This is a genomic window from Streptomyces sp. NPDC048606, from assembly GCF_040650855.1.
In the GTDB taxonomy this organism is placed as follows: domain Bacteria; phylum Actinomycetota; class Actinomycetes; order Streptomycetales; family Streptomycetaceae; genus Streptomyces.
On sequence record NZ_JBEZIB010000005.1, the window covers coordinates 1 to 224359 of the forward strand.

Consider the following 224359-nt stretch of genomic DNA (forward strand, 5'->3'; position numbering starts at 1 on the left):
CCCTCCCGCAGTTCCCCACGCCCTCGCCCGCCGCGCCGGGGCGGCTCGGGTGGCCGCGCCCGCCGGGCGCCCCCCGCCCCCGGGGCGGGGGCCTCGTCGACCGTGATGCCGAAGTCGGTCGCCAGTCCCGCCAGTCCCGTCGCGTAGCCCTGACCCACCGCGCGGACCTTCCAGCCGCCCGCGCGCCGGTACAGCTCGACGAGCAGCAGCACCGTCTCGCCGTCCGCCGCCGGCGGCGGGGCGAAGCGCACCTCCCGCTCGCCGCAGGCCACCGTCACCACCGGCGTCGACGCCGCGTCGAAGACGGCCCCGGGCCGGTCCGCGTCGATGCTCGCGACGCAGACGACCCTCTCGATCCCGGCCGGGATCCGGTCCGGGTCCGCGTACACCCGGGCCCCGCCGACCCGTACGCCGTCCTGTTGCGGATGGTTGAAGAACACCAGGTCCGCGTCGTCGCGGACCCGGCCGGTCGCCGTCAGCAGCAGGGCCGAGACGTCCACCGCCGCCGACGTGTCCACGGTCACGACGACCGGTCCGCCGGGCAGCGGATGGTTGCCGCCCTTGCCGAGTTCCACCGATGTCCGTGTCACGGTCCCGCCCCACTTCGCACTCCGAGCTCCAACAACGGGAATTCTCCCCCGAGGATCTGACCGGGGGCCATGCGGAGCCCAGCCGTCCGCGTTGTCGGTGGGGGTCGCTAGTCTCCCGATTACCGCAGCCCGGCAGCGTCGACGCGTTGCTTCGGGCTGCCCACGAACGGTGACGGACAGGGTCGAAGGGGCACGGCTGATGACTTGGCTGGCGTTGGAAGAGGGGTACGAGGTCTCCCTCGTCGAAGGGCGGGTCACCGCCCGGCGGCCCGCGGGGCGGCAGTTGAAGACGTTGCCCAAGGCGTTGCGCGACCACCCCGAGGTGGACCGGCTGCGCCGGCTCTCCGAGTGGCTGGAGCGCCACGAGGCGGCGTGCCTGGCCCAGGTGGACGCCTGGATGGTGTCCTCCCTGCCGGTGCCGACGGAACTCCTGGCCCGGGTCTGGCCCGACGCGGCCTGGCAGGAGGCGCTGCGCGACCTGGCGATCGTCGGCGAGGACCCGGACGAGGTGGGGTTCCTGCGCGACGTGACCGAATCCGGTGAGCTGAAGGTCCTCGACCTGGACGGCGAGACCGTACGCCTCTCCCCGCGCACGGTGACCCTGCCGCACCCGGTGCTGCTGCCGGACCTGGACGACGTACGGGAGTTCGCGGCGGAGCTGGGCCTCACCCAGCGCGTCGAGCAGATCCACCGCGCGACCTGGGTGAAGCCCGACGACGTGCGCGCCGGCGCGACCGAGGTGTCGGACTACGCCGGCGGGAAGTACCCCAACCGGCAGGGCCTCGCCGCCCGGGCGACCGGCCTGGGCTACCGGGTCTCCGGCGGCTACGCCTGCCTGCGGATCCGCGACACCGGCCGCGCCGTCGAGGCGGCCGTGTGGATCGGCGAGCCCTACTGGGACGACGAGACCACCACCGGCGCACTGAACTGGAACGACGCGGACGGGCGGGCGGTACGACTCGGCGAGGTCGGACCGGTGGCCTGGTCCGAGGGCATGCGGATGGCCGCGGCACTGTACGCCGGGCGCAAGATCGAGGAGGGCGGGGACGCGTGAGCACCGACAACACGACCGACGGCATCGGGAACACCACCGGTGAGGCACTGCTGGCGGCGGGCGCGGTCCTGCCCGTCGACGCCGCGGACGGGGGCCCGTCCGCCGTGCCGCTGACCGCGCGGGCCTACCGTCACCCGGCGCTCGGCGACGAGCGGGTGGTGGTGCGCCTGGCCGCGGCCGAACTGGGCGCCGCCGAGGACCTCGCGGCCGGGTTCCTGGGCCTCGTACCGCACGGCGAGCCGGCCGTGGTGGGCCTCGGGCGGCGTTCGGCGCTCGGGTTCCCGGAGTGGGTGCTCGTGCACCACCCCGAGGACGGCCACCAGGCCCTCGCGCTCGTCCCCGAGCTCGACCGCGTATCCCGCCAGGTGAAGACCAAGCCCAAGGCCGCCCTGGACGCCTGCAACGAACTGGCCGAGCGGCTCGCGGCCTCCGTCCCGCACTTCCTGCCCGTCTTCCACGAGCAGGCCGCCCGCGTCTTCCTCGGCGTCGAGAACACCACCTACGCCGCCCAGCTGTTCGGCAAGGCCCGCGCGAGCGAGACCCGGTTCGGCCTCGACATCGACGAGGACCGGCTCGACGCGGTCTTCCTGGAGTTCGCCCTGGCCGGGGCGCTGCCCGTGAAGGTCCTCACCGGGTACGGCAAGGAGCTGTCCCGCCGCGTCACCCCCGCCGAGGCCCTGGAGCGCTTCCGGCGGCTGTGCGTGCGCCGCACCGCGGGCGGTCTGGCGCCGTCCGCGCAGGCCACGGTCGAGCTGCGCCGGCTGGCGCGGGCGGCCAAGGTCGACGCCGCGCGGGCCGAACAGGACTACCTCGCGGAGCTGCTGCCGCTGCCCGCCACCCCGAGGGCCGCCACCGGCTGGTGGACCGCGCACCGCGCCTCCCTCGTGGCGCTGGCCCGGCGCGAGCCGTCCGTACGCGGCACCCTGCTGGGGATGATCCCGCAGGGTTCCGGCGGGGCGGGCGAACTGGCGCCGTTCTGGCTGGAGTTGCTGGAGGAGTCCGGGGCGGTCGCGGGCCTCGTCGACGTGGACGCGCCCGAGGGCGAGGCCTCCCCCGACGGCACCGCCGGCTGGCTGGAGCGCTTCCACGCCTCCCGCTTCTCCGGCTGGCGCCGCGCCGGACACGCCCTGGCCGGCCTGCGCCCCCTCGTCGTCCGCTGCGCGCAGCGGCTGCGCGCCGAACTGGCCCTGCCGGGCCGGGAGGAGGGGCTGAAGCTCAACCTCCAGGACGTCAGCCTGGTCGACCTGCTGCTCTCCCTGGACGTGCCCGTGGCCGTCACGGACGCCATGGCGAACGGCACGATGGAGCTGGAGCGGTGGCGCGCCGACCCCGAGCGCCGCGACCTGGCCGCGCTGTGCGCCGACGAGCGGCTGCGGCCCACCTTCTTCCGCACCCTGCGCGGCGGCGACCGCAGCGCGCAGAACGTCGGCCGTGAGACGTTCCGGCTCCTGGCCGGCTCCCCGGGCAGCGCCGACCTGCTCGCCGAGTGGGTGCGCCTCGTCGCCGGCGAGACGCTCGACGCCGGTCTGCCCGAGCTGCCCGCCGCGATCAACCGACTGTCCTGGCTGCCCGACGAGGCCCTGGCCCTGGCTCCGAAGGAGGTCTCCCTCGCGGCCGGCCTCGACCTCGGCTCCGTCCTCGCCCACACCCTGCGCGGCGGCATGTTCGAGGAGTTGGTCTGGCCCGCCTGGGAGGAGGCCGTCTCCGAGATGTCCCCGCGGCGCGGCGACCACCGGCTGACGGTGATGGACGCCTGGCCGCACGTCATCGTGGCCAACTCCTCCCAGGTCCGGGTCATCGGGCCGGACTCCACCGTGCTGACGCACGACCTGCGGGTCCCCTCGGGCGGCCACCGGCAGGTCGGCTTCCACCACACCGACGACGACCTGCTCGTCTTCTGGGCCACTTACGAGGGCGAGGTGCGCGGCTACTGGCTCAGCGCCCCCGACGAGGTCCTGACCCTGGAGTCCTCCGCGACCTACTGGTCGGTGCGCACCGGGCACGTCACCCTGCCGCTGCCCGGCGGCGGACGCACCACCGGCCACGGTGTGCTGCACGGCGGCGACAGCCGCGTCCCGGCGGAGCGGCCGATCCTCTCCGACGGCGTCACCCACTGGGTCTGGGAGCGGGGAGCGGAGGGCGAGGAGACCGGCTGGTACGAGTACGAGCCCACCGGCGGCTCCCTCGGGAGGCGTTCGCTGCCCGGCTTCCTCGCCGACGCCCTGCGCGACCACCCCGCGGGCAGCACCCTGGCCGACGGCGTCGGACAGAGCTGGCTGCGCCCGGCGCCCACCGTCGAGGGCTCGGTGCTCGGCGCCCCCGTCGACGGGCTCCTCGGCTGGCGCACGGTGCGCCTGCCGGACGGGCGTTGGCACGGCCGCGACCAGTCCGGGCGGTCCGTGACCACGGCCGAGGGCGCCACCGCGCCCCGCCACGCCGTGGCGCTGCCCGGCGACGACCGGCTGCGGGCGGTGTCCACGGACGGGCGCTCGCTGGTCATGACCGACCCCGAGGGCGTCGTGAGCGCGCGGCTCGGACTGAGCCAACGGTCCACCGCGGCGGGCTACTCCGCCGAGGGGGCCGAGCTGCCCCCGCTCGCCTACTGGTACTGCCTGCGGGCGCGGGACCCGCGGGGGTCCGCGGTGCTGCGCGCCATGGACTCCGTACGGGCCGGCGCGCTGCTGAAGGCCGCCGCCGCGCAGGAGAAGGCCGAGCGGGTCCCCGAGGCCGTCGCCGAGGCGCTGCCCGAGATCGGCGAGGGCGCCCTGCTGCGCGGCGTGGTCGACCGGGTGCGCACCGCCCTGCGCCAGCGCAAGGAGCTGGCCCGGGTGGCGGCCGCCCTCGAACCCCGTCCGGTGGTGGCCCCGCAGCCCCGACCGGAGCGCGGGCCGACGGACAGGGACATCGACGCGGGCCTGAGCGGCCTGTTCACCTCGCGCCGGCACGGCTACAGCGCCGAGTCCGACGCCACCTTCCGCTACCTGCGCCTGCTCGCGACGGCCGTCGCGGACACCGCCGCCGAGGCCGTTCCCGGGCGGCTGCACGTCGACGTCCCGCACGCCACGTTCAGCGCGTTCCCGTGGACGGAGGTGTTCCTGGAGCGGCCGGCCGCCGTGGCCTACCGCGCCGTCGTCACCGGGGTGACGGACGAACAGCGGGCCGCTCTGTGCCGCACGCTCGCGGAGGTCGACGCCCTCGGCCTCGCCTCCGGCGAGAGCGCCTCGGGGCGTTGGCGCCGGATGCGGCTGCGCGTGGAGGGGGAGCTGCTGCGGGGCGTCGACGGGCGCGAACGCGGCCACGGGAGCCGGCACCGTACCGCGCTGCCGCTCGGCGACGGCGCGGTGCTCGCGGTGACCGACTTCTTCGAGGGGACCGCCGGGGGTCGGGACTTCAACGCGCTGCTGCACGACCCGAGCGGCCGCTTCGAGGTGCCCGCGCCCTACACCGGCCGCGTCCTGCCCGGGCCGACGGCGGTGCCGGGCGATCCGGAGCGCGGCGCGAACTGGCTGGGCGCCTTCCTGAAGGAGGCGGCCGAGCGGGGTCCGGCGCCGTGGTTCCCGGAGGCCGCCGCCGAGTTCACCCGTCTGACCGGGGTGAACGCCACCCTGGCCCGGGTGGTCGTGGCGGGTCTGCCGCAGCTGGACACCTACGACCGCGGCTTCCTGACCGCCGAACTGCGCGCGACGCTCGGCATCAAGGCCACGCCCGCCGGGCACGCCCGCGAGGAGCTGAACTCCCTGTCCGCGGACGTGCGCCGGGAGCTGGTGGCGGCGCTGCTGCCGGCCGATCCGGCCCTGCTGTGGACGCGGGGCCCGGACGTGGCCGCGGCCGCGCTGGTGTGGAACGAGCGCGTGGGACGGCGTACGCCGGTGCCCGAGGAGCTGCTCGCCGACGCCGCGAAGGAGGTCCGCGTACCGTGGCCGCCGCACCGGGCGCTACCCGATCTGCTCGGCCCCGACCTGTCCCCCGTGCTGTCCCGCGACGTCGACCACCCGCTCGCCCGGAACGGGGCGGGTGACGAACCGACCGGCCCGCGCTTCGGCACGCAGACGCTGACCAGCGCCGTGGCCCTCACGGCCTGGCTCGCGCACCGCCTGCCGGCCGGGGACCCCCTGCGGGCCTGCCTGCCGCCGGCCCTCACGGCGGTACGGCGGCGGCTGGCCCACCCGGGGCTGATGCTCGGCGTCGGGCACTGGGTGCACGCGGACAAGTTCCGCGAGGCGGCCGGCACCCCGACGGAGACCGGGGAGGGCTACGAACGCTACGGCGCGGTCGTGCTGCACCCCCGGGGCGGGTACGCCGACACCTCGGTGCTGCCGGCGCGGCTCGACTCGACGGGCTCCGACCCGTACCTGCCGCTGCTGCGCGGGACGGACCAGACGCCGTCCGGGCCGGAGACGGCGCTGCGGCTCGCGCACGATCCGGCGTTCGCGGCGCTGCTCGCCGACCCGGGCGTGCCCGCGGCCGGCGAGGCCGCCGCGGACGGCACCTGGTGGCCGCAGGACCCGGGCCGTTCGGTGCCGGACCTGGTGGCCGAGGCCTCGGCCGCGTACGGGCTGGGCGCGGACGCCGCCTGCCTGTACCTGGCGCTGCTGGCCATGCCCGACCCCACGGACCGCAACACGGCGCGCTGGACCGGTTGGAAGCCGGCGCGACTGAAGGCGGCCCGCGCCGAACTGGCCGCGACCGAGCTGGTGGTGGAGGCCGCGCGGCCCCGGGCCGGACGCTCGTTGTTCCTGCCCGGGGCCTGGGCCGAGCCGCAGGCGCCGGCGCTGCCCGTGGAGACGTGGAAGCTGCCGATGTACGCGATGGCGCCGGGCGGGGCCGCGGTGTTGGGCGCCCTGGTGCCCACGCTGCCCGCCGCCGACCTGTACCGCCGGGCGTGGGCGCGGGTCGTCGAGGGCGACGTGCCGCGCTTCGAGGCGCTCGACGTGAAGCGCGCACCGGCCCGCCGGCGCCGCTGACCGGGCCTGCCCGGGCGCGGCGGGGCGGCGTGGGCGGTGGGTGTGCCCACCGCCCACGCCTCCCCGCGCCCCGCCTCCCCGCGGCTGCGCTCCTCGCACCGGACCGCGCCCCGCGGTGCGCACCCGCACCGCTCCCGACAGACCGCCACCACCCGACCGACCACCACCGATCGACCCAGAGGACCCGATGACCGTCACCGAACAGTCCGCCCCCGCACGGCAGGTCATGCCCGCCGAGGAGCGGTACGCCTCCGAGCTCGCCTTCCTCGCCGCCCAGGACACCGGCCCCCGCCCGCCCGGCTGGGCGCTCACGCCGCGCGCCGTCGTCACCTTCGTGTGCGGCAGCGGGGGCGAGGAGCTGGCCCTGCCCACGCGGCGGGCGGGCCTGCCGACGAAGCTGGTGATCGCCCCGAAGTTCGTCGGGGAACGCGCCCTGGTGGAGCGGTGCGTGGTCACCCTCGCCGGCGAGCGCGGCCTGCTGCTGACCGGCGAGCCCGGCACCGCCAAGTCGATGCTGTCCGAGCTGCTCTCCGCCGCCGTGTGCGGGACCAGCGCGCTGACCGTGCAGGGCACGGCCGGCACCACGGAGGACGCCTTCCGGTACGGGTGGAACTACGCGCTGCTCCTCGCGCAGGGCCCCACCTCCCAGGCCCTGGTCGACTCCCCCGTGCTCGCGGCGATGCGGACGGGCCGGGTGGTGCGCGTGGAGGAGATCACCCGCTGCCTGCCCGAGGTGCAGGACGCGCTGGTGTCGATCCTGTCCGACCGCCGGGTCAGTGTTCCGGAACTGACCGCGACCGAGGACTCGACGGTCTCCGCGGCCCCGGGGTTCACGGTCATCGCCACCGCCAACCTGCGCGACCGGGGCGTGTCGGAGATGTCCGCCGCCCTCAAGCGGCGCTTCAACTTCGAGACCGTCGCGCCGATCGCCGACGCCGACGCCGAGGCCACGCTGATCCGGCGGCAGGCCGTGGCGGCGGTGGAGCGGGCCGGCGCGGCCTTCGGGGTGGACGACGCGGTGCTGGACGCGCTCGTCACCGTCTTCCGGGACCTGCGCTCGGGACGCAGCGCGGAGGGCTGGGACGTGGAGCGGCCCGGTACGGTCATGTCCACCGCCGAGGCCGTGCAGGTGGCCGCCTCGCTCGGGGTGGCGGCGGCGTACCTGCCGGGCGGGGACGTGCTGGACCTGTTGCCGGGGCACCTGCTGGGCGTCGTGCGCAAGGACGACCCGGCCGACCACGGGCGGCTGCTCGGGTACTGGGACGGTCCGGTGCGCCGGCGCGCCGAGGACGGCTCGGCTATGTGGCGCCGGCTGTGGGACCTGCGCGGGAGCCTGCGTTGACGCACACCTCCGGCACCGATCCGCGGGAGGCGGTGGACGCGCTCGCCGCGTCGCGCGCGCCGTACCTGCTGGGGGTGCGCCACCACAGTCCCGCGTTGGCGGCGATGGTCCCGGCGCTGCTCGACGCGGCGGAGCCGGACGTGCTGTGCGTGGAGCTGCCCACCGACTTCCAGCGGTGGCTGGTCCACCTGGCCGACCCCGAGACCCTCGCCCCGGTGGCCCTGGCGGGTCCGGGGCGCGGGGGCCTGCCGGCCTTCTACCCGTTCGCCGACTTCTCGCCCGAACTGGCCGCGATCCGCTGGGCGCGGGAGCGGGGCGTGGAGGTGCTCTGCTGCGACCTGCCGCTGACGGACCGGGGTTGGGACGCCGACGGACCGGACGCGCGGCCGGCCCCGGCGGCCGGCCCCGGCGCGGCCCCCGGGATCGACGCGGAACCGGTCACGGCTCCGGGCACCGCTCCCGTACCCGCACCGGCCGGCGCCGCCGCGGTCGTCACCGCGCCGGTCGTCACCGCGGGCCGGCGCGCGTTCGCCGAGGGGCTCGCCGCCCGCGGCACCGGGCGCGACGGGGACGACCTGTGGGACCGGGCCGTGGAGGTCCTGGCCCCGGGCTGCTCCCCCGAGGCCGTGCGCCGTGCGGCGTTGGGCGTCGGCTGGGCGTTGCGCACGGACACGGGAGCCGTCGCGGCGACGGACCTGGCCCGGGAGGCCCACATGCGGCGGGTGATCACCGCCGCCTCGGCGGGCGGACGCCGGGTCGCGGCCGTGATCGGCGCCTTCCACGCGCCCGCCCTGGCCGTGCCGCCCACCGGCTCCGGCTCCGGCTCCGGCTCCGGCTCCGGCTCCGGCTCCGGCTCCGGCTCCGGCTCCGGCTCCGGCTCCGACACGGTCCCCGGCCCCCACGCGCACCCGGAGGGGGACGCGGCCCAGGCGCCGGACGAGGCGGTCACCTCCTTCGTGGCGTACTCGTACGACCTGCTGGACTCCCGCTCCGGCTACCCCGCCGGAATCCGCGACCCGCTGTGGCAGCAGGCCGTGTTCGAGGCGGGCGGGGACCCGGACCGGCTGCGGGAGGCGGCCTCGGTCGCCGTCACCGCCGTCTGTCGCGAGCTGCGCCGCGCCGGCCACACCGCCGGCACCGGCGAGGCCGCCGAGACCCTGCGCCTGGCCTGCGACCTGGCGGCGCTGCGCGGGCTGCCCGCGCCCGGTCGCGGCGAACTGCTGGAGGCCGTGACGGCGGTCCTCGGCCAGGGTGAACTCCTGGGCCGGGGCCGCGCGCTGGCCAAGGCGCTGGAGGCCGCGCTGGTCGGCGCGGGACGTGGCCGCACCACCCCGCACGCCCCGCGCAGCGGCCTCGGCCCCTCCGTCGAGGCGGAGCTGGCCGCGCTGCGGCTGCCGTCGCCCGAGGACCCCGCCCCGCGCGAGGTGCGCCTCGATCCGCTGCGCTCCGCGCTGGACGGGCGGCGCGAGGTGCTGCTGCGGCGCCTGCTGGTGTGCGGCGCCTCGTACGGGGAGCCCGTCGCCGTCGCCGCCACCGGCGACGGCACCGCCCTGGGCAGCAAGTGGCGCCTGTCCTGGACCCCGGCGGTGCCGGCCCGTCTCGACCTGGTGGGGGTCCGCGGCGTCACCGCCGCCCAGGCCGCCGCCGGAACGCTGCGGGACGTGGCGCGCCGCCAGGCGGCCGAGGGCGGCCCGACGGCGGCGCAGATCCTGACCGGGCTGGAGGCGGCCGCGCGGTGCGACCTGCCCGAGCTGGTCGACGTACGGCTGGAGGAGGTGGCGACCGTCCTGCCGGACACGGCCGGCGTCGCGGAACTCCTGGAGGCCGCCGACCTGTTGGAGGGGCTGCGGCGCGGTCACCTCCCCGGCTCCGGGGAGGCTTCCCGGGAGCGGGCCGCCGTACTCACCGGCGAGCTGATCGACGCGGCCGTACGGTCCCTGCCCGGACTCGCCGGCAGTGACGACCCGGCCGACGCCCGGTCCCTGGTGGCCCTCGCCGACCGGGTCGCGGCCCGCCGCCTGGGGCTGCGGATGGACGCGTGCCTGACGGAACTCGCCACCGGCGCGAGCCCGTTGATGCGCGGCGCCGCCCTGGCCGTACGGGTGCTGCTGGACCTGGATCCGGCGGCCGGGCTGGGTGCGCGCGTCGCCGCCTGGATCGACGGCGCGACCTCCGCCGACGGGCGGCGCGCCCTGGGCCGTCGGCTGGCCGGTGTCCTGAGCGCGGCCGGCCCCCTCCTGGGGGCCTCCCCGGCCGCCGTCGCCCCGCTGCTGGACCGGGTGGACGACCTGTCCGACGAGGCGTTCCTGGAGCGGCTGCCCGCGCTGCGCGGCGGGTTCGACGCGCTGTCCCCGGCCGCCCGCGACCGGCTGTTGGAGACCGTCACGGAGCGGCTCGGGGACCGCGTCGACGTGTCGCTGGACGCCTCGCCCGCGCTGCTGGCGCTGTGGGCCGCCGCCGACGCGGCCGGCCGGGCCGCGCTGAAGGCCCTCCCGCCCGCCGCCGGTCCGGACGCCGGCGCGCCGGACCGCGCCGGGACGCCCCAGGAATCCCCCGCACCGGCGGATGCCGGGGTCCACGGGTCGCCGGACCCGGCCCACGCGCCGCGCGAGGAGGCTCCCGACGGCCGACGGCTCGCCCCCGCGGACCGGTGGCGGCTGCTGCTGGGTCGCCAGCGCGACCGCCTGCCGGCCGGCGCCGGCCGCTACGCCCGCGCCCTCGACGAGCTCTACGGCGCCGGGCGGGGCGAGGGCTCCGGCGACCTCGACCGGGCCGGCGCGGGCGGCGGCGACGGGCCCTCCTTCCCGACGGCCCGGGAGTGGTCGCGGGAACTGGAGTCCCTCTTCGGGGAGGACGTGCGCGAGGAGGTGCTCGCCGACGCGGCCGAGGCGGGCCGCAGCGACGTGCTGGCCCAGCTCGACCCCGCCTCGGTGCGCCCGTCCGTGGAACTGCTCGGGTCCGTGCTCTCGCTGGCCGGGGGCATGCCGGAGCAGCAGCTCTCCCGGCTGCGGCCCCTGGTGCGGCGGCTGGTGGACGAGCTGGCGAAGGAGCTGGCGTCGCGACTGCGCCCGACCCTGTCGGGTCTGGCCACCGCGCGTCCCACGCGCCGTCCCGGCGGGCCGCTCGACCTGGCCCGGACCCTGCGGGCCAACCTGGCGCACACCCGCCGCCTGGACGACGGCCGGGTGGTCGTCGTGCCGGAGCGGCCGGTGTTCGCCACCCGCGCCTCGCGGGAATCGGACTGGCGGCTGATCCTGGTGGTCGACGTCTCCGGCTCGATGGAGGCCTCCGTCATCTGGTCGGCGCTGACGGCGGCGGTACTGGGCGGCGTTCCCACGCTGTCCACACACTTCCTGGCGTTCTCGACGCAGGTCGTGGACCTCACCGACCGGGTGGACGACCCGCTGTCGCTGCTGCTGGAGGTCCGCGTCGGCGGCGGGACGCACATCGCCGGGGCCCTGGCGCACGCCCGGTCCCTGATGACCGTGCCGAGCCGCACGCTGGTCGTGGTGGTCAGCGACTTCGAGGAGGGCGCCCCGCTCGGCGGTCTGCTCGGGGAGGTGCGCGCCCTGGCGGCCTCCGGCGCCCATCTCCTGGGCTGCGCCGCCCTCGACGACGCGGGGACGCCCCGCTATTCGGTGCCGGTGGCGCGGCAGCTCGTGGCGGCCGGCATGCCGGTGGCCGCCCTCAGCCCTCTCGCCCTCGCCCGCTGGGTGGGCGACCGACTCCGCGGGGAGCCCCGTTGAACAGCAACAGCGTCGTGACCGGGGCGGGCACCGGGGTGCTGCCGCCGGTCGCCCCCGAGGTGCTCGTCGAGGCCGTGGAGAACCTCAGTGCCCGGCTGCGCAAGAAGCTCGACGCGGCGGTCGCGGAGTGCGGGGCGCGGGCCGTGGCCGGGGAGGACGGCGGGGTCGACGTCCGCTTCGGCGAGGACGCGCTGGTCACGCTGCGACCGGGTCCCTCGGGGGTGGTCGCGCGGGCCGAGGAGGCCTCCTGCACCTGCCTGTTGGCGCCGCGCTGCCTGCACCGGGCGGCGGTACTGGGCGCGGCTCCACCGGCTGATCCGCCGGCCGATCCGCCGGTGGACGGGGTCGGGTCGGAGCCTTCGGCCGTACCGGGTGCCGAGCCGGCCGCCGCCGGTCCGGGGGCGGCCGGCGAGGACGTGGCGGGAACCGCGCCGGGGTCGAGCACCACCCCGACCGAGGGGGCGGAGGTGGAGCGGGACACGACGCCGCTCACCCCGGCGCAGGTGCGGGCCGGTGCGGCCCTGTGGGCGGCCGCCGCCGAGGCGCTCGCCGCCGGGGTGAGCGCGGGAGGGGTGGTGGTCCAGGCCGAGTTGCTGCGGGCCGCGCACACCGCGCGCCTGGCGGGGCTGCCCCGCGCGGAGGCCGCGGCCCTGCGCGTCGTACGGGGACTGCGCGGCGCCCGGGAGCGGGCCGCCGGGCAGCGGCTCACGGACCTGGCGGCGGCCTTCGGCGAGTTGCTGCGCACCGCCGCGTGGGCGGCGTCCGGATCCCCCGGCGCCGGGGTGGGCGGCGGCGGTCGGCGGGCCTACGCGGCCGGCGGCAGCCTGCTGGTGCACGGCCTGTGCCGGGAGCCGGTGCTGACCGCCACCGGGTACGGGGGCGTGGTCACCCACCTGCTCGGTGACGACGGCTCCCCGTACACGGTGTCCGACGTACGCCCGGGCGGCCTCGCCCGGGCGCGCGGCGCGGGCGGCGCCTCCGTGGCCCTCGGCGGTGCCGTGCTCGACCACGCGGGGCTCTCGCGCGGGGGGCTGCGCGTCGTCGGCGCGACGGTGTCCGCCGACGGCAGGCTCGGTTCCGGGCGGGGCGTACGGGCCACCCCCGTACCGGGCCTGCCCTGGGACCGGGAGCGCGTGGCGGCGCTGTTCGCCCGCCCGGCCGCGGAGGCGGTGGGGGCGGCCCTGGCCGAGGTGGAGGCCGACGCGGGCACGGCCGCCGGGGCGCGGCTGTTGGGCTGCGACGTGGAGGTGGTGGGCGCGGCCGGCGAGCACCTGCTGGTCCGGGAGCTGTCGCCGCGGGGCGCCGTACGCCCCGACGCGCCGCTCCTGCGGCTGCGGGCCGCGCACCCGCACCCGGAGCTGGCGCACACCGCGAACCTGCGCCGGCTGGCGGGGTGTCCGGGACTGGCGGTGCGCGTCCTGGGCCGGCCGGACCTGGACCGGGCGGCGACGCTGAGCCCGCTGGCCGTGGGCCCGGTGCCGGGGGCGGCGTACACGCTGCGGCTGCCGCCGGAGTGGCGGGGGCGGGCGGACCTCGGCTACGACCGCCTCCAGGGCGGCCACGTCGAGGGTCCGGCGCAGGCGGGGCCGGTCGGGCCCGTCGATCCGGGTCCGGATCCGCTGGCCGACTCCCCGCTGTGGCGGGTGCGTCGGCTGTTGGAGGCGGGCGTCGCGGGCGGGCGCCGGGCGGTGGCGGAATCGGCCGGGGGGCCGGAGTCCCTGTCGGCGTACGGGCCGCTGCGCCGGGCCGGCTTCGGGGCGGCGGCCGAACTGGCCGGCGCGCTGGTCACCGAGGCGGACCGGCGCTCGCGCGACGGTTTCGGCCGGCTCACCGACCCCTCGGCCGACGGGTACGCCCGCCGCTGGCTGGAGGCGTACACCCACCTGAGCGCCGCCCAGCGGTCGTTGGTCGCCGCGTCCTGGGCCTGACCCGGCGGCTCCGGCGCACGCGGGGCCGGCGCGCGCTCGGGCGCGTTCCGGCCAACTCCCCCGGCCCGGCGCAGCGTCCTCGCGCCGGGCCGGGGCCGCTGCGCGGGGGTGTCGCGGGTGGGCGACGCACCCGGGACCGCGGGCGGGGGCCGGCCGGTTCTCGCCCCCGTGCGCGCCTTCGGTCGGGGTTCCACCCCCACGGGCCCGTTCGCCGCCCACACTCGAAGCACGGCGACCGGGAACGGCCACGAACGGCCCCGACGGCTCCGGTCGATGGCGGACGGGTCGGTGGCTCCGGGCCGCCGCGGGGCGACTCGACGGGAAGGGGATCCGATGGCACGGGAGGGACGCCGGCGGGCCGCGGGCGCCGGCCGCGGCCGGATCGTGCGGCGCTCACCGGCGACGGCCTTCGGGGTGGTCGTGGCGGCGGCCGCGGTCCTCGTCGTCCGGACGGCGGGGGCGGCATGGGCGGCGGTGACCCCGCACTGGCCGACGGTCCTGGCGGCGGCCCTCACGGCGGGCGCGGCGCTCGGGTGGCGGGCCGTCAACGCGGCGGCCGAGCGGCACGGCAGGGCCGGGCCACCCGGGGTGGCGGGAACGGGCGGAGCGGGCGGTACGGGCGGGGCCCGGCTCGTCGGTGACGTCCGGCGCGGGGGCCCGGTGCGGCCGGCACGCGACCCGGGGCCGTCGGGAGGACCGTGAACTGCCGCGCGGACGGCGCCCGGTCGGGAGGTGGAGGCCCGGTGCCGGGTTGGATGTCCGGTTATGGGTAGTCTTCAGCGGAACGGTGTCCGAATCTCCTCGGGGCGGGTCATGAATCGTCAGTCAGGTGTGCGTGCCGCGGTGGTGGCCGCGGCGCTGCTGCTCGGGATCGCCGGATGCGGGGGCGCGGGCGCGCCCGGCGAGGGCAAGGCGGACGGCGGGGCACGGCCCACGCCGTCCGTGAGCGGATCGCCCTCGGCGTCGGCCCCGACAACGGCTCCCGCGCCCTCCGGGGCGGCGGGGAACCCGCCCTCGGCCGAGGTGTTGCCCGGCATGGTCGGGGTGGCTGCCGCCAGGCAGCGCCTGGCGGCCCTGAAGGTGGCCGCGCCCGGCACGATGGCCGGCTACAGCCGGGACCGGTTCACGCACTGGGCCGAGCAGGGCGACAGGTGCGACACCCGCGAGACCGTCCTCGCGCGCGACGGGGCGGGCGTCACCCGCGACTCCGAGTGCCGCGCCGTCTCGGGCCGTTGGAAGAGCCTGTACGACGGGGCGGAGATCGACGACGCGAAGAGGCTGGACATCGACCACATGGTGCCGCTCGCCGAGGCCTGGCGCTCGGGGGCCGCCGGATGGGACGCGGCGAAGCGCAAGGCCTTCGCCAACGACCTGAGCGGACCGCAGCTGTTGGCGGTGTCGGCGTCCTCGAACCGTTCCAAGGGCGACCAGAGCCCCGACCTGTGGCAGCCGACGGACAAGTCGAGTTGGTGCGTGTACGGACGGGCGTGGACGACGGTGAAGTCCCTGTACGGGCTGACCGTCACCGAGGCGGAGCGGACCACGCTGACCGGCATGCTCGACACCTGCGCCGCGTCGTGAGCGGGCCCGCGCACTGGCAGGACGAGGTCCTCGCCGGCCCCGGCGGGGCGATGACCGACGAGGTCGGGGTGATCACCGGTCCGCTGACGTTGCGCACGAGCGCCGGCGGGGACGGGCTGGTCCGGCTCGACGTCCAGTACACCGACGCGGACGAGTGGTACACCCTCACCGGCTCCCCGGTGCGCCACGGGGACCCGTACGCGCTGCACCGGGCGGCCCTGGCCGCCGTCCGGGCCGGAGGGGGCGCGGAGGTCCCCGTGCCCCCGGGGCCGAACTCCGTGGCCGACCGGGGATCCGACTGACAGACTGGCGTGAAGTGATCACTCCAGGAGGCACGCCGATGACCGACGGTACGGACACCCCGCAGACCGACGCCACGAACGACGACACCCCGAAGGACGAGTCCCCGGCCGAGGAGGCCAAGCGCAGGTTCCGGGAGGCCCTGGCCCGCAACGCCGCGAACAACAGGTCCCAGGAGGCCCACCAGAGCCGGGCGAAGGTGACCGGCACGGGCGCCGGACCCGGCGGGAAGAACAAGAAGGTGCGCCGCAAGACCGGTTGAGCGACGGGCCGCGCGGGGGAGGCCATTGGGCCGCACGGGTGACCGGCGATAACCGTTGGCGACGAAGGCAGTTGATCAGGACGTCCCGCCGGGGACAGCTCATGCGACAGAAGGATCAACATGCTCAAGAAGTTCATGGCCACCGCCGCGGTCACCGCATCCGTCATCGGTACGGGTGCCGTCATGGCCTCCCCGGCGATGGCCATCGGCAACGACAACGGCGTGAACACGGTCAACGGCAACAACGCCGCGCAGCTCTACGGCAACCAGGAGACCAAGGGCAACATGAGCCCGCAGCTCAGCGCCGTTCAGGGTTCGCTGAACAAGCTCTGCGTCGGCCTGCCGGCGAAGGTCAACGCCCAGTCGATCCTGGCCGCCGTCAACGTGGGTGTCCAGGACATCAACGTCCTGTCCAACCCGCAGAACCAGCAGTGCGCCGAGAACTCCACCCAGGCCAAGGGCGACGAGTCCCTCTCCCACATCCTGGACAACATCCCGGTGCTGTCGGGCAACCTCTCGGCCGGCAGCTGATCGAGGCGGGATCCGGTCCGGCGTGACGGCGAGGCCGTCACGCCGGTCCGGCGTTTCACGAGCGCACCACATCGAAAGCTCTGGTCTATACCTTGACAGGTCCAGACCACTTTCGGTTCAGTGGGCGGTGTCGTCGCTCCCCCACCACCCCGCGACAACTCCCCCCACCCCAGGAGTCCTTTCGTGATACGCACGCTGCGTCGCCGCGCCCTGTCCCTCGCCGCCACCGCCGCGATGACCCTCGGTCTGGCCGTCGCCCTGCCCGCCTCCTCCGCCAACGCGGCCCCCGCCTGCGCCTCGGCGTGGACCTCCTCCGCCGTCTACACCGGCGGCACGACCGCCTCGCACAACGGCCGCAACTGGCAGGCCAAGTGGTGGACCCAGGGCGAGACGCCCGGCACCACCGGCCAGTGGGGCGTCTGGTCCGACCAGGGCGCCTGCGGTACCGGCGGCGGCACGGACCCGGGCAACCCGGACCCGTCCGGCTTCGTGGTCAGCGAGACCCAGTTCAACCAGATGTTCCCGAACCGGAACCCCTTCTACACCTACAACGGCCTGGTCGCGGCGCTCTCCGCCTACCCCGGCTTCGCCAAGACCGGCGACGACACCGTCAAGCGGCGCGAGGCGGCGGCCTTCCTCGCGAACGTCTCGCACGAGACGGGCGGGCTCGTGCACATCGTCGAGCAGAACACGGCCAACTACCCGCACTACTGTGACGCCACGCAGCCCTACGGCTGTCCCGCCGGCCAGGCGGCCTACTACGGTCGCGGGCCGATCCAGCTGAGCTGGAACTTCAACTACAAGGCGGCGGGCGACGCCCTCGGCATCAACCTCCTCGCCAACCCCTACCTCGTCGAGCAGGACCCGGCCGTCGCCATGAAGACGGCGCTCTGGTACTGGAACACCCAGAACGGCCCGGGCACCATGACCGCCCACGCGGCGATGGTGAACGGCGCGGGCTTCGGCGAGACGATCCGCTCCATCAACGGGGCCCTGGAGTGCAACGGCGGCAACCCCGCGCAGGTCCAGAGCCGGGTGAACAAGTACCAGGCCTTCACCCAGCTGCTCGGCGTCACCCCGGGCAACAACCTCACCTGCTGAGCCCCGGCACCGTCCGCCCCCGGCCCGCGCCGGGGGCGGAACCGGGCGACCGGCCGGCTCAGTGACGGCGCAGGGCCGTGGCGAGCTGGGCCCGGGAGCGGACGTCCAGCTTCTGGTAGATCCGGGTGAGGCGGGCCTCCACCGTCTTCACGCTGACGAACAGCTTCGCCGCCGCCTCCTGGTTGCTGGCGCCCGCCCCGACGAGCCGCGCGAGCCGCGCCTCCGCCTCGGTGAGGGTGCCGGCGCCGCCGCCGGCGCTCCCCCGGTGCGGGGAGGCGGCCTCGGGCGCCGAGTCCCGGGCGAGGGCGATCCAGGGTCGGGCGCCGGCCCGTTCGAAGACCTCGGCGGCGGCGCGCAGTGCCTCCCGGGCGGGTGCGCGGCGCCGCCGGCGGCGTTCCACCCGGGCCAGGGCGAGCAGCGTCCGGCCCTGTTCCAGCGGCAGCCCGAGGTCCGCGAAGAGCCGTACGGTGTCCTCCAGTCGGGCCACCGCCTCCTGCGCGTCCCCCCGCGCCGACAGGGCCAGGCCGCGGGCCCGGTCCAGGGCGGCGAGCACCGTGGTGCGGCCGAGGTCGCGGGCCACGGGGGCGACCCGGTCCAGGAGGGCGACGGCCTCGGCGCCGGCGTCGGTGGCGATCAGGGCCTCGGCGAGTTCGCCGTGCCAGCGCAGCACCGACGGGTCCACCACCTGCTGGGCCTCCTCCAGCGCGGCGACCCGGCGCAGGGTGGCGACGGCCTTCGCGGCGTCGCCGGTGGCCAGTTCGACGGTGCCGAGCGCGTACAGGCCGCGGGAGAGGAACACCTGGTCGTGTTCCTCCTCGGAGGCGCGGATGCCCCGGCGCGCGTAGCCCGCGGCGCGGGCGAAACCGCCGCCGGCCGCCTCGGCGGTCGCGGCCACGTACCAGGCCGGTCCGGGCGACAGGCCGGCCTCGATGGTCAGCTCCAGGGCGCGCCGGGCGTGGGCCGAGCCCAGTGTGCAGTTGCCGCGCCGCAGTTCGACCTCGGTGAGGCTGCGCAGCACCTCGAAGACGTCCTCGGCGGAGCCGGTGCGTTGCACCGCGGGCAGCAGGGCGAGCAGTTGCCCCCGGGCGTCGTCGAGCCGGTCGTCGAACAGGGCGTGGCGGACGGCGAGGTACTGGGGCGCGTTGCGCATGCCGAGGGGGACGTCGGGGGTGGGCAGGGCCAGGGCCCGGGCGAGGATGTCCTCGGCGTCGGGGTCTCCGAGGATGCGGCCCATGCGGGCCCGCACGGTCAGGGCCATGGCCTCGGCGACCTGGTCCCCGCCGGCCTGGGCGAGGGCGCCGGCCTCGGCGGCGGCGTCCCGGGAGCGGACGGGGTCTCCGTCGCTGAGGTTGTGCTTCCAGGCGATGCGCAACTGTACGGCGGCGCGCAGCGAGGCGTCCCCCTCGGCGTCGGCGACGGCGCAGGCGATGGTCTCGTCGAGGTGGGCCAGGGCCTGTCCGGCCGCGTCGATGACGGCGAGGCGGGCCCGGACGCGCTGGGCGGGCGTGGCGTCGCGGGAGAGCACGGCGCGGGTGGCGCGCCGGGCGAGGTCGGCGCGACCGGCCCAGCCGGCGTCCTCGGCGGCGGCGACGAGGCGGGAGAGTTCCTCGCGGGGGTGGGCCCAGGGGGTGCGTTCGGCGGCCAGCAGCCCGAGTTCGGCGGCGAGGTCGCGCCGGCCGCGGCGGCGGCAGGCGGCGGCGGCCTCGGTGATCTCGGCGGCGAGGTCCTCGTCGGCGGTGTCCACGGCGAGCGCGCGGTGGCGTACGGCCTGGACGGGGTCGTCGACGGCGGCGGCGAGCGCGGCGTGTCCGGCGGCGCGTTCGGGCCAGCCGGCGTCGGCGGCCAGGGCGGTGGGCAGGGCGCCGGCGGTGAAGGCGACGGCGCCGTCCTCCCCCACCGTGACCAGCCCGGCCCGTTCGGCCCGCGCGAGTTCGGCTTCGGCGTCGGGGCGTCCGGCGCGGCGCAGCAGGGGGGTGGTGGGTCGGGCGGCGAGGGCCGCGAGGAGCAGGGTGCGGCGGGTCTGTTCGGGGGCTTCGGCGAGGAGGCGGCGGGCGACCTCGCGGGCCTGGCCGGACACGGGCAGGGGGTCGGCGTGGTGGGCGCCGCCGCCCGCCGCGCCGCCGCCCGGTCCGCCGGCGGCTCCGGGGGCCGCGGCGGCTTCGGCGAGGGAGTGGCCGAGGGCGAGGGCCAGGCGCGGGTTGCCGCCGCTGGCCTGGTGGATCCGGCCGGCGAGGCGGGCGGGCAGGCCGTGGCGCAGCAGGAGTTCGGCGACCTCGTCGGCGCCGAGGGCGGGGACGCGGATGGTGGGGGTGCCGGGGCCGCAGAGGGGTTCGGCGACGGGGGCGCCGCCCTGGGTGCATTCGGCGGCGAGTACCCGCACGCGCGGCGGGGTCAGGCGCAGGGCGAAGCGCAGGAGGTCGGTGCTCTCGGCGTCGAGCCACTGGGCGTTGTCGAGGACGAGCAGGACGGGGCCCGGTTCGGCGAGGGTGCGCAGGACCTCTCCGACGGCGAGGCGCAGGGCGACGAGGTCGGGGGCGGAGTCGGGGGCGTCGGCCTCGCGGCGGAGCCGGGCGATGGCGGTGCGCTGGGGGCCGGCGAGCCGGTCGAGGGCGGTGCGGGGGACGGAGGCGAGCAGGGCGGCGGCCGAGGCCTCGGGTATCGGTCGGTCGGCGGCTTCGGGGGCGAGGCGCAGGACGGTTTCGCGCCTTCGGTGGGCGGCGGCCGCGACGGCCCGCGCGACCTCGGTCTTGCCCGCGCCGGCCGGTCCGGTGAGGATGGCGCGGCCGTGCGTGGCCAGGGCCCGCTCGACCGCCTCGATGAGTTCGCCGTGTCCGACCTTGGTGTCAGCGTGCCCCGTCGCCGCCACGCACAGCCACCAGCCTTTCGCGCCCCTGCCCTGTGCTCTTCCTGTGAGAGGCGACAATACGAGGTCGGCCGCCGGACGGACCCGGATTGTGACGCAGAATTCAGTCGCGCGACGGGAATGGTGCCCGGGAACGCCGCGGACCTGCCGGTACGGGAGGTACCGGCAGGTCCGTCGCTGTGTTCGGTCCGTGCGGTCCGCCCGTCGGATCGGACCGGGTGGGGTCCGGTCCGACGGGCGGATCCGGTCAGAAGCCGAGGCTCCAGGAGTCGATCTTGCCGGTGTCGCCGCCGGCGTTGTCGTTCACGCGGAGCTTCCACGTGCCGTTCGCGACCTCGGAGGAGGCGTTGACGGTGTAGGTGGTGTTGATGTTGTCGGCGCTGCCGCCGGCACGGTTGTGCAGGGTGTAGAGCGTGCCGTCGGGGGCGACGAGGTCGACCTTCAGGTCACCGATGTAGGTGTGCGCGATGTTCACGCCGACCTTGAGGGCGGCCGGGGCGTTGCCGGTGACACCGGAGACGGTGATCGGGCTGTCCACGGTCGCGTTGTCGGCGATCGCGAAGTCCGCGGTGTTCTCGAAGGCCGGGGTGGTCGGCGTCGAGGTCACGGCGTTGACGGTGGCGGCGGCGTCGGCGAGGCCGGTGCCGCAGCCGCCGGTGCAGGTGCCGGCGAGCGGGCGGGCGTTGGTCTTGATGGCCGACTCGATCTGCGCCGGGGTCAGCGAGGGCTTCGCGGCGACGAGGAGGGCGGCGAGGCCCGCGACGTGCGGGGCGGCCATGCTGGTGCCCTGGTACGGCTTGTAGATCTCGGCGCCGGGGGTGGTGGTGCCCGCGTTCAGCGTGGAGAGGATGCCGTTCTCGGGGGTGGTGACGGTGCCGGGCGTGTCGGTGGCGCGGCGGGTCTCACCGCCCGGGGCGGCGACGTCGATGATCGAGCCGTAGTTGGAGTAGAAGGAGCGGTCGCCGGTGCGGTTGCTGGCGGCGACGTTGATGACGTTGTTGCAGCTGGCGGGCGAGAAGCCGGCCGCGTCGGCGTTGCTGTTGCCGGCGGCGACCACGACGGTGGTGCCACGGGCGACGGCCGCGTTGATGGCGTTCTGGTAGCTGGTGCCGCAGGTGCCCGAGCCGCCGAGGCTCATGTTGATGACCTTGGCGGGGGTGGCGTTCGCCGGGATGCCGGCGACGGTGCCGCCCGAGGCCCAGGTGATGGCGTCGACGATGTCGGAGGTGGCACCGCCGCACTTGCCGAGGACGCGCACGGGCTGGATCTTCGCGTTGTACGCGATGCCCGCGACGCCCTTGGAGTTGTTGGTGGCGGCCGCGATCGTGCCGGCCACGTGGGTGCCGTGCCAGGAGGAGTCGCTCGCCTTGGAGCCGACGCCGCACTCGCCGGCGGCGCTCCAGTCACCGGCGTCGGCCGGGTTGTTGTCGCGGCCGTTGCCGTCACGGGCGGCGGTGGAGCTGGAGATGAAGTCGTAGCCGGCGACCACGTTGGAGGCGAGGTCGGAGTGGGCCACGTAGCCGGTGTCGATGACGGCGACGGTGACGCCGGAACCGGTGGTCTTGTCCCAGGCCGCGGGCACGTTCATGCCGGCGGTGGGCTCGAAGAGGTCCCACTGCTTGGCGTAGTCGGTGTCGTTGGGCGTGGCCAGCGCGTAGGCGCGGGAGTCCGGCTCGACGTAGGCGACGTCCGGGTCGGCGCGGAACTGCGCGATGACGTCGGCGGCCTCGGAGGGGGCGGTCGCACCGCCCAGGTTGACGAGGGCTGCGCCGGTGCCGAGACGGCGGTCGAACTTCGTCTTCTTGCCGGTCTTCTTGCCCTTGGCGACGGCGTCGTCCGCGGCCGCCGTGTTGGACGTGGCCTCGGAGGCGGAGGACTTGTAGCCGACGATGAGGTTCTCGACGGGCGCCGGGGTGCCGGCGGCGGGGGCGGCGGCGGCCGGGAGGGAGGAGGCCGGGTCGTCGGCGGCGGTCACGGCCACGGAGGCGGTGGCGGAGCCGGCGAGCAGGGTGACGGACATGGCCACGACGGATATGAGCCGACGTCGTCTGGTTGCGTGCACGTTGTTCCCCTTCGAAGGCCGTTCCGGGCAGGCCGGAGCGGCCGGTCGGTGCAGTGTGGGAGGTGGAACCGGCGGGCCGCGGGCCGGGGGCGGGGTGGTCAGACCCGCTCCGGCACCGCCGCGCGCCACGTCGTCCGGCCGCAACGGCGGGGCTGGACGACGGATGTACCGGCGGTCCGCGCGACCGCGGCTGCTTCACACCATGTGGGGTTGGTGCGGGGGCAGTTCGGGATGCGGAAGACCGCCGGTGGGCAGACAGTAGGCAACGCGGGAATGAACCCGATACGGGGAAAACCCTTGTCCCTCCCCTGGGGACCGCCTTGAGGGAGGGGTGGGGAACGGGGTTACCGGAGGTCCATCCGGAGGGTTACCGGGGGTCCCGCCGGAGGGATACCGGGGGTCCCGCCGGAGGGATACCGGGGGTCCCGCCGGAGGGTTACCGGGGGTCCCGCCGGACGGGGCGGCGGGGTCCTGCCGGCCGGGGTGGCGCCCGCCCGCCGGACGGGGCGGCGCCTGCCTGCGGGCCGGCGCCAGGGGCGCGGTGGAACCGGCGAGCGGGGCCGGCGGGGAGCCGGGGGTCTGCCGTGCGGCCCGTCGGACCCGTCCCGCGGGGGCGGGGCGGGTTCCCCGGCCCCGGCTCGGCCCCGGCCTACCGGGGGTGCAGTTTGCGGAAGTACGTCCAGCTGGACTCGTTCGGCTCGCTCCACTTCTCGGGGGCGTGCGCGAACTCCGGGTGGTGGGCGGCGATGTGGGCGCGGGTCCGCTCGGGGACCTCGGTCCAGGAGCCGAGCTTGGCGCCCCGGCAGTGGAAGGTGAGGCCGCCGGGGCGCTGCCCCTGTTCCATCCACGGCAGCCAGGGGGACATCCGGGTCCACGACATCGTGGCGGGCACGGAGGGGGCCTCGCCGGCGAGCGCGGCGGCGGGCGCGAAGAACTGGAACAGCTCCAGGGCCCGGTAGGTGTCGCCCGCGGATTCCAGCGGGTACCGGTCGACGGGCAGCGGCGAGGGGTAGGCGAGGGGGATCTCCAGGCTGAAGCAGACCTGGTCGCCCAGTTCGGTGCGCGGGACGGGGAAGGGCCGCCACCGCTGGTCGGCGGGGTCGTTCCACACGTGGACTACCGGCTTGTCCTGCCAGTGCTCCAGGATCTCTCCGGTCTCGGGGTCGAGGTAGAAGGCCGCCTCCCGCGACAGCATCAGGTACCCGCCGTCCTCCGCGGCCTCCAGCCGGGCGACGTTGACCCCCTCGAAGCCGAACAGGCGCCGGTAGGGCTCCTCGGGCGCCCAGGAGTGCACGGACCCGGACCACCGGAAGGTGACCTCGCTCCCGTCCAGGCTCGCCCGGGTGCGGGCGAACGCGCGCAACGACTCTTCCGGTGTCATGCCCCCACTGTGCTGCCCGGGCCCCGCCGGTACAAGCACCCTCCGCGCCAATACCGCGACCCGCCTCCGGACGCCGGCCGCGGGCGGTTTCGGACCTCGCGGGGCCGCCCGGTTGACCGCGCGGCGGGCAGGGGCAACGGTGACCCCCATGGGGAACGAACACCGACTGCCGGCGCTGCTCGTGTGCCTGGTGCTGAGCACCGGGCTGGCGGCCGCCGCGTGGGGGGCCTCCCGGGCCCCCGGATCCGGCCACGCCTCCGTGGCGGGCGACTTCGTCGACATGGGTCGGGTGCCGCCGGATGCCGGCGCCTCGCCCCCGGTCGGACCGGACGCCTCCACCGGCAGCGTGACGGTGGATTGCGGGCGCAACGAGGAGGGGCACCGCAACGAGGACAACCTCGTCGTCTCCCCCGGCCTGCGCTCGGGCGCCCACCACACACACGCCTACGTCGGGAACCTGTCCACCGACGCCCTCTCCGGCGACGCCTCCCTGGCCGCCGCCGCGACCAGCTGCGTCGGCGGGGACCGTTCCACCTACTTCTGGCCGGTGCTGCGCCGCTCCGACCGTCCCGGCACCCGCCCGCACGAGCTCTCCGCCGGGCACGGCAACGCGGGCGAGATCCTGCCGGAGGCGGCGGTGGGCGTGGAGTTCCGGGGCAACCCGGTCGGCAAGGTGGTGCCCATGCCCCGCTTCCTGCGCGCCTTGACGGGCGACGCCGTCGCGCACACGGCGCGCACGGACGCCGACGTACGGGCCCGTTGGGGCTGCTCGGGCCTGCCCGACCGGTGGACCGTCGCCTACCCGCGCTGTCCGGCGGGCGACCTGGTGACCCGTACGCTCGTCTTCCCCAGCTGCTGGAACGGTCTGGACACCGAGGCCCCCGGCCACCGTTCCCACCTGCGCTTCCCCGACGCGCGCGGGGTGTGCCCGCAGGGCACCTTCCCGGTGCCCGAACTGCGGCTGAGCCTGGCCTACGCCGTCGCCCCCGGGGTGCCGATCGCCCTCGACTCCTTCCCCGAACAGCGGCACAGTCCGAAGACGGACCACGCGATGTTCGTGAACGTGATGACGGACGGGGCGATGCGCGCCGTGGCGGACTGCCTCAACGAGGGCCGCGCCTGCCGGACGTGAGTGACGGGCGTCACATGAACCGTTCGGGCCCGTACGGCGTGTTCCGACCGCACCACGCGACACGAGGCGGACGGAGAGGGTGAGATGGCCGGACCACTGTGGCCCCGCGCACGGCGGGGCGGGACGGACGAGGCGCTGATCAGGACGGTGTACGAGGAGCACGGCAACGCCCTGCTCGCGTACGCCACCCGGCTCACCGGGGACCGCGCCGCCGCCGAGGACGTCGTCCAGGAGACGCTGATCCGGGCCTGGCGACACGCCGAGGTCCTGGTCAACGGGAAGGGTTCGGTGCGCGGTTGGCTGCTCACCGTGGCCCGCAACATCATCACCGACCGCTACCGGGCGAAGGCGGCCCGCCCGCCGGAGGTCTCCGGATCCTCGGCCGCTCCGCCGGTGGAGGGGGACCACGCCGACGCGGTGGTGGACTCCATGACCGTGTTGGGCGCCCTGGACCGGCTCACGCCGGAACATCGTGACGTGTTGACGGAGTTGTACTACCGCCAGCGCAGTGTCGCCGAGGCCGCCGACCGGCTCGGGATCCCGGCGGGCACGGTGAAGTCGCGCTCGCACTACGCGCTGAAGGCGCTGCGCGAGGTGTTCACGGACGCGGGCGGGGACACCGCCGGCGACAGACGATCAGGCCGGCCGCCCCAGCAGCCCGGCGGACTGCGGGAGGTGGTGGCGTGAACCGGCAGCGGCACGAGGAGGAACTGCTCGGCCCGTACGTGCTCGGGGTCCTGGACGAGCAGGACGTACGGCGTGTCGAGGAACACGTCGGCGACTGCGTGCGGTGCCGTGAGGAGGTGGCGGCGTTGAGGGAGATGGAGAGCGTGTTGGGCGAGGTCCCCGAGGAGGCCTTCCTCGACGGACCCCCGCAGGGCGGTGACCTGTTGCTCCAGCGGACCCTTCGGCAGGTGCGCGGGGAGCGGGTGGCGGCGGCGCGGCGGCGGACGGCCCTCGTGGGGCTGGCCGCGGCGGCCTCGTTGGCGTTGGTGTTCTGGGCCGGTGCGCGGCTCGGCGGTCAGGAGGCGGGGCCGGTGGCCCTGGATCCGCCGCCGTCCCCGGGCGTGTCGGCGCCCGCCTCGCCGCCGCCGGCCGGGACCCGGGTGGCGTCCGCGACGGACGCGGGCACGGGTACGCGGATGACCGTACGGGTGACGCCGGCGCCGAAGTGGGTGCGGGTGAACGCGGCGGTGACCGGGGTGCCGGCCGGCGAGCGCTGCCGGCTGGTGGTGGTCGGCAAGGACGGTACGCGGACCGTGGCCGGCGGCTGGGTCGTGGGCACGGCGGAGCACGGCGAGGGCAAGGGCGCGTCCCTGGACGGGTCGGCGGCCGTGGACCCGGCGAACGTCAAGGCGGTCGTCGTGGAGAACGAGTCGGGCCGGACCTTCGTCTCCGTACCGGTGTGACGCCGGGGCCTCGTACCGCCGTCGTGACGGCGGTACGAGGCCCCGGCGCGCTCGGGCGGGCCCGGGCGCCCGATCTCCCGGGCGCCCGTCGCTCAGGCGCTCAGGCGCTCGCGCCCAGGCGCACCGGGAGGTCGAACAGGTCGTTCTGGGTGAGGATCGGCTTGTTGCGGAGCTCCTCGGGCGAGACGGCCAGGGTCAGGTCCGGGAAGCGGGCGTAGAGGGCCGGGAGGGCGACCAGGGCCTCCAGGCGGGACAGGGCCGCGCCGGGGCACACGTGGGGGCCGTGGCCGAAGGAGATGTGGCGGTTGGGCGTGCGCGTGACGTCGAACTCGCCCGCCGTCTCCCCGTGCTGCGCCTCGTCGCGGCCGAGCGCGCCGAAGGAGACGATCAGTCCCTCGCCCTCGGGCAGGATCCGGTCTCCGACCTCGATGTCCTCGGTGGCGAACCGGATCAGGACGTGCGAGGTGGGGGTGGACCAGCGCAGGGTCTCCTCGATGACGTTCTCCCAGGGCACCTCGCCGGCCAGGACGCGGGCGCGCTGCTCGGGGTGGGTCTCCAGGGCGACGACGGCGTTGACGATCAGGCTGATGGTGGTCTCGTGGCCGGCGGCGACCATCAGCTGGAGGGTGTTGGTGATCTCCTCGGTGCTGAGGTGGTCGCCGTCCTCGGAGGCGGCGATCAGCGCGCTGGTGAGGTCGTCGCCGGGGTTCTGCCGCTTGGACTCCACGATCCGGGAGAACAGCGCGCCGAGGTCCGCCATCATCTGCGGGACTTCCTCGGGCAGGGTCTGGGTGGAGAAGAACTTCTCGAAGAGGGCCTTCAGCCGGGGGTGCTCGGCGGCGTCGACGCCCATCAGGTCGCTGATGACGTTCATCGGCAGCGGGTAGGCGAAGCCGGCCTTGAGGTCGACGCTCTGATCGGCGGGCAGGCCGGCGAGCTTGTCGAGCATCTCCGCGGTGAGGGCCTCGATGCCGGCGCGGAGCCTGTCCACCCGGCGGACGGTGAGGGCCTGGGCCACGAGGGTGCGCAGGCGGCGGTGCTCGTCGCCGTCGACGGTGAGCATGGAGCGCCCGGGGTTGGCGAGGCCGATCAGCGGCCAGTCCAGGGGGATCTCGCCGCGCCGCCAGGCGCCCCACACGTTGATGTCCTTGACGACGCGGGGGTCGGTGAGGAGCTTCCTGGCCTCGGCGTGGTGGGTGACGGCGTAGACGCCGACCCCGCCCGGCAGGACGACCGGGACGAGGGGGCCCGCGGCGCGCAGGGCGGCGCTCTCGGCGTCGAGGTCGGCCACGAAGGGGTCGAGGGTGATCGGGGCGGGGCCGCCGTGCTCGATCGGGCAGGTCATCTCAGGGCTCCAAGGGCGGGGGTGGGTGTGTAGGTCACGGGGAGTTCGCTGAGCCCGCGCAGCCAGGGCGAGGGGCGCCGGGTGAGGTCGGCGGCGGGGACGGCGAGGTCCACGTCGGGGAGGCGGTCGAGGAGGACCTCGATGCCGGTCCGCGCGATGACCTCGGCGACCTCCTGTGCCGGGAAGGGGCAGCGGTGTTCACCGTGGCCGAAGGAGAAGAAGGCGTTGTTCCCGCCGGTGAGGGCGCCCGCGTCGGTGCGTACGTGCGGGTCCCCGTTGGCGGCGGCCAGGCCCAGCAGGACCAGGTCGCCGCGGCCGATGCGCTGTCCGCCGAGCGTGGTGTCCCGGGTGGTCCAGCGGCCGGCGACGTTCTGGGTCGGGGTGTCCTCCCAGAGCACTTCGTTCATGGCCTCGCCGACGCTGTGCCGGCCGCCCGCCAGGGAGGCGGCGAAGCGGTCGTCGGTGAGCATCAGGCGCAGCGAGTTGCCGATCCAGTCCGCGGTGGGCTGGTGGCCGGCGGCCATCATCACCATCAGGTCCTGGGCGATCTCGTCGACGGTGAACCCGGCGGTGTTGGCGAGCATCCGCGAGGCGACGTCGTGGCCCGGTTCGGCCGACTTGGCGGCGAGGAGGGCGTACATGGACTCGCCCAGGTGGCGCTGTCCGTCGAGGGCGCCCTCCCGGCCGTTGATCATGTCGTTCATGGCGGTGACGAGGCCGGGGCCCTGCGCGTCGGAGAAGCCGTAGACGCGGGCGAGGACGCGCAGCGGGAGAAGCATCGCGTACTCGCCGACGATGTCGCAGGAGCCCTTGCCGCAGAGCCGGTCGATCAGCTCGTCGGCGAAGCGTTCGGCGTGGCCCTTGAGTTCGAAGGGGTCGACGGATTCGAGGGCCTCGGAGATGACGGCGGCGCGTTGGCGGTGGCGTTCGCCGACGGTGTAGAGGATGGACGGCTGCTTGCGGCCGATCATGGGCAGGAGCGGCCAGTCGGCGGGGATGCGGTCCCACTGGTTCCACAGGTCGGAGTCGCGGGAGAAGAGCTGGGGGTCGCTGGTGACCTGGTGGAGTTCGCGGTAGCCGAGGACCAGCCAGGCCGGGACGTCGCCGTCGAGGACGACCGGGGCGACGGCGCCGTGGTCGCGGCGCATCTCCCGGTACAGCTCGGCGGGTTCGGTCTGGAAGCGGGGGCCGCCGAGGTAGACGGGCCGGGGCTCGGGGGTGGTCACGGGGTGGGCTCCGGGATCGGGTGCGGGACGACGACCGGCTGGTCGGGCCGGTGGCTCTGGAGGTGCTGGAGGTGCTCGACGAGGGAGATGAGCACCTGCTTGCTGGACTCGCGGGAGCGGGCGTCGCAGAACAGCAGGGGTACCTCGGGCGGGAGGTCGAGGGCGGTGCGGACCTGCTCGGGGGTGTGCTCGGGGCCGCCGAAGTCGTTGCAGGCCACGACGAAGGGCGTGCCGTGGTGTTCGAGGCGGTCGATGGCGTACCAGGAGTCGGCGAGCCGGCGGGTGTCGACGAGGACGACGGCGCCGAGGGTGCCGGAGAAGAGCCGGTCCCACAGGAACCAGAAGCGTTCCTGGCCGGGGGCGCCGAAGAGGTAGAGCACGTTGTGCGCGTCGAGGGTGATGCGGCCGAAGTCGAAGGCGACGGTGGTGGCGGTCTTGGCGGCGACGCCCTGGGTGTCGTCGAAGGCCTCCCCCGCCGCGGTCATCGTCTCCTCGGTGTTCAGCGGGCGGATCTCGCTGACCGAGCGGACCATCGTGGTCTTGCCGACGCCGAAACCGCCGACGATCACGATCTTCAGACCGTTGTCGGCGGTGCTGCTGAGGGTCTGACGGGGCCGGTCCGGGTCAGAGGTTGCGGAGTCCAACGAGCACCTGCTCCAGGATGTCGGGGTCGGGAAGGCGGTACGTCGTGGCACGCGGGTGCCGGGCGCTGACGCGTCCGGTGTCGTGCAGGTCGGCCAGGAGGATCCGGACGATCGAGACGGGCAGGCCGAGGTCGGCGGCGATCTCCACCACGGCCGTCGGATAGCGGCACATGCGCAGGATCGCGGCGTGTTCGGACTGCATGCCGGGGACCGGGTCGCATTCGGCGACGATCAGGGTGACCAGGTCGAAGGCGTCGCTGCCGGAACGGGTGCGGCCGCCGGTCAGGGTGTAGAGCCGGTCCGGGGAGTCGTCCCGGCCCGGCCTGCCGCGGCTCATCCCCGGGGCCTGGCGATCAGATGCTCGCTCAGTTGCTCGACCAGTTCGGACATGTTGTGGCCGACGAGGCCCGCGTCGGCGTCCTCGGAGGCCACGAGGGCCAGGTGGGCGCCCTCGCCCGCCTCGACGATGAAGAGGATTCCGCCGTAGAACTCGGCCATGGCCGAGCGGACCCCTCCGGTGCCGTCGCCGAATTCGATGGACGCCCCGTGGGACAGGCTCTGGATGCCGGCGGCGATCGCGGCGAGCTGGTCGGCCTGGTCGACGGAGAGCTCGGGCGTGCGGCACAGCTTGAGTCCGTCGCGGGAGAGCACGAGGGCGTGCCGGGCGCCGGGGGTGCGCTCCAGGAGTCCTTCCAGGAGCCAGCTGAGCGTCTCGTCGGTGGTGGAGCCGGTCATCGAGTGTTGCCTTCCGGGTGCGGGGGGTTCGTGGGCTGCTGCCGCGCGGGCGCGTTGCGCACGGCCTGACGGAAGCTGCCGAAGCGGGCGGCGGACTGGGAGGCGTCGGTGGGGGCGGTCCGGTTGCGGGCCGCCGCCGCGTCGGGCCCCTCGGGGTGGGCCGCGGCCAGGGTCCGGCCGCGCCTGCGCTGGGGCAGTCCGCTCTCGCCGAGCACCGGTTCGTGGCCGGTGGTTTCGGAGTCGTGGACGGCCCCGGTCGCGGGGGCCTGCGGGTCGGGCGTCCCGCCGGCGCGGCCCGTGTGGGCCGGCTCGGCCTCCGCGTCGGCCTCGGCGGCGGGCCGGGTCTGCGCGGCGGGGGCGCCGGGGACCGCGACGGGGACGCGGGCGCGGTGGCCGGCGGCGGCGGGCGCGGTGAGGAGCGCGGGAGCGGGCAGGACCTCGGCCGGGGTCCGGCTGATCAGGTCCTGGGGCAGCATCAGGATGGCGCCGGTGCCGCCGCGGGCGGAGGGCCGGAAGGACACCGTCAGCCCGTACTTGTGGGCGAGGCGGCCGACGACGGCGAGACCGAGGCGGGTGCCGGAGAGCCCGGCCAGGTCCAGTGTCTCGGCGGTCACGGCCTGTTCGGCGCGGCGCAGCTGGACGTCGCTCATGACGAGGCCGCTGTCCTCGACGGTGATGACGATGCCGGCGGGCACGTCCTCCACGTACACGTGGACCTCTGCGGTGGGCGGCGAGAAGTTCGCCGCGTTGTCGAGGAGTTCGGCGAGGGCGTGCATGACGCCCTCGGCGGCGTGTCCGGCGACGGCCGCCTCGCTGGTGGAGTGCAGTCGGACGCGCTGGTAGCCGCCGATGCGGCCCATGGCGCCGCGCAGGATGGACTCCATGACGATCGGCTTCGCCCAGCGGCGGCCCGAGCGGGCTCCGGTGAGGACGGCGATGGAGTCGGCGAGGCGGCCGGCCTGGGCGGTGCGGTGGTCGAGGTGGAGCAGGTCGGTGAGGACGTCCTCGTCGGCGTGCCGGTGCTCCATGTCCCGCAGGTCGGCCAGCATTCCGGTGGCGAGCGCCTGCATCCGGCCGGCCGCGTTGGCGGTGGCGGCCATGGCGGCGGCGCGTCCGGAGCGGGCGAGGCGCAGTTCCTCGCCGAGGCGCTCGCGGGTGACCGCCTGGGCGGTGGCGAGGCCGTCGAGTTCGCCGGTGTGGGCGCGGGTCAGCCGCTCCAGTTCGGCGGCGTGGGAGCCCGTCACGTGGTCCAGTTCCGCGCGGTGCCCGGCGGTGAGGCGGGCGTGTTCGGCGGTGTGGGCGGCCGAGTTGCGGGCGGCGTCGGCGGTGAGCCGGGCGATGTGGGCGTCGCGGGCGGCGAGTTCACCGGTCAGGCCGGAGAGTCTGCCGCGCAGCGTCCGGTTGGCGCGTACCGACCAGGTCAGCGCGTAGGCGGCGACCGCGAGCAGCAGCGATCCGGAGGCCGCGAACCAGCCGAGGGGGGTCTGGACGGCCGACGGGGCCGCGGCCACCGCCGCCGTCGACAGAGCGCCGGTGACCGCTGCGGTGATCAGCAGGGCGAGCGCGGAGGGGCGAAGGGGGGAGGGCGACGCCGTCATCAATCAAAGCCTCAAACCGGGCGTAAATGGAAGAGAGGGTTCCTGTGGCAACGAGGCACAACTATAAGAGGATTGTTGATCGTTTCGGAAAGGTCTTGGCGAATCTCACGCTGTGTAACGCCCACTTAGGTTGCTTCTGGCGCGGTTTCGGGGCTATGGCATGGCATCCTGTGACGTCACAACTCGCCGGACGGAATCGGCGGAGGACGTCCGGGAAAGTTGGGGAAGACCATGAGGCTCTGCTTCCTGGTGGAGGAGCACTACCGCCACGACGGCATGCCGAACGAGGTGATCGGGCAGCTGACGGCGTGGGGCCACCGCGTCGACGTGGTCCGTCCCGGCGGCTCCCTGCTCCGCATGGCCGAGGTCGTCACCACCGGCGCGCACGACGCCTGGGTCCTCAAGACCGTCTCCGGTGGCCCCGGCCTGACCCTCCTGGAGGCCGCGGCCGCCGCCGGCGCCACCACCGTCAACGACGCCCGCGCCATCCGGGGCGTACGGGACAAGGCCCTCGCCGCCGCCATCGGGCACACCCACGGCCTGCCCCAGCCGGCCACGTACGCCCTCGCCCGACCCGAACTCCTCGCGGAGATACCCGAAGGGGAGTACCCCCTCGTCGTCAAGCCGGCCGACGGCAGCTCCGGCCGGGCCGTGCACCTGGTGCCCTCGCCGGACCGGATCGCCGACCTGCTGCCCGCCCTCGCGGGCGAGGGCATGCTCATCGCCCAGCCCTACGTCCCCAACCCGGGCACCGACGTCAAGGTGTACTGCGTCGACGGGGAACTCTTCGCGACCGAGCGCCGCTCCCCGCTGCACCCCGCGTCCGCGGTCCGCGAGCGCCGGGTGCCGCTGCCGCGCGAGGTGGCGGACATCGCCGCCCGGGTGGGCGAGGTGTACGGGCTGGACCTCTACGGGGTGGACGTGTTGCTGGGGCCCGACGGGCCGGTGGTGGTCGACGTGAACGACTTCCCGAGCTTCCGTCAGGTCCCCGACGCGGCGGCGCGGGTGGCGCGCGCCGTCCTGGAACTCGCCCGCCGCGGCGCCGGGCGGACCCCGGTCGGGGCGGTCGGTCCGGTCGGGGCGCTCGCACCCGTCGCGGCGACGCCGCTTGCGGCCGCGCCGGTTCCGGCCGCACCGGTTCCGGCACCGCGGCCGCCTCGGACGTACACCGCCGTGCCGGTCTCCGTACCGGCGCAGGTACCGGCGGGCGCGGGGGACGGCGCGTGAGGGTCGGCCTGATCACCCCGGATCCCGGACACCCCCTGCTCGCGGCCACCGCCGCGCTCCTGACCGGGGACCGGCACGCGGTGGAGGTGCTGGACCCCCGGGCGGGCGTGGCCGCCGCGGGCTCCGGCGCCCCCGCCGACGTGTACCTGCTGAAGGCGCGCACCCCGTCGGCGCTGGCGCTGGCCCGGGAACTGGAGCGGCGCGGGGCGCCCGTACTGAACTCGGCGGCGGCGACCGAACGCTGCCAGGACCGCACCGTGATGGCGGAGCTGGCCGAGCGCGCCGGGCTGCCGTTCGCGGCCACCCGCGCCTTCGGGTCGGCGGCGCTGCTGGTGTCGGCGTCCCGGCTGCCGTGGCCGATGGTGGTCAAGAGCCGGCGCAGCCGCAAGTACGACCTCGTGGCACGGGTCGACGACCCGGCCGGGCTGCGGGAACTGGCGTCCTCCTGGGCCGGGGAACCGGTCGTGGTCCAGGCGTTCGCCCCCAACGACGGCTGGGACCACAAGGTCTGGGTGGTCGGCGACCAGGTCTTCGCGGCCCTGCGCCGCTCCGAACTGGCACCGGACGACGGCAGCCCCGAGCGATCGGGCGTCCGTCTTCCCGACGGGTGGGCGGAGTTGGCCCTGCGGGTCGGCGAGGCCTTCTCCCTGGACGTCTACGGCGTGGACCTGGTCGCCACCGGCACGGGGGCACCCCTCGTCGTCGACGTCAACGCCTTCCCCGGCATCCGCCGCCAACCCGGCGCGCCCCGGGCCCTCGCACGCCTGGCCCTGGCCCGCGCCGCGGGCGCCCGCGACGCCGGAGCCGCGCTGTCGCGCCGGGCGTGAGCGCTCGCCGGTACGGACGCGCAGGGCCCCCGGGACGGCCGTGAACCCCTCGGGACCGCCGCACCGGGGCCCACGGGTCGGCGGCCGGACGGCGGAGGAGCTCAGGCGGTTACGGCGGCGGCGCGGGAGCGGCGTCCGCGCACCCGGACCACGCCGGCGGCGGCGCCGACGAGCAGGAGTCCGCCCACCGTCAGCAGCCACACGGGGACGCCGTCGCCGACGGTGAGCAGCTCCTCCCGGTACACGACGCGGCGGAAGGGGGTGTCCTTCGCGGTCGCCCGCAGTTCGTGGTCCCCGTCGATGCGGGCCGGTTCGGGGAAGCGCTGGTCGATCGCGGTGAGGAACGACCGCTTCGGCCCGCCCGTGAGCTCGGCGAGCGCCCCCCGGGTGGTGAGGGACCCCGCGAAGGTGACCTCGGGCCGGTCTCCGCCGATCGGGGACGCGGGTTCCATGCGGTGGTCCGCGAGGACGTACAGGCCGAGGGACTGCGGGCCGGCGGCCATGCGCGACAGGCGCATCGGGTAGACCGGGCGGTCGCTGTCGAAGCGGATCCGCAGCGGGTCGAGTTCGCCGCGCAGCGGCCGGTCCGACGTGCGGGGGGCGAGGCGGACGGCCACGTACTCCCACCCCCGCTCGACGTAGGGCCGCAGTTCGACGCCGAGCCGGTCGGGCAGCCGGAAGCCGTTGGTCTCCAGCCAGGTGCGCAGGGCGTCGGGGTCGCCCGCGGTCAGACGGGCCACGTCGAAGGGTCCGAGGCGTTCGCGGCCCACGACCGCGACGGCGGGACCGGCCGCGCCGGGCATCGGGGCGCCCGCGGTGTCACGGCCTCCGGAGGAGAAGGGCCAGTCGTCGCCCCGGGGCCAGAAGTGGGTACGGGTGCGGCGCTCGGGGCGGACGATCTCGGCGAGCTGGGAGAAGAGCGCGGGGTCGCCGAGCTCCACGGTCGCCCGTCCCGGCACCGGCATGATCCAGGCCGCGCTCCGGGCGTCACCGGTGACGGTGAACCGCATGACGATCTCCTCGGTCCGACCGTCCCAGCGCACGACGGAGGTCTCGCGGTCGACGCCGATCCGCGAGGCCGCGCCCGGGACCATCGCCCCGCAGCCGCAGGCGTGGGCCGGTGCGACGAGCGCGCCCACCTGGGTCGCGAGCAGCGCGAACAGCAGGGCCAGGGTCCTTCTCTTCCTCCACACGCGGTCTCAGACGAAGGGGGCCCGCATCCGGTTCCGCGGGGCCCGGGCGCGGCGGTCGGACGCGACGGACCCCCGGTCGGGTGCGGCGTACCGGGCGGAATCGGGGCAGGGCGCCGTCCCGGAACGGGTTCACCCTTGCGTGGGGGTGCCCCGCTCGACCCGGCGTGGGGCCCGCTCCCATACTTGGGCCTCATGAGAGGGACGGACAAGCCCCGCAGCAGCCCCCTGGTGCCCGATTCCGTGGAGGCCGAGATCGCCCGGCACGACTGGGCCGCCCTGGTGTGCGGCTGCGGTCGCCCGGCGGGACATCTCGCGGACATGCTGTGGGACGCCGCCGAGGGACACCCGGCCGCGTTCCACGCGCTCCAGGGCCACGTGTTCACCGGCACCCGGCTGTGGCCCCCCGCCCCGGCGGCCTGCGGGGTGCTGATGGCGGTGTGGTCGGCCGGGCCGCCCCGGCAGTCGACCCGTGACGCCCTGCTGTGGACGCTGCTGTCGCTGCTGAGCGCCGAGGACGACGGGACCGCGTACGAGGCCGGTCTGTACGGGCAGTGCGCCGCCCACGTCCGGGCGGGGCTCCCCCACCTGCGGTCGGGGGTGGGCGCCGCGCCCGGTACGACGACCGCCGCCTACGTGGAGGGCATCCTGGACATCATCGAGCTGTGCGCCTGAGGGCCCCGTCGGCGCGCAGAGCCCCCAGCGCCTCGGGGGTGACCTCCTCCAGGGAGGCCGCGAAGGTACGGGCCGCCGAGGCCGGCACCTCCAGCAGCGAGGGCACCACCAGCACCGCGCAGCCCGCCGCCTCGGCGGAGGCGGCGCCGTCCGGGGAGTCCTCGACGGCCACGCACGCGGCCGGGTCCAGACCCAGCCGGGCGGCGGCCTCCCGATAGGGGTCGGGGTGCGGTTTGGTGCGGGGGGTGTCGTCGGCCGAGAGGGTGAAGGCGAAGGGGACGTCGGCGAGCGCCCCGCCCACCACCGCGTCGACCACCACCCTCGGCGATGCGCTGACCAGGGCGAAGGGCACCCCGCGCGCCTCCAGGGCGGCGAGCAGCGCCCGCGCTCCGGGGCGCGGCGAGGAGCCGGCCTCGACCCGGCGGAAGAAGTCCTCGGTCAGCGCGGCCCCGACGGCGTCGGGGTCGCCGTGGCCGGCGACGCGTACGAGGTGGGCGGCGGTGTCGGCGACGGCGCGCCCGACGACCTCGGGGGCGTCCGCCGGTCCCAGGCGGTGGTCGAGTGCGGCCGCGACCTTCTCGGTGGTCAGCCACCACAGCACTTCGGTGTCGACGAGGGTGCCGTCCATGTCGAAGAGGACGGCGCGCGGGCCGGCGCCGGGGGCGAGGGCCGCGTCGGGGGCGCTCACGCCGCCGTCCCGACCGGTGCGGCCCCGTCCGCCCGTCCGGGCGCCGCGACCCGTTCCACGACGAGGACGGGCCGGTCGGCCGGCGCCGCGGTGGCCCGCGCGCCGGGCGCCAGCGCGCCGGCCTCGCGCGTGGGCACGTCGGCCTTGACCCGGGTGCCGCAGGGCAGGTCCAGGTGGAGGCGGGTGACGGCGCCGAGGAAGGAGGCCGACACGACGGTGGCGGCGCCGTCCGGGTCGGCGGCGACGGTGAGGTTCTCGGGGCGGACGAGGACCTCCACGTCCGGGGTGTGCGGCGTCGGGCCGTCCACGGGCAGGGTGCGGCCGGCGACCTCGACGCGTCCGGTGGGGGTGAGCCGTCCGGGCAGCCGGTTCATGGTGCCGACGAACCCGGCGACGAAGGCCGTCGCGGGGCGTTCGTACAGCTCGGCCGGGGCCGCGCACTGCTCCAGCCGGCCGGCGTTGAGGACGGCGACCCGGTCGGCCATGGACAGGGCCTCCTCCTGGTCGTGCGTGACGAAGACGGTGGTCAGGCCCAGGGAGAGCTGGAGGCGGCGGATCTCCTCGCGCAGGGTGGCCCGTACCTTGGCGTCCAGCGCGGAGAGCGGCTCGTCCAGCAGCAGCACGCGCGGGCGCAGGGCCAGGGCGCGGGCGAGGGCCACGCGCTGTTGCTGACCGCCGGACATCTGGTGCGGGTAGCGGTCGCCGTGTTCGGGCAGTCCGACCAGGTCGAGGAGTTCGGCGGCGCGTTCGCGGCGCCGCGCGGCGGGGACCTTGCGCACGCGCAGGCCGAAGGCCACGTTGTCGCGGGCGCTCAGGTTGGGGAAGAGGCTGTACGACTGGAAGACCATCCCGGCGTCGCGGCGGTGCGCGGGGACGCCGGTGATGTCCCGGCCGTCGACGAGGACCTCGCCGGAGTCCGCGGTCTCGAAGCCCGCGACCACGCGCAGGGCGGTGGTCTTGCCGCAGCCGGACGGGCCGAGCAGGGCGAGGAGTTCGCCGGGCTCCGCGGTCAGGTCGAGGCCGTCGAGGGCGACGGTCGAACCGAACGCGCGGCGCAGGGAGCGGAATTCGACGCGGGCGCCCTCGGGGGACGCGGCGGGCGACGGCTTCCGGACCGCGGGAAGGGTCGTGGACATGGGGGTCAGGACTCCTTGCGGGAGGTGGTGGGGGCCGGGGAGGCCGTGGCGGAGGCGGTTCCGGCCCGCGAGAGGAGGAGCAGCAGCAGCCAGGTCACGAGGAGGCTGAGGATGGACACGGCCACCGACATCCGTGCCTGGGATCCGGAGATCGACACGATCCACACGGCGAAGGGGCGGAAGCCCAGCAGCGAGGCGATGGTGAACTCGCCGAGGACCAGGGCCAGGGTGAGGAAGGCGGCTCCGGCGAGGGAGGACCTGAGGTTGGGGACCAGCACGCGCAGGACGACGTGGGGCCAGCTCGCACCGCAACTGCGTGCGGCCTCGACCAGCGTCGGCACGTCGACGGCGCGCAGTCCGGCGTCGAGGGAGCGGTGCACGAAGGGCAGGGCCAGGACCGTGTAGGCGAGGACGAGGACGACGGGGAAGTCCTCGTTCTGCACGGCGATGAACGTCTGGTAGAGCGGGGTCCGCGAGAGGTGCTCCGGCCCCCAGCGGAGCACGGTGGTGATGCCGGTGACCAGGGCGATGGGCGGCACCACCAGCGGCAGGGTGCACATCACCTCCACGACGGAGCGCAGGCGCGGCGCCCCGAGGCGCACGGCGACCAGGGCGGGGACGGCGAGCAGCAGGGACAGGGCGATGGTGGCCGCGGCCAGCCCGAGGGAGAGCAGGAGGCTCGTGGTGAAGCCCTCGGCCCCGAGGAGCTCGGTGTAGGCGTCGAAGGTGACGCCCCGGCCGGGGACGTGCACGGTGAACACGAAGGAGGCCAGGAGCGGCAGGAGGAAGTAGACGCCCGCCAGGGCGAGCACGGCCCCGCGCCACACCCGGGGGCGGGGGCGTGGGCGGCGCGGGGAGCGCGGGCCACGGCTTCGGGTGGGGTCCGCCGCGGTCGGTGTCATCGCAGCCATCGGGCGCTCCGTCGCTGGAGGGGCAGGTGGATCGCCATGACGAGGCCGGCGATCAGGATCATGTCGAGGCCGAGGGCGAGCGCCACGTTCTCCTGGCCGGTGAGCACGTTGCCCGAGAGGGCGTCCGCGATCTTCAGCGTGACCAGGGGGACGGAGCCGCCGACGAGGGCCGCCGCCGTCGCGTGGGCGGCGAAGGCGGTGCCGAAGAGCAGCACGAACCCGCCGAGCAGGGAGGGCGCGAGCACGGGCAGGCCGACGTGGCGCCAGAACTGCCATCCGCTGGCCCCGCTGTTGCGTGCGGCCTCGCGCCACTGCGGGCGCAGGCCGTCCAGGGCCGGGACGATCACGAGCACCATCAGGGGCGTCAGGAAGTACAGGTAGACCACGGTGAGCCCGGTGAAGGAGTACAGGTTCCAGCCGAGGGCGGTGAGGTCGCCGAGTCGGGTGACCACTCCGGAGATGCCGGCGGTCGCGATGAACGCGAAGGCCAGCGGTACGCCGCCGAAGTTGGCGAGGACTCCGGAGGCGGTCAGGGCCGCGCCGCGCAGGGCGGCGGAGCGCGAGGTGACCAGAGCCTGGGCCAGCAGCACGCCGAGCAGTCCGCCCAGGAGCGCGGTCAGGGCGGAGAGCTGGACGCTGCCGACGAGCGAGCCGAGGTAGGGGCCCTGGAGGGAGCGGCCGAGGTGCTCGCCGGTCAGGGCGGTGGCTCCGGTGGCCGTGTCGGTGCGGGTGACGGCGCCGAAGGCGATGGTGGCGAGCGGGACCCCGAAGCAGAGTCCGGTGAAGAGGAGGAGGGGAAGGGCGGCGAGCCAGGTGCGGGGGCCGCGCCGCCGGCGGCGCGGGGTGGTGCCGCCGGCGGTCCCCGTCGCGCGGGGGGTGGTGGTGGGGGCGGACATCAGCTGAGGGCCTTGTCCCACTTCTCGGCGAGGGTGGCCTTGGCCTTGTCCAGTTCGGCGGACTCCGGGAAGGTCGGGGTGCCCTGGACCTGCGGGAGCCGGCCGACGGCGTCCTTGTCGGCGGTGCCGTCCTGGGTCATGACGGGCAGCAGCACGGGGCGGGCGTGGCCCTTCAGCCAGATGTTCTGGCCCTCGGCGCTGTAGAGGAACTCCATCCACAGGCGGGCGGCGGCCGGGTTCGGGGCGTCCTTGTTGATGGCCTGCGAGTAGAACTGCGCGTAGACGCCGTCGGTGGGGACCGCGACCTTCCAGTCGACGCCCTTGCCCTTGAACTGCTCGGCGTACCCGGCGTTGAGGTAGTCCCAGTCGATCGAGATGGGCGTCTCGCCCTTCTCGACGGTGGCCGGGGTGGACTCGACGGGGATGAAGTTGCCGGACTTCTTCAACCGGCCGAAGAAGTCGATGCCGGGCTGGATGTCGCCGAAGGAGCCCTTGTTGGCGAGGGCCGCCGCGTAGACGCCGCCGAAGGCGGAGCCGGACTTGGTGGGGTTGCCGTTGAGGGCGACCTTGCCCTTGTACTCGGGCTTGAGGAGGTCCGCGAAGGTCTGGGGGCAGGTGCCGACGCGGGCGGCGTCGCAGCCGATGGAGACGTAGCCGCCGTAGTCGTTGTACCAGCGGCCGTCGGCGTCCTTCTGGGAGGCGGGGATCTTGTCCCAGGCGGTGACCCGGTACGGGGCGAAGAGGTTCTCGGCGGCGCCGCTGCGGGCGAAGGCGATGCCGAGGTCGAGGACGTCGGGGGCGCGGTCCTGTCCCTTGCGGGACTTGACGGCGGCGATCTCGTCGGCGCTGGCGGCGTCCGGGTTCTCACTGTTGATCTTGATCTTCGGGTACTTCGCCTGGAAGGCCTTCAGCATCTCGCCGTAGTTGGCCCAGTCCGGCGGCAGGGCGATGACGTTGAGCCGGCCCTCCTTCTCGGCGGCGGCGACGAGCGCGTCCATGCCGCCGAGGTCGGCGGCGGAGGCGGCGGTGGCCGGGCGGGCCTTGCCCTGGGCCGAGGCGCCGCCGGTGGCGCCGGTGGCGCCGGCCGGCGCTTGCGCGTCGGGCGCCGCGCCGCACGCGCTGAGCGTGGTCAGGACGGCGGCGCCGAGCAGTACGGCCGCGCCGCGGCGGGCGGTGGAACTGAGCACGGTCTCTCCCGGAGACGAGGGGGTCATGAAGCCGGATCACTTGTCTGGACAAGTTGGCTCCAGTTCGCCCGGGCCCGCTGTACGGACGGTGAACGGCGGCCGACCCGTGGAGCACGACTGGCGGAAGAGACGAGAATGACCGAAAGGGGTCGTGACAGGACCGGCCCGGATGGCCATCGATGATGATCGAGAGCGGCGGAGGCCGGACGGTCCGGGGCCGGCAGGTCCCGTCGAGGGGGAGCACGCATGGGTACGGCCCGATATCTGGAGATCGCGGAGGCGCTGCGCGGGGCGATCCTGTCCGGCACCTACCCGGTGGGCGCGCGACTGCCCTCGGAGAGCGACCTGGCGGCGCGCTGGTCCGCCTCGCGCGGCACCGTGCGCCAGGCCGTGGCCACGCTCGCCGCCGAGGGGCTCATCGGCTCCAGCCAGGGCGCGCGCAGGATCGTCCTGCGCCACGAACGCCGCCACAGCTTCGGCGAGTTGAACAGCTTCGCGCAGTGGGCCGAGGGGGTCGGCCACGAGGTGCGCAGCCGGTTCCTGTCCCGTACCCGGCGGCCGGCGACGGCGCGGGAGGCGGAGCGGCTCGCCGTGGCGCCCGGTACGGAGGTCCTCGCGGTGCTGCGGCTGCGCACGCTCGACGGGGAGCCGGCGATGGTGGAGCGCACCGCGTACGCCGACTGGGTGGCGGAGGCGGTCGAGGCGCTGGCCCCGGACTGCCGATCGGTCATGGACAGCCTGGCCGCGGAGGCCGGGATCGTGGCCCACTACGGCGAGCACCTCATCGACGCCCTCGCGGCCGGCAGCGAGGACGCCCGCCTGCTGGAAATCCGCCGCGGCAGCCCGCTGTTGCGCCAGCGACACGTCTCGGCCACCCGCACGGGCCGACCGATCGAGTGGTCCGACGACCGCTACCGGGCCGGCAGCGTCACCTTCAGTGTGAGCAACTCGGCGGTAGCCACCCCCTTGGAGCGCCACCCGGCCACCGAACACTGACGGGCCCGGGCCCGGTCGTGGGAGGCCGGTTCGGCAGCGGGCGCCGTCCTCACCGGCCGGAGCGCGCCGGTCCCGGTCGCGCGGGGCCGGCCGGGTGTGAACGGCCCGTCCCCCTCGGGGGCACCTCCCGCGCGCGTGCCGCACACCGGTCGGGGCGGCAGGCCGGCGCGGGCCGGCGGCCTCGCCGGCAAGGGGGCGCGGGGTCCCGTTCGCCGGGGCGGGCCGTTGCCTTCGGGGTCGCCCTCGCACCCCGCGCACCCGACTCCGGCGACGGGCCTCGGCGGGGCCGGCCGCGGAGCAGGGTCAGACATCGGCGGCGGCCTCGCCGGCAAGGGGGCGCGGGGTCCCGTTCGCCGGGGCGGGCCGTTGCCCTCAGGGTCGCCCTCGCGCGCGTGCCGCACACCGGCCTGGGTCCGGGGGCCGTGCGCGACCGACCCCGCCCGCGGAGCGGCCTCAGCCGTCGGCGGCGCCCGCCGCGCGGGCGGCGGACCGCCGGTGGGCCCGGGCCTCGCCGTGGCGGGCCTCGGCCCGTTCCACCGCCTCGTACGCCAGGTCCCGCTCGGCCCGCGCCCGTTGGGACTCCGCCTCCAGGCGGGCCAGCGTCGCGTCCGCCGCGGTGGCCCGGGCCACCGCGGAGCGCCGGACCTCCTCGGCCGTACGCAGTTCCTCCTCGGCTTCGACGAGGGCCCGCGCGGCGGCGTCGGCGGCCCGCGCGGCGGCCTCGCGGGCCTCGCGGGCGTCGCGGTCCTCGCGGGCGTCGGGCGCCGTCCGGCGGCCGGACGGTGGTGGCACGGCGCCCGGGTCGGCCTCCGGGAAGCGCGTCACCGGCTCGGGGACCCTCTCCAACCGCCCCGAGGCCCATTCCCGCGCCGTGTCGGGATCCGCCAGCACCGCGCGCAGGATCTGCTCCACCTCCTGCTCGACCGTGCCGGACACCTTCGTCCCGGCCTCCCGGGCCAGCCGTACGGCCTCGCGGGCGAGGGCTCCGATGACCACGTGCTGCTGGTGCGAGAGCTCGCGCAACTGCTCGCCGTCCAGGGAGCGGTGCGCCTCGCGCAGGGCCTGGCCGAGCTGGAGGAACTGCTCGACCTCCTCCTCCTTGGCGCGGACCAGGACGTTCGAGGCCCAGGCCGCGAGCGTCGGCCGGCGCAGCGCCGCGATCCGGCGGGCGGCCTCGGGGTCACCGGCCGTCCTCGCCCGGGCGGCGGCCGCCTTGCGCGCCGCCGTGAAACCGGCCGGGTGGGCGGCGTACAGCCCCTCGACCAGCGCGTCCAGATCATCGTGCGCGTCCACGTGCCCACTGTCGGCCATGTCCGCCCGCCTGCGGGGGACCACGCGCCCCCGCGCGCGCCGTCCGCCGGACGGGGCGCCGGAGCACGGCATCGGCACCGCCATCGGCACCGGGGCATGAGGATCCGGGTGGAGGCGGAAGATCGCCGGAACGGATCAGCGGAGCGCCCCACGCGGGTGAAGTGGCCGACCGGGCCGGTGTCCGCCCGGGGCGGGGGCCGTTGTGAGGGGTATGAACGCCCCCATACACCCGATAAGCGCACCGGTCCTGCCCTCGGCGGCCCCTTCTCCGGTGGCCGGCGGAGCACAGGCTCCGGGCGGCCCCGCACCGAAGGCAGCGGGGATCCTCGCCCCGTCCGGGCCCTCGGACCGGGCGGCCCCGTCGGCCCCCTCCGCCCCGCCGGACCCGGCGGACCCGCCCTCCCGCATACGGTCCGTGCTCCGCGGCGAGGTCCTCTCCCTCGGCCTGGCCGGGGAGTTCGACCACTTCACCTGCGCCCCCCTGTACGGCCTGCTCGACGAGGCGGCCGCCCGCGGCGCCCGCCGCCTCGTGCTCGACGCGACCCACGTCACCTTCTGCGATTCCGGCCTGCTGCACGTCCTGGAGCGCTGGGCCCGGACCGGAGGCACCTGGGAACCGTCCGGTACCTCCCGGCCGTTCCGGCTCCTGCTGGCCCTCTCGCACCGCCTGCGCCGGGCGTCCGCCGCCGGACGGCGGGTGAACGCGTGACCGCCACGCCACCCGTCACCGGCCGCCGGACCGCGCCCGCGCCCGCGCCCGCGCCCGCGCCCGCGCCCGCGCTCAGACGATCCGGCCGTCACGCAACTCCACGACCCTGTCGGCCAGTTGCATCAGTTCCGGATCATGGGTGGCCACCAGGGCGGTGACCGACTCGCTGCGCACCACCGCGCGCAGCAGCCGCATGATCGAGCGACCCGTCTCGGAGTCCAGCTGGCCGGTGGGCTCGTCCGCGATGATCAGGGCGGGCTCATTGGCCAGCGCGCGGGCCACGGCGACGCGTTGCTGCTGACCACCGGAGAGCTCCCCGGGCCGCTGGTCCGCGTGGTCGGCGAGGCCCACCAGGGCCAGGAGGGTGCGCACCCTCTCCTCCCGCGCGGCGGCGGGGACCTTGCGCATGCGCAGCGGGACGCCGACGTTCTCGGCGGCGGTGAGCACGGGGATCAGGCCGAACGACTGGAAGACGAAGCCGATCCGCTCGCGGCGCAGGGCGAGCCGGCCGCTCTCGTCCAGGTCGGCCAGGTCGGTGCCGTCGAGTGCGACGGTGCCGCCGGTCGGGGTGTCGAGTCCGCCGACGAGGTTGAGCAGGGTGGTCTTGCCGGAGCCCGACCGGCCCTTGAGGGCGGTGAGTTCGCCCTTGCGGGCCTCGAAGGAGACGCCGCGCAGGGCGTGTACGGTCCGCTCCCCCTCGCCGAAGCTGCGGCGCACGTCGCGTACGACGACCATCGCCGGCGCGCCCGCGCCCGCGCCCTCCCCCGCGACCGTGCCGGCGGCCGTGTCGTCCGGCGTTCCGTCGGCCGCGGTTCCCGCCGTGTCGCCGGCCGTTCCCGTGTCCCGTTGCTGCGTCATCGTGGCTCCCCCGGCTCCGCCGTCGGCCACGCCGTGGAGGGGCGCCGCCGGGCACGCTCGTACCTTCGTGACCGATTTTGCGCATCTGTCTCATCAATCACGCAAGTACCTTCCGTCGAACGCCCGAATCTGACAGCATCGTCCGCTATCCGGGACCAGTGGTCCGGACGGGGGAGGAAACAGGCACATGATCGGCTTCGTCGTGCGCCGGCTGCGCGGGCGATGGCCGCTCGCCGCCGCGGTGCTGCTCACCGTACTGATCACCACCACCGCGTTGACCGCGCTGCTCGCCTTCACCCGCACCGTCGGCGACGCCGGCACCCGCCGCGCGCTCACCGGCGACGGGGTCGCGCGCACCGCCGTGCTGCTGACCACCGAGCACGGCGCGGGTGCCCGCGCCGAGGACGACGCGGCCGTACGGGCCTTCGCGCGCGAGGTGTTCGGTCGACTGCCCGTCGGCGTCGAGACCGTGCCGCGCGGCCGCTCGTACGGGCTGCCCGGCGCCCGCCCGCCCGGCCGGGACGCCGACCTGACCGTGCTCGCGGGCCTGGACCGCGCGCGCGTACGCCTCCTCGCGGGCCGGTGGCCCGAGGCCGTGGAGCGGCGCCCGGACCGGGTACCGGTGGCCGTGCCCCAGGCGGCCCTGCGACGACTGGGGTTGGCCGAGGGGACCCTGCCCGCCGAGGTGCGGCTGGAGGACCGCTACGGCGGCGCCCCGCTGGAGGTACTCGTCACCGGCGTCTACCGGGCGACCGAGCCGGAGGCCCCCTACTGGCGGCTCGACCCCCTCGGGGGGCGGGAGTTGCAGATCGGCGCCTTCACCACCTACGGCCCGATGCTGGTCGACGACTCCGTCTTCACGCTCGGCGGGGTCCCCCAGAACGGGCGTGCCACGCTGCTGACCCCCGACCTGTCCGCGGCCCGCCCGGCCGACGTACGGGAGCTGGGCGAGCGCGCGTCCCGGACCGTCGACGCGAAGGTGCCGTCCGGGTTCGCCGTGCACACCGAGCTGCCGCGCTTCCTGGACGACCTGCGGGCGGCGCAACGGGTGGCCCGCTCCACCCTGTTGGTCGGCGCGCTCCAACTCGCCGTCCTCGCCTCGGCCGCGCTGCTGCTGGTGGCCGGCCTGCTGACGCGGCGCCAGGAGGCCGAGCGGGTGCTGCTGATCGCGCGCGGCGCCTCCCGACGGCGGCTCGGGGCGCTCTCCGCGACCGAGTCCCTCTTCCTCGCCCTGCCGGCGGCGCTCCTCGCCCCGCTGCTGGCCCCGCTCCTGCTGCGCCTGATCGGCGGCCACGGGCCGCTCGCGCGGGTCCCCTTCGACACGGCCCCGCACGCCCTGCTGTGGCCCGCCGCCGCCTGCCTCGCCCTGCTGTGCGTGCTGTTGACGACGCTGCCCGCCCTGCTGCGCGGCGCGGGCGCCGCCGCCCTGCGCTTCGGCGGACGCCGGCGGGCCCTGGTGTCGGGGGCGGCCCGCTCCGGCGCCGACCTCGCCCTGGTGGCCCTGGCCGTCCTCGCCTACAGCCGGCTCTCCGCGTACAGCGGCGACGGCGCGGACACCGGGCCGGGCGAGGACCTCGGGGTGGATCCGGTCCTGGTCGCGGCTCCGACCCTGGCGCTGTGCGCGGGCACCCTCCTCGTCCTGCGGCTGCTGCCCCTGGCGGCCCGGCTCGGCGGACGGATCGCCGCCCGCGGTCGGGGGCTCGGTCCCGCGCTCGTCGGCTGGCAGCTCGCCCGCCGGCCCGGGCGGGTCGGCGGCCCCGTCCTGCTGCTCGTCCTCGCCGTGTCCAGCGGGGTCCTCGCCCTGGGCCAGCACACCGCCTGGACCGCCTCCCAGCGCGACCAGGCCGACTTCGTCTCCGCCGGCGGCCTGCGGATCACCGGCAGCGACCTGCCGCCGCTGGGCCGGGGCGGACGGTACGCGGCCCTGCCCGGCGGCGAGCGCGTCACCCCGGTGATCCGTACCGTGCAGGACCTGCCCGACGGGAGCAAGGGGGACCTCCTCGCCGTGGACGCCCCCGCGTTCGCGCGGCGCGTGCCGCTCCGGGCCGACCTGCGCGAAGGGCGCTCCATGGAGGAGCTGTTCACCCCGCTCGCCGGGGCCTCCCCCCGCCCGGCCGGCATCGCCCTGCCGGGCCGCCCGCAGCGCGTCGACCTCGACGTGAGCGTACGGGCGTCCCTGACGAGCGGGGTCCCGTCCGTCTCCCTGCTGCTGCGCGACCGCCACGGCGTGACGTACCGCTCCCCGCTGGCCGAGCTGCCCGCCGGCGGCCGGGCCACCGTCGCGGTGGACCTCACCCCCCTGACGGGCGCCCCGATCGGGTCCGCCGCCGTGCCGCTGGACGTCGCCGGGATCGCCGTGACCTTCGGGGGCGCCGTCCCCACGATCGGCGGGGGCGGTTCCACGGACCCCATCGAGGCCGAACTCACCCTGCACCGGGTGGCGGTGGCCGAGTCCGCCGACGGGTCCGCCGCTGCGGTGACGGCGTCCGCGCCGGCCTGGCACCTGTCAGCGCCGACCCTCCGCGACGGGCGTCCGGCCGCCGCCCTGCCCCGGCCCGACGCGGCGGACGGCGGCGCCCTGTTGCGTCTGGCGTACCGTGCCCCGTCCCCCGTCCCGGGCGGCTACCAGACCGTCCTGACCACGGCCGGGGCGCCGGCGTCCGAGATCCCGGGCCTGGCCACCCACGCCTACCTGAAGGCCATCGGCTCGGCGGTCGGCGACCTGGTGCCGGTCCGCCTCGGCGTCGACACCGTCGCCGTCCGCGTCACGGCGGCCGTTGCCTCCCTGCCGGTGGTCGGGGACACGGCGTTGGCGGTGGACCTCGGCGCGGCCGGCCGGCTGATCGCGGCCAAGGAGGGCCACGACCTGCCCCCGCCCGACGAGTGGTGGCTGCCCGCCGCCTCGGCGGACGACCCGGCGCCCGCCCGGGCGGCGGAGGCCCTGCGGGCGCAGGCGGGCCGGCAACAGCTGGTGCTGCGCGAGGAGACGGCCGCCGCCCTGCTCGACGACCCCCTGAGCGCGGGCCCGCAGGCGGCGCTCGGCGCGCTCGCCGCGGCCTGCGCCGTGCTCGCCGCCATCGGGTTCGCCGCGTCCGCGACGGCCGCGGCCCGCGAGCGCGGCCGCGAGTACGCGATCCTGCTGGCGCTGGGCGCCGACCGCGGCGCCCTCGGCCGGACGACCGCCGCGGAGAGCGGGCTGCTCGTGGGGCTCGGCGCCGCCGTGGGCCTGGGGCTGGGCGTGGCCGTCACCCACCTGGTCGTCCCCCTGGTGGTGCTCGACGCGGGCGCCCGGCGTCCGGTGCCCGAGGTGCTGGTGGACCTGCCCGGTACGCGGCTGCTGCTCCTGACCCTCGCCATCGCCGCGCTGCCGCTCCTGTCGGCCGCGCTCGGCGGTCGCGGACGACGCGATGTGGCCGTGCGGCTGCGGCACGTGGAGGAAATGTGACCAGCCCGTCCACCGGGGCCGGCTGGGTGCGGACCCGGTTGCGGGCCGCTCCCGGGCCCGCCGCCCTCGCCGCGCTCCTCGCCTTCGTCTCCGTCCTGCTCGCCACCGCCCTGCCCCGGGCCCTGGACCGGGGCGCCGACCAGGCCCTGCGCTCCTTCCTGGGCTCCGCCGGTCCGGCCGCCGGCAGCCTCCACGTCCGCGCCGACGTGAAATCCGGGCCGCAAACCCCCCAGGGGCTGGACTCCACCCTGGAGGTCCTGCGCTCGCGGATCGCGTCCGCCGCCTTCGCCACGGCCCCCGACGGCCCCGTGCACGGCACGACCGGCAACAAGCCGCGCCCGCTGTCCAATCCCGAACTCACCCGGCCCGCCGACGAGATCGACCCCACCCTCCAGCTGCTGTTCCTGCCCGAGGCCCGTTCCCACGCCCGGCTGGTGGCCGGCCGCTGGCCGGACGGCGGCTCCGCCGACGGGCCCGTGCCGGTGGCGATGTCCCAGAGCGCGGCCGACACCCTCGGGGCGAAGCTGGGCACCGTCCTGCGGGCCCGACCCGACGTCTCCGGCCAACTGAACGCCGAGATCGTCGGCCTGTACACCGCCGACGATCCGGACGGGGTCTACTGGACGGGCCTGCTGTGCCCCACCCGGGCCTGCCACCCCGTCGGTCCCGGCTGGGCCACCTCGGCCCTGGTGGGACCCGATGCGCTGGAGCGGATCGGCCCGTGGGGGTCGGGTGCCGTGGACTTCTGGCGGATCCCGGTGGACACCGGGGCGCTGCGCGCCGACCGGTTGTCGGCCACCGCCGACGACGTCGCCTCGTACGTGGCCGGCCCGACCGCGTCCGCCCTGGCCCGCGACACCGGGCGGGCGGACCTGCGGATCACCTCGGAGCTGCCGAGGCTGTTCAAGGAGGCCCGGGAGCGCCGGCAGGCCGCCGCGCCGCTCGCGGCGATCGGTCCGGCCGGGCTCGCCGGCGTGGCGCTCGTCGTGTTCTGCCTGGCCGCGGCCCTCACGGCGGCCCGCAGGGAGGCGGAGCTGCGGCTGCTGCGCGCCCGGGGCGGCTCCCGCGCCGGGATCGTCCGCCGGGTCCTGGCCGAGAACGCCGTCACGGTGCTGCCCGCCGCGCTGCTCGGGGCCCTGCTGCCCCTCGTGCTGCTGCCGACGCCCCGGATACTGCCCGCGCTGTGCGCCGCGGGGGCCGTCACGCTCGCGCTCCTCGCGGCCCTGCCGGTACGGGCCTTCGTACTGGTGTCGCCCGAGCGCGGGCCCGCGCCCCGGCGCCGGCTCGTGGCCGAACTGCTGGTCCTCGCCGCCACGGTGGCGGCGGTGCTCCAGGTCCGCCGCCGGGGGGTCGCGCCGGCGGGCGCGGACCTCGACCCGCTGCTGATCGCCGCGCCCCTGCTGCTCGCCCTGAGCGGCGGCCTGTTGCTGGCCCGTCTGCTGCCCGTCCTGGTCGGGGCGCTGTCCCGGGTGGCGGGGCGGCGGCCCGGTCTGATCGGCTTCCTGGGCCTGGCGCGGGCGGCCCGGGGCGCGGGAGGGCGCGCACGGCCACCCGTACTGCCCCTGATCGCGCTGCTGGCGGCGGTGACCACCGGCGGTTTCGGGGCCACCGTCCTGAGCTCCGTGGAGTCCGCGCGCACGACCGTCGCGCGGGCCGACGTCGGCGGCGACGCCCGGGTCTCGGCGCCGCCGTGGGCCACGGTGCCCCGGGGGTTCGTGGAGGCGGCGGGCGCGCTGCCCGGCGTACGGACCTCCCTCGGGTTGTGGATGGACCACGAGGCGTTCGTCTTCGGCACCGACCGGGGCTTCGCGCAGACCACGGTGATCGTGGCCGATCCCCGGCGCTACGCCGAGCTGGCGCGGGTCGTGGGGCGCGGACAGATCGACCCGGGGCCGCTGTCGGGCCCGGACGCGGGCGCCGACGCCCCGGTGCCCGCCCTGTTCAGCAGGGAACTGGACGGGCAGAGCCCCGACGGGGTCTACCGGCTGCGGCTCGGCAACGGCGAGGAGCTGCGGGCGAGGTCGGCCGGGGTGGTCAAGGGCTCCCCCGCCCTGTCGGGCGACGCGCGGGCGATCGTGGTGCTGCCCGCCGGCCCGGTCACCGCCCGGATCGCCGCGACGGCCGGGGCCACGCACTGGTTCGCCCTCGGGTCCGTCGGCGAGGACCGGTTGAAGGCGCTGATGGAGGCCTCCGCGCCGGCCGGGACGGCCGACCGCTACCTGGTCCGCACGAGCGGGGGCGCCGTCGAGGCGCTCGCCTCGGACCCGTTGCAGAGCTCCGCGGAACGGCTGTTCTGGGCCTCGCTCGCGGGGGCCGCGGGCTTCGCGGTGCTGGCCGTGCTGCTCACGCTCGCGCGGACGGGCCCGGACCGGGCCGCCCTGTTGGCGCGGTTGCGGACGATGGGGCTGCGGCCCCGGCAGGGCGTGGCGCTGATCGTCGCGGAGTCCCTGCCGCAGGCGGTGGTGGCGGCCGTCGGCGGCGCCGGCGTCGCGGCCTGCGCCGTGCTGCTGCTCGGCCCGGCCGTGGACCTGTCGACGCTGGTCGGCTCCGACGTGCCCGTCGGGGTGCGGTTCGCGGCGGCGCCCGTGCTCACGCAGGCGCTCGGCCTGGCCGCGTCGGTGGCCGCGGCCGTGCTCGTCGAGGCGGCGGTGTCCGGCCGGCGTCAGATCACCACCGAGTTGAGAGCGGGAGACCGACCTTGAACACCGAAGCGCCCACGTACGAGGAGCTGCGCCGCCAGGCGCTGGCCGCGGCCGAACCGCGCGTCCGGTCGGCCGACGCGGCCATCGTCTGCGACCGTCTGGTGCGGATCTTCAGCACCGCCGGGGTGGAGGTGCAGGCGCTCCAGGGTCTGGAACTGAGCGTGGCCCGGGGTGATCTGGTGGCTCTGGTCGGCGCGTCCGGCAGCGGCAAGTCCACGCTGCTCAACATCCTGGCCGGGCTGGACGTCCCCACCGCGGGCCGGGCCTCGGTCGACGGCTACGACCTGCTGGAGATGTCCGCCAAGGACCGGCTGCGCTACCGGCGCGAGGCGGTCGGCTTCGTCTGGCAGCAGACGGCCCGCAACCTGATGCCCTTCCTGACGGCCGCCCAGAACGTCGTCCTGCCGATGCGGTTGAGGGGCGGCGGGCGGCGCGCCGGCGCCCGACACGCGCGGCGGGCGGCCGACCTCCTGGAGGCGCTGGGCATCGGCGACCTCGCCGACCGCCGTCCCGACGGGCTCTCCGGCGGCCAACAGCAGCGCGTCGCGATCGCGGTGGCCATGGCCAACGACCCGGCGGTGCTGCTCGCCGACGAACCGACGGGCGAGCTGGACTCCGAGACCGGCGAGGCCGTCTTCGAGGCGTTCCGTACGGTCAACCGGGAGCTGGGCGCGACCGTGGTGATCGTCACCCACGACCCGATGGTGGCGGGCGAGGTGCGCCGCACGGTGGCCATCCGCGACGGCCGCACCAGCAGCGAGGTGCTGCGGCGCACCGTCACCGACGAGGACGGAACCGAGTCGGTCAGCGAGCGGGAGTACGTGATGTTGGACCGCACGGGGCGGGTGCAGCTGCCGCACAAGTTCCTGGAGGCGCTCGGCATGGAGCACCGGGTCGCCGTCGATCTCGCCGCCGACCGCATCGAGGTCCGTCCCGACGACGTGGACGCCGGTCCGGGCCCGGGCCGGTCGACCGCCGGTTGACGCGCCGGTGGCCTCCCGTCCACCGCCTCGACGTGCCGCGGCGGCGCGGGCGTCACTTCCGTGGTCCGGGTGTCGTTAGGCGCTCGGGGTTGACTCGGGGGGCGAAGGGATGACGGAATGCGGCAGTTTCCTCTGGAGATGCACCACCTGGCGCCGGGACGCGTGGTCGAGTGGAGGTTGCGGTCCACGGCCGCGGAGGGCGCGGCGACCGCGACCGCCCCGCTCCCGGTGCCGGCCGCCCGGTCCGGCTCCGACGGTCCGCGACGGTCGGAGGGGGTGGGCAGGAGGGCGTCCTTCAACCAGGACAAGCACTTCACGGTCGCCGAGGAGAGCCGCGGGGCCGACGACCCGGTCGCGTCCTGGTTGGCCGTCACGTTCGAGATCGACGGCCCGCTCGACGAGGAGGCCCTCTCCAGGGCCCTGTTGGGGCTGGTCGGGCGGCACGAGGTGCTGCGGTGCGAGTTCCGGCGGCTGGCCGGCGAGCTGGCGTGCGAACCCCTCGCCGCCGATGAACTGGCTCTGGAACCGGTGCACATGGCCACCTTCGAGGAGGCCGGCGCGCTGCGCGAGTTCCTGGTGGAGCGCTTCAAGCGCAGCATCGACACCCTGTCGTGGCCGCTGTTCACGATGGGCGCGGTCCTGCGGCCCGAGTCGGCGACGGTCTACCTCGCCTTCGACCACATCGTCTGCGACGGCATGTCGATGCCGATCGTGGTCCGCGAGGTGTGCACGGAGTACGAGGCCCTGCGGCGCGGCGGGCACCCGGAGCAGGCCGATCCGCCCAGCTACCTGGACTTCGCGGAGGAGCAGCGGCGCCGCTACCTGTCCATCGACGTCGCCGACGACCGCCTGGACTACTGGAAGTCGTTCATCGCGCGCAACGGGGAGTTCTTCCCGCGCTTCCCGCTCGACCTGGGCGTCGAGCCGGACCGGATGTACCCGATCGTCAACGAGGCCTCCACCCTCCTGGACGCCGCCGAGGCGGAGGTGTTCGAGAAGGTCTGTCACGAGGTGGACGCGAAGCCGTTCATGGGCGTGCTCGGTTCGGTCGCGGTCTGTCTGCGCGAGGCGGGCGGTCCCGGTGTCTACCGGGGGTTCATGCCGGTCAGCGAGCGCGGGCGCGGTGCGTGGAACGACGCGGTGGGCTGGTTCGTCAACACCATGCCGATCGAGTTCGACGCCTCGCCGGGGCGGGACTTCGCGCAGGTGATGGCTTCGGTGCGGGCCGGGTTCGGGGAGATGATCCGGCACATCGACGTCCCGTTCGTACGGGCCTGGGAGTTGCTGGCGCCCGAGCAGTTCGCCGCACGCTCGTGGCCGTACCCGGTGAACTTCTTCTCCTACCTGGACATGCGCAAGTGCCCGGGCGCCGAACACCACGACACGTGGCGGCCCACGACGCACGTGTGGTCCGCGCGGGCGAACGGCGCCTGTTCCTGGTTCCAGCGGGACGCGGACGGGCTGCACATGAACTCGATCTACGTGGACACGGCGGCCGCGCGGCGCACGATGGGCGACTTCCAGGAGGCGTTGCGGGCGACGGTGCGCGGCATCGCGCGCTCGGGCGGGTTCCGCCGGCCGGTCGCGCTGACGCCGCCGCGCCGGACGCGGGACAGCGGGGCGCCCGTCAGGGGCTGAGGTCCCGCAGGGCGGCGGCGCGGGCCAGCAGCAGGTCGCGTTCCCTGGCGTTGTGGGTGAGGGCCGCCGCCCGTTCGAACTCGGCCCGTGCCTCGGCGCCGCGCCCGAGCCGCTCCAGCAGGTCGCCGCGCACGCTCGGCAGCAGGTGGTAGGAGCGCAGCGCGCTCTCGTCCGCGAGGGCGTCGACCAGGGGCAGGGCCGCGGCGGGGCCTTCGGCCATGGAGACGGCGACCGCCCGGTTCAGCTCGACGACCGGGGAGGGGGTCAGCCGGGCGAGGGCGGCGTAGAGGGCGGCGATGGCCGCCCAGTCGGTGTCCTCGTAGCGGACGGCGGTGGCGTGGCAGCCGGCGATGGCGGCCTGGAGGGAGTACGGGCCGGTGCCGGCGCGTGCCAGGGCCAGGGTCCCGCGTCGGATGAGCAGGCGGTTCCAGCGGGTGCGGTTCTGGTCGGCGAGGAGCACGGGCTCACCGTGCGGGCCGGTGCGGGTGGCGGTGCGCGAGGCCTGGAACTCCAGCAGCGCGCACAGCCCGTGCGCCTCGGGCTCCCGTGGTGCGAGGGCGGTGAGGAGCCGGGCCAGGCGCAGGGCGTCCTCGCAGAGCGCGGGGCGCAGCAGGTCGTCGCCGGCGGTGGCGGAGTAGCCCTCGTTGAAGATCAGGTAGATGACCTCCAGGACGGAGCCGAGGCGCGCCTCGCGGTCGGCACCGTGGGGGACCTCGTAGGGCACCGCCGCCTTGGCCAGGGTCCGCTTCGCGCGGACGATGCGCTGGGCGACGGTCGGCTCGACGGTCAGGAAGGCGCGGGCGATCTCCCGGGTGGTGAGGCCGCCGACCAGGCGCAGGGTCAGGGCGATGCGGCCCTCCGTCGACAGGACGGGGTGGCAGGCGGTGAAGACCAGGCGCAGCAGGTCGTCGTCGATGTCGTCGGGGTCGGCCGGGTCGGGCGGCGGCGGTACGTCCTCCAGGGCGCGGCCGACCTCGGCGAGTTTGCGGGCGTAGGTCTCGCGGCGGCGGACGAGGTCGACCGCCCGGTGTCGGGCGGTGTTCATCAGCCAGGCGCCGGGCCGGTCGGGGACGCCCGCGTCGGGCCACTGTTCCAGGGCGGCGACGAGGGCGTCCTGGGCGATCTCCTCGGCGATGCCCACGTCCCGCACGATCCGGGCCACGGCGGCGATGATCCGCGCGGACTCGATCCTGAACACCGTTTCGACCGCCCGGGTCGTACTCGCTGCCGTCACGGCCACCCATCAGAGCAGCCGTGACGGAGCGGGGCAAACGCGCCGCCGGGGCGGCGCGGGGCTCACATCGCGGCGATCTCCCTGACCTCGGCGCCGACGTGCCAGCTCTCGGGGTGGGTCTCCAGGAAGCGGGTGGTCCACTCGACGGCCTCGGCCTTGTCCTTGCACTGGAGGAGGGCGTAGCCGCCGACGACCTCCTTGGTCTCGGTGAAGGGGCCGTCGGTGAAGGTGGTCCGCCCGCCCGACCAGGTGATCCGGGTGGCCTCGGCGGTGGGGAGCAGGCCGGCGGTGTCGAGCATGACCCCGGCCTTGGTGATCTCCTCCAACAGGGCGCCCATCCGCTGCTCGAAGTCCGCCGGGAAGTTCTCGGGCGGCAGGTTCTGCTCGTCGATGCGGATCAGGGTCAGGAAGCGCGGCATGGTGACTCCTCGGTCGGTGGGGCGGCGGGGTCCTCCCCGCCTCTCACCCGTACGTCGAACGGGAGACGCCGGGATCGACAGGTCCGGGAAAGATTCTTCGAGGAATCCGCGGACGCGGCCACCGGACGGGGGCCACCGGGCCTGTCCCCGGGTGGCTACCCGCGAGTAGGATCGCGCTCCCTGGTACTCCGAGAGGACTCCCCATGCCCCGCACCCCTTCCTCCCCGCTGCTCCTCGCCGGTCTGCTGGCCGGCGCGGCCGTGGCGCACGCGGTCGCGCCCAGGCAGTTCGACGCGATCGTCCCCCGCTCCCTGCCGGGCGGCCCGCGCCTGTGGACCTACGCGAGCGGCGCGGCCGAGCTGGCCCTCGCGGTGGGCGTGGCCCATCCGAGGACCCGGCGGGTGGCGGCGGGGGCCGCGGCGGCGTTCTTCGTCGGGGTGTTCCCCGCGAACGTCAAGATGGCCGCGGACGCGCGCCGTCGTTCCCCCAGCCACCGGGCGGTGGCCTACGGGCGGCTGCCGTTGCAGGTGCCGCTCGTCCTGTGGGCCCGCGGCGTGAGCCGCTCGGCCGGCTCCGCCTGAGCGGCGCCGCGACACCCCGCAGCGCCTCGGGAACCCCTTCCCGCGACTTCCGTACGCGGTGCATCCGAACCGGTACCCCCGGCGGAAGTGCGGTCAGGAGCCCCCGGTCGCACGTCGGCGGACCGGGGGCTCCGTCGCACGCGTCAGGAACACCAGAAGAACAGGGTGTCCCGGGTGCGCCGGTCGGCCCCGGGGGACTCCCACTGCTCGGCCTCGAAGCGGATGGCCTTCAGGAAGCGCCCGACCGTCTCCGCCACCTCCGGGTCCACCCGGTCCAGCACGGCCTCGTTGGCCGCCACGAAGGCGGCGGCCCGCTCCGTGGGGAAGGTGCCCATCCAGGGCGTGCCGTCCCCCGCGGACGGCAGGCGCACCGGCGGTCCGGACGTCACGATCTCCCCGATGCCCAGGTCGGCCGGGACGCCGGCGGCGGCCATCTCCTCGTCGACGGTGGACAACCACGACGGGCGCGCCAGGTCCCCGAGGTCGTGGGTGTCCGAGAAGTACGCGGAGATGAGCGCGTGCAGGGCGTAGTGGTAGCCGGCGCCCTCCTCGGCGCCGACGTCGCCCTCCAGCAGTTCCTCCAGCGCCCGGGCGGCGGGGACCTCCAGGTGGACGCCCCGGTCGCGCAGCCGCTCGTCGACGGCGGCGCACCTCTCGCGGACGACGGCGAGGGTCCGCTCCTGGTCCGGTGTGCGTTCCACGGCGGTCAGCAGCCTCATCGGCTCGCGCATGCCGCCCGTACTCATGACCAGGTGAACCACGGCCGCGTCCTCTCGCTCCACGATGTTCTCCCATGATCCCCGGACGGCGGGCCCGCGACCCCTTCGGACGGTCCGGGCGCGCCCCGGGTACCGCTACCGGCCGTCGCCGGCCCAGTCCCAGTGGTCCGGGTCGTGCGGGCGGCGGCGGTAGTGGGCCCGGCCGCCGGGACCGTGGCGGCCTATCTCGGTGGGCAGGCGCGCCTCCTCGGCCAGGCGGGTGGGGCTCCAGCCCGTGACGTCGAGGAGGAGCCCGTCCAAGGGGCCGCCCACGAGTTCGCCGTAGGCGTGGCCGGGGCGGGGCCCGGGATCGGGATCGTCGTGGTCGGCGCCGTAGACCCGGCGCCGCAGCATCCTGTCGTCCATGGCCCCAGCTTCACAGGAGCCACTGACAACGCTCCGGGGCGCGGGCCGGGGCGGGCCCGCCGCCGGGTGCGTCCGCGCGGTCGCGAGCGCCTACGCTGGCGCCACCGGCAGTGACGACACGAGGAGCACCACCCATGACCCGGCAGGTACACCGACCGCTGGAGGACGCGGAGTTCGACTTCGTCCTCACGATGAGCCCGGGCCCGGTCCTCGCCCACTTCACCGGCAGCTGGCCCAAGGCGATCGAAACCGGCCGCGCGATGGACGCGCTCCTGGCGGAGCTGGCCGAGGAGTACGGGGCCCGACTGACCGCCGTTCGGGTGGACATCACCCGCTGCCCGGCGGCGACCCGCCGCTACGGGGTGACGGGCGCGCCGACGGTGCTGCTGCTGCGCGGCGGTGACGGGCCGGCGGCCCGTCACGAGGGGCCGCTGGGCGCGGAGGAGTTCCGCGCCTTCGTCGACGCGCACCTGTGAGGGGTCCCGCACGCCCCCGCGGGTGAACCCGGGCAGGCCGGCCGAAACTGGCATAGGTGGGATAGGTGCCTTAGGCATGTAATGGAGTCCGGCGAGACGGAACCACCGCTTGTGAGGTGCTTGTGATGCCCGATGCCGTTGCCTTCCCCCAGGACCGGACCTGCCCCTACCACCCGCCGACCGCCTACGGACCCCTCCGGGAGGGCCGACCGCTCTCCCGGGTCACCCTCTTCGACGGGCGCTCGGTGTGGGCCGTCACCGGCCACGCCGAGGCGCGCGCGCTGCTCGCCGACGGGCGACTGTCCACGAACCGCGAGAACGACGCCTTCCCGGCCACCAGCAGGCGGCTCAAGGGGATCCGCTTCCGCCGGACCGCGCTCCTCGGGGTGGACGACCCGGAGCACAACGCGCAGCGCCGGATGCTCATCCCGAGCTTCACCCTGAAGCGCACGGCCGCGCTGCGGCCGGCGATCCGGCAGATCGTGGACCGGCTGCTCGACGCGATGGAGGCCGCCGGTCCGGGCGCGGAGCTGGTCGGCGCCTTCGCCCTGCCGCTGCCCTCGATGGTGATCTGCGACCTGCTCGGGGTCCCGTACGAGGACCACGAGTTCTTCGAGGAGCAGTCGCGGCGGCTGTTGCGCGGCCCGGAGCTCGCCGACGTCGAGAAGGCGCGGGAGGCGCTGGACGCCTACCTGGAGGGGCTGATCGGGCGCAAGCGTTCCGCACCCGGGGACGGCCTGCTCGACGAGCTGATCGCGACGCGCCTGGAGACCGGCGAGACGGACGTGCCGGAGCTGGTGGCGCTGGCCCTGATCCTGCTGGTGGCCGGCCACGAGACGACGGCGAACATGATCTCGCTGGGGGCCTTCACCCTGTTGCGGCACCCCGAGCGGCTGGCGGAGCTGCGCGCCGATCCGAAGCTGATGCCGGAGGTGGTGGAGGAGCTGATGCGGTTCCTGTCGATCGCCGACGGTCTGCTGCGCGTGGCCGCGCGGGACATCGAGATCGCGGGCGTGACGATCCGCAAGGACGAGGGGGTGGTCTTCCCGACCTCCGTCATCAACCGCGACGAGGCCGTGTTCGAGGAGCCCGACGCGCTGGACTGGAACCGGCCGAACCGCCACCACCTGGCCTTCGGATTCGGCATCCACCAGTGCCTGGGGCAGAACCTGGCCCGCGCCGAGATGGAGATCGCCCTCGGCGCCCTCTTCGAGCGGTTCCCGGGGCTGCGGCCGGCGGTGGACCCCGACCGGATCCCGTTCAAACCCGGGGACACCCTCCAGGGCATGCTCGAACTGCCCGTGACGTGGTGAGCGGCGTGCGGATCTCCGTGGACCGGGACCGCTGCGTCGGCGCCGGCCAGTGCGCGCTGACGGCTCCCGGGGTGTTCACCCAGGACGACGACGGTCTCGGCGAGGTCCTGCCGGGGCGGGAGGGCGGGGACGGCGGCCCCCTGGTGCGGGAGGCCGCGCGGGCCTGCCCGGTGTCGGCGATCTCCGTCGTGGAGGCGCGGGCCTGAGGAACCCCGGACACGACGCGGGAGCCCCCACCGAAGGACCGGTGGGGGCTCCCGTCGGGTGGAGCGCCGTCAGCGGAGCGGCACCACGTTCTCGGCCTGAGGGCCCTTGGGGCCCTGGGTGACGTCGTACTCGACGGACGCGCCCTCGGCCAGCTCCTTGAAGCCGGTGGTCTGGATGGCGGAGAAGTGGACGAACACGTCCGGACCGCCGTCGTCCTGCTGGATGAAGCCGAACCCCTTCTCCGAGTTGAACCACTTCACAGTGCCAGTTGCCATCAGTGCCGATCCTTCTCAACGTTCCACGCGGGCCGCATGCGCAGCCGTCTCGATAGTGCCCACCCGCCCCGCGCGGCACACGCCAGGCGCGGCCAACCGAGGCGCATCGAACATCCGGTCGACGATTCGCCCGTACGACGCACCGCGCACGGCGGGGCGCTACGGGGTACCGCCCTCCCCGACGGGCGAGGGCGCGGCGACCCGGGAGGCCGGGGCGGCGGCGGACACGGGGGCCGGGACGGCGGCCGGGACGAGGACGCCGCCGCGCCCGGAGCCGGCGAGTCGGCATCCCAGGCAGTCGACGTGGCCCGTCCGGGCGGAGGTGTCGCGGGTGCGCCAGTCCCACTGCGACTCGGGTCGAGGCCCGCTGGGCTTGCCCCAACCGGCGAGGTGCAGCAGCCAGGTGACGAGGCCGGCCGCGACGACGAGCCCGAGACCGAGCCAGATGCCCGGGGTCCAGGCCGCGCACAGGGCGGCGCCGGCTCCGGCGGTGCCCAGCAGGGCGAGGGTGGTGCCGGTCCAGCCGGCCACGGTGTGGCCGAGGTCGACGTGTCCGTGCGCGCTCATGGTTCTCCCTGGAAGGGCGGGCAGCAGTAGGCTCGGAAGAGGATCTTTTATCTCACGAGCTAAGTAACTTAGATGCTAAGGAGTATTCGCTTGCAGGGCAAGCCCCGCCCCCCGGCCACGGCCGCGGAGGCGATCTCGCGCATGGACCAGTACGTGGCCCTCGGCCTCATCGGCCAGCAGGAGGTGGCGCAGCTCCTCGGGCTGAACGTCACCGACCTGACCTGCCTGGGCCACGTCCTGGGCGCCGGGGACACCCCGCTCGCCGCCGGCGACCTCGCCGCCCTGACCAACCTGACCACCGGGGCCGTCACCGGCGTGCTCAACCGTCTGGAACGCGCCGGGTACGCGCACCGCCGACCCGACCCGGCCGACCGGCGCCGGGTCCGGGTGGTGGCCGACCCGGCCGCGGCCGTCCGGATCTTCTCCGTCTACCAGCCCTTCTACGACCGGCTCGGCGCCGTGTTCGCCGAGTACTCCCCCGACGAGATCGCCGTCATCGCCGACTGGTTCGGGCGGGCGACGGTCGAGATCCGCGCGCACCTGGACCGGCTCCGCTCCGGCGAGCTGGACTCCGCCGCCCCGTAGCCACCGGCGCCGACTGGTAAAATGGCGGGAAACTTGCAGCGCGGGGCGCTTCCGCCCGGTGCGGACACGTACGACGAGCCGGGGCCCGTACCGAAGGGGTACGGGCCCCGGCTCGTCGCCGTTCACCACGCGTGTCCGCGTGCGCGCGTACGCACTCCTCACGGAAGGTTCTGCATGAAGAACCCGTCACCCCACGGGCGTTTCGGCATCAAGGCCGGAGCGAAGGCAGGCAACAAGGCGGGCGCCAAGGGCGCCGGCAAGGCTCCCCGGACCCTCGGGCCCCAGGGCGAGTTCACGATGCCCAAGGCCGTCACGCCGGCGCTGCCGCCGGTCACGGCCTTCGAGGAGCTCGACCTGCCCCCCGAGCTGGTGACGACCATGACCGACCTGGGGGTGGAGCGGCCGTTCCCCATCCAGGCGGCCACGCTCCCCAACTCGCTCGCGGGCCGCGACATCCTCGGCCGCGGACGGACCGGGTCCGGCAAGACCCTGGCCTTCGGGCTGGCCCTCCTGGCCCGCACCGCGGGGCGCCGGGCGGAGCCGAAGCGACCGCACGCGCTGGTCCTCGTACCGACGCGCGAACTGGCGCAGCAGGTGACGGAGGCGCTGGAACCGTACGCGCGGGCGCTGGACCTGCGCATGTGCACCGTGGTCGGCGGACTGTCCATCGGCCGCCAGTCGGGCGCGCTGCGCACCGGCGTGGAGGTCGTCGTGGCCACCCCCGGCCGGCTGAGCGACCTGGTCGGACGGCGTGACGTGCACCTGGAGCGGGTGCGGATCACCGTCCTCGACGAGGCCGACCAGATGTGCGACATGGGCTTCATGCCGCAGGTCACCGAGATCCTGGACCGGACGCACCACGACGGGCAGCGGATGCTGTTCTCGGCGACCCTGGACCGCAACGTCGACCAGCTCGTGCGGAGCTACCTGAAGGACCCGGTCTCGCACTCGGTGGACCCCCAGTCCGCCTCGGTCGGCACCATGGACCACCACGTGCTGCACATCCACTCCGCAGACAAGATCTCGGCGGCCACCGAGATCGCCGCGCGCGAGGGCCGGGTGATCATGTTCCTGGACACCAAGCACGGCGTGGACCAGTTCGTGAAGCACCTGCGGGCCATGGGCGTACGGGCGGAGGGGCTGCACAGCGGCAAGTCCCAGCCGCAGCGCACCCGCACCCTCGGCCAGTTCAAGGACGGCCTGATCACGGTGCTGGTCGCGACGAACGTGGCGGCGCGCGGCATCCACGTCGACGACCTCGACCTCGTCGTCAACGTCGACCCGCCGGCCGACAGCAAGGACTACCTGCACCGCGGCGGACGCACCGCCCGCGCCGGGGAGTCCGGCAAGGTCGTCACCCTCGTCACGCCGAACCAGCGGCGCGACATGGTGCGCCTGATGGCCGACGCGAAGATCCGGCCGACGATCACCCAGGTGCGCTCCGGGGAGGCCGCGCTCTCCCGCATCACCGGCGCCAAGGCCCCCTCGGGCGTCCCCCTCGCCGGCGCCGCGGCCACCGACGCCAAGGGGCGGCCCAGCGGTACCGAGCTGGGCTTCCGCGGCATGGGCACCCGACCGGGCCGCACCGGCCGGGGCAAGGAGTCCCGCAAGACCATGGAGGCCCGCCAGGCCGCCGAGGCGCGCCGCGCGGCCCGCGTCCGCAAGGGCCTGTAGCACGGCCGGGTGGGCGCCGGCCCACCCGACGACGGCGCGGGCGCCGGTCCCCCGGAGGGCCGGCGCCCGCGCCGTCGCGCACGCGGAGCGCGCGGGGGCACGCGCGGGCCCGCGGGACGCACGGGGCCGGTCGGAACCGTGACCGGGCGGATGCCGCGCGCCTACGCCGTCCCGGCGGGCCTGCGCTCGGCCGGGCGTGTGGTCCCGTCGGTGGGCCGCCTTCGCTGCCACCCTCGTCGTCCATGGATGTCAGCAGCTTCTACGCCCTCTTCTCCGCCACCTGCTTCACCCTGGTCGGCCTCTGGTGGAACGTCGTGCAGAGCCATGCGGAATGGACGCGCGAACCCGCCCTGCGACGCGTGGTCGGCGGGATCTACCTGTCCTTCCTGCTGCCCGCCCTGATGGGCCTGTTCGCCCAGGTCGGCGGCACCGAGCAGCCGCAGATCTGGCGGGCGGCCTTCATCGTCCTCGCCGTGATCGGCTGCGTGTGCACCCTGCGGCTCCTCGCCCGTTCCCGCGGCGACCGTTTCGTCACCCGGCAGCAGGCCGGAGCCGCCCTGCTCTACGCCCTGGTGGCCGTCGTCGGCGCCTTCCCCGAACTCGCCGGCCACATCGGCCTGCGCCCCATCCAGGCCGAGGCCCTGATGCTGATCGGACTGATCGTCCTGGGCCACGCCCTGGTCTGGAGGTTCATGGCCGGCGAGGGCCGGCAGACGACCTAGCGGCGTCGGCGGCGTCGGGCGACGATCGCGCGGGTGACCAGCGGCGGCAGGAGGTCCTTGGCCAGCCGGCGCCAACGCGCGCCCGGCCGGGGCGGGGCCGGCGGGGCGACGAGCGGGGCCGGAGCGGGTTCCGGTTCGACGGGGGCGCGCAGCGGCTTGGGCTCCGGCGGGGCGCTCACGCCCTCGTCGCCGATGCGCACGAGCGGGCTGCCGTCGATCATGTCCACGCCGTGCCACAGGTCGGTGCGGCCCTCCAACCAGGCGAGCAGAGCCGCCTGATGGGGCGCCGGGTCGCCCCAGGTCGCGTACAACTTCGAGGCGGAGACGGCGATCAGGCGCAGTTCGCCTTCGGCGACGGCGGCCCAGACGGCGGCCGCGACGCCGGGGCAGTGGGCGGAGCGGTAGTCGTCGAAGACCACGACGGCGTCCGGGCCGGCGACCGCGCGCGAGGAGGCGATGTCCTGCACGACGTGCTCGTGGAGGTGCGAGGCGTCGATGTGGACGAAGCGGCAGCTCCCGGGGCGCACCCGGTCGGTGACGACGGAGGTCGGGGCCTGGACGATCGTCGGCAGGGCCTCGTGGAAGGTCAGGTAGTTCGTCTCGAAGCCGCGCCGGGTGAGCGTGGGGTACGAGTCCCGCATCTCCGCCAGGTTGAAGTCGTCGGGCGCGGGCGAGTCGAACAGGTCGACGACGGTGAACTCCTCGCCGTCGCGCAGGTATCCGGCGAGGAAGATCGCGCTCTTGCCCATGAACGCCCCGAGTTCCAGCAGGTCGCCGGTGGTGTCGGGGGTGTCGTTCTGGCGGGTCAGGAACCAGTCGAAGAGCACCTGGTCGTACGCCGAGAACCAGCCCTTGACATCGCCGAACGTGCGGGGTGTGGGCGGTGCAGGCTCGGTGTCGGGGGTGGTGACGGGAGCCTGTGAAACATGCGACACGGAGAGTCATCCTCCAGCGGAATGGCATCGGTTCAACGCTGATACCCGGCCGGGTAAGCAGACCATAAGCCCTCGAACCGCCGTATGACGAGAGTTGTTCGATCCCGAGTGCTTCCGCTTCCGGGTTCTACAGACCTCCCCCGCACCCTCCGCAGCCCCCGCCGCAACCGGAGACCCCGCCGAGGCCCGGCGGGTCGTTGACCGTGTGCGAGGAAGACGACGAGGACGAGGAGGACGACGGCTTCGAGGCGGGCGCGGGCTTCGGGGGCGGGCCGTCCAGGGCCACGAGCAGGTCGGGGAACCGTCCGCAGCCCCGCAGGCCGGTGCGGGCCACGGCCGCGACGTCCTCCCGGCCGGGGGCGGGTATCCGGTCGCGGGGTGTCGTACGGGGGTCCCAGGCGGTGTCCGCGAGGGTCTCCCGGTACAGCGCGCGGCCCGCGCGGGTGGCGTGGCCTACCTTCATCCACGGGTGACGGCGGTGGCGCGCCACCGCCCAGCAGCCGAGCAGGGCGACGAAGGAACCGACCGCCCACGGGACGTCACCGGAGCCGAGGACCGTCCAGACGACGGCCCCGAGGCCCGCGATGACCGTGGCGGTGGCCGCCCAGGCCTCGTGGTCCATGGCCCGGCCGTAGCGCAGGGTGGCTTCCCGGTTCACGATCAGGCCCTGGGCGTTCAGGCGGTCGGTGACGCGGGTGACCGCCTCCGAGCGGCTCACGGCCGCCCGCGCCTTGGCGGCGGAGCGGGTGGCGGGGGCCTTCTCGCCCGTCGGGTACGCCGCCGCCTGCACCTCCTCGCGCGGCGGGTCCGCCCCGAGGTCGACGTCGTACCGGTCGACGAGCGGGAGGCGTCCGCTCGCCCGGAGCACGGCCAGGGCCACCTCGGCCACGGAATCGCGGACGGGGCTGCGGAGCCAGGCCAGCTCGTAGACCGTCAACGCGTCGCCCGGCGGGCGGGGTTCGACGGGCCGGGGCGTGTCCACCGCGCGGCCCGCGCGCCACCGCAGGGCCGCGGTGACCGCGAGCGAAAGGGCCGCGGGAACGAACAGGACGACCAGCCACATGCCTACCCCCCGGTGCCAGTGTCTGAGGCGAGTGTGGGGCCGGCGGGGAGGTCGCGCAACACCCCGCGTGACGCGGCGGGTTCGGAGCGTGGCGGGAGGGCCGTTCAGGCGGCCGCGGCCCGGCGCAGTCGCCCGGTCGCGGCGCCGCGCACGCGGTGGGTCCGTGCCGAGCGGGCGAGCAGGGCCAGCGCGTCGGGTGCGGCGAGCGTCCGCACGGCGGTGCGCTGGCACCAGTCGGAGGCCCCGGCCAGTTCGGCGGGCGACCACGGGGCGCCGGCCTCGACGGCCCGCAGCAGGGTCCACTCGCGCAGTCGGCGGGCGGCGAACTCCCGGCCCGCCAGTACGGGTCCCAGTGCCCGGGCCCAGTCGGTGAACTCCGCCCCGGGCCGCAGGCGCGCGGCGCGGCGGTCGAGGTGGGTGACGACGGCGCTCTCGGCCATCACCGGGTCCGGGTCCTCCAGGACGGCGGCCACCGCCGCGGCCTCCGCCGCCTCCCCGCCGGCGCGGGCGACGGCGGCGAGGCGCTCCAGGTGGCGGGCGTAGCGCCACCGGTGCGGCGCGGGCATCCCCGGCCCGACCGCAGGAGCGGCATCGGGCCCGGGTCCAGCCGGCACGGGTCCGGTGGGCACGGGTCCGGCGGGCACGAGTCCGGTCGTGGCGGGTCCGGCGGGCACGAGTCCGGTCGTGGCGGGTTTGGCCGCGGTGGGTCCCACCGCGTCGGATCCGGTCGGGGCGGATCCGACGGGCGCGGCTCCCACCCGGGCGGGTCCGGTCGGGGTGCGGCGGACTGTCTCGACCCCCGTGCCGTCGCCGACCGGCTTGCGGCCGGGTATCAGCGTCCGACCCGCGACCGGGTGCGCCGCGGCGCCGCCCGGCGTCCGACCCGTCTGGTGCTCACGTCTCCCCATACCGTCCATTCCACACGACCGGGGTGAACGGGTGGTGCCCCGGGGCCCCTCCCGGGCGGTCAGCGGCGGGGCAGCAGCAGGGCCTCGGCGCCGACGGGGCGGTATCCGGCCGCCTGGAAGGCGCGGACGCTGCGGGCGTTGCCGGCGGCCTGTTGGGACCAGACCGGGCCGCCGTCCGGCACCAGGTGGCGGGCGGCGAGGGCCAGTGCGCGGCCCAGGCCCTGGTGGCGGGCCGTCTCGTCGACCTCGACGGCCGCCTCCCACCGTCCGGCGACGCCCCGGCCGAGGACCAGCACGCCGCCGTCGGCCGCCCAGACGCGTACGTCGTCCCGGCGGAGGCGGGCGCGGCGCACCCGGGGGTGGTCCGGATCGGATATCCGGCGCAGGTCGAGCGGAGGTCGACCGGGCAGCGCCCCTGCGACGGTGAGCAGGTCGACGCTGTCGGTGGTGCGTCCGGTGCGTTCCAGGAGGGCGGCGAGGAAGCGGGGGTGCAGGGTGGCGGCCAGGCCGTCGCAGTCCTGGCGGGCCACGACGGCGCGCACCCAGGCGGGGTCCTCGTCGAGGAACACCACCGAGTGCGCGGTGAAGGCGATCACGCCCGCGTCGCGGGCGTTCTCCTGCGGCACGACGGTCGTGGCGCCGTCGGGCGGTGGGAACCGGCCCTCGGCGGCGTCGGCGAGGATCCGGGTGAGGGTCGCGCCCACGGCTCAGACCTGCTCGAAGTGGAAGGACTTGATGAAGCAGTCGCGGGGTTGGCCGACGGCGAACAGGACGCAGTCCAGCAGCGACTGCGCGGTGAGCGGGTCCTTCGCGGTGCGGGGGGCGTCCGTCCAGGCGTCCGACAGCGGGTCGTGGTTGTCGAAGTCCGGCGGGTAGAGGGAGATCACCCGCACGCCGCGGTCGCGCAGGCGCTTGGAGAGGACCTCGGTGAAGCCGGCCTGGGCGCTCTTGGCGGCGTAGAAGGCGTCGTGCGCGTCGGAGCGGTGGTTCCCCTTCTCCCCGCACCCGGAGACCATGGTCACGATGTCCGGCCGCTCCGACTCCAGGAGCAGCGGGAGGAAGGCCTTGGTGACCAGGACGGTGCCGGTGGCCCCGGAGGCGAGGGTGTCGACGACGTCCTCGTCGGAGGCGGACAGCAGGTCCGTGCCGTGGTGGTAGCGGGCGCCGTTGTTCAGCAGCACGTCGACGTGGCCGGTGCGGGCGGCGACCGAGGCGGCGAAGGCGCGGACGGACGCGGGGTCCGTCAGCTCGCAGGCGAAGGCGTGGACGCGGTCGGGGTCGTGGCCCCGGTCGATGATCTCGCCGCGCACGCGTTCGGCGGCTTCCGCGGTGCGGGCGGAGAGGTACACCTCGTCGCCCCGGGCGGCGAAGCCGAGGGCGAGGGTCCGCCCGAAGTCGCGTCCGGCCGCGGTGACGACCACCCGCCGGGGTGTCGCTGCCTGCTCAGCTGTCATGTCAACGCTCCTGTCCTGTGGTCCGACCACATGATCACAGGCGCGGTTCCGGCTGGTCGGGGCGGGGCACGGGCCCCGGTTCGGGCAGCGGCGCGCCGGTCTCCAGCAGGGTCTTGAGGCTGGAGGCGAGCAGGGGCCAGGCCTGTGCGCACATACCGACGAGGCGGCCGCCGGCGAGGAAGCCCTCGTGGCGGACGGTGAGGCGGGCGAGGGCGTCGCCGACGGGTTCGATCTCGTACGTCACCCGGGTGCGCGGTTCGCGCGCCAGCTCGGCCCGCAGCTCCTCGGCGACCCCGGCGGAGGCGGCCCATTCGGGGGTGAAGTTGTGCCAGGTGTAGGAGAGCCGCCGGTCCGGGACGCAGTCGAGGACGACCTGGTCGGGGTCGCTGGTGCGCGCGCCGCGTTCGACCCAGGTCATCGGCGAGCCCACGGCCCAGTCGGTCTCGAAGCTCAGGCCCCAGTAGCGGCGGGTGAACGCGGGCTCGGTCAGGGCCTGCCAGACGCGGTCCGGGTCGGCCTGGACGTAGAGGGTGTAGTCGATCACGGTCTCGGTCATGGCCCCATGCTGCGGGAGCGCCCGCCGCGCGGCCCGGATTGGCCGGGCCGAAAGCGACCGCGCGGGCGGTGCGGTGGGCACGGTGGGCCGGGCGCGGGCGGTGCTACGGGAGTTCCGTGGGCGGGGTCCGGGGCGCCGGGGGCAGTCCGAGGCGGGCGCGGGCGGCGTGCACGCAGGCCAGCTCGTGCACGCCGGCCGGCCCCCAGTCGCTGAGCTCGCGGACCTGTTCCGGGGTGGCCAGCAGCCGCGCGTACGCGGGGTCGGCGGCCGGCGCCAGGGCGGGGAGGCGGGACGCGGTGCGGGCCAGCGCGCCCCGGGGGGTGGCCCGGTAGCCCACGGGCAGCGCGCCGGGCCGGGGGGCGCCGACGGGGGGCAGGTGGGCGGCGCCGGTGGCGCGGGCGATCAGCAGCAGGACCCGGCCGTCGGGGGCGAAGAGCCAGCCGGAGCGGGCGTGGACGGGCAGGTGCGCGGGGACGGGGCCGGGGTGCCAGGTCCCGTGCTCGGGGACGCGGCGGGTGCGCAGGACCCCGAGACGGTCGAGGGCGGTGGGGTCGGTGGGGCGGCCGTCCTCCAGCAGGGCGGGCCCGGAGCCGTTGACGCGGGCGCGCAGGGCGGACAGGGTCCGGCGGGCGCAGCCGGCGTCCATGAGGGCGGGCAGGTCGGCGGGCTCGGCGAAGTCGATGCCGGTGACCTCCTGCTCGGGCAGGCGTACCGCGTCGATGCGCTCGGGGGTCCAGGTGCCGCCGTCGTAGACGTGGAGGATCTCGCCGGGGAAGCCGGTCTCGGGCGGGAAGGCGGTGGTGTCGGAGGGGATCCAGTCGACGGCGAGGCCGCGCGGGTAGCGGCCGACGACGCCGAGTTCCTCGCGCATCTCCCGGGCGGCGGCCGCCGCGGGGGCCTCGCCGGCGTCGACGGCGCCGCCCGGCAGGAGCCGGCCGCCCCGGTAGTCGACGCTCTGCACGAGGACCCGGCCGGCGGTGTCGGTGACCAGGACGACCGCGCCGGCCCAGAGGACGGCGCGCGAGGCCCCGTACTGCGCCGGTGTCATCCGGATGGCCGCGTGCCCGGGGTCGTCGGTCAGTTGCGTCATGCGGAACTCCGTTCGCCGTGGGTGGACCAGCCGCCTGTGCAACAGCGGGCGCGGCCTCCCGGTTACGCGGCCGGCGCGCGCGTCACGCGATTTCGCTTTACCTTCGCTATACCTCCTTATTACCTGGTTATGTCGATCTTGATAGCGTCCGTTCCGCGGACTGGCGGCGTGAAAGCCGCTGGTCCGACCACGTGATCGGCCCCGGTCGATCGTTCCCCACCCGACCCGACCGCCCGACCGCCCGACCGGGAGAAACGACGGCCATGCGACGCTCAACCCGCACCGAGACCGACGCGACCGCCGGGAAGCGGTGGTCCGCGACGAAGGTCGCCGGGGTGGCGGGCGGGGCCGCGGCGCTGACCCTGGGCGGGCTGTACGCGGCGGGGCTCCTGCTGACCGGTGACGACCTGGCGGCGGGCACGAAGGTCCGCGGGGTCGACATCGGCGGGATGACCCGGGCCGAGGCCCGCCGGACCCTCTCCCGGGAGCTGGGGCCCTCCGCCTCGGCCCCGCTGGACCTGCGGATCGGCGACCGCGTCGAGAAGGCCGGACCGGCCACGCTGGGCCTGTCCCTGGACACCGCCGCGACCGTCGAGCGCGCGGCGCGCTCCGGCGCGGACCCCTTCACGGTGATCGGCCGGCTCTTCGCCTCCGGCGACCCCGACGCGGTCCCCGTGGTCCGCTTCGAGGAGAAGGCGGCCCGCATCACCCTGGAGGCGCTGGGCCGCAAGGGCGGCAAGGGGCCGCGGGACGGCGGCGTCACCTTCGACCAGGGCCGGGCGGTGGCGACGGCCCCGGCCGCCGGCGTCGCCCTCGACCTCGACCGCTCGCTGGAGGCGCTGCGCGCGGCGTACCCGCGGCCCGCCGGTGCCGCGGCGGCGCCGATCGAGCTGCCCGTCGTACGGGCCCTGCCGCGCGTGGGGCAGGAGGAGACCGACCGGGCCCTGCGGGAGTTCGCCCGGCCCGCGATGTCGGGGCCGGTCACCCTCGTGGTCGAGGGCCGGCGGATATCCGTGGCCGCCGCCGTGCTCGGCCGCCACCTGACGATGGGGGACGACGGCAAGGGCCGGCTGGTGCCGAAGCTGGACGCCAAGGCGCTGCTGGCCGACCCGGCGGTCGGCGCACCGCTGCGGCAGGCCGCGCCCGGCCCGGTCGAGGCGGCCCTGCGGACCGACGGCGGGCGGGTGGTGGTGGAGCGGGACGGCCGGGCCGGCCGCCAGGTCACCGAGGCCGCCCTGAGGGCGGCCGTACTGCCGCTGCTGACCCGGGAGGGCGCGGCGGCCCGCACGGGCGAGGTCGCCACCGAGTCGGTGGCCCCGCGCCTGACCCGGGACTCGGTGGCCCGGCTCGGCATCACGCAGGAGGTGTCCTCCTTCACGGTGGCCTTCGAGCCGGCCGCGTACCGGACGACGAACATCGGCCGCGCCGCCGAGCTGATCAACGGCTCGGTGGTGCTGCCCGGCGAGACGTGGAGCTTCAACCAGCGGGTCGGCGAACGCACGAAGGAGAACGGCTTCGTCGACGGCATCATGATCAACAACGGGCGTTTCGAGCGGGCCGCCGGAGGCGGGGTCTCCGCCGTCGCCACCACCGTCTTCAACGCGATGTTCTTCGCCGGCGTCAAGCCGGTCGAGTACGGCGCCCACTCCTTCTACATCGAGCGCTATCCGGAGGGCCGCGAGGCCACCGTCGCCTGGGGCAGCCTGGACCTCCGCTTCGCCAACGACTCCGGCAACGCCCTGTACATCCTGGCCGAGGCGAACGACAGCTCCGTCACCATCACCTTCCTCGGGACGAGGAAGTACGACGAGGTCAAGGCCTCGAAGGGGCCGCGCACCAACGTGAAGCCGCCCGCGACGCGCGTCGGCAAGGGTCCCACCTGCGAGCCGCAGACCCCGCTGGAGGGCTTCGACGTGGCGGTCGACCGGATCTTCCTGAAGGGCGGTCAGGAGGTCAAGCGGGAGACGATGAAGACCCGTTACACCCCGCGCGACACCGTGACCTGCGCCACCTGAGAGGCCCGGGAGGGCGCTCTCACCCGTCCGTGTGATCGCGCGCGCGCCGCACGGCTCCGGTGCGGCAGGGTGGGCGGATGCCGTCGCCCCGCCGGGTCCCTCCGGTACGACTCCCCCTGCCCCTGCCGCTGTTCCTCGCCGGGCTGATGCTGGCCGCCGGGTGCGTGACCGTACGGCCGGCGCAGCCGCCGGCGCCGCCCGGCCTTCCGGCTCCCGCTCCCGCCGCTCCCGCGCCCCTCGCGCGGGGGCCGCTCGCGCGCGGGCTGCCGTTGGACCCGCTGCCCGACGCCGCCCCGCCCGCCCCGCCCGCCGAACCCGCCGGGGACGCCGGCCCCCGGGCCGCGCGCCCGGCGGACCCGCCCCGACCGGACCGACCGGCACGGCCCGTACGACCGGAGCGCCCCGAGCGCCCGGTCCGCGCCGCGAAGCCGGCGCACCGCGCCCCCGCCGCGAAGCCGCGCACCCGGGAGCCCGTACGCCCCAAGGCCCGCCCGGCGCCGGGGCGTTCGTTCGACATGCGGCCCCTGTGCGAGGCCGCCCGCGGCACGGTCTCCCCGTCCATCGTCGCCCTCTGCCGCTGACGGGACCCGCGTCCGGGCGGCCGGGCGGCACGAAACCGGGTGGAAGCGGACGCCGCCCGTACCTAGAGTGACCGGGCACCCCGTCCCGTCCACCCGGAGACCTCCATGCGTACGCACTATCCCCGTACGGCGCACCTGCCGTGGTCGCCCGGCGCCACGGCCGACGACGTACGGGTCTGCGGGCCGTCGGCGCTGGAGGGGTGCGAGGTGGTCGTCACCGAGAAGCTCGACGGCGAGAACACCACCCTGTACGCGGACGGCCTCCACGCCCGCTCCCTCGACTCCGGGCACCACCCCTCGCGGGCCTGGGTCAAGGGCCTCCAGGGCCGCGTCGGCCCCGACATCCCCGCCGGATGGCGGGTGTGCGGCGAGAACCTGTACGCCCGTCACTCCCTGGCCTACGAGGACCTCGACAGCTGGTTCTACGGGTTCTCCGTGTGGGACGGCGGGCACTGCCTCGACTGGGACGGCACCGTCGCCTTCCTCGCGCGCCTCGGCATACCCGTCCCCCGCGTGCTCTGGCGCGGGGTCTACGACGAACGCGCCCTGCGCCGGCTGCGCGTGGACACCACCCGGCAGGAGGGGTACGTCGTGCGGACCGCGGCCGGCTTCCGCCGCGAGGACTTCGGCCGGTACGTCGCCAAGTGGGTCCGCGTCGGCCACGTCCGCACCGACAGCCACTGGATGTACGCGCCGGTCGTGCCCAACGGGCTCGGCGCCGCCGCCCCGTTGTGGGCCGTGCGCTCCGGGGCCGAACCGGACGCGGCGGCCCTGTCGGCCGCGCTCGGCACCACCGACCTCCCCGGCCCGGACCGGGACCTCGTCGCGGAGGTCGCGGCCCGGCTGGACGGTGCGGGCCGCGGCGGCGAGGACCGCCTGGAGGGGGTACTGGCGGCCGCCCTGCACCGCGCTCCCCGGGCCGCCCTCGCGGCACGGCTCGCGGCGGGCCCGCTCGGGATGCGGACGGCGCGGCGGGTGGCGGACCTCGTGGGACTGCACCCGGTGCTGCGCCGCCCCCACCCGGACGCGGAACGCCGGGCCGGGCTCGTGCGCCTGGCGGCCGCCGCCGACCTGGGCGTCCTGCACACCCTGGCGGCGGTCCTGCCGGACGCCGAAGACGGCGACGGTGACGGGCACGGCCACGGCTCCACCGCGGCGGAGCGGGCCGAGCAGGTGGAGTGGTCCGCGCTGTACGCGCAGGACGCGGGACTGCTCGACGCGGACCCCCTGGGCGCGCTGCGGGAGGGGCTGCGCGGGGCGCTCGGCGCGCTGCCGCGCGACGCCGCCGACCGCTGCTGGGCCGAGGCCCGGGCGGCCTTCGCGCGCGGCGGGCTGTCCACCGCCGAGGAGGCGGTGGCCGCGACCTGGCGGTGGCGCGACGCGGACTCCTTCCCGCGCCTGATCCAGTTGTGCGGGCCCTCCGGGAGCGGCAAGTCCACCTTCGCGCGGGGGCTGGAGGGCGTCGCCGCGTACGTCGCCCTGGACGACCTGCGGGCGGCCCGGGGCGAACGCGCCGACCAGCGGGCCAACCCGCAGGTGCTGCGCGAGGGCCTGGACCGCCTCGACCGGGCGCTGGCCGCCGGGGGCACGGTGGTGTGGGACGCCACCTCCCTGACCGAGGCGCAGCGCGGGCTCGCCGGCGCGGTCGCGCGCCGACGGAACGCGCTGGTCACCCGGGTGGTGGTGCTGGTCGAGGAGGCCGAGCTGGTCCGGCGCAACGCCGCGCGCCCGCACCCCGTGCCGCAGGCCGTCCTGGCGGCGCAGCTGCGCCGGTTCAGCCCGCCGTACCCGGGTTCGGCGCACCGCACCTGGTACGTGGGCGCGGCCGGCGGGGTCGAGGACACGGCGGGCGCGCTGGGCCCGCCCGGCTCCCCGGGAACCGGCACCACCGGGGCGGACGTCACGTACACGGGACCCGCCGACACGGCGCTCGCGTACACGGGACCCGCGAGCGCGGGAATCCCGGACGCGGGGCGCCCGGACTCGGGGATCGGGGACACCGCGATCGAAGACGCGGGAAGCGCGGGCGCGGGCACCACGGGGGCGTGCCCCGCGGGTCCGCACGGCACGGGGGAGAACGTCTGATGCGTACCAGTGAGCAGCTCTACCACCAGGTCCGTTGGGACCCCCGGTTCGATCCCGCGCGCTTCACCCTGGGCCTGCGCCGGCGCGGAGCCGGCCCCGAGCGGGTGCCGCTGCCCTCGTTCGTGCCCGGGGGCGACATCCCCTGGCACCGGGTGCTGTTCGTCGAGGCCGACGGCGAGCTGGTGTGGGACCGGGCGAGCGGCCTCGACCGCGTCGACGCCACCTCGGCGGGCCGGGTGCGGGCGCGGCGCCTGCTGCGCGCCCCGTTCTTCACGGCGGCCACCCCGCACGCCTGGGACCCGTCGGGCCGGGGCGACTGGCTGCCGCTCGGGCCGGTGCCCGCACCGGCCGCGCCGCCCGCGCGCGTACGGCTGCTGACCTGGAACACCCTGTGGGACCGCTACGACGCCCCCCTCATCGCCACCGCCCGGCGCCGGCCGATGCTGCTGGACGCGTTGGCGGCGGCCGACGCCGACGTGATCGCCCTCCAGGAGGTGGAGCCCGCGCTGCTGACGATGCTGCTGGCCGCGCCGTGGATCCGGGCCGACTACACCCTGGGGACCGACCCGCGGGGCACGGGCGTCGCCGACAGCGGGCTGGTCATCCTCAGCCGGCTGCCGGTACGGGAGGCCGGCTGGCACCGCCTCGCCCGGCACAAGGCGGTCACCGCCGTCACCGTGGACACGGCCGCCGGGCCCCTGGTCGTCGCCGCCACGCACCTCTCCAGCGACCACACCACGAACGGGGCCGCCCTCCGCGGGGTCCAACTGGCCCGCATCCGCGACGGACTGGGCGCGCTGGGCGCGGCGGGCGACGTCGGGCTGGCCCTGCTCGGCGACTTCAACGACGGCCGCGGTGACACGGCCGGACCGGCCGCCGCCCTGGGCCTGCGCGACGCCTGGAACGAGGCGCACGGGGCGGCGGACGAGACGCCGACCTTCGACCCCCGGGTCAACCCGCTGGCCGCGGTGGGCTCGCTCACGGGGCGCGCCGCACGGCTGGACCGGATCCTGCTGGGCTCCGGCGCGGGCGCGCGGGTCGACACGGCCGCGCTGCGCGGGGACTCCCCCGGACCCGACGGGCTGTTCGTCTCCGACCACTTCGCGGTGGAGGCGACCGTGTCCTTCGGTGAACCGCCCGAGGCGCCCGAGCGGGCCGCACGGCTCGACGCGGCGCCGACGGCCCGCACCGCGGTGGCCTGGCTGCCGCCCGAGGACCCGGTGGTCACGCGGCTGCGCGCGGAGCACGACCCGGCGGCCGGGCGGTGGCCCGCGCACGTCAACCTGCTGTTCGGCTTCGTGCCGGAGTCCTCCTTCGAGGAGGCGCTGCCCCTGCTGGCCGAGGTCGCGGCGGGCACCGCGCCCTTCCCCGTCCGACTGGAGGGGGTGCACTCCTTCGGGCACCGGGAGGAGGCCACCCTGTGGTGGGACCCGACGGCGGGCGCGGGCGGCGGGACCCCGTGGCGGGAGCTGCGGCGGGCCCTCGTCGAACGGTTCCCGGGCTGTGCGGGCCGCGCAGGGGAGTGGACCCCGCACCTGACCCTGGGCCGCGTCCGTGACCCGCTGCGGGCGGAGCGGGAGTTCGCCGCCCGTCTCGCCGGCGGCCGGGCCGCGCGCGTGGGTTCCCTCGCCGTGCTGGCGCGGCGCGGGGACGGGCAGATGCGGGTGCGGGCGACCGTGGAGCTGGGGACCGGGGTGGTGCGCCGGGTGCGGGAGGAGGCGCCGGTCGGCGCCCCGGCGGCGACGGCTGCCCCGGACCCGCGCGAGGAGCGGACCGCCGAGGAGGTCACGGCCCGGATCGCGGCCGCCCTGCCGGGGGCCGTGGTGCGTACGGTCGGGTCCCGGGCCATGGGGTGCGCCTCGGCCGGAGCCGACCTGGACCTGGTGGCGGTGGTGCCCGGCGGCGTGGTGGACGCCGGAGCCCTGAGGCGCGCGCTGGCGCGGGCGCTGCCCGACGCGTCCCGGCTGCGGGAGGTGACGGGCGCCCGGGTGCCCGGGGTGCGGCTGCGCGTGTCGGGGCTGGACGTGGACCTGGTGCTGGTCGCCGCCGACGATGCGGACGCGCACGGCGAGCCGGACGGGCCGGCCGCGGTGGCCCTCGCCGCCGTCGGCGACGCGCAGGCCGTGCGCGCCGCCGTCGGCGCGGAGCACCCCGCGTTCGCCCGGCTGGCGCGCGAGGTGAAGGCCTGGGCGCGGGCCCGGGGCCTGGACGGCGCCCCCTTCGGCGGACTGCCGGGCCTGGCCTGGGCGGTGCTGGCGGCGCGGACCGTACGGGAGGCCGGGCCCGGCGCGGATCCCGAGACGTCGGCGGCGCTGCTGCGGCGGGAGTTCTTCGGGAGCTGGGCCGCCTGGGACTGGACGGTGCCCGTCGCGCTCCCGGGGGCGCCGGAGCCGGTCGGCAAGGCCCGGGAAGCGGAACCGGCGCCGGTGACCGTTCTCACCCCGGCCGCGCCGGTGCGCGGCTGCACGGCGCAGGTGGGGCCCGGGACGCGGGACCTGTTGGTGCGGGAGCTGTACCGGGCCTGGGAGCTGCTGGAGGAGGATCCCGAGGACTTCGGGCGGGTCCTGGCGGCCGAGGCGCCGCACCGCCGCCACGCGGCCTGGGCGGTGCTGACCGTACGGGGCGGGGCGCCCGGCGCCTTCGAGGAGAACCTCGGTCGGGCGCGGGGGCGGCTGCGCGCCCTGCTCGGCGCGCTCGCGGACGCCGGGATCGAGGACGCGCACGCCTGGCCGCGCCCCTTCGAACGGACGGACACCCTGGCCCGCTACGCCGTGGGCCTGGGCGCCTTCCCGCCGGACGCCGCCCGCCTGGCCGCCCTCGCCGGCCCGTGGGCGGCCGGTCTGTCGGGGGTCGAGGTCACCCGGGCGGCCTGCGGCGAGGTGCCGGACCTGCCCTGAACGGCCGGCCCGCCCGGGGCGGGCCGGCCGTGGCGGGCGGGCCGGGCGTGGCGGGCCGGCCGGGCGGGGCGGGCCGGGCGTGGCGGGCCGGCCGGGCGGGGCGAGCCGGGCGTGGCGGGCCGGCCGTGGCGGGCGGGCCGGGCGGGGCGGGGTCAGGGCTCGATGACGATCTTCCCGGCGGTGTGGCCCTCCTGGCTGAGCGCGAAGGCCAGCGCGAGGTCGGACAGCGGGAAGGCCGCGGCGACGTCCACGGTGAGCCGGCCGGCGTCGGCCAGGCGGCCCAGCGCCGCGAGGTCCTCCCCGAGGGGGCGCACCCACATCCACTGGCCGCCGGCCCCGAGCACGGTGTGGTCGGCGATGGAGGCGTGCCGGCCGCCGTCGGCGAGGACGGCCAGGGTGACGTCGAGGACGCCGCCGACGAAGTCCGCGACGACGGTGACCCCGTCGGGGGCCAGGGCCCGGACGCGTTCGGCCAGGCCGTCCCCGTACGCGACGGGCTCGCACCCCATCGCGCGCAGCCGTTCGTGGTTGCGCGGGGAGGCGGTGCCGATGACCCGCGCGCCGAACGAGCGGGCGATCTGCACGCCGAGGGAGCCGACGCCGCCGGCCGCGCCGTGCACGAGGACGGTGTCGTCGACTCCCGTCCCCAGGCGGGTCAGGAGCTGGTACGCGGTCAGCCCGGCCAGCGGCAGACCGGCCGCCTCCCGCCAGCCGAGCGAGGCCGGTTTGGCGGCGACGGCGCGCACCGGCACGCTGACGTACTCCGCGAAGGTGCCGCCGTGCACGTAGTCCTTGCGGGCGTACGCCATCACCTCGTCGCCGACCGCGAACTCGGGCACGTCGATGCCGACGGTCTCGACGGTGCCGGAGACGTCCCAACCCGGGATCACCGGGTACACGACGTCCATCAGCCCGTCGAGACCGCCCGCCATGATCTTCCAGTCGACCGGGTTGACCGAGGCGCAGCGGACCTTGACGAGGACCTCCCCGGGGGCGACCTTGGGCAGCGGCGTCCGGGTCTCCCGCAGGACCTCCGTCCCGCCGTACGTCTCGTACGTCATCGCCCGCATGGTGTTCTCGGACATCCTCGCGACCTCTCGTGCGCCGTTCGCTCCGCCGCCCTCATCCCACCACGGGCGACCCCCGCCGGCCCGAGAGGCCGGGCGGTCACGGCGCGGCGCGGTCCGCCGTGCCGCGCCGTGACCGGGGGGCTCACTCGTACTCGGTGCCGCCCTTGCGGGTGAGGTAGGCCGGGCTGACGGCCTTGGCGATGGCGCGGCCGCCGACGACCGGGCTGTGGCGTTCGGTCACCGGCCGTACGACGACGCCCTCGCGCAGGTGCAGGTCCCGCCCGGAGACGGTCTCCCGGCCGCTCGCCAGGTCGAACACCACCGCGGGGTCGTAGGGGCCGGTGTACAGGCGGGGCACGAGCGGGAGTTCCCCGTCCTCCAGCACCTCGGCCGGGTCCAGCCAGCGCACCTGCCCGTCGATCTCGGCGGACACGTCGAACACGGCGTAGCCGGGCGGGTTCTCGGCGTCGCCCGACCGGGCTCCGTAGCCGAGGTCCTGCACGCCGGAGCCGTAGACCTCGGCGAAGATCCCGACGCGGGTGGCGCCCAGTCGGGCGGCCAGCCGGGCGGCGACCTCGGGGACGCCGTGGCCCCGTACGGCGCGCCAGTAGAGGTTGCGGTCGTCCTCCTTGAGGGCGAGCCCCTTGGAGCCGAAGCCCTTGGAGGAGACGAGGACCCGGTCGCCGTCGGCGAGGTGGGTCGTCAGGCAGGCGGTGCCGTGGAGCTTCTCCGTCAGGGTGACGGGCTCCCCCGGCTCGAAGATCCCCGGGTAGCGCTGGAGGTTCTCCACGTCCACCCACGGCAGCAGGTCGGGCGCGGCCTCGACCTCGCCGTTCATCGTCGTGGGGATCGGCGGGACCCATTTGACGACGCCCAGCGTCGCGGCGAAGTCCGTGCCCTCCTTCGCGGCGAGCGCGAGGTCGATCCCGTCCAGGGCGCGGGGGCGGCACACCAGCCCCTGGGACAGCTCGCCGCGCAGCCGCACGGCTCGGACCCGGTCGTGCCCGCTCCCCGCCAGGCGTCCGGTGAGCCCCAGCTCCTCGATCAACGCGGCCGGCAGCACGGCCTGTTCCGGTATGTACAGCGCGAACTCGCCCGTGCGGTAGGCGCCCTTGGCGACGACGGCCCGGTAGAGCCCCACCTGGGCGAGCTCCAACGCGTCGGCGTTCGGATGCTCGTGGACGGTCAGTTCCTCTACGGTGACACGGAGGGTGGACATGCGCGGCTCCCCGGATGAGGTGTCCGGACCTGGTGTGCGGACGTGGTGTGCGGACCACTGTCGTGCTCCCCATTTCCGCTGGTCCAGCGGATATCCGGGTGTTAGCCTGCGCCCGCCGGCCCGCGCGCCGGTGGGCACTGCGACGAGGAGGGGCACCATGGCACGTCGTCCGGTCACCGTGGTCACGGGAGGCAGCCGGGGCATCGGCGCCGCGACCTGCGTACGCCTGGCGGAGGCGGGCCACGACCTGGTCCTCGGCTACGTCCGCGACGAGGCGGCGGCGGAGGCGACCGCCGAGCGGGTACGGGCGGCCGGGGCGCGGTGCGTGACCGTGCGCGGCGACACCGCCGAGGAGTGCGCGGTGGAGCGGCTGTTCGACATCGCCGGCGCCGAACTCGGCTCGGTCACGGGCCTGGTGAACAACGCCGCCGTGACCGGACCGCTCGGCCGGCTGGCCGACGCCCGCACCGAGGACCTGCGCCGGGTGCTGGACGTGAACCTGTTCGGCTACCTGCTCTGCTGCCGTCGGGCCGCCCGGGACATGGCCGAGGGCGGCGGTGGGGCCATCGTGAACATCTCCTCGACGGCCGCGACCCTCGGCAGCCCCGGGGAGTACGTGCACTACGCGGCCACCAAGGCCGCCGTCGACTCGCTCACGATCGGGCTGGCGAGGGAACTGGGCCCGGACCGCATCCGGGTCAACGCCGTGGCGCCGGGGATCATCGAGACCGACATGCACGCGGCGATGGGCGATCCCGACCGGCCCGCGAAGGCTGCGGCCGGCATCCCGCTGGGCCGGCCCGGCCGACCCGAGGAGGTGGCGGGGGCCGTCGCGTGGCTGCTGTCCGAGGAGGCCACCTACACGACGGGAACGGTGCTGCGGGTGTCCGGCGGGCGGTGACCCGCACCGCGCCGACCCCCCGCCCGGGGCCCGCGCCCCCGCCCGAAGGCCCGCGCCCCCGCCCGTTGCCGGGCCCGGCTCAGCCGAAGGCCGCCCGCGTGGCCGGACCGTAGACGCCCTTCGGGTCGCCCTTGATGTCCCGGTCGCGCTGGAGCTGCGCCACGCCCCGCTCGGTCTGCCGGTCGTAGACCCCGGTCGTCGAGACGTACGTGAACCCCTGCCCGTGGAGCCGTTCCTGGAGGGCGCGCACCTCCTCGCCGCTGTCACCGCGCCGCAGGGTCCCGGGGGATCCGGTGGGCGGCTTCGGGGCGGGCGTCGCCTGCTTCGCGGCCACCGGGGTCGCCGTCGCGGAGGGCGGGGGCGGCGCGGAGGTGGTGGGCGTGGCGGTGACGGAGGCGGCGGTCGGGGTCGGCGTCGGGCCGCGCGTGGCCGGCGGGCTCGACACGGCCTCGGAGGCCTCGCCGGCGCCCGGGCCGGGCGCGGGCAGCGCCGGCAGCGACAGACCGGGGTGCGGCGCGGCCCGCGCGGGCTCCGGTTCGGGTCCGCCGAGGACGTACAGCAGGGCGCCCGCCCCGCACAGCGCGAGCAGCGCGAGGGCGACCAGGGGCAGCCGGCCGCCCCGGCGGCGCGGCTGCGACTCCGGTCCGGGCGCGGACGCCCCGTGGCCGGGCACGGGTGGGCGTACGGGGGCCGGCGCGTCGGGGCCGAGCGGCCAGGCGGGGGTCGTCACGCGGGCGCCGGGCGCGGGCGGCGGGGTCACGTAGGGGCGCACGAGCAGGGGTTCTTCGGGCGGCGTGGCGCCCTCGCGGAGGTCTGGGGACATGTCGTCTCCCGGCGGGAACGGGGGCCGGCGCGGCGGTGCGGTACCGGCCCCCGTCCGACCGGTCAGGCCCTGCGCCGCCGGGCGACCAGGACCATGCCCGCGCCGGTGAGCAGCACGGCCGCGCCACCGATCGCGAGCGGGACCGCCTTGCCCGCGCCGGTGAGCGCGAGGTCGCCGGAACCGCCCGAGCCGGCGGTTCCGTAGGGGAGCGCCGGGTCCGCGGCGGGCCGGGGGCCGGCCGTGACGGGCGCCGGTCGGCCGAGGGTCGGGCTCGCGGAGGCGGAGCGGGTCGGCGCGGCGGGCGTCGGTCCGTCGGAGGGGCCGGCCGGCGCCGTGGCGGGGGCGGTCGGGGTGGTGGAGGCCGCGCCGTGGAGCCCCGTGATCCCGGGTCCGCTCGCGCGGGTCGCCGGGGTTCCGGTCGCACGCGCGGCGGGCGCGGCGGCGAGGGTTCCGGCCAGGCCGAGGACCAGCGAACCGCCCACCGCGAGCGCGGCGAGCGGGGAACGGGCGGATATCGGCATCTGGGGGTCTCCGAAGTGCGGCGCAAACGGTGGCTCTTGAGCGGACTCTTTCCGTCCGGGACCGCCCCGTCAAGCCTGGTGTCCGATCCATCCTATCCATCCGTTGTGTCCGGACGGACCCGACTGCCGGGCCCCGCATCGCGGTTGGCCCGCGGGCGGGGCGGGCCGGCCGGGCGGTGGTCGGGTACCGGGACGTCGGCGCGCCGTCCTCGCGGCCGGCCGGTGACCAGGACGGTGACGGCCGCCGCGAGCATCAGGGCGGCTCCGGTGAGCAGGGCGGCGGGGACCGCCATCCGGTCGACCACGAGACCGCCCAGCAGGGCGCCCGCCGCGATGGCGAAGTTGAACATGGCCACCATCAGGGAGGAGGCTGCCTCGGCGGCCCGGGGCGCGGCCCCCAGCATCCACCCCTGGAGGCTGACGGACACCCCGCCGTAGAACAGCCCCCACAGCAGCAGCAGTCCGCCGCCGGCGAGCACCCCGGGCAGGAGGGCGACGAGCGCCAGGACCGGGGTGAGGGCGAGGCTGACGACGAGCAGGGTGCGGCGGGGGTCGCGCGGCCCGGCGAGGAAGTTGCCCGCGACGCCGGCGATCCCGTAGCCGAGCAGCAGGGTGCTGACGTGGGCGGCGTCGACGCCGGAGACGTCGCGCAGGATGGGGCGGACGAAGGTGTAGGCGGCGAACTGGCCGGTGACCAGCAGGAACGTGACGATCACCCCGGCGCGCACCGCCCGGTCCCGGCGCAGCAGGGCGGGCAGTTCGGGGAAGGTGACCGGCCGGGAGGGCGGCAGCGCCGGCAGCAGCAGGAGCAGGGCGGCCAGGGTGGCGGCGGCGAGGAGGCCGACGGCGGCGAAGGCGGTCCGCCAGCCCGCGAGTTCCCCGAGCAGGGTCCCGGCGGGGACGCCGAGGACGGAGGCGGTGGGGACGCCGCCGAAGATCAGGGCGGTGGCCCGCCCGACGTGGTGTCCGGGCACGAGCCGGACGGCGAGGCCGCCCGCGATCGCCCAGAACCCGCCGACGCCGACGCCGACGAGCAGGCGGGAGACGAGGACCACCGCGAAGTTCGGGGCGAGCGCGGCGGCCAGGTTGGCGGCGGCCACCAGGGCGATGAGTACGCACAGGACGTGGCGGCGGTCGAGGCGGGCGGCGCCGACCGTGACCAGCGGGGCGCAGAACCCGGCGACGATCCCGGGCACCGTGACCATCAGGCCCGCGGTGCCGTCGGAGACGGCGAGGGCGGCGCCGACGGGGGTGAGGAGTCCGATGGGCAGCAGTTCGGAGGTGATGAGGCAGAAGATCCCCAGCGAGACGGCCGCCACGGCCGCCCAGCCCTTGAGGGGGGTCGGTGCGGGGAAGGGGGTCGGCGCGGGAAGGGGGGTCGGTGCGGGAACACTGGACGCGGCTGGTTCGGTCATGCTCGGCACTCCGTGTCGGGGGACGGGCGGTGGGCCCGCGGACGGGTGAACGGGACACGGCGGCACCGGGCTCGGGGGGTCGCGCCTCCCCCGTCGCCCGCACTGCCGTGCCGTGCCGATCGCGTTCGTGTCCATGGTGCGACCGTCCGGGGGATTTCCGGGGCCCCCGGGAAGATTCGATTCGGCAACGTCCGCCAACAGGTCCGGGCGCCCCGGACGCCGTCACCCGGACGCGTGAGGGGGCCGCCCGGCCCGCTCCCCGACTACGGCATGGTGGTGCCATGCAGTTACGCCGGGCCGCCCTGCCCCTTTCCCTCCTCGCGCTCCTCGCGGGCGCCGGTTGCGTCTCCGTCGGCCCGCAGTCCTCCGTCCCGGTCCCGGCGCGCGGCTCCGTGCCCCCGGCGGACGTGCCCGAGCCGGCCGCCGACGCGGACCACGGGGACACCCGCCGCCTCGCCGAGGCCCCCGTGGAGGCGCCGGCGGCACTCGGCGACCTGCCCGATCCGGTGCCCCCGGCCCCGACCCCGACGCCCCGGCGGGTCCGGCCGCCGGTGGAGCGGCCGGCGCAGCCCGCCGCACCGCGGCGCGTACGCCCGCCCAAGCCGGCCCCGCCCCGGCCTCCCCGGCCCGCGCCCCCGCGGGTGCCGCGCGGGGAGGAGCTGTGCGCGGCGGCGGAGGGCACCCTGCCCCCGTCGGTGGTGGACCTGTGCGTGCGCCAGTACGGCGGCTGACCGGGGTCAGCGGACCCCGGGAGCCGTCGGCGCCGCCGGCCTCCTGACGGCCCGTCGGCGCCCGCGCAGGTCCCGTACGGCCGCGCACCTGCGGACGGCGCCGCCGCGGGCCGTCCGCAACCGCCGCACCGTGGCGCGCCCGCGCCGGCCCCACTCGCCGCGCGGCAGCCCGGCCCGCTGACCGCCCGCGGAGATCAGGGCGTTGACCGGGGCGTGCGGGTCGGCGCCCAGCCCCTTGGCCACCAGGACGCCGACCACGAGCGGGGTCAGCGCCACGGCCAGGGCCGAACCGGCGGTGGTCACGTGCCGCATGCGGGGGCGGCGGGTGCCGGCGGCGGGGTGCGGGATGGCGCTCGATGTCATGCCGCCATTCCAGCCGTCGCGCGGCGCGGGGGCATCGGGTCGGGTACTCAGGCCGTCCGGCACAGGTACTCAGGCCCGGCCGCGCGCCGCGGCGCGGTGTACGGTCCGGCGTACGGGCCGGGAACGGGGTGGTGCGGGGTGTCGGACGGCGGTGAGCGGGTCTTCGAGACCGCGGAGGGGGACGGGCCGCAGGAGGTGTTCACGGGCGCCGGACGCGCGGCGCGGGTGCGCACGGCGTACGAGGGGCTGCTCCAGATCCGCCGGTTGACGGGTGGGGTGGACGTCCCGGCCGCGTGGGAGCTGCGGTTGACGCCGCGCGCGGTGGCCCTCGTACTGGAGGCGGCGGGGTTCGCGCCGTCGGCGGTGGACGCGCGGGGGGTGCGCGGGCGGACGGGGTACCGCGTGGTGCCCGGGGCGCGGGGGGCGGCCGGGGTCGAGGTGACCTGGACCGGGCCGCCGGGAAGCGGGGCCGCCGGGGAGGAGCGGGAACGGCTCACGGCCTGCGCGGCGGAGCTGGAGCGGCACGGCTGGGAGTGCCTGCTCTACCGGGGTCCGCGCGGGCGGCGCTTCCTGGAGGTGGAGGCGCCGAGGCCCGCGGCGGGGTGAGGGGGTCGTCCTCCTCGCCCCGCCGCGGGCGGGTGGGGTGTCCGGTCCGGTGCGGGCGCCGGGGTCAGATCGCGGTCCGGTCGCGGTGGCGCAGCAGGCGCAGGGCGTTGGCGACGACGACCAGGGTGGATCCCTCGTGGACGAGGACCGCGGGGCCGATGCCCAGGCCGAGCGCGGTCGCGGGGACGAGCACGGCGACGATGCCGAGGCTGATCCACAGGTTCTGCCGGATGACGCGGCTCGCGCGGCGGCTGAGGCCGGTGATGAAGGGCAGCCGGCGCAGGTCGTCCGACATCAGGGCGATGTCGGCGGTCTCCAGGGCCACGGCCGAGCCGGCCGCGCCCATCGCGACCGCGACGGTGGCGCCGGCCATGGCGGGGGCGTCGTTGACCCCGTCGCCGATCATGGCGGTGCGGGCGGTCCGGCGCAGCCGGGTGATCTCGGCGACCTTGTCCTCGGGCATCAGGCCGCCGCGCACCTCGTCCATGCCCACCGCGCGGCCGACCGCGTCGGCCACCCGCTGGTCGTCACCGGACAGCATGACGGTGCGGGTGACGCCCAGTTCGCGCAGGGCGGCCACGGTCCGGGCGGCCTCGGGGCGGGGGGCGTCCATCAGGCCGAGGGTGCCGAGCCAGCGGTCGCCGCTGCGGACCAGCATCGTGGTGCGGCCGGTGCGGGCGAGTTCCTCCGTCCGCGCGCGCAGGGCGGCGGGGACGGGCGGTCCGGTCAGGGTGTCGGCGTAGGCGAGGCTGCCGATGTGGACGGCCCTGCCGTCGAGTTCGGCGGTGACGCCGCGGCCGATGACGGCGCGCAGGTCGCCGGCCTCGGCGGTGGGCGCGGTCGTCAGCAGGGGGGTCGCGTCGCGGACGACGGCCTGGGCGAGGGGGTGGTCGCTGAGCCGCTGGGCGGCGACGGCGGTGCCGAGGAGCTCCTCGCGTGCGGCGCCTTCGGCGGGTTCGACGTCGGTGAGGCGGGGGCGGCCCTCGGTGAGGGTGCCGGTCTTGTCGAAGGCGAGGGTGCGCAGCCGGCCGAACTCCTCCAGCGGGGCTCCTCCCTTGACGAGGACCCCGCCGCGGGCGGCGCGTCCGACGGCGCTGAGCACGGCGGCCGGGGTGGCGACGGCGAGGGCGCACGGGCTGGCGGCGACGAGGACGGCCATGGCGCGGTAGAAGCTGTCGGTGAAGGGCTCCCCGCTCAGCGCGCCGACGACCAGGAGGACGGCGACGAGGACGAGGACCGCGGGGACGAAGACCTTCTGGAAGCGGTCGGTGAAGCGCTGGGTGGGCGAGGTGCGCTCCTCGGCCTCCTGGACCATCCGTACGACGTGGGCGAGGGTGTTGTCGCGGGCGAGCCGGGTGACGACGATCTCCAGGGAGCCGGCGCCGTTGACGGTGCCCGCGTAGACGCGGCCGGTGTCCTCGACGCCGGCGGGGTCGGCGAGGGCCGCGGCCCGGTCGGGGACGGGGAGCTTGTCGACGGGCACGCTCTCGCCGGTGATGGGGGCCTGGTCCACGCTGCCGAAGCCCGCGGCGACGAAGCCGTCGGCGGGGACGCGGGTGTGCGGGCGGACCCGGACGGTGTCCCCCACGACGAGCTCCTCGACGGGGACCTCGACGCCGACGCCGTCACGGCGGACCAGGGCGGTGCGCGGGGCGAGGGCGCCCAGGGCCTCGATGGAGCGCCGGGCGCGGCCCATGGCGTACTCCTCCAAGGCGTGACCGACGCTGAAGAGGACGAGGAGGACGGCGCCCTCCTCCCAGCGGCCGATGGCGGCGGCCCCGGCGGCGGCGACGAGCATGAGGAAGTCGACCTGGAAGCGGCCCGCGCGCAGGGTGGCGACGGCCTCGCGGAGGGTGAAGAGGCCGCCGAAGACGTAGGCCGCGACGAACAGGGCGAAGGAGGCGGGTCCGCCGTTGCCGGTGAGCTGGAGCGTCAGTCCGGTGAGGTAGACCGTGAGGGCGAGCAGGGCGCTGCCGGCCTCCGCACGGGGGGCGATCCTCTCACGCAGGCCGCGCAGGCCGCGCAGGCCTATCGGGCGGTTCGGGCGGTTCGGGCCGTTTCCGTGGGTGACGTTCACGACGTTCATGACATCAATATATCAAGACTTTGAAATATATGAATGTGTGCACGTCGTGATCCCCTGCCCTAGGGTGACGGCCATGGACGATCCCGCCGCGCTCGCCGAACCCGCCGCGCTCGCCGAACCCGACGCCGCCGCGGTCGCGGAGGTCATGCAGGGGCTCGCCTCCCCCGCCCGCGTCCGGATCCTGGCCCGCCTGCTGCACTCCCCCTGCTCGGTCGGCGAACTGGCCGAGGCCCTCGACCTCGGCCAGCCCACCGTCTCCAACCACCTGCGCCTGCTGCGCCACCTCGACCTGGTCACCGGCCGACGCGACGGCCGCAACGTGGTCTACGCCCTGCACGACGCGCACGTCGCCGACCTGCTGCGCCAGGTGCTGGCGCACGTGCACCACGGCGAGCGGGACCGGTCCGGCCCGATCACCTGATCACCCGGTCGCCACGGCCGATCTCCCGGGGACGGCTACGGCGCTCCGAAGGTGAGCGTCAGCTGCGGCGTCCCCTCGTTCGCCGCCGCCTCCGAGGACCACAGCCACAGCGCGTCCGTACCGGGACTCGTCAGCGCCAGGTCGAGGCCGCCGCCGAGGGCTGCCGCCACCCGCGCCGTGTCCAGCGCGGCGGTGTGCGTCGCGCTGCCGTCCGGGACCCCCGGGAAGGTGCCGAGGGCCGGCGCGCCCACCGCGGGCCGGTTGGCGTACGTCGTCCCGCCCTCCGTCCACGGACCGGTGATCGGCACGACCGAGACGGTGTCCGTGGTGCCGGCTCCGCTCATCGTGCTGGTCTTCACGCCCAGCGCCGCCGACTTCAGCACTGTCCCGGCGGGCGCGGCCGGCAGGGCGAAGCGCAGGTAGCTGCTGTAGAGGGAGGTCCCGCGCACCGCCAGGGAGCCGGAGGCCCCGTAGTTGGTGCCCGGGGCGCCCGCGTTGGCGTACGTGTCCTCGGACGCGGTGACCCGTACGACCGAGTCGGCCGGGGCGGAGGCGAGGGCGTGGTGGTCCCGTACCTGCGCCGCGCTCAGGACGGTCGGGTAGACGGCCGTCTCGTCGAGCCGGCCCGCCCAGTGCTCGCTCAGGGGCCGGTTCGGCCAGCCGCCGAGGCCGTCGCCGCCCGCGCGCCAGTAGCCCGCGAAGTTCTCGTGGGTGGTGACGGCGAGCGTGCCCCGCAGGACGCCGTCCACGTAGAGCGCCATCCCGCCGGGGCCCTGCGTCGCGACGACGTGGTGCCAGGCGTCGTCGTTGTAGGAGCCCGGGGTGGTGATCGTGCGGGTGGCCCCGGTGTACACGCCGAAGACCAGCCTGCCGTCGTCGGTCATGTAGACGTGCTTGTCGTACTGGCTGCTGCCGCCCGCCTGCTGGTTGCCGAAGCCGACCAGCTTGCCGCCCCGGGTGGTGGCCGTCCGGAACCAGGTCTCCACGCTGTAGGCGGCGCCCACGCTCTGCCGGCGGTCGCCGTACACGTGCGCGTCCACCCCGTCGAAGCCGATCGCGGTGCTCGCGCCGGACACCGCGCCCGGCGTCTGCCGCAGGGCCGGCCCGTTCAGGTGCACGCCCGCCTGGTCGCCGCCGTCGGAGGAGTCCGCCACGAAGGGGGTCACCGATTCGTCGTAGCGCCAGTACAGCCGGGCCCCGTCCGCGCGGATCCGGCTCGCGTACGCGTCCGCCGAGGTGGGCACCGTCACGGTCGCCGGCGCCGAGGCGGCGCTGACGTTGCCCGCCCCGTCCGTCGCCGTCACCCGGTAGGTGTGGCTACGGCCCGCCACGGCGGTGGTGTCCGTCCAGGAGGCCTGCGGACGCCTGAAGAACAGCGAGTCCGCCGTGACCGTGCCGATCGGGGTGGCCGCGCCGTCGCGGAAGATCCGGTAGGTGAGCGCGCTGTCGTCCGGGTCGAGGCTGGTGCGCCACCGCACCTGCACCTCGCCCGGCCGGAAGCTCGCCGCGCTCGCGACCGGAACCGTGGGCGCGCCCGTGTCCCCCGTCGAGGAGAAGCGCGTCAGGCTCTGCTGCGCCGCTCCGTTGACGGTGGTGAACTCCCCGCCGACCCACAGGTAGCGGGTGCCCGCCTTGGCCCCCACCGCCATCACGCGCGGGCCGATGCCCTCGCCGATGCCGTCGTTCGTGTCGGGGGACCAGCCCAACTTGCCGACCGAGCCGGTCGGTTGCGCGAGGAGGTGGTGGCGCTGCCCGTCGGGGAACTCGCCGACGCTGGAGCAGTCGTGCGCGTGGGAGGCGCTGTAGAGGACGCCCTCGTACGGCAGGACGGCCTGGGTGGCGCCCAGACAGGTGTCGCGCCAACGCTGGCCGAAGTCGGACAGGTTCAGGGCGATGCGGCCGTCGAAGACCCCGCCGCCGGTGCCCTCGTTGGCGGTGTAGAAGCCGGTGCCGTCGGTGGCGATGTCCTTGACGACCGAGAGGGGCTCGATGAAGCCCGGGTAGGACGTGGTGAGCGCGCCGCTGCCGGCGTCGACCACCGCCAGGGCGTGCGTGTTCGTCCCGTTGACGGTGAAGAAGTCCCCGCCGAGCAGCACCTTCGAGCCGTCGGGGGTCACCTCGACGGCCCGTCCCGGTTCGTCCGCGTCGGCCCGGAAGGGGCGCAGCGCGCCGTCGCCGGCGGCCACGGCCGCGAAGCGCTGCCGGGGTTGGCCCGACACGGTGAGGAAGTCGCCGCCCGCGTAGACGGTGTCGCCGGTGACGGCGAGGGCGCGGACGGTGGCCGCGAAGGCCGGGCGGAACCCGGTCCTGACGGTGCAGGAGGCCACGTCGATCGCGGCCAGGCTGGAGACCGGGGTGCCGTTGACGGCGCCGAACGAGCCGCCCGCGTAGAGCGTCTTCTTGTCCGGCGAGAGGGCGAGCGCGCGGACGGTGGCGGTCCCGCTGCCGATGGTGAAGGACAGGGTGCACGAGGTCAGCGCACCGGTGGCGGCGTCGAGGGCCGCGAAGTTGACCGCCTGGCGCTCGGCGCCGGCGGAGCCCGCGGGCGGTCGGACGGCGGAGAAGGTGCCGCCGACGAAGACCGTGCCGCCCGCCTCGGCGAGGGCCCAGACGACCCCGTTGGGCTGCCAGGTGGGCAGTGCGTCCGCCGTGAAGGCGACGGGCGGGGTGAGTGCGGCGGCCTCGGGGACGGGGCCGAGGCCGAGGAACGCGCCGGTGCCGGCCAGGGACAGGGCGAGGGCGACCGCCGGGCCTCTGGATCTACGCATGAACCCCCCAGTTCGGTGTGCGTGGTGCTGCGGGTGCGGCGCGCGGGACGCGCGGGGCACGGACGGGCAGACGGCCGGGAGCCCCGATCGGGCACACGGCGATCCGTACGGGCGCACCCTAGGACGGATCGCCGGTCCGGTCATCACACTTGACCCATCGGATGCCGAACCGCCTACCCTGGCGCATGATCGTCGCGCCCGGTACCGCCGCCCCGCCCGCCCCGTCCCCCGCGGACGACCCGTCCGCCGTCGCCGGCGCCGCCGCGGGGGCGGTCGGGCTCGTGATCTTCGACTGCGACGGGGTGCTCGTCGACAGCGAACGCATCGCGGCCCGCGTGCAGGTGGAACTCGGGGCGCGGTTCGGCTGGCCGCTGACCGAGGAGGAGGTCGTGCGGCGCTTCATCGGCCGCTCGAACGCCTCCGTCCGGGAACAGGTGGCCGAGCGCCTCGGCGCCGCCGCGGCCCGGGAGTGGGAGGCCTCCTTCACGCGGCTGCACGCGCTCGCCGTGGACGCGGGCCTGTCCCCCGTCGAGGGACTGCCCGAGGCCCTGGACCGGATCCCCTTGCCGACCTGCGTCGCCTCCAGCGGCTCGCACGAGAAGATGCGGCACACGCTGGGCCGTACGGGCCTCTACGAGCGCTTCGTGGGCCGCATCCACAGCGCGACCGAGGTGGCGCGCGGCAAGCCCGCCCCGGACCTGTTCCTGTACGCCGCCGCCCGGATGGGGGTCGACCCGGCGGCGTGCGTGGTCGTCGAGGACAGCCGTCCGGGGGTCGAGGCGGCCCGGGCGGCGGGGATGCGTTCCCTGGGGTACGCGGGCGGCCTGACCCCCGCCCCGGCCCTCGCCGGGCCGGGGACCACCGTCTTCACGGACATGCGCGACCTCCCCGCGCTGCTCGGCGTCGCCCCCTGAGGCGGGGCGCCGCCCTCAGGAGGTCGGGAGCGGCCGGCAGAGCAGGGCCGCGGGGCCGGGACGGGCCCCGACCCGACCGGTGAAGGCGATGCCGGCCGCGTACTCGGTGGGCGCGCACTGGCCCTTGTGGTGGCCGAAGGCGAAGTCGGCGCCCACGTCGCCCGCCGGACGGTTGTCGGAGCGGTCGAACCGGACCGTACGGCCACCCGCCGCCGGCAGCGTCGTACGGGCCGGGGCGCACAGGGCCGCCGAGACGCGCTCGCCGCGCCGGCTGTAGCCGATGAGGAAGGCGTCCGCCGGGCACTGGAGCTTCGTGTACCCGCCCGCCCAGTCCCCGCCCGGCGGGACGTGGGCCTCGTCGCGGACGACGGTGTGCGCCCCGGAAGCGGCGCGCAGGTCCGCGCCGGCGCACAGGCCCCGCCCGCCGGTGTGCGAGAGGCCGACGAGGAGGGCGCCGTCGGGGCAGACGGCCTTGCGGGCGCCGTTGTCCCAGTCGCCGCCGGCCCGGACGCGCAGGGAGGCGTTGTGGTCGCGGTGGTCCGTGGTGAGCTGGTACCAGGTGGGAACCGCGGGCACCGGGCCGGTGCGCGAGGGGGCGGCACCGAGGGCCGTCCAGGCGGGGGTGCGCCAGTCGGCGGGGTCGAGGACCCCGGTGCGGCGGCCGGCGGCGTCGTAGCGGAGCAGGGCCCAGGTGTCGCCGCCCGGGGCGCCCTGGGCGGTGGTGCTCCAGCCGACGAGCGGCCAGTAGGCGAAGTCCGCGTCGGACGCGGTCAACCGGTCGGTGAGGTTCGCGAACCAGGTGCGCGGGGCGGGGGCGCGTTCGTCGGCGCCGATGCCGAACTCGCTGATCCACACGGGCGCGGTGAAGTGGGCGCCGGTCTCGGCGGAGACGAAGAAGGCCTGGTCGTAGAGGGTCTTGTCGAGCTGTTCCCGGGTCATGTCCTGGTAGCGGAGGTCGTGGGTCTCGCCCATGCCGGTCGCGCCGCTGTGGTGGGGGCCGGTGTATCCGTAGAAATGGGCCGAGTAGACCAGCTTGTTGGACACCACGAGGGTGTGGGAGAGGGTCCGGACGGGGGTGAGGGTGGGGCGGCCGTGGGCGAGGCCGTCGGCGGGGACGCCGGTCCAGTTGATGCCCTCGACGACGATGAGCAGGTCCGGATTGGCCTCGGTCAGGATCCGGTCGGCGGCCTCTTGTGCCGCGGCGTGCCAGTCGTGGGCGTCGCCCAGGCCCCAGTTGGGGTCGTCCCAGACGTCGCGGCGGACCTCGTTGTAGAGGTCGGCGCCGACCACGCGCGGGTTGTCGCGGTAGCGGCGGGCGAGGAACACCCAGTCGTCGGCCCATCGGGCGGTCGTCCGGCCGCTGTTCCAGCGTTCGTTGCCGTCGAGTCCGCAGCACCAACGGGTGGTCACGGTGTGGTTGTTGAGGATGACGGCGAAGCCCTCGGCGGTCAGGGCGGCGACGACGGCGTCGAAGACCTGGAGCGGGGTGCGGCCGCGCAGCTCCGGGTTGGCGGCCACGGCCGCGTCCGGGACGGGGGTGGTGGTGCGCAGCATCTCGTTGGAGAAGGGCAGCCGGACGCTGTTGAGGCCCAGGGCCCGGAAGTCGGCCAGGAGCCGGGGCAGGGGCACGCGGTCCAGGCCGAGCGGGATGCCGTTCGCGTTCTGGCCGCTGTGGTGGTTGGCGGGCTCCGCGAGGTCGCCCGAGCCGTTCCAGGAGCCCTGGGCGCCGTCCCAGTTGCCGGAGCGCAGGCGAAACCGTTCCCCCCGGGCGTCGACGACGTACCGGCCCCGGGTGGAGAGCGGGGGCGTCCAGGCCGGCGCGGCGGCGGGACCGACCCCGGGTCCGAAGGCCGGGTCGGACGCGGCGGGCACGGCAAGGGCGGCGGGTGCGGCTGCTGCCGTGGCGGCGGGTGCGGCCGTGGCGGCGGCCGGGAGGGCCGCGCCCGTCACCAGCACCGCGGCGATCAGCACCCGTACGAGGCTCTGCATCGGACTCCCCCGGTTCCGGCCGCCCGTCCCGGGCGACTGCGGCGGTCAAGTTACCGGCCGGTCGCCGGGGAGGGAAGCGATCGGACACCACCGGGCGCGCGCCGGCCGTCGGCGTACGCCGGGGCACGTCAACCCCGGCGGTCGTGCGCCACCCCTGCGCGCCCGCCGGCACCGCGAAAACCACCCCGCGCCGGCCCGGGCCGCTCTACGGTGCCCTGAAGGGCACGGCACCGACCGGGGTGGGGCTGATGGACGAAGAAGAGGACATGCGGCTGGCGCGGATGACGCCGGAGATCTCCCGCCGCACCCTGGCGATGCTGCGCGGCCTCGCCGGGCTGGAGCCGCCCGAGCAGGTTCCCGAGGACGCGATGCTGGTGGCGGACGCGATCCTCGCCGAGCACGGCACGGACGGGCTGCGCGTGCTGGTCATGACCCTGGCCGCGTGGGCGACGGCGCAGATCGAGAACGTGGCGGAGCTGAGCCGGCGCAGCCACGAGGCGGTGCTCGACGCGATGGAGCTCGCCTGCCTGGAGGCGAACGCGGAGGAGTAGGGCCTGTCGCCAAACTCCCGTCTGCCCCGCGACCGGCGACGACGGGAGTTTGACGACAGTCCCTGGGGCGCGGAGTGCCACGTTCGCGCGTCGTTCGGCGACACTGGGGGAAGCAGCAGTTCCGGGGGGTCGTGATCGGAGGCTGTCGTGAGCACACCTTCCCCCATCCGCGTGGCCGCCGTGCTCTCCGCCGAGCACCGCGGACGCCTGATGTCCCACGCCCATGAGGTCAATTTCCCCGAGGGGACGCGGATCTTCGACGAGGGCGCCCGGGCGGACACGTTCTGGATCGTGCGCTCGGGCACGGTGACCCTGGAGATCCCGGTACCGGGGACCCGCTCCGCCCCGGTGGAGAGCCTCGGGCCCGGGGAGCTCGTGGGCTGGTCGTGGCTGTTCCCGCCCTACGTCTGGCAGCTGAGCGCGGAGGCGATGACGCCGGTGAGGGCCTACGCCTTCGACGCGACGGCCGTCCGGATGCTGATGGACGCCGACCCCGCCTTCGGCTCCGCCCTGGGCCACTGGGTCGGCCGCGTCCTCGCGGTCCGCCTCCAGCAGACCCGCACCCGCCTCCTCGACCTCTACGCGCCCCGGACCGCCGCCACCCGCTGACCCACCGGCCCCACAGCCGGCCCCACAGCCGGCCCCGGACCCGGCCCGGACGCGCCCCCGCGCGCCCCGGGCCGGGTTCCCGTACGCCCCACCCGCCCCGTGTCCAAGGGTCGCGGGGGAGGTGTTCGGCCGATTCGGCCGGCTGTTCCCCCACAGGTCACGGCGCGCCCACGGCTGCGGACTGCGGTCACGCACTCACGATCGGTGACGAGAAACAGCGGTACGAACGGGCGTTCACGCTCCGGATCCGCAAGACTCCCGTCCGTTATCCGAAACACCGAGCCGAGGAGTGTTCGAAATGCGGTCCATCACCAGGAGTCTGGGGCCGGTCGCCGGCGCCATGGCGCTCACCGCCCTCACCGCGCTGGTCGGGAGCGGGGTGGCAGACGCGGCCCCGTCCGGTACGGGGAGCCTGTACGCGCCGTCCGCGCTCGTGGTGAGCGTGACGGCCGGTGAGAACGCCGTCGAGGGCACCGTCCTGCGCGCCGTGACGCTGGTGTGCGCCCCCAAGCCGGGCGGCACCCACCCCGCCCCGGCCGCCGCCTGCGCCGAACTGCGCGCCAACGGGGCGTCCTTGGAGCCCCTCGTCGCCCCCCGACAGAACGCGGCGTGTACCCGCGAGTGGAACCCGGTCACCGTCACCACGGACGGGGTCTGGCAGGGGCGCCGGCTGAGCTGGTCGCACACCTTCGGCAACCCGTGCGGCCTGCGCAGCAGCTCCGGCGTGCTGTTCGGCATCTGAGCGACCGGGGCGGGGCCGGGAACGGCGGCCGGGGCGCAGGCCCGGCCCGCGCGGGTCCGGGACCGGGCGGCGTCGTGCGACCGCCACCGGGTCCCGGACCACGCGGACTTCGCGGGCGCCGCAGCGCCCCGGCCGACGGGGCCGGGTCAGCCGAGTTCGAGACTCGCGACCCCGTACATCCCGGGGAGGTCCACCCGCGGGGCCGGGCCCGTGTACATCCGGGCGGCCTCGAAGGTGGGGATGAGCCCGAGCCGCGCCATCAGGGTGCCGGCGGCCGGGTTCGCGTCGGGGACGTCCACCGCGACCGTCCCGCCCGGGGCGTGGCCGGAGAGCCGCCGCAGCAGGGCGGCGGCCACCTCAGGGGTGTCCGCGTAGAGCGGGCCGATCCTCGAGGCGCCGCTGCACGGCCGGATCACGCCGAGGCCCTCGACCCGTCCGTCCCGGACGGCGGCGAGGGCCGTCCGACCGGGCAGCGCCGTCCACGCGGACAGGAAGGCGTCGCGGGCCTCGGGGAAGAAGCGGCGGTCGTAGGCGGCGAGGCGGGCGAAGGGGAGCGTGGTCGCGTCCACGATCTCCACGCCCTTCCCCTCCGGCCCGTCCCCGTCCCCGGCGGGGCTCGGGACCCCTTCGTGGCGGACGTTGTTCCAGGCCTGGAGGAAGCCGGACCTGCGGTAGTTGTCCTGCTGCTCGACCACCCCGTCCAGGCCGACGAGCCGACCCTCCAGCCTCTCCATCCCGGCCCGCCAGACCCGGATCCCGTACCCCTTGCCGCGCACGTCGGGGCGGGCGATGTAGAAGCCGATGAAGCCGAAACCGGTGCCGTAGCGGATCGCGGAGATGCAGGCCACGGGCTCCCCGTCGAGCCGGCCGACGAGGAACCCCTCCGGGTCGGCGACCGCGAAGGCGAACCGGTCGCCGTCGCCCGGGTTCCACCCCTCCGCGTCCGCCCATTCGCGCATCAGCTCCATGTCGGCGGCGCTCGCGCCGGCGATCTCGAATCCCGTCATGCCGCGAGTTGTACCAGAACCGCCGGCCGACGCCGCGCCGACCACCGCGGGGGCGACGCGGATCGGCCACCGTCGGGGCGCCCCGTCTCAGCCCGCGCAGATCACGTCGTCGAGCTGGATGGGCCGGGAGTCGAGCCGGACGTAGGCGGTGAAGGTGTCCGTCACGCCGTCCCCCCAGTGGGTGGTGACGGTGGCCCAGCCGACCCCCGCGGACTGGGCCACCGTGGCCGGTCCGACCTCGATCCGCTCGGGACGCGCGCCCCGGGCGCACAGCACGACGTCGAAGTCCGGGTCCGGGGCTCCTTCCTGTTTGTCCTTGATCTGCTGGGAGGTCCGCAGTCTGCGGTCCTCCGGCCTCGGGCCGTGGGTGCCGTAGAACCCGGCCAGGAAGCGGGTGATGTCGTCGGCGGTGTGCCGGTGGTGGACGGAGCGACGCGGCTCGGGGTCCGCGGCCCGCGCGCTCGCCGGGACGGCGGCGACCAGCGGGAACAGCGCGGACAGGGCGGCGAGGGCGGTCACGGCGAGCAGCGGGGCGCCCGGGCGGCGGGAAGAGGAGTACATGTCCGGTTTCTAGCGGTCCCGGCCGGGCCGGCCGTGGGGGGCGCGACGTGGGCTCACTCCGGTGGAGGTCCGGATTCACCGCAGAAACGACCCTTCGGCGGAGGTGGGCGGTGCGGGAACAATGCGGTCGCGGTCGGTCGTCCCCGCTGCGTAGGGTCGCCCGCATGGGGAAGCCACTTGTCGCCGTGTTCAGCGGAGCCGGACTGTCCACCGATTCCGGGATCCCGGACTACCGCGGACCGGCGGGACTGTGGCGTCGGGAGCCCGACGCCGAGAAGCTCGTGACGTACGCGTACTACATGTCCGATCCGGAGGTGCGCCGCCGGTCCTGGCGCATGCGCGCCGAGCTCGCGGCGCTGTCGGCCCGGCCGAACGCCGCCCACCTGGCGGTGGCCGAGCTGGAGCGCGGCGGCACCCCGGTACGGGTGATCACGCAGAACGTGGACGGTCTGCACCAGCTCGCCGGGATGCCCGCGCGCAAGGTGTTCGAGCTGCACGGCACGGCCCGGTCGGTGGTGTGCACGGCCTGCGACGCCCGCTCGGGAATGGACGAGGCGCTGGCCCGCCTGGCCGCGGGGGACCCCGACCCGGCCTGTCTGTCGTGCGGCGGCATCCTGAAGACGGCCACGGTCATGTTCGGGCAGCGCCTCGACCCCCAGGTGTTGGCGCAGGCGGTGGCCGTGGCCAAGGGCTGCTCGGTGTTCATCGCGGTCGGCAGCACCCTCCAGGTCCAGCCGGCCGCCTCGCTCGCCGGCATGGCGGCCGAGGCGGGGGCCCGGCTGATCATCGTGAACGCGGAGGAGACCCCGTACGACTCCCTGGCCGACGAGGTCGTCCGCGAGCCGATCGGCACGGCCCTGCCGGCGCTGCTGGGCCGCCTCGCGGCCGGGGAGGCCTGAGCCGGCGAGCGCCCTCGGGCGCCCGCGTCGGCCGGCCGGCGGCGCATGGCCGCCACGTCGCGGTGAGGGACGGCCCCGCGCCGTCCCCCTCGGGGAGACGGCTCCCGCGCCCGGAAGTCATCGGTGGACGCGGGGCCGCCGCCGGATTCACCCGCGGGAGTTCGCCGACAGGCCCTACGCGCCGAGCATCCGGTCGACGACGCGCGCGGCCGCGCGGCCGTCGTCCAGGTCGCAGAACTCGGCACGGAAGGCGGCGCGGGCGGCCGCGTACTCGGCGCCGACCGCGTCGGCGTCGCGTACGGCCTCGATCAGGCTCGCCGAGTCCCGCAACAGCGGGCCGGGGGCCTTCTCCTCCAGGTCGAAGGTGAAGCCGCGCAGGGTGTCGCGGTAGTGCTCCAGGTCGTAGGCGAACAGCAGGATCGGCCGGTCGGTCAGCGCGAAGTCGAAGATCGCGGAGGAGTAGTCCGAGATCAGCACGTCGGCCACGAGCAGCAGGTCGGTGGTGTCCGGCCAGCGCGAGACGTCGACGACGAACCCGTCGCGCACGCCGTCGCGCACCTGCTCGGTGACCTTGTGGTGGGCGCGCACCAGCAGGACGTGGTCCTCGCCGAGCGCGCGGCGGGCCTCTTCCAGGTCGATGCGCAGGTCGAGCTTGTAGCCACCGGTCCAGCCCAGCCGGTTCTCGCGCCAGGTCGGCAGGTAGAGGACGACCTTCTTGCCCTCGGGCAGGCCCAGACGGCGGCGGACCTCGGCGATCCGGTCGGCGTCGGGGCGCACCAGCGCGTCGGCGCGCGGGCTGCCGGACTCGACGACCTCGCCCCGGTAGCCGAGGGCCCGCCGCAGGACGGGGGTGGCCCAGCTGCCCGGGGAGGCGAGCAGCGTCCACTGGGCACTGTCGTGCTCCAGGGCCTCCAGGACCTCGGGGCTCGTGTAGTAGTCGTGGTTGAAGTCGTGGCCGATCTGCTTCAGCGGGGTGCCGTGCCAGGTCTGGACGACGGTCTGGCCGGGGCGGCGGCGGAAGGTGAGGGGCACGCTGTCGTTGGTGACGTAGTACCGGGCGCGGGCCAGGACGTCCCAGGCCTCCAGGCTGCCGTACTGGACGGCGCGCGCGGTCGACGGGACCTCGGCGCGGCCGTCGCGGACGAGCCAGACGTGTTCGAGCTTCTCGCCGCGCCGCAGCAGTTCCTCGTGCACGGCGCGGGGCGAGTCGCCGGCGCCGTCGCCCTGGAAGGTGTCGTAGACGACCATGTCCTTGACCGGCAGGGCGCGCTGCGCCGGGTAGGTCACGTCGCGGGCGACGCGCTGGGCGTAGCGGGAGCGGTCGTGCGGGCTGAGCAGCGGGTCGCAGACCAGTGCCATGCGGTCGTGCAGGCGGGCCTCGACGCGCATGCGGCGGCCCAACACGGTGAGGGAGTGCGGGCCGGAGAAGAGGGCCGGCTGGAGGAGCTGGACGGGGGCGCCGCGGTCGACGCCGAGCAGCCCGGCGGTGGTGCCGCCGTCGCGCACCGGGCGGACCGTGGGCCACCAGCGGCCCTGCGGGAGGGTGGTGCGGCCGGCGTACGGCTCGGGGAGCACGGGCTCGAAGGCGGCCTCGAAGCGGTCGCCGTCGCGGGTGATCGGGTAGCCGAACTCGGTGCCGTGGTGGTTGTGCAGGACGAGCTCGTACGCCTCGCCGGCCTCGGCGGCGGGCAGGCGCAGGGTGCCGCGCAGGGTCAGGGTGCCGTCGCGGGTGACGACCTCGTCGACGAGCGGCGGCGTGGGCTGCACCGACAGGACGAGGTGGCCGCTCATGCCGCGCTTGGCGAAGACGACGCGGCCGGTCTCGTCGCCGGGGACGGGGGCCACGAGGCCGGTGAAGCCGCCGCGCTCGTCGTGGGCGAGGGGGTGGCGGGTGCCGTCGGCGCGGACCACGGAGAGGTTCCACGGCTCGGGGGTCCACTCCCCCGCCGCGGCGGGCCGCGGCACGGCGGCCAGGTCGGCGAGCGGGACGACGACGCCGAAGGGGACGCGGCCGGCGGCGGGGGCGCCGGTGGTGCGCAGCGGGAGGTCCAAGGCGGTGCCGGTGCCGGAGTGCGCGAGGCGCAGGGTGGCGCCGTCCCCGACCTCGGCGGCCAGTTCGCCGGTGAGTTCCAGGGCGTCGTCGCCGACGGGCCGGACGTCCAGGACGCGGGCGCGGACGACCTCGACGTGGACGGTCAGCGTGTTGGAGACGGTCGGCAGGATGCGGACGTCGGGGGTGGCCCAGTAGGCGGGCGGGGTCAGTCCGCTGTCGTGCTCGCCGCCCTTGAGGCGGGCCCGGTGCAGGCCTCCGGCACCGGTGACGGCGACGGAGGTCGACCATATGCCGTCGCGCCACTTGCCGCCCGACTGGAAGACGGTGGGGTCGACGACGGCGGTGAAGCCGGCCCAGTCGGCGTGCTTGAGCGCCAGGTGCGGGGCGTGGACGGTGGCCATCGGGGAGGCGACGGTGCGGGTGCTGACGACGGTGCGGCGGCGCTTGCCCTGCTCGCGGAAGATCAGCATCTTGCGGGAGCCGAGGCGGCTCTCGGCGCCCATGTGGCCGGGCAGGGCGTAGCCGCGCAGCAGCAGCTTGCCGTCGCTCCAGGCGGCCTGTTCCAGGCGGCTGACCACGCGGCGCTCGCGCGGGCCGAGGGTGAGGAGCTTGGCGGGGACCGGCGCCTTCAGGAAGGGGTAGTCGGCCTGCGGTCGGGCGAGGCCCTTGACGGGCACGCTGTAGCTGAAGTCGCGCTGGTGGTGCAGGAGGCCGATGAACTCCTCGACGCGGCCCTCGCGCGCCAGGTAGGCCTTGAGTCGGTCGGCGACGGTGAGGTCGTTCCAGGGGTCGGTGCCGATCTCGCGGATCAGGCCGCCGACCTCCTTGACGAAGGCGGCGCGGAAGTCGGGGCCGCCCTCGGGGACGTACTTGTAGATGAGCGGGAGCTCTTCGTTCAGCACGTTGCGGTCGTAGTCGCGCAGGTAGCGGGCGTACTTCTCGCCGGGCTTGCCGAGGAGCGCCTCGCGGACCAGGCGGACGGAGGTGACGCGGTCGACGACGGAGACCGGGTCGGTGGAGCGCTGGGTGATCGAGCGCTCGCCGGTCTCGCGGACCCGCCAGTGGTAGACGACGTCGCCGATGACGTCGACGCTCTTGGCGAAGTAGTGGGCGGGGATGCTGACGGGGGCGTCCTCGTAGAGGATGCCCTCCGGGTAGCGGAAGTCGTGCTCTTCCCAGAAGCCGCGGCGGTAGACCTTGTTCCACGCGGTGCGGTCGGTGACCAGCGCCGGGAACCTGGAGATGTGGGTCTTGAGCTGCGTCTTCGCGAATGCGACGCGGTGGCCCCAGGACTGCTGCATGCCGACGGAGCGGAAGCGCTTGACGTTGCCGGCCGCGAAGTCGGAGCCGGTCTCGTCGAGGGCGCCGATCAGACGCTCGTACGCGTAGGGCGGCATGGTGTCGTCGCTGTCGACGAAGGCGACGTACTCGCTGCCCTCGTCGGCATGCCGGAAGCCGACGTTCCGGGCGGCACCGAGGCCGGCGTTCTTCTGGAGGACCAGCCTGAAGCGCTTGTCACGCTCCGCGAAGGCCTTCGCGATCTCCGCGCTGTTGTCCGTGGATCCGTCGTCGACGATCACGACCTCGAAGTCGTCGAACGTCTGCGCCGCTATGGACTCCAGGCACTCGTCGAGATAGAGCTCGACGTTGTAGACAGGTACGACGATGCTCAGGCGCGGGGGCATGGGTGGCGGGTTCTCCAGCGTTTTTGCTCTGTCGATGGCGTAATGATCAGCTGATTACAGCATCCTACTCTGTAACGGGATCATAAAGTCCGCCCATCCTCGGACATATCACTGAGGCCGCCGGGGCGGACGGCAAAGATTTCAGCCGCCCGCCACCGCGCCGTCACGGCCCTCGTCCGGGCCGCTCTCAGATCTCCAGCTCGCCCTCGATGCGCTTCAGCTGGTGGCGGGCCATGGCCAGGTTGGCGCGCCCGCGGTCCAGCGCGAGGTAGAGGAAGAAGTGGCCGTTGGCCCCCCTTCCCTTCATCAGCCGGATCAGGTGGTACTGGGTACCGAGCGTGATCAGGATGTCCTCGATCTCGTCGTTCAGGCCGAGCAGGTCCATCGTGCGGACCTTGGCCCGGACCACGTCGGTGTTGCCCGCCGCGGCCACCCCGAGGTCGAGGTCCTTGCCGCCGCCGACGGTGCCGAGCGCCATGCCGCTGCCGTAGTCCACCAGGGCCGCGCCGATCGCGCCCTCGATGGTGGTCATGGCGTCCTTGAGTGCGGTCTCCACGTTGGCCATGGGGTGTTCCTCTTTCTTCTGTCGGGGTTGTCACGATTCACGTGGGTGGGATGTGCTGATGTGATTCCGTTTGCGATCCGGTAAGTACGGGCTCAGGGCGCGGGCAGCGCCGGGGGGCGCGGGGGCGCCGGCGGAAGGGCCGGGGGCCGCGCGGGGCCCTGGGGGCCGCGGCGCCCCAGGCTGTGTTCGATCAGCTCGGCTATGTGCGTGCTGGAGCGCCGCGCCTCCAGGTGGAGGCGGCCCACGTTGACGCGGGGGCCCGCGATCAGGGTGAGCACCGCCGTGTCGCCCGCCGCGTACGTGGCGACGTAGCCGTCCTCGCCGCGCACCAGCAGTTCGCGGAAGCCGCCCTGGCCGGTGCTGTCGCTGAGCCGCTGGGCGACGCCGAGGGCGGCGGCGGTCAGGGCGGCGACGGTCTCGGCCTCGGTGGCGGCGCTGTCCTGGGCGAGCACGAGGCCGTCGGCGCTCGCGGCCAGGGCCCCGGTGAGCTGGGGGACGCGGGCCCGCAGTCGCCGGAGCTCGGCGAGTATCTCGGCTTCCGCCTCGGCGGGCACCATCGCCGTGGTCATGTCGGCCTTTCTCCCTTCGGGCTGCCTCCGCTCGGAACGGTCGGCGAACAGGGCCGGTCGCAGCGGGAGCCTCACAGACTTGCCTCCAGTGCGTCGCGTAGCCGGCGGAGCAGTGCCACGTCCGGGGGTTGGGCGTGCGCCAACCAGTCGGGCACCGGGGGGACCGGCACCGGGGCCGGCGGGGCGTGCGGGGTCTCGACCAGCCCGGCGGCGGCGAGTCTGCGCACGTCGAGCAGGGTGTGGAAGGCGGGGCGGCCCAGGACCCAGGCGAGGTCGGCGGGGGTCCGTACCCCGTCGGCCTGGCCCAGCAGGTTCCGCTGCCGGGCGGTGATCGTCTGCCCGGGGGCGGCCTGCCGGGGCACCACGGGCGAGGTGTCGAGCCGGGGGTAGGGCCAGACCGCGTCCAGCAGCTCCCGGCGGCGGCGGGTCTCGCGTTCGACGGCGTCCGCCGGGACCGAGCGTACGGAGCCGATCCAGTGGGTGGCCCCCCGGCGGAACCGGGAGGGGCCGGAACCCGGCGAGAGGGCGAAGAAGGCGGCGTCGAAGATCGCGGCGAGGTGGCAGATCTCCAGTTCGCCCCCGGCGAGCCCGCCGCTGTCCACCAGGAAGCGGGCCACCTGGCGGCGGGCCCCCGCCTCGTTCACCGCCTCGTTCCAGCGTTCGGGGGCGAGGCCCCCGCCGGTGGTGAGCAGTACGTCCAGTCCCGGGGTGGCGGGGCTCTCCGCGTGGACGATGCGACCGTCCTCCAGGAAGAGGGTGCCCCGGTCGCGGAGCAGGGCGCCGGTGGCGCGTTCGGCGGCGAGCCGGGTCAGCAGGGGCGAGACGGCTATGGTGGCGGAGGCGGTCACCTGAGCACCAGCCCTTCGGCCAGTGCGCGGAGTCTGAGTCGGGCGAGGGCGAGGTTGCCGTCGGTCCGGTCCAGCCACAGGTGGAGGAAGACGCTGCTGTCGAAGCTGGTCTCGACGAATCGGAGCACGTGGTAGCCGGTGCGGGTGGTGACGATCAGGTCCTCGACGGGAGGTCCGGCGGAGGCCGGGCCGTCACCGGCCCCGGATCCGTCCGCCGCCGGGGCGAACGACTCGTACTCGGCCGCCGCCCGCGCCAGTTCGGCCGTCTCGGCGGCCGTGGTCTCGTGGTCGCCCACGGGCGAGTCCCCGGCGGTGCCGAGGGCCAGTCCGCTGCTCCAGTCGACCAGCGCGGCCCCGCGCGCACCAGGCAGGGCCATGGCTTCGAGCAGGCATTCGTCGATCCCGGGCACGCGGGCTCCCCTCCCGGCCGGACGTGCGGGGTGCACGGTCGTACGGCGCGACAGGAGGGAACTTACTCAACTTCCACACTGCGAAAAGGCGTTCTGGCATTTTCCGCTGGAACATGCGCGGTAGCACGTGACAGCTTGGCCGGAACCCGATCGTTTCTGATCATCCGGTGGGTCGCTCCGGAAGAAGGCGTTCGACCATCACCTCCAGGAGATGGTCGACGGGATGGGCTTCGAGCAGGGCGGGCACCGTGAGGTCGTCCACGATCATGCCGAGCATCGCGAAGTAGAGCAGGACGACCCCGTCCCGGTCCCCCGGCAGGCCGGCGTCCAGGTGCCAGGTGACGTTCGCCTCCAGCTCCAGAGCCTGGAACCGGGCCATCTCCTCCTGGATCTCGGGCCGTCGCGTGGCCTCCAGGCGCAGCTCCAGCATGGCGACGTGCACGCTGCGTTCGCGCCGCATCCGCTCCATGAGCCTGCCGAGCAGCACCTTGGTGTCGAGCGGGCCGGCGAGGTCCTCCGCCTTCGGGGCGAGCCGTTCGCGGGTGCGGTGCAGGATCTGCACGAGGAGCTGGCCCCGGTGGGCGAAGTAGTTGGAGGCGGTTCCCGTCGGCACCGCCGCCTCGGCGTCCACGGCGCGCAGCGTCAGGCCGCGCGAGCCCTCGCGGGCCAGGACCTCGATGGCGGCGTCGAGGAGCGCGGCGCGGCGCTCGGGGTTCTGGCGCATGACGGATCCCTGGGGTGTGAGGAGGCGCGTGTCCCTGACTACTGCACCCGCAGTAGTCAGGGACACGCTAACCGACGCGCGCGCGGGGCCCCGCGCGGACCGGCCACGCGCGAGGGGGGTACCGGGGCCGCCGGTTACGCGGAGGGCGGCGCGTCCGTCGCCGTCCGCGCGGGCTCCTCGGGCCCGGGGTGGCGCGCGGACTCCAGCAGGTACGGGACGTCGATCACCGCGACGCCCGGGGTGAACAGCAGCCGCGCCTTGAGCCGGAGCGCGTTCTGGTTGTGCAGGGGCTGCTCCCACCAGTGGCCGACCACGTACTCGGGGATCACCACCGACAGGACGTCCGTGCCCTCGGCCGCCGCCTGCTCCTCCACGTACGCGAGCACCGGGGCGACCACCTCCCGGTAGGGCGAGTGCAGCACCTTGAGCGGGAGCCCCGGGTCGTGTTCCGCCCAGGCCTCCCGCAGCCGTGCGGCCTCCTGCTCGTCGGCCGCGACGGAGAGCGCGGTGAGCGTGTCGGGGCGCAACCCCTGCGCGTAGCCGAGTGCCTTGAGGGTGGGGGCGTGGACGGAGGCCACGAGGACGACGACGTGGTGGCGGGCGGGTCGGCGCGGGCGGACCCCGGGGGCGACGGCGACCTGCCGGGCGACCTGGTCGTAGTGGCGCCGTACGCCCTTCATGCCGAGGAACAGCGCCGGCATGGCGATGACGACCAGCCAGGCGCCGTGCGTGAACTTGGTGATGAGGACGATGACCAGGACCACGGCGGTCATGCAGGCGCCGACGGCGTTGATGGCGAGCCGGCGGTGGATGTGGACGCGTTCCGCGCGCGGGGTGGCGGGCGAGGCGAGGGCGCGCCGCCAGTGCCGGACCATGCCGGACTGGGAGAGGGTGAAGGAGACGAAGACGCCGATGATGTAGAGCTGGATGAGGCGGGTCAGCTGGGCGTCGAAGGCGACGATCAGGGCGATGGCGGCCAGGGCGAGCAGGATGACGCCGTTGGAGTAGACGAGGCGGTCCCCGCGGTTGAACAGCTGGCGCGGCGCGTAGCGGTCCTTGGCCAGGATCGAGGCGAGCATGGGGAAGCCGTTGAAGGCGGTGTTCGCGGCGAGGATGAGGACGCCCGCGGTGGCGGCCTGGAGCAGGTAGAAGAGGAAGTGCCAGCTGCCGAAGGTGGCCCGGCCGATCTGGGCGAGGGCGGTGGACATCGGGGTGTCGGGGGGCAGCCCCAGTTCGGTCGGATCGGCCGCGACGTGCACCCGGTAGACCATGGCGAGGACGGTGATGCCGCTGAACATCGTCACGGACAGCACGCCCATCGCGGCCAGCGTGTTCGCGGCGTTCCTGGCCTTGGGCTTCTCGAAGGCGGGGACGCCGTTGCTGATGGCCTCGACGCCCGTCAGGGCCGTGCAGCCGGAGGCGAAGGCGCGCAGGGCGAGGAAGACCACGGCGATGCCGGTGTAGACGCCGGTGGCGGTGATGGGGAGCTCCGCGGACTCGGCCCGGATGGTCTCGCCGGTGGCGAGGCGCACGGCGGCGACGGCGAACATGACGTAGATGACGAGCACGAACCCGTAGGTGGGAACCGCGAAGACGCGGCCCGACTCGCGGACGCCGCGCAGGTTCATCAGCGTCAGGAGGACCACGAAGGCCACGGACAGGGCGACTTGGTGCTCGCTCAGGGAGGGCATCGCGGAGGTGATCGCGGCGACCCCGGACACCACCGACACGGCGACGGTCATGACGTAGTCGACGAGGAGGGCGCTGGCCGCGGTGAGGGCGGCGGTGGGCCCGAGGTTCTCCGCGCTGACGACGTAGGCACCGCCGCCACCGGGGTAGGCGTGGCAGGTCTGCCGGTAGGAGGCGATGACGACCACGAGGAGGAAGACGATGGCCGCGGCCGCGTACCAGGCGAGGTGGAGCAGCGCGACCCCGCCGAGGGCCAGGATCAGCAGGATCTCCTCGGTGGCGTAGGCCACGGAGGAGAGCGGGTCGCTGCAGAAGATGGGGAGGGCCAGCCGCTTGGGCAGCAGGGTCTCGCCCAGGCGCGCGGTGTCCAGAGGTTCGCCGACCAGCACACGTTTCGCGTTGATACGCCTCATTCAGGCATGATCAACCATTCATTACGGTTTCGCCGGTATTGAGTGCGCCCGTCCGGCCCAGTGGCGATCTTGTATGCCCGCTGGGATGGTGATCACGTCGGCCGCCGCGCACAAGGGGCGCGACGGTCGCCCGAACGAAGGAGCACCGCCGTGGACCGATCCGCCTACCTGGCTTACGACTATCCGGTGCTGGGCGCGTTCTGGACCGTGATGTGGATCTTCCTGTGGGTCATGTGGCTGATCCTGCTGTTCCGGATCATCGTGGACCTCTTCCGCGACCACGAGATGAACGGCTGGGTGAAGGCCGCGTGGCTGCTGTTCCTGCTGTTGATCCCCTTCCTGGGCGTCCTCGTGTACGTCATCGCACGCGGCAAGAACATGGGCAGGCGCGAGATCAAGCACGCGCAGGAACAGCAGGAGGCCTTCAACACCTACATCCGGGAGGCCGCCGGAACCTCGGGCAAGAGCACCGCGGACGAACTCGCCCGCCTCTCCGAACTCAAGGCCAAGGGCGACCTGAGCGAGGCGGAGTTCCAGCAGGCCAAGCAGAAGCTGCTGACCTGACCGCACCGCGCCTGCCCGCCTGCCCGGCCGGGCGGGCGGGCGGGCACGGGAGCGACACGGCCGTCACATGCGGGCGGCCGCGTCGCGGATGGCCTCGCGGATGCGGAAGTAGGTCCCGCAGCGGCAGATGTTGGCGATGGCGTCGATGTCCTCGTCCGTCGGCTCGCTCGTCCGCCGCAGCAGCGCGACGGCGGCCATGATCTGCCCCGGCTGGCAGAACCCGCACTGGGAGACGTCCTGCTCCAGCCAGGCCTCCTGCACCGGGTGCAGCCGGTCGCCGTCCGCGAGCCCCTCGATGGTGGTGACCCGCTTGCCCGCGCAGGCGGAGACGGGCACCACGCAGGGGCGGATGTCGGCCCCGTCGAGGTGGCTGGTGCAGGCCTTGCAGACGTCGACCCCGCACCCGTACTTGGGTCCGGTGACGCCCAGCATGTCCCGCAGGACCCACAGCAGCGGCAGGTTGTCGGGGGCGTCGACGGTGACGCTCTCCCCGTTGACGAAGAAGGTGTGCGAGGGCACGGCGATGCTCCAGGTTCGGGGGTCGGGGTCGCGCGCGGGCGGGCGGGCGGGCGGGATCAGCGCGGGTAGGGGGTGAAGTCGACGTCGAAGTCCAGGGGGAAGCTGCGGGGCCTGGAACCGGTGGCCCGGGCCCAGGCGTTGGCGATGGCCCCGACGGCGGCCGGCACCCCCAGCTCGCCCGCCCCGCCCGGCTCGGTGCCGGTGGCCGGGAGCACGAAGACCCGTACGTCACGCGGGGTGTCCCGCTGCTGCGCCCAGTGGAACTGGCTGTAACTCCCCTCCAGCGGGAGCCCCTTGTCCAGGTGCAGCCCGGCCCGCAGGGTCGTGGAGATCGCGTCCATGAGACCGCCGATCATCTGGGCCTCCAGCCCGCGCGGGTTGACGGGCAGGCCCACGTCGACGGCGATGACCGCCTTGGTGACCCGCGCCCGCTCGGGGTCGCGGGTGTCGATCTCCACCAGGCAGGCGGTGCGGGACTTGTACTCCTCGTGGAAGGCGATGCCCTGCGCGCAGCCGGCCGGCATGGCCCTGCCCCACTGCCCCTCCGCGGCCACCTTCTCCAGCACGGCGCGCTGGGCGTCCGTCTTCAGGAAGGCGCGCCGGAAGGCGTACGGGTCCTTGCCGGTGGCGGCGGCCAGCTCGTCGACCACGATCTCCTCGGCGCCCCGGGTGTTGGCCGAGTACACCGAACGCCAGGACCCGGTGGGGATGCCGGTCGGCACCTCGGTCAGGGCCTGCGTGGTGAGCCCGAAGTGGTACGGGGACTTGATGGTGGTGAGGAACAGGGTCTGGGCGAGGGTGGCGTTGCCGATGCCCGACGGCAGGCTCGCGGCGGTGGCGGTGATGATCTCCCCGAGGCCGTGCCGGAAGTCGGTCTCGGCGGCGGCGACCCGGTGCTCGAAGCTCAGGACCTCGCCGAGGAGGTGGGTGGCCCGGATGCGGTGGTGGGTCGCGGGACGCATCCGGCCGTGGCGGGTGTCGTCCACCCGCGTCCACATCAGGCGCACGGGACGGCGGCAGGCCTTCGAGACCCGGGCCGCCTCCAGGGCCGCGTCGAAGAACAGCCGGCGGCCGAAGGAGCCGCCCGCCTGGACGACGTGCACCTTCACCGCGCCCACGGGCAGGCCCAGCTCGGCGGCGATGGTCTGCCGGGCGACGATGGGGGACTTGAGGCCGGACCAGATCTCGGCCCGGTCCTCGCGCACGTCGGCGATGGCGGAGTTGGTCTCCATCGGGGCGTGGCTGACGAAGGCGAAGTCGAACTCGGCGTCCACGTACGGCGTGAGCAGCGGCGGCAGCAGCGGCGCCGGGTTGGCGGCGCGCAGCTTCGCGCGGATCTGCGCGTCGGAGAGCCGGTCGGCGGGGCCGGGGCCCCAGTCGACCCGCAGCGCGGCCTTGGCGTCCATGGCCTGGCCGAAGGTCTCGGCGACGACGGCGACGCCGGTGGGGACGGTCACCACGTGCAGGACCCCGGGCATCGCCCGGACGGCGTCGAGGTTGGTGACGGCCGAGACGGTGCCCCCGAGGGTGGGCGGACGGCGCAGCACGCAGGGCTTGGCGCCCGGTACGTCGAGGTCGAGCGTGTAGCGCTGGGCCCCGGTGACCATGGCGCGGGCGTCGACCCGCCCGGTGGCCCTGCCGACCAGGGTGTGCCGCGCGGTGGGCTTCGGCGATGCCGGGGGTACGAGGAGTCCCGGCGCCGCGGCGGCCGCGGCGAGGGCGCCGTAGTCGACGGTGCGTCCGTCGGGTGCCCGTACGGAGCCGGCCGCGGTGGTGAGGCCCGCGGCGGGGACCTTCCACCGCGCGGCGGCGGCCGCGACGAGGCGGGCGCGGGCGGTGGCGGCGCACTGGCGGACGGGGCCGTACAGCGAGCGGATGGAGTTGGAGGAGCCGGTGAGCTGGTTGAACAGCAGCTCGGGGCGGGCGTCGTCGAGTTCCACGCGGACGGTGTGCAGGGGTGCGTCGAGCTCCTCCGCGACGAGCATGGCGACGGCGGTGGTGAGGCCTTGGCCGACCTCCTCGCGCGGCAGCCGGAAGCGGATCGTGCCGTCCGGGTCGACGGCGAGGGCGAGCAGGGCGGAGGTGGGGGCGCCGGCCAGGATGAAGAGGTCGCCGAGGTCCACCAGGTCCGCGATGGCGGGCAGGGAGGGGATGGCGGCCGCGGCCGGCTGCGGGGCGAGCGCGTCGGCCCCGGCGCGGGTGACCAGGGCCAGGGTCGGGGCGGCGACGAGGTACGTCAGGAAGGAACGTCTGTCGGGTCCGGCGGTACCGCCTCGTCGTGTCTTCATCCGTTCCGTCCCCGCCCCTGTTCCGTCGTTCCGTCCCGCCCGCGCGGGCCGCCCCGGCTGGTTACCGACACGTAGGGTAGCGATCACCGGGTGGGGTGGGAAGGGACCTCGCGCCCGCGGGGTCCTTCGTTCGGGGGGTCCCCCTGAAGGAGCAATGACCGCCCCGACGGACGGAAAAGGCCCCGGTGGGGCCTCGTACACCCCGTCCGGGCGATCGAACGGACCGCCCGTGACGGCCGGTTTCCGGCCGGTCCTGCCGGTCCCCCGCCCGCGTTCGACCGAACCCCCCGCGAGGCGGACGATGGAGTGGACGGAAAGGAGGTGTGGCGAGATGGCCACCTTCATGGATGTGCACACGGGTATGAAGGGCATCACCGCCGACCAGCTGATGGAGGCGCACCGGGCGGACCTGGCGATCGAGGCCGAGGAGGGCGTGCACTTCAAGCAGGCCTGGGCCGACCCGGACTCGGGCACGGTCTACTGTCTGTCCGAGGGACCCTCCGCCGAGGCGGTGCGACGGATCCACGAGCGGACCGGACACCCCGCGGCCGAGATCCACCCGGTCCCGGTGAGCGTCTCCTGACGCCCGCACGCCCGCCCGCCGCGAGGGTAGCGGCACCCGGTCGGGCCCGTGGATGCGGGCCCGACCTCGGCTGACCGGATTCGTTCGCACAGGGACAAGCCGGACGGGGAGGCCCGGGGCATATGCCCCGAGCAAGAACGTTACGGATGTTGCCAAACGCCTTACAGGCCATCGCCCGCTGTGCAACAGTCGTAACCGGTCCTTCTTTCAGACCTGGCCGTGCCGCGCCTGTATCGGAGTCCTCATGCCCTCCCACCTGTACGCGGACCGTCCCGCGCAGCCGCCAGAGCCCGGGTCGGTGGACGCCCTGATCTCGCAGACCCGCCGGCTGCGCGGAGAAGTGGACGCGGTGCGCCGCGACACCGTCGTCGACGACGACGACGCCCAGGGCCGTTGGCAGCGGGCGCTGTGCGACCTGGCCGTCCACCACCTCGACGACCTGGGCCAGCACCTGGGCCAGCTCAAGGAGGGGCTTCCGCCCGTTCCCGACCGGGCGGAAGTGCCGCAGGCGCCCCCGGAGTCCGCGCCCGAGGACCGCCAGACCCGCGTCGGCAGCGCCGAGTGGAACCTGCTGACGGACGAGGTCACCTGGTCCGAGGAACTCTTCCAGATCTTCGGCCGCTCCCCCGAGTCCGGCCCGCTCCCCCTCGACGAACTGGGCTCCACCCTGTTCTCCGAGGACCAGCCGCTGCTCACCGCGATGGTGACCGACTGCCTGGTCGACGGGAAGCCGATAGACGGGGAGTTCAGGATCGTCCGGGCCGACGGCCGCGTCCGGACGCTCCACATGAGGGGCGAGCCGGTCCTCGACTCCGACGGCTGCACGGCCTCCATGTGGGCCGTGCTGCGGGACGTGAGCGAACTGCGCAGGAGCCAGCGGGCGGTGCGCGAGTCACGCGACTCGCTCCAGCGCCGGCGGGAGATCGCGCAGACGGAGCACCGGCTGGCGGTCGAACTGCAGGAAGCCGTGCTCCCCCCGTGGCGCGGCTCCCTGCGGTTCCCGCACGACCACGCGGGCGCGATGGACGTCGCCGCGCACTACCTCCCCTCCTCGACCAGCGCGCTCATCGGCGGCGACTGGTACGACGCCCTCGAACTCCCCGACGGGCGCTCCCTCCTGACGGTCGGCGACCTGACCGGACACGGGGTCACCGCCACCTCCGGGATGGCGATGATGCTCGGCGCCCTGCGCGGGATGGCCATGGCCGGCATCGAGCCGGGCCCCCTGATGGGGTGGCTCAACCAGTTGCTGGAGGCCTCCGTCCAGCCCGCCCTGGGCTCCGCCGTCTGCTGCCGCTACGACCCCGCCCGCCGCGTGCTCACCTGGGCGCAGGCCGGACACCCCGCGCCCCTGCTGTTCCGCCGGGGGCAGGGTCGCGCGCTGCAACCCCCCGAGGGCGTCCTGCTGGGGGCCACCTCCGGGGCGGCGTACGGGCAGGCCGAGGAACGGCTGGAGGAGGGCGACGTACTCGTCCTGTACACCGACGGACTCACCCCGCGCAGCATCGAGTTCAGCCGGGCCGACGCGACCGAGCGGCTCCTCGCCATGGCGCCCCGCCTCACCGTCGCGCGTTCGGCGCGGGACTGCGTGCGGATGGTGACGGAGGAGTTCGGCGAGAGCGAGCGCGAGGACGACGCGTGCGTGCTCGTCGCCCGGATCGGCGGCTGACTCCGGCACGGGCGGACGGTCGACGGGACGGTCGACCCGTCACCGGGATTCGAGGGCCGCGCCCCGCGGGGTGCGGCCCTCCTCGCGTTCCGGATGCGGTCTGCCGTCCGGAGCCACTCAGATCACCGCACCCCGCTCCAGCGGCGAAGGGCTGTTCGGGAGGGCCTGCTTGATCTCCTCGCGCAGGTCCTCGATGCGCGCGTAGCCGGCGTACTGGCCGGTGAGCCGGTACATCTCGCGCAGTCGGTCCCACGTGCGGTGGGAGGAGGTCTCGTTCATGGAGACCAGGGCCAACCGGGCGTAACGGTCGGCCTGTTCCGGGTCGTCCGCGATGAAGCAGGCCGACGCCATCGAGATGTAGTCGAAGATCTGCGAGCGCTGGTAGCCGTCGCCGCGCAGCCGCAGCGCCTCGCGGGCGTGGCGCGCGGCCACCGGCGCCGCCGAGGCGTCGTGGTCGGCGAGGGTCCGGTACGCCAGGGCCTGCATCCCGTGGAGGTCGGCCTCGTCGAAGTGCTGCATCCACGAGGGCGGCGGTACGTCGCCCTTGTCGGAGACGAACAGGTCCTCGGCCTCGCCCAGCGTGCGGCGCATGGCCTGCCCCTTGCCCATGGCGGCCTGCGCCCAGGCCTCGATGGTGTGCAGCATGGCGCGGGTGCGCGGCAGGGTCTGCTCGCCCGAACCGGACTTCGCGAGCTTCATCAGGTCCAGGGCCTCTCCCGGCTTGCCCAGGTGGACCATCTGGCGGGCGGCCCGGGACAGGGCCTCGCCGGCGCGCGGGCGGTCGCCGCCCTCGCGGGCCGCGTGCGCGGCGATGACGAAGTACTTCTGCGCGGTCGGTTCGAGGCCGACGTCGTGCGACATCCAGCCCGCCAGCACCGCCAGGTTGGCCGCCACCCCCCACAGCCGCCGCTGGAGGTGGTCGGGGTGGTGGTAGGCGAGCATGCCGCCCACCTCGTTGAGCTGGCCGACCACGGCCTTGCGCTGGAGTCCGCCGCCTCTGGACGCGTCCCAGGCGCGGAAGACCTCGACGGAACGCTCCAGGGCCTCGATCTCCTGGGAGCCGATGGGGGCGGCCTCGTAGCGGTCGTAACCCGCCGGATCGGCCTGGTAGGAGTCGCCGAAGCGCTGCGCGGGCACGCCCGCGGCGGGGTCGGTGTGCAGCCAGTCGTACATGGCGTTGCTGAGGACGGAGCCGGCGGTGAGCGCGGCTCCCGCGCCCATCAGACCGCGACGGTTGAGCATGAGGTCCATTCCCGTGAATTCGGTGAGGACCGCGGCTGTGCGTTCGGGCGCCCAGGGCACGCCGTCGGGGTTCTCCTTCGCCCCGTCCGGCTGCCTCTTGGTGGTGCGCCGCTGCCGTACGAACCCGAGGTCCTCGATGGTCACGACACGACCGAGCCGCTCGGTGAACAGTGCTGCCAGTACCGTGGGCACCGGCTCGCGCGGGGTCTCCCCCATGTCGATCCAGCGCCGCACCCGCGAGGTGTCGGTGGCCAGCTGGTGGTGGCCCATGGCGGCCGCCTGCCGGTTGACCATCCTCGCCAGTTCGCCCTTGGACCAGCCGGCCAGGCCGAACAGGTCGTTCAGACGGGTGTTTGGACCCTTGCTCACGTCAAGCCCCCAGGTTCTCGGCTGAGTTGACAGTAGCCCCCCGTCAGGTGACCGGGGACTATTCGCCAGGGTTCGCCAGGGCACGCCCGGTGGTTCGCCAGGGACCGCCGGGTGTCAGGTAGGAATGCGCCTCCCCGCCCCGGTCACCGGCGGAACTCCCCAGGGTGAAGTACGGGATCGGCGGGGTGGCGTACGCAACTCGTCGGCGCACGAAGGGAACCGTAAACGCCATGTACGCAGCAACGTCCTCCGTGTCCGCCCCGGTCCGGTCGCACCGCACGCTCCAGGCGGGCGGCGGCCCCTACCTCGAACCCGGACGCCCGACCCCTCCGGTGCAGGGCGCCGTGCGCTCCCGGCGGTTGCCGGGTGCCGGACCGCAGCCGCTGAGCGGAAGACTCGACCTGTCCGGCCCGCAGGGGGCGCAGTTGCGCACCGCGCTCGCGTCGGTCCAGCGGATCTGTCCGGAGTTCGCGCCGGTGCAAGTGCTGCGGCGCAGCGGCCGTTCGGTGCTGCTGGTGGGCACCACGGGTCGGACGACCGTCGTCGCGAAGGTTTTACTGGATCATTCGCCCGAGTGGCGCGAGCGGTACCGGCACGAAATAGCGACGTACCGGGCGTTCGTCCGGCACCGCCCGCCGGTCCGGGTGCCCCGGCTGATCGCCGCGGACCCGGAGAACTGCGTCCTGGTCGTGGAACGGATGGCGGGGCGGGTCGCGGCCCTTCAGCGGCATCCCGTCGAGACCCCGCCGAGGCCTGACGTGCGGACGGCACTGGGCGCCGTGTGCCGGGTCAACCAGTGGCGACCGCCGGCGGAGCTGTTCGGCCAGCCGGTGGACTACGCCCGTCGGATCACGCGGGACCACGAGCTGGGGCTGCTGACCGACCGGGACTTCGGCGACCTCCAGAAGCTGCTGCACGGGGTGCGGGTGGCGGGGACTCCGTGGCAGTTCAACCACGGTGACGCGCTGCTGTCGAACCTGTTGCTCTCCCCCGCCGGGCCGGTGCTCCTCGACTGGGAACACGCGGGCTGGTACCTGCCGGGCTACGACCTGGCCACGCTGTGGGCGGTCCTGGGTGACGCGCCGGCGGCACGCGCCCAGATCAGCCGGCTCGCCCAGTCGGCGGGCCCGGTGGCCCGGGACGCCTTCCTGGTGAACCTGATGCTGGTGCTGACGAGGGAGATCCGGATGTCCGAGACGGCGGTGCAGCGCTCGATGCTGGCCACCGCCCCCGACCGGCCGTTGCCCGTGGGGGCCCTGTCCTGCGGGGAGGAACAGCGCCTGCTGCTGCGCCGCCTGCACGACGACGCCGGGATGGCCCGCAGGGCGGTCCGGGCGGCCGTCGGCACCCGCTGACCCCCTCCTCGCCCAGCGATCCCGTGGCCCGCACGCGTCCCGTGCGGGCCACGGGCGTTTTCGCATGCGCGCGCCACGGCTCCGGGCGCCCGCGCCGCGCCGGCGCCGCGCTCGCGGGGGTGGCGCGCGGGCCTTGACATCACATGATCCCCCGAACACCTTTTCTGACTCGGCATCAGAATTGCTGGCGCCGTCCCCTTCTCGCCCGAGCGGTTGGAGCCTGCCCATGACCGAGAGTCCGGATCGCGCCCGCCCCGCCCTGCCGTCCCGTCGGACGGTGCTCGCCGGAACGGGGGCCGGGGTGCTCGCCGCCGGCCTGTTGCCCGGCGCCGTCGCGCGGGCGGCCGACGGCCCGCTCGGCGAGTACGACGTGGTGGTGGTCGGCTCGGGCGCCGCGGGGATGACCGCCGCGCTGACCGTCGCGAAGCGGGGGCTCAGCGTGCTGGTGGTCGAGAAGGCGCCGACCTTCGGCGGTTCGGCCGCCCGCTCGGGGGCCGGCATCTGGCTGCCGAACAATTCGGTGATCCTCGGGGCGGGCGTTCCGGACACCCCGGAGAAGGCGGAGCGGTACCTGGAGGCGGTGGTCGGCCCGGAGGTGCCGGCGGACCGGCGTCGGGCCTTCCTGGCCAACGGGCCGCGGATGCTGGACTTCGTCATGGCGAACAGTCCGCTGAGGTTCCGGTTCATGGACGGCTACAGCGACTACTACCCGAACCTGCCGGGCGGGCTGCCGAACGGCCGCTCCATCGAGCCGGACCAGATCGACGGCAACATCCTGGGCGCCGAACTGGCGCGGCTGAACCCGGCCTACATGCCGGTTCCGGCCGGGATGGTGGTGTTCAGCCAGGACTACAAGTGGCTCAACCTGGCGGCCGTGAGCGCGCGGGGTCTCGCGGTGTCCACCGAGTGCCTCGCGCGCGGGACGAAAGCCGCCCTGCGCGGGGAGAAGCCACTGACGATGGGTCAGGCCCTGGCCGCGGGGCTGCGGGCGGGCCTGCTGCGGGCCGGCGTTCCGGTGTGGCTGAACAGCCCGCTGGTGGACCTGGTGCGGGAGGCGGGCGCGGTGACCGGGGTCGTGGTGGAGAAGGAGGGCGTACGGGGCGTCGTACGGGCCCGCAAGGGGGTGGTCATCGGCTCGGGCGGGTTCGAGCACAACGCGGAGATGCGCGAGCGGTACCAGCAGCAGCCGATCGGCACGCAGTGGTCGGTGGGCGCGAAGGAGAACACCGGGGACGGCATCCGGGCCGGCGAACGGGCGGGCGCGGCGCTGGCGTTGATGGAGGACGCCTGGTGGGGTCCGTCGATCCCGCTGCCCGGGGAACCGTACTTCTGTCTGGCGGAGCGGACCCTGCCGGGCGGCCTGATCGTGAACCGGGCGGGGACCCGGTTCGTGAACGAGGCCGCGCCGTACAGCGACGTGGTGCACGTGATGTACGAGAAGGACCGCGCGGCGGCGGGTTCGCACATCCCGGCCTGGCTGATCGTGGATCAGAACTACCGCAACAAGTACCTGTTCAAGGACATCCTCCCGATGCTGCCCTTCCCGGAGGCCTGGTTCGAGTCGGGAGCGGCGCGCAAGGCCTGGACCTGGGACGCGCTGGCGGGGCAGATCGGGGTGCCTGCGGGCGCCCTGCGGGCCACCCTCAACCGGTTCAACGCGCAGGCGTGGAACGGGACGGACACCGACTTCCGCCGGGGGGACACGGCGTACGACCACTACTACACGGACCCGAACGTACAGCCGAACTCGTGTCTGGCGCCGATCTGGGCGCCCCCGTTCTACGCCTTCCGGATCGTCCCCGGGGACCTCGGGACGAAGGGCGGGATCGTCACGGACGCGCGGGCCCGCGCGCTGCGGGAGGACGGCTCCGTGATCCGCGGCCTGTGGGCGGCGGGGAACGCGAGCGCGGCCGTGATGGGCCACAGCTACGCGGGCGCCGGCTCGACGATCGGGCCCGCGATGACGTTCGGCTACGTGGCGGCGAACGACATCGCGGACGCGTAGCGCCGGGTCGGATCGTCTACGGTGCGGACCCCCGCCCGGCGGCGCGGGCGGGGTGGCGGACGGCGGCGGGTCGGTGTCCCGGCCGCCGGTCAGCCCTGCTGGAACAGCTCGGCGGGGAGCGGCTTCAGGAGCGCGTACAGGTCGTCGGTGATCGGCCGGTCCCAGCTGGCGATCGTCACGAGGACGTTGTCGCTGCGGTCGAACTGCACGCAGGAGATCCGGCTCTCGGAGAGCTTGATCTTGCGGACGATGAGGAGGTTGTCGCCCTGCATGACGGGGCAGTCCTCGGCTCCGGTGACCTCGACGTCCTCGTCGTTCTCCAGGGCGGCGAGGAGCTGGGCCACCTCGAAGGGGACCTCGCCGTCGGCGAGGTCGCGGGCCGGGGATCCCTCGGGGAGGTTTCCGATGATCATCGCGGGGCCGCGACCGCCGAAGAGGTCGTAGCGCAGGAAGACGCCTTGGCAGCTGCCGTCGGCGGCGGGCAGCAGCCCGGCTCCGAGGTTGCCCGGCCAGTCCCCCGGGTCCATGGCCAGGACGTCGAAGTCCGGGCCGGCGGGTGTGGCGGCGCGGTGGCGGCGGAGGAAGGACATGCCGCCATGGTACGTGGCCGCGCGGCCTTTCCGACGCGGGGGCCGGCCTGCGCCGCGCACAACCGGAGGGGCCGCGCGGCGGGCCGGCGGCCCGGCGATCCGCCCGTACGGGGTGCTCCTCGGGGCTGCTCCTTACGGGTGAGCGAGGGGCCTGCCCCGCGGCGGACGCCCTGGTCAGACGGGAGGGACCAGGGTGAACCAGTGGTCCGCGAGCGTCGGGTCGCCGGTGAGGCGGAGCCGGTCGGCGGGCCGTCGTTGCCAGAGGAACAGCATCAGGTCGGAGGCGGTGCCCGCGAGCTCCAGGGGGACGGGGCCGTCGTCCGCGGGGGTGGAGCGGACCTCGTCACCGCGGAACTCCACCGTCCAGAGGTGGGGGCCGTCGGTGCGGCGGAAGCGGTAGCGCTCCCCCGTGCCGGGCGGGGCCTGCGTCCAGCCGCGGCGGGCGGGGGCCATCACCTCGAACGTCTGGGCGACGGCGTCCGCCGCGAGGTCGGGGTCGAAGGGGGCGGGCGGTGCGGTGACCGCTTCGGCGTCCCAGCGGTGGACGGCCTGCTCGATGGTCTGCATCCGCAGCCAGAAGCCGCTGGTGCGCTCGGGGGACCAGCTCCAGACCGGGACGTGGGGGCCGAGTCCTTCCAGGGTGTCGGCCAGGTTCCGGGCCGCGTCGGCGGACCAGTCGAGGAGCGGGGCCGGCACGGGCGCCGTGGTGGGGGTCCGCCCGGGCACGGGCCAGTCGGCCATGGCGAGGGGGTCGGCGGGGTCGACCGGGAGGTCGTAGAGGGAGGGGTCGGTGGGGTCTGCGGGGGGTTCGGCGAGCCGTTCGCGCAGGACGTGGGTGAGGAAGCGCTGGACGCCGCCGAGGTGCCCGATGAGGTCGGAGACCGACCAGCCGGGGCAGGACGGCACCATCGGCGGTCGGCGCCCGGGATCGACCGCCCGCCGGACGGCCTTCTCGAACGCCGCCGCCTCGGCGCGGAACAGGCCGACGCGGGCGGGGTGGTCCAGGTGTTCCGAGTGATCCATACGGGCACCCTGCCCCGTGACCGCTGGAGCCGCGCCGGGTTGAGCCGGCGGCGAACGGATGCGAATCCTAGGGGGTCACGGGGCGCGGGGTGCGGGAGTGTTCGGCGGGCGCGGGGGGTGCGTCGTCGGAGGGCAGGGGGCCGCCGAGGCCGATGAGCTGTTCGGTGAGGCCGGCGGTGAGCGCGTCGGCCCCGCAGGTGCGGGCGGTGAGCAGGGCGCGGGTGAGGGTGGAGGCGTCGCGCAGTTCCGTGCCGAGGGCGCCCAGGGCGCGGGCCAGTTCGTAGCCGGCCGGGGAGGACTCCAGCTGGTTGACGGCCTCCCACAGCAGCGGGACGCGGTCCTGCGGTTCGGCGACCTCGGCCGCGACGCGCAGGGCCTGCCCGATCGCGGAGGGCGCCCCGAAGGCGCGGGCCCGGCGGAGGGCTTCGGCGGCGAGCTCGCGGGCCCTGGCGGGGTCCTCGGGGGCCACCGCGCGGGCGAGCAGCAGCCGCCAGGGGCACCAGGCCGGGTTCTGGATGCCGCGCGGGGTCAACCGTCGCTCCACGGCCTCCAGTTCGACGGCGGCGGACTTGCGGTCGCCGAGGGCGAGAAGCAGTTCGGCGTAGACCGTCTGGGAGTCGGGGAAGACGACGGCCGCGGGGAAGGGCTCCCCGTACTCGTGCTCCTGGGCCAGTCCCCAGGCCTCGTCGACGCGGCCCCGGGCGATGAGGGTGGTGACGAGGATGGCGATGGCGTACCAGTGCACGGGCGTACGGCGACCCACGCGCTCGGCGAGTCGCAGGCCGGCGCGGGCGAGTTCCTCGGCCTCGACGAGCCGTCCGCGCCGGTAGCGGATGTAGGCGCGCAGGCTGTAGGCGAAGGAGAGGTGGGCGCCGTGCCAGCCCTGGCGTTCGAACTCGGCGGTGCCGGCCTCGAAGAGTTCCTCGGCGCGGCCGGGCCGGTCGGCGTACATGTGGACCATCGCGGCCAGGACCGGGACCTCGAAGCCCCGGTCGGCGTGGGCCCAGCTGAAGGGGGTCTCCAGGACCCGGTCGGCGTGGTGGAGGACCACGTCGAGGTTCTCGCCGCGCAGGCAGGCGTCCCAGGCGCGCAGGCCGATGACGTAGCGCTCGGTGAGGTCGCGGCCGGTGAGGTGGTCGGCGAGTTTGGCCAGGCGGCGGGAGCGGGCCGGGGAGTCGGGTTCGGCGGCGTCGAAGGCGTCCCACATGAACTGTTCGGACTGCAGGCGCAGTCGGGCCCGGGCGTCCTGGGTGTGCGGTATCTCGCGGGCGAGCAGGTCGGAGGCCTCGCGGAGGTGGTCGCTGTGGGCGAGGACCTGGGCGAGGCGGATGACGATGCCCTGGCGCAGGGCCGGGTCCTCGACGGGTTCGGCGAGGGCGGCCCGCAGGTGGTTGACGGTGTTGGCGGGTTCGGTGAGCAGGGAGGCGCAGCCGAGTTCGTAGAGGACGGCGGCGCGTTCGTCGAAGTCCGGGGGCTCCTGGAGTGCGCGGGCCAGTTGTCTGCGGGCGGCCTCCGGGGCGCCGGAGCGGAGGTTCTCGGCGGCGGCCTCGCGCAGGGTGCGCACCACCCAGGGGTCGTTCTCGGGCTGGGTCTCCAGGAGGTGGCGGGCGGCGGCCGCGGAGCCGAGCCCGGCGTCGACGACGGCGGCCGCGGTCCTGCCGTGGAGGGCGACGCGCAGGGCGTCGGGGATGGCGCGGTAGATGGCGGTGGCGATGAGGGGGTGGACGAACTCCAGTCCGCCCTCCTCCTCGTCCGCGGGGCCGGCCAGGATGCGGGCGGCCCAAAGGCGGCGCATGGCGTCGGTGGCCTCCTGGGCGCCGAGTCCGGCGACGCGGGCGGCGATCTCGCGGGGTATGGCGGTGCCGAGGACGGCACAGGCCCAGGCGAAGCGGACGGTGGAGGGGCCGAGGCTGTGGAGGCGGGCGACGAGGCCGCTGCCGCGCTGGGCGGCGGCGAGGTCGCGCAGGAGCGGGGCGCTGGCCTCGGTGGGGTCGAGGCCCTTGGCCCGGACCTTGGCGGTGAGCTCGACGGCCTCGAAGGGGTTGCCGGTGGTGACGGCCCAGGCCTCGCGGCAGAAGGCGTCCTCGGCGTGGTCCCCGACGGCCTCGCGGACGAGGGTGGACACGGCCTCCGCGCTCAGCGGGGCGAGGGTGAGCGGGCGCCGTCCGGCGCGGCCGGGCAGGGTGCGGAAGGCCTCCGCGTGCGCCGGGAGTTCGTCGGGGCGGTAGGCGACGACGAGGAGCAGCGGGAGGTTTTCGGCGCGCGGGGCGAAGGCGGCGAGCCATTCGAGGGATTCGGGGTCGGCCCAGTGGGCGTCGTCGAGGACGAGGACGACGGGAGGGCGTTGCACGATGAGGTGGGTGAGCACCCAGTCGAGTCCGTCGCGCAGTCCCTGGGGGTCGGGTGCGGCGCCCTGTTCGGGGGCGCAGAGGCCGAGGGCGGGGCCGACGATGGCGTACCAGCCGCCGAGGGCGGCGCGCAGGTCGGCCTCGGGGCGGCCGGCGAGCTGGGGTTGGATCAGTTGGCGGGCCACGTGGAAGGGCTGGCTCTGCTCCTGTTCGCCGCCGCGTGCGGCGAGGAGGGTGCAGTTGCGGGCGAGGGTGCGGCGGCGCACTTCGGCGAGGAGCGTGGTCTTGCCCAGTCCGGCCGGGCCGGAGAGCGCGAGCAGCCCTCCGCCGGCCTCGGGTCCGGGCTCGGTGAGCCGGTCCAGGGCCTCGTCGACGGCGACGAGTTCGGCTTCGCGTTCGAAGATCGTGCGCCGTGTGCGGGTCCGTCGATCCGTCATGGCTGGTACCCCCCACGCCTGTTCGGGGCATCAGCGTACGCCCGCGTGCGCGCCGGTGAGGGGTTGAGGTCGGGAAAGATCGGAATGTTTTCCGGATTTCGCTATTCAGTCGAACGGATGGCCAGTCGCTCCAGTACCGCGACCGCCTCGGCGGCCCGTTCCTCGGGCACGAAGAGGTGGTCGTGGTGGTAGCCGGCGATGACGTTGCAGCTGAGGCCGTGGGCGGCGAGTTCGGCGGCGAAGGCGCCGGTGAGGCCGACGGCGTCGAGGGCGGAGTGGACGCGCAGGGTGATCCAGCCCGCGGTGTAGGCGTAAGCGAGGCCGGCGGCGTCGGCTTCCTCCCGGCGCAGGACCAGGGTGCGGCCCTCGGCCTCCAGGACGGTGGCGACGGGGTCGAGCCCGGTCGGCAGGGGGGCGCCGGCGGGGAGGGTGCAGAAGACGTAGCTGCCGTCGTTCAGCTCGGGGCGCATGCCGCTCAGCAGTTTCCGCAGGTCACGTTCTCCGCTCATGCCCCCACCCTACGCGGCGGCCCCGGAGACGGCGGGGTGTGCCCGCCCGGCGGGCCGGGCGGGCACACTGGGGGGCCGGCGTCAGGTGCGGTCGTACGTGCCCCCGCCGGCGTTCAGGACGAACCTGCGCCAGCCGCCCGGTGCGAAGACCAGCGACGGGCCGTCCGGACGCTCCGCGTTGCGCATCGCGATGAACCCCTCGACGAAGGCGATCTGGACGTCGCCCGCCTCGCCGCTGCCCGGCCTCCAGTCCGCCCCGCTGAGATCGAGCGTCCTGCGGCTCCAGGCGGCGAAGGGTCGCGAAACCATGCTCTCGGCCACGTGCGTGCTCCTCCCGGTACGTCGTCCGGGGGCCCAGGGTAGCCATCGCGGGCGGTGTCGGACAGGGCACGGTGCGTCACCCCGGCGGGTGGGGCGTCGGGGTGGCGCACGGCCGCGTTCGGGTGGCCGATCGGGCGCCCTTCGGGTGGTCCTTCGGGTGGCCGCCCGGGCGATCCTTCGGGTGGTCCCTCAGGTGCTCCCTCAGGTGGTCCCTCAGGTGGTCGGCGGTTCGGCGCCGACCAGCCACATGGCGAAGAACTGGGCCCCGCCGCCGTAGGCGTGGCCCACGGCCCGGCGGGCATCCGGGATCTGGTGTTCCCCGGCCCCGCCGCGGACCTGGAGGGCGGCCTCCGCGAAGCGGATCATGCCGGAGGCGCCGATCGGGTTGGTGGACAGGACGCCTCCGGAGGGGTTGACCGGCAGGTCCCCGTCGAGTTCTGTGACCCCGGCCTCGGTGAGCTTCCAGCCCTCGCCCTCCTCCGCGAATCCGAGGTTCTCCAGCCACATGGGCTCGTACCAGGAGAAGGGGACGTACATCTCGACGGCGTCGATCTCCCGGCGCGGGTCGGTGACGCCGGCCTGCCGGTAGACGTCGGCGGCGCAGTCCTTGCCCGCCCGCGGGGAGACGAAGTCCTTGCCGGCGAAGAGCGTCGGTTCGCTGCGCATGGCCCCGCCGTGCAGCCAGGCGGGGGGCCGGGGGGCGCGGGCGGCGCCCGCCCGGTCGGTGAGGACCATCGCGCAGGCGCCGTCGGAGGAGGGGCAGGTCTCGGAGTAGCGGATGGGGTCCCACAGCATGGGCGAGGCCTGGACCTTCTCCAGGGTGATGTCGTGCTCGTGGAGGTGCGCGTAGGGGTTCTTCAGCGCGTTGCGGCGGTCCTTGTAGGCGACGAGCGAGCCGACGGTGTCGGGGGCGCCGGTGCGCCGCATGTACGCGCGCACGTGCGGGGCGAAGAACCCGCCGGCGCCCGCGAGCAGCGGCTGTTGGAAGGGGACGGGCAGGGACAGGCCCCACATGGCGTTGGACTCGGACTGCTTCTCGAAGGCGAGGGTGAGGACGGTGCGGTGGACGCGGGCGGCGACGAGGTTCGAGGCGACCAGCGCCGTGGAACCGCCGACCGAGCCGGCCGTGTGGACGCGGAGCATCGGTTTGCCGACGGCGCCGAGGGCGTCGGCGAGGTACAGCTCCGGCATCATCACCCCCTCGAAGAAGTCGGGGGCCTTGCCGATGACGACGGCGTCGATGTCCGTCCAGGTCAGTTCGGCGTCGGCGAGGGCGCGGGCGGCGGCCTCGCGGACCAGGCCGGCGATGGACACGTCGTGGCGGGCGGCGACGTGTTTGGTCTGGCCGATCCCGACGACGGCGACGGGCTCCTTGCCCGATGTGCTCATGCTCGGTCCCCTTCCAGGACGGCGACCAGGTTCTGCTGGAGGCAGGGGCCGGAGGTGGCGTGGGCGACGGCCCGGTCGGAGGCGCCCCGGTGGATCCGGGCGGCGGCCTCGCCGATGCGGATGAGGCCGGCGGCCATCATCGGGTTGGCGGCGAGCGCCCCGCCGGACGGGTTGACGTCGACCTCGTCGCCGAGGCCGAGGGCCCTGCGCAGGACGACCTCCTGGGAGGTGAACGGGGCGTGCAGTTCGGCCGTGTCCACCGGGGCGTCGAAGAGTCCGGCGCGTTCGGCGGCCAGCCGGGTGGACGGGGAGTCAGTGAGGTCGCGCAGGCCCAGGCCGTGCGCCTCGATGCGGTGGTCGATGCCGGTGATCCACGCGGGGCGCGCGCACAGCCTGCGCGCGGTGTCGCCGGCGGCCAGGACGATCGCGGCCGCGCCGTCGCCGACGGGCGGGCAGTCGCCGGTGCGCAGCGGGGCGACCTCGTGTCCGCCGCGCCGTGGCGCCCCGCGCAGTTGGGCGTGCGGGTTGTCGGCGGCGGCGGCCAGGCTGCGGGCGCCGATCGCGGCGAGGGCGTCCTCGTCGGTGTGGCCGGCGTCGATCAGGGCGCGGGCCTGGAGCGCGGCGAGGGCGACCGCGTCGGGCCACAGGGGGGCGACGTAGTAGGGGTCGAGCTGGCGGGTGAGGACGTCGCGCAGGGAGCCCGGGGAGGACTTCCCGTAGGAGTAGACGAGCGCGGTGTCGGCCTCCCCCGTCTGGATCTTGACCCAGGCCTCGTAGAGGGCCCAGGCTCCGTCCATCTCGACGTGGGACTCGGAGATCGGCGGCCAGGCGCCGACGCCGTCGAGGGTCATGGTGAAGGAGAAGGCGCGGCCCGCGAGGTAGTCGCTGGAGCCGGAGCAGGTGAAGCCGATCTCGCCGGCCTTCAGTCCGGTCCGGTCCAGCACCTCGTGCAGGACCGGCATGACCATTTCCACTTCGCTGAGTTCGTCGGTGCGGCGCAGGTGGTCGCTCTGCGCGAACGCGACGACGGCGACCTCGCGGGCGGGTCCGGTGGCGGTCGGGGGCATCAGATGAGCTCCTTGTACGCGTCGTAGTCCGCGTCCGGCTCGCCGGTGGGGCGGTAGTGGTCGGGGTGGCGGCCGCCCTCGGTCCACACCGGTTCGACGCGCAGGCCCATGCGGACCCGGTCGTACGGGATGCCGCCGATCCGGGCGTGGAGGGCGAGGTCGGCGCCGTCGAGGGCGATGTGGGCGTAGACGTAGGGGACTTCGATGTCCAGGTTCCTGGCCTTGATGTTGACGATGCAGAAGGTGGTGACGGTGCCGGCCGGTCCGACCTCGACCCGGTCGGTGGTGGCGACGCCGCAGGTGGGGCAGGCGCCGCGGGGAGGGACGTACACCTTGTGGCAGGAGGGGCAGCGCTCCCCGACGGTGCGGTGCTCGGCGAGGGCGTTGATGTAGGCGGTCTGGGACCGGCCGGGGCTGTAGGTGTAGTCGAGGCGCGCCTCGGCGACGATGCCGGTGACGGGGTCGGCGAAGCGGCCCTCGTGCGGGGCGGCGGCGCGTCCGGGGGGCTCCTCGGCGTCGGGCTCGAAGCAGGCGATGTCGGTGATGGCGCCGGTGCGTTCGGCGGCCCAGCGGATCCGGACCCGCATGCCGGTGGTGACGGCTTCGGGGCCGGGGGCGTCGAGGGCGTGCAGGATCGCGGTGTCGGCGCCGTCGAGTCGGACCAGGGCCCAGGCGAAGGGGGTGTCGAGGGGCTGGTGGGGGCGGGGGGCGCCGTTCCAGGCCCAGGTGGTGACGGTGCCGGTGGGGGCGACCTCGACGAGTTCGCGGATCTCCTCGGCGGTGACGGGGTCGTACTCGACGGGCGGGACCATCACCCGGCCGTCGCCGGTCCTGACGCCGAGGACGACGCGTTCGCGCAGCCCGGTGAGGAAGGCGCTCTGGACGGGCCCGAGCGAGCGGGTGAAGGGGAACTCTACGACGAGAGGCGCGCGGAGCACCTCGGGTGGGGGCGCGGCGGTCACGGTGGTCTCCGATGCTCGATGCGGGTGCCGTGCGGGGGGGGGCGGGGCGCGTGCGGGGGCGCCGGTGCGGGGCGGTGCCGTGCGGGGGTGCGGGGGTGCCGTGCGGGGCGGTCCCCGGCGGGATCGCGTGCGGGGTGCGGGGCGGGCGCGGCGGCGTCGCGGGGCGGGGCGGGGCGGGCGTCAGGCCCGGCGGTAGACCGGCGGGCGCTTCTCGGCGAAGGCCCGCGCCCCCTCCTTCGCGTCGGCGGTGTCGAAGACGGGCCACCCGCGCGCCAGTTCGGAGGCGAGGCCGTCGGTCTCGGTCATCCCGGCGGTCTCGTACACCGAGGCCTTGACGGCCTCGACGGCCAGCGGCCCGCACGCGTTGATCCGTTCGGCGATCTCCAGGGCGGCCTCCAGGGCCGTCCCCTCGGGCACCACCCGTCCCACCAGGCCGATCCGCGCGGCCTCCTCGGCGTCGTAGGGGCGGCCGGTGAGCAGCATCTCCAGCGCGTGCGTGCGCGGGATCTGGCGGGGCAGGCGGACGGTGGAACCGCCGATCGGGAACAGGCCCCGCCTGACCTCGAACAGTCCGAAGGTGGCGCCGGCGCCGGCGACGCGGATGTCCGTGCCCTGGAGGATCTCGGTCCCGCCCGCCACGCAGTAGCCCTCCACGGCGGCGATGACCGGCTTGCGCGGCCGGTGGTGGCGCAGCATGGCCTTCCAGTGGAGGTCGGGGTCGGCCTTGAGCCGGTCCCGATAGTGGTCGCCCGCCATGCCCCCGCCGGCGAGCGCCTTGAGGTCCATGCCGGCGCAGAAGTCGCCGCCCGCGCCCGTCAGGACCACGGAGCGGACCGTGTCGTCCGCGTCCGCTTCGAGCCAGCCGTCGTGGAGCCCCACCAGCAGGGGAAGCGAGAGCGCGTTCTTCGCCTCCGGCCTGTTCATGGTGAGTACCAGCGTGGCGCCCCGGCGCTCCACGGTCAGGTGTTCCGTCCCACCCATTGCCGTCCTCCCGTCTCAAGACCTAGAACAGGTTGCAGGAGGGGAGGGTGCAGTTCAAGAGTTTCCTGACACCCAGTCAGATTTCTTGGCGGGCACCCTTCCCACTTCGACCGGGCGGCGCTCTAATGACCGCCGAGCAGCCCAGCCATGGGATTTTTCGGGTCAGGAGGAACGGTGGAGTACAACCTTGCCGACCTGTTCGAATCGGTCGTGGACGTGGTCCCCGACCGCGAGGCCCTGGTGTACGTGGACCACCCCGGGACCGGCGCCGAACGCCGCCTGACGTACGCGGAACTGGACGCGGCCGCGAACCGCGTCGCGCACCACCTGACGGACAGCGGGCTGCGGCCGGGCGAGCACGTGGGGCTGCACCTCTACAACGGCGTCGAGTACCTCCAGACCGTCCTGGCCTGCCTCAAGGCGCGCCTGGTGCCGGTGAACGTCAACTACCGCTACGTAGAGGAGGAGTTGGTCTACCTCTACAACGACGCCGACCTCGCCGCCCTCGTCTTCGAGGGGGAGTTCACCGAGCGGGTGGCGGCCGCGCTGCCGCAGACGCCCCGGCTGCGCCACCTCGTCCGCGTCGGGTCCGTCCCCGAAGGGGCCCCGGAGCCCGCGCCGGCGCCGGTCGCGTACGCCGACGCCGAGGCGTCCGGCTCCCCCGCGCGCGACTTCCCCCCGCGCAGCCCCGACGACCTCTTCATCATCTACACGGGCGGCACGACCGGGATGCCCAAGGGCGTCATGTGGCGGGCCGAGGACCTCTTCTTCGCGGGCCTCTTCGGCGGCGAGCCCTCGGGCGAACCGGTGAAGCGGCCTGAGGAACTGGCCGAGCGGGTGGCGGCCCGGGGCGCGGGGCTCACCTTCTTCCCCGCTCCCCCTCTGATGCACGGCACCTCCACGCTGACCTCGTTCATCGCCTTCAACTACGGCCAGCGGGTGGTCATCCACCGCAAGTACGCGCCGGAGGAGGTGCTGCGCACCATAGAGAAGGAGAGGGTGTCGAGCGTCTCCCTGGTGGGCGACGCCATGTTGCGGCCGCTCATCGACGCCCTGAACGGCCCCCTGAAGGGGACGGACCTGTCCTCTCTGTTCAGCGTCTCCTCGTCGGGCGCGATCATGTCGGAGACGGTGCGCGCCGAGTTCCGGCGGCTGGTGCCGAACGTGGTGCTGCTGAACAACTTCGGCTCCTCCGAGTCCGGCTCGAACGGCCGCGCCACCGACGACTCGGGCCCCGAGAAGGGCTTCCGCCTCCAGGTCAACGACCGTACGCAGGTGGTGGACCCGGTGACGCACGAGCCGGTGGCGGTCGGCCGGCCCGGGCGGCTGGCGCAGCGCGGACACGTACCGCTCGGCTACTACAACGACCCGGTCAAGACCGCCGAGACCTTCTTCGCCAAGGGGGCGGAGCGGTGGGTGCTGCTGGGCGACATGGCGACCGTCGACGAGGAGGGCATCGTCACGGTCCTGGGGCGGGGCTCGCAGTGCATCAACACGGGCGGCGAGAAGGTCTACCCCGAGGAGGTCGAGCAGGCCCTGAAGTCGCACCCCGACGTGTACGACGCCCTGGTCGCCGGGGTCGCGGACCCGAAGTGGGGCAGCAGCGTGGCGGCGGTGGTCCAGGTCCGGGCGGGGGCCGCGGCGCCCACGCTGGAGGAGATCCAACGCCACTGCCGCACCCGGCTCGCCGGGTACAAGATCCCGCGCCGGTTGGTGATCGCGCCGGAGATCCAGCGCTCGCCGAGCGGGAAGGCCGACTACCGCTGGGCGAAGTCGGTGGCGACGCGGGCCGACGCGGCCGACACCGCCGACTGAGGCGCCACGGGAGCGGTGCGCGTCCGGGCGGCCGGGGCGCGCACCGCTCGCGCGTGCGGGGGCCGCCGGTGCGCAGCCGGCCGGGCGTCGGTCACCGCTGGGCGCGCAGTTCGGCCGCCAGGGCCCGGGTCCAGCCCGCCAGTTCGGTCCGGTCGGCGCCCTGGCCCAGGGCCGCCACCTGTTCGTCGGACAGGCGCTGGGGGCCGGAGTCCTCCAGCAGGTGGGCCGATTCGGCCAGCATCCCGGCCAGCCGACGCGCCTCCGACGCGCTGAGCCGTACGGACACCGCGGGGTCGATGACGGACATCGCAGCCGCCTCCCATCGCGCCTCGGACGCCGGGTGCCGCCGGCACCCGGGCCGCTGTTCCTTCGACCGTACGCCGCCGCGGACGCGGGCGCCGCTCAAGGCGCCGGGGCCCCTTCGCCGGGCCGCCGGCCGCCCCGCCGACACCCTCCGCTCGAACGATCACTCGTACGAGTCATTGATTTGGCCGGCCGAGTCCGGCACTCTACCGAATGAACGTTCGGTTGGCGTGGTTCCCGGTGAGGTGACGACATGGCGGCATACGCGGATCTCCAGGACGAGGGCGAGCGGCTCGGCCCCGACGAGCTGGCGGCCCTCCAGCTCAGGCGGCTGCGGGCCACCCTGCACCGGGTGTACGAGCACGTGCCCTTCCACCGTCGGGCCTTCGACAAGGCGGGCGTGCACCCCGACGACTGCCGTTCCCTGGCGGACCTGGCCCTCTTCCCCTTCACCACCAAGGCCGACCTGCGCGAGGAGTACCCCTTCGGGATGTTCGCCGTGCCCCGCTCCGAGGTGCGCCGCGTCCACGCCTCCAGCGGCACCACCGGCCGGCCCACGGTGGTGGGGTACACCGACCGGGACCTGTCCACCTGGGCCGACGTGGTCGCCCGGTCGATCCGCGCGGCGGGCGGTCGCCCCGGGCAGCTCGTGCACATCGCCTACGGGTACGGCCTGTTCACCGGCGGGCTGGGCGCGCACTACGGCGCGGAGCGGCTCGGCTGTACGGTCGTGCCGGCCTCCGGTGGCATGACCGACCGCCAGGTCGCCCTGATCCAGGACTTCCGGCCGGAGGTCATCATGGTGACCCCCTCCTACATGCTCACCCTGCTCGACGAGATGGAGCGCCAGGGCATCGATCCGCGCTCGACCTCCCTGCGGACGGGGATATTCGGCGCGGAGCCCTGGACCGAGGCGATGCGCCGGGAGATCGAGGAGCGGCTCGACATGGACGCCGTGGACATCTACGGCCTGTCCGAGGTGATGGGGCCCGGGGTGGCCCAGGAGTTCGCCTCCCACAAGGACGGTCTGCACGTCTGGGAGGACCACTTCTACCCCGAGGTGATCGATCCGCTGACGGGGGCCGTGCTGCCGGACGGTGAGCCCGGGGAGCTGGTCTTCACCTCCCTGACCAAGGAGGCCATGCCCGTCGTCCGCTACCGCACCCGGGACCTGACCAGACTGCTGCCTGGTACGGCCAGACCCGCCTTCCGCCGCATGGAGAAGGTCACCGGCCGCACCGACGACATGATCATCCTGCGCGGGGTGAACCTCTACCCGACGCAGATCGAGGAGATCCTCCTGCGCACCCCGGGGCTGGCCCCGCACTTCCAGCTGCGGCTCACCCGCGAGGGTCGGATGGACGCCCTCACCGTGCGGGTGGAGGCCCGGCCCGAGGCCGACGCGGCGCGGCGGGCCGCGGCGGCGACCGAACTGGTCCGGGCGGTCAAGGAGTCGGTCGGGGTGTCGGTGGGGGTGGAGGTGGTGGACCCGGAGACGTTGGAGCGCTCCCTCGGCAAGATCAAGCGCATCCGAGACCTGCGCGACCCGAGCTAGACCGTCCCTGGCCCGGGGTGCGCCGGGGCAGCGGGGCGGGTCATGCCCGGCGCCCGCCGAAACCACCCCTTCGGACCCACTTCGGCGCCGCCTGCGGGACCGGGCCGCCCCGCCCGGGTAGTCCATGAGGCGTGACCTCGTACCTCCGGCGGCTCCACGACCGGCTCCAGGGCTCCCACGCGGGGCTGGCCTGGAGCCGCGGCCGGGAGATCGAGCTCATGCACCGGGCGATGGGTTTCGCCGCCCTCGGGTTCCTCACCCTGGTGCCGCTGCTGGTGGTCGTCGCGGCCGCGGCGCCCGGCAGCGGTTCGGGCTTCGGCCGCTGGCTGGGACAGGCCCTCGGGGTGACGGCCTCCTCCCGGGCCCGCGTGGAGATGCTGTTCGGGGCGGCGGACCTGGCGCTGGAGCGGACCACCGCGTTCGGACTGGCCGCCCTCGCCGTGTTCGGGCTGACCTTCGGCTCGGCCGTGCAGACCGGCTACGAGAAGGTGTGGGACCTGCCGACCGCCCGCTGGCACACCATGTGGCGCCACGTGGTGTGGCTGGCCATGCTGGTCTGCTACCTCGCGCTGCTCGTCGGGATCCCCGCCCCGTCCGACGACTGGGTGGGCACGGTCCTGGGCACCACGGGGGACGTGATCGGCACCTGCGTGTTCTTCTGGGGCTCGGGCCGGCTGCTGCTGGGCGGCCGGGTCCGGTGGCGGGCGCTGCTGCCGGGCGCGGTGGCCACCAGCGTCGGCCTGCTCGGCCTGCGGATCTTCTCGCAGCTGGTGTTCTCCCCGCTGATCGCCTCGAACGCCGTCACCTACGGCCCGTTCGGCACGCTGCTGGTCGTGCAGTCCTGGTTGGTCGGCGTCGGCTTCGTGGTCTACGGCGGGGCGCTGGTGGGCCGCCTGGTCCACGAGCACCTCGTGCTGCGCCGGCTGCGGCGCAGCGGGCTCCTGCCCGACCCCCACGGCCCCGTACACGAACCGCCGCGCCCCCCGGACCCGTACGGGGCCCCCTTCTGACACCCGGTCCGGCGGGGACGGCCCCGGGTGGGGTCTAGGGCCTGTCGTCAAACTCCCGTCTGCCCCGCAACGCCCGGCACGCGCTCTCGCCGCACCGGGCGAAAGACCGAGTACGTCCAGTACACGTGCTTCCGCCCGGCACGCCGAGAACACGCACCGGACGCCACGGGGCCGCCCTCCGGGCGACGACGGGAGTTTGACGACAGGCCCTAGCCGAAGCGGGTGCGGAGCTCGCGCTTGAGGACCTTGCCGCTCGCGTTGCGGGGCAGGGCCTCCACGAACAGGACCCGCTTGGGCGCCTTGAAGTGGGCCAACCTCTCGCGGGTGTACGCGAGCAGCTCCGCCTCGGTGACCTGACCGCGCGCCACGACCACCGCCGTGACGGCCTCGATCCACCGTTCGTCGGGCAGTCCCACGACCGCGGCCTCCGCCACGGCGGGATGCGTGTACAGCACCTCCTCGACCTGCCGGGAGGCGACGAGGACCCCGCCCGAGTTGATGACGTCCTTCACCCGGTCGACCACCGTGAAGTACCCGTCCGCGTCGCGCACCGCGAGGTCCCCGGAGCGGAACCACCCGTCGCGGAAGGCTTTCTCCGTGGCCTCGGCGTCGTTCCAGTAGCCCCGGCACAGCTGCGGGGAACGGTAGACGACCTCGCCCGGCGTGCCGTCCGCCACCTCGGCGCCGGCCTCGTCGACGACGCGCGCCTCCACGTGGCGCACCGGCCGGCCGCAGGAGTCCATCCGCCCCTCGTGTTCGTCCGGCCCCAACACGGTGGCCAGGGGTCCGATCTCGCTCTGCCCGAAGCAGTTGTAGAAGGCGAGGGCGGGCAGGCGGGCGCGGAGCCGTTCCAGCACCGGGACCGGCATGATCGAGGCCCCGTAGTACGCCTTGCGCAGGGCCCGCAGGTCGCAGTCGGGGAACCGGTCGTGGTGGGCGAGGGCGATCCACACGGTGGGCGGTGCGAAGAGGCTGTCCGCCTCGCCGGACTCGACCAGGTCGAAGACGGCCTCGGCCACCGGGGCGTCCAGGATCGTGTTGCGGGCGCCGACGGCCAGGTAGGGCAGCAGGAAGACGTGCGTCTGCGCCGAGTGGTACAGCGGGAGCGCGTGCAGGGGCCGGTCGTCCTCCGTGAGGTCGAGGGCGGCGATCGCGCTCTCGTACTCGTGCGCGAGGGCCCGGTGGGTCATCATCGCGCCCTTGGGCAGGGCCGTGGTCCCGGAGGTGTAGAGGAGTTGTACGAGTGCGTCGGGGTCGTTCCCGGTGGCGTCGAAGGGCAGCGGCCGCGCCAGGTGGGAAAGGAAGGAGTCGGGCGCGTCGCGCAGCGGGTGCACGGGCCGGCCTGCGGGCACCCGGGCGGCCAGGTCAGGGTCGGCCAGGACCAGGGCGCTCGCGCAGTCGCCGAGGATGTGCGCGAGGTCCTCGCCGGTGAGGTGCTGGTTCACCGGCACGTGGACGAGTCCGGCGCGGGCGCAGGCGAGGAAGGCGATGAGGTAGGCGTCGGAGTTGTGGGCGAAGGTCGCCACCCGCTCGCCCCGCGCGAGCCCGTGGTGCCCGCGCAGGACGGCGGCCCCGGTGGACACCGCCGCGTCGAGTTCGGCGTACGTCCAGGTCCGGTCGCGGTAGCGGACGGCGACGCGGTCGGGCACCCGCCGCGCGCTGTCCCGTACGAGTCCGTCGACCGTGTTGTTCCGCACCGGCGTCATGGTGGCGATCCTCGCCCGGCCCTCCCCGCGAGGTCAACGACCCCGCGCCGGCCGGTGGCGGTGGCGGTGGCGGTCCGTCAGGGGCTGACGGCGAGGAAGAGGTAGGCGGCCAGGATGACGAGGTGGACGCCGCCCTGGAGGAGGGTGGCGCGGCCGGGGACGAGGGTGAGGGCGCCGACGACCACGGTCAGGGCGAGGAGCACCATGTGGATCGCCCCGAGGCCCAGCAGCAGGGGTCCGGTGAGCCAGATGGACGCGAGGGCGATGGCGGGAATGGTCAGGCCGATGCTGGCGATGGCGGAGCCGTAGGCCAGGTTGAGGCTGGTCTGGACCCGGTCGCGGCGGGCGGCGCGGACGGCGGCGAGGGTTTCGGGGAGCAGGACGAGCAGGGCGATGATCACGCCCACGACGGCGTGGGGCAGGCCCGCGTTCGCGACGCCCTTCTCGATGGTCGGGGAGACGGCCTTGGCGTCGCCGACGACGGCGACGAGCGCGACGAGCAGCAGGCCGAGGCTGATCAGGGCGGCGCGGGAGGTGGGGGGTGCGGCGTGGTCGTGCTCGTCGTCCCCGCCGGCGGGGACGTCGGCGGCCCGTTCGCGGTCGCGCTCGGTGGCCACGGGCAGGAAGTAGTCCCGGTGACGGACCGTCTGGACGGTCACGAACAGTCCGTAGAGGGCGAGCGAGGTGACGGCGGCGAAGGTCAGTTGGGCGGTGGAGAACTCGGGTCCGGGCTTGCTGGTGGTGAAGGTGGGCAGGACGAGGCTCAGCACGGCCAGTGTGGCGACGGTGGCGAGGGCGGCGCCGGAACCTTCGGCGTTGAAGACCGCCACCCGGTTGCGCAGGGCGCCGACGAGCAGGGACAGGCCGACGATTCCGTTGCAGGTGATCATGACGGCGGCGAAGACGGTGTCCCGGGCGAGGGAGGCGGTCTTGTCGCCGCCGTCGGCCATCAGGGTGACGATCAGGGCCACTTCGATGACGGTGACGGCCACGGCGAGGACGAGCGAGCCGAAGGGTTCGCCGACCCGGTGGGCGACGACCTCCGCGTGGTGGACGGCCGCGAGGACCGCGCCCGCCAGGCACAGGGAGACCAGGACCACCGCGAGTCCGGGCAGATCACGTCCCCAGCTGAAGACGAGGGCGACCAGCGCCACCACGGGGACCAGGACGGTCCAGTCGGTCAGGGGGGATCTGTGGGTTGCCGTACTCATATGTGCAAAGTTGCCAGAAGTCTTCCCCCGGTGCGGTATCCGGCACGATTCGACCCCATTGACGTGGCACTTCTCACGAAACCGCCGGGCGTGGCGGGCGCTTTCGCGGCGGCGGGGGTTACGCCGCGCCGCCCGCCGGGGTCATGATCCTTCGATGGACGACACGACGCGGCGGGCGGAGATCTTCGGCGGCGCCCCGGACGACCCTCGTTTCACCGGGCCCGCGACCGGGGCGGAACGGCCGCTGCTGATCTCCGTCCTCGCGGCGCAGCGCGCGACGCTGGAGCTGAAGTGCGCGGGCGTGGCGCGGCCGGCGCGGCGCTCCGTGGAGCCGTCGACGCTCTCGTTGCTCGGGCTGGTGCGGCATCTGGCGGACATGGAGCGCCGCTGGTTCCGGCGGGTGCTCGCCGGTCAGGACGTCGGTCCGCTCTTCTCCGACCCGACCGATCCCGACGGCGACTTCGACGGCGCGCGCGACGATCCCCGGGTCGTGGCCGGGGCGTGGGAGGCGTGGCGCGCGGAGGTGGACTTCGCGGAGCGCTTCGCGCGCTGGGCACCGGACCTGGACGTCGAGGGGTACGACGCGTGGCGCGGGACGGTGTCGCTGCGCTGGGTGCTGATCCACATGGTGGAGGAGTACGCGCGGCACAACGGCCACGCCGATCTGCTGCGGGAGCGGATCGACGGGGCCGTCGGGCTGTGAGGCGGCGCGGGCGCCGGGTTCACACCGCGCGGTCGCGGCCCTCCCAGTGGGGGTCGCGCAGCCGGCGCTTGTAGAGCTTGCCGTTGGGGTCGCGGGGCATGGTGGCGATGAAGTCGACGGACTTGGGGCGCTTGTAGCCGGCGAGCTGTCGTTCGCAGTGGTGGAGGATCTCGGCGGCCAGGGCCTCGCCCGCCTCGAAGCCCTCGGCGGGTTCGACGACGGCCTTGACCTCCTCGCCCCAGGAGTCGTGCGGGATGCCGAAGGCGGCGGCGTCCGCGACGGCGGGGTGGGTGAGCAGGGCCGACTCGATCTCGGCGGGGTAGATGTTGACGCCGCCCGAGATGATCATGTCGATCTTGCGGTCGCGCAGGAAGAGGTAGCCCTCCTCGTCGAGGAGGCCGAGGTCGCCCACCGTGAAGAAGTCGCCGATGCGGTTGCCCCGGGTCTTGGCCTCGTCCTTGTGGTAGCTGAAGGCGCCGGTGTTCATCTTGATGTAGACGGTGCCGAGTTCGCCGGGGGGCAGTCGCCTGCCGTCGTCGTCGAAGACGGCCAGTTCGCTGATCGGCCAGGCCTTCCCGACGGTTCCGGGGCGCTTCAGCCATTCCTCGGCGGTGGCGAAGGCGCCGCCGCCCTCGCTGGCCGCGTAGTACTCCTCCACGCAGCGGCCCCACCAGTCGATCATCGCCCGCTTGACGTGGTCGGGGCAGGGGGCGGCGCCGTGGATGGCGTGCCGCATCGAGGAGACGTCGTAGGCCTCCTTCGTCCGCTGCGGGAGGGCGAGCAGGCGGTGGAACTGGGTGGGGACCATGTGGGTGTGGGTGCAGGAGTGCCGGTCGATCAGGCGCAGCATCTCCTCGGGGTCCCACTTGTCCATGAGGACCAGGGGGTGGCCGATGTTCAGGGACGCGCCCGCGAACTGGAGCACGGCCGTGTGGTAGAGCGGCGAGCAGACGAGGTGGACGTTGTCCTCGAAGGGGCGGATGCCGAAGATGCCGAGGAAGCCGCCGAGGTGCGTGTCCTCCGGGAGCCGGCCGGTCAGGGGGCGGCGGATGCCGCGCGGGCGGCCGGTGGTGCCGGAGGTGTAGTTCATGACCCAGCCGAGGGTGCGGTCGGCGGGGGGCGTCGCGGACTGCCCGTCGAGGAGGGCGGCGTACGGGGTGAATCCGGGGACCGGCCCGACGCAGTAGCGGCCCGCCTCGGGCAGGCCTGCCTCGTCGGCGGCGGCGCGGGCGGCCTCGGCGAAGCGTTCGTGGGCGATGAGGACCTTGGCTCCGGAGTCGGAGACGATCCAGGCGATCTCGGGGCCGACGAGGTGGTGGTTGACGGGGACGAGGTAGAAGCCGGCCTGGGAGGCGGCGAGGTAGGCGGTGAAGAACTCGACGCCGTTGGGCAGGACGACGGCGAAGGCGTCGCCGCGCTCCAGTCCGGCGGCGCGCAGGCCGTGGACGAGGCGGTTGACGTCGGCGTGCAGTCGACCGGCCGACCATTCCTCGCCTTCGGGGGTGACGAGGACGGTGCGGTGGGGGTCGGCGGTCGCCTGCGCCCAGAAGCCGGTGGGGTGGGTGTGCTGCGGTTGGCTCATGTCGGTCGCGGTCCTCCCTCGGGTCCGGGGCTCAGGCCCGGCCGGCGATGCGGTTGATGCGGTCGATGGCGCGCTCGAAGCCGGCGGTGAGTTCGTCGAAAACGGCCCGGACGGGGCGTTCGGCGTTCATCCGGCCGACGATCTGGCCGACGGGGGTGCCGAGCAGCGGCGCGACCTCGTACTTCTGGATGCGGGAGACGGCCTCGGCGACCAGCAGGCCCTGGAGCGGCATCGGGAGCGCCCCGGGGCCCTGGGGGTCGTCCCAGGCGTCGGTCCACTCGGTGCGCAGTTGGCGGGCGGGTTTGCCGGTCAGGGCGCGGGAGCGGACGGTGTCGCCGGATCCGGCGGCGAGGAGCTTGGCGGTGAGGGCGCGGGAGTGGAGGTCGGCCTCGGTGGTGGTGAGCCACAGGGAGCCGAGCCAGACGCCCTCGGCGCCGAGGGCGAGGCCGGCCGCGATCTGTTCGCCGCTGCCGATGCCGCCGGCCGCGAGGACGGGCAGGGGTGCGACGGCCTCGACGATCTCGGGGACGAGGACCATGGTGGCGATGTCCCCGGTGTGGCCGCCGGCCTCGTGGCCCTGGGCGACGACGACGTCGATGCCGGCCTCGGCGTGGCGGCGGGCGTGTTCGGCGCTGCCGGCGAGGGCGGCGACGAGGACCCCGTGGTCGTGGGCGCGGGCGATGACGTCGGCCGGCGGGGAACCGAGTGCGTTGGCCAGGAGTTTGACGGGGTAGTCGAAGGCGACGTCGAGCTGGCTGCGCGCGACCTGTTCCATCCAGCCGGTGATGCGCCAGCCCGAGGCCTCCCCCTCGGGGAGTTCGGGTACGTGGTACCGGGCGAGGGTCTCACGGACGAAGGCGCGGTGCGCGGCCGGGATCATCGCCTCGATCTCGGCCTCGCCGATGCCGTCGACGGCCTTCTTGGCCGGCATGACCACGTCGAGGCCGTAGGGCTTGCCGTCGGTGTGCGCCTGCATCCAGTCGAGGTCGCGCCCCAGGTCGTCGGGGGCGGTGTAGCGGACGGCTCCGAGGACGCCGAGCCCTCCCGCGCGGGTGATGGCCGCGGCGACCGCCGGGAAGGGCGTGAAGCCGAAGATGGCGTGCTCGACTCCCAGTTTCTTGCTCAGCTCCGTCTCCATGGGCGTGAGGATGCCGCAGGGCGGCGGGGTAGGGAAGGGGTTTTCTGATGCTGCGTCAGATTCTTTGACGGCCGGGCGGTGCGGAGGGTGCGCGGTGGGCGGGCAGATACCCAGTAGCGTGCGCGGGCAGGGACAGGAGGGCCGGGACATGGGTGACGACGGGGCTGTGGCGGGTGGCGCGGGAGCCGGGCGCGGGCTGAGCCGAAGGCGGCTCGGGGCGCGGTTGTTGGCACTCGGTGGGGTGCTCGCGCTGAACGCCGCGCTGCCCGGCCGACCGGCCGGGGCGGCCGGGGGACGCGGGGCCGGGCGCGGCGGGTACGGAGCGGGCGGGGGCGGGCGGGCGGGCGGGGTCGGCGGGTCCGGCGGACCCGGCGGGAACCCGGCCGACCGGCGGGCCCTCCAGGGGCTGCGCCTGCGCTACGGTTCCGCGCGCCAGGCCGGGCTGGTGGAACGGCACCTGGAGGCGGTGGCCGAGGAGGCCCGGCGCTTCCTGGACCCCTCCCCCGAACACCCCTACTACGCCGGGGCGGTGGTCCTCGCCGGGCGCGGTCGCACGGTGGCCCTGCACCGGGCCATGGGCGACGCGGTGCGCTACGCGGACTACGACGGGCGGACCGACCGGCCCACGGAGTTCCCGGCCGCCGAACGGATCGCGGCCACCGAGGACACGGTGTTCGACCTGGCCTCGCTGAGCAAGCTGTTCACCGCCATCCTCGCCGTGCAGCAGATGGAGCGGGGGCGGCTGGAGCTGGAGGCGCCCGTGCGCCGGTACCTGCCGGAGTTCACCGGCGGCGGCAAGGAGGCGATCACGGTACGCCAACTGCTCACCCACACCTCGGGGTTGCGTTCGTGGGCCCCCTTCTACCAGGAGACGACGCGCGAGGGACGGCTGCGCCTGCTGTGGTCCGTGCGCCCTCAGGAGACCCCCGGGTCGGTGTACCGGTACTCCGACCTGAACCTCATCGCCCTGCAACTGCTCCTGGAACGGATCACCGCTCGCACGTTGGACGCCCTGCTCCACGACGAGATCACCGCTCCGCTCGGGATGCACCGCACGCGGTACAACCCCCCGTTCTCCTGGCGCCGCGTGACCGCCGCCACCGAGGTGCAGCGCCCGCCGTGGTCGGGGTTGGACCGGGGGCTCGTGTGGGGCGAGGTGCACGACGAGAACGCCCACGCCCTCGGCGGCGTCGCGGGGCACGCGGGCGTCTTCGGCACCGCCTGGGACCTGGCCGTCCTCTCCCGCACCCTCCTCGACGGAGGGGTCTACACGGGCCGGCGCATCCTCGGCCCCGCCTCCGTCGAGCTGCTGTTCACCGACTACAACACCGCCTTCCCCGGAGACGACCACGGGCTGGGCTTCGAGCTCTACCAGCACTGGTACATGGGCGCGATGGCCACCCCGCACTCCGCCGGCCACACCGGGTTCACCGGGACCTCGCTGGTCCTGGACCCCTCCACCGACTCCTTCCTGATCCTGCTCGGCAACTCCGTCCACCCCGTGCGGACCTGGCGGGCCGGCAGCGCGCCCCGGGTCGCGACCGGCAACCGCTTCGCCCGCGCCGTGCCCGTGCGGACGCGGCACGGCGGCCCGGCCTGGTTCTCGGGGATGGAGACCGGCGGATCGGGGACCCTCACGCTGCCCCCGCTCACCCCGGCCACCGCCCGGGCCCGGCTGCGCTGCGCCGTGTGGTGGGACACCGTGCCCGAGGCGGGCGCCCTCCACCTGGAGGCCTCGCCGGACGGGATCGCCTGGGAGCCCGTGCCGTTCACCACCGTCCGTGCCACGGGCGGCGCCCCGGAGCAGTGGCCGCGGGGGCGCGTCGACGGCTGGTCGGGCCGCGTCTGGCACCGCCTCGAAGCCCCCCTGCCGACCTGGGCGGGCCGGCGGGTCACCCTGCGGTTCCGGCACGCCTCGACCGGCCGCTACGTCGGGCGGGGGATCTACGTGGACGTCGTACGGGTGGCCGAGCCGTCCGCGCTCCTCTTCGCCGAGGACCGCCCCGCGGACGCCGCCCGCGTCGAGGCGACGGGCTGGACCCGCTCGACGGACTGAGCGGCGGTGCGCGCGGGCGGTTCAGCGGAAGGTGTGGACCAGCTCGATCTCGCCGACGATGTGGGCGTTGAACGCGTCGAGCTCCTCGGCGGGCACCCACAGCTCCAGGATCGTCCGCCCTCCGACCTGTTGGACCGGATAGCGGCTCAGGAACGCGGAGTCGACCTCGAAGCGGGTGACGTGGCCGACGCCGCTGCGCGGGACGTTCCAGTCCCGGGCGATCCGGATCGCGTAGTCCTCGTTGAGGACCGGGTAGAAGATCGGCTGGTCCGGCAGCCGGGGCGGCCAGGCGCGCCGCTCCAGCGCGCGGACCAGCTCCCACTCCCGGGGGCCCGTGGGGCGCCAGAGGGTCGTCGTGTCCTGGGGGCCGGTCATGGCGTGCTCTCGCTCGTGTTCGGGGATCGGGGATCGGGGATCGGGGACCCTGCGATCCGGGCCAGGGCGCCTCGGCCCCCGGACGCCGGCGCGGCGGCGGGTCAGGCGCCCGACCCCAGGGCCTGTCGTCGAACTCCCGCCTGCCCCGCGGGCGACGACAGGAGTTCGACGACAGACCCTAGTGCGGCCCCGACCCCCTCGGCCACGCATTTCCGCGCCGGCGCTCCGGCCTCAGTGGCGGACCAGGCAGAACGGATGCCCCGCGGGATCGGCGTAGACGTCCCAACCGCGCTCCTCGGGGCCCTCGTCCAGCAGGGTCGCGCCGAGCGCGAGGACCTGCTCCCGGGCCCGGCCGAGGTCGCCCACGCCGAAGTCCAGGTGGAACTGCTGGGGGTGGGCGGGGTCGGGCCAACGCGGCGGCCGGTGGTCCGCGACCCGCTGGAAGGCCAGGACGGAGCCGCCCGGGGTGTGCACGGTGGACCACTCCTCGTCCACCGACCACCGCCGGTCGGGGCGGTCGACCTCACCTCCCGACAGGGCGGCGTAGAAGGCGGCGAGCGCGCGCGGGTCGGGACAGTCGAGGACGACGCACTGGAGTTCGGCGATCATGCGCCGAGCCTATGCCGGAGCGGCCGGCACGGCACGGGAACCCCTCCGCCGGGACCTGCCTAGTCGAGGGCGGCGTCGATCATTCGCCGGACCGTGGCGGTGAGTTCGGCCGGGTCCGGGGCGGGGCGGGAGTGGGCGAGGGCGCCCGCGAGGCGGTCGTAGAGCAGGCCGTCGGTCCAGGCCGCGATCAGTTCGGCGGAACGCTGGGGGTCGCGCGCGCCCAGGGCGGCGAGGACCGCGGCGGCGCGGGCGCGGGCGCCGAGGCCCGCGCGGTGCAGTTCGGGCTCCAGTTCCGGGTTGCGGGCCGCTTCCAGGCTCAGCTCGAAGCGCGCGAGTTGCCGCTCTCGGCCCGCGGTGAGCCACCGGTGCAGCAGCGCGGCGAAGGCCGCCGCGGCGGCGTCCCGGTCGAGCGGAACCCCGGCGGACGCCCCGGTGGCATCGGGCGATGCGGGGTCGACGGGCGGGCCGGGGAGTGCGGGCGGGTCGGCGTCGAGGTCTTCGAGGTCCAGCTCCGCCAACCGCCGGTAGCAGGCGCCGATCAGCGCGGTGCGGGTGCGGAAGTAGTACGAGGTGCTGCCGGCGGCGAGCCCGGCCGCGCCGTCCACGGCACGGTGCGTCAGGCCGCGGAGGCCGGCGGCGGCGACGAGGGCGATGGCGGTGTCCGCGATCAGGGTCCGCCGGTCGACGGGCGGGGGCGCCGCGCCCCCGCCCTCCGCCTGCGCGGCACGGGCACGGGCCGTCGCGGCGTCGGCGTCGGCGTGCGTCCGCCCCGCGGTGTCGGGGTCGGACTTCCGAGGGCCGGACGGGCCGGACGGGGTGACGGGGGTGGAGGGGCTGGACATGCCCTCACTCTACAGCTGTAGAGTGAAACACATCGCCTCTACGGATGTAGAGGGTCGTGCGTCCATCGAGGAGCCCGCCATGTCGCCACGTCAACGCCACGCCGTCATCGCCGGTGCCGGAATCGGCGGCCTCACCGCCGCCGTGGCCCTGCACCACCGCGGCTGGCGGGTCACCGTGTGCGAGCGCGCCGCCGCCCCGACGGCGGTCGGCGCCGGCATCGTCCTCGCCCCCAACGCCCTGCGCGCCCTCGACGCCATCGGCTTCGACCTCGCCGCCCTCGACGACACCGGCGCCGGAGCCCACCCGGTCCCCGCCGCGATGGGCCTGCGCCGCCCGTCGGGCACCCGGCTCAGCCGCACCGACACCGCCGCCCTGACCGCCCGCTACGGCAGGCCCCCGCTCGCCGTCCACCGGGCCGCCCTCACCGCGGCCCTGAGCGGCGCCCTGCCCGAGGGCGCGATCGCCTACGACCGCGCCGTCACGGACGTGGGGTCGACCGGGGACGCAGCCGTCGTGCGCACCACCTCGGGGGAGCTCGCCGCCGACGCCGTGATCGCCGCCGACGGCATCCACAGCCCGCTGCGCACCCGCTTCTTCCCCGACCACCCCGGCCTGCGCCACAGCGGGGAGACCGCCTGGCGCACCGTTCTGCCGGTGAGGGTGACGGAGGGCTGCGAGACCTGGGGTCGGGGCGAGCGCTTCGGCATGGTCCCGCTCGCCGACGGCCGGTCCTACGTCTACGCCACCGCCGTCGTCCCCGAGGGGTACCGCCCGGCGGACCTCCGGGCCGAGCTGCTGCGCCGGTACGGGACCTGGCACGACCCCATTCCCGCGCTGCTGGAGCGGATCGACCCGGAGCGGGTGCTCCAGCACGACCTGTACGACCTGGCCGGGCCGCTCCCCCGCCTGAACCACGGGCGGATCGCCTGGATCGGCGACGCCGCGCACGCCATGACCCCCAACCTGGGGCAGGGCGGCTGCCAGGCGGTCGAGGACGCGGCCGTCCTGGCCCACCTGCTGGACGGGGAGGCCGGCGAGGACGTACCGGCCGCCCTCGCCGCCTACAGCCGGGCCCGCCTCGCCCGTACGGACGCCATCCGCGTCCGCGCCCGGCGCGCGGGCCGCGTCGCCGCCGTCTCCCACCCCCTGGCCGCCGCCGTCCGTGACCTCGCGCTGCGCGCCACCCCCGCCCGTGTCGCGCGCGGGGCCATGGACGACCTGTTCGACGGGTTCGCCCTGCCGCGCTGAGCGCCGCGCCCCCCGCGCCCCGCCGGCCCCCGGGCCCCGCCGGCCGTCGGTGCCCGCCTGCCGTCAGAGCCCCAGCGCCGCCATCGCCGCGTTGTGCCCGGGCACGCCGCTGACCCCGCCGCCGCGCGCCGCTCCGGCCCCGCACAGCAGCACGGTGGGGTGCGCGGTCTCGACTCCCCAGCGACCTGATCCGCCGTCCCGCGCGTAGGGCCAGGACAGGTCCCGGTGGAAGATGTGACCGCCGGGCAGGCGCAGTTCCCGTTCCAGGTCCAGCGGGGTCTTGGCCTCGATGCAGGGGCGGCCGTCGGCGTCGAAGGCCAGGCAGTCGGTGAGGGGTTCGGCCAGGTGCGCGTCCAGTTGGGCGAGGGTGGCCGTCAGCAGCACCTCGCGCGTCTGCCGGTTGTCCTGGGCGAACAGCCGCGCCGGGGTGTGCAGTCCGAACAGGGTCAGGGTCTGGTAGCCCCGCGCGGCGAGGTCGGGGCCGAGGATCGAGGGGTCGGCCAGGGAGTGGCAGTAGATCTCCGACGGCGGCGCGGACGGCAGCTCGCCGGCCGCCGCCTCGGCGTGCGCGCGGCGCAGTTGTTCGTACCCCTCCGCGATGTGGAAGGTCCCGCCGAACGCCTCCCGGGGGTCCACCGAGGCGTCGCGGAGCCGGGGCAGCCGCCGCAGCAGCATGTTGACCTTGAGCTGGGCGCCCTCGGGCGCCGGGGCGGAGTCGTCCGGCGCCTCGCCCAGGAGTTCGGCCAGCGCCCGCGGGGAGGCGCCGACGAGGACGGTGCGGCCCGTGACGGAGCCCTCGCCCGTCGCCGTACGGAAGGTGACCTCGACGGGCGCCGTCCCGTCGGGGTGCAGCCGCAGCGCCTCGTGTCCGGTGACGATCTCGGCGCCCGCCGCGCGCGCCGCGTCGGCCAGCGCGTCGGTGAGCGCGCCCATGCCGCCGACGGGCACGTCCCAGTCCCCGGTGCCGCCGCCGATCACGTGGTAAAGGAAGCAGCGGTTCTGGGCCAGGGAGGGGTCGTGGGCGTCCGCGAACGTCCCGATGAGCCCGTCGGTGAGGACCACGCCCCGCACCAGGTCGTCGGCGAAGCGTTCCTCCACCGCCCGCCCGAGCGGCTCCTCGAAGAGCATCCGCCAGGTGTCCTCGTCGTCGACCCTGGCCCGCAGTTCCGCGCGGGTGGGCAGGGGCTCGGTGAGGGTGGGGAAGACCTTGCGGGCCAGGCGCCCGGTGGCCCCGTAGAACTCCCGCCAGCTCTCGTACTCCCGCTCCGATCCGGTCAGTCGGGCGAAGGACTCCCGGGTCCTGGCCTCCCCGCCGCCGACGAGCAGCCCGCCGGGCCGGCCGCCGGGGCCGGCGGGGGTGTAGGGCGTGTACGAGGACACCGTGCGGCGGCGGACCTCGAAGCGCAGCCCCAGGTCCCGGACGATCTTGTCGGGGAGCAGCGAGACCAGGTAGGAGTACCGCGACAGGCGGGCGTCGACCCCGGCGAAGGGGCGGGTGGAGACGGCGGCCCCGCCGGTGCGGCCGAGCCGCTCCAGGACCAGCACCGAACGGCCCGCCCGGGCCAGGTACGCGGCGGCGACCAGCCCGTTGTGGCCGCCCCCCACGATCACCGCGTCGTACACGTCGTGCGCGAAACCCCGGGAGCCCGTGACGGTTGTCATGGCTCTTGGTAACACACCTGGCCCAGTCGCTCCAGACAGTGTGCCTCGTCGGCGTGGGCGAGGACAGTGTCGGGGTGCTCGTCGCCCAGCGAGCGCTCGCGGATGCCCGACAGGTCGCGGTAGATGGGCAGCGCCTCGTCCCAGCGGCCCAGCCGGCCCAGCCCGACGGCCAGTTCGCGGCGGCTGACCAGGGTGTCCGCGTGCTCGGCGCCCAGGGCCCGGGCGCGGGCCGCGCCGACCGCGCGGGCCTCCTCCACGGCCTCCTCCCACCGCTCCAGGCGGCCCAGGTTCACGCCGAGGACGTGGCGGGCGCGCAGGGTCTCCGGGTCCGCGGCGCCGTAGGCCCGGGTGCGGTCGCGGACCAGGGACCGGAAGAGGTCCAGCGCCTCGGCGGCGCGGCCGGTGCGGCCGAGGGCGATGCCGGTCTCGTAGCGGGCGGCGAGGACGTCGGGGTGGTCGCGGCCGAGGACGCGTTCGCGTACGGCGGCCACGTGGCGGAAGCCGGTCAGGGCCTCCTGCCAGCGGCCGAGCCGGCCGAGGGCGTAGGCGGCCTCGTAGCGGGTGTGGAGGGTGTCCACGTGTTCGGCGCCGAGGACGGCGGCCCGGTCGGCGGCCACCTCCGCGGCGGTGGCGTACGCCTCGGCGTGCCGGCCGAGGGCACCCAGCGCGCAGGCCAGGTTGTGGCGACAGCGCAGGGTGTCGGGGTGGCGCGGACCCGCGGTGCGGACGCGGGCGGCGAGGACGGCCTCGTACCGCTCGTGGGCCTCGCCGTGGCGGCCGAGCCGGCTCAGTTCGTACGCCTCCTCCTGGCGGGCGGCCAGGGTGTCCGCGTGGTCGGGGCCCAGCACCTTCGCCCGCCCGTGCGCGACGGCCGCGTACACGGCCAGGGCCTCCTCGGGCCGGCCGGAGCGGCTGAGGGCGAAGGCCCGGGTGTGTCCGGCGGCGAGGGCGTCGGGGCGCTCGACCCCACCGGCGAACGACACGGTGCCCAGTCCGTGCACGACGGTGAGGCGGGGGTCCTCGGCGGGCGCGGGACGGACGATCCGCTGCGCCCCGGAGGCGCCCGGCGCGTACGTTCCGGTGCCCGAGTACGGGGTGGTGCGCGGGTCGGCCCCGGCGGCGCCGGCCGTCGCGGGTGCGGGGGTCGGGCGGGCGGGGGTCGGGCGGGCGGTCGTCGTGCGGCCCGAGGTCCAGGAGCCGGTGAGCACGGCCCAGGCGCCGCTCGCGGGCCGGGCGTCGATGCCGGCCTTGCGTCCGGCGGTCATGCCGGCGGCCCACGCGGGCAGCGGCGGGTGCGCGCCGAGCGGCCCGCCCGCGCCGAAGCGCGCCTCGGCCAGGCGCCGGTGCACGTGGCGGGCGTCGCCGGGACGGTCCTCGGGGCGCTTGGCCAGCAGTTCCAGGACGATCCGCTCGAAGTGCTCGGGCAGCTCGGGCCGGTGCTCGCGCGGCGGGACGGGGGCGCTGTCGCGGTGGCCGACCAGCACGGACCAGGAGTCTCCGAGGTCGAAGGGCGGGGCTCCGGTGGCGATCTCGTAGAGGACGCAGCCGAGGGAGTAGAGGTCGCTGCGGTGGTCGACCTCACCGCCCGCGATCTGCTCGGGCGACATGTAGTGCGGGGTGCCCATGGCCATGCCGCCGCCGGTGAGCTTGGCGGTGAAGCCGATGTCGTGGGCGAGGCGGGCGATGCCGAAGTCGCAGATCTTCACGGTGCCGTCGGTGAGCCGCATGATGTTGGCCGGCTTCAGGTCCCGGTGGACGACGCCCTGGTCGTGGGTGTAGCCGAGGGCGGCCGCCATCTGCTCGGCGATGTCCAGGACCACGTCGACGGGCAGCGGACGGGCCTCGTTGTCCTCCATCAGCTGGCTGAGGTTGCGGCCTTCGAGCAGCTCCATGACCAGGTAGAGGGGCCCGCCGCCGGCGCTGTCGTCCCCGAAGTCGTGCACGACGGTGACGCCCCGGTGCTGGAGCGAGGCGGCGACCCGCGCCTCGCGCCGGAAGCGCTCGCGCAGGACCTGGGTGAAATGGGCGTCCTGTTCGGACCCGATCGGTTTGAGGCATTTCACCGCGACCTGCCGCCCGAGCGACTCGTCGCGGGCACGCCACACCTCGCCCATACCGCCGCGCCCGATCAGATCGAGTGACCGGTACCGGCCCTGGATCAGTCTGGACTCCGCCATGTCTTGAAGCCGCCCCCGTCGTCGTGCCGCGCCCTCCCCAGGCGGTCCAGTATGGCCGCTGACGTACGCAGTGTGTACGCCGACGGGCGGCTGTCGGGGCCCATGCGGCGTATCGCCTTCAAGATGTGACCTGGAGGCAGTTGCCAGCGTAGACCTGCGGGAATGCTGCGCAATACGCGACCGGTGAGGCGCAACCGCCGGGTGACCTCCGCCGGGGGCGGCGCGGGGCGCCCGTAGAGACAATGCGCCCAGCCGGGGAGGGTGTCGTAGGCGAGCGCGGAGACCGGGCCCCACAGCAGGTTTCGGCCAGGGACCAGGAGGCGGGGGACGGGCGGGGCGCGCAGGAAGTCGTCGACGGCGCGGGCGTCGGCGCCGGCGGCGAGGCGGGGAAGAACCTCCTCGAAGTAGGCCTCCAGCCGCCGCGTGTCGGCCGGCACGTCGGCAGGATCGAGACCGACGAGGCGGGCGTTGACCCGGTTCTCGTCGACGTAGCGGTCCGCCCGGTCCGGGGTGAGGGGAACGCCGGAGCGCAGCAGTATGTGCAGGAAGCTGTCGATCTGCGCGCAGTGCACCCACATGAGGAGTTCGGGGTCGTCCACGGAGAACCGCTCCCCGGTCTCGGGGTCGACGGCGGACAGCTTTCGGTGGATCGCACGAACCCGGGCGCCGGCGCGTTCGGCGGCCTCGGTGGTCCCGTAGGTGAGGGTGCCCACGAAGTCGGCGGTGCGCAGCAGTCGACCCCAGGCGTCGCGCCGGAAGTCGGAGTTCGCGACCACCCCGCGCACGGCGCGCGGGTGCAGGGCCTGGAGGTAGAGCGCGCGGATCCCGGCGATCCACATCACCGGGTCGCCGTGGCACTGCCAGGTGACCGATCCCGGGCCGTACAGCCCCGGATCCGCGCCCTCGTACGGAGTTCCGCCCATCGCCCGCCTCCCGGCCGGAGCCTACCCGGGAGGGGGACCGTTTCATCCATGTACGCGCGCACGAGGGTTTCGGTCGAAGCCCCAACCCCGCGGAAGTCGACGTACGGCCCGCCGCCGGTGGACGCGGGGTGACGAGGGGCAACCGCCGGCGGTGCGGCGTACGCACGCCCCCACCGGCCGTAACATCCTTTTCACCACCACCCGTTACAGCTCACGAGGCGAGGCGACGACGATGCGGACACGCGACCGGGACGGCATGTCCGTGGACGTCCACCACGGCGCCCTGGACGACGGCCACTTCGCCTCGCGGCGACCCGACACCCGCATCGCGCGGTTCGTCGCCGAAGCCCTCGACGGCGCGGGCCGGGTCCTCACCGTCGGCGCCGACGCCGAGGAGCTGCCCTTCGCCGACGGCGAGTTCGACGGGGCGATGACCCTCTTCGACGTCCACGAGTGGAGCGACACGGCCGCCGGCCTGCGCGAGATGCGCCGCGTCACCCGGGGCCCGGTGGTGGTGCTGACCCGCGACCCGAAGCTGGTCCGCGACTTCTGGCTGGGCGCGTACGCCCCCGAGGTCCTCGACGTCGAGGCGCGCCGCCACCCGCCCGTCGAGGAGGTGGCCGCCGCCCTCGGCGGCACGGCGACCGTGCTGAGCGTGCCGATCCCCCTGGACTGCACCGACGACTTCGACGAGGCCTACTACGGCCGCCCCGAACTCCTCCTGGACCCCGCCGCCCGCCGGGCCGGTTCGGCCTGGAGCTTCGTCGACGACGGCGTCCGCGAACGCTTCGACGCGAGCCTGCGCCGCGACCTCGCCTCCGGCGCCTGGGACGCCCGCCACGGCCGGCTGCGCACGCGGCCCTCGTACGACGGCTCCCTCGTCCTGGTCCGGTCCACGCTCCCCGGGTGAGGTTCAGCGGCGGACGCGGGGCATGCCCAGGCCGATCCAGGAGATGATCTCGCGCTGGATCTCGTTGTTGCCGCCGCCGAAGGTGAAGATCACCGCGCTGCGGTAGCCGCGTTCGAGTTCGCCGTGCAGGACCGCGCCCGCCGAACCGTCCTTCAGGGAACCGGCCGAGCCGACCACCTCCATCAGCCAGGCGTACGCGTCCCTGCGCGCCTCGGAGCCGTAGACCTTGACGGCGGAGGCGTCCTGCGGCGTGAGCGTGCCGGACTGGACGGCGTTGACCATCTGCCAGTTGAGCAGCTTCATCGCGTCGAGGCGGGCGTGCGTGCGGGCCAGGCGCCCGCGCACCCACGGGAGGTCGATCACCCGGCGGCCGTCGGCGAGCTTGGTGCGCGCGGCCCAGCGCTGGACGTCGTGCAGGGCTCGGATCGCCATCGTGCCGTGGGCGGCGAGGGTGACCCGCTCGTGGTTCAACTGGTTGGTGATCAGGCGCCAGCCCTTGTTCTCCTGCCCGACCCGACGGCTCGCCGAGACCCGGATGTCCTCGTAGTGGCTGGCCGTGGTGTCGTGCGAGGCGAGGGTGTTGATGAGGGTGCAGGAGTAGCCCGGGTCGGAGGTCGGCACCAGGAGCATGGTGATGCCCTTGTGCGCGGGGGCGTCGGGATCGGTGCGCACGGCGAGCCACACCCAGTCGGCGGTGTCGCCGTTGGTGGTCCAGATCTTCTGGCCGTTGACGACGTAGGTGCCGTCCTCCTCGCCGCCCTCGCGCACGGCCTTGCACTTGAGCGCGGCCAGGTCGGTGCCGGCGTCGGGCTCGCTGTAGCCGATCGCGAAGTCGATCTCCCCGGAGAGGATCCGCGGGAGGAAGTACGCCTTCTGCTCCTCGGTGCCGAACTGCATGATGGTCGGTCCGACGGTGTTCAGCGCCATCAGCGGGAGCGGGACGACGGCCTGCGCGGCCTCGTCGAAGAAGATGAACTGGTCCATGGGAGACATCCCGCGCCCGCCGTACTCCACGGGCCAGCCGACGCCCAGCCAGCCGTCGGCGCCGAGGCGGCGGATGGTCTCCCGGTAGAAGCGCTTCTGCGCCGCCGGGTCCTCGTAGCGGGCGTAGACGTCCTCCGGGACCAGCTCGGCGAAATAGGCGCGCAGTTCGGCGCGCAACTGCTGCTGCTCAGGCGTGTATTCGAGGTGCACGGCCCCTCCGAGGGTGTCGCGGTCCGGCCCGGTCGCCGGCGTGGCGGCGGTCAGAGTAGAACGCGTTGCAAAAATCCGGAAGGGCGTGCGCACGGTCGGACCCCGCCCCTAGTCGCTCCGCTCCAGGGCGGTGATCATGGCCGCGGCGGTGCTCGCCATGGCCGTCCGGGCGGCCGTGAGGTAGGGGCGGGGGTCGGCCGGGGTGAGGTGGGCGCGGATCGCGTCGGTCATCGCCACGTTGAGCGCCGTACCGATGTTGACCTTCCGGATGCCGCCTGCCACGGCGGCCGCGAGCTCCGCGTCCGGCAGCCCCGAGGAACCGTGCAACACCAGCGGCACGTCCACGGTCTTGGCCAGGCGGGCCAGGAGCGCGTGGTCGAGCGCGGCCGTCCGGCTGGTCATCGCGTGACTGCTCCCGACGGCCACGGCCAGGGCGTCCACCCCGGAGTCGGCGACGAACCGGCGCGCCTCGTCGGGATCGGTCCGGGCCCCCGGAGCGTGCGGGTCCAGGGGCGCCTCGCCGTTCTTCCCGCCGACCTCGCCGAGCTCCGCCTCGATCCACAGGCCGTTGACGTGGGCCCAGTCGGCGGCGGAGCGGGTGGCCTCCAGGTTCTCGGCGTAGGGCAGGTGCGCGGCGTCGTACATGACGGAACCGAAGCCGGCGTCGACGGCCCGCCGCAACAGGTCGGGGCTCTTGACGTGGTCCAGGTGCAGTCCCACGGGGACCCCCGCGGCCTCGGCGCAGGCGGCGGCCGCCCGCGCGATGGGCAGCACGGCGCCGCCCCTGAACCGCACCGCGTTCTCGCTGAGTTGCAGGATCACCGGCAGGCCCACCCGCTCGGCGCCCTCGACCACGGCTTCGGCGTGCTCCAGGGTGATGATGTTGAAGGCGGCGACCGCCCGGCCGCCCGCGGCGGCTTCGGCGACCAGGATTCCGGCGGAGGCCAGGCTCATCGGACCGCCTCCTCGGCGGCGGCGAGGCCGGAGGCGTGGCCGGCGGTGTGACCGGCGGTGTGACCGGGCGTCAGGATCACCGAACGGGTCAGGTTGCGGGGCGCGTCCGGATCGAGCCGCCGGTGCGCGGCGACCGCGACGGCGAACCGGTGCACCCGGACCAGCTCGGCGAGCGGGTCGAGCGCGCCGGCCACCCACGCGGCCCCGGTGCCGAGGACCTGCTCGGCGATCCCGTCCGGCGTCGCGTCGAGCGACCACGTCACCGAACCGGGCCCGGTGACGCTGACCGGTCCGTGCCGGTACTCCATGGCCGGGTACGACTCGGCCCAGGACAGGGAGGCCTCGCGCATCTTGAGGGCGGCCTCGTGCGCCAACCCGACGCTCCAACCCCGCCCGAGGAAGGTGAACTGGCTCAGGCCCTCCGGCGCGACCGGCAGCGGCTCGGCCAGCGCGGTCCGCGCGTCGGCCACCACCGCCGGGGTGTGCGCGCCCACGTGGGCGCGCAGCAGGGTGAGGGCGGTCGTCGCGAAACGGGTCTGGACGACGGACTCCTCGTCGGCGAAGTCCAGCACCACCAGGTCGTCGGCGAGACCCGTCACGGGGGTGTCCGGGTCTCCGATGACCGCGGTGGTCGGGGTGCCGGCCTCCCGCAGCGCGGCCAGCAGGTCGAGGACCTCGGTCGTGGTCCCGGACCGGGTCAGCGCCACCACCCGGTCGTAGCGGCGGCGGTGCGGGAACTCCGAGGCGGGGAAGGCGTCCGTCTCGCCGTGGCCGGCGTCCTCCCGCAACGCCGCGGCCGCCTGGGCCATGTAGTACGAGGTCCCGCAGCCGACGATCGCGGTCCGCTCCCCCGGCTCCGGCAACACCGCCCGCCGGGCCGGGGCCAGTTCGGCGGCCCGTTCCCAGCTCTCGGGCTGCGTGGACAACTCGTACGCGACGTGACTCATGCGGGCTCCCTGCGCGTTGGGTGCGTAAGCGTGTGAGCGTGTGTGGCGGTACATCCCTACGGCGTGCGTGTTCCTGCAAGGTAGCGGGCGGTTTCGCGCAACTTCAAGCATCTACGGGTCGACGCCCTGGGTTAGTCTCGACGCCAGGGCCTCGGACGTGCCCGCAACACGCACGGGAGGGGTGCCATGACCCGCAAGGAACGCTGGCAGAGACTGCTGGACCTGCTGGTGGAGCGGGGCGGGCTGGAGGTGGAGGCGGCGGCCGCGTCCCTCGGCGTGTCCGCCGCGACGATCCGCCGCGACCTCGACCAACTCGCCGAGCAGCAGCTCCTGGTGCGCACGCGCGGCGGGGCGGCCCCGCACGGCGTGTCCTACGAACTCCCCCTGCGCTACCGCACGTCCCGCCGGGCCGCCGAGAAGCACCGCATCAGCGAGGCCGTCGCGGGCCTGATCGCCCCGGGCGAGGTGATCGGCCTGACCGGGGGCACCACCACCACGGAGGTCGCCCGCGCCCTGGCCGCCCGCCCGGACCTCGCGACGGGCTCCCCCGCCCTGACCGTCGTCACCAACGCCCTCAACATCGCGGGGGAACTGGTGATCCGGCCCCAGTTCAAGATCGTCCTGTCGGGCGGGGTCGCCCGCCCGCAGTCCTACGAACTCACCGGCCCGCTGGCCCAGGAGACGCTGGGCCGGCTCACCGTGGACACGGCCGTGGTCGGCGTCGACGCCTTCGACCCGCAGGACGGCGCGGCGACCCGCCACGAGGACGAGGCCGCCGTGAACAGCCTCCTGTGCGCGCGGGCCCGCCGCGTGGTCGTCGCGGCCGACTCCACCAAGCTCGGCATCCGCGCCTTCGCCCGCATCTGCCCCACCTCGACGGTGCACACCCTGGTGACGGACACCGGCCTCGCGGCCCCCTTGGCGGCGGGGTTCGAGGCGGCCGGGGTGGAAGTGATCCGGGTCTGAGGGGCGGGGGGGCGGGGGTCGGGGGTGGGGCGGGGGGCTACCCCAGCCGGGCAGTGTCAGGGATGTGCTGGGGGTTTCCCGTCAGTCTCTTCGTCTCTCCGGTGCGGGCCGGGCCCTCAAGGGCGCTCACTTCGTTCGCGTCGCTTCGCGATGGCCTTCGGCCACCCTTGACCGCCCGTCCCGCCCCGGACAAACGAAGACTGTCGGGAAACCCCCGAAAGAACGGCCACGGGGCAGGACAAGGGGAAGACCCCCGCATCAGCGACCAGCGAGGACCCACCCCACGGGCCCACCGGACATCCGGGCCCTCACAGCCCCTTTCGGGACCGAGCCAGCGCCTACCCGCACCAAAAGTCGACCAGATCGTCCTGCGGAGCACCCAAGCGCGTCAGATCGCTACGCGCTCCTCTGGTCTCGGCGTCCACCGGCCGTCTGGGGTGAATACCTGCACTCCAGGACGATCAGAGAGGTCCGGGAAGCGGTTGCGCGCATCGGATCGCTACGTGCTCCCGACGTCTCGGCGTCCGACGGTCGGCCGGCGTTGCCGCCTGCACGACAGGACGAACAGACGGGGAGAGATGGCGGACAGCGACCCAAGACGGCCGGCGGACGCCGAGAAATGAGGAGCGCGTAGCGATCTGACGCGCTTGGGTGTTCGGTGGGATGGTCTCGTCGACTTTTGGTGCGGGTAGGGCAGGAGTGGGGTCCCGAAAGGGGCTGTGAAGGAGGGCCGCCCGGTCGCGGCTCCTCGCCCGGGAGGTCGAGGGTCACTGATGCGGGGGTCTTTGTTGCTCCTGCCCCGTGACCGTTCTTTCGGAGGTTTCCCGACAGTCTTCGTATGTCCGGGGCGGGACGGGCGGTCAAGGGTGGCCGAAGGCCATCGCGAAGCGACGCGAACGAAGTGAGCGCCCTTGAGGGCCCGGCACGACACGGAGAGACGATGAGACTGACGGGAAACCCCCAGCACCTCCCCGACCCCGCCCCGGGGAGTGCCGCCCCCCGACCCCCGACCCGCCCCTCAATGCCCCGGGACCCGCTCCGCCTCCGTCACCAGCGCCGACAGGACCGGGGCGATCAGCGGGTGGGACGCGGCCCCGCGGCGCGTGGCGGCGAAGACGCGGCGGGTCGCGGCCGGGCCCGTGACCGGGCGGACCGTGACCTCCTTGAGGTCCATGCCCCGCAGGGCCGAGCGCGGGACCAGGGCCACCCCTGCCCCCGCTCCGACCAGGGCCGTCACGGCCCGGAAGTCGTCGGAGGAGTGCGCGAAGCGGGGCTGGAAGCCCGCCAGTTCGCAGGCCAGGAGGGTCACGTCGTGGCACGGGTTGCCCGGGTACTGGCCCACCCAGTCGGAATCGGAGAGGTCCGCCAGCGCCACCGCCGGAAGGTCGGCGAGGCGGTGCGCGGAGGGCAGGACCGCGTCGAAGGGTTCCGCGTAGAGCGGCAGGACCGACAGGCGGGCGTCGTCGGCGCCCGGGCCGCCTCGGTACTCGACGGCGAGCGCGACGTCCGCCTCCCCGTCCAGCAGCATCGGCAGGCTCTGGTCGCCCTCCGCGTCGCGCACCCGCAGCCGGATGCCCGGGTGCTCCACGGCGAGGCGGGCGATGGCCGGGGCCAGCACCTCGGCGATGCCGGTGGCGAAGGCGGCGACGGTCACCTCGCCGGCCGTTCCGCCCGCGTACGCCGCGAGTTCCGCCTCGGCGCGCTCCAGTTGGGCCAGCACCTCGTGGGCGTGGCCCAGCAGGATCTCACCGGCCGCGGTGAGTCGTACGCCCCGGCCGCTGCGGGTGAGCAGGGCGTGGCCGGTCTCCTGTTCCAGAGCGGCGAGCTGCTGGGAGACGGCGGACGGGGTGAGGTACAGGGCTGCGGCCGCGGCGGTCACCGTACGGTGGTCCGCCACGGCCCGCAGGATGCGCAGCCGGCGGGGGTCGATCACCCCTCCATTGTCTCAGCCTGCGGATGTTCCCAGCGCCGCGCGGGCGTCGACGAAGGCGGCGACGGCGCGCTCGACGTCGGCGGTGGAGTGTGCGGCCGAGAGCTGGACGCGGATGCGTGCCGCGCCCATGGGGACGACGGGGTACGAGAAGCCGATCACGTACACGCCGCGTTCCAGGAGCAGCTCGGCCATGCGGGCGGCCTCGGCGGCGTCGCCGATCATGACGGGGGCGATGGCGTGGTCGCCGGGCAGGATCTCGAAGCCGGCCTCGGTCATCTTGGTGCGGAACAGCTTGGTGTTCTCGGCGAGGCGGTCGCGCAGGTCGCCGGCGGACTCCAGGAGGTCGAGGACCTTGAGGGAGGCGGCGGCGATGACGGGGGCGAGGGAGTTGGAGAAGAGGTACGGGCGGGAGCGCTGGCGCAGCAGGGCGACGATCTCGGCGCGGGCGGCGACGTAGCCGCCGGAGGCTCCGCCGAGGGCCTTGCCGAGGGTGCCGGTGATGATGTCGACGCGGTCCATGACGCCGTGCAGTTCGGGGGTGCCGCGGCCGCCGGGGCCGACGAAGCCGACGGCGTGGGAGTCGTCGACCATGACCATGGCGTCGTAGCGGTCGGCGAGGTCGCAGATCTCGGTGAGGGGGGCGACGTAGCCGTCCATGGAGAAGACGCCGTCGGTGACGATGAGCTTGCGGCGGGCGCCGCCGTCGGTGGCCTCCTTGAGGCGGGCCTCCAGCTCGGCCATGTCGCGGTTCGCGTAGCGGAAGCGGCGGGCCTTCGACAGGCGGATGCCGTCGATGATCGAGGCGTGGTTGAGGGCGTCGGAGATCACCGCGTCCTCGGCGCCGAGGAGGGTCTCGAAGACGCCGCCGTTGGCGTCGAAGCAGGAGGAGTAGAGGATCGTGTCCTCCTGGCCGAGGAAGGAGGACAGGCGGGCCTCCAGTTCCTTGTGGACCTCCTGGGTGCCGCAGATGAAGCGGACGGAGGCCATGCCGTAGCCCCAGCGGTCGAGGGCTTCCTTGGCGGCGGTGACGACCTCGGGGTGGTCGGCGAGTCCGAGGTAGTTGTTGGCGCAGAAGTTGAGGACCTCGCCGGGGGCGCCGCCCGCGGTGACGGCGACGGCGGCGTTCTGCGGGGTGCCGATGACGCGCTCGGGCTTGTGCAGGCCCGCGGCGCGGATCTCGTCGAGGGTGGTGCGGAGGTCTTCGCGTACGGACTCGAACATGGGCTTCGGCTTCTCCTTGTGCGGCGGAAGAGGAAGGGGGCCGGGCCCCGCGGAGGGGGGAGGGTGTGCGGGGCCCGGCCGTGGGGAGATGGTCTGTCGGTCCTTGCCGGACCTGTCGGATCCGGGGCGGTTACGCCGTCCAGTCCAGGATGATCTTGCCGCTGCGGGCGGTGGCGGCCTCGTCGAAGGCGGCCTCGAAGTCGCGGTGGGAGTAGCGGCCGGTGATGACCGGGGACAGGTCGAGGCCGCCTTCCAGGAGCACCGTCATCGCGTACCAGGTCTCGAACATCTCGCGGCCGTAGATGCCCTTGATGGTGATCATCGAGGTGACGACCTTCGCCCAGTCGACGGGGAACTCCTGGGCGGGCAGGCCCAGCATGGCGATGCGGCCGCCGTGCGTCATGTTGTCGATCATGTCGCGCATGGCCTCGGCGCGGCCGGACATCTCCAGGCCGACGTCGAAGCCCTCGCGCAGGCCGAGGCGGGCCTGCGCGTCGGCGATGGAGGTCTCGGCGACGTTGACCGCGAGGGTGGCGCCGGCCTTGCGGGCGATCTCCAGGCGCTCGGGGCTGACGTCGGTGATGACCACGTTGCGCGCGCCGGCGTGCTTGGCGACGGCGGCGGCCATGATGCCGATCGGGCCGGCGCCGGTGATCAGCACGTCCTCGCCGACGAGCGGGAAGGACAGCGCGGTGTGCACGGCGTTGCCGAAGGGGTCGAAGATGGCGGCGACGTCGAGGTTGACGGCGGTGCGGTGCACCCAGACGTTCTGCGCGGGCAGGACGACGTACTCGGCGAAGGCGCCGTCGCGGCCGACGCCGAGGCCGATGGTGCTGCGGCACAGGTGGCGGCGGCCGGCGAGGCAGTTGCGGCACTTTCCGCACACGAGGTGACCCTCACCGCTGACCAGGGCGCCGACCTCGATGTCCTGGACGTCCGTGCCGACCGCGGCGACCTCTCCGACGAACTCGTGGCCGAGGACGAGGGGGGTCTTGACGGCTCCCTGGGCCCAGCCGTCCCACGAACGGATGTGCAGGTCGGTGCCGCAGATGCCGGTGCGCAGCACCTTGATCAGCACGTCGCCGGCGCCGTACTCGGGCTCGGGGACGTCCATGAGCCACAGCCCGGGCTCGGCCTTGTGCTTGACGAGTGCCTTCATGGCGGTGGCTCCAGGCGTGCGGGAGGGAGGCGTCGCGCGCGGGGGCGCGCGACGTGGTGTGTCGGGCACCAATCTGCCGAGCGGCAGGGTGATCGGTCCATCGAGACTTTCTTAAGCGGGTCGACAGCCCAGCTTCACGCCTATGCTCCTCAGGTGACGGGGCAGGGGCCTGCGGGCGGAGGCCCGGGGGCGGGTAAAAGGGGAGGTGAGGGGCGTGCCGAGTCTGCGCAGCAGGGCGCTTTCGGCCGCGCTGACGGCGGCGGGGCGGCGAAGACGGTTCGCCACGGCGGAGGCGGTACGGGCCCGGGTGGCCGAGTCCGCGCGGCGGCCGGCGTCGCATCTGCCGCCGCGGTCGTTGGGCCGGGTCGCGGAGGTGTCGAGGACCTTCGTCGGGGCCTGGCCGGTGTACGACGCGGCGCCGCGCGGGCAGGAGCCGGTGGCGCGGGTGTTGTACGTGCACGGTGGCGCGTACATCAACGAGTTGGTGCGCCCGCACTGGTCGTTGATCCGGACGTTGGTGACGCGGGCCCGTGCCCGGGTGGTGGTGCCGGCGTACGTGCTGGCGCCGCGCGGGACGGCGGATCGTACGGTTCCGGTGGCGGCGGACCTGTTGAGCGGGTTGATCGAGAGCGGGGGCGCCGGCGGAACGGTGCTGATCGGTGATTCGGCGGGCGCCGGGTTGGCGCTGGCGGCCGCGCAGCGGTTGCGGGAGCGTACGGGGGCCCAGCCCTCGCGGATCGTGCTGATCTCCCCGTGGCTGGACGTGAGCATGACCCATCCGGGGCAGGCGGAGATCGAGGCCGCCGATCCGATGCTGGCCCGGCCGGGTCTGGCCGAGGCGGGTCGTCTGTACGCGGGCACGCTGGACGTGGCCGACCCCCGGGTGAGCCCGTTGCACGGTTCCTTCGCGGGGTTGGCCCCGTTGACCGTCTTCACGGGTACGCGTGACGTGCTGAGCACCGACAGCCGGGAGCTGTTGCTGCGGGCGCGGGCGGCGGGGGCCCAGGTGGAGTGGCACGAGGAGGCGGGTTTGCCGCACGCCTACCCGCTGATGCCGGTGCCGGAGGGTCGCGCGGCGCGGGAGCGGATCGTGGAGCTGATCGGGGAGACCGCGGACGATCAGTGACGGGCGCCGCCGCTTCGGGGCGGCCCCCCGGGTCACCGGTCCCGGTGTCCGCGCCCGCCCCGCCCGATCCGCTCGACCCACCCGATCCGCTCGGCCCGCCCGGTCCGCCCGGTCCCGTCGTGGCACGCGCGCGGTCACGGCCGGGTCAGGCCGTGCAGGTCATCAGCGTGCTGACCGGCCAGGCGCGGTACGCCGTCCAGTACGCCTCGTCACGGTGCGCGTCCGCCGGCGGGGTGCGGCTGGGCTGCCATCCGACGGTGCTGAAGCCCGCGTCGACGGCGGCTTCGGCGAAGTCGGCGTGCGCCCATTCGCGGTACTCGAAGTGGACCGGGGGCTCGGTGAGGAACTGGGCCCTCAGCAGGGGTGCGTCACCCTCCGGTACCCGGTCGAGGATCCGCATCCCGTACGGCGACCAGTCCACGTGCGGGTAGGCGCCGGGGTTGCGGACCAGCGACAGCAGGCGTCCGCCGGGGCGCAGGTTCGCCCGGATCCCCCGGAACATGGCGTGCAGGGAGTCCCGGTCGGGGGCGTGGCTGAACAGGTACACGGCGGTGGCCAGGTCGAACGGGCCGAGCTGGGGCATGGCCGCGGCGTCGGCGACGACGTACTCGACGGAGGTGGTGCCGGCTGCGCCGGCCGTGGCGCGGCCGTGGCGTTCGCGGGCCCGGCGGACGCGGTCGGGGCAGCTGTCGACGCCGACGGTGCGGCGGGCCCCGCCGTCGGCGAGGAAGGCGGCGGTGGCGCCGTGCCCGCAGGCCACGTCCAGGGTGTCGAGGTCACGGACCCCGCCGAGGGCGTCGAGGGCGGTGCGCAGGGTGTAGGCGTCGGCCGCGGTGAAGGCCGCCCGGGGCGCGGGGTGCGTGGACGTGTCGTGCTGCTGTCGCATGCCGGAAGCCTCCCCGGCCCGGGACGGCGGGAGGACCGGGCGGGCGGTGCGTCCCCCGCACGGGGGAGGCGTTCGGGTCAGCGCGTACGGCGTACGACGTACGGGGCGAGGCGGCGGGGTCCGGGGACGGGCGGCCGGGGTGCGCTGGGCGACCCGGCCGGGGCATGCTGACTGTGTGACGGCGAGACCGGACGGCGGCGGCCCGGAGTCCGATGCCACGGCCCGGGTGTCGGCCCGTGCGGCGGTACGCGCCGTGGAGGCCGTCGGCGGCTACGCGGGCGGGGTGTACCTGCGCAGCGGCACCCGGGGGCTGCTGCTGATGGCGTCGATCACGGGGCTGCCGGACACCTTGTTCCGGCCGTGGTGGCGGATGCACGTGAACCGCCCCTACCCGGTCGCGGAGGCGTACCGGTCGGGCCAGGCGGTGCACCTTCCCGACGGTGAGGCGGCGATGCGCCGGTTCCCGCAGCTGATGGCCGGTCTGCCCTTCCCGTTCGGGTCGCTGTACGAGCCGGTGACGGCCGGGTCGGAGCGGTTCGGGGTGCTGCTGGTGCTGCGCGCGGCCACGCCGGGCGTGGCGGTCGACGCCGCCGATCGGGAACGGATGCGGGCGGCCGCCGAGGAGCTGGCCGGGGAGTTGGCGGCGCTGGCGGCCGTCGGGGAGCCGGTGTCCTGGGACCGGGATCCGGTGTCGGTGCCCCTGACCGCGCCGGCCGGGGACGCGGTGGAGGCGGTGGACCGGCTGGAGGAGGTGGTGCTCTCGCTGGACCGGCAGGGCAGGATCGGCTTCGTCAACGCCGCCGCCGAGGAGCTGCTCGGGGTGGGCGCGGACGCCTTGCGGGGACGGGTGTTGTGGGAGGCGCTGCCCTGGCTGGGGCATCCGGGGTACGAGGACCACTTCCGGGGCGTGTACCTGTCCACGGAGCCCGTGCACTTCACCGCCCGCCGGGACGCGCCGCCGGACGGCCGGGGCGCGCGCGACGGGCACGGGCGGGGCGCGCCGGACGGGGACGGCCGGGGCGCACGCGACGGGCGGGACTGGGTGTCCGTGGGCCTGTACCCGGGCCCGGCCGGGCTGACGGTCACGCTCGGGCCGACCGAGAGACCGGCGTACGTGCCCGAGTCGGTGGGGCGCCCCGGCGCCGGGCTCGGATCGCCCGCCGACCGGGCGTCGGCCCTGTACCGGCCGGTGGCGTTGGCCATCGCGCTGACGGAGGCGGTCACCGCGCGCCAGGTGTCGGCGGTGGTCACCGAGGAGCTGTTGCCGGCCTTCGGGGGGCGTCAGCTGGCGATCTACCTGCTCGACGAGCGCCACCTGCACCTGGCCTGGGAGACGGGGTTCCCCCAGGGCTTCCTGAACCGCTTCGACGGGGTGGCGCTGGACGTGCGGCTGCCGGGCGTGGAGACGCTGACGACGGGGCGGCCGATCTTCTTCGAGTCGATGCAGCACCTGGCCGCCGCCTATCCGGGGATCCCGTTGGACGCCGACGTCGGCGCCCGCGCCTTCCTGCCGTTGATCGCCTCCGGCCGGCCGGTGGGCTCGTGCATCCTCGGCTTCGACCAGCCGCGCGGCTTCAGCCCGGAGGAGCGTACGGTGCTCACCGCGCTGGCCGGGCTGATCGCGCAGGCGCTGGCCCGGGCCCGGCGCTACGACAGCGAGGCGGCGTTGGCCCGGGGGCTCCAGGCGGCGTTGTTGCCGCACCGGCTGCCGGTGTCGCGGGACGTGGCGACCGTCGGCCGGTACCTGCCCGGGACGGTGGGCATGGACGTGGGCGGCGACTGGTACGACGTGATCGCGACGCCCGCCGGGCCGCTGGCGCTGGTCATCGGGGACGTCCAGGGGCACGGGGTGGCCGCCGCCGCGACGATGGGTCAACTGCGCAGCGCGGTACGGGCCTTCGCGCTGACCGGCCTGACGCCCGACCAGGTCATGGGGGGTACGAACCGGCTGCTGATCGACCTGGACCCGGGCCAGTTCGCCAGTTGCTGCTACGTCCTGCTCGACCCGGTGACGGGCCGGGCCCTGGCCGTACGGGCCGGGCATCCGCAGCCGTTGTTGCGTCACGTCGACGGGCGGACCGAGGTGCTGGACCTGCCGGGCGGGGTGGTGCTCGGGGTGGACCCGGGGGCGCGGTATCCGGTGACGGAGCTGTGGCCGGAGCCGGGAGAGGTGCTCGCGCTGTACACCGACGGGCTGGTGGAGAGCCCGCACGCCGACATCGACGAGGGGGTCGAGCGGGTGCGGGCGGTGCTGTCCGACGCCCGGCCGTCCCCGCTGACGGAGACCGCCGACCGGCTGATCGCGGAGGCGGTCGCCATCACCGACCGGCCGGACGACATCGCGCTGCTGCTGGCGTCGCGCACCCCGCCGGCCCCGTAGCGGCGGGGCGGGCGGTCGGGGCGCGGGCGGGCGGTCGGGGCGCGGGCGGGCGGTCGGGGCGCGGGCGGGGCGGTCGGGGCGCGGGCGGGGCGGACGGGGCGCGGGCGGGGCGGACGGCGGGTCGTGGCCGGCGGGGCGGTCAGGCGGAGGCGGTCAGGCGGAGAGGGACTCGCCGCTGAGGACGAGGGCGGTGTTGACGAGGCCGATGTGACTGAAGGCCTGCGGGAAGTTGCCCAGTTGGCGGCCGGCGACGGGGTCGTACTCCTCCGCGAGCAGGCCCACGTCGCTGCGTACCGCCAGCAGCTTCTCGAACAGGTCCCGCGCCTCCTTCTCCCGCCCGGTCAGGTGGAGGGCGTCCGCCAGCCAGAACGAGCAGGCCAGGAAGGCGCCCTCGTCCCCCGGCAGGCCGTCCACGGAGGCGCCTTCGGTGCTGTAGCGGCGGACGAGCCCGCTGCTGCCGAGTTCCGCCCGGACGGCGTCGACCGTGCCGATCACGCGGGGATCGTCGGGCGGCAGGAAACCGACCCTGGGGATCAGCAGGGTGGCCGCGTCCAGTTCGCGCGAGCCGTAGTACTGGGTGAAGGTGCCGCGCTCGCGGTCGTAGGCGTTCTCGCAGACCTCGCGGTGGACGGCGTCCCGCATGGTGCGCCAGCGCTCCACCTCCCCCGGCATGGACGGGTCGCGCTCCAGGGTGCGCACGGCGCGGTCGGCGGCGACCCAGGCCATCACCTTGGAGTGGGTGAAGTGGCGGCGGGGCCCGCGCACCTCCCACAGGCCCTCATCGGGCCGGTGCCAGTTGCGTTCCAGGAAGTCGAGGAGGGCCAGCTGGATCCGCCAGGAGTGCAGCTCGGTCGGCAGCCCGTTGGTGCGGGCCAGGAAGAGGGAGTCGAGCACCTCCCCGTACACGTCGAGCTGGAGCTGGTCGACGGCCGCGTTGCCGATGCGTACGGGTGCGGAGCCGGCGTACCCGCGCAGCCAGGGCAGGTCGGTCTCGGGGATCCGGCGCTCGCCGGCGATCCCGTACATGATCTGGAGGTCGGCCGGGTCGCCGGCGACGGCGCGCAGGAGCCAGCGCCGCCAGGCACGGGCCTCCTCCAGGTAGCCGGTGGCGAGGAGCGCGTCCAGGGTCAGGGTGGAGTCGCGCAGCCAGCAGTAGCGGTAGTCCCAGTTGCGGACGCCGCCGATCTCCTCGGGGAGCGAGGTGGTGGCGGCGGCGCAGATCCCGCCGGTGGGGGCGTAGGTGAGGGCCTTGAGGGTGATGAGGGAGCGGATCACGGCTTCCCGGTAGGGGCCGTCGTAGCGGCACCGTCCGCTCCACTCGCGCCAGTCGGCGAGGCTCTGCTCCAGCGCCTCGAACGGGTCGCAGGGTTCGGGGCGCGGCTCGTGGGAGGGGTGCCAGGTCAGGATGAACGCCACCCTCTCGCCGGGGCCGACGGTGAACTCCGAGCGGGTGCTGTTGCCCACGCCCCACGTGCGGACGCTCGGCACGCTGCGCAGCCAGGCGGAGTCGGGCCCGGCGACGGCCACCCGGTCGCCGTCGCTGCGCCGGACCCAGGGGACGACGTGGCCGTAGTCGAAGCGCAGGCGCAACGTGCTGCGGACGGCGACCTGCCCGGAGATCCCCTCGACGACGCGCACGACGTCGGGCGCCTCGTCGCGTTGCGGCATGAAGTCGATGACCTTGAAGGCTCCGTCCTCGGTCTCCCAGTGGGACTCCAGGACGAGGGTGTCGTCGACGTAGGCGCGGCTCGTGCAGCGGCCCCCGTCGGGGCTGCCGACGGGGGCGATGCGCCAGTGGCCGTTCTCCTTGTCGCCGAGGAGCGAGGCGAAGCAGGCGGCCGAGTCGAAGCGGGGCAGGCACAGCCAGTCGATGGACCCGTCACGACCGACCAGGGCGCTGGTCATGAGGTCGCCGATGAGTGCGTAGTCTTCGATCGGCTGGGTGATATGCGTCATTCATCCGCTGTTCCCCCAATTTCCCGGCATCAATCAGGGCGCGGGGGGAGGGGGCGCGAGAAGGCGCGGATGCCCTCGCGCAACGGTTCGAAACCGGTGTGGGAACCGGCTTCGGAAGCGGTGGCGGAACCGGCTTTCGGAAGCGGTGGCGGAACCGGTACGCCGCCGCCCCGCGCGGGATCCCGTGTGCGGAGGGGATCCCGGGCGGGGCGGTCGGGCCGGGTGGGGTGGGGTCGGTTGCGGATCAGTTGCGGATCAGGAGGGTGAGCGCCGCCAGGACGACGCCGAGGGCGAGGGCCTGGGCGCCGAGGGCGAGGCGGTGGTCGCGCAGGACCGGGACGGGCAGGAAGCGGTCGGCGGCGAGGCGGCCCGGGCCGGAGAGGGTGAGGGCGGCGGCGCCGACGGTCAGCAGGAGTTCGTACTCGATGCCGGCGGGGGCGAAGAAGGAGCCCGCTCCGTGCACGGCGATGGCGTTGATCATCGTGCCGACGACCGCCGCGCCGGCGAGCGGCGTGAGGAGTCCGGCCGCCAGGCCGAGCCCGCCCAGGGTCTCCGTGAGTCCGGCGACGACGGCGAAGGTCTCGCCGGCCGGGTATCCGCTGGCCGTGAAGAACTGGCCCGTTCCGCTGATCCCGCCACCACCGAACCAGCCGAAGAGCTTCTGCGAGCCGTGGGCGGCCATGGTCAGGCCGAGGACGAGGCGCAGGAGCAGCAGGCCGGCGTCGTGCGCGGCCAGGGAGGTGAGGGGGGAGCCGGTGGCCGGGGTGGTGGCCGGAGCCTTCGTCTGCGTGGCGGAGGCGCTGGTCATGAGGGGGTTCCTTCCGGTCGGCGCGGCCCGAGGGGACTGTTCAAATTCGAACCGCTCGCCACGACCCTAGCCATTCATTCAAATTCGAACAACCCCGTGTACCCTGGACGCCATGGGTGACACGAGATGGCTGGACGACCGCGAGATGCGGGCATGGAGCGGGTTCCTGGCCGCCTCCTCCCTGGTGAACCGCCGTGTCGACCAACAGCTCAAGGACGACTCCGGGCTCTCGCACCCCCAGTACGAAATCCTCGTCAGGCTGGCCGCCGCGCCCGACAACGAGCTGCGGATGACCGAGCTGGCCAACGGACTGGTGAACTCCAAGAGCGGGCTGACCTACCAGGTCACCCAGATGGAGAAGGCCGGGCTCGTCCGGCGCCGCAGCTGCCCCTCCGACGTGCGCGGGGTCTTCGCCGTCCTCACCGACGCCGGCCGCGCGCGGCTGGAGGAGGCCGCGCCCGGGCACGTGGCCGTCGTCCGGGAGATCCTCGTCGACGTGCTCACCCCGGAGCAGCTGGACGTGCTGGCCGCCGGTCTGGGCGAGGTCAGCCGCCGACTGCGGGATCCGGGCGCGTGACGGGGTAGAAACCCTTCATGGACGGAACGGTCTGGCTGATCATCCTCGCGGTCCTCGCCCTCGCGGCGGCCGTGGCGGCGGCGGTGCTGCTGGTGCGGGTGTTCGCGGCGCGCAGGCTGCTGCTGGACGCGGGGATCCCGCTGCGCGACAAGGCCCTGTTCTGGGTGGCGGTCGCCTACACCGTGTCCCCCGTGGACCTGGTCCCGGATCCCGTGTACCTGGACGACATCGGCGTTCTGCTGCTCGCGCTGCGCTCGCTACAGGCGGCGGCCACGGCCGCGATGGGGCGCGGCCTCGACGGGGGCGCGGAGCGGCCCGCGGGTCCGTCCGGGAAGCGGATCACGTGACGGGCTCCCCTCCGGGGTGACGGTGGCTGCGGGGCTGCCGCCCGGGCGGCCCCGTTACACGAGTTACAGGAGGGCGAGCGCGGGCGGTGGGTGTACCGGCGGACGTGTCGGCGGGCGGTGGCAGCATGGGCGCATGGCTCATGACGATCTTGATGTAGTGTTCTCCTCCCCCGCCGCCCTGCTGACCGCCGGGCCCGCCCGGGCGCGCGGGGAGGTCGCGCTCGCCGGTGGCGTCGGCCGCGAGGTGTTCTCCCAGGCCGAGGCCGTGTTCGGGCGGACCGGGGCGGAGCGCGCCGAGTTCGCCTCGCGGCTGCACTTCGCCGCGAAGGTGCTCGGGCGCGACGAGTACGCCGCCGCCGTGGAGGCGGCCGAGCCCGGCCTGCCGTGGCGGACGGTGTGGGCCTGGTGGCGCCCGGTGGGCGCACACCGGGCCGAGCCGAACCTCAGCGGGGACCGGAGCGCGGAGGTGCACGACCACGTGTCGGATCCGGCGGCGCGGCCACTGCTGAAGGTGTGGTCGCTGTGGACACCGGACCGTTGGTTCGACCTGGACACCGGCGCCCCCTGCGAGGCCCCCGCCGAGGGCGCCTACGCGGAACGCGCGGACGAGGCCGACGAGGAGGGGCCGATCCTCTTCGAGGGCGAGGAGGAGGCCTGGGCGTCGTGCTGCCCGGAGGCGTGGGAGGAGCCCGTGCCGCTGGGCGGCGGCCGGTTCCTGCTCGTCGAGGCGCGGGGGGTGTTCGTCGCCGAGCGGAACCCGACGCCGGCGGCCGGATCCCGCCCCGCCGGTGTCGGGGACGCGGACGACGAGAGCGAGGCCGGCGGGGGCTCCGGGGGCGAGCCGTGGTTCGTGGCACCGGACCCTGCCGTGGCCGCCCTGGACGCGGCCCGCGTGGACGAGGTGTTCGGCGCGCGCCACGTGCGGCGGACAGCCGACTCCGCGCTCCCGCAGGCCCTGACCCACGCGCCCACCCGCGAGTTGCTTACACGTGTGGGCCTGCCGGTCCACTGGGGGGCGGGGGTGACCTCCTTCGCCCTGGCCTACGACGACGCCGGACCCCGTGAGGACGCTTCGTACGGGGCCGGCCTGCTGCACCTGGGCGACTTCGACCTCGGGTACGCCGACACGGGCCGGGTGCTGCTGCGACCGGACACGGGCGAGCTCGTCATGTCCCGCCAGGAGGGGCCGACGTTCCGCCTCGCCCGCGACGCGGAGACCTTCGTCCGCCTGCTGGAGTCCGTACGGCGGCACATGGGCTCGTGCTGGGACCCGTATCCAGGCGAGGACGGGCACGGCCACTTCCTGCGCGAGGTCACCGCCCTGGAGCCGACCTCCGTCGCTCCCGAGGGGCCCGCACGGGAGTTGTGGGAGCACGTGTTCGCCTCGATCACCGAGATCGGCGTCGACGGGTACTGAGTCGCGGCGCGGAAGCCGGAGCCGGACCCGGAGCCGTCGCGGCGGCTTCGGGTCCGGGTTCGGGTTCGGGTTCGGGTTCGGCTCAGCGGTGTTGGTCCACCAGGATCGGGTTGCCGTCCGGGTCGAGGACCAGGAAGCTGCCCGGGCCCGAAGGGGTGGACGGGTCGACCTCGGTGACGAACTCGACGCCCTGCTCCTTCAGTTCCCGCTGGAGCTCCCGCACGTCGGTGAAGGAAGCGAGCGGCTGGGCGGCGCTGTCCCAGCCGGGGTTGAAGGTGAGCATGTTCTTCTCGAACATGCCCTGGAACAGGCCGATGACGTGGTCGCCGTTCTTGAGGATCAGCCAGTTGTCCGCGGGCTCCCCGCCCAGGGCGACGAATCCGAGTTTCGCGTAGAACCGCCGGGACGCCTCGATGTCGCGCACGGTGAGACTGAGGGAGAACGCGCCGAGTTCCATGCCTGCTCCGTTCGCCGGCCACGCGGGGACGCCCGGTGCGGAAACACGAGTAACGCACCGACCGGACCAGTCTCCGCGCCGCCTCCGCGTTCTGCCACCCGACGGCCGCGCCCTCGCCTACCGTCGGCGGGGACGAAAGCCCTCGCACCAGCGCACCGGGAGACCGCCGTGACCGAGAAGACGAAGATGCTGATCAACACCCCGGAGACCGTGGTCGCCGACGCCCTGCGCGGCATGGCCGCCGCCCACCCCGACCTGGACGTGGACGTGACGGCCCGGATCGTCGTCCGGCGCGACGCCCGCTCCGGCGGTCGCGTCGGCGTCGTGTCCGGGGGCGGTTCGGGGCACGAGCCGCTGCACGCCGGGTTCGTGGGCCACGGCATGCTGTCGGCGGCCTGCGCCGGCGAGGTCTTCACCTCGCCCGTGCCCGACCAGATGCTGAAGGCGGCGACCGCCGTCGACGCGGGCCGGGGGGTCTTGTTCGTCGTCAAGAACTACACCGGCGACGTGCTGAACTTCGACATGGCCGCCGAACTGGCCGAGGACGAGGGCCTGCGGATCGAACAGGTCCTCGTCGACGACGACGTGGCCGTCGCAGACAGCCTCTACACGGCGGGGCGGCGCGGCACCGGCGCCACGTTGTTCGTGGAGAAGATCGCCGGGGCGGCCGCCGAGGAGGGCGCGCCGCTGGAGCGCGTCTCGGCGCTCGCCCGACAGGTGGTGGAGTCCTCGCGGAGCTTCGGCGTGGCGCTCGCCCCCTGCACCACCCCCGCGAAGGGCACTCCGACCTTCGAACTCCCGGCCGGAGAGCTGGAGTTGGGGGTGGGCATCCACGGCGAGCCGGGACGCGAACGCCGGCCCATGATGACCTCCCGCGAGATCGCGGAGGCGGCGGTGGCGGCCGTGCTCGACGACCTCGCGCAGTCGGGCCCGGCGGCGGGGCCGGTGCTGGCCCTGGTGAACGGGATGGGCGCGACCCCGCTCCTGGAGCTGTACGGGTTCCACGCGGAGGTGGCGCGGATCCTGGCCGAACGGGACGTTCCGGTGGCCCGGGCCCTCGTCGGGAACTACGTCACCTCGCTCGACATGGCGGGCTGTTCGGTGAGCCTGTGCCGGGTCGACGACGAGCTGCTGCGCCTGTGGGACGCCCCGGTGCAGACCGCCGCGCTGCGCTGGGGCAGGTGACACGTTTGTCCACCGTAGGGTGGTCGCGGGACGGCCGACGGTGCGAGGCGAGGAGATCCGGTGCGTGACGCAGACTTCTTCCGGGACTGGATGGACGCCGCGACCGCGGCCGTGGAACGGGACGCCGACCGGCTGACCGAGCTCGACTCCCCCATCGGCGACGCCGACCACGGGAGCAACCTGTTGCGCGGATTCGTCGCCGTACGGGCGGCCCTGGCCGCCGCGGACCTCGCCGCCACCCCTCCCGGCAGGGTCCTCCAGCTCGCCGGCCGGACCCTGATCTCCACGGTCGGCGGCGCCTCGGGCCCCCTCTACGGGACGCTGCTGCGCCGCGCCGGCAAGGAACTCGGGGACGCCCCCGAGGTATCCGACGAGCAGCTGCGCGCGGCCCTGGACGCCGGAGTGGAGGCGGTGGCCCGCCTGGGCGGCGCGGCGCCCGGCGACAAGACCATGCTGGACGCGCTGCTGCCCGCGGTGACGGCGCTGGGCGGCTCCTCGTACGGCGCCGCCGCGGACGCGGCCGACGAGGGCGCGCTGGCGACGGTTCCGCTGATCGCCCGCAAAGGTCGCGCGAGTTACCTCGGGGAGCGCAGCGTCGGCCACCAGGATCCCGGGGCGACCTCGTCCGCGCTGTTGCTGCGGGCGCTCGCGGACGTGGCCGTCCGCGCGGACGGGGCCGGGGCGTGAGCGCGGCGGCCGAGCCCGGCGCGAGGGCGCGGGCGGTGGGCATCGTGCTGGTGTCCCACAGCGCGGAGGTCGCCCGGTCCGTGGCGGAGCTGGCCCGGGGGTTGGCGGCCGGTGGCGCCGTGGCTCCGGTGGCTCCGGCGGGCGGCGGGCCCGACGGCGGCCTGGGCACGAACGCGGAGGAGATCCTGACGGCCGTGGCGGCGGTGGACCGGGGCGCCGGGGTGGCGCTGCTCGCGGACCTGGGCAGTTCGGTGTTGACGGTGAAGGCGCTGCTGGAGGACGGGGACCTGCCGGCGGGGTGCCGGCTGGTGGACGCGCCGTTCCTGGAGGGGGCGGTGGCGGCGATGGTCGCCGCTTCGGCGGGCGCCGATCTGGAGGCGGTCGCGGCGGCGGCCGGGGAGGCGTACGCCTACCGCAAGGCCTGACGGCGCTCCCTGAAGGAGGCCCGCCCGACCCCAACCCCAACCCCGCGCGATACGCGCGGGCGGGGCGGGAGGGGTTCCGTCGGGGGCGTCAGCCGCGCCCGCGCAGGGTTTCGATCTCGCGGCGTTCCCGCTTGGTCGGCCGGCCCGCGCCCCTGTCGCGGATGCCGACCACGCCCGCCTCGACGACGGTGGGGGGCGGCGGGCTGTTGTCGACGTAGCACTCGACGGCCACGGGCGCGCCGACCCGCTTGGTCACCGGGCGCCGGACCACGACGATCCGTTCCCGACCCGCGTGGAAGAGGCGCACCTCGTCGCCCGCCCGTACCGGTTGCGCGGGCTTGGCCCGATCGCCGTTGACCTTCACGTGGCCCGCCCGGCAGGCGGTCGCGGCCACGGAACGGGTCTTCGTGAGGCGGACGGACCAGATCCACGCGTCCACGCGTGCGGATCCGGCCTCCGTCGCCGCCTTCTGCGTCTGTGCTTCTGCCATGCCAGGACCCTACCGATTCGGCGCGCTCGAAGCGGAACGGATTTTGGCGGATGACACAAGTCGCATGGCATCTGCAATGGAGATGCTCCCAAACGAATTGCAAATGCCGGATCAGTGCCCCTACCTTGTCGCACATGCAGTCCTACACCATCGGACAGGCGGCGCGTCTGCTGGGCGTCAGCCCGGACACGGCACGCCGCTGGGCCGACGCCGGCCGGGTCGCGACCCATCGCGACGAGGGCGGCCGTCGCCTGATCAACGGCCGCGATCTGGCCGCCTTCTCCGTCGAGGTGGGCCAAGGCGCCCACACCGAGGACGGAGAGCCGTACACCTCCGCGCGCAACGCCTTCCCCGGCATCGTCACGGCCGTCAAGCTCGGCGACGTCGCCGCCCAGGTCGAGATCCAGGCCGGTCCGCACCGGCTGGTCTCCCTGCTCACCCGCGAGGCCGTCGAGGAGCTCGGCCTGGAGGTCGGCATGCAGGCCACCGCCCGCGTGAAGTCGACCAGCGTGCACATCGACCGCACCTGACCCCGGCCCGCGACCGACGGCCCGACCGACCGATCGCCACCGACGCCACCGACCGCGCCGAGACCCGGCCGGCCCCCGGCCGACCCGGCCCCGCCCGCACCCCGGGCACCACCACACGTACCGCTCGTACCGCTCGTCCCCACCCGCTCCGCCCGTCACCGGCGCGGGTCACCACCGCGCGGTCGGCACCCGCCGACCGCCGACCCGACCGAGGAGCACCCACCATGTCCATCTCCCCGAACCGCCGCCGCGCGGCAGCCGCCGTCCTCACCGCCGCGCTGCTCGTCCCGCTGTCGGCCTGCGGCAACGACGACGCCAAGAAGGACGGGGCCGCCGCCTCCCCCTCCGCCGCGAACTCCTCCTCGGCCTCCGCCGAGCCCAAGGCCGCCAACCTCACCGTCCTGGCCGCCTCCTCCCTCACCGACGTGTTCAAGACGGCCGGCGCCGCGTACGAGAAGGCCCACCCGGGCACGAAGGTCACCTTCTCCTTCGCCGGTTCGCAGGAGCTCGCCGCCCAGGTCAAGCAGGGCGCCCCCGCCGACGCGCTGGTCACCGCCGACACCAAGACCATGGACGGCCTCAAGGGCGAGACCAACGACGCCACGGTCATCGCGAAGAACCGCCTCGTGATCGCCGCCGGCAAGGACAACCCGTTCAAGATCGACGAGCTGAAGGACCTCGCCGACTCCAAGATCAAGGTCGTCCTGGCGGCGCCCGAGGTCCCGGTCGGCCGCTACAGCAAGCAGATCCTCGACGCCCAGAAGATCGAGGTGAAGCCGGTCTCGCAGGAGCCGAACGTCCGCGCCGTCCTGTCCAAGGTCGAGCTCGGCGAGGCCGACGCCGGCCTCGTCTACAAGACCGACTCCGCCAAGTCCGGCGACAAGGTCGTCACGGTCGACATCCCGGACGACCAGAACGCCGTCGCCTCCTACCCGGCCGCCACGCTCAAGCAGTCCAAGAACGCCGACGCCGCCGCCACGTTCGTGGCCTGGCTGAGCACCCCCGAGGCCCAGAAGATCCTCCAGGACGCCGGTTTCCAGAAGGCGTAGGCACGCCCGACGGGCCCGTGGCTCGACGCGCAGGGGGACCGCCCGGTCCGGGGGGACGGGCGGTCCCCCTCCGTGCGTACGAGGTCCGGGACGGTACGCCGCCCCGCGAGGGCTCCCGCCGCCCCGTACGCTCCCGTGCCGGGGCACCCGTACCGCGCACACGCCCGGACACCGCCCCGGACCGAGCCCACCCGAACGCCTCCCCCGCCACGCCCGAACCGACCGCCACGCTCGACCCGCCCGCCCCGACGACACCGGCAGCCCCGGCCAGGAACCCTCATGAGCAGACCCCGCACCCGCACCCGGCCCCCCGTGACCCTGGCGCTGCCCGCGCTGCTCGCCGTCGGGTTCCTGCTGCTGCCCCTCATCGGCATCCTCACCCGCACACAGTGGAGCGAACTGGGCGCGCACCTGACCAGCCCCGGCGTCGTCGAGGCCCTGAAGCTCTCGCTGGTGGTCTCCCTCTGGGCGCTCGGCCTGTCCCTCCTCCTCGGCGTACCGCTGGCCTGGCTGCTGGCACGTGTCGACTTCAAGGGCAAGGCCCTCGTCCGCTCGCTGGTGCTGCTGCCGATGGTGCTGCCGCCGACCGTGGGCGGTGTCGCGCTGCTGCTGGGCTTCGGACGGCGAGGACTGCTCGGACCGTGGCTGGAGGACACCTTCGGCCTCACCCTGCCCTTCCACACCTCCGGGGCGGTGGTGGCGGCCACGTTCGTGGCGATGCCGTTCCTCGTGATCAGCCTGGAGGGGGCCCTCGGCGGCCTCAAACAGAGCTACGAGGAGACCGCCGCCTCCCTCGGCGCCTCGCCGGTCCGCGTGTTCTTCACGGTGACGCTGCCCATGGTGGGACCCGGCCTCATCGCCGGAGCGGCCCTCACCTGGGCCCGCGCCCTGGGCGAGTTCGGCGCGACCATCACCTTCGCCGGCAACCTGCCGGGCACCACCCAGACCCTGCCGCTCCAGGTGTACCTGCTGCTCCAGGACCAGCCCGAGGCCGCGACCTCGGTCTCCCTGCTGCTGCTCGCCATCGCCATGGGCGTCCTCATCGCCCTGCGCGGACGCTGGACCGGAACCCCCGTGGACCGCAGGACGGTCGCGGCGCCCCCCGTGATCGCCGAACCCCAGGTGACGTCGGAGCCCGACGCCGCCTCCCCCGCCACCACGGGACGGGCGGCCGCAGGCACGGACGCCCCGGACCCGAAGGCGTCGGGCACCCCGGAGGCGTCGAGCGCATCGGAGGCCGGCCGCTGGCCGCTGCACGCCGAGGTCACCGGCTTCAACGAGCTGACCCTCGACGCCGAACCCGGCACCACCATCGCCGTGGTCGGCGAGAACGGCGCGGGCAAGACCACTCTGCTGCGGGCCCTGCTGGGTCTGACCCCCCGGGCCCACGCCGTGCTCCGGCTCGGCGACACCGAGGTCACCTCCCTGCCCCCGCACAAGCGGCAGGTCGCCTGGGTGCCGCAGGACGGGGCGCTGTTCCCGCACCTCACCGCCCTCGCGAACACCGCGTACGGGTTGCGCGCCCGCCGGGTGGCACGTGCCGACGCCCGCCGCGAGGCGCAGGCCTGGCTGGACCGGCTCGGCGTCGGGCACCTCGCCGGGCGCAAGCCCGGCCAACTCTCCGGCGGGCAGGCGCAGCGGGTGGCGCTGGCCCGGGCGCTCGCGGCACGGCCCCGGTTGCTGCTGCTCGACGAGCCGCTGGCCGCCCTCGACCAGACGACCCGGGCGCGGGTGCGGCACACGCTGCGGACGCACCTCGCGGACTTCGGCGGGGTGTGCCTGATCGTCACGCACGACCCCGTGGAGGCGGTGTCGCTGGCGGACCGGGTGCTCGTGCTCGCCGACGGACGGACGCTCCAGGACGCCCCGCCCGGTGAGGTGACCCGGCATCCGCGTTCGCCGTGGGTAGCACGGATGCTCGGCCGCAACGCCTGGCCGGGCACGGCCTCCGCCGAGGGCCTCGCGCTCGCGGGCGGCGGGCGGCTGGTGGTGGCCGAGGCGCTGCCCGAGGGGGCGCCGGCGCTGGCGATCATCTCCCCGGAGGCGGTGTCGGTGCACCGGGAGCGGCCGGGCGGCAGCCCTCGCAACGTCTGGCCGGGAACCGTACGGGAGATCACGGCGGTCGGCAGCAGGTTGCGCGTGTTGATCGGTTCCGCGGAGGCCCCTGACCTGGTCGCGGAGATCACCCCGCAGGCCGCCGCCGAACTGGGCGTCGCGGACGGCGCGGCGGTGTGGACGAGCGTGAAGGCCACCGAGGTCACCCTCGTCCGGCTGTAACACGTGTCAGGCGGGCGGAGACCACGGGCGCGCCCCGCGGCCGCAACCGGGAGACGATCGACCGGTAACACGTGTTGAACGGCGAGGGACCCGCGCGAGCGCGTGCCGCCGCGGGGACACGGTCGGCCGCTCTCACGTGTCAGGCGGCGGGAGGGCCTGGGGCGTAACCCGGGCCACCGCGGCGAGGGATCGACCAGTAACACGTGTCGGGCGACGGCAGCGACGTGGGCGGGGAGCCGTGGCCGCTGCGGGCGGCCCTCAGCCGTTAACACGTGTTGCCCCACCTTTCCCCCCATCGCCCGCCTCACCGACCTGCCATCCGCAGCCGCAGGGGGGCGTTACTCGTGTTGCTCGGCCGGCGGATGCGGTATCGCGAACTCGCACCACACGCGTTTCCCGCCGCCCCGGGGTTCCACCCCCCAGGCGTCCGCGAGGTTCTCCACCAGCATCAGGCCCCGCCCCGAGACGGCCCAGTCGCCCGCCTCGCGGCGGCGCGGCAGGGCGCTGCTGGTGTCCTCGACCTCGACGCGGATCCGGCCCTCGGCGGTGAGCCGCATGCCCACGTGACCGCCGCCCTCCGTGTGGACGAGGGCGTTGGTCATCAGCTCGTCGGCGGCCAACTCGATCTCGTCGGCCCGTTCTGCGGCGCCCCAGGCCGCAGCCGCCGCCCGGATCAGGTGACGGGCCAGCGCCGGGCCCTGGGGGTCGCCGGGGCTGAGGCGTTGGCGCAGCGGGCCGCCACCGCGCGGGGCGGGGGTGCCGCGTCGGCGCAGCACGAGCAGGGCCATGTCGTCCCCGCCGCCCGAGTCGCCGACCAGGTCGCACAGCACGTCGGCGAGTTCCTCCACGTCGAGCGGGCCGTCCCGCACCGCGTCCAGGAGCTCCCGCATGCCCGTCTCGGGGTCGCCGTCGGGCCGGTCGACGAGGCCGTCGGTGCACAGGAGCAGGGTGTCGCCGGGGTGTAGCTCCAGGGTGGCGACGGGATAGCCGGGCACCGCCTCCGACCACAGCCCGGGCCACGATCCGGGCCCGTCCTGCGGTCGCGCTCGGGACGCGGCGTCCGGCCCCGGCTCGCCGGCGGGGCCGTGCGGCCCCCCTGCGGCGCCGTGCGGCTCGCCCGGGGGCAGGCCGAGCGGGAGCCCGCCCGCGACCCGGACCCGGTGGCAGCTGCCGTCGCCGCGCCGCACCACGGGGTCGAGGTGGCCGGCGCGGACCAGGAGGAGGGTGCCGGTGTTGAGGTCCAGTTCGGCGTAGGTGCAGGTGGCGAAGCGTTCGGTGGCCAGGTCCCGGAGGAAGGCGTTGGCCCGTGCCATCGCCGTGCCGGGGGTGTGGCCCTCCAGGATGTACGCGCGGAGCACGATCCGCAGCTGGCCCATGACGGCGGCGGCGTCCGTGTCGTGCCCCTCCACGTCGCCGATCATGACGCCGACCCGGCCCTCGCCGAGCGGGATCACGTCGTACCAGTCACCGCCGATGTCCCGGCCCATGCGGGCGGCCCGGTAGCGCACGGCGATCAGCGCCCCGGGCACCTCGGGGATCCTGCGCGGCAGCATGGCACGCTGGAGGCCCTCGGCGAGGTCGTGCTCCTGTTCGAAGAGGATCGCCCGCTGGAGGCTCTGGGCGATGCCGCTGCCGAGGGCGACGAGGACGTTGCGCTCCTCGTCGGTGAAGTCCCCGTCACGGGTGTAGAGCAGACCGAGGGCACCGATGGCCCTGCCCTGGGCGATGAGGGGCAGGTAGACCCCGCTGCGCACGGACAGCGGTTCGATGTAGGGCCACAGCTGCGGGTAGCGCCGCTGGAACTCCTCCCGCGAGGCGAGGAAGACGGGCTGGAGGGTGCGTACGGCCTCGCTCATCGGCAGGCGGGCGTCGATGCGGGTGTACTCGATCTCGGGCACGTACGAACCGAGGCGGCCCTCCGCGACCAGGTGGACCCGGGCTCCGTCGACGATGCCGAGCATCACGCTGACGGCTCCGAGGTGTCCCAGCGCGTCCGGGTCCTTGAGGATGTCGGTGACGTCGTTGACGGTGCGGGCGTGCGCGAGGATCGCGGCGGTCCGCTCGACGACCCCCGTCATGCGGCGGCGCCCCTCGTCGCGCTCGCCGGTGGCTCCGGGCTCGCCCGGGTCGTGGTCGGCGTCGCGGAGGATCCCGATGACGCGGTACGCGCGACCGTGCGGGTCCCGCAGGATGTGGCCCTGTACGTGGGTCCAGGCGGTGGAACCGTCGGGGCGGCTGGTGCGGAAGTAGGCGCCGTAGTGGCTGCGCCCGTCGGCCAGGGCCTGGGCGACGCGCCGGTCGAGGCGGGTCTCGTCGGAGGGCAGGACGCGCTCGCGCAACCCGGCGGCGGTTCCGTCGAACTCCTCCGGGCGCAGTGCGACGACCTCGAGGGCGGTCGCGTCCAGGTGCATGCGTCCGCTGTCGAGGTCCCAGTCGAAGGTGCCCATGCGGTTGAGCGCGAGGCTCAGGTCGGGCCGCGCGGGCCAGTCGACCTCGGGGGTGCGTCCCCGCTGGTCCATGAAGCCAGGGTCTCACCGTTCACCCGACTCCGGCACGCGCACCGGCCGCCGGCCCGGACCGTCGTCCGCCCGGGGATCGCGGGACCGGGGCGCCGACCGGGACGCGCATGCCACTCGCGGACGCGCGACGAACCCGGCCACGAACGGTCACGAGCCTGGCGGCGAGCCGTCCTGCGGGGTGGCGTCGTGGACCAACAGGGCGATCTGCACCCGGTTGTTGAGGTCGAGGCGCGTCAGGATCCGCGAGACGTGCGTCTTCACGGTGGGCAGTGCCAGGTGGAGGCTGCGGGCGATCTCGGCGTTCGACAGTCCGCGTCCCACCGCCATCGCCACGTCCCGCTCGCGGGGTCCGAGCAGGTCCAGGCGGGCCCGGGCGGCCGCCTCCCGGGACCCCTGCCCGCCGTCGCCCGCCACCTGGTCCATGAGACGACGGGTGACGGCCGGCGACAGCACCGGGTCGCCGGCCGCGACCGTGCGCAGCGCCGCGACGATCTCCCGGGGCGGGGTGTCCTTGAGGAGGAAGCCGGCCGCGCCGGCGCGCAGGGCGCGCGCCACGTGCGCGTCGGTGTGGAAGGTGGTCAACACCAGTACTTCCGGGGCGCCTTGACGGGCGCGCAGCTCCTGCGTGGCGGTCAGTCCGTCGACGCCCGGCATGCGGATGTCCATCAGGACGACGTCGGGGCGGTGCTCGGCGACGAGCGCGGGCACCTGCGCCCCGTCGGCGGCCTCCGCGACGACGTCGATGTCGTCCGCCCCGCCCAGCATGAGGCGCAGTCCGGCGCGGACGATGGCGTCGTCGTCGACCAGCAGGACACGGATCACGCGGGTTCCTCCCCGTCGGGGCCGCTCGCCGGCCGTGGATCGGGCCAGGGTAGCCGGGCGTGCACGCGGAAGTCCGTCCCGTCGGGTCCGGCCGTCAGGTCTCCGCCCGCGAGGCGGGCCCGTTCGGCGAGGCCGATCAGTCCGTGGCCTCCGCCGGTGGCCGCGATGGCGTCGGCGGCGGCGGCGGAGGCGTGGGCGGCGGGGGCGGCGGGTTGTGCGTTGGGCCGTGCGATGGTGCGGGTGGTGCGGGTGTTGCGGACCTCGATGTCGAGGCCGTCTCCCGGCCCACCGGTGATCCGGATGCGGGCGGTGGCGTCGGGCGCGTGTTTGCGTACGTTCGTCAGCGCCTCCTGCACGATCCGGTACGCGGTACGCCCCACCTCGAGCGGCGGTTCCTGTCCCCGGGGCGGTCCGGTGAGGTCGACGGCCGTGCCCGCCGCCGTGGTCTCGGCCACCAGCCGTTCCAGGTCGGCCAGTTCGGGCTGGGGGCGCTCGGCGTCGGCGGGGGCGGCCCCCGCAGACGCCGGGTCCTCGCGCAGGACCCCGATGACCTGGCGCAGGTCGTCCAGCGCGAGGTGGGCGCTCTCGCGGATCACGGCGGCGGCGCGGGCGATGTCCTCCCGTGGGGCTCCCGGGTTGAACTCCAGGGCACCCGCGTGCAGGGCGAGCAGGGACAGCCGGTGTCCGAGGACGTCGTGCATCTCGCGGGCGATCTCCTCGCGGACGTCCCTGCGGGCCTGGGTTTCGGCGAGTTCGGCGCGTGCGCGCAGGGAGGTGACGAGCTGGCGGCGGGAGCGACGGAACAGGCCCCAGCCGACGGCTCCGGCCAGGAGCGCGAAGTACGTGGCGGCCGGGCCGACCCGGTCCTCGGGCATGTCGGGCAGCTGCCACAGGAAGACGGGCAGCGGGGCGAAGGCGAGCGCCGCCACCCATGCGGTGGCCCGCCAGGGGCGGGTCGCGGCCACCGTGAACACCGCCACCATCGCGGGGCCGGTCAGGTAGTGGGCCTGGCTGCCGGCGAGGAGGAGGACGACCGCCAGCGCCACGGGCCACCGGCGCCGCAGCAACAGCGCGGCGCAGCCGAGGCCTCCGACGGCCTGGTCGGCGGCCCGCCAGGCGGGGCCGAGGTCCTCGGGCAGGGGGATGGACTGCGAGCTGACGGCGGCGAAGCAGGCCGCGAAGAGGATCAGAGCCAGGTCGGCGGCCCAGTCGCGGGGGGTGCGGGTGATGCGGCGCATGGATCCGGAATCTACGCGCGCCGGGCGCGCGGTTCGTCCTGTGGCTCCGGAACGGATACTTAAGTACGAGCGGCGGCTACCGAGGGCCGATCCGGCCGTCGGCGCCGCGCGCCTACCGTCGGGGCATGACTTCCTCTGCTTCCAAGTCCCCCGGAGCGGCCCTGGCGGGGCTGCTCTCCTTCGTCCTCGTCGTGGGTGGCGCGAGCGGGTTGCTCCACGAGTGGCTCGGCTGGATCCACTTCATGGGCTTCGTCCGCTTCGCGGTCCCGGACGGCTACGAGGTCTTCGGGTACGTCGTCATGGTCGCGGTCGGTCTGGCGGTGGGCGCGGCGGGCGACGCCCTCACCGGTCGAGGGCGCCGCCGCTGAGCCGTGGGTTGCGCGTGCGTGCGGTGGTGACGAAGCACGATGGTTACTCGTGTTGCGACGGGGGGTCGGTCACCGCTCCGGCCGTGGTTTCCCGTGCGACCGTCAGCACTTGAGGGTGGTGGAGGAGGCCGCGACCGTCTCCTCCAGCGTCTTGACCTGAGGCTGGATCGCCGTCATCACGTTCTGGCCGGTGGTGTCGCCCGGCAGGTCCTCGTAGGCCTTCTTGAGGTTCTCGCCGGCGCTCTTGAGGGCGTCGCGCTTGGCCTGCTCCAGGGACTGGAGGTTGTCGCCCATCGCGTCGATGTCCTTCTTGACCGCTTCGTAGGCGTCCTTGATCTGGTCCTTCGTCGCGTTCGCCGGGTCGAGGGCGCGGAGCTTGGCGGTGTCGCCCTTGAGGCTGGAGAGGTTCGTGCACAGGGCCTGGGCGGCCTGGGTCGCCTCCTCCTTGGGGGTGGTGCTGTCGTCGGAGCAGGCGCTGAGACCGAGGGCCGCGGTGGCGCAGATCAGGGTGGTCGCCGCGAAACGCTTCATGGGGTCGTGCCTTTCTCAACTCTCAACAGGTTCCGGTGACGGGAGCCCATCGCGGGGCGAGATCATTTCTGATCAGTTCCGGACAAACTTCGCATACACCCTCTGGTACCGCATCTATTGATCCGCCGACTCACCCGTCAGGCCCTCCTGGAGGTGCGCCGGGCGCCCGACCCCCGTTGACTGGGCCGGACGAGCGAACGAGGAGGCGGCAGTGACACGTGTTGGCCGGGTACGGAGCATCCGCGGAGCGGTGTTCGGGGTGCTCGCGGTCGTGGTGGCCGCGGGCCTGACCGGATGCGGGGGCGACGCCCAGGAGAAGGTCACGGGCGTCGCCTCCCAGGCGGCCTCGGCGGCCTCACAGGCAGCGGACGCCCTCGATTCGGCCTCCGACACCGCCCGCCGCAAGCTGAACGAGGTCAAGGACGGTGTGGACGCCAAGGACGCCGTGACGCTGGGGCAGCCGGCGACGCAGACGGACGGCCATCCGACCGTCCCCGTCACCGCCCGCAACACCACCGACTCCACGAAGTCCTTCGCCGTCCAGGTCAACTTCCGCGACCCCGGCGGGAACCTCCTCGACACGGTCGTCGTGACCGTCACGGACGTCCCGGCCGGCCAGTCGAAGGAGGCGACCGCGCGCAGCACCCGGGGGCTGTCCGGCACGGTGAAGGCCGACGTGGGCACGGCCCTGCGCTACTGACCCCCACCCTGCCCACCACCCCTCCCCACCTCGGTCGACACCCCGGTCGACACCCGCGCCGGCCCGGAGGACGATGGAGAGGACGGGCGCCTTCCGATCAACCCCAGACCGCCGCTTCCCTGCGACGGCCTGAGGGAGAAATCCCGAGGCGGTGCGTACGGCCCTTCGAGCCGAACGGACCCTCGCGGGCCGCGACTCGCCCGTACGGAGCGGCCGTCCGTGCGCCGTCCTCCCCCGTCGCGCGGCCGTTCGCGTTCCTCCTCTCCCTCCGCCACCCCGTGAGGGAGAAGACCACCATGAACCGGTTCACCCGCAGGCAGGTCGGACGCACCACCGCCACCTCCCTGATCACGGCGTCCTTCCTCTCCGGAGGCCTGGTCGCGCTGTAACCGGCGGCCTCGGCGGCAGCGCCGACCGCCGTCCCCACGATCGGCACCTGTACGGTCACGCCCGCCGCCGACGGGCTCAGCATCACCCTCGCCGGCAGCGGCTGGGGCCCGAAGGAAGCGCTCAGGCTCAACGACGGCGAGTCCACGTTCCCCATCGACGTCCTCGCCGACGGCTCCTTCTCGCTCAAGCGCTGCCAGAAGAGCACCGACTTCACCGTGCTGCCCGACAGCGGCGGGTTCAAGAACTGCATGGTGGCCAAGCCGGACAAGACCCAGTCGCAGAAGGACAAGGAAGAGATCCGCAAGGCCCGCGCCGACGGCTTCAAGGCAGGCGTCGCGGCCGGCAAGGAAGCGGCCCAGGAGAACTGCAAGAAGGCCAAGCCGAAGCCCCCCAACAAGCACCCCGGACTCATCGCCCAGGACGAAGCGGTCGAGAAAGCCTTCAACGACGCCTTCCTCGCCGGCGCCACCAGCGCCTTCGACAAGTTCTGCCACAGCGGCAGCAACCGCCACTAGGCCGGGGACGAGTGCCATGCGTACCCGAGCCGGAGCGGCCCTCGTGTGTCCCCTGGCCGTCGCCTCCCTCCTCGCCCTGAGCCCGCCGGCCCTCGCCCGGACCCCGGGCTCAGGCCCTTCCGTCACCTCCGCCGTCCCGACGGGAACCTGTGTGGTGAAGCCCTCGGACGACGGCAAGACGGTGACCGTCACCGGCACCGGCTTCATCGGTACCGGCGGGGCGGCCCTGCGGGGCAACGCCCCCGGCGCCACCGTCGGCCTCGGCAACCTCGACGGCCTGAACCCGCCCGGCGTCTTCAACCTGACCGGGCTGCCCGTCACGGACTACGCCGTCCACCAGCAGAAGGGCGGAGTGATCGCCTGCCGCGAGATCCCCTCCGACAAGTCGACGAACAAGGAACTCGTCCGGGCCGCACAGGAGCGCGGCTTCAAGGCGGGCGTCGCGGCCGGCAAGGAGGCGGCCCAGGAGAACTGCGAGGGGGCCAAGCCGCAGCCGCCCAAGAAGCACCCCGGACTCGTCGCCCAGGACGAGGCCGTCGAGAAGGCCATCAACAACGGCTTCATCGCCGGCGCCGCCACCGCATTCAACACGTTCTGCCGCAGCGGGCGGTGAACGCCCGTGCGTCCGCCGCGTTCGCGGCGGTCCGCACCGCCGGCCCCGGTCTACGGGTTGTCACCGCCGCCGGAAGGCGGTGCGGACGACGGCCCGGACGGCGGCGCCGAAGCCGGTTCGGAGGCCGGTTCGGAGGCCGGTTCGGAGGCCGGATCCGAAGCGGGGTCGGAAGCGGGGTCGGAGGGCGGGGCCGACGAGGAGTCCGCGTCCGACGGTGTGTCGGAAGGAGGAGCGTCCGAGCCGCCGTCGGACGGGCTCCCGCTGTCCTCGGGCGACGGACGGTCGACGTCGCGGTGACCGTCGCCGTCGCCGTCCTCGGCGGACGGTGAGGTGCTCACCGGCGGCGGGCTGCTCTTCCCGGGCAGCCGTGACGGCGGGGGCGACGGCGGAGGGGGGATCACGGGAGGGACGACGGGCGGTTCGACGGGCTTGTCGCGCTCCGGCTTCGCCCCCTTCTCCCGTTCGTACCAACGGTCGTCCTGGTGGTCGTAGATCACGATCTTGTTGATGACGGTCACGGACGGGGCGATCACGACCACGCGCGCGGGCTGGTACGAGGCCCAGGGCCGCCCCTGGCGCTTCGGGTCGGGCGGCAGCGCCACCGGGGCACCGAGCGGGTTCCCGCACGCGCACCGCACCCTCGGTACGCCCCGGTCGTCCACGAGCACGGCCGTACCGGCCTGGAGCACGGCCTGGTAGGCGGTGGGCCGGCCGTCGCGGAAGCCGTGGTTGGTTACACGCGTGTCCACGCGCAGTTGGACCGGCGTCAGCGAACGCAGGTAGCCGGGGACGGAGGCCACCCTGATGCCGAGGGCCTCGGCGAAGGCCGTGTTCTTGGCGGGCTGCGCCGTCAGGACGGTGATCTGCTTCTCCACGTCGCAGCTGGCAACGTCCTTCGTGCCGCCGTAAAGGCCGGGAGAGGAGCCGCTGACGCTGTGCGTGCCGGCCGGGGTGGAGGTGGGCGTCGGCCCCGGCGGGGCCTCGGGCACGGGGGTGGCCTGCCGGGTGGCGGTGGACTCCGTGAAGGGGTCCGGACCGGCGTCGGAAGCGGGCTGGAGGAACACCTCGGCCCCGGCACGCCGCGTGTCCCCGCCGTCGGGCCGGGTCAGTACGACGACGAGGGCCACGACGGCCGCGAGAGCCACCGCCACCGTCGCCAACCGGGGCACCGAACGCCACCAGGGCCCGGGTGACCCCCCGCCGGCTCCTCCGGGCGGCCCGGCGGGCGGCGGCGGGGGCGGGGGGCCGCCCGGGGTGCCCTGTCCGCCGCCGGAGAGGGGACCGGAGGGGGGACCGCTGGGCCGTCCGGGGGTACCGGGTCCCCCGGACCCCGAAGGCCGTCCGGAACCCGAGGAGCCCGCGGAACCCGCGGAGCCCCCGGGGCCCGAAGAGCCCGTGGGGCCCGGGGGTCCGGGGGGCTGTTCGCCGGAGGGTTGCGTGGTCACGTCACTGCCCTTCCTCCCGGGCGCCGCGGGGGCCCGATGGAACGTACTCGGCGGGATGCACTCGGCGGGGCGCCCGAGGTCTCCCGGGCGCGACGGACGGCGGGGGCGAACGGACGACGCGCGGTCGACCTGCCGACGGTCGGTCGGTCCGGCTGTCGTCCGGTCATCCGCCCGTCCGGCCTCCGGCCGTCGTCCGTCCGACCGGTGGCCGGCCGTCAGGCGCTTACACGTGTGACGTATTCCGGCGGGCCACCCGTCCCGCACCCTGGCGACCATTGAGCGCCGTCCGGGTGGTGACCGCAAGCCGAGGATGCCTACGGTTGACGGGTGAGCCCTACCTCTCCGAAGGCCTGGGGCGACGCCCTGGTGGCCGTCGTCGCCGGCTTCGCGGTGATGACCGCGGTGGCCGCCGCGGGCCTGGCCTTCGCCGGCGCGGGCGAACTGCCGGCCGGAGCCTTCCCCCGCGTCGTGGCGGCGGTCGTCGTGATGGCCGCCGGCGGCGCGATCAAGGTCACCGGCGACGCCGGCCCCCTGGCCGGGGCGGACGTGAGCCTCTCCGTGCTGCCGCTGTCGGTGAGCCTGGCGGGCGCGCTCGTCACCGGCTGCCTGTTCCTGCGCCCGATGCGTCACCACGCGGTGGTCCGACCCGGTGAACTCCTGGCCCGCGTCGCCCGTACGGTCGTGCTCTGGGCGGTCCTCCTCGTCGTCTTCGCGCTCCTGGCCCGCCGGACCTTCGGGCTCACCGGCGGCGACTCCCCGATCGGCGAGATCGGGGAGATCGGGGAGATCATCGACGCCGCCCCCACGGTCGGCTTCCGCGCGGACGTGCCCCCCACCCTCGGCTTCGGGCTGCTGTGGATCCTCGGCCTGCTGCTGATCGCCCTCTTGGTGTCCCGCCGCGCGCCGCTCCCCGCCGGACTGCTGCGCTTCCACACCGCCGTCCGCCCGGCCGCCTTCGCGACGACCGTGCTGCTCCTGGCGTACGTGGCCGTCGGCGCGGTCGCCGGGCTGGTGGTGGCCCTCACCCAGGGGCACGCCGCCCGCACCCTGGCCGTGGTCCTGCTCGGTCTGCCGAACCTCGCCTGGCTCGCCCTCACCGTCGGCTTCGGCGGTGCCTGGCAGGGCCGGGTGGAGGGGCCGTTCGGATTGCCGATGCCACAGCTGCTGGACCGCGTCGTGCGCGGCCCGGAGCTGTCCACCGTCGACGTGGCCGGACTCGCCCGGCAGGACGCCCGGGCGTGGTGGCTCGTCGTGTTGGCCGCCGTGCTGTTGCTCGGCGCGGGTGTGCTCGCCGCCGTACGTTCCCCCGCGCGGGTCCCCGCCTGGCGGCACGCGCTGCACCTGGCGGTGGCCCTCGCCCTGGCCACGCTCACGGTCTGTCTGCTGGCCCGCGTCCAGGCCCAGTTCGGCCTGTCCGTCCTCGGCATCGGGGACGTCGGCGGTCTCGGCGGCTCCGTCGAACTGACGCCGCTCCTGTGGCGCACCACCGCGCTCGCCCTCCTGTGGGGGGCGGTGGCGGGATTCCTCGGGGCCCTGCTCGCCCGCCCCCTGCGCCACCGCGGCCGGGTCGCACCGCCCTCCGCCCCGGACCGAACCTGACGCCGTACGGGCCCTGACGCCGTACGGGCCCTGACGCCGTACGGGCCCTGACGCCGAACCGCACCCGACACCGAACCGCACCAGACTCCGGACCGCGCCCGCCACCACCCCACCCGCTACCCCGCCCCGCGCCCCCGGAAGACCGGCAGCGCCCAACCCGGCGGCTCGGGCGGCCCTCCCCCGACCGCCGAACCCGCCGCTGCGCCGAGCGCCGCACCCGCCCGCCGCAGGGCGGCGGTGAACTCCAGGCAGCTCGCCCACCGCTCCTCCGGCGCCTTCGCCAGCGCCTTGGCCAGCACCGCGTCGACCGCCCCCGCGAGTTCCGGCCGCCGGGCGCCGACCGGGGGCGGCGGGTCGTACTGGTGCGCCCACAGCAGGGCCAGGTCGTCGTCGCGCCGGAACGGCGGTCCGCCGGCCAGCATCTCGTGGACCACGCACCCGAGGCTGTAGACGTCGCAGCGGCCGTCCACGGGCTTGCCGGCGATCTGCTCGGGCGCCACGTAGTCCAGGGTGCCGACGAACTGCCCGACGCTGGTGAACCCCGTCAGCGACAGGGACTTCTTCGTCAGTCCGAAGTCCGTCAGGTACACGTGCTCGGGGTGTTCGCTGTCGGTGCCCTCCGCCACGAGGATGTTGCCCGGTTTGACGTCCCGGTGCACGAGGTCGTGGTCGTGGGCGGCGTCGAGGGCCGAGGCGACCTGTCCGGCGATGCGGGCGGCGGTCTCCACCGGCAGGGGCCCGGTCCGGTCCAGCAGGGCGCGCAGGTCCTGGCCGGGGACGTAGCGCATGGCGATGTAGAGCAGGCCCTCCGCCTCGCCCGCCTCGAAGACGGGGACGATGTGAGGGTGGTCGATGGCGGCGGCCACCTTCGACTCGTGGGCGAAGCGCCGGCGGAAGTCGTCGTTGCGGGCGAGTTCGGGTGCCAGCACCTTCAGCGCCACCGTACGGTCCAGGCGCAGGTCACGGGCCCGGTAGACGACGGCCATGCCGCCGCGGCCGATCTCGCCCTCGACGAGGTAGCCGGCGATCCGGCGTCCCGCTGGGTCCGCGGGTCGCCCGCCGAGCGGGTCGGCGGCGCCCATCAGCGTCCTCCCGGCTCGGGCCGCCGCGCGACGCGGGTCGGCTCGTGGGGCACGTCCCGTCCGCCCCGGGGCGTCTCCCCGACGCCCGTGTCGCCCCGCGCGCCGGGATCCACCCCGCCCGACCCCGGCCCCGGCTCGGGTTCCGCCTCCGCCGGGTCCGCGAGGACGGCGTAGGTCTGCGGTCGGCCGCCGCCGTCCGCGTACAGCCAGCGCCCCGTCGTGTCGTCGTAGACCCATACGGATTCCCCGTCGATGACGATGCCGGCGCGCAGGCCCGTCACGGCCGCCCGGAAGGCCCCGCACTCGCCGCGCGCGGCCGTGCGGTAGCGCTCCAGTACGTCGGCGGCGCGGGTGAGGAGCGGTGCGGGGTCCTCGGCGCGCGCGAGGGGCCGTCCGGTGGTCGGCGGGGGCTGCGGTACCGCCACCAGGAGGCGACCGTCGACCCACGCGGACCACCCGTTGGCGCAGAGGATCTCCCCCCAGTCGCCCCGTCGCGCCAGCAGCCGTACGGGCAGGAAGGGGTCCAGGGAGGCGGTGGGTCGCGCGACGTCGGGGGCCTCCCAGGCGGGCAGGCCCTCCCCGGGGACGACGTGGGTGGGGCGGAAGTCGGTGCCGGGGTCCGCCGGGTCGCTCATCGGGGCGGCCTACTTCCGCATGATCGCGGGCTCGTGCCGCCGCAGCAGCCACGCGACCAGCAGTCCGAACAGCACGGACAGGGCGAGGAGCATGCCCATGTTCAGCAGCCAGACGCCGCCGGAGTGGGCGAAGAGGGGGTCGTCGGTGAGGGGGCCGGGGACGATCCGGGCGAGGTCGATGGTTCCTGCCATCGCGCCGAGCGCCCAGCGCGCGGGGACGAACCAGGCCAGTTGTTCGATGACGGGGACCCCCGCGAGCTGGAGGAGGGCTCCGCAGAAGACCACCTGCACGATGGCGAGGAGGACCAGCAGGGGCATGGTGACCTCCTCCTTCGTGACGAGGGCGGAGACCAGCAGCCCGAGCATCATGGCCGTGAAGGAGAGCAGGGCGACGGCGAGGGTGATCTCGACGAGGGGCGGGAGGAAGACCCCGGAGGCCTGCGGGAGGCTCGATCGCACGCCGAAGAGGCCGACGAGGGTGAGGACCACGGCTTGGGCGACGGTGATGGTTCCGAGGACCACGACCTTGGACATCAGGTAGGCGGATCTGGACAGTCCCACGGCGCGCTCGCGCCGGTAGATGACGCGTTCCTTGACGAGTTCGCGCACGGCGTTGGCCGCGCCCGTCAGTACGCCGCCCACGCACAGGATGAGCAGGGCGTTCATCGCGGTCTCCCGCGTGAGGGTGCCGCCGGCCAGGGCGCGGGCCATGGCGCCCATCACGAACGGCAGCGCGATCATGATGGCGAGGAAGGTCCGGTCGGCGCCGAGGGCGGCGGCGTAGCGGCGGACCAGGGTGGACAGTTGGGAGCCCCAGCTCTGCGCCTTGGGCGGGGCGGGGGCGAAGCCGGCCGGGCCGGGCGGGGTGGCGTCGGCGCGGTGGCGGGCGGCGGCGCCCGCCACGTAGGCGCGGTACTGGGGGGAGGCCGCGTACTGGCCGGCCCAGTCGCGGTCCTGTTGGTTCTCGAAGGCCTCGAAGGCCTCGGGCCACTGGGTGAAGCCGAAGAAGTCGAGGGTCTCGTCGGGGGGTCCGAACCAGGCGATGCGGCCTCCGGGGGCCAGGACCAGCAGGCGGTCGCAGACGTCGAGGCTCAGCACGCTGTGGGTGACGACGATGACGGTGCGGCCGTCGTCGGCGAGGCCGCGCAGCATGTGCATGACGGAGCGGTCCATGCCGGGGTCGAGTCCGGACGTCGGTTCGTCGAGGAAGAGCAGGGAGGGCTTGGTGAGCAGTTCGAGGGCCACGGAGACGCGTTTGCGCTGGCCTCCGGAGAGGCTGTGGATGGGCTGGTCGACGCGTTGCAGGAGGCCGAGTTCGGCGATGACCTCGTCGACGCGGGCCTGGCGTTCGGCCTTGGCGGTGTCCTGGGGGAAGCGCAGCTCGGCGGCGTAGGTCAGGGCGCGGCGGACGGTGAGCTGGGAGTGCAGGATGTCGTCCTGGGGGACGAGGCCGATGCGGCTGCGCAGTTCGGCGTAGTCGCGGTAGAGGTCACGGCCGTCGTAGAGGACATTGCCGTGGTCGGCGGGTCGCAGGCCGGTGAGGGCGCCGAGGAGGGTGGACTTGCCGGCGCCGCTGGGTCCGACGACGGCGAGCAGGCATTTCGCGCCGACGGGGAAGGAGACGTGGTCGAGGAGGGTCTTGCGGCCGTGGTCGACGGCGACGGCGAGGTCCTGGACGTCGAGGGAGACCTCGCCGGTGTCCACGTACTCCTGGAGCTGGTCGCCGACCAGGCAGAAGGCGGAGCGGCCGATGCCGACGATGTCCCCCTCGCCGATGCGGGCCCGTTCGACGGGGGCGCCGTTGAGGTAGGTGCCGTTGTGGCTGCCGACGTCGACGATCTCGAAGGAGCCGTCGGTGAGGGCGTGCAGCTCGGCGTGCCGGCGGGAGACGACGAGGTCGTCGATGACGAGGTCGTTGCCGGGGTCGCGGCCGATGCGCAGGGCGGTCCGGGCGGGCAGGGGCCGGATGTGGGTGGGGTTGCGGAAGGTGCCGGTGAGGGAGGGGTGGGAGACGCGGGAGGGGCGCGAGGTACGGGAGGCGGAGGCCGGGGTGGCAGGCGAAGGCGAGGCGGAGGCCGGGGTGGCAGGCGAAGGCGAGACGGAGGTCGAGGAGGCAGGGGTGGCCGAGGGGCGGGAAGCCGAGGCACGGCCGAGGAGGAGGGCGCGCGGGCCGTCCTCGACGCTGCCGAAGCGCAGTTCGCTGCCGGGGCCGACGGTCCACGCGTGGACGCGGTGTCCGTCGGCCCAGGTGCCGTTGGTGCTGTTCTCGTCCTCGACGGTCCAGTGGTCGCCCTCGGGGCGCAGGACCGCGTGGTGCCAGGAGACGCGGGCGTCGTCGAGGCAGATCTCGCAGAGGGGGTCTCTGCCGACGTGGTAGGTGCGTCCCGGACTCATCTCGGTGGAGCCGCCGGCGGTCTCCAGGACGAGTTCGGGCGCGGTCGGCACACCGGGGCGCTGGACCATGCACAGATTTTCCCACGATCCGCCCGCGCCGGCATAACCGCAGGTCAGAGCCCTCTTATAGGTAATGACAACGGTCCCCGTTGCAGCCTTTGCCGTTCCGCTCGCGGTGCGCTTCACTTCACGCGTCGGAACCGAACAGACGGGGGATGAATGCGATGAGCGGGTACGGGCACGGGGCGCGGGACCACGACGGGGCCCACGACCACGAGGGGTCCCAGAACCACGACGGGCACGACCACGACGGCCACGGCCACGGCCACGACGCCCACGGGCACGCCGGGCACGCCGGGCACAGCCACGGTGTGGATCCGGACGCCGACCGCCGGTGGCTCGCGATCGCGCTCGGCCTCATCGGGGGCTTCATGGCCATCGAGGTGGTCATCGGCGTGATGGCCCATTCGCTGGCGCTGATCTCCGACGCCGCGCACATGCTCACCGACGCCGTCTCGATCGTCCTGGCCCTGATCGCGATGCGGCTGGCGGCCCGTCCGGCGCGCGGCGGTTTCACCTTCGGGCTCAAGCGCGCGGAGATACTCTCGGCCCAGGCGAACGGGCTGACGCTGTTGCTGCTGGCGGTGTGGCTGGCGTACGAGGCGGTACGACGGTTGCTGGATCCGCCTCCGGTCGAGGGCGGGCTGGTCCTGGTCACCGCGCTGGCGGGGATCGTCGTGAACGTGGCGGCGGCCTGGTGCATCTCGCGGGCGAACCGTTCCTCGCTGGCCGTCGAGGGTGCCTACCAGCACATCCTCAACGACCTGTTCGCGTTCATCGGGACGGCCGTCTCCGGCCTGATCGTGGTGACCACCGGCTTCGTCCAGGCCGACGCGATCGCCACCCTCGTGGTGGTGGCGCTGATGGTGAAGGCGGGCTACGGGCTCGTGCGGGAGTCCGGACGGATCTTCCTGGAGGCCGCTCCGGCGCACCTGGACCCCGACGCGGTCGGTGACCGGCTCGTGCACCACCCGCCGGTGACCGAGGTCCACGACCTGCACATATGGACGATCACCTCCGGGCAGGCGGCCCTGTCCGCGCACGTCCTGGTGGAGCCGGCGGGCGACTGCCACGCCGTACGCCGCGACCTGGAGCGGATGCTGGCGAAGCAGTACGGGATCACCCACACGACCCTCCAGGTGGACCACGTCCAGGACGCGCTGCTGTCGGTGGGGCGGCCCGGCGAGGCGGGCGTGGACGACGGTGACGGGCACTGCGCCGAGGCCCACGGCCCCGTCCACCGCCAGGGCCCGCACGCGCACTGACCCGGGACCCCCCGCGCGGGGTAGGCGGAGCTCCCGACGGGGGATACATGGAGCCATGACCGGACCGAAGAGGTACAGGCGCAGTGCCGGGCTGTTGCTGTTCCGCCGCACCGGGGACCCGTCGGCGGGGCGGGACGGCCCGGCAGGCCCGGGGTTCGAGGTGCTCCTCGGGCACATGGGCGGTCCGCTGTGGGCGGGGCGGGACGGCGGGAGCTGGGTGATCCCCAAGGGCGAGTACGGGCCGGACGAGGCGCCCCGGGACGCGGCCCGCCGCGAGTTCGCCGAGGAGTTGGGGTTGCCGGCGCCGGAGGGCCCGTACCTGCCGCTGGACGACGTACGGCTCAGCAGCGGGAAGCTGGTGACGGTGTGGGCGGTGGAGGGCGATCTCGATCCGGCCCTGATGGTGCCGGGGACCTTCACGATGGAGTGGCCGCCGCACTCCGGGCGGGAGCGGGAGTTCCCGGAGTTGGACCGGGTGGCGTGGTTCACCCCCGAGACGGCTCGAAATAAGCTGATGATCGGGCAAATGCCCTTTCTGGACAGGTTGTTGGCATTACTGGACGGTTGACCCGACCTTTACTTGCCAACAAACCCCACGTGCATGGACATTGCACATATGACGAACGTCGTGCTGGTGGGAACCCTGGACACCAAGGGTGTCGAGTACGGCTGGCTGCGCGAGCGACTGCTGCGCGCCGGCGTCGAGGTGGTACTGGTCGATACGGGGATCATGGGAGAACCCCGTGTGCCCGCGGACGTGCCGCGCGACGCGGTGGCACGGGCCGCGGGAACGGAACTGTCACGCCTGCGCACGGACGCCGACCGGGGCGCGGCCGTGACGACGATGGCGCGGGGGGCCGAAGCGGTCCTCTTACGCCTGCACGCCGAGGGTCGGCTGCACGGGGTGCTCGCCATAGGCGGCAGCGGGGGCACCTCGATCGCGACGCGGGCGATGCGGGCCCTGCCGCTGGGCGTGCCGAAGCTGATGGTCTCCTCCATGGCCTCCGGGGACGTGGCCCCGTACGTCGGCTCCGCGGACATCACGATGATGTACAGCGTGGTGGACATCGCCGGGATCAACAGCGTCTCGGCCCCGGTCCTGACCAACGCCGTGGAGGCCATCGCCGGGATGGCCCGGGGCTACGCGCGGTCCGGGCCGGAACGCCGGCGCGCGACCCGGCTCGGGGCGGGCGGGAGACCGCTGGTCGCGGCGAGCATGGCGGGCGTGACCACCCTGGGCGTGGACGCGGCCCGGGAGCGGCTGACGGAACTCGGCTACGAGGTGCTGGTCTTCCACGTCAGCGGCGCCGGAGGCCGCACGCTGGAGAAGCTGGCCGGTCAGGGCGTGTTCGCCGGGGTCTTGGACCTGACCCTCAGCGAACTCGCCGACGACCTGTGCGGCGGGATCCTCACGGCCGGACCGGACCGGCTCAGCGCGGCCGGGCGTGCCGGGATCCCGCAGGTGGTCAGCCTGGGGGCGCTGGACATGGTGAAGTTCGGGCCGCTGGAGACCCTGCCCGAACGGGCCCGCTACCGACGGGTGCGCGTCCACAACCCGTCGATCACGGTGATCCGTACGACCGAGGCGGAGTGCGCGGAACTGGGCCGCCGGGTGGCCGCCAAGCTGCGGGCGGCGACGGGGCCGACCGCCGTCTGCCTGCCGCTGCGCGGACTGTCCACGCTGGGCGCGCCCGGTGGGCCGTACCACGACCCGGGCGCGGACCGGGCGCTGTTCACGGCGCTGCGGGACGGGCTGCGGGGCAGCGCGGCCACGCTGTACGACTACGACACGCACATCAACGACCCGGCGTTCGGGCGGGCCGCCGCCGATCGGTTGCACGCGATGATCGGCGCGGTGTCGGCCGCCGCCTGAGCCCGCGCGCCGTCCGCCTGCGCCCTCTCGCTTCCCGCCCCGGCGCTCGCCTCCCGTCCCGAGGCTCGCCTCCCGTCCCGAGGCCCCGCGAGGCCTCCCGAGGCGTACCGCTCCGGACCCGACGGTCCGTCCGATGTCACACTCCGGTGACGTGGGCGGTGGTTGGGAACCGGCCGTGGCGGAAACCACGTCACAAGGGGGTGGCTGGTCGGGGGACGACCGGCCGGCCGCCCGCGGGTGGTCCGGGACGCCACGGACGGGGGCGAACGATGAGCGACGGCTGGACGGTACCGGGGTACAGCGAGGTCCGCGAGCTCGGCGCGGGCGGCAGCGGCCGCGTCGTGCTCGCCGTCCACGACCTCACCGGGACGGCGGTGGCGGTGAAGTACCTCTCCGACCGACTGCGGGAGGACCCGGCCTTCGTACGGGAGTTCCGGGCGGAGGCCCGGCTGCTCGGCGGGCTGGTCTCCCCGTACGTGGTGGGGTTGTACGAGTACGTGGAGGCGCCGGGCGGCGCCGCGATCGTGATGGAACTGGTCGACGGGGTCTCGCTGCGCGCGGTGCTGCGGGAGTCCGGTCCGGCCGACGCCGAAGCGGCGCTGGTCGTCCTCAAGGGGTCCCTGCTGGGGTTGGCGGCGGCGCACCGGGCGGGCGTCGTGCACCGCGACTACAAGCCGGAGAACGTGCTCGTCGCGCCGGACGGTTCCTCGAAGCTGGTGGACTTCGGCATCGCGGCGGGGCGCGGCGACACCCCCGGGGTGGCGGGCACCCCCGCCTACATGGCTCCGGAGCAGTGGCAGGGCCGGCCCGCCTCGCCGACCGCGGACGTGTACGCGGCCACCGCCACCTTCTTCGAGTTCCTGACGGGACGAAAGCCCTACGACGGGACCAACTTCGCGGAGTTGGCCGTCCAGCACATCGAGGCGCCCGTTCCGGAGACCGAGGCGCCGGAGGCCGTGCGTCCGCTGATCCGGCGGGGTCTGGCCAAGAGCCCGGAGCAGCGGCCGGAGAACGCCGAGGCGTTCGTGGCGGAGCTGGAGCGGATCGCGGTGGCGGCGTACGGGCCGCAGTGGGAGGAGCGAGGGCAGCGCAAGCTGGCCGCGCTCGCCGCGCTGCTGCCCCTGCTGTTCCCGTCGGCCGGGGCCGCCTCGGCGGGCACCACGGCGGTGGCGCAGACCTCGATCGGCACCTCGGATTGGGCGCCGGGGCGCGGCGGCTGGTTCGCGTCGGGGCTCGCGCTGGTGTTGGGGGCGCTGCTGGTCCTGACGACCGACGCGATCGGGGGTACGCCGCCGCAGTCGTCGGCGATCAGCTCGTTCGCCACGACGAGCCCGGCCCCGCCGGGAGCCGGGCCGAACGCCTCCCCGTCCGGCTCTCCGTCCGCGCCGGTCTCGCCCTCGCCGGGGCCGTCCGCGTCGCCGTCGGCGTCGCCGACGCACTCCCCCACGCCGACCGCCTCGGCCTCGCCCTCCCTTTCGGCGAGTCCGACGGCGAAGCCGACCGTGACCTGGACGACGACGCCGACGCCCACCCACACCCCCACCCATTCGACGCCGACGCCGACGCCGTCGCCGACCCTGCGCGTCACCAAGCTGGACGTCTCGCTGCGGCCCGGGGTCTACCGGGGCGAGGCGACGGTGTCGCTGGCGACGCAGGGGTCGGGTCCGGTCACGGTCGTCCTGGAGTGGTTCCTGGGCGAGCGGCAGGGGGACTTCTCCGTGCCGGACGGGCGGGACACCGTCGTCGTCCAGGCCGGTTCCCTGGCCACGGTGGTGCAGACCCACTCCTTCACCCGGGGGCGCGGCTGCTTCGGCGGGGTCCGCGTCACCACCAAGCCCGCCGCCGGGAACGTGTCGGCGTCGGACTCGCGGCCGCTGCCGCGCTGCCAGGACCAGGAGCCCCCACGATGAGCGACCCCAGGGCCCCGCAGGGGGACGACGACTACAGCGCCACCGTCCTCGGCAGTCACTGGTTCACGGGACCGCCGCCTCCGCGGGACGCCGCCCCGGACCGGGTGGAAGGGTCGGTGTTGCGTTTCGGGCCGGGGGTGACGGCTGCCATGCCGGCGCCGTTCCCGCTGGTGGTGGGCCCGCCCGCGCCCGTCCGGCGGCGCGGTGGCGGGTGGCGGCGCTACACCCTGGCCGTGGTGGTGTTGGCGGCGGTGCTCGGATACCTGGGCTGGCAGCGGTTCGGGCCGGGCGTCGAGGTGCGGGCGGTGTCGGTGGCCACCGCGCCCGACGGGCCGGGCTGTGACGGGACGGCCGACGTGGTCGCCGTCGTACGGACCAACGGGCGCCCCGGAACCCTGACCTACCGCTGGGTGCGCAGCGACGGCACCCGCTCGGAGGAGCTCACCGAGCGCGTGCCGGGCGGTCGCGACCGGGCCACCCTGCACCTGCTGTGGACCTTCCACGGTACGGGCGCCTACGCGGCGCGCGCGGAGCTGCAGTTGCTCACCCCGGACCGGATGACGGCGGCCACGGAGTTCACCTACCGCTGCCGCCCGTAGCCGTGGCCGTGGCGCCCGAGCCGGTACGCGGGCGCGCGGGTGGTCGGGGTGGAGGCGGTCAGCGTGCCGCGGCGCCGGGGACGCGGATCACGGCGAGGCCGCCGTCGAGGTCGACGCGGGAGTGCGGCGGGGCGCCGTCCTCCTCGTCGTCGCGCAGGACGAGGGCGCTCTGGCGTTCCTTCAGTTCGTTCTGCTTGCCGGGCGAGAAGCTCGCGTGCAGTTGCTCGAAGCCGGTGGCGGAAATCTGGCCCTGGCGGCCGTTCCACCGCCAGGGCAGGAGTCCGGCGCGGCCCGCGCGGACGAGCGCCAGGTCGAGGAAGGCCATCGCGGTGAGCAGCAGTGCCAGCCCCGGCAGGGTCATGAAGACGACGAATCCCATGGGGCGACGGTAACCCGGTCGGCCGTTCGGTGGGGAGGGCGGGGCGGGGGCGGTCCTTTCGGCCGGGGTGGGTGTGGCCGCCCGGCCGAGGTGCGGGCGGGGGGCCGGCTGGTTGACTCGTAGAGGTCGAGGAGGGTGCGCAGGGCGCCCACCGACACAGGTACGCGTCACGTTCCAGCCGGCGATCACCCCAACCGGAACGTGGCCGTCCGCGCGGGCACCCACGCCGCGCGGGAGGCCCGCAGCCGCTTTGGGGAGTGGCTGCGGGCCGTTCTCGTCTTCACGTGTAACCGTCCCCGCCTCTGCACGTGTAACCGTCCCGCGCCTCTTCACGTGTAACCGTCCCCCGCCGCAACCGGGGGACGGGGATCAGGACCGCGCGTGCGCGGTGATGTCGGCCTCGAACTCCGTGGTCATCTCCGGGGTCACGGTGGGCCGGCACTGGGCCACGGCCGCGAGGTAGTCCCCCGTCGTCGCCCCCAGCTGCGCGGCGGCCGCTCCGCGCGCGCCCACCGCCTCCAGGTCCCGTTCGAAGGAGACCTGGGCGGCGGTCCGCGCCGCGTGCTCGATGTCGGCCGGGGTGAACAGCTCCGTCGCCGCGACCAGCTCCGCCACGTCCACGTCCTGGCGGCCGGCCGTGTAGCGCGACCAGATCGCGGCGCGGGCGGCGGCGTCCGGGGTGCCGATCGGGATCAGGTAGTCGAAGCGGCCGGGCCGCAGGAAGGCCGGGTCCAGGGAGCGGATGGAGTTGGTGGCGCACACCAACAGCCGTTCGTCGCCCTCGCGGAAGCGGGGTATCAGCTTGAGCAGCTCGTTCGTCACCCCGTGCATCCCGCCCGGGTGCGCGGGCTCGCCGCGCACGGGCGCGATCTCCTCGACCTCGTCGATGAAGACGAGCACCCGTTCCAGCTCGGCGATCCGGGCGAAGGCGTCGCGCAGGGCGGTGGCCAGGTTCCCGCCGTCGGCCAGCCGGGAGGGCAGCAGTTCGACGAAGGGCCAGCCGAGGCGGGAGGCGATGGCGCGGGCGAAGGTGGTCTTGCCGGTGCCGGGCGGGCCGAAGAGGGCGATGGCGCGCGGGGGTCGCACCCCGTGCGCGGCGGCCCGTTCCGGTTCGGCGAGCGGCAGCACCACGCGGCGCTCGATGAGGTCCTTCTCCGTCTCCATGCCGGCGACCTTGGCCCACAGGTCCCCCTGGAGGAAGCGACCGCCGAGGTCGTCGAGGAGGCCGGCCGCCGGGCCGTGCAGCGGCTCGGTCTTCTCGAAGTAGGCGACGGCCGGTTGGCGCGTGTAACCGGCGTTCAGCAGGCCTTCGCCGAGGAGGTCCTCCTCGGGCAGCACGTAGGCGATCCGGCCGACGCGCGCGGCGATGAGCCTGCGCTCCAGCTCCACGAGCAGGGCGCTGGCCAGTCCGCGACCGCGCCAACCGGCGGCGATGGCGATGCGCATGACCCACGCCCGCTCCCCCGTCACGCAGGCGAGCGCCGCTCCGATCGGCACGCCCTGGTGGACGGCGACCACGCAGGGCTGGCGGTCGGTGAGCGCGCTGATGCACTCGGCGAGGGAGAAGACGGACTCCTGGCCGAGTTCGGCCGTGGTGTCTATGAGATGGACCACTGCCGCGAGATCGCTCTCGCGGTAGTCGTGGATGAGCCAGTTCACCGGGTACCGCCCCTCGTTCGTGCTCCTGCGGCGAGGCTAGGGGCCGCCGGTCCCGCCGCTCACGCTCCGTCGTGCACAACAGCGGGTCCGGAAGTCCGCCGCCGCGTCCATAGACTGGGATCTTCCGCCGAAGCCGCACACCGAGGACCCGGGCACCTTCATGAGTTCCGACATATCCGACGGCCCCCCGACCCACATACCGGGCGGTCGCTCGGGCAGAGGCCCGGGCGGCCGCGGGCGACACCTCGTGTGGCTGCTCCCCGTGCTGTGGACCCTCGCCCTCGGAATGTGGGGGCTGTCGCGGCAGGACAGCGTGTGGCGCGACGAGGCGGCGACCTGGCAGGTGGCCGGTCGTACGCCCGGCGAGATCTGGGCCATGCTCGGCAACGTCGACGCCGTGCACGGTCTGTACTACCTGCTGATGCACCTCGTCTTCGAGGTGTTCGGCGCGAGCACGACAACGCTGCGCCTGCCGTCCGTGCTCGCGATCGCCGGCGCCGCCGCCTGCGTGGCCGTCCTCGGGCGTCGTCTGGCGGGCCCCTGGGCGGGCCTGGCCGGCGGGCTCGCCCTCGGGCTGCTGCCCGCCGTGCAGTTCCACCTCCAGGAGGGCCGCCCCTACGCGCTGGTCGCGGCGGGCGCCGGCCTGTCGACCCTGCTGCTGGTCTCGCTGCTGCGTCCCACGGCCGGTGGGCGCGCGGGGGCGCGCTGGGCGGCGTACGGGCTCGTCGTGCTCGTGTGCGCCCTGCTGAACTGGCTGTCGCTGCTGATCCTGCCCGCGCACGCGGCGACCCTGTGGTGGGTACGGGCCCGGCGCGGGGTGTGGCTGCGCTGGTCGGCGTACGGGGCGGGCGCGGTGGCGGGGGCCGCCCCGCTGATCCTCTTCAGCCGCGGCCAGTCGGACCAGGTGTCGTGGATCCCCCCGACCACCTGGCACATGATGATCGGCCCCGCGATCCTCTTCGCGATCGGCGGCCTGGCGGCCCTGGCCGACCGTCCGGACCGCGCCCGGGTCTCGGCGTCGGCGGTCGGGCTGCCCCTGCTGGTGGTGCCGCAGCTGGGGCTGATCGGGCTGTCCCTCGTCCGACCGCTGTACCTGGACCGGTACGTGCTGTTCGGCATGCTGGGGCTCGCCCTGCTGATCGGCGCCGCGCTGGGCGCCGCCGTACGGGCCTGCGCGCCCCGTTTCCCGAGGGCGTCGGCGCTGCTCGTCCCGGGGGTGGTCGGGGTGTCGGTGCTGGCGCTGCTGCCGGTGCAGCTCGGCAAGCGGGCCCCGGCGAGCCGGGTCGACGACGTCCTGTCGGTGGCCGCCGAGGTGGCCCGGCTGAAGCGGGACGGGGACGCGGTGGTGTTCGTGCCGGCCGCCCGGCGGGACACCGCCCTGGTGTCCCCGCGGGCCTTCACGGGCCTGGCGGACGTGGCGCTCGCCGAGAGCCCGGCGGCGTCGGCCACCCTGAAGGGCGTGGAGGACGAGGATCCGGCCGCGCTCCGCTCCGCCCTGCTCGCCCATTCGCGGATCCTGCTGATCGCGGACGCGGCCCGGGTGGCGAAACCGCCGGCCGCCGCCCGGGACCGGGTCAAGACGGCGGTCCTGCGCGAGCGCTTCACCCCGGTGGAGGAGCACGAGACGCGCGGGCGCCGGGTGACGCTGTACGAACGCCGCGGCTGATCCCGGCCGGCCCGGGCCCGGCCGCCCGCCCCGGCCGCCCCGGAAGCCCCGGAAGCCCCGGAAGCCCCGGCCGCCGGGCCCGGATTCACAGCCGATTCACATGGACCACCGGGCTCCGGTCACAGGTTCGCCGGGGAGGCTCGGTGCATGATCCAAACCAACCTCCCCCGGCGGGCGGCCCGGATCCTGCTCGCGCTGACCGCGGTGGCCGCGCTCGTGAGCGTGGACGTCCCGGACGCCCGCGCCGTACCGCCCCTCGGCGTCACCGCCGAGGCGCCGCCCGACGCGACCTCCGCGCGCGTCGGCGCGCTGTTCGCGGGCGGCCTGGACGGCGGACACTTCTGCACCGCCGCCGTGGTGCGCGGCGCGGGCCGCGACCTGATCGCCACCGCCGCGCACTGCCTCGACCATCCGGACTCCACCGTGTTCGCGCCGGGCTACCGCGACGGGAAGGCCCCGTACGGGGTGTGGCGGCTGGACCGGGTGTACGTGTCCCCCGGCTGGACCGACGGAGAGGACCCCGACGACGACATCGCCTTCGCGACCCTGGTCCCGCAGGGCGGGGTGCGCGTGGAGGACCTCGTCGGCGGCTTCCCGGTGGCCGCCGAGCAGCCGGACGACGTGACGGTGACCGTCCTCGGCTACCCGAGCGACCGGGAGGCACCGCTGCGCTGCGCGAACTCCACCTCCCTGTTCTCGGACACCCAGCGGCGCGTCGACTGCCCCGAGCTGAGCGGTGGCACCAGCGGCAGCCCGTGGCTGGCGGACGGCGCGCTGGCGGGGGTGCTGGGCGGCCACGAGGGCGGGGGCACGGTCCCGGAGGTCTCCTACAGCGCCGTCATGGGCGAGGCGGCGCGGCGCCTGTACCGGGACGCGGCGGCCGCCGGCTGAGCGGTACGGGACCGCCCGCACCCGGGGCGGCACGCCGTGGGGTCGGCGCACCCGGGGCGGGCCCCGGCGCCGGCTCCGGGGCCCGCCCCCGGCGCGTTCCGCGTGCGGGCTACTCCGCGAGGACGTCCGCGGCCTCGAACCACGTCGGCTCGTCGCGCATCGCCCGATGGATCCGGTCGAGGGCGAAGGGCCCCATGGACGGCAGGGCGTCCGTGTCGAACCAGGCCACCTCCAGCGACTCCTCGTCGTTGACCCGCGCCCGGCCCCCGACGGCCCGGCACCGGAAGGTGATGTCCTGGAACTGGCAGACGTCGCCGTTCGGGTAGACGACCGGTCGCTGCATCTGGACGAGGACGACCCGTTCGGGCACGCACCGCACGGCGGTCTCCTCGTGGACCTCGCGCACCGCGGTCTCGGCGGGCTGCTCGCCCGGTTCGGCGATCCCGCCGATCACGGACCACTCGCCGTTGTCGGTCCGGCGCCCGAGCAGGACCCGGCCCGCGTCGTCGAAGACGACGGCGGACACGGCGGGCAGCAGGAGCAGCTGCTGCCCGGCGCGGGCGCGGATGGCGCGGATGAACTCGGGTGTGGACATGCCCCGACCCTACGAGACCGCGGAACGCCGGAGCTACGCGTCCGTCCGGCGCGCCCCCGTCCGGCGGACCAGGACCCATCCGAGGCCGGCGGCGGCGACCAGCAGCAGCGCGTACTCGGGCAGCGGGCCCAGGCGGGTGGCGGGGGTCTGCGTCGAGCGGAGCGGGATCTCGGAGACCAGCGCGTCGGCGGTGAACAGCTGCGTCTGCGAGACGACCGTGCCGTCGGGCCGGATGACCGCGCTGACCCCGCTGGTGACGGGCACCAGGACGGTCCGGCTGTGCTCGACGGCCCGGATGCGGTCCATGGCGAGCTGCTGGTAGGTCATCTCGGTGCGGCCGAAGGTGGCGTTGTTGCTGGGGACGGCGATGACCTGGGCGCCGGCGCGGACCGTGGAGCGGACCGCGTCGTCGAAGGCCGCCTCGTAGCAGGTGACCATGCCGACGCCGGTGCCCGCCATGTCGAACACGCCCGGCTCCTTGCCGGGGCCGAAGTCGCGGCGGACGCGGTCCACGTCGGAGCTGAACAGCCGGACGAAGGAACGCATCGGGATGCGTTCGCCGAAGGGCTGGATCTTGCGCTTGTCGTAGGTGGCGGTGGGGCCCTTGACCGGGTCCCACAGGATCATCGTGTTGCGCAGCGGTCCCGTCTCCGGGGCCAGCACGGAGCCGATCGCGACGGGCACGCCGATGGCCTTCACGGCGCGGTCGATGACGGCGTGGGCGTCGGGCTGCGTGTACGGGTCGATGTCGGAGGAGTTCTCGGGCCAGACGACGAAGTCGGGCTTGGTGGCGCGGCCCGCCTTGACGTCCTCGGCGAGCTGGATCGTCCGGTTGGCGTGGTTGTCGAGGACCTGGCGGCGCTGCGCGTTGAAGTCGAAGCCGGCGCGCGGCACGTTGCCCTGGATCACGGCGGCGACGGCCGTGCCGTCCTCGTCGGCCACGGAGACCAGCGGTCGGGCGGCGAGGGCCACGCCGATCGGGGCGAGGACGGACAGGGCGGCGACGGCCGCGGTGCTGCGGCGGGGGTGGTCGCGGGCGACGCGCAGGGCCTCGTAGAGGCCGAAGCCGCACAGGGCGACGGCGAAGGAGAGCAGGGGGGTGCCGCCGAGCGCGGCGAGGGGGGTGAAGACGCCGTCGGCCTGGCCGAAGGCGAGCTTGCCCCAGGAGAAGCCGCCGAACGGCGCCCGGGCGCGCAGGGCCTCGCTCGCGACCCAGACGGCCGCGCCCCACAGGGGCCAGGCGGGCAGCCGGCCGACGAGGGCGATGCCGAGGCCGGCGAGTCCGATCAGCGCGGCTTCGAGGGTGACGAGCGCCAGCCAGGGCACCGGGCCGACGCCCTCGCCGGTCCAGACGAGCAGCGGCAGCAGGTAGCCGAGGCCGAAGACGAAGCCGAGTCCGAAGCCCGCGCGGGCGCGGCGGCCGCGCAGGCAGCCGGCCAGCAGCGCGAGGGCGAAGGGGGCCAGCCACCACAGGGGGCGGGGCGGGAAGCTGACGTAGAGCAGCACGCCGGCGAGCGCGGCGAGGACGGTCCGCAGGGCCCAGGCGCCCTTGCGCGGGGCGCGGGTCGCGCCGCTCGCGGCGTCGGTCGCCCGCGGGCCCCGGTCCGGGTCTTCGCTCCGGCTCCCGGGGCGGCCTGGGTGTTCGTTCGCGGGATCCGCCTGGGCTCGACCGGCGGCCCCGGAGGGCTCGCTTCCGGCGGCGCGGGTGACACTGCTGCTCATCTGGCGGAGTGTACGTCCCCGCACGCCGAGGACCGGTAAGGAGGCGACGTGGCGGTCAGCGGGCGAGGGCGCGCAGGTGCGCGCGCAGGACGCGGACGGCGCTCTCGGCGTCGTCGACGGTCACCGTGAACACCTTGCCGTCGCCGAGGCCGAGCCGGACGCCCTCCCCGCGCCGGACGATCACGGCGGTGCCCTTCTCGGGGCGCCAGCGGCAGCCCCAGCCGCCCCACTGCTGCGGGGTGATGCGCGGGACGAACTCGGCCGAGACGACCTGGTCGAGGCGGATGGTGCGGCGCGGCAGTCCGATGTGGCCGCAGCGCACGGTCAGGGACTCGGAGTCGATGGTGACGGCCACGTGCACGAAGGCGAGGGTTCCGAAGAGGATCAGCAGGCCGGCGGCGAGGCAGCCGATCACGGCCATGAGGAGGGCGACGATGCCGCCGTTCCAGGAGTGGTCGACGGCGAGCTCGATCCCGAGCGCCAGGCAGGCGGCACCGGCCACCGCCAGCAGCCACTGCGCGCGGTTGGAGGCCCGGCCGGTCCACAGGGGACCCGGGGGGTGCGCCGTCATGTCCAGCAGCGTACTCACCTTCCGCATGGACGCCACCGCCTCTACGCCACTCGGGCGCATCGTGCCGCTTCGGGCACGGGGCGCCTTCCCCCGTCGACCTCGACCAAACTTCAGGTCACCGGCCCGACGTCCTCCCTCTCGGCCGCTCAGCCGGGCAGCAGCCGCACCAGGGCGTCGCGCAGGGCGGGTCGGCGGGTCGTCACGAGCCGGTGCAGGCTCCGGGAGCCGAAGGCGACGCGTTGCGCGCTGCGGCGGCGCTCGGTGTCGTAGGCGCGCAGCGCGGCGGGGAGCCCGGTCGCTCCGTGTTCGGCGACGGCCCGCGTGAGCGCCTCGGCGTCGAGCAGGGCGGTGCAGGCGCCCTGCCCGAGGTTGGGGGTCATGGCGTGGGCGGCGTCTCCGACGAGGGCGAAGCGACCGCCGGTGACGAAGGTGGGCAGCGCCGGGTGGAGGTGGCGCATCTCGTACCGGATCCAGGTGCTCGGGTCGGTGCGCGCGAGCAGGCGCGGGACCGGGTCGTGCCAGCCGGCGAAGGCGGCCCGCACCTCGTCGGGGGTGGTGGCGCCGGCGGGGACGGTCGCGTACCAGTTGGTGCGGCCGGGCTCCACCGGGGTCATGCCGAAGAACCGGCCCGCGCCCCAGGTCTCGCCGTGGATCGACGTCTCGAAGTCCGCGATGCCGATCCAGGCGGTCGTGCCCACGGCGCGGACCCGGGAGCGCGCGCCGAGCCGGGCGTCGAAGCGGGCGCCGCGGACGGCGCTGTGGATGCCGTCCGCGCCGACGACGAGGTCGACCCCGTCCTCCCGGGCGGCGAGGTCGGTGACGCGGTGTCCGTAGCCGACGCGCGGGCCTCCGAGCCGCTCCAGCTCGGCGAGCAGCGCGTCGATCAGGTGGGGCCGGGAGACGAGCAGCTCGGGCCGGCCGGCGCGGCGTTCGATCCGCTCCAGCGGGAGCGCGGCCAGCACGCGGCCGTCGGGGCGACGGATGTGCGCGGTGCGGTACGGCACGGCCCGCTCCCGGAGGGCGTCGCCGAGTCCCAGGCGGTCCAGGGCGCCCTGCGCGGTCGGGTGGATGCCGAAGGCGGTGCCGTAGCGCTCGGGGGCGGTCCGCCCTTCCAGCACGGTCACCGACCAGCCCGCCCGGCGCAGCCCGACGGCGGTGGCCAGCCCGCCGACCCCCGCACCGACGACGAGTGCCCGACCCGTCCCGACCCCGCTGTTCACGGCTCCCATGGCACGCCTCCGCCCGCTCGCCATCCCCGATGGGCACCACACCCGTGTTACCACGGGTGTGGTTATGCTGGCAACGTGAACCATGACCGCAGGGGCAGGCTGTGCGACGCCGCCATGGGCGTGCTCGCGGAGGCGGGCGGTCGGGGACTGACCCACCGCGCCGTCGACGCCGCCGCCGGGGTGCCCGTGGGCACCACCAAGAACTACTTCCCGACCCGCGACGCACTGCTGCGGGCCGTCGCCGAGCGCTGCCTGGAGCGGTACCGCGAGCTGTCCGAACGCCTCGCCGGATCCGGCCCGGGGCCGTCCGGGCGGGCCGAACTCGCCACCTTCCTCGCCGACCTGCTGCGCGACGTCGCCGGGCCGGGGCGCACGCGCGTACTGGCGTACCTGGAGCTCCGGACCGAGGCCGGCCGACGCCCCTGGCTCACGGACCTGCTGGACCCCATCGCCGCGTCGGACTTCGCGGCGTACGGACACCTGCTGGCGGCCGCCGGACTGCCCGCCGGGGAGGACCGGGCCCGCGCGCTGACGCTCGCCCTGCACGGCGCCGTGCCGCACCTGCTGGCGGGCACCCCGCACACCCTGGCCGCGGCCGGGCTCGACGACCCGGACGCCTTCGCACACGCCCTGCTGGCCACCGTGTGCCCCGAGGGCTCCGGACCGGCCGCGTGACCGCGCGTACGCCGACCCGGCTCGACCGGGCCGAGGGCGCCGTCCTCGGCTCCGCGGTGGGCGACGCCCTGGGCGCCCCCTACGAGTTCGGCCCCGCCGGGGCCCTGTCCGAGCGCGGCGCGGAGATGCGCGCCGGCGGCGGCTGGGACCCGGGCGAGGCCACCGACGACACGCAGATGGCGGTCCTGGTCGGCGAATCCCTGCTGGAGCGGGGCGGGCTCGACCTGCCCGACGTCTTCGCGCGGTTCCGGCGCTGGGCGGCGGGATCGCCGAAGGACATCGGCCTCCAGACCGAGGACGTGCTGAGCGGTGGCGCGCCCTGGGACCTGGCCGCGGCGCTGCACTTCCAGGTCAACGCCCGGGCGGCCGGCAACGGTTCCCTGATGCGGGCCTCGACCTCGGCCGTGTACTTCGCCCCGGCCGGGCGGGAGGCGACCATGGACGCCGGCCGGCGGATCGCGGCCCTCACCCACGGGGACCGGGCGGCCTGGGAGGGCACGGCCGTCCTCCACGAGCTGGTACGGATCGCCCTGGACGGGGGTGACCCCGTGGCCGCCCTGCCGGGCGTGCTCGACGCCGTGCACCCGGGGCACCGCGAGCGGTACGCCGTCGTCCTCGACCCCGCCTGGCACCCCGACCGGGCCACCGAGTTCAACGGGGCCGTGTGGCCCTGCCTGGGCTCGGCGGTGTGGGCGCTGCGCACCACGTCCGGGTTCGCGCAGGCCGTACGGGCCGCCGTGGACCTGGGCGGCGACACCGACACCGTCGCGGCCGTGACCGGAACCCTGGCCGGGGCGGTGTACGGGGCCGCGGACGTTCCCGCCGCCTGGACGGCCCCGTTACACGTGCCGCTGCCCGGGTTCGACGGGCGGGTGCTGGACGCGGACGCGCTGCGGACCCTGGCGCGGCGGCTCGCGCCCGGTCGGGCCGAGGGCCGGCGCCGGGGGGCGCATCAGCCGCAGCCGCAGCCGCCGCAACCCCCTCCGCCGCAGCCGCCGTCGCCGCCGCACCCGCCCCCGGTTCCGGTGCCGGCGGCGGTGCCGGTCGCCGTCGCGCGGGTGGCCCTGCGGCGGCGGCTCGACTCCCACTCCTCCCGCTCGCGCACCCGACTCACCGCCCGGTGGGAGATCCCGGCCGGGGTCCACGGGCCCAGCCGGTGGCGCCGGCGCGGCGACAGGGGCGCGGCCGTGACGCAGGCGCGGATGCCGGAGCCCGACCCGTCGTGGACGGCGTACTCCAGGACGATCTCGACGCCCTCGCGGGGCTCCCCGTACAACACCGCCTCGAAGGGCTCGCGCAGGGCGTCGACGTCGTGCAGCCCCGCCCCCGGCCTCCCGTCGGCCCAACCGGCCAGGAGCCGCCCCCCGGCCAGGGTGTCGTCCTCGCGGGGGCGGCAGGAGATCAGGGGCCGGCCGGTGGTGTCGTCGGCGTCGGGGTAGAGCCACAGGTGCCCGGACGGCGCGGCCCGTACGCCGACCACCAGCGCGGGCAGGCCCTCGCGGTACGGGCGGCGCGAGGCCCGGTCGGCGCTCCAGCCCCGCCCCAGGAGGGTGGTCCCGACGGCCAGCAGCGCCAGGCTCACCGTCTGCTGGCCCACCGCGTCGTACGGGAGGGCGGTTCCGTGCGCGGTCAGGTCCTCGACGATCCCGTCGACGAGGACGCCGACCCCGGCCAGGCAGAGGAACGCCCCGCCGGTGACGGCGCGCATGCCGCGGCGGTCGTGGCCGCGCGGCATGCGGTCCGGTGGCGCGAAGCGGGCCGGACCGGCCGCCGCGCGGGCGATCCGCTCCTGCCGGCGGCGGGACCACAGGCGCAGCAGGGCGCCCGTCAGCGCCCACAGGGACAGGGCGGCCGGCAGCAGGACGTCGACCCGGCCGGAGGAGAGGTCCGGCGCCGATCGCGCGAGGAGCGCCGCGGCGGACACGGCGGCCGCGACCGGCAGGTACCGGTACCAGAGCGGCAGGACCACCGAAAGGGCCGTCAGGAAGTGGTCGTTCCAGGTCGTTCCGACCGCGTCCGCCGAGCCTCCCGCCCACGGGGCCAGGGCGAGCACGACGGCCACCAGGATCGCGAGGAACCAACTCCCGCCGAGGGGCGCGAAGATGATCGGGACGAGCGCCCGGCGCCACCGTTGCCCCTCCGGAACTCCCCAGGCACGTACGTCACTTGCCGGTTTCACGCCGACGGGAAGGTGCTTGGCGTAGGCCATCATGCGCCCAGTATGGGAGCGCGGGGCCTGCGACGGAACGGGGTGGTCGGGCGGTTCGCCGGGCGGCCTCCCCGGCGGTCCCGCGCCCCCCGGCGCGGTGGGGGTCCCCGGTCAGCGGCCGACGGCGGCGTCGTGCGCGAGCTGCGCGACGAGGCGTCCTTCGGCGTAGCCGAGGGCGGCGGCGGGCAGGGCGGAGGGGCGTCCGCTGAGCAGCACGGTCAGGGTGCCCGTCGCGGGCAGTTCGGGCGCGGGGGCGACGCCGATCCGGCGCAGCGCCTGGACGGCGACGGCCTCGGCGGAACCGTGGTAGACCGGCTGCGCTCCCCCGGCGCGCTCCGCGATGGCGGCCCGGATGGGTTCCTCGACGAGTTCGTAGTGCGTGCAGCCGAGCACCACGTCCGTGACGTCGGACGGGGTGAGGGCGGCGGCGGCCGCCACGGCCCGGACGACGGCCTCCTCGTCGCCGTGTTCGACGGCGTCGGCGAGTCCGGGGCAGGGCACCTCGGTGACGGCGGCGCCGGCGGCGAACTCGCGGATCAGACCGCGCTGGTACGGGCTGCCCGTGGTGGCGGGGGTGGCCCAGATCGCCACCCGGCCGCCGGCCGCGGCGGCGGGCTTGATCGCCGGGACGGTGCCGATGACGGGGATGTCGGGCTCCAGGTCGGCCCGCAGGGTCTCCAGGGAGTGCACGGAGGCGGTGTTGCAGGCCACGATCAGGGCGTCGGGACGCAGGGCCGCGGCGGCCCGCGCGACGCCCCGGGCGCGCTCGGTGAGGTCGGCGGGCGTGCGCGGCCCCCAGGGCATGCCGTCCGGGTCGGACGACAGCAGCAGATCGGCGTCGGGCCGCAGCCGACGCGTCGCGGCGGCCGCAGCGAGGAGGCCGATTCCCGAGTCCATGAGCGCGATCTTCACCTGGTCACCTTAATCGACGCCCCCCTCACCCCCCAGCGCACCGACCCCGCAGCACCACAACGAATCGGTACAAACATCCCCACAACGCCGCCCGATCCGGCCGCGCCGTGAGCGCCGCGTCCGCGACAGCGCCCACGCCGTTCGGCACACTGCCGCCATGGGCCTCCTCCTCGTCGCCGCCTACGCCTCCCTCGCCGTCTGGCTCTGGCTCACCCTCGCCCAGGGCATGTTCTGGCGCACCGACGTCCGCCTCCCCCCGCGCACCGCGCCCGCCCACTGGCCGTCCGTCGCCATCGTGGTGCCCGCCCGGGACGAGGCCGAGGTGCTGCCGCACAGCCTTCCCTCCCTGCTCACCCAGGACTATCCCGGTGAGGCCGAGGTGGTCCTCGTCGACGACGGCAGCACGGACGGCACGTCCGAGCTGGCCGTTCGTCTCGCCTCCGAGTACCCCGGGCTGCCCCTCATGGTGCTCTCCTCCCCCGGCGAACCGCCGGCCGACTGGACCGGGAAGCTGTGGGCGCTGCGGTACGGCATCGCCCACGCCCGTCGCGCCCACGCCGACGAACCCGACTACCTCCTGCTCACCGACGCCGACATCGCCCACGAGCCCGACAGCCTGCGCGAGCTCGTCTCCGCCGCGACCTCCGCCCGCCTCGACCTCGTCTCGCAGATGGCGCGGCTGCGGGTGGTCGACTTCTGGGAGCGGCTCGTCGTCCCCGCGTTCGTCTACTTCTTCGCCCAGCTGTACCCCTTCCGCCGGATCAACCGGCCCGCCTCCCGCACCGCCGCGGCCGCCGGGGGCTGCGTGCTGCTGCGCACCGAGGTCGCCGTCCGCGCCGGGATCCCGGACTCCATCCGGCAGGCCGTCATCGACGACGTGTCGCTCGCCCGCGCGGTCAAGGACGCGGGCGGTCGGATCTGGCTGGGGCTGGCGGAGCGGGTCGACAGCGTGCGCCCGTACCCGCGGCTGGTGGACCTGTGGCGGATGGTGTCGCGCAGCGCGTACGCGCAACTGCGCCACCGGCCGTCGCTGCTGTCGGGGACGGTGGCGGGGCTGTGCCTGGTGTACCTCGTGCCGCCGGTCGCCCTGTTCGTCGGGCTCGCCTCGGGGCGGGCCGCCCTCGCGTGGGCCGGCGCGCTCGCCTGGCTGTTGATGGCCGGGACGTACCTGCCGATGCTGCGCTACCACCGCCGGTCCCCCGCGCTCGCCCCGCTGCTTCCGTTCACGGCGCTGCTGTACCTGTTGATGACCGTCGACTCGGCGGTGCGGCACTACCGGGGGCGGGGGGCGGCCTGGAAGGGCCGTACCTATGCCCGTCCCGGCGACGCGTGAAACCCGCGGGTGGTCACCGTGCGTACGTCATCCGAGGTCACGCGGGCGTGACGACGCGTCGACGACAACAGGGTGTAACGACCAACCGGTGAGCACGAGTAGGAACAAGCCGGTGCGCAAGTGGCGAATCGTGCACGTGAACGTCTGGTGAAAGGTGTGGCGCTGACCTGGGAATATGCAGGTCAGGGCGGGGTTGACGGCACCTCGCTATGGACCCCGTGAAGTCGTGGGCTTAACTTAGGTCCCATGACCTCCCCCCGCTCCACTTATGGCGGCGGTTACTACTCCGCGCCCTCCTTCCCGGACACCCCCATCTACGACTCCCTCGTCGCCGAACGCGGGACTCCGCAGATCGCCCCGATCCGCGTTCCGGCCGCCTACGAGTCGCCCAGTGCCGGTTACTCGAGCGGTGGTTACCTGCCGGCCCTCCCTTCCGCTTTGCCCGCGCTGCCGCCCGCCATGCCCCAGCAGCAGGCGCAGGGGTACGGCTACCCGTACCCCCAGCACCAGGCTCCGCAGCAGCAGATGCCCGCGCCGATGGGCATGCCGATGCCGATGCCCCTCCAGCACGCGCCGGCGCCGTACATCCCGCAGCAGCAGCCGGTGCCGGCCCGCGTCGGGTACGTGCCGCAGCCCCAGCCGCAGCAGCCCCGTCCGGTCGCCGCGGGCGGCTACGAGGCGATGCGCCCCGCCGCCCCGCGCCCCGTGGCGTCCGCGGCGCAGGTCCCCTCGTACGAGGATCCGTACGGTCGGGGCCACCAGGGCCGCGGCTACTGACGTGACGTGACGCGCGGGGCCCTGTGTGCCCTGCGCGAAACACCCTGGGGTCGGGGGCGGGGCGGCTGTCACAATGCCCCCATGCCGAACTTGTACGTCCATTCCCTCCACGTCCACCCCGTGAAGTCCCTCGCCGGCACCGCACCCGACGAGGCGTTCGTGGAGCCGTGGGGGCCGGCCGGCGACCGGCGCTGGGCCGTCGTCGACACCGAGGGCGCGGTCATCACGCAACGCCAGCAGGCGCGGCTGGCGTTGGCCTCCGCACGTCCGCTGGACGGCGGGGGCGTCGCCCTGTCGGCGCCCGGCATGCCCGACCTGGTCGTGGAGGTGCCGGAACCGGGCCCACTGGAGCCGGTCGTCCTGTTCGGCAAGAAGGTCGAAACCGTGGTCGCGGCGTCCGCCGCCGCCGACTGGTTCAGCGCGTACCTCGGGGTGCCCGCGCGCCTGGTGCACATGGACGATCCGGCCGTGCGCCGCCCCGTGGACCCGCGCTACGCGCTCCCCGGCGAGACCGTCAGCCTCGCCGACGGCTACCCGCTGCTGGCGGCCACCCTCGCCTCGCTGGACGCCCTCAACACGTGGATCGCCGAGGGCGACGACCCGCAGGAGGGCCCCCTGCCCATGAACCGGTTCCGCCCCAATCTGGTGGTGGCCGGCGCCGAGGCCTGGGCCGAGGACCACTGGCGGCGCATCGCGATCGGCGACGCCGTCTTCCGCGGCGTCCGCGAATGCGGTCGCTGCGTCGTGACCACTACCGACCAGGCCACGGCCGAGCGCGGGCGCGAACCGCTGAAGACCCTGGCGAAGCACCGCCGGATCGGGAAGTCGCTGGCCTTCGGGCGGCAGCTGGTGCCCGTCACCCCCGGCACGGTGCGGGTGGGCGACGAGGTGCGGATCCTGGAGTAGTCGCGTCCCGTCGACGGACGCCGCATCCGAACGCACCGGACACACGGGGCACACGGGGCACACGGGACGGAAGGCCCGGCCGGGGGTCCCCCGGCTGGAGGAGCGCTCGGGCACGCCTTGACCACGGCGGGCCGGATCACCCCTTCGGGGGGCTCCGGGTGTCCACTGGAACCAACGGACCGGGCGGGGCCGTTGCAGCGATCAGGACGTGTGACCGGCCCCGGGGCGTGTGCACCGGATCGGGTGACGGACGTCCGCGCGTCCCGGAATGCGCGTCCACCGGGCATGCGGAAGGCTAGGACGCGCAGGCAGACCAGTGACTCGCAGCGGCAGGGGGAGCCGGACGGTGCGAACGGCAATGGGAGTGTGGCGGTGGCGGCGGAACCCGCTGCGCCGGCGCACCGATCTCTTCGAAGCGTGGGTGGCGTTCGCCGCGCTGGTCTGCTTCCTGCTGGTGGCTCCGGCCGTCGGCTGGGTCGCCAGCCTCCAGGTGGACGGGACGCTCCAGCGGGCCGCGCGCGAGCAGCGGCACGAGCGCTACCTCGTGCCGGCCGTGGTGGTCCGGCCCGCCGCGGGCGCGGTCGCCGGATCGGCGACCGACCCGTCGGCGCAGCGCCAGTCCCCGGAGCGGACGCGGATCGTCGCCTCCTGGACGGCGCCCGACGGCAGCAGTCACCAGGGGACGGTGCCGGCGGCGGAGGAACCACCGCGCCCCGGCGACCGGTTCCGGATATGGACCGACATCCGCGGTCGCCTCGTCGGGCAACCGCTCGACCCCTCCTCCGCGTCCTTCCACGCGGGCGTGGCCGGCCTGGCCGCCGCGCTGACGGCGGCGGCTCTGGTGGAGACGGTCCGACGATTGGTCGTACGACGCCTCATGCATCGGCGGTACACGCGCCTGGACCGCGCGTGGGCCGCCGCCGGGCCCGACTGGGGTCGGGCGGGTGCGGGCAGCTGACCTGGCCACTCACCGGCCCCGCGCGCGCTACCGTGACCCGTGGGGCCGCTTCGGCCCCTTCGGCGGCTGTGAACGGCTCCGGTCGCTCCGGCCGCTCAGGCAACACGAGTACGAGGGTGGGGGCACGAGCGCACCATGGCTCAGGGCACGGTCCAGTTGACGCACGGCGGGGCCTCGCGGTGGCGGCGTCGCTCCGGTGAGTATCCGACGCTGAGCGCGGCGCTGGCCGTCGCCGGCGACGGCGACGTGCTGTCGATCGCCCCCGGCACCTACCGGGAGAACCTGGTCCTGCGCCATGCCGTCACCCTGCGCGGGCCCGAGGGGAGCGTCGCCGGATCCGTGCGCATCGCCCCGCTCGACGGGGTGGCGCTGACGGTGCGCGCCTCGGCCGTCGTGCGGGACCTGTACCTGGAGGGGGCGGACCGGGCGGCGCCCGCGCTGCTCGTGGAGGACGGCTCGCCGGAGCTCACGGACCTGCGCGTGCACACGCGTTCGTCGGCCGGCGTCGAGGTGCGCGGCGGGGCCCGCCCGCTGGTGCGCCGGTGCACGGTGGAGAACCCCGCCGGGGTCGGGATCCTCGTCCTCGACGGCGGCGGAGGGGTGTTCGAGGAGTGCGAGGTGGTCGCGGCCGGTCAGGCCGGGGTCGCGGTGCACGGCGGACACCCCCGGCTGGAGCGCTGCCGCGTCCACCACGCCACGGGCGCGGGGATCTCCGTGACGGGCGAGGGTTCCGGGTTGGAGGCCCTGGGCTGCGAGGTGTACGAGATCAACGGCGCCGGTGTGCGGATCGCGGCGCGCGGCACGGCGAGCCTCACGGACTGCTCGGTGCACCGCGCCTCGGCCGACGGGGTCACCCTGGACACCGACGCGGTCCTCTCCCTCACCGGCTGCGACATCCACGACATCCCGGAGAACGCCGTCGACCTGCGCGCCCGTTCGGTGCTGACGCTCGGCCGCACCACGGTCCGCCGCTTCGGGCGCAACGGGCTGTCGGTGTGGGACCCGGGTACGCGGGTCGAGGCCGAGTCCTGCGAGATCCACGACAGCACGGGCGACTACCCGGCGGTGTGGATCAGCGACGGGGCGACGGCCTCGCTGGAGGCCTGTCGCGTACGCGACGTTCCGGACGCGGTGTTCGTGCTGGACCGCGGTTCGCGGGCCGACGTGGTCGACAGCGACCTCTCCCAGGTGCGCAACACCGCCGTGTCGGTGAGCGACGGGGCCACGGCCCGGGTGGCGGACTGCCGGATCCGCGAGGCGGGCACGGGCGCCTGGTTCCGCGACCACGGCAGCGGCGGCACGATGACCGACTGCGTCATCGACGCCGTGCAGACCGGGGTGATCGTCACCAAGGGCGCCGATCCGGTCCTGGAGCGGTGCACGGTGACCTCGCCCGCCGAAGCGGGCTTCTACGTGTCCGCCGGCGGCCGGGGCACCTTCACGGAATGCCGGGTCAGCGACAGTTCGGGCTTCGGCTTCCACGTCATCGACGGCTGCCGCACCGCCCTGGACCGGTGCCACACCGAGCGTTGCGCGCGCGGGGGCTACGAGTTCTCGGAGGACGGCCCGCGGGCCGAGGGGTGCACCGCCGACGGCTCCGGCCCGCGGTTCGCCTCCCAGGCCGCGGGCGCCGCCCCCGCGGGCGGCCCGTCGGGCGAGCGTCCCGGGATCCGTACGGTCACGGCGGCGTCGGGCGCCGCGGCGGACCGGCCGTTGCCCGCGCCGCGCGCCACCGACCTGCCCCCGACCGCGCCCGCTCCCGCTCCCGTCGTGGAGGCCGGAAAGAGCGCGGCCCCCGGTGCCGGCGAGGTGCTGGGTCGGCTCGACGCGCTGGTCGGGCTGGACAGCGTCAAGCGCGAGGTGCGGGCCCTGACCGACATGATCGAGGTGGGCCGCAGGCGGCGGCGGGCCGGCCTGAAGGCGGCCTCGGTCCGCCGGCACCTGGTGTTCACCGGCGCTCCCGGCACGGGCAAGACCACCGTGGCCCGGCTGTACGGCGAGATCCTCGCCTCCCTGGGGGCGTTGGAGCGCGGCCACCTGGTGGAGGTGTCCCGGGTGGACCTGGTCGGGGAGCACATCGGTTCCACCGCCATCCGTACGCAGGAGGCCTTCGACCGGGCGCGCGGCGGGGTGCTGTTCATCGACGAGGCGTACGCGCTGGCTCCGGAGGACTCGGGGCGGGACTTCGGGCGCGAGGCCATCGACACGCTGGTGAAGCTGATGGAGGACCACCGGGACGCCGTGGTGGTCATCGTCGCCGGGTACACGGCGGAGATGGAGCGGTTCCTGACCGTCAACCCGGGGGTGGCCTCGCGGTTCTCCCGGACCATCACCTTCGGGGACTACGGCCCCGAGGAGCTGTTGCGGATCGTGGAGCAGCAGGCGGAGGAGCACGAGTACCGGCTGGGCGAGGGGACGGCTCGGGCCCTGCTGGGGTACTTCACCCGGCTGCCGAAGGGTCCGGCCTTCGGGAACGGCCGGACCGCCCGGCAGACGTTCGAGTCGATGGTCGAGCGGCACGCGGGGCGGGTGGCGCAGCTGGCCGATCCGAGCACGGACGAGCTCACCCTCCTGTTCCCGACGGACCTGCCGGACCTGCCGGACCTGCCGGTGGCGGCGGGGACGCCGATGACGTCGACGGGTCCGGCGGACGCGGCGGACATGGCTCCGGTGACGGCGCCCCGCTGATCCGCTGACCGGGGAGTTCCTTGGGCCCCGGCGCCCCGTCGCCCCGCGCGGCGGCGGCCAACCGTGCGAGGAGCAGGTCCCGTTCGACGGTGAACAGCGGATCGGCCTGGTAGTCGGCGTGCCCGAGGATCGGCGCGGGCAGCGGATGGCGGACGCTGCGGCCGTAGGCGAGCGGATCGGCGAGCGGTCCCCGGTCGACGCGGGCGCCGGGGCCGCCGGCGGTGGTGGTGGTGGTGGCGACGGGTCCGCCGATGGGGTCGGTGGCCCGCCACAGGTTGCGCCAGCAGTCGAGGTCCCGGTGGAGGGCGGCGAGCGGACCGGGGCCGAAGTAGGCGGGGAACCAGCGGCCGTAGAGCCGCGCCAGCGGCGAACCGTACGTCAGCAGGGCGACGCGGCCGCGCGTCCGCGGCGGCAGTTGCCAGACGGCGGCGGCCGCGAGGACGCTGCCCTGGGAGTGGCCCGAGATGACGAGCCGGCCCCCGGTCTCGGCGGTCCAGCCAGTCATGCGCCAGGTGAGGTCGGGGACGGCACGCTCGGCGTAGCAGGGCGGGGCGAAGGGGTGCGCGGCGCGCGGCCAGAAGGTGCCGACGTCCCACAGGATGCCGATGGTGCGGCGGGCGGCGGGGTCGCGGTAGGCGCGGCGGCCCCAGGCGACGAACAGGGCGATGCCGAGGCCGATCAGCCAGGAGCCGGTGTCCTGGGCCGCGCGGGCGGCACCCTCCACGAGCGGGTGGGTGCCGCGCGCCGCCTCGCCCGGCACCTGTCCGGTGAGGCGGGCGCCGGCGAGGGCGCCCGCGCCGAGGAGCAGGGTGAGGACGCACAGCGTCCCGACGAACCAGGGTGCGGAGTCGGTGAGTCCGGCGGTGGCCCGCGCCGCGGCGATGCGTCGGCTGCGGGCGGGGTCGGGCCGCTCGCCCGGGTACGCGGCGGCCACGCCGGCGGCGGTGCGGCGGCCGGTCCGGACCGCCCGGATCCCGACGCACAGCGCGGGCACGGTCAGGGCGAGCAGCAACGGCGGCAGGACGGCCGCCTGCCAGGACAGCACCACGGGCGGCCCGGGCAGGGGGGTTCCGGCCATGCCGGGGGTGGCTCCCCCGTCGAGCCAGTCGGCGACGCGCTGCGCGACGCCCCCGGACATGACCCCGCCGAGCGCGCAGCCGAGCAGGGCCACGGCGGGCCCGCCCAGGCCCCCGAGCGCCGCGCCGGAGCCCGGCCCGGCGCGGTGTCCTCGGCCGGCGCGGTGTCCTCGGCCGGCGCGGTGCAGGCGGGCCGCGCAGGCCGCGAGGGCGAGCACGCAGCAGCCCTGCCCGAACATCAGCGCCCCGAACGCGAAGTCGCCGGGGAGCCGTCCGGCCGAGGTCCAATGAGGGCGGGGCCAGGCGGCGTAGAGGAGCACGGCGGCGAGGACCGCGAGGGCGGTGCCGGGCAGCAGGGTCACGGCGGCCCGGTCGAGTCGGTGGTCGGGGCGCGCCTCGGTGCGGCCGCGCCGGCAGACGACGCCGACGACGGTGACGGCCCCCGCCACGATCAGGAGTTGCACGGTCCAGCCGACGGTCTGGAGGGCGGCGCCCGTGTCGGGGGCGCCCCGGTCGTGCCGGACGGTGGGGGCGGCGACCGCGGCGGCCACGGTGAGCAGTCCGGCGGCGGTGTGCGCCGCGCGCAGCCGGGCCACGATCCGGCGGCCGTACCAGAACCCGGGGCGGCCGAGCGCGGGACCGCGGCCGTCGCCGTCGGTGTCGGCGTCGGCCGCGTCGTCCGCCTCGGGGTCCGGGGCTCCGGACGCGGGCGGCGGCTGGGACTCGTAGGCGCTCCAGGTCCGGTTGGAGAGGTACCAGAGCAGCCCCGTCAGGGCCGCCGGGACCAGGGCGGCGAGCGCCAGACGCCGCCCCGGCTGTCCCCACCGGCCGTCGGGCCCGAGGAACCCGAGCCCGGAGCGGGAGCCGGCGCAGGCGGTGTTCCCCGCGCACTGCCAGGCCAGGAGGTCGAGGGCGACCTCGCAGGCGGCGGCGACCAGCAGCACGGTGAGGCTGAGCGCGAGCAGGCGTACGAGGAGCCCGTACGCGCGCACCGCGCGCGCCGGCGCCCCGCCCGGCCCGGCAGCGGGGCGGGCCCAGTGCGCGAGGTTGGCGACCATGAAGGGCAGGAGCAGCAGCCACAGCGCGCGGGCGCCGTTGCCGGAGGTGAGGCGGGACCAGCAGTAGGCCTCGGGCACGGGCCGGTCGGCGTACCGCTCCGGACGGGCCTCGGCGTCGGCGTCCTCGGCCCGGCGGAACAGGGCGGCGACGGAGTCCCCGCCGACCCGGACCGGGTGCGGATCGCCGAGCAACTCCCCCGGGGGCGCACCGGCGACGCCGTGGACCAGCAGTTCGAGGGCGAGGGGCGGGGCGGACCCGGCGGAGGGGGAAGGGGACGAGGAGGGCGAGGGAGCGGGGAACGGGGAGGGTTCGCCGGCGGGATCCGACATCGGAGCCTCCGCACGTGGGGAGTGGCAGGGCCTGGGCGGCTCCACCAGGATCCCGTGCCGCGCCGGCGCTGCCCAGACCCCGTACGCGTGACGGCGCGGCCCGCGCGCCGGGCCCCGGTCGGGCCCCCGGCCGGATCCGCCGCCCGATCCCCGGGGCGGTGCGGACAACTGACGGAACGCCGGCTAAGGTGACCCGGCACCGCGCCACACCACCCATCCGCACCGCATCCCAGGGGGTTCCACCATGGCCCGCCGACTCCGCCCCGTGGAGCTGGACTTCATCGCCGCCGCGCCCGTGCGCCTGGAGTTCGAGGCCCTCGTCGCCGCCTCCCCGCAGGACGTGTACCGGGCCCTCGCGCAGGAGGTGACGGGCTGGCCGCGGTGGTTCCGGGCGATCACGCTGGCCCGGCCGACACGCGGCGGCGCGGGCCGGGAGATCCGGCTGGTGGGCGGCGTCCGGTTCCGGGAGACCGTGATGGCCCGCGAACCGGGACGGCGGTACTCCTACCGCGTCGACGAGACCAACCTGCCCGGCGTACGGGCCCTGTTGGAGGACTGGCGGCTGACCCCGGAGCACGGCCCGCAGGCGGGCGACGCCGGCCCGGACGAGGGCGGGGCCCGCGTCCGGTGGACGTTCGCCGCCGACGGCCCGGCCGCGTTCCGTCTGGCGCTGACCGCCGCCCGCCCGGGACTCGGGCAGTCCTTCCGCGGCGCGGTCCGCGCGCTGGACCGGCGGATCGCCGCGCGGGGGGCCGGGGCGCGGTGAGGGCGGCGCCCGCGACGGTCGGGGCGGGCCGTCACGACAGCGGGTGCTTCGGGATGGACTTCGCCCAGCCTCCCGCCGTCCACACCCTCACCCGGAACTCGTACAGGGTCGACGGCGGGCCCTCGGCGTGGTGCACCGACCCGCAGCGGGCGCAGTACCACCCCTTGGACCAGACCCGGTCGGCGGCGGCCCGGCCGGTCCGGGTACGGCGGCGCCAGGAGGCCAGGGAGATGTGGAAGGCGCCGATCGCCAGCAGGCCGAGGGCGAACGCGGTCGCCGAGACCGTGCCCACCAGCGGGTGGAGGGGGGCTTCCGGGGCCGGGTGGTCGCCGAGGCCCGCGGTCGCGGCGCGCCGGGCGGCCGCCACGTGGTAGCGGTTCGCCGCGACCAGCCACCAGACGAACGTCCCGGCGGCGGCGAACAGCAGGCTCGCGCCCAGACAGGCCGTCCCGCCGTTCTCGGGCTCGGGCGGGTGCGGGGCCAGGGCGCGGGCGAGGGCCGCGTCCCTGCGCGTGGTCGTGACCGTCGCTCGGCCGTCGGGCCCGGCGTCCGTTTCCTCGCGGCGCGTGGCCCGGGCCTCCAGGTGGGCGGCGGGCACACCCGTCACCCGGTCCGCCCGGCCGCAGCGCGGACAGGGCGGGACCGCCCCGCCGTCCGGCGCGCCGTCACCCGCCGTGCCGTCGTTCCCGCCCCCGTCGACCACCGTCATGCCGCCCCCCGGCCTCGGCACGCACGCGCCGGACGTCCGGAGCGTAGCCGGCCGTCCCCCGGCCCGACAGGGCGTGGCGGATGAACAGGAGGCGAGCGGAGGGGGAGCGGGGCCCCGCGGAGGGCGAGCCGGAGGCGACGGACCGTCAGGCCGCCGCTTCGACCGCCGGTCCAGCCGCCGGTCCAGCCGCCGGTCAGGCCGCCGGTCACGCCACCGCTTCGACGCCCCTCAGACCGTCGGTTCGGCCCAGTCGCCCGTCGTCAGCAGCGTCTCCAGCGTCTTCGCGTACGGGGTGATGTCGAGGCCCTGCGCCGCGAGCCACTCGTCGGAGTAGTACTTGTCGAGGTAGCGGTCGCCCGGGTCGCACAGCAGGGTCACGACGCTGCCCGTGCGGCCTTCGGCCACCATCTCCGAGACGATCTTCAGCGCGCTCCACAGGCCCGTGCCGGTCGAGCCGCCCGCCTTGCGGCCGATGGCCGCTTCGAGGGCGCGGCAGGCGGCGACGCTCGCCGCGTCCGGGACCCGCATCATGCGGTCGATGGCGCCGGGCACGAAGCTGGGTTCCATCCGGGGGCGGCCGATGCCCTCGATGCGCGATCCGCAGTCGCTGCTCGCGTGCGGGTCGTGGCGCGTCCAGCCGTCGAAGAAGCAGGAGTTCTCCGGGTCCGGGACGCAGACGCGGGTGTCGTGCTGCATGTAGTGCACGTAGCGGGCGATGGTCGCGGAGGTGCCGCCGGTGCCGGCGGTCGCGACGATCCAGGTGGGCTCGGGGTACCGCTCCAGGCGCAGCTGCTGGTAAATCGATTCTGCGATGTTGTTGTTGCCGCGCCAGTCCGTGGCGCGCTCCGCGTACGTGAACTGGTCCATGTAGTGGCCGCCGGTGCGGGCGGCGAGGTCGGCGGACTCCTCGTACATCTTCATCGGGTCGTCGACGAAGTGGCAGGCGCCGCCGTGGAATTCGATCAGCCGGCACTTCTCGGGGCTGGTGGTGCGCGGCATGACCGCGATGAACGGGACGCCGATGAGCTTGGCGAAGTAGGCCTCGGAGACGGCGGTGGAGCCGCTGGAGGCCTCGATGACGGGGCGGTCGGGGCGCACCCAGCCGTTGCACAGCGCGTAGAGGAACAGGGAGCGGGCCAGGCGGTGCTTCAGGGAGCCCGTCGGGTGCGTGGACTCGTCCTTGAGGTAGAGGTCGATGCCCCATTCCTCGGGGAGGGGGAAGCGCAGCAGGTGGGTGTCGGCGGAGCGGTTGGCGTCCGCCTGGACCTTGCGCACGGCCTCCTTGAGCCAGGCTCGGTAGTCCGCGTCGCTGCGGTCGACGTCGATCGTCGTCACCGCGTTCGAGGCCGTTTTACCGGTGGTGCCGGTGGTGCTCATGCGCCTTGCTCCCTTGTCCGTTCCGTGGCCCCCCTCTTTCGCAATGTACCCCCCTCACCTGCGCAAACGGTTACTTTGGGTTTCCATGCGGATTGCTTTCGGTGGCGTTCGGTTGCACGTGGGGCGACGGTGGGTGACCCTTGTGGTGGGCTACCGAGGGTGCAGCACCCGTAACACTGATATCGGGGAGTCGCAGCCGTGATCAGTCATTCCCGTAGGCACTGCGTCGTGGAACTGCAGGCCTTGCCGGTGCGGATCGGACAGATCCGCAGAATCGTTTCTGCACAACTGCGCCACTGGCAGCTCGATCCGCTCGTCGACCGGGCCGCGCTCGGCGTGACGGAGCTGCTGAGCAACGTCCACCGACATGCGCAGCCCGACAAGGTGTGCAGGGTCGAGATCGAACTCCGCCTCGGCCGGGTCACCGTGTCGGTGCACGACAGCGATCCGCGACTGCCCGTACGGCACGAGGCCGGCGCTCTGGAGACCTCGGGGCGCGGGCTGGCGCTCGTCGAGGCGCTGAGCGAGGCCTGGGGGGCGCGGCCCCTGGAGGGCGCGCGGGGCAAGTCGGTCTGGTTCTCGCTGCGGGCCGCCCCCGCCCCCGTCCCGCACGGGCCGGCCGTCCGCATCGACGCCCTGGTGCCCGTACGAGAACCCGCCCGGCCGGTACCCGTCGCTGTCGACGCGCGGCCCCTCTCGACGGGCGTGCCGGTGTCGGCCTCGGTCGGCCCCGGGCCCGGCTGACTCCCCCGGAGCCGGGGCGGCTCCCCGGTCCGCGCGGCCCCGCGCCCCGCCCGCCGGCGGGCGCCGAGCCGGGGCCGACCGGGGCCGGTGTCAGGCAGCCGTGCCCAGCGTTCCGAGCGGGTCGTCCAGCACCGGCTGCCAGGCCAGCTCGGCGGCCCCGACCAGGCTGTTGTGGTCGAGGGTGCACGGCAGGATCGGCACTCCCCCGCTGCGCCCCCACAGGCTGCGGTCCGCGACCACCGCGCGCAGCCGTTCCGGGTCGGCGTACAGCAGTTCCTGGTGCAGGCCGCCCAGGATGATCCGGTCCGGGTTGAGGATGTTGACCAGGCCGGCGAGCCCCAGGCCCAGGCGGTCGATGAGTTCCTCGGCGGCGGTGCGCACCGCCGCCGAGGCGTACTCGGTGCGCAGCAGGTCGCGGGCCTGCTGGAGGAGGGACACCTCGGGGCCGGGGGTGCGGCCGGCCGCCGTCAGGAAGGCCAGCGGGTCGGCCTCGACGTCCAGGCAGCCGCGTCCGCCGCAGTGGCAGGGGCGGCCCTCCGGGTTCACGGTGAGGTGGCCGACCTCCAGGGCGAGGCCGGCGCTACCGCTGTGCAGGCGGCCGTCCAGGACCAGCGCACCGCCGACTCCCCGGTGGCCGGTGGCCACGCACAGCAGGTGCTGGGCGCTGCGGCCGGCGCCGTGGCGGTGCTCGGCGAGGGCGGCCAGGTTGACGTCGTTGCCGGTCAGGGCCGGTCCGTCGATACCGGCGGCCTTCACCCGCTCGGCGAAGATGTCCCGTACGGGAGAACCGGCCGGCCAGGCCAGGTGCAGGGGGTTGAGGGCGGTGCCGTCCGGCTCCGCGACCGCGGAGGGCACCGCGAGGCCGGCGCCGACGCAGCGCCGCCCGGTCTCGGCGAGCAGCTCGGCGCCCGCCTCGACGACGGCCCCGAGGACCTGCGCGGGGTCGGCGGAGACGGTCATCTTGCCGGGCGCGGTGGCCACGATCCGCCCGCCGAGGCCCACGAGCGCGGCCCGGAACCCGTCGGGGTGCACCTGGGCGGCGAGCGCCACCGGACCGTTCTCGTCCACCGCGAGGCGGTGGGAGGGGCGGCCCTGCGTGCCTCCGGCGCCGCCGGGGCGGGAGTCCACGCGGATCAGGCCGAGCGCCTCCAGTTCGGCGGCGACCGCGCCGGCGGTGGCCCGGGTGACGCCGAGCTCGGCGGTCAGGACGGCGCGGGTCGGGGCCCTGCCGGTGTGCACCAGCTCCAGGGCCGGGCCGAGCGCTCCGCGACCGCGTTCCAGCCGACTGCGCGCCGAGGCCGCGGAGGCCGCCGAGGCCGCCGACGCGGACCCGGGGGGCGAAGCCGCGGACGCCCCGGACCCCGCCGGGCCGGCGGACACCTCGGACACATCCCCGCCCCTCGGCGGGACCCCGTTGCCGTTCATGACATGGATCCTCGCATGATCGGGAGGTCTCGGGCGCCGCCCTACGGGTCCAGGCCGCCCACCCGCAGTGTGATGTTCAGCCGCCCGGTCAGGCCGAGGTCCGCCGGCCCGGTCCCGGGCAGGACCCTCGGCACCCCGTGGTGGGCCGCCCGCGCGGGCCCGCCGAAGACGAACAGGTCCCCGCTGCGCAGCTCGACGTCCCGGTACGGTCGCCCGCGCGTGGCGGTGTTGCCGAAGCGGAACACGCAGGAGTCGCCGAGGCTCAGGGACACCACCGGGGCCGGGGAGCGTTCGTCGGCGTCCTGGTGCATGCCCATGCGGGAGTCGCCCCGGTAGAAGTTGACCAGGGCGATGTCGTACTCCTCCCCGACCGGCGGGGGCGTCCCGTAGGCGGCGGTGACGGCCTCGCGCCCCAGCTCGGCGAGCCAGGCCGGCATCGGTTTGACGGGGGCCCCGTCGCCGTCGACGGCGGTGCGCGCGTAGCCGTACGGGTACCAGTGCCGGCCCAGGCACACCTGGCGGGCGGTCATCGCGGCGCCGCCCGGGGTGTGGACCGTGCGCAGTCCGGCGGGTGGGCGGGCCCACTCCCGACAGGCGTCGAGCAGCTCGCGTTGGCGGCGCGGGCCCAGCCAGTCGGGCACGTGCACGGCGCCCGGCGCGATCTCTTCGCGCTCGCGCGCGAAGAGCTCCGGGAAGGGCTCCGCGAAGGGTTCCGGAAAGGGTTCCGGGAAGAGTTCACCGTCCACCCCTCCATTGTCGGGCGGGCTGCCGGCAGACTCGCGACATGAAGATCACCGAATACGTGGAGACGCTCGCGAGGGAAGGCGAGCTGCTCGCCGAGGCGGCCGAACGGGCCGGAACGGAGGCGGCGGTGTCGACCTGTCCCGAGTGGCGGGTCGGCGATCTGCTGCGGCACACGGGGGCGGTGCACCGCTGGGCGACCGGGTTCGTGGCGGACGCCCGGGTGGAGCCGGTGGAGTTCCCCGACCCGCCGGAGCTCGTCGGCGCGGAGCTGACGTCCTGGTTCCGGGATGGGCACGCGACGCTGGTCGACACCCTGTCCCGGGCCCCGCGGGACGTGGCGTGCTGGACGTTCCTGCCGACGGCGCCGCCGTCCCCGCTGGCGTTCTGGGCGCGCCGGCAGGCGCACGAGACGACCGTGCACCGCTTCGACGCCGAGTCCGCACTCGGCGGGGTCTTCGGCCCGGTGGACGCGGCGTTCGCGGAGGACGGCGTCGACGAGCTGCTGACCGGCTTCCACGCCCGGCCGCGCAGCCGGGTGCGTACGGAGGAACCCCGCGTGCTGCGGGTGCGGGCCCGCGACACGGGCGCGGTGTGGACGGTGCACCTGTCGAAGGAGCCGGCCCGCACGGTGCGCGGGGACACGGGGGAACCCGCGGACTGCGAGGTGAGCGGTGAGGCGGCGTGGCTGTACGCCGCCCTGTGGAACCGCCTGCCGCTGACGGGGCCGGGCGTCACCGGCGACGCCGCCACGGCCCGCCTGTGGATCGAGACGTCGGGCATCTGAACCGGCCGTTTCCGGACGATCGGCGCGGGTCTCGCTTGTGGGGGCCGGCGGGCGGGGTGAGACTGCCCCGCATGGACAGGAGCGAGGCGGCGCGGCGGGACGCGGTGACCGTCGAGATCGGGTACGCGTTCGTCACGGGCTGCCTCGCCGCCGCCGTGGTCTTCGCCGCCCTCTACGGCCTCGCGTGGGCCCTGCCGCTGCCGGCCGGAACGGACGGGACGGCGATGGCGGTGAGCGGCGTCCTGGCCGGCGCGGCCTTCCTGGCGCGGGTCGGGCGCGTGCTGTGGCGGTTCGACCGCACGGGATCCGACGGCCCGGGATCCGACCGCGCGAAATCCGACCGCACGGGATCCGACGACACGGGTCCCGCTCCCGGGCCCGGCGGGTGCGACGGTCAGCCGAGCGTGGAGGCGTAGCCCGTCTGGGCCCCGAACTTCCACGTCGGAGCGGCGTTCCACGGGTTGGGCATGACGGTGTCCGTCGCGTAGGCGTAGCCGGCGCCCCGGTCGAAGGCGGTGCGCAGGGTCGCCCGCATCGCGGGGTCGTCGGGGACCTCGTGGACGAGGTGCCAGAACGCGGTCCCGGTCGGGTCCAGTTCGGTGCCCGGGCGGTAGCCGGACTCGGCGTCGAACACGTTGCCGCCGCGCCAACCGTCGCTCGTGTACGCCGCGTAGGTGTCCTCGTAGGTCACGAAGATGTCGGCGGTGCGGTGGCCGGGCTCCAGGTAGCAGTCGGCGATGGCGGTGCCCGGGTTGTTCACGACCAGGTCGGTCGCGGTGGGATCGACCGCCCGCATCGCGTCCTGGACGTGGCGGCGCAGGGCGGCGTAGTGGTCGCGGGTGGCGTTGTCGGGACCGCAGTCGCGGCTGACGACGTCGAAGAAGATGCCGTCGACGTGCAGCCGCCGGTCCTTCCCGAGGGGTTTGAGGTAGTTGTCGACGGAGGCCTTGACGGCCTCCGGGTCCCGCTTGCCGTGGTCGGTGTGGACGTAGCCGAGGACCTTGGTCCGCTCGCCGGTGGCGGTGGTGCCGGCGCGCAGGGCGTCGGCGCGCGCCCGCCAGGCGGCGTCGAAGGGGGCGTCGCCGTTGCCCGGGTTCAGGACGACGAGGGAGGCGGCCGGGCCGGTGGCTGTCACGTCGGTCAGCATGGGGGCATCGGCCCAGACATAGGCGGGGACGCCGATCTCCAGGCCGCGCACGCCGGGCGGCCGGGGCGTGGGGGTCACCGTCGGGGGCGCGGCGGGCGCCGGTAACGCGGTCGGGGACGGGGGCGGGGACGGGGTCGCGGAGGGGGGCGCCGCGGCGGGCACGCCGGTTGCGGTGGGGTTGCGGAAACCTTCCGCCACGGCGATGACCGCGGGAACCGAGGCGACGAGCAACGCGGTCAACAGGACGGCGTACAGGACCTTCACGGCACGGGGGCGGACCACGGGCGTTTCCTCCGGCGACGGGACGGTCGGATGACGGATGGTCGGATGACGGGACGGGCGGCGCGGGGCGGCGCGGTGGGGGGATCCGTCGAGAGTAGACGCGCGGAAAGTCGATGAACGGCGAACCATCAGGATTGGTGTGAGGAACAGACAAGCGAACCGTCACACGAGGGGCAGGCCGACCTCCCGCCCCAGTCGGTCCGCCGCGTACGCGAAGAAGGCGTCCCGCTCCTCCACCACCCGCTCGAACTGGCCGAACAGCTCGAAGGAGATCAGCCCGAACAGCTGCGCCCACGTCGCGACCAGGGCCGCCGCGACCTCCGGCGGCAGGCCTTCGTCGAAGTCCGCGGCCATCCGCCGGGCCTCGGGGCGCAGGTTCCCGGGCAGCGGCGGCAGGGCGAGGCCGCGGCCGGCGTGGGCCGCGCGCAGGATGCCGATGAAGGTCTCGGCGGCGCGGGAGGCCGGGCCGACGGTGTCGAGGGGCGCGCTGTAGCCGGGGACGGGGGACCCGTAGATGAGGGCGTACTCGTGCGGATGGGCCAGGGCCCACCCGCGGATCGCCGTGCAGACCGCGAGCCAGCGGGCGCGCGGCGGGGCCCCCGCGGCGAGGGCCTCGGCGTCGGCGGCCTCCGCGACGGCGCCCACGCTGTCGTAGGCGTCGATGATCAGCGCGGTCAGCAGCTCGTCGCGGCTCGGGAAGTAGCGGTAGAGGGCGGAGGAGACCATGCCGAGCTCGCGGGCGACGGCGCGCAGCGAGAGTTTCGCCGCCCCCTCGGCCGCGAGCGCGCGACGCGCCTCGTCCTTGATGGCGGCGGTGACCTCGATACGGGCCCGTTCCCTGGCTCCTCGCACGGTACTCATGTGGTGCAGTGTGCCAGGGGTTCAGAGCACCGCCCAATTTTCGGAGCACTGAACCATTCAGAGAGCACTGCTCTTGTTTTGGTGCACCGATCCGTGCACACTGGTCTCAAGCGAGAGCACCGCTCTCCCATTGCCGTCGGAGGCCATCGTGAACGCGCCCACCCCCACTCCCCACTACGTCCGGGCCAGTGCGGTCGGCGTCCGCTTCAACTCCCTCGTGGGCAAGCTGGCCCGCCTCGGCATCAGCCTCGCCGGCACCGCCGAGCTGTCGGTGCGCGGCCGCACCTCCGGCCGGATGCAGCGGATACCGGTCAACCCGCACGAGTACGACGGCGCGCGGTACCTGGTCTCGGCCCGCGGCCACTCCCAGTGGGTGCGCAACATGCGGGTGGCGGGCGGCGGGGAGCTGCGCGTCGGCCGCCGGGTGCGCACGTTCACGGCGACCGAGATCACCGACCCGGAGCGGAAGGCGGTCGTGCTGCGCGCCTACCTGGAGAAGTGGGGCTGGGAGGTGAACCGGTTCTTCCAGGGGGTCACCGCGAAGTCCTCGGACGCCGAACTCCGCAAGGCCTGCGCCGACCACCCCGTCTTCCTCATCACGGTCGAGCGGTGACCCCGACGCACCGCACGCCGCCAGGCCCGCCGCGCCGAACGCGCCCCGAACGCCGCTCCGCCCGCGCCCCGAACGCCCACCGCCCGGCGCGGTGGCGCGCCCCCGACGCGCGTGGCGCGCCGTGGACGGCCTCCGGGCCGGGCGGTGGGTCGGGTCGGGTCAGGTCAGGTCAGGTCAGTAGCGGAAACGAGCGCGCGTCGGACGCGTCAGACGTCGGTCCGGCCCTCGCGCGCCTGCCGGGCGTCCAGCAGGTGCAGTGCCTTGCGCGCCAGCGGGTAGGTGCGGACCAGGTCCGCCAGGGTCGTCGCACCCCGCGTGATCCGGGCGAACGCCAACCAGGCCGGCCGCAGACCGGTGATCGCCGCGTGCAGCATCCCCGGTCGGGCCTCGAACACCGTCAGCATCCGCTTGCCCACGGCCATTTCCACACCGAGCCCGGCCTTGATCGCGAAGGCGTAGTTCAGCGCCTGGCGCCGCGCGTCCACCGCGTCCTGAGCCTCGGAGATCTTCGCGGCCCACTCCCCCGCGAGCCGCCCCGAGCGCAGCGCGAAGGAGATGCCCTCCCGCGTCCACGGCTCCAGCAGCCCGGCCGCGTCCCCCGCCACCAGGAC

General features: G+C 75.1%; 196 protein-coding genes and 2 pseudogenes (1 of these 198 cut by a window edge). 91 read left to right on the forward strand and 107 right to left on the reverse strand.

Annotated elements, in window-relative coordinates; translation table 11 throughout:
• Positions 1 to 590, reverse strand: a 590-nt coding sequence (locus AB0D01_RS07130; RefSeq protein WP_363054040.1) for a TerD family protein, incomplete at its 3' end; no start/stop codon positions are given.
• A 199-nt stretch (positions 591 to 789) separates the two neighbouring features.
• Between AB0D01_RS07130 and AB0D01_RS07135 the strand changes: the two genes are divergently transcribed.
• The 11 genes from AB0D01_RS07135 to AB0D01_RS07185 all read left to right on the forward strand — a co-directional run bounded on the left by AB0D01_RS07135 (position 790) and on the right by AB0D01_RS07185 (position 17399).
• Positions 790 to 1644, forward strand: a complete 855-nt coding sequence (locus AB0D01_RS07135; RefSeq protein ID WP_363054041.1) for a DUF4132 domain-containing protein — start codon at positions 790 to 792, stop codon at positions 1642 to 1644.
• Entirely contained in the window at positions 1641 to 6608 is a 4968-nt protein-coding gene (locus AB0D01_RS07140; RefSeq protein ID WP_363054042.1) for a DNA-binding protein, read from the forward strand. The genes AB0D01_RS07135 and AB0D01_RS07140 overlap by 4 nt, the downstream gene beginning before the upstream one ends.
• Before the next feature lie 187 nt (positions 6609 to 6795).
• A complete protein-coding gene (locus AB0D01_RS07145; RefSeq protein ID WP_363054043.1) occupies positions 6796 to 7950 on the forward strand; it encodes an AAA family ATPase in 1155 nt (384 codons plus the stop codon).
• Entirely contained in the window at positions 7947 to 11696 is a 3750-nt protein-coding gene (locus AB0D01_RS07150; RefSeq protein WP_363054044.1) for a DUF5682 family protein, read from the forward strand. Before AB0D01_RS07145 ends, AB0D01_RS07150 begins: the two co-directional genes overlap by 4 nt.
• Positions 11693 to 13624 carry a hypothetical protein gene (locus tag AB0D01_RS07155; protein WP_363054045.1) on the forward strand — a complete coding sequence of 644 codons (1932 nt, stop codon included), beginning with the start codon at positions 11693 to 11695 and terminating at the stop codon, positions 13622 to 13624. Before AB0D01_RS07150 ends, AB0D01_RS07155 begins: the two co-directional genes overlap by 4 nt.
• Before the next feature lie 333 nt (positions 13625 to 13957).
• Complete coding sequence (locus AB0D01_RS07160) at positions 13958 to 14326, forward strand: hypothetical protein (RefSeq protein WP_363054046.1); 369 nt, start codon at positions 13958 to 13960, stop codon at positions 14324 to 14326.
• A 111-nt stretch (positions 14327 to 14437) separates the two neighbouring features.
• A complete protein-coding gene (locus tag AB0D01_RS07165; protein ID WP_363054047.1) occupies positions 14438 to 15205 on the forward strand; it encodes an HNH endonuclease family protein in 768 nt (255 codons plus the stop codon).
• Between the two features lie 50 nt (positions 15206 to 15255).
• Positions 15256 to 15507, forward strand: coding sequence for a hypothetical protein (locus AB0D01_RS07170; RefSeq protein ID WP_363054281.1), 252 nt, complete (start codon positions 15256 to 15258; stop codon positions 15505 to 15507).
• A 38-nt stretch (positions 15508 to 15545) separates the two neighbouring features.
• Complete coding sequence (locus tag AB0D01_RS07175) at positions 15546 to 15767, forward strand: DUF5302 domain-containing protein (protein ID WP_363054048.1); 222 nt, start codon at positions 15546 to 15548, stop codon at positions 15765 to 15767.
• 120 nt (positions 15768 to 15887) lie between these two features.
• Positions 15888 to 16298 carry a rodlin gene (locus AB0D01_RS07180; RefSeq protein WP_363054049.1) on the forward strand — a complete coding sequence of 137 codons (411 nt, stop codon included), beginning with the start codon at positions 15888 to 15890 and terminating at the stop codon, positions 16296 to 16298.
• A 234-nt stretch (positions 16299 to 16532) separates the two neighbouring features.
• Positions 16533 to 17399: a glycoside hydrolase family 19 protein gene (locus AB0D01_RS07185; RefSeq protein WP_363054282.1), complete on the forward strand. Its 867-nt coding sequence runs from the start codon at positions 16533 to 16535 to the stop codon at positions 17397 to 17399.
• Positions 17400 to 17457: 58 nt separating this feature from the next.
• Here the strand turns inward: AB0D01_RS07185 and AB0D01_RS07190 are convergent, their stop codons facing one another.
• From AB0D01_RS07190 to AB0D01_RS07200, 3 genes are all read right to left on the reverse strand, one after another.
• Positions 17458 to 20265 carry a LuxR family transcriptional regulator gene (locus AB0D01_RS07190; RefSeq protein ID WP_363054050.1) on the reverse strand — a complete coding sequence of 936 codons (2808 nt, stop codon included), beginning with the start codon at positions 20263 to 20265 and terminating at the stop codon, positions 17458 to 17460.
• Between the two features lie 244 nt (positions 20266 to 20509).
• The gene (locus tag AB0D01_RS07195; protein ID WP_363054283.1) at positions 20510 to 22282 is read right to left on the reverse strand and encodes a S8 family serine peptidase; all 1773 of its coding nucleotides are present in this window, start codon (positions 22280 to 22282) and stop codon (positions 20510 to 20512) included.
• A 691-nt stretch (positions 22283 to 22973) separates the two neighbouring features.
• Positions 22974 to 23705, reverse strand: coding sequence for a DUF1838 family protein (locus AB0D01_RS07200; RefSeq protein WP_363054051.1), 732 nt, complete (start codon positions 23703 to 23705; stop codon positions 22974 to 22976).
• A 148-nt stretch (positions 23706 to 23853) separates the two neighbouring features.
• Between AB0D01_RS07200 and AB0D01_RS07205 the strand changes: the two genes are divergently transcribed.
• The 3 genes from AB0D01_RS07205 (at position 23854) to AB0D01_RS07215 (ending at position 26246) form a co-directional block, all read left to right on the forward strand.
• Complete coding sequence (locus AB0D01_RS07205) at positions 23854 to 24837, forward strand: DUF1996 domain-containing protein (protein WP_363054052.1); 984 nt, start codon at positions 23854 to 23856, stop codon at positions 24835 to 24837.
• 84 nt (positions 24838 to 24921) lie between these two features.
• Entirely contained in the window at positions 24922 to 25524 is a 603-nt protein-coding gene (locus AB0D01_RS07210; RefSeq protein ID WP_363054053.1) for a sigma-70 family RNA polymerase sigma factor, read from the forward strand.
• Positions 25521 to 26246, forward strand: a complete 726-nt coding sequence (locus AB0D01_RS07215; RefSeq protein WP_363054054.1) for a zf-HC2 domain-containing protein — start codon at positions 25521 to 25523, stop codon at positions 26244 to 26246. The genes AB0D01_RS07210 and AB0D01_RS07215 overlap by 4 nt, the downstream gene beginning before the upstream one ends.
• A 100-nt stretch (positions 26247 to 26346) precedes the next feature.
• On the opposite strand, the gene AB0D01_RS07220 is transcribed toward AB0D01_RS07215, so the two are convergent.
• From AB0D01_RS07220 to AB0D01_RS07245, 6 genes are read right to left on the reverse strand one after another with little or no spacing between them, the layout of a single operon-like run.
• Positions 26347 to 27591 carry a cytochrome P450 gene (locus AB0D01_RS07220; protein ID WP_363054055.1) on the reverse strand — a complete coding sequence of 415 codons (1245 nt, stop codon included), beginning with the start codon at positions 27589 to 27591 and terminating at the stop codon, positions 26347 to 26349.
• Entirely contained in the window at positions 27588 to 28817 is a 1230-nt protein-coding gene (locus AB0D01_RS07225) for a cytochrome P450 (RefSeq protein WP_363054056.1), read from the reverse strand. The genes AB0D01_RS07220 and AB0D01_RS07225 overlap by 4 nt, the downstream gene beginning before the upstream one ends.
• Positions 28814 to 29461, reverse strand: coding sequence for an ATP/GTP-binding protein (locus AB0D01_RS07230; protein WP_363054057.1), 648 nt, complete (start codon positions 29459 to 29461; stop codon positions 28814 to 28816). The genes AB0D01_RS07225 and AB0D01_RS07230 overlap by 4 nt, the downstream gene beginning before the upstream one ends.
• Positions 29442 to 29798, reverse strand: a complete 357-nt coding sequence (locus tag AB0D01_RS07235) for a DUF742 domain-containing protein (RefSeq protein WP_363054058.1) — start codon at positions 29796 to 29798, stop codon at positions 29442 to 29444. Before AB0D01_RS07235 ends, AB0D01_RS07230 begins: the two co-directional genes overlap by 20 nt.
• Positions 29795 to 30196 carry a roadblock/LC7 domain-containing protein gene (locus tag AB0D01_RS07240; RefSeq protein ID WP_363054059.1) on the reverse strand — a complete coding sequence of 134 codons (402 nt, stop codon included), beginning with the start codon at positions 30194 to 30196 and terminating at the stop codon, positions 29795 to 29797. Before AB0D01_RS07240 ends, AB0D01_RS07235 begins: the two co-directional genes overlap by 4 nt.
• A complete protein-coding gene (locus AB0D01_RS07245) occupies positions 30193 to 31794 on the reverse strand; it encodes an ATP-binding protein (protein WP_363054060.1) in 1602 nt (533 codons plus the stop codon). Before AB0D01_RS07245 ends, AB0D01_RS07240 begins: the two co-directional genes overlap by 4 nt.
• Before the next feature lie 231 nt (positions 31795 to 32025).
• Here AB0D01_RS07245 and AB0D01_RS07250 point away from each other — a divergent pair, with 231 nt between their 5' ends.
• A complete protein-coding gene (locus AB0D01_RS07250; RefSeq protein ID WP_363054284.1) occupies positions 32026 to 33021 on the forward strand; it encodes a hypothetical protein in 996 nt (331 codons plus the stop codon).
• Complete coding sequence (locus AB0D01_RS07255; protein ID WP_363054062.1) at positions 33018 to 33848, forward strand: alpha-L-glutamate ligase; 831 nt, start codon at positions 33018 to 33020, stop codon at positions 33846 to 33848. Before AB0D01_RS07250 ends, AB0D01_RS07255 begins: the two co-directional genes overlap by 4 nt.
• Before the next feature lie 101 nt (positions 33849 to 33949).
• Here AB0D01_RS07255 and AB0D01_RS07260 read toward each other — a convergent pair whose 3' ends face one another.
• Positions 33950 to 35041, reverse strand: a complete 1092-nt coding sequence (locus tag AB0D01_RS07260) for a DUF2330 domain-containing protein (RefSeq protein WP_363054063.1) — start codon at positions 35039 to 35041, stop codon at positions 33950 to 33952.
• A 192-nt stretch (positions 35042 to 35233) separates the two neighbouring features.
• On the opposite strand from AB0D01_RS07260, the gene AB0D01_RS07265 reads away from it, so the two are divergent.
• Entirely contained in the window at positions 35234 to 35713 is a 480-nt protein-coding gene (locus tag AB0D01_RS07265; protein WP_363054064.1) for a hypothetical protein, read from the forward strand.
• Here AB0D01_RS07265 and AB0D01_RS07270 read toward each other — a convergent pair.
• Genes AB0D01_RS07270 through AB0D01_RS07290 form a run of 5 tightly spaced genes read right to left on the reverse strand, consistent with a single transcriptional unit; the run spans position 35694 to position 40531 of the window.
• The gene (locus tag AB0D01_RS07270) at positions 35694 to 36401 is read right to left on the reverse strand and encodes an HAD family phosphatase (protein ID WP_363054065.1); all 708 of its coding nucleotides are present in this window, start codon (positions 36399 to 36401) and stop codon (positions 35694 to 35696) included. The genes AB0D01_RS07265 and AB0D01_RS07270 overlap by 20 nt on opposite strands.
• On the reverse strand, positions 36398 to 37537 hold the full coding sequence (locus AB0D01_RS07275) for an ABC transporter ATP-binding protein (protein WP_363054066.1): 1140 nt from the start codon (positions 37535 to 37537) through the stop codon (positions 36398 to 36400). The genes AB0D01_RS07270 and AB0D01_RS07275 overlap by 4 nt, the downstream gene beginning before the upstream one ends.
• A gap of 5 nt (positions 37538 to 37542) precedes the next feature.
• On the reverse strand, positions 37543 to 38448 hold the full coding sequence (locus AB0D01_RS07280; protein ID WP_363054067.1) for an ABC transporter permease subunit: 906 nt from the start codon (positions 38446 to 38448) through the stop codon (positions 37543 to 37545).
• A complete protein-coding gene (locus tag AB0D01_RS07285) occupies positions 38436 to 39344 on the reverse strand; it encodes an ABC transporter permease subunit (protein WP_363054068.1) in 909 nt (302 codons plus the stop codon). Before AB0D01_RS07285 ends, AB0D01_RS07280 begins: the two co-directional genes overlap by 13 nt.
• A complete protein-coding gene (locus AB0D01_RS07290) occupies positions 39344 to 40531 on the reverse strand; it encodes an extracellular solute-binding protein (protein WP_363054069.1) in 1188 nt (395 codons plus the stop codon). Before AB0D01_RS07290 ends, AB0D01_RS07285 begins: the two co-directional genes overlap by 1 nt.
• Positions 40532 to 40777: 246 nt before the next feature.
• Between AB0D01_RS07290 and AB0D01_RS07295 the strand changes: the two genes are divergently transcribed.
• On the forward strand, positions 40778 to 41527 hold the full coding sequence (locus AB0D01_RS07295) for a GntR family transcriptional regulator (protein ID WP_363054071.1): 750 nt from the start codon (positions 40778 to 40780) through the stop codon (positions 41525 to 41527).
• A 453-nt stretch (positions 41528 to 41980) separates the two neighbouring features.
• Here AB0D01_RS07295 and AB0D01_RS07300 read toward each other — a convergent pair whose 3' ends face one another.
• On the reverse strand, positions 41981 to 42820 hold the full coding sequence (locus AB0D01_RS07300; RefSeq protein WP_363054072.1) for a hypothetical protein: 840 nt from the start codon (positions 42818 to 42820) through the stop codon (positions 41981 to 41983).
• Positions 42821 to 43253: 433 nt separating this feature from the next.
• Here AB0D01_RS07300 and AB0D01_RS07305 point away from each other — a divergent pair, with 433 nt between their 5' ends.
• On the forward strand, positions 43254 to 43547 hold the full coding sequence (locus AB0D01_RS07305) for an STAS domain-containing protein (RefSeq protein ID WP_363054073.1): 294 nt from the start codon (positions 43254 to 43256) through the stop codon (positions 43545 to 43547).
• 72 nt (positions 43548 to 43619) lie between these two features.
• Here the strand turns inward: AB0D01_RS07305 and AB0D01_RS07310 are convergent, their stop codons facing one another.
• Entirely contained in the window at positions 43620 to 44282 is a 663-nt protein-coding gene (locus tag AB0D01_RS07310; RefSeq protein ID WP_363054285.1) for an ABC transporter ATP-binding protein, read from the reverse strand.
• A gap of 310 nt (positions 44283 to 44592) precedes the next feature.
• Between AB0D01_RS07310 and AB0D01_RS07315 the strand changes: the two genes are divergently transcribed.
• From AB0D01_RS07315 to AB0D01_RS07330, 4 genes are all read left to right on the forward strand, one after another.
• Positions 44593 to 47850 (forward strand): FtsX-like permease family protein, encoded by a 3258-nt coding sequence (locus AB0D01_RS07315; RefSeq protein ID WP_363054074.1) that lies wholly within the window; start codon positions 44593 to 44595, stop codon positions 47848 to 47850.
• A complete protein-coding gene (locus tag AB0D01_RS07320; RefSeq protein ID WP_363054075.1) occupies positions 47847 to 50552 on the forward strand; it encodes a hypothetical protein in 2706 nt (901 codons plus the stop codon). The genes AB0D01_RS07315 and AB0D01_RS07320 overlap by 4 nt, the downstream gene beginning before the upstream one ends.
• A gap of 26 nt (positions 50553 to 50578) precedes the next feature.
• Positions 50579 to 51535, forward strand: a complete 957-nt coding sequence (locus AB0D01_RS07325; RefSeq protein ID WP_363054286.1) for an ABC transporter ATP-binding protein — start codon at positions 50579 to 50581, stop codon at positions 51533 to 51535.
• 117 nt (positions 51536 to 51652) lie between these two features.
• Complete coding sequence (locus AB0D01_RS07330; RefSeq protein WP_363054076.1) at positions 51653 to 53173, forward strand: condensation domain-containing protein; 1521 nt, start codon at positions 51653 to 51655, stop codon at positions 53171 to 53173.
• On the opposite strand, the gene AB0D01_RS07335 is transcribed toward AB0D01_RS07330, so the two are convergent.
• Positions 53163 to 54407 (reverse strand): DUF6596 domain-containing protein, encoded by a 1245-nt coding sequence (locus tag AB0D01_RS07335; protein WP_363054078.1) that lies wholly within the window; start codon positions 54405 to 54407, stop codon positions 53163 to 53165. The two genes, AB0D01_RS07330 and AB0D01_RS07335, sit on opposite strands and share 11 nt — an antisense overlap.
• Positions 54408 to 54469: 62 nt before the next feature.
• Positions 54470 to 54826: a YciI family protein gene (locus AB0D01_RS07340; RefSeq protein ID WP_363054079.1), complete on the reverse strand. Its 357-nt coding sequence runs from the start codon at positions 54824 to 54826 to the stop codon at positions 54470 to 54472.
• Between the two features lie 203 nt (positions 54827 to 55029).
• Here AB0D01_RS07340 and AB0D01_RS07345 point away from each other — a divergent pair, with 203 nt between their 5' ends.
• A complete protein-coding gene (locus tag AB0D01_RS07345; protein ID WP_363054080.1) occupies positions 55030 to 55407 on the forward strand; it encodes a hypothetical protein in 378 nt (125 codons plus the stop codon).
• A 143-nt stretch (positions 55408 to 55550) separates the two neighbouring features.
• Here the strand turns inward: AB0D01_RS07345 and AB0D01_RS07350 are convergent, their stop codons facing one another.
• Both AB0D01_RS07350 and AB0D01_RS07355 read right to left on the reverse strand, forming a co-directional pair.
• Positions 55551 to 56189: a hypothetical protein gene (locus AB0D01_RS07350; protein ID WP_363054081.1), complete on the reverse strand. Its 639-nt coding sequence runs from the start codon at positions 56187 to 56189 to the stop codon at positions 55551 to 55553.
• 72 nt (positions 56190 to 56261) lie between these two features.
• Positions 56262 to 56531, reverse strand: a complete 270-nt coding sequence (locus AB0D01_RS07355) for a hypothetical protein (RefSeq protein ID WP_363054082.1) — start codon at positions 56529 to 56531, stop codon at positions 56262 to 56264.
• A gap of 134 nt (positions 56532 to 56665) precedes the next feature.
• Between AB0D01_RS07355 and AB0D01_RS07360 the strand changes: the two genes are divergently transcribed.
• From AB0D01_RS07360 to AB0D01_RS07370, 3 genes are all read left to right on the forward strand, one after another.
• Positions 56666 to 57007 carry a thioredoxin family protein gene (locus AB0D01_RS07360; protein ID WP_363054083.1) on the forward strand — a complete coding sequence of 114 codons (342 nt, stop codon included), beginning with the start codon at positions 56666 to 56668 and terminating at the stop codon, positions 57005 to 57007.
• A gap of 125 nt (positions 57008 to 57132) precedes the next feature.
• On the forward strand, positions 57133 to 58320 hold the full coding sequence (locus AB0D01_RS07365) for a cytochrome P450 (protein ID WP_363054084.1): 1188 nt from the start codon (positions 57133 to 57135) through the stop codon (positions 58318 to 58320).
• Between the two features lie 5 nt (positions 58321 to 58325).
• Positions 58326 to 58526, forward strand: coding sequence for a ferredoxin (locus tag AB0D01_RS07370; RefSeq protein ID WP_363054085.1), 201 nt, complete (start codon positions 58326 to 58328; stop codon positions 58524 to 58526).
• Positions 58527 to 58595: 69 nt separating this feature from the next.
• Here AB0D01_RS07370 and AB0D01_RS07375 read toward each other — a convergent pair whose 3' ends face one another.
• Both AB0D01_RS07375 and AB0D01_RS07380 read right to left on the reverse strand, forming a co-directional pair.
• Positions 58596 to 58802, reverse strand: a complete 207-nt coding sequence (locus AB0D01_RS07375) for a cold-shock protein (RefSeq protein WP_314253960.1) — start codon at positions 58800 to 58802, stop codon at positions 58596 to 58598.
• A gap of 159 nt (positions 58803 to 58961) precedes the next feature.
• Positions 58962 to 59369, reverse strand: coding sequence for an HGxxPAAW family protein (locus tag AB0D01_RS07380; protein ID WP_363054086.1), 408 nt, complete (start codon positions 59367 to 59369; stop codon positions 58962 to 58964).
• A 90-nt stretch (positions 59370 to 59459) separates the two neighbouring features.
• On the opposite strand from AB0D01_RS07380, the gene AB0D01_RS07385 reads away from it, so the two are divergent.
• From AB0D01_RS07385 to AB0D01_RS07395, 3 genes are all read left to right on the forward strand, one after another.
• Positions 59460 to 59954 carry a MarR family transcriptional regulator gene (locus tag AB0D01_RS07385; protein ID WP_363054087.1) on the forward strand — a complete coding sequence of 165 codons (495 nt, stop codon included), beginning with the start codon at positions 59460 to 59462 and terminating at the stop codon, positions 59952 to 59954.
• Between the two features lie 297 nt (positions 59955 to 60251).
• On the forward strand, positions 60252 to 61628 hold the full coding sequence (locus tag AB0D01_RS07390; RefSeq protein ID WP_363054287.1) for a DEAD/DEAH box helicase: 1377 nt from the start codon (positions 60252 to 60254) through the stop codon (positions 61626 to 61628).
• 242 nt (positions 61629 to 61870) lie between these two features.
• Positions 61871 to 62350, forward strand: a complete 480-nt coding sequence (locus tag AB0D01_RS07395; RefSeq protein ID WP_363054089.1) for a hypothetical protein — start codon at positions 61871 to 61873, stop codon at positions 62348 to 62350.
• Here AB0D01_RS07395 and AB0D01_RS07400 read toward each other — a convergent pair.
• The 7 genes from AB0D01_RS07400 to AB0D01_RS07430 form a co-directional block, all read right to left on the reverse strand.
• Positions 62347 to 63285 carry a class I SAM-dependent methyltransferase gene (locus AB0D01_RS07400; RefSeq protein WP_363054090.1) on the reverse strand — a complete coding sequence of 313 codons (939 nt, stop codon included), beginning with the start codon at positions 63283 to 63285 and terminating at the stop codon, positions 62347 to 62349. The two genes, AB0D01_RS07395 and AB0D01_RS07400, sit on opposite strands and share 4 nt — an antisense overlap.
• 127 nt (positions 63286 to 63412) lie before the next feature.
• Positions 63413 to 64348: a TIGR04222 domain-containing membrane protein gene (locus AB0D01_RS07405; protein WP_363054091.1), complete on the reverse strand. Its 936-nt coding sequence runs from the start codon at positions 64346 to 64348 to the stop codon at positions 63413 to 63415.
• Between the two features lie 104 nt (positions 64349 to 64452).
• On the reverse strand, positions 64453 to 65256 hold the full coding sequence (locus AB0D01_RS07410) for a hypothetical protein (protein WP_363054092.1): 804 nt from the start codon (positions 65254 to 65256) through the stop codon (positions 64453 to 64455).
• 59 nt (positions 65257 to 65315) lie between these two features.
• On the reverse strand, positions 65316 to 65960 hold the full coding sequence (locus AB0D01_RS07415; RefSeq protein ID WP_363054093.1) for a GNAT family N-acetyltransferase: 645 nt from the start codon (positions 65958 to 65960) through the stop codon (positions 65316 to 65318).
• A gap of 3 nt (positions 65961 to 65963) precedes the next feature.
• On the reverse strand, positions 65964 to 66710 hold the full coding sequence (locus AB0D01_RS07420; protein ID WP_363054094.1) for an SDR family oxidoreductase: 747 nt from the start codon (positions 66708 to 66710) through the stop codon (positions 65964 to 65966).
• A gap of 34 nt (positions 66711 to 66744) precedes the next feature.
• A complete protein-coding gene (locus AB0D01_RS07425; protein ID WP_363054095.1) occupies positions 66745 to 67266 on the reverse strand; it encodes an SRPBCC family protein in 522 nt (173 codons plus the stop codon).
• Positions 67267 to 67369: 103 nt separating this feature from the next.
• Positions 67370 to 68356 (reverse strand): NUDIX domain-containing protein, encoded by a 987-nt coding sequence (locus AB0D01_RS07430; protein WP_363054096.1) that lies wholly within the window; start codon positions 68354 to 68356, stop codon positions 67370 to 67372.
• 263 nt (positions 68357 to 68619) lie between these two features.
• On the opposite strand from AB0D01_RS07430, the gene AB0D01_RS07435 reads away from it, so the two are divergent.
• From AB0D01_RS07435 to AB0D01_RS07450, 4 genes are all read left to right on the forward strand, one after another.
• On the forward strand, positions 68620 to 70371 hold the full coding sequence (locus AB0D01_RS07435; protein ID WP_363054097.1) for a VanW family protein: 1752 nt from the start codon (positions 68620 to 68622) through the stop codon (positions 70369 to 70371).
• Between the two features lie 77 nt (positions 70372 to 70448).
• A complete protein-coding gene (locus AB0D01_RS07440) occupies positions 70449 to 70952 on the forward strand; it encodes a hypothetical protein (protein ID WP_363054098.1) in 504 nt (167 codons plus the stop codon).
• A gap of 105 nt (positions 70953 to 71057) precedes the next feature.
• The gene (locus AB0D01_RS07445) at positions 71058 to 73037 is read left to right on the forward strand and encodes an RNA ligase family protein (protein WP_363054099.1); all 1980 of its coding nucleotides are present in this window, start codon (positions 71058 to 71060) and stop codon (positions 73035 to 73037) included.
• A complete protein-coding gene (locus AB0D01_RS07450; protein WP_363054100.1) occupies positions 73037 to 75934 on the forward strand; it encodes a poly(A) polymerase in 2898 nt (965 codons plus the stop codon). The genes AB0D01_RS07445 and AB0D01_RS07450 overlap by 1 nt, the downstream gene beginning before the upstream one ends.
• 152 nt (positions 75935 to 76086) lie before the next feature.
• Here the strand turns inward: AB0D01_RS07450 and AB0D01_RS07455 are convergent, their stop codons facing one another.
• Complete coding sequence (locus AB0D01_RS07455) at positions 76087 to 77004, reverse strand: NADP-dependent oxidoreductase (RefSeq protein WP_363054288.1); 918 nt, start codon at positions 77002 to 77004, stop codon at positions 76087 to 76089.
• 142 nt (positions 77005 to 77146) lie between these two features.
• Entirely contained in the window at positions 77147 to 78223 is a 1077-nt protein-coding gene (locus AB0D01_RS07460; protein WP_363054101.1) for an RNA ligase (ATP), read from the reverse strand.
• 157 nt (positions 78224 to 78380) lie between these two features.
• Here AB0D01_RS07460 and AB0D01_RS07465 point away from each other — a divergent pair, with 157 nt between their 5' ends.
• Positions 78381 to 79124, forward strand: coding sequence for a glucose 1-dehydrogenase (locus tag AB0D01_RS07465; RefSeq protein WP_363054102.1), 744 nt, complete (start codon positions 78381 to 78383; stop codon positions 79122 to 79124).
• A gap of 79 nt (positions 79125 to 79203) precedes the next feature.
• Here AB0D01_RS07465 and AB0D01_RS07470 read toward each other — a convergent pair whose 3' ends face one another.
• From AB0D01_RS07470 to AB0D01_RS07480, 3 genes are all read right to left on the reverse strand, one after another.
• Positions 79204 to 79947, reverse strand: coding sequence for a peptidoglycan-binding protein (locus tag AB0D01_RS07470; RefSeq protein WP_363054103.1), 744 nt, complete (start codon positions 79945 to 79947; stop codon positions 79204 to 79206).
• A 62-nt stretch (positions 79948 to 80009) separates the two neighbouring features.
• Positions 80010 to 80468 (reverse strand): hypothetical protein, encoded by a 459-nt coding sequence (locus AB0D01_RS07475; RefSeq protein WP_363054104.1) that lies wholly within the window; start codon positions 80466 to 80468, stop codon positions 80010 to 80012.
• A 92-nt stretch (positions 80469 to 80560) separates the two neighbouring features.
• The gene (locus tag AB0D01_RS07480; RefSeq protein ID WP_363054105.1) at positions 80561 to 81883 is read right to left on the reverse strand and encodes an MFS transporter; all 1323 of its coding nucleotides are present in this window, start codon (positions 81881 to 81883) and stop codon (positions 80561 to 80563) included.
• Positions 81884 to 82164: 281 nt separating this feature from the next.
• Between AB0D01_RS07480 and AB0D01_RS07485 the strand changes: the two genes are divergently transcribed.
• Complete coding sequence (locus AB0D01_RS07485) at positions 82165 to 82614, forward strand: hypothetical protein (protein WP_363054106.1); 450 nt, start codon at positions 82165 to 82167, stop codon at positions 82612 to 82614.
• A gap of 6 nt (positions 82615 to 82620) precedes the next feature.
• Here AB0D01_RS07485 and AB0D01_RS07490 read toward each other — a convergent pair whose 3' ends face one another.
• A complete protein-coding gene (locus AB0D01_RS07490; protein ID WP_363054107.1) occupies positions 82621 to 82977 on the reverse strand; it encodes a hypothetical protein in 357 nt (118 codons plus the stop codon).
• A gap of 138 nt (positions 82978 to 83115) precedes the next feature.
• Here AB0D01_RS07490 and AB0D01_RS07495 point away from each other — a divergent pair, with 138 nt between their 5' ends.
• Positions 83116 to 83583, forward strand: a complete 468-nt coding sequence (locus AB0D01_RS07495) for a hypothetical protein (RefSeq protein ID WP_363054108.1) — start codon at positions 83116 to 83118, stop codon at positions 83581 to 83583.
• Positions 83584 to 83647: 64 nt separating this feature from the next.
• On the opposite strand, the gene AB0D01_RS07500 is transcribed toward AB0D01_RS07495, so the two are convergent.
• On the reverse strand, positions 83648 to 85669 hold the full coding sequence (locus AB0D01_RS07500; protein WP_363054109.1) for a heavy metal translocating P-type ATPase: 2022 nt from the start codon (positions 85667 to 85669) through the stop codon (positions 83648 to 83650).
• A 73-nt stretch (positions 85670 to 85742) separates the two neighbouring features.
• Here AB0D01_RS07500 and AB0D01_RS07505 point away from each other — a divergent pair, with 73 nt between their 5' ends.
• On the forward strand, positions 85743 to 86090 hold the full coding sequence (locus AB0D01_RS07505; protein WP_363054110.1) for a metalloregulator ArsR/SmtB family transcription factor: 348 nt from the start codon (positions 85743 to 85745) through the stop codon (positions 86088 to 86090).
• Positions 86091 to 86125: 35 nt separating this feature from the next.
• On the opposite strand, the gene AB0D01_RS07510 is transcribed toward AB0D01_RS07505, so the two are convergent.
• Positions 86126 to 88858 (reverse strand): LamG-like jellyroll fold domain-containing protein, encoded by a 2733-nt coding sequence (locus tag AB0D01_RS07510; protein ID WP_363054111.1) that lies wholly within the window; start codon positions 88856 to 88858, stop codon positions 86126 to 86128.
• A gap of 185 nt (positions 88859 to 89043) precedes the next feature.
• Here AB0D01_RS07510 and AB0D01_RS07515 point away from each other — a divergent pair, with 185 nt between their 5' ends.
• On the forward strand, positions 89044 to 89772 hold the full coding sequence (locus AB0D01_RS07515; RefSeq protein WP_363054112.1) for an HAD family hydrolase: 729 nt from the start codon (positions 89044 to 89046) through the stop codon (positions 89770 to 89772).
• Positions 89773 to 89787: 15 nt separating this feature from the next.
• On the opposite strand, the gene AB0D01_RS07520 is transcribed toward AB0D01_RS07515, so the two are convergent.
• The gene (locus tag AB0D01_RS07520; protein ID WP_363054113.1) at positions 89788 to 91761 is read right to left on the reverse strand and encodes a cellulase family glycosylhydrolase; all 1974 of its coding nucleotides are present in this window, start codon (positions 91759 to 91761) and stop codon (positions 89788 to 89790) included.
• A gap of 248 nt (positions 91762 to 92009) precedes the next feature.
• Between AB0D01_RS07520 and AB0D01_RS07525 the strand changes: the two genes are divergently transcribed.
• The 3 genes from AB0D01_RS07525 to AB0D01_RS07535 all read left to right on the forward strand — a co-directional run bounded on the left by AB0D01_RS07525 (position 92010) and on the right by AB0D01_RS07535 (position 93663).
• Positions 92010 to 92312 (forward strand): hypothetical protein, encoded by a 303-nt coding sequence (locus tag AB0D01_RS07525; protein WP_363054114.1) that lies wholly within the window; start codon positions 92010 to 92012, stop codon positions 92310 to 92312.
• 147 nt (positions 92313 to 92459) lie between these two features.
• Entirely contained in the window at positions 92460 to 92921 is a 462-nt protein-coding gene (locus AB0D01_RS07530; RefSeq protein WP_363054115.1) for a cyclic nucleotide-binding domain-containing protein, read from the forward strand.
• A gap of 298 nt (positions 92922 to 93219) precedes the next feature.
• Positions 93220 to 93663, forward strand: coding sequence for an SSI family serine proteinase inhibitor (locus AB0D01_RS07535; RefSeq protein ID WP_363054116.1), 444 nt, complete (start codon positions 93220 to 93222; stop codon positions 93661 to 93663).
• A 146-nt stretch (positions 93664 to 93809) separates the two neighbouring features.
• On the opposite strand, the gene AB0D01_RS07540 is transcribed toward AB0D01_RS07535, so the two are convergent.
• Together AB0D01_RS07540 and AB0D01_RS07545 are read right to left on the reverse strand one after the other, a co-directional pair.
• Positions 93810 to 94670, reverse strand: a complete 861-nt coding sequence (locus AB0D01_RS07540; RefSeq protein ID WP_363054117.1) for a GNAT family N-acetyltransferase — start codon at positions 94668 to 94670, stop codon at positions 93810 to 93812.
• Positions 94671 to 94757: 87 nt separating this feature from the next.
• Complete coding sequence (locus tag AB0D01_RS07545; RefSeq protein ID WP_363054118.1) at positions 94758 to 95231, reverse strand: hypothetical protein; 474 nt, start codon at positions 95229 to 95231, stop codon at positions 94758 to 94760.
• 164 nt (positions 95232 to 95395) lie between these two features.
• Between AB0D01_RS07545 and AB0D01_RS07550 the strand changes: the two genes are divergently transcribed.
• A complete protein-coding gene (locus AB0D01_RS07550) occupies positions 95396 to 96130 on the forward strand; it encodes a Sir2 family NAD-dependent protein deacetylase (RefSeq protein ID WP_363054119.1) in 735 nt (244 codons plus the stop codon).
• 174 nt (positions 96131 to 96304) lie between these two features.
• On the opposite strand, the gene AB0D01_RS07555 is transcribed toward AB0D01_RS07550, so the two are convergent.
• From AB0D01_RS07555 to AB0D01_RS07585, 7 genes are all read right to left on the reverse strand, one after another.
• Positions 96305 to 99868: a bifunctional glycosyltransferase family 2 protein/CDP-glycerol:glycerophosphate glycerophosphotransferase gene (locus AB0D01_RS07555; RefSeq protein ID WP_363054120.1), complete on the reverse strand. Its 3564-nt coding sequence runs from the start codon at positions 99866 to 99868 to the stop codon at positions 96305 to 96307.
• 187 nt (positions 99869 to 100055) lie between these two features.
• Complete coding sequence (locus AB0D01_RS07560) at positions 100056 to 100433, reverse strand: hypothetical protein (RefSeq protein ID WP_363054121.1); 378 nt, start codon at positions 100431 to 100433, stop codon at positions 100056 to 100058.
• A gap of 92 nt (positions 100434 to 100525) precedes the next feature.
• Positions 100526 to 100990 (reverse strand): roadblock/LC7 domain-containing protein, encoded by a 465-nt coding sequence (locus AB0D01_RS07565; RefSeq protein WP_363054289.1) that lies wholly within the window; start codon positions 100988 to 100990, stop codon positions 100526 to 100528.
• Positions 100991 to 101073: 83 nt separating this feature from the next.
• Positions 101074 to 101850 (reverse strand): transcriptional regulator, encoded by a 777-nt coding sequence (locus tag AB0D01_RS07570; RefSeq protein WP_363054122.1) that lies wholly within the window; start codon positions 101848 to 101850, stop codon positions 101074 to 101076.
• Positions 101847 to 102260 carry a hypothetical protein gene (locus AB0D01_RS07575; protein ID WP_363054124.1) on the reverse strand — a complete coding sequence of 138 codons (414 nt, stop codon included), beginning with the start codon at positions 102258 to 102260 and terminating at the stop codon, positions 101847 to 101849. Before AB0D01_RS07575 ends, AB0D01_RS07570 begins: the two co-directional genes overlap by 4 nt.
• A gap of 160 nt (positions 102261 to 102420) precedes the next feature.
• Positions 102421 to 102984: a TetR family transcriptional regulator gene (locus AB0D01_RS07580; RefSeq protein WP_363054125.1), complete on the reverse strand. Its 564-nt coding sequence runs from the start codon at positions 102982 to 102984 to the stop codon at positions 102421 to 102423.
• 134 nt (positions 102985 to 103118) lie between these two features.
• Positions 103119 to 105086, reverse strand: a complete 1968-nt coding sequence (locus tag AB0D01_RS07585; protein WP_363054126.1) for an APC family permease — start codon at positions 105084 to 105086, stop codon at positions 103119 to 103121.
• A 150-nt stretch (positions 105087 to 105236) separates the two neighbouring features.
• Between AB0D01_RS07585 and AB0D01_RS07590 the strand changes: the two genes are divergently transcribed.
• Positions 105237 to 105650 (forward strand): SHOCT domain-containing protein, encoded by a 414-nt coding sequence (locus AB0D01_RS07590; RefSeq protein WP_363054127.1) that lies wholly within the window; start codon positions 105237 to 105239, stop codon positions 105648 to 105650.
• 63 nt (positions 105651 to 105713) lie between these two features.
• On the opposite strand, the gene AB0D01_RS07595 is transcribed toward AB0D01_RS07590, so the two are convergent.
• Together AB0D01_RS07595 and AB0D01_RS07600 are read right to left on the reverse strand one after the other, a co-directional pair.
• Complete coding sequence (locus AB0D01_RS07595; RefSeq protein ID WP_363054128.1) at positions 105714 to 106169, reverse strand: (2Fe-2S)-binding protein; 456 nt, start codon at positions 106167 to 106169, stop codon at positions 105714 to 105716.
• Between the two features lie 56 nt (positions 106170 to 106225).
• Positions 106226 to 108457, reverse strand: a complete 2232-nt coding sequence (locus AB0D01_RS07600) for a molybdopterin cofactor-binding domain-containing protein (protein WP_363054129.1) — start codon at positions 108455 to 108457, stop codon at positions 106226 to 106228.
• Between the two features lie 331 nt (positions 108458 to 108788).
• On the opposite strand from AB0D01_RS07600, the gene AB0D01_RS07605 reads away from it, so the two are divergent.
• Positions 108789 to 109040 carry an SCO4226 family nickel-binding protein gene (locus AB0D01_RS07605; RefSeq protein WP_363054130.1) on the forward strand — a complete coding sequence of 84 codons (252 nt, stop codon included), beginning with the start codon at positions 108789 to 108791 and terminating at the stop codon, positions 109038 to 109040.
• A 244-nt stretch (positions 109041 to 109284) separates the two neighbouring features.
• Positions 109285 to 110709: a SpoIIE family protein phosphatase gene (locus tag AB0D01_RS07610; RefSeq protein ID WP_363054131.1), complete on the forward strand. Its 1425-nt coding sequence runs from the start codon at positions 109285 to 109287 to the stop codon at positions 110707 to 110709.
• Positions 110710 to 110826: 117 nt separating this feature from the next.
• Here AB0D01_RS07610 and AB0D01_RS07615 read toward each other — a convergent pair whose 3' ends face one another.
• Positions 110827 to 112320: a hypothetical protein gene (locus AB0D01_RS07615; RefSeq protein WP_363054132.1), complete on the reverse strand. Its 1494-nt coding sequence runs from the start codon at positions 112318 to 112320 to the stop codon at positions 110827 to 110829.
• A gap of 230 nt (positions 112321 to 112550) precedes the next feature.
• Here AB0D01_RS07615 and AB0D01_RS07620 point away from each other — a divergent pair, with 230 nt between their 5' ends.
• Entirely contained in the window at positions 112551 to 113675 is a 1125-nt protein-coding gene (locus tag AB0D01_RS07620; RefSeq protein ID WP_363054134.1) for an aminoglycoside phosphotransferase family protein, read from the forward strand.
• A 226-nt stretch (positions 113676 to 113901) separates the two neighbouring features.
• A complete protein-coding gene (gene kstD, locus AB0D01_RS07625) occupies positions 113902 to 115680 on the forward strand; it encodes a 3-oxosteroid 1-dehydrogenase (protein WP_363054135.1) in 1779 nt (592 codons plus the stop codon).
• An 89-nt stretch (positions 115681 to 115769) separates the two neighbouring features.
• Here kstD and AB0D01_RS07630 read toward each other — a convergent pair whose 3' ends face one another.
• The 9 genes from AB0D01_RS07630 to AB0D01_RS07670 form a co-directional block, all read right to left on the reverse strand.
• Positions 115770 to 116270 (reverse strand): hypothetical protein, encoded by a 501-nt coding sequence (locus AB0D01_RS07630; protein WP_363054136.1) that lies wholly within the window; start codon positions 116268 to 116270, stop codon positions 115770 to 115772.
• Positions 116271 to 116444: 174 nt separating this feature from the next.
• The gene (locus AB0D01_RS07635) at positions 116445 to 117293 is read right to left on the reverse strand and encodes a maleylpyruvate isomerase family mycothiol-dependent enzyme (RefSeq protein ID WP_363054137.1); all 849 of its coding nucleotides are present in this window, start codon (positions 117291 to 117293) and stop codon (positions 116445 to 116447) included.
• Positions 117294 to 117360: 67 nt separating this feature from the next.
• A complete protein-coding gene (locus AB0D01_RS07640) occupies positions 117361 to 120078 on the reverse strand; it encodes an AAA family ATPase (protein ID WP_363054138.1) in 2718 nt (905 codons plus the stop codon).
• Between the two features lie 101 nt (positions 120079 to 120179).
• Positions 120180 to 120587 (reverse strand): ACT domain-containing protein, encoded by a 408-nt coding sequence (locus tag AB0D01_RS07645; RefSeq protein ID WP_363054139.1) that lies wholly within the window; start codon positions 120585 to 120587, stop codon positions 120180 to 120182.
• Between the two features lie 81 nt (positions 120588 to 120668).
• Positions 120669 to 120908 (reverse strand): DUF397 domain-containing protein, encoded by a 240-nt coding sequence (locus tag AB0D01_RS07650; RefSeq protein ID WP_363054140.1) that lies wholly within the window; start codon positions 120906 to 120908, stop codon positions 120669 to 120671.
• 213 nt (positions 120909 to 121121) lie between these two features.
• Positions 121122 to 122297, reverse strand: a complete 1176-nt coding sequence (locus AB0D01_RS07655; RefSeq protein ID WP_363054141.1) for a thiolase domain-containing protein — start codon at positions 122295 to 122297, stop codon at positions 121122 to 121124.
• Positions 122294 to 123364: a thiolase domain-containing protein gene (locus tag AB0D01_RS07660; RefSeq protein ID WP_363054142.1), complete on the reverse strand. Its 1071-nt coding sequence runs from the start codon at positions 123362 to 123364 to the stop codon at positions 122294 to 122296. The genes AB0D01_RS07655 and AB0D01_RS07660 overlap by 4 nt, the downstream gene beginning before the upstream one ends.
• The gene (locus AB0D01_RS07665) at positions 123364 to 124326 is read right to left on the reverse strand and encodes an OB-fold domain-containing protein (RefSeq protein ID WP_363054143.1); all 963 of its coding nucleotides are present in this window, start codon (positions 124324 to 124326) and stop codon (positions 123364 to 123366) included. The genes AB0D01_RS07660 and AB0D01_RS07665 overlap by 1 nt, the downstream gene beginning before the upstream one ends.
• A gap of 180 nt (positions 124327 to 124506) precedes the next feature.
• A complete protein-coding gene (locus tag AB0D01_RS07670) occupies positions 124507 to 125307 on the reverse strand; it encodes a crotonase/enoyl-CoA hydratase family protein (RefSeq protein WP_363054144.1) in 801 nt (266 codons plus the stop codon).
• A 174-nt stretch (positions 125308 to 125481) separates the two neighbouring features.
• Between AB0D01_RS07670 and AB0D01_RS07675 the strand changes: the two genes are divergently transcribed.
• Positions 125482 to 127122, forward strand: coding sequence for an acyl-CoA synthetase (locus tag AB0D01_RS07675; RefSeq protein ID WP_363054145.1), 1641 nt, complete (start codon positions 125482 to 125484; stop codon positions 127120 to 127122).
• Between the two features lie 91 nt (positions 127123 to 127213).
• Here the strand turns inward: AB0D01_RS07675 and AB0D01_RS07680 are convergent, their stop codons facing one another.
• Positions 127214 to 127429 (reverse strand): hypothetical protein, encoded by a 216-nt coding sequence (locus AB0D01_RS07680; protein ID WP_363054146.1) that lies wholly within the window; start codon positions 127427 to 127429, stop codon positions 127214 to 127216.
• A 249-nt stretch (positions 127430 to 127678) separates the two neighbouring features.
• Here AB0D01_RS07680 and paaK point away from each other — a divergent pair, with 249 nt between their 5' ends.
• Positions 127679 to 128980 (forward strand): phenylacetate--CoA ligase PaaK, encoded by a 1302-nt coding sequence (paaK, locus tag AB0D01_RS07685; protein WP_363054147.1) that lies wholly within the window; start codon positions 127679 to 127681, stop codon positions 128978 to 128980.
• A gap of 131 nt (positions 128981 to 129111) precedes the next feature.
• Complete coding sequence (locus tag AB0D01_RS07690; protein WP_363054148.1) at positions 129112 to 129990, forward strand: YhjD/YihY/BrkB family envelope integrity protein; 879 nt, start codon at positions 129112 to 129114, stop codon at positions 129988 to 129990.
• 209 nt (positions 129991 to 130199) lie between these two features.
• Here the strand turns inward: AB0D01_RS07690 and AB0D01_RS07695 are convergent, their stop codons facing one another.
• Both AB0D01_RS07695 and AB0D01_RS07700 read right to left on the reverse strand, forming a co-directional pair.
• Entirely contained in the window at positions 130200 to 131696 is a 1497-nt protein-coding gene (locus AB0D01_RS07695) for a fatty acyl-CoA synthetase (protein WP_363054149.1), read from the reverse strand.
• 77 nt (positions 131697 to 131773) lie between these two features.
• Positions 131774 to 132907, reverse strand: a complete 1134-nt coding sequence (locus AB0D01_RS07700; RefSeq protein WP_363054150.1) for an ionic transporter y4hA — start codon at positions 132905 to 132907, stop codon at positions 131774 to 131776.
• 154 nt (positions 132908 to 133061) lie between these two features.
• Here AB0D01_RS07700 and AB0D01_RS07705 point away from each other — a divergent pair, with 154 nt between their 5' ends.
• Positions 133062 to 133610: a DinB family protein gene (locus tag AB0D01_RS07705; protein WP_363054151.1), complete on the forward strand. Its 549-nt coding sequence runs from the start codon at positions 133062 to 133064 to the stop codon at positions 133608 to 133610.
• 19 nt (positions 133611 to 133629) lie between these two features.
• Here AB0D01_RS07705 and AB0D01_RS07710 read toward each other — a convergent pair whose 3' ends face one another.
• Entirely contained in the window at positions 133630 to 135192 is a 1563-nt protein-coding gene (locus AB0D01_RS07710) for an acyl-CoA synthetase (RefSeq protein WP_363054152.1), read from the reverse strand.
• Between the two features lie 31 nt (positions 135193 to 135223).
• Entirely contained in the window at positions 135224 to 136330 is a 1107-nt protein-coding gene (locus tag AB0D01_RS07715) for a nitronate monooxygenase family protein (RefSeq protein WP_363054153.1), read from the reverse strand.
• A gap of 148 nt (positions 136331 to 136478) precedes the next feature.
• Between AB0D01_RS07715 and AB0D01_RS07720 the strand changes: the two genes are divergently transcribed.
• Positions 136479 to 138386: a serine hydrolase gene (locus AB0D01_RS07720; protein ID WP_363054154.1), complete on the forward strand. Its 1908-nt coding sequence runs from the start codon at positions 136479 to 136481 to the stop codon at positions 138384 to 138386.
• Positions 138387 to 138407: 21 nt separating this feature from the next.
• Here the strand turns inward: AB0D01_RS07720 and AB0D01_RS07725 are convergent, their stop codons facing one another.
• From AB0D01_RS07725 to AB0D01_RS07735, 3 genes are all read right to left on the reverse strand, one after another.
• On the reverse strand, positions 138408 to 138761 hold the full coding sequence (locus AB0D01_RS07725) for a hypothetical protein (RefSeq protein WP_363054155.1): 354 nt from the start codon (positions 138759 to 138761) through the stop codon (positions 138408 to 138410).
• Positions 138762 to 138992: 231 nt separating this feature from the next.
• Positions 138993 to 139370 (reverse strand): VOC family protein, encoded by a 378-nt coding sequence (locus AB0D01_RS07730; RefSeq protein WP_363054156.1) that lies wholly within the window; start codon positions 139368 to 139370, stop codon positions 138993 to 138995.
• Positions 139371 to 139429: 59 nt separating this feature from the next.
• A complete protein-coding gene (locus AB0D01_RS07735; protein WP_363054157.1) occupies positions 139430 to 140212 on the reverse strand; it encodes a TetR family transcriptional regulator in 783 nt (260 codons plus the stop codon).
• Positions 140213 to 140291: 79 nt separating this feature from the next.
• Here AB0D01_RS07735 and AB0D01_RS07740 point away from each other — a divergent pair, with 79 nt between their 5' ends.
• Positions 140292 to 141461, forward strand: a complete 1170-nt coding sequence (locus AB0D01_RS07740; RefSeq protein ID WP_363054158.1) for an FAD-dependent monooxygenase — start codon at positions 140292 to 140294, stop codon at positions 141459 to 141461.
• 63 nt (positions 141462 to 141524) lie between these two features.
• Here the strand turns inward: AB0D01_RS07740 and AB0D01_RS07745 are convergent, their stop codons facing one another.
• From AB0D01_RS07745 to AB0D01_RS07755, 3 genes are read right to left on the reverse strand one after another with little or no spacing between them, the layout of a single operon-like run.
• On the reverse strand, positions 141525 to 143123 hold the full coding sequence (locus tag AB0D01_RS07745) for an NAD(P)/FAD-dependent oxidoreductase (RefSeq protein ID WP_363054159.1): 1599 nt from the start codon (positions 143121 to 143123) through the stop codon (positions 141525 to 141527).
• Entirely contained in the window at positions 143120 to 145300 is a 2181-nt protein-coding gene (locus AB0D01_RS07750) for a tetratricopeptide repeat protein (protein WP_363054161.1), read from the reverse strand. Before AB0D01_RS07750 ends, AB0D01_RS07745 begins: the two co-directional genes overlap by 4 nt.
• Positions 145282 to 146223 carry an oxygenase MpaB family protein gene (locus tag AB0D01_RS07755; protein ID WP_363054162.1) on the reverse strand — a complete coding sequence of 314 codons (942 nt, stop codon included), beginning with the start codon at positions 146221 to 146223 and terminating at the stop codon, positions 145282 to 145284. The genes AB0D01_RS07750 and AB0D01_RS07755 overlap by 19 nt, the downstream gene beginning before the upstream one ends.
• 232 nt (positions 146224 to 146455) lie before the next feature.
• Between AB0D01_RS07755 and AB0D01_RS07760 the strand changes: the two genes are divergently transcribed.
• Positions 146456 to 147133: a methyltransferase domain-containing protein gene (locus AB0D01_RS07760; RefSeq protein ID WP_363054163.1), complete on the forward strand. Its 678-nt coding sequence runs from the start codon at positions 146456 to 146458 to the stop codon at positions 147131 to 147133.
• Between the two features lie 3 nt (positions 147134 to 147136).
• Here AB0D01_RS07760 and AB0D01_RS07765 read toward each other — a convergent pair whose 3' ends face one another.
• From AB0D01_RS07765 to AB0D01_RS07775, 3 genes are all read right to left on the reverse strand, one after another.
• Entirely contained in the window at positions 147137 to 148327 is a 1191-nt protein-coding gene (locus AB0D01_RS07765) for an acyl-CoA dehydrogenase family protein (RefSeq protein WP_363054164.1), read from the reverse strand.
• Between the two features lie 108 nt (positions 148328 to 148435).
• Complete coding sequence (locus tag AB0D01_RS07770; protein ID WP_363054165.1) at positions 148436 to 149281, reverse strand: class II fructose-bisphosphate aldolase; 846 nt, start codon at positions 149279 to 149281, stop codon at positions 148436 to 148438.
• Entirely contained in the window at positions 149278 to 150228 is a 951-nt protein-coding gene (locus AB0D01_RS07775) for an SIS domain-containing protein (protein ID WP_363054166.1), read from the reverse strand. Before AB0D01_RS07775 ends, AB0D01_RS07770 begins: the two co-directional genes overlap by 4 nt.
• Positions 150229 to 150414: 186 nt before the next feature.
• On the opposite strand from AB0D01_RS07775, the gene AB0D01_RS07780 reads away from it, so the two are divergent.
• Complete coding sequence (locus AB0D01_RS07780; protein ID WP_363054167.1) at positions 150415 to 151194, forward strand: DeoR/GlpR family DNA-binding transcription regulator; 780 nt, start codon at positions 150415 to 150417, stop codon at positions 151192 to 151194.
• A gap of 1018 nt (positions 151195 to 152212) precedes the next feature.
• On the opposite strand, the gene AB0D01_RS07785 is transcribed toward AB0D01_RS07780, so the two are convergent.
• The 3 genes from AB0D01_RS07785 to tdh all read right to left on the reverse strand — a co-directional run bounded on the left by AB0D01_RS07785 (position 152213) and on the right by tdh (position 155507).
• Complete coding sequence (locus tag AB0D01_RS07785; protein ID WP_363054168.1) at positions 152213 to 153127, reverse strand: LysR substrate-binding domain-containing protein; 915 nt, start codon at positions 153125 to 153127, stop codon at positions 152213 to 152215.
• A gap of 12 nt (positions 153128 to 153139) precedes the next feature.
• On the reverse strand, positions 153140 to 154348 hold the full coding sequence (locus AB0D01_RS07790) for a glycine C-acetyltransferase (RefSeq protein ID WP_363054169.1): 1209 nt from the start codon (positions 154346 to 154348) through the stop codon (positions 153140 to 153142).
• A gap of 130 nt (positions 154349 to 154478) precedes the next feature.
• On the reverse strand, positions 154479 to 155507 hold the full coding sequence (tdh, locus tag AB0D01_RS07795; RefSeq protein WP_363054170.1) for an L-threonine 3-dehydrogenase: 1029 nt from the start codon (positions 155505 to 155507) through the stop codon (positions 154479 to 154481).
• A 214-nt stretch (positions 155508 to 155721) separates the two neighbouring features.
• Here tdh and AB0D01_RS07800 point away from each other — a divergent pair, with 214 nt between their 5' ends.
• A complete protein-coding gene (locus tag AB0D01_RS07800) occupies positions 155722 to 156633 on the forward strand; it encodes an alpha/beta hydrolase (RefSeq protein WP_363054171.1) in 912 nt (303 codons plus the stop codon).
• 145 nt (positions 156634 to 156778) lie between these two features.
• Here AB0D01_RS07800 and AB0D01_RS07805 read toward each other — a convergent pair whose 3' ends face one another.
• Positions 156779 to 157519 carry a class I SAM-dependent methyltransferase gene (locus AB0D01_RS07805; RefSeq protein ID WP_363054172.1) on the reverse strand — a complete coding sequence of 247 codons (741 nt, stop codon included), beginning with the start codon at positions 157517 to 157519 and terminating at the stop codon, positions 156779 to 156781.
• A gap of 175 nt (positions 157520 to 157694) precedes the next feature.
• On the opposite strand from AB0D01_RS07805, the gene AB0D01_RS07810 reads away from it, so the two are divergent.
• Complete coding sequence (locus tag AB0D01_RS07810; protein WP_363054173.1) at positions 157695 to 159899, forward strand: SpoIIE family protein phosphatase; 2205 nt, start codon at positions 157695 to 157697, stop codon at positions 159897 to 159899.
• 153 nt (positions 159900 to 160052) lie between these two features.
• Here AB0D01_RS07810 and AB0D01_RS07815 read toward each other — a convergent pair whose 3' ends face one another.
• Positions 160053 to 161846, reverse strand: coding sequence for a glycoside hydrolase family 15 protein (locus tag AB0D01_RS07815; protein ID WP_363054290.1), 1794 nt, complete (start codon positions 161844 to 161846; stop codon positions 160053 to 160055).
• A gap of 253 nt (positions 161847 to 162099) precedes the next feature.
• Positions 162100 to 162663 carry a DoxX family protein gene (locus AB0D01_RS07820; RefSeq protein WP_363054174.1) on the reverse strand — a complete coding sequence of 188 codons (564 nt, stop codon included), beginning with the start codon at positions 162661 to 162663 and terminating at the stop codon, positions 162100 to 162102.
• 112 nt (positions 162664 to 162775) lie between these two features.
• Between AB0D01_RS07820 and AB0D01_RS07825 the strand changes: the two genes are divergently transcribed.
• From AB0D01_RS07825 to AB0D01_RS07835, 3 genes are all read left to right on the forward strand, one after another.
• Complete coding sequence (locus AB0D01_RS07825) at positions 162776 to 163240, forward strand: MarR family transcriptional regulator (RefSeq protein ID WP_363054175.1); 465 nt, start codon at positions 162776 to 162778, stop codon at positions 163238 to 163240.
• A gap of 17 nt (positions 163241 to 163257) precedes the next feature.
• Positions 163258 to 163587 (forward strand): YkvA family protein, encoded by a 330-nt coding sequence (locus AB0D01_RS07830; RefSeq protein ID WP_363054176.1) that lies wholly within the window; start codon positions 163258 to 163260, stop codon positions 163585 to 163587.
• Positions 163588 to 163720: 133 nt separating this feature from the next.
• A complete protein-coding gene (locus tag AB0D01_RS07835) occupies positions 163721 to 165004 on the forward strand; it encodes an SUKH-4 family immunity protein (protein ID WP_363054177.1) in 1284 nt (427 codons plus the stop codon).
• A gap of 82 nt (positions 165005 to 165086) precedes the next feature.
• Here AB0D01_RS07835 and AB0D01_RS07840 read toward each other — a convergent pair whose 3' ends face one another.
• Positions 165087 to 165461 carry a VOC family protein gene (locus AB0D01_RS07840; protein ID WP_363054178.1) on the reverse strand — a complete coding sequence of 125 codons (375 nt, stop codon included), beginning with the start codon at positions 165459 to 165461 and terminating at the stop codon, positions 165087 to 165089.
• 186 nt (positions 165462 to 165647) lie between these two features.
• Here AB0D01_RS07840 and dhaK point away from each other — a divergent pair, with 186 nt between their 5' ends.
• The 3 genes from dhaK to AB0D01_RS07855 are packed head-to-tail and all read left to right on the forward strand — an operon-like array spanning position 165648 to position 167758.
• Positions 165648 to 166646, forward strand: coding sequence for a dihydroxyacetone kinase subunit DhaK (gene dhaK / locus AB0D01_RS07845; protein WP_363054291.1), 999 nt, complete (start codon positions 165648 to 165650; stop codon positions 166644 to 166646).
• A gap of 60 nt (positions 166647 to 166706) precedes the next feature.
• A complete protein-coding gene (gene dhaL, locus AB0D01_RS07850; protein WP_363054179.1) occupies positions 166707 to 167333 on the forward strand; it encodes a dihydroxyacetone kinase subunit DhaL in 627 nt (208 codons plus the stop codon).
• The gene (locus AB0D01_RS07855; RefSeq protein ID WP_363054180.1) at positions 167330 to 167758 is read left to right on the forward strand and encodes a PTS fructose transporter subunit IIA; all 429 of its coding nucleotides are present in this window, start codon (positions 167330 to 167332) and stop codon (positions 167756 to 167758) included. Before dhaL ends, AB0D01_RS07855 begins: the two co-directional genes overlap by 4 nt.
• 88 nt (positions 167759 to 167846) lie before the next feature.
• Here AB0D01_RS07855 and AB0D01_RS07860 read toward each other — a convergent pair whose 3' ends face one another.
• The gene (locus tag AB0D01_RS07860; RefSeq protein WP_363054181.1) at positions 167847 to 168248 is read right to left on the reverse strand and encodes an RNA-binding S4 domain-containing protein; all 402 of its coding nucleotides are present in this window, start codon (positions 168246 to 168248) and stop codon (positions 167847 to 167849) included.
• Between the two features lie 134 nt (positions 168249 to 168382).
• Between AB0D01_RS07860 and AB0D01_RS07865 the strand changes: the two genes are divergently transcribed.
• From AB0D01_RS07865 to AB0D01_RS07875, 3 genes are all read left to right on the forward strand, one after another.
• Positions 168383 to 168778 (forward strand): helix-turn-helix transcriptional regulator, encoded by a 396-nt coding sequence (locus AB0D01_RS07865; RefSeq protein ID WP_363054182.1) that lies wholly within the window; start codon positions 168383 to 168385, stop codon positions 168776 to 168778.
• 224 nt (positions 168779 to 169002) lie between these two features.
• Positions 169003 to 169827 (forward strand): molybdate ABC transporter substrate-binding protein, encoded by an 825-nt coding sequence (gene modA / locus AB0D01_RS07870; protein ID WP_363054183.1) that lies wholly within the window; start codon positions 169003 to 169005, stop codon positions 169825 to 169827.
• 279 nt (positions 169828 to 170106) lie between these two features.
• On the forward strand, positions 170107 to 172104 hold the full coding sequence (locus AB0D01_RS07875; RefSeq protein ID WP_363054184.1) for an ABC transporter permease: 1998 nt from the start codon (positions 170107 to 170109) through the stop codon (positions 172102 to 172104).
• Positions 172105 to 172442: 338 nt separating this feature from the next.
• On the opposite strand, the gene AB0D01_RS07880 is transcribed toward AB0D01_RS07875, so the two are convergent.
• The 3 genes from AB0D01_RS07880 to AB0D01_RS07890 form a co-directional block, all read right to left on the reverse strand.
• Positions 172443 to 174623 carry a SpoIIE family protein phosphatase gene (locus AB0D01_RS07880; protein WP_363054185.1) on the reverse strand — a complete coding sequence of 727 codons (2181 nt, stop codon included), beginning with the start codon at positions 174621 to 174623 and terminating at the stop codon, positions 172443 to 172445.
• A gap of 147 nt (positions 174624 to 174770) precedes the next feature.
• The gene (locus AB0D01_RS07885) at positions 174771 to 175445 is read right to left on the reverse strand and encodes a response regulator transcription factor (RefSeq protein WP_363054186.1); all 675 of its coding nucleotides are present in this window, start codon (positions 175443 to 175445) and stop codon (positions 174771 to 174773) included.
• Positions 175442 to 176683, reverse strand: a complete 1242-nt coding sequence (locus AB0D01_RS07890) for a histidine kinase (RefSeq protein WP_363054187.1) — start codon at positions 176681 to 176683, stop codon at positions 175442 to 175444. The genes AB0D01_RS07885 and AB0D01_RS07890 overlap by 4 nt, the downstream gene beginning before the upstream one ends.
• Positions 176684 to 176808: 125 nt before the next feature.
• On the opposite strand from AB0D01_RS07890, the gene AB0D01_RS07895 reads away from it, so the two are divergent.
• Entirely contained in the window at positions 176809 to 177051 is a 243-nt protein-coding gene (locus tag AB0D01_RS07895; RefSeq protein ID WP_363054188.1) for a hypothetical protein, read from the forward strand.
• A 102-nt stretch (positions 177052 to 177153) separates the two neighbouring features.
• Here AB0D01_RS07895 and AB0D01_RS07900 read toward each other — a convergent pair whose 3' ends face one another.
• Positions 177154 to 177582 (reverse strand): hypothetical protein, encoded by a 429-nt coding sequence (locus tag AB0D01_RS07900; protein WP_363054189.1) that lies wholly within the window; start codon positions 177580 to 177582, stop codon positions 177154 to 177156.
• 211 nt (positions 177583 to 177793) lie between these two features.
• Between AB0D01_RS07900 and AB0D01_RS07905 the strand changes: the two genes are divergently transcribed.
• The 3 genes from AB0D01_RS07905 (at position 177794) to AB0D01_RS07915 (ending at position 179800) form a co-directional block, all read left to right on the forward strand.
• On the forward strand, positions 177794 to 178282 hold the full coding sequence (locus tag AB0D01_RS07905) for an FxLYD domain-containing protein (RefSeq protein ID WP_363054190.1): 489 nt from the start codon (positions 177794 to 177796) through the stop codon (positions 178280 to 178282).
• 605 nt (positions 178283 to 178887) lie between these two features.
• Positions 178888 to 179187: a hypothetical protein gene (locus AB0D01_RS07910; RefSeq protein ID WP_363054191.1), complete on the forward strand. Its 300-nt coding sequence runs from the start codon at positions 178888 to 178890 to the stop codon at positions 179185 to 179187.
• Positions 179188 to 179203: 16 nt separating this feature from the next.
• Entirely contained in the window at positions 179204 to 179800 is a 597-nt protein-coding gene (locus tag AB0D01_RS07915) for a hypothetical protein (RefSeq protein ID WP_363054192.1), read from the forward strand.
• A 50-nt stretch (positions 179801 to 179850) separates the two neighbouring features.
• On the opposite strand, the gene AB0D01_RS07920 is transcribed toward AB0D01_RS07915, so the two are convergent.
• Complete coding sequence (locus AB0D01_RS07920) at positions 179851 to 180969, reverse strand: DUF6777 domain-containing protein (RefSeq protein WP_363054193.1); 1119 nt, start codon at positions 180967 to 180969, stop codon at positions 179851 to 179853.
• A gap of 603 nt (positions 180970 to 181572) precedes the next feature.
• Here AB0D01_RS07920 and AB0D01_RS07925 point away from each other — a divergent pair.
• Positions 181573 to 182844: a streptophobe family protein gene (locus AB0D01_RS07925; protein ID WP_363054194.1), complete on the forward strand. Its 1272-nt coding sequence runs from the start codon at positions 181573 to 181575 to the stop codon at positions 182842 to 182844.
• Positions 182845 to 182960: 116 nt separating this feature from the next.
• On the opposite strand, the gene AB0D01_RS07930 is transcribed toward AB0D01_RS07925, so the two are convergent.
• Genes AB0D01_RS07930 through AB0D01_RS07940 form a run of 3 tightly spaced genes read right to left on the reverse strand, consistent with a single transcriptional unit; the run spans position 182961 to position 187024 of the window.
• Positions 182961 to 183926 (reverse strand): serine/threonine-protein kinase, encoded by a 966-nt coding sequence (locus AB0D01_RS07930; RefSeq protein ID WP_363054195.1) that lies wholly within the window; start codon positions 183924 to 183926, stop codon positions 182961 to 182963.
• The gene (locus AB0D01_RS07935; RefSeq protein WP_363054196.1) at positions 183926 to 184561 is read right to left on the reverse strand and encodes a hypothetical protein; all 636 of its coding nucleotides are present in this window, start codon (positions 184559 to 184561) and stop codon (positions 183926 to 183928) included. Before AB0D01_RS07935 ends, AB0D01_RS07930 begins: the two co-directional genes overlap by 1 nt.
• Before the next feature lie 9 nt (positions 184562 to 184570).
• Entirely contained in the window at positions 184571 to 187024 is a 2454-nt protein-coding gene (locus tag AB0D01_RS07940; RefSeq protein WP_363054197.1) for an FHA domain-containing protein, read from the reverse strand.
• 155 nt (positions 187025 to 187179) lie between these two features.
• Here AB0D01_RS07940 and AB0D01_RS07945 point away from each other — a divergent pair, with 155 nt between their 5' ends.
• The 5 genes from AB0D01_RS07945 to AB0D01_RS07965 all read left to right on the forward strand — a co-directional run bounded on the left by AB0D01_RS07945 (position 187180) and on the right by AB0D01_RS07965 (position 192662).
• Positions 187180 to 188280, forward strand: a complete 1101-nt coding sequence (locus AB0D01_RS07945; protein WP_363054198.1) for a cation diffusion facilitator family transporter — start codon at positions 187180 to 187182, stop codon at positions 188278 to 188280.
• A 55-nt stretch (positions 188281 to 188335) separates the two neighbouring features.
• Positions 188336 to 188848 (forward strand): NUDIX domain-containing protein, encoded by a 513-nt coding sequence (locus AB0D01_RS07950; protein WP_363054199.1) that lies wholly within the window; start codon positions 188336 to 188338, stop codon positions 188846 to 188848.
• 48 nt (positions 188849 to 188896) lie between these two features.
• Positions 188897 to 190153 carry a Tm-1-like ATP-binding domain-containing protein gene (locus AB0D01_RS07955; protein ID WP_363054200.1) on the forward strand — a complete coding sequence of 419 codons (1257 nt, stop codon included), beginning with the start codon at positions 188897 to 188899 and terminating at the stop codon, positions 190151 to 190153.
• 269 nt (positions 190154 to 190422) lie between these two features.
• A complete protein-coding gene (locus tag AB0D01_RS07960; protein ID WP_363054201.1) occupies positions 190423 to 192063 on the forward strand; it encodes a serine/threonine-protein kinase in 1641 nt (546 codons plus the stop codon).
• Positions 192060 to 192662, forward strand: coding sequence for a hypothetical protein (locus tag AB0D01_RS07965; RefSeq protein ID WP_363054202.1), 603 nt, complete (start codon positions 192060 to 192062; stop codon positions 192660 to 192662). The genes AB0D01_RS07960 and AB0D01_RS07965 overlap by 4 nt, the downstream gene beginning before the upstream one ends.
• Positions 192663 to 192720: 58 nt before the next feature.
• On the opposite strand, the gene AB0D01_RS07970 is transcribed toward AB0D01_RS07965, so the two are convergent.
• On the reverse strand, positions 192721 to 193041 hold the full coding sequence (locus AB0D01_RS07970) for a DUF6191 domain-containing protein (RefSeq protein ID WP_363054203.1): 321 nt from the start codon (positions 193039 to 193041) through the stop codon (positions 192721 to 192723).
• A gap of 369 nt (positions 193042 to 193410) precedes the next feature.
• Positions 193411 to 194700, reverse strand: a complete 1290-nt coding sequence (locus tag AB0D01_RS07975; protein ID WP_363054204.1) for a bifunctional GNAT family N-acetyltransferase/ATP-binding protein — start codon at positions 194698 to 194700, stop codon at positions 193411 to 193413.
• Positions 194701 to 194986: 286 nt separating this feature from the next.
• On the opposite strand from AB0D01_RS07975, the gene AB0D01_RS07980 reads away from it, so the two are divergent.
• Together AB0D01_RS07980 and AB0D01_RS07985 are read left to right on the forward strand one after the other, a co-directional pair.
• Entirely contained in the window at positions 194987 to 196366 is a 1380-nt protein-coding gene (locus AB0D01_RS07980) for a hypothetical protein (protein ID WP_363054292.1), read from the forward strand.
• A gap of 147 nt (positions 196367 to 196513) precedes the next feature.
• Entirely contained in the window at positions 196514 to 197257 is a 744-nt protein-coding gene (locus tag AB0D01_RS07985) for a trypsin-like serine protease (protein WP_363054205.1), read from the forward strand.
• Between the two features lie 109 nt (positions 197258 to 197366).
• Here AB0D01_RS07985 and AB0D01_RS07990 read toward each other — a convergent pair whose 3' ends face one another.
• The 4 genes from AB0D01_RS07990 to AB0D01_RS08005 all read right to left on the reverse strand — a co-directional run bounded on the left by AB0D01_RS07990 (position 197367) and on the right by AB0D01_RS08005 (position 201374).
• A complete protein-coding gene (locus AB0D01_RS07990) occupies positions 197367 to 197852 on the reverse strand; it encodes an NUDIX domain-containing protein (protein ID WP_363054206.1) in 486 nt (161 codons plus the stop codon).
• 33 nt (positions 197853 to 197885) lie between these two features.
• Positions 197886 to 199574, reverse strand: a complete 1689-nt coding sequence (gene lnt / locus AB0D01_RS07995; protein WP_363054207.1) for an apolipoprotein N-acyltransferase — start codon at positions 199572 to 199574, stop codon at positions 197886 to 197888.
• A 55-nt stretch (positions 199575 to 199629) separates the two neighbouring features.
• Complete coding sequence (locus tag AB0D01_RS08000) at positions 199630 to 200145, reverse strand: hypothetical protein (protein WP_363054208.1); 516 nt, start codon at positions 200143 to 200145, stop codon at positions 199630 to 199632.
• A gap of 146 nt (positions 200146 to 200291) precedes the next feature.
• Positions 200292 to 201374: an FAD-dependent monooxygenase gene (locus AB0D01_RS08005; protein ID WP_363054209.1), complete on the reverse strand. Its 1083-nt coding sequence runs from the start codon at positions 201372 to 201374 to the stop codon at positions 200292 to 200294.
• Positions 201375 to 201449: 75 nt separating this feature from the next.
• Here AB0D01_RS08005 and AB0D01_RS08010 point away from each other — a divergent pair, with 75 nt between their 5' ends.
• Together AB0D01_RS08010 and AB0D01_RS08015 are read left to right on the forward strand one after the other, a co-directional pair.
• Positions 201450 to 202049: a TetR family transcriptional regulator gene (locus AB0D01_RS08010; protein WP_363054211.1), complete on the forward strand. Its 600-nt coding sequence runs from the start codon at positions 201450 to 201452 to the stop codon at positions 202047 to 202049.
• Positions 202046 to 202927, forward strand: a pseudogene (locus tag AB0D01_RS08015) (ADP-ribosylglycohydrolase family protein); the annotation flags it as partial. The gene AB0D01_RS08010 and the pseudogene AB0D01_RS08015, both read left to right, overlap by 4 nt.
• Positions 202928 to 203001: 74 nt before the next feature.
• Here the strand turns inward: AB0D01_RS08015 and AB0D01_RS08020 are convergent.
• The gene (locus AB0D01_RS08020) at positions 203002 to 204261 is read right to left on the reverse strand and encodes a hypothetical protein (protein WP_363054301.1); all 1260 of its coding nucleotides are present in this window, start codon (positions 204259 to 204261) and stop codon (positions 203002 to 203004) included.
• A 108-nt stretch (positions 204262 to 204369) separates the two neighbouring features.
• Complete coding sequence (locus AB0D01_RS08025; RefSeq protein WP_363054212.1) at positions 204370 to 205170, reverse strand: aspartate/glutamate racemase family protein; 801 nt, start codon at positions 205168 to 205170, stop codon at positions 204370 to 204372.
• Positions 205171 to 205327: 157 nt separating this feature from the next.
• Between AB0D01_RS08025 and AB0D01_RS08030 the strand changes: the two genes are divergently transcribed.
• The 5 genes and pseudogenes from AB0D01_RS08030 to AB0D01_RS08050 all read left to right on the forward strand — a co-directional run.
• Entirely contained in the window at positions 205328 to 206503 is a 1176-nt protein-coding gene (locus AB0D01_RS08030) for a glycosyltransferase (protein WP_363054213.1), read from the forward strand.
• A 246-nt stretch (positions 206504 to 206749) separates the two neighbouring features.
• A complete protein-coding gene (locus AB0D01_RS08035) occupies positions 206750 to 207280 on the forward strand; it encodes a DUF6643 family protein (protein ID WP_363054214.1) in 531 nt (176 codons plus the stop codon).
• Between the two features lie 81 nt (positions 207281 to 207361).
• Complete coding sequence (locus tag AB0D01_RS08040) at positions 207362 to 208186, forward strand: MOSC N-terminal beta barrel domain-containing protein (protein ID WP_363054215.1); 825 nt, start codon at positions 207362 to 207364, stop codon at positions 208184 to 208186.
• 346 nt (positions 208187 to 208532) lie between these two features.
• On the forward strand, positions 208533 to 209144 hold the full coding sequence (locus tag AB0D01_RS08045) for a hypothetical protein (RefSeq protein WP_363054216.1): 612 nt from the start codon (positions 208533 to 208535) through the stop codon (positions 209142 to 209144).
• A 135-nt stretch (positions 209145 to 209279) separates the two neighbouring features.
• Positions 209280 to 211745, forward strand: a pseudogene (locus AB0D01_RS08050) (right-handed parallel beta-helix repeat-containing protein); the annotation flags it as partial.
• Here the strand turns inward: AB0D01_RS08050 and AB0D01_RS08055 are convergent.
• Complete coding sequence (locus tag AB0D01_RS08055) at positions 211708 to 214296, reverse strand: hypothetical protein (protein ID WP_363054217.1); 2589 nt, start codon at positions 214294 to 214296, stop codon at positions 211708 to 211710. The pseudogene AB0D01_RS08050 and the gene AB0D01_RS08055 overlap by 38 nt on opposite strands.
• Before the next feature lie 244 nt (positions 214297 to 214540).
• Between AB0D01_RS08055 and AB0D01_RS08060 the strand changes: the two genes are divergently transcribed.
• The gene (locus AB0D01_RS08060) at positions 214541 to 215062 is read left to right on the forward strand and encodes an SRPBCC family protein (protein WP_363054218.1); all 522 of its coding nucleotides are present in this window, start codon (positions 214541 to 214543) and stop codon (positions 215060 to 215062) included.
• Positions 215063 to 215093: 31 nt separating this feature from the next.
• On the opposite strand, the gene AB0D01_RS08065 is transcribed toward AB0D01_RS08060, so the two are convergent.
• Together AB0D01_RS08065 and AB0D01_RS08070 are read right to left on the reverse strand one after the other, a co-directional pair.
• A complete protein-coding gene (locus AB0D01_RS08065) occupies positions 215094 to 215771 on the reverse strand; it encodes a hypothetical protein (protein ID WP_363054219.1) in 678 nt (225 codons plus the stop codon).
• 228 nt (positions 215772 to 215999) lie between these two features.
• The gene (locus AB0D01_RS08070) at positions 216000 to 217148 is read right to left on the reverse strand and encodes a PLP-dependent cysteine synthase family protein (RefSeq protein WP_363054220.1); all 1149 of its coding nucleotides are present in this window, start codon (positions 217146 to 217148) and stop codon (positions 216000 to 216002) included.
• Between the two features lie 198 nt (positions 217149 to 217346).
• Between AB0D01_RS08070 and AB0D01_RS08075 the strand changes: the two genes are divergently transcribed.
• Entirely contained in the window at positions 217347 to 217892 is a 546-nt protein-coding gene (locus tag AB0D01_RS08075) for an ATP-binding protein (RefSeq protein WP_363054221.1), read from the forward strand.
• A gap of 90 nt (positions 217893 to 217982) precedes the next feature.
• Here the strand turns inward: AB0D01_RS08075 and AB0D01_RS08080 are convergent, their stop codons facing one another.
• Together AB0D01_RS08080 and AB0D01_RS08085 are read right to left on the reverse strand one after the other, a co-directional pair.
• Entirely contained in the window at positions 217983 to 219317 is a 1335-nt protein-coding gene (locus AB0D01_RS08080) for an ROK family protein (protein WP_363054222.1), read from the reverse strand.
• A gap of 41 nt (positions 219318 to 219358) precedes the next feature.
• The gene (locus AB0D01_RS08085) at positions 219359 to 220063 is read right to left on the reverse strand and encodes an alpha-ketoglutarate-dependent dioxygenase AlkB (protein WP_363054223.1); all 705 of its coding nucleotides are present in this window, start codon (positions 220061 to 220063) and stop codon (positions 219359 to 219361) included.
• A 38-nt stretch (positions 220064 to 220101) separates the two neighbouring features.
• Between AB0D01_RS08085 and AB0D01_RS08090 the strand changes: the two genes are divergently transcribed.
• Both AB0D01_RS08090 and AB0D01_RS08095 read left to right on the forward strand, forming a co-directional pair.
• On the forward strand, positions 220102 to 220845 hold the full coding sequence (locus AB0D01_RS08090; RefSeq protein WP_363054224.1) for a maleylpyruvate isomerase family mycothiol-dependent enzyme: 744 nt from the start codon (positions 220102 to 220104) through the stop codon (positions 220843 to 220845).
• Positions 220846 to 220916: 71 nt separating this feature from the next.
• Positions 220917 to 221261: a DUF6332 family protein gene (locus AB0D01_RS08095; protein WP_363054225.1), complete on the forward strand. Its 345-nt coding sequence runs from the start codon at positions 220917 to 220919 to the stop codon at positions 221259 to 221261.
• Here AB0D01_RS08095 and AB0D01_RS08100 read toward each other — a convergent pair.
• Together AB0D01_RS08100 and AB0D01_RS08105 are read right to left on the reverse strand one after the other, a co-directional pair.
• A complete protein-coding gene (locus AB0D01_RS08100; RefSeq protein WP_363054226.1) occupies positions 221240 to 222274 on the reverse strand; it encodes a spherulation-specific family 4 protein in 1035 nt (344 codons plus the stop codon). The genes AB0D01_RS08095 and AB0D01_RS08100 overlap by 22 nt on opposite strands.
• A 162-nt stretch (positions 222275 to 222436) precedes the next feature.
• The gene (locus tag AB0D01_RS08105; protein ID WP_363054227.1) at positions 222437 to 223135 is read right to left on the reverse strand and encodes a TetR/AcrR family transcriptional regulator; all 699 of its coding nucleotides are present in this window, start codon (positions 223133 to 223135) and stop codon (positions 222437 to 222439) included.
• A gap of 145 nt (positions 223136 to 223280) precedes the next feature.
• Here AB0D01_RS08105 and AB0D01_RS08110 point away from each other — a divergent pair, with 145 nt between their 5' ends.
• Positions 223281 to 223748 carry a nitroreductase/quinone reductase family protein gene (locus AB0D01_RS08110; protein WP_363054293.1) on the forward strand — a complete coding sequence of 156 codons (468 nt, stop codon included), beginning with the start codon at positions 223281 to 223283 and terminating at the stop codon, positions 223746 to 223748.
• Between the two features lie 206 nt (positions 223749 to 223954).
• On the opposite strand, the gene AB0D01_RS08115 is transcribed toward AB0D01_RS08110, so the two are convergent.
• A protein-coding gene (locus AB0D01_RS08115) for a geranylgeranyl reductase family protein (RefSeq protein WP_363054294.1) crosses the window boundary here: on the reverse strand, positions 223955 to 224359 show its 3' end. 792 nt of this gene lie beyond the right edge of the window; only the last 405 of its 1197 coding nucleotides appear in the window; the start codon falls outside the window, past its right edge; its stop codon occupies positions 223955 to 223957.

Bases quoted from the DNA above. Each gene is read 5' to 3' on its own strand.
- AB0D01_RS07135 (WP_363054041.1), top strand. From the start codon at position 790: ATGACTTGGCTGGCGTTGGAAGAGGGGTACGAGGTCTCCCTCGTCGAA.
- AB0D01_RS07145 (WP_363054043.1), top strand. From the start codon at position 6,796: ATGACCGTCACCGAACAGTCCGCCCCCGCACGGCAGGTCATGCCCGCC.
- AB0D01_RS07160 (WP_363054046.1), top strand. From the start codon at position 13,958: ATGGCACGGGAGGGACGCCGGCGGGCCGCGGGCGCCGGCCGCGGCCGG.
- AB0D01_RS07165 (WP_363054047.1), top strand. From the start codon at position 14,438: ATGAATCGTCAGTCAGGTGTGCGTGCCGCGGTGGTGGCCGCGGCGCTG.
- AB0D01_RS07170 (WP_363054281.1), top strand. From the start codon at position 15,256: ATGACCGACGAGGTCGGGGTGATCACCGGTCCGCTGACGTTGCGCACG.
- AB0D01_RS07175 (WP_363054048.1), top strand. From the start codon at position 15,546: ATGACCGACGGTACGGACACCCCGCAGACCGACGCCACGAACGACGAC.
- AB0D01_RS07180 (WP_363054049.1), top strand. From the start codon at position 15,888: ATGCTCAAGAAGTTCATGGCCACCGCCGCGGTCACCGCATCCGTCATC.
- AB0D01_RS07185 (WP_363054282.1), top strand. From the start codon at position 16,533: ATGACCCTCGGTCTGGCCGTCGCCCTGCCCGCCTCCTCCGCCAACGCG.
- AB0D01_RS07195 (WP_363054283.1), bottom strand. From the start codon at position 22,282: ATGTCCGTCACCCTGCTCGCCGGCTCCGCCACCGCCTCCGTGGCCGTG.
- AB0D01_RS07200 (WP_363054051.1), bottom strand. From the start codon at position 23,705: ATGACACCGGAAGAGTCGTTGCGCGCGTTCGCCCGCACCCGGGCGAGC.
- AB0D01_RS07205 (WP_363054052.1), top strand. From the start codon at position 23,854: ATGGGGAACGAACACCGACTGCCGGCGCTGCTCGTGTGCCTGGTGCTG.
- AB0D01_RS07210 (WP_363054053.1), top strand. From the start codon at position 24,922: ATGGCCGGACCACTGTGGCCCCGCGCACGGCGGGGCGGGACGGACGAG.
- AB0D01_RS07220 (WP_363054055.1), bottom strand. From the start codon at position 27,591: ATGACCTGCCCGATCGAGCACGGCGGCCCCGCCCCGATCACCCTCGAC.
- AB0D01_RS07235 (WP_363054058.1), bottom strand. From the start codon at position 29,798: ATGAGCCGCGGCAGGCCGGGCCGGGACGACTCCCCGGACCGGCTCTAC.
- AB0D01_RS07240 (WP_363054059.1), bottom strand. From the start codon at position 30,196: ATGACCGGCTCCACCACCGACGAGACGCTCAGCTGGCTCCTGGAAGGA.
- AB0D01_RS07245 (WP_363054060.1), bottom strand. From the start codon at position 31,794: ATGACGGCGTCGCCCTCCCCCCTTCGCCCCTCCGCGCTCGCCCTGCTG.
- AB0D01_RS07250 (WP_363054284.1), top strand. From the start codon at position 32,026: ATGAGGCTCTGCTTCCTGGTGGAGGAGCACTACCGCCACGACGGCATG.
- AB0D01_RS07265 (WP_363054064.1), top strand. From the start codon at position 35,234: ATGAGAGGGACGGACAAGCCCCGCAGCAGCCCCCTGGTGCCCGATTCC.
- AB0D01_RS07275 (WP_363054066.1), bottom strand. From the start codon at position 37,537: ATGTCCACGACCCTTCCCGCGGTCCGGAAGCCGTCGCCCGCCGCGTCC.
- AB0D01_RS07280 (WP_363054067.1), bottom strand. From the start codon at position 38,448: ATGGCTGCGATGACACCGACCGCGGCGGACCCCACCCGAAGCCGTGGC.
- AB0D01_RS07285 (WP_363054068.1), bottom strand. From the start codon at position 39,344: ATGTCCGCCCCCACCACCACCCCCCGCGCGACGGGGACCGCCGGCGGC.
- AB0D01_RS07295 (WP_363054071.1), top strand. From the start codon at position 40,778: ATGGGTACGGCCCGATATCTGGAGATCGCGGAGGCGCTGCGCGGGGCG.
- AB0D01_RS07310 (WP_363054285.1), bottom strand. From the start codon at position 44,282: ATGGTCGTCGTACGCGACGTGCGCCGCAGCTTCGGCGAGGGGGAGCGG.
- AB0D01_RS07315 (WP_363054074.1), top strand. From the start codon at position 44,593: ATGATCGGCTTCGTCGTGCGCCGGCTGCGCGGGCGATGGCCGCTCGCC.
- AB0D01_RS07330 (WP_363054076.1), top strand. From the start codon at position 51,653: ATGCGGCAGTTTCCTCTGGAGATGCACCACCTGGCGCCGGGACGCGTG.
- AB0D01_RS07340 (WP_363054079.1), bottom strand. From the start codon at position 54,826: ATGCCGCGCTTCCTGACCCTGATCCGCATCGACGAGCAGAACCTGCCG.
- AB0D01_RS07345 (WP_363054080.1), top strand. From the start codon at position 55,030: ATGCCCCGCACCCCTTCCTCCCCGCTGCTCCTCGCCGGTCTGCTGGCC.
- AB0D01_RS07355 (WP_363054082.1), bottom strand. From the start codon at position 56,531: ATGGACGACAGGATGCTGCGGCGCCGGGTCTACGGCGCCGACCACGAC.
- AB0D01_RS07360 (WP_363054083.1), top strand. From the start codon at position 56,666: ATGACCCGGCAGGTACACCGACCGCTGGAGGACGCGGAGTTCGACTTC.
- AB0D01_RS07365 (WP_363054084.1), top strand. From the start codon at position 57,133: ATGCCCGATGCCGTTGCCTTCCCCCAGGACCGGACCTGCCCCTACCAC.
- AB0D01_RS07375 (WP_314253960.1), bottom strand. From the start codon at position 58,802: ATGGCAACTGGCACTGTGAAGTGGTTCAACTCGGAGAAGGGGTTCGGC.
- AB0D01_RS07380 (WP_363054086.1), bottom strand. From the start codon at position 59,369: ATGAGCGCGCACGGACACGTCGACCTCGGCCACACCGTGGCCGGCTGG.
- AB0D01_RS07390 (WP_363054287.1), top strand. From the start codon at position 60,252: ATGCCCAAGGCCGTCACGCCGGCGCTGCCGCCGGTCACGGCCTTCGAG.
- AB0D01_RS07395 (WP_363054089.1), top strand. From the start codon at position 61,871: ATGGATGTCAGCAGCTTCTACGCCCTCTTCTCCGCCACCTGCTTCACC.
- AB0D01_RS07405 (WP_363054091.1), bottom strand. From the start codon at position 64,348: ATGTGGCTGGTCGTCCTGTTCGTTCCCGCGGCCCTTTCGCTCGCGGTC.
- AB0D01_RS07410 (WP_363054092.1), bottom strand. From the start codon at position 65,256: ATGGGGAGACGTGAGCACCAGACGGGTCGGACGCCGGGCGGCGCCGCG.
- AB0D01_RS07420 (WP_363054094.1), bottom strand. From the start codon at position 66,710: ATGACAGCTGAGCAGGCAGCGACACCCCGGCGGGTGGTCGTCACCGCG.
- AB0D01_RS07425 (WP_363054095.1), bottom strand. From the start codon at position 67,266: ATGACCGAGACCGTGATCGACTACACCCTCTACGTCCAGGCCGACCCG.
- AB0D01_RS07430 (WP_363054096.1), bottom strand. From the start codon at position 68,356: ATGACGCAACTGACCGACGACCCCGGGCACGCGGCCATCCGGATGACA.
- AB0D01_RS07435 (WP_363054097.1), top strand. From the start codon at position 68,620: ATGCGACGCTCAACCCGCACCGAGACCGACGCGACCGCCGGGAAGCGG.
- AB0D01_RS07440 (WP_363054098.1), top strand. From the start codon at position 70,449: ATGCCGTCGCCCCGCCGGGTCCCTCCGGTACGACTCCCCCTGCCCCTG.
- AB0D01_RS07445 (WP_363054099.1), top strand. From the start codon at position 71,058: ATGCGTACGCACTATCCCCGTACGGCGCACCTGCCGTGGTCGCCCGGC.
- AB0D01_RS07450 (WP_363054100.1), top strand. From the start codon at position 73,037: ATGCGTACCAGTGAGCAGCTCTACCACCAGGTCCGTTGGGACCCCCGG.
- AB0D01_RS07455 (WP_363054288.1), bottom strand. From the start codon at position 77,004: ATGCGGGCGATGACGTACGAGACGTACGGCGGGACGGAGGTCCTGCGG.
- AB0D01_RS07460 (WP_363054101.1), bottom strand. From the start codon at position 78,223: ATGTCCACCCTCCGTGTCACCGTAGAGGAACTGACCGTCCACGAGCAT.
- AB0D01_RS07465 (WP_363054102.1), top strand. From the start codon at position 78,381: ATGGCACGTCGTCCGGTCACCGTGGTCACGGGAGGCAGCCGGGGCATC.
- AB0D01_RS07470 (WP_363054103.1), bottom strand. From the start codon at position 79,947: ATGTCCCCAGACCTCCGCGAGGGCGCCACGCCGCCCGAAGAACCCCTG.
- AB0D01_RS07475 (WP_363054104.1), bottom strand. From the start codon at position 80,468: ATGCCGATATCCGCCCGTTCCCCGCTCGCCGCGCTCGCGGTGGGCGGT.
- AB0D01_RS07480 (WP_363054105.1), bottom strand. From the start codon at position 81,883: ATGACCGAACCAGCCGCGTCCAGTGTTCCCGCACCGACCCCCCTTCCC.
- AB0D01_RS07485 (WP_363054106.1), top strand. From the start codon at position 82,165: ATGCAGTTACGCCGGGCCGCCCTGCCCCTTTCCCTCCTCGCGCTCCTC.
- AB0D01_RS07490 (WP_363054107.1), bottom strand. From the start codon at position 82,977: ATGACATCGAGCGCCATCCCGCACCCCGCCGCCGGCACCCGCCGCCCC.
- AB0D01_RS07500 (WP_363054109.1), bottom strand. From the start codon at position 85,669: ATGAACGTCGTGAACGTCACCCACGGAAACGGCCCGAACCGCCCGAAC.
- AB0D01_RS07505 (WP_363054110.1), top strand. From the start codon at position 85,743: ATGGACGATCCCGCCGCGCTCGCCGAACCCGCCGCGCTCGCCGAACCC.
- AB0D01_RS07510 (WP_363054111.1), bottom strand. From the start codon at position 88,858: ATGCGTAGATCCAGAGGCCCGGCGGTCGCCCTCGCCCTGTCCCTGGCC.
- AB0D01_RS07515 (WP_363054112.1), top strand. From the start codon at position 89,044: ATGATCGTCGCGCCCGGTACCGCCGCCCCGCCCGCCCCGTCCCCCGCG.
- AB0D01_RS07520 (WP_363054113.1), bottom strand. From the start codon at position 91,761: ATGCAGAGCCTCGTACGGGTGCTGATCGCCGCGGTGCTGGTGACGGGC.
- AB0D01_RS07525 (WP_363054114.1), top strand. From the start codon at position 92,010: ATGGACGAAGAAGAGGACATGCGGCTGGCGCGGATGACGCCGGAGATC.
- AB0D01_RS07535 (WP_363054116.1), top strand. From the start codon at position 93,220: ATGCGGTCCATCACCAGGAGTCTGGGGCCGGTCGCCGGCGCCATGGCG.
- AB0D01_RS07540 (WP_363054117.1), bottom strand. From the start codon at position 94,670: ATGACGGGATTCGAGATCGCCGGCGCGAGCGCCGCCGACATGGAGCTG.
- AB0D01_RS07545 (WP_363054118.1), bottom strand. From the start codon at position 95,231: ATGTACTCCTCTTCCCGCCGCCCGGGCGCCCCGCTGCTCGCCGTGACC.
- AB0D01_RS07550 (WP_363054119.1), top strand. From the start codon at position 95,396: ATGGGGAAGCCACTTGTCGCCGTGTTCAGCGGAGCCGGACTGTCCACC.
- AB0D01_RS07555 (WP_363054120.1), bottom strand. From the start codon at position 99,868: ATGCCCCCGCGCCTGAGCATCGTCGTACCTGTCTACAACGTCGAGCTC.
- AB0D01_RS07560 (WP_363054121.1), bottom strand. From the start codon at position 100,433: ATGGCCAACGTGGAGACCGCACTCAAGGACGCCATGACCACCATCGAG.
- AB0D01_RS07565 (WP_363054289.1), bottom strand. From the start codon at position 100,990: ATGGTGCCCGCCGAGGCGGAAGCCGAGATACTCGCCGAGCTCCGGCGA.
- AB0D01_RS07580 (WP_363054125.1), bottom strand. From the start codon at position 102,984: ATGCGCCAGAACCCCGAGCGCCGCGCCGCGCTCCTCGACGCCGCCATC.
- AB0D01_RS07585 (WP_363054126.1), bottom strand. From the start codon at position 105,086: ATGAGGCGTATCAACGCGAAACGTGTGCTGGTCGGCGAACCTCTGGAC.
- AB0D01_RS07600 (WP_363054129.1), bottom strand. From the start codon at position 108,457: ATGAAGACACGACGAGGCGGTACCGCCGGACCCGACAGACGTTCCTTC.
- AB0D01_RS07605 (WP_363054130.1), top strand. From the start codon at position 108,789: ATGGCCACCTTCATGGATGTGCACACGGGTATGAAGGGCATCACCGCC.
- AB0D01_RS07610 (WP_363054131.1), top strand. From the start codon at position 109,285: ATGCCCTCCCACCTGTACGCGGACCGTCCCGCGCAGCCGCCAGAGCCC.
- AB0D01_RS07620 (WP_363054134.1), top strand. From the start codon at position 112,551: ATGTACGCAGCAACGTCCTCCGTGTCCGCCCCGGTCCGGTCGCACCGC.
- kstD (WP_363054135.1), top strand. From the start codon at position 113,902: ATGACCGAGAGTCCGGATCGCGCCCGCCCCGCCCTGCCGTCCCGTCGG.
- AB0D01_RS07630 (WP_363054136.1), bottom strand. From the start codon at position 116,270: ATGTCCTTCCTCCGCCGCCACCGCGCCGCCACACCCGCCGGCCCGGAC.
- AB0D01_RS07635 (WP_363054137.1), bottom strand. From the start codon at position 117,293: ATGGATCACTCGGAACACCTGGACCACCCCGCCCGCGTCGGCCTGTTC.
- AB0D01_RS07640 (WP_363054138.1), bottom strand. From the start codon at position 120,078: ATGACGGATCGACGGACCCGCACACGGCGCACGATCTTCGAACGCGAA.
- AB0D01_RS07645 (WP_363054139.1), bottom strand. From the start codon at position 120,587: ATGAGCGGAGAACGTGACCTGCGGAAACTGCTGAGCGGCATGCGCCCC.
- AB0D01_RS07655 (WP_363054141.1), bottom strand. From the start codon at position 122,297: ATGAGCACATCGGGCAAGGAGCCCGTCGCCGTCGTCGGGATCGGCCAG.
- AB0D01_RS07660 (WP_363054142.1), bottom strand. From the start codon at position 123,364: ATGCCCCCGACCGCCACCGGACCCGCCCGCGAGGTCGCCGTCGTCGCG.
- AB0D01_RS07670 (WP_363054144.1), bottom strand. From the start codon at position 125,307: ATGGGTGGGACGGAACACCTGACCGTGGAGCGCCGGGGCGCCACGCTG.
- AB0D01_RS07680 (WP_363054146.1), bottom strand. From the start codon at position 127,429: ATGTCCGTCATCGACCCCGCGGTGTCCGTACGGCTCAGCGCGTCGGAG.
- paaK (WP_363054147.1), top strand. From the start codon at position 127,679: ATGGCGGCATACGCGGATCTCCAGGACGAGGGCGAGCGGCTCGGCCCC.
- AB0D01_RS07695 (WP_363054149.1), bottom strand. From the start codon at position 131,696: ATGACGCCGGTGCGGAACAACACGGTCGACGGACTCGTACGGGACAGC.
- AB0D01_RS07700 (WP_363054150.1), bottom strand. From the start codon at position 132,907: ATGAGTACGGCAACCCACAGATCCCCCCTGACCGACTGGACCGTCCTG.
- AB0D01_RS07705 (WP_363054151.1), top strand. From the start codon at position 133,062: ATGGACGACACGACGCGGCGGGCGGAGATCTTCGGCGGCGCCCCGGAC.
- AB0D01_RS07710 (WP_363054152.1), bottom strand. From the start codon at position 135,192: ATGAGCCAACCGCAGCACACCCACCCCACCGGCTTCTGGGCGCAGGCG.
- AB0D01_RS07715 (WP_363054153.1), bottom strand. From the start codon at position 136,330: ATGGAGACGGAGCTGAGCAAGAAACTGGGAGTCGAGCACGCCATCTTC.
- AB0D01_RS07720 (WP_363054154.1), top strand. From the start codon at position 136,479: ATGGGTGACGACGGGGCTGTGGCGGGTGGCGCGGGAGCCGGGCGCGGG.
- AB0D01_RS07725 (WP_363054155.1), bottom strand. From the start codon at position 138,761: ATGACCGGCCCCCAGGACACGACGACCCTCTGGCGCCCCACGGGCCCC.
- AB0D01_RS07730 (WP_363054156.1), bottom strand. From the start codon at position 139,370: ATGATCGCCGAACTCCAGTGCGTCGTCCTCGACTGTCCCGACCCGCGC.
- AB0D01_RS07735 (WP_363054157.1), bottom strand. From the start codon at position 140,212: ATGTCCAGCCCCTCCACCCCCGTCACCCCGTCCGGCCCGTCCGGCCCT.
- AB0D01_RS07740 (WP_363054158.1), top strand. From the start codon at position 140,292: ATGTCGCCACGTCAACGCCACGCCGTCATCGCCGGTGCCGGAATCGGC.
- AB0D01_RS07745 (WP_363054159.1), bottom strand. From the start codon at position 143,123: ATGACAACCGTCACGGGCTCCCGGGGTTTCGCGCACGACGTGTACGAC.
- AB0D01_RS07750 (WP_363054161.1), bottom strand. From the start codon at position 145,300: ATGGCGGAGTCCAGACTGATCCAGGGCCGGTACCGGTCACTCGATCTG.
- AB0D01_RS07755 (WP_363054162.1), bottom strand. From the start codon at position 146,223: ATGGGCGGAACTCCGTACGAGGGCGCGGATCCGGGGCTGTACGGCCCG.
- AB0D01_RS07760 (WP_363054163.1), top strand. From the start codon at position 146,456: ATGCGGACACGCGACCGGGACGGCATGTCCGTGGACGTCCACCACGGC.
- AB0D01_RS07770 (WP_363054165.1), bottom strand. From the start codon at position 149,281: ATGAGCCTGGCCTCCGCCGGAATCCTGGTCGCCGAAGCCGCCGCGGGC.
- AB0D01_RS07775 (WP_363054166.1), bottom strand. From the start codon at position 150,228: ATGAGTCACGTCGCGTACGAGTTGTCCACGCAGCCCGAGAGCTGGGAA.
- AB0D01_RS07780 (WP_363054167.1), top strand. From the start codon at position 150,415: ATGACCCGCAAGGAACGCTGGCAGAGACTGCTGGACCTGCTGGTGGAG.
- AB0D01_RS07790 (WP_363054169.1), bottom strand. From the start codon at position 154,348: ATGTTCGAGTCCGTACGCGAAGACCTCCGCACCACCCTCGACGAGATC.
- tdh (WP_363054170.1), bottom strand. From the start codon at position 155,507: ATGAAGGCACTCGTCAAGCACAAGGCCGAGCCCGGGCTGTGGCTCATG.
- AB0D01_RS07805 (WP_363054172.1), bottom strand. From the start codon at position 157,519: ATGCGACAGCAGCACGACACGTCCACGCACCCCGCGCCCCGGGCGGCC.
- AB0D01_RS07820 (WP_363054174.1), bottom strand. From the start codon at position 162,663: ATGACCAGCGCCTCCGCCACGCAGACGAAGGCTCCGGCCACCACCCCG.
- AB0D01_RS07825 (WP_363054175.1), top strand. From the start codon at position 162,776: ATGGGTGACACGAGATGGCTGGACGACCGCGAGATGCGGGCATGGAGC.
- AB0D01_RS07830 (WP_363054176.1), top strand. From the start codon at position 163,258: ATGGACGGAACGGTCTGGCTGATCATCCTCGCGGTCCTCGCCCTCGCG.
- AB0D01_RS07835 (WP_363054177.1), top strand. From the start codon at position 163,721: ATGGCTCATGACGATCTTGATGTAGTGTTCTCCTCCCCCGCCGCCCTG.
- AB0D01_RS07840 (WP_363054178.1), bottom strand. From the start codon at position 165,461: ATGGAACTCGGCGCGTTCTCCCTCAGTCTCACCGTGCGCGACATCGAG.
- dhaK (WP_363054291.1), top strand. From the start codon at position 165,648: ATGCTGATCAACACCCCGGAGACCGTGGTCGCCGACGCCCTGCGCGGC.
- AB0D01_RS07860 (WP_363054181.1), bottom strand. From the start codon at position 168,248: ATGGCAGAAGCACAGACGCAGAAGGCGGCGACGGAGGCCGGATCCGCA.
- AB0D01_RS07865 (WP_363054182.1), top strand. From the start codon at position 168,383: ATGCAGTCCTACACCATCGGACAGGCGGCGCGTCTGCTGGGCGTCAGC.
- modA (WP_363054183.1), top strand. From the start codon at position 169,003: ATGTCCATCTCCCCGAACCGCCGCCGCGCGGCAGCCGCCGTCCTCACC.
- AB0D01_RS07875 (WP_363054184.1), top strand. From the start codon at position 170,107: ATGAGCAGACCCCGCACCCGCACCCGGCCCCCCGTGACCCTGGCGCTG.
- AB0D01_RS07880 (WP_363054185.1), bottom strand. From the start codon at position 174,623: ATGGACCAGCGGGGACGCACCCCCGAGGTCGACTGGCCCGCGCGGCCC.
- AB0D01_RS07890 (WP_363054187.1), bottom strand. From the start codon at position 176,683: ATGCGCCGCATCACCCGCACCCCCCGCGACTGGGCCGCCGACCTGGCT.
- AB0D01_RS07895 (WP_363054188.1), top strand. From the start codon at position 176,809: ATGACTTCCTCTGCTTCCAAGTCCCCCGGAGCGGCCCTGGCGGGGCTG.
- AB0D01_RS07900 (WP_363054189.1), bottom strand. From the start codon at position 177,582: ATGAAGCGTTTCGCGGCGACCACCCTGATCTGCGCCACCGCGGCCCTC.
- AB0D01_RS07915 (WP_363054192.1), top strand. From the start codon at position 179,204: ATGCGTACCCGAGCCGGAGCGGCCCTCGTGTGTCCCCTGGCCGTCGCC.
- AB0D01_RS07930 (WP_363054195.1), bottom strand. From the start codon at position 183,926: ATGGGCGCCGCCGACCCGCTCGGCGGGCGACCCGCGGACCCAGCGGGA.
- AB0D01_RS07935 (WP_363054196.1), bottom strand. From the start codon at position 184,561: ATGAGCGACCCGGCGGACCCCGGCACCGACTTCCGCCCCACCCACGTC.
- AB0D01_RS07940 (WP_363054197.1), bottom strand. From the start codon at position 187,024: ATGGTCCAGCGCCCCGGTGTGCCGACCGCGCCCGAACTCGTCCTGGAG.
- AB0D01_RS07945 (WP_363054198.1), top strand. From the start codon at position 187,180: ATGAGCGGGTACGGGCACGGGGCGCGGGACCACGACGGGGCCCACGAC.
- AB0D01_RS07950 (WP_363054199.1), top strand. From the start codon at position 188,336: ATGACCGGACCGAAGAGGTACAGGCGCAGTGCCGGGCTGTTGCTGTTC.
- AB0D01_RS07955 (WP_363054200.1), top strand. From the start codon at position 188,897: ATGACGAACGTCGTGCTGGTGGGAACCCTGGACACCAAGGGTGTCGAG.
- AB0D01_RS07960 (WP_363054201.1), top strand. From the start codon at position 190,423: ATGAGCGACGGCTGGACGGTACCGGGGTACAGCGAGGTCCGCGAGCTC.
- AB0D01_RS07965 (WP_363054202.1), top strand. From the start codon at position 192,060: ATGAGCGACCCCAGGGCCCCGCAGGGGGACGACGACTACAGCGCCACC.
- AB0D01_RS07970 (WP_363054203.1), bottom strand. From the start codon at position 193,041: ATGGGATTCGTCGTCTTCATGACCCTGCCGGGGCTGGCACTGCTGCTC.
- AB0D01_RS07980 (WP_363054292.1), top strand. From the start codon at position 194,987: ATGTGGGGGCTGTCGCGGCAGGACAGCGTGTGGCGCGACGAGGCGGCG.
- AB0D01_RS07985 (WP_363054205.1), top strand. From the start codon at position 196,514: ATGATCCAAACCAACCTCCCCCGGCGGGCGGCCCGGATCCTGCTCGCG.
- AB0D01_RS07990 (WP_363054206.1), bottom strand. From the start codon at position 197,852: ATGTCCACACCCGAGTTCATCCGCGCCATCCGCGCCCGCGCCGGGCAG.
- lnt (WP_363054207.1), bottom strand. From the start codon at position 199,574: ATGAGCAGCAGTGTCACCCGCGCCGCCGGAAGCGAGCCCTCCGGGGCC.
- AB0D01_RS08000 (WP_363054208.1), bottom strand. From the start codon at position 200,145: ATGACGGCGCACCCCCCGGGTCCCCTGTGGACCGGCCGGGCCTCCAAC.
- AB0D01_RS08005 (WP_363054209.1), bottom strand. From the start codon at position 201,374: ATGGGAGCCGTGAACAGCGGGGTCGGGACGGGTCGGGCACTCGTCGTC.
- AB0D01_RS08020 (WP_363054301.1), bottom strand. From the start codon at position 204,261: ATGATGGCCTACGCCAAGCACCTTCCCGTCGGCGTGAAACCGGCAAGT.
- AB0D01_RS08030 (WP_363054213.1), top strand. From the start codon at position 205,328: ATGGGCCTCCTCCTCGTCGCCGCCTACGCCTCCCTCGCCGTCTGGCTC.
- AB0D01_RS08035 (WP_363054214.1), top strand. From the start codon at position 206,750: ATGACCTCCCCCCGCTCCACTTATGGCGGCGGTTACTACTCCGCGCCC.
- AB0D01_RS08040 (WP_363054215.1), top strand. From the start codon at position 207,362: ATGCCGAACTTGTACGTCCATTCCCTCCACGTCCACCCCGTGAAGTCC.
- AB0D01_RS08055 (WP_363054217.1), bottom strand. From the start codon at position 214,296: ATGTCGGATCCCGCCGGCGAACCCTCCCCGTTCCCCGCTCCCTCGCCC.
- AB0D01_RS08060 (WP_363054218.1), top strand. From the start codon at position 214,541: ATGGCCCGCCGACTCCGCCCCGTGGAGCTGGACTTCATCGCCGCCGCG.
- AB0D01_RS08065 (WP_363054219.1), bottom strand. From the start codon at position 215,771: ATGACGGTGGTCGACGGGGGCGGGAACGACGGCACGGCGGGTGACGGC.
- AB0D01_RS08070 (WP_363054220.1), bottom strand. From the start codon at position 217,148: ATGAGCACCACCGGCACCACCGGTAAAACGGCCTCGAACGCGGTGACG.
- AB0D01_RS08080 (WP_363054222.1), bottom strand. From the start codon at position 219,317: ATGAACGGCAACGGGGTCCCGCCGAGGGGCGGGGATGTGTCCGAGGTG.
- AB0D01_RS08090 (WP_363054224.1), top strand. From the start codon at position 220,102: ATGAAGATCACCGAATACGTGGAGACGCTCGCGAGGGAAGGCGAGCTG.
- AB0D01_RS08095 (WP_363054225.1), top strand. From the start codon at position 220,917: ATGGACAGGAGCGAGGCGGCGCGGCGGGACGCGGTGACCGTCGAGATC.
- AB0D01_RS08105 (WP_363054227.1), bottom strand. From the start codon at position 223,135: ATGAGTACCGTGCGAGGAGCCAGGGAACGGGCCCGTATCGAGGTCACC.